The following is a 189,149-nucleotide window of genomic DNA, read 5'->3' as shown; positions in this document are numbered from 1 at the left end:
TTGCTAAAGCCTAACGGCCCGCTCGACTAGATCAGAACGACCTGCGAATGGTCGCGTACCCGGGACGCTCCCCGCTCTTCATCGGGCGACGCCGGCAAGGACAATGCCCGGCAGGCGCACCAACGCTCTCGTTCCGTCGACAGGTCCAGGGCGCAGTACGACCGTGCCGCCGCCGCGCTCCACGATCGATCGGCTGATGGGCAGGCCCAGCCCGGCGCCGCCGGTGGCGCGGCTGCGCGAGGCCTCCAGGCGACGGAAGGGGGTAAAGACCGCCTCCAGCTGATCCTGCGGCAGGCCCGGCCCTCCGTCGTCGATGACGACGACGACCTCTCCACCTTCCGACGTCACAGCGATCTCGGCCCGGTCGCCATACAGCACCGCATTGTCGATCAGATTGGCCAGGGCGCGCTCCAACTGGTCCCGATCGCCGCGAACCAGATGCTCGCCGTCCGCCACCAGCGTCACGTCTCGTCCCATCGCCACCTGTCGCGCCACGCATTCACGCGCCAGATCGGCAAGGTCCAAAGGCTCGGACGTCCATGGCGCCTCCTCGCCGCGCACATAGGTCAACAGTTGGGCGATCAGCCGCTCCATCCGGGCGATGTCGGCGATGGCGGCCTCGCGCGGGATTTCCGCCAGCCCCTCCACCCGCAGACGCAGGCCGGTCAGCGGTGTTCTCAGGTCGTGGGCCACGGCGGCCATGATGGCGGTGCGTTCCTTCAGCGCCTCGCCCAGACGGTCGCGCATGGCGTCCAGAGCCCGGGCCGCTTCCGCCGCCTCGCGCGGGCCGCCGACGAAGGCCGTCGCGGGTTCATCGCCGCGCGCCGCCTCGGCCAGCCGCTGGAACGGCGCGGCCAGCCGTCCCGCCCCCCACAGGGCCAGCGGCAACAGGACGGCGGCGGCGATCAGGAAGGCCAGCCCCATGCGCAACCGCTGCGGCGTCAGCCACGGCGACGGCGGCGTCACCACCGCCCAGCGCCCGTCCGCCTGACGCGCCGCCGCCTCGAAGGAGGCGAAGCTCATCCCCGGCGAAAGGGCCATGCTCGCCAACAGGGCCTTCAGTCCCTCCGACGGCGCAGGCGGCAGGGAGCCGCCCGCCGGAACGCGCTCGGGGCTCAGCGGTCGCACCCGCACCTCGGCCATCGGCGCGTCCAGCAGCACCGCCAGCCCGGCCTGGGCCACCAGAGCCTGGCCGGCGCGCGCGGCCTCAAACGGCGGCGCGGCGACGACGCGACGCCGCCAGCCCGTCTCCGCTTCACCGGTCAGAGCCGCCTGCGCCTCGGCCAGCGTCACCCGCGCGGGCGGCGGGGCGGGAAAGGCTAGGGCGATGACGAAGGCGACCGTCAGGCACAGCAGGATGGCCGCGACAGTGAAGCCCGCCGTCAGGGTGCGGATGGACAGCGTGCTCATCGTCGCACCGGCGCGCGGAAGCGATAGCCCGCCCCGCGCACCGTCTCGATCAGCGGCGCCTGCCCCGGCCGGTCCAGCTTGCGCCGCAGACGGCTGACCGCCAGATCGACGGCCCGGTCGAAGTTCTCGGCCAGAGGCCCGTGGGTGTTCTCCAGGATCTGGTCGCGGCTCAGGATACGCCCGCCCGACCGCATGAAGGTCAGCAGCAGGGCGAACTCGCCTGCCGTCAGTTCCACCGCCTCTCCTCCCGGATCGGACAGCCGTCGCGCCTCGACCTCCAGCGCCCAGCCCTCGAAGGCCAGGCCCCGATCCATCGCCTCGTCCGCGTGGACGGGGCGACGCAGAACGGCGCGGATGCGGGCCAGAAGCTCGCGCGGCTCGAACGGCTTGGGCAGATAGTCCGCAGCCCCGACCTCCAGGCCGACGATGCGGTCGGTCGTCTCGCCCATGGCGCTGAGCATCAGCACCGGGGCTCGCCCCTGCAACCGCCGACAGATCGACAGCCCGTCCTCGCCCGGCATCATCACGTCCAGCACGACCAGATCAGGCATGGCCTCGGCCAGCCGCGCGTCCATGGCCGCGCCGCCATCCGCCGTCCGCACGCCATAGCCCGCGCCCGACAGATAGTCCTGCAGGGCCCCCCTCAGGCTGGCGTCGTCATCGACGATCAGGATGTCGGCCGTCGCGTTCATGATCCCCCTGTCCTCTTCCCCTTTTGTATCTCTGTTGTGTCGGCGCGCGCTCGGCAAGCGCCCCGTCGGACATGAAGGCGATACGGAGCCCGGCGAGCCTGATCCTCCACCTTCGGAGACGCCCATGTTCGCCCTTGTCCTGCTGTTGACCTCGACCGCCGCATCCGCCGCCCCCCTTCATGCCCCTGGCTCCCTCTGCGCCCGCGCCCTCGCCGCCGCGCCTGATCTCAGCTGCGCCGGGTCGGGGCACGGCGTCGCCCTGGCGGCCACTGCGGAGGAGGCGGAGCGGCTGGCGGGCTACGCTCGGGCGGGCGAGACCCGGTTCACCGCGCAGTTCGGTCGCGACATCGCCCCCTATGTCGTGATCTCGACCCCGCCCGTCCCGCAACGCGCCGCCCTGACCGCCGCCGGCTTCACCCACGTCCTGCCCTGGCCCGCCCCGCGCGCCTTCGATGAGGCGGCCCGTCGCGGCGTCGAACAGGGGACCAGACGCTTCGCCGCCTCCCAGAACATGACCCCGACCCAGACCGAGGAGGTCGTCGCCCGCGCCCTGTCCCAGATCCCCGACGCCAAGGCCCAGGCCGCACTGGACGCGGGCATGGTCCCGCATGAACTGGGCCACCTGTGGTTCACTCAGGCCTTCTGGCCACAGCCCGCCTCGACTGACGCCGACGCTCCGCGCCACTACGGCGGTCCCGGTCCCGACTGGCTGGACGAAGCCGCCGCCGTCGTGCTGGAGGACGAGGCCACCGCCGCCCAGCGTCGCGACCAGTTCCGCGCCCTCATCAAGGGCGAGGTCGTGCCCGCCGTCGGCCCCATCGACGGCCGCGCCATGCTGCTGGACCTGCCCGGCCTGTTGACCCGCGAACATCCCGGTCTGGCGCGTGCCGTCGCCGTCGCCCCCGAGGTCGCGGCCAGCGGCGGCGTCGGCGTCAGCTTCACCCCGGCCGGCGCCGGTCCCCGTCCCGCCGCGATGGAACGCGTCTTCTACATCCAGGCCCGCGTCTTCGCCGACTATCTGATCCAGAAGTCAGGCCGCCCGACCATCCTCGCCGACATCGCACAAGGCATGGCGGGCGGCGTCAGCTTTGAGGCCTGGCTCGCCGCCAAGGGGGGCGATTTCGGCCTGCCCGCCTCCGTCAGGGACCTCCAGAAGGACTGGGTGGCATTCGCGACGACCGCATAGCCGGCGCTGAAGCCGCTGATCGCCGCATCAAAGGCTCTGGAAAAAATGAGCGTTGGTCGGATTTCACTGACACCGGCTCTCGCCGTTTTGAAAAGCTTATAAATTACAAAATGCTACCGGGATCGCGGGAAAGTTCCCACGACTCCAGCTCCCGACTCAGGGCCGCACCCTGGCCGTCATGCAGGTGTCCGGCGGCCCGCAAAGCTTCAACGCGGTCGACACCCCGCGCCTGCTGGGCCGCTGTGTGCGGATGATCACCATCCCCCCCGGCGATCTTCAAAGGCATGCCGGTCATCGAATAGGCGGAAGCACGACCCAAGTCAGTTGGGTGAAACAGGAGTCGATTTCATGAAATTCGACAGTTCTGAACCGAAGTGGCGCACCCGACAGGATTCGAACCTGTGACCTCTGCCTTCGGAGGGCAGCACTCTATCCAGCTGAGCTACGGGTGCGTCTGCGGCGTCAAGGCCGGACGGCGGTGCTTACAGCATGGGCCGGGCGGCCTCAATCCCTGAATCTCGGCGGCGACGCCTTCTTGGCGTGCAGGCCGCAAGGGCCTAGCGTCGCGGTCGGAGAGAGGGAGTTTCCATGCGCCATATGACGATCGCCGCCCTGATAGGCGCCAGCCTCCTGACCGCCTGCGCAGGCACGCCTCGGTCCGCCGCCGACAGTCTTGACGCCGTGGCCCGCGACTATGTCGCCCTGACGCTGGAGATCGGCGAGCGCGAACCAGGCTATGTCGACGCCTATTACGGCCCGGCGGAATGGGCCGAGGCGGCCAAGGCCCATCCGCGCGCCCTGCCCCAGCTGGCCGAGAGCGCCGCCGCCCTGAGCCGTCGACTGGAGACCTTGCCGACGGCGGGTCTGGACGCGCAGAGCCGGCAACGCCGCGCCTATCTGTCGGCCCATGTCTCGGCGGCCTCGGCGCGGTTGCGGATGCTGCAGGGCGAAAAGATGAGCTTTGCCGACGAGGCCGAGGCCCTGTTCGGGGTGCGACCGGAACTTCGCCCCCTGTCGTCCTATGATCCGGTACTGGCGCGCATCGACGCCCTGATCCCCGGCGAGGGGCCGCTGGCCGACCGGGGCGCGGCCTTCCGCGCCCGCTACGTCATTCCCAAGGATAGGCTGGAGCCGGTGATGCGGGCCGCCATTGCGGAGTGCAAGGCGCGCACCGAGCGGCACATGACCCTGCCCGCCAACGAGACCTTCACCCTAGAGTTCGTCAACAACAAGCCGTGGTCGGGCTACAACTGGTACAAGGGCAACGCCTTCAGCCTGATCCAGGTCAACACCGACCTGCCCATCTATATCGACCGCGCCGTCGATCTGGGCTGCCACGAGGGCTATCCCGGCCACCACGTCTACAACGCCCTGCTGGAACAGACCTTCGTCAAGCAGAAGGGCTGGGTCGAGATGAGCGTCTACCCCCTGTTCAGCCCCATGTCCTTCATCGCCGAGGGCAGCGCCAACTACGGCATCGACCTGGCCTTCCCCGGCCACGAACGCACCGATTTCGAGAAGCGCGCCCTCTATCCGCTGGCCGGGCTGGACCCGGCGACGGCCGAGGCCCAGACGCAGTTGCTGGCCCTGACGCGCGAGCTGGGCCGGGCGGAATACACCGTGGCGGACGCCTATCTGGCCGGACGAATCGACCGCGAGACGGCGCTGGACCAATTGCAAAGATACAATCTGGTGGCGCGCGACCGGGCCAACCAGCGCCTCAGCTTTATCGAGACCTACCGCAGCTACATCATCAACTACGGCCTGGGCCGCGACATGGTGCAGGCCTGGGTCGAGGGTCAGGGGCCGGATCATTGGGCCACGACCGAGCGGCTGCTGGCCAGTCAGACCCTGCCGGTCGACCTGGACTAAGCCGCGAGGCAACCCCCTTCGGCGTCTTGCGTTTACCGCCAAGGTTCAACGCAAGAAGGGGGACAACCCATGCGCATCCTGATCATCGCCGCCGCCTCGGTTCTGGCGCTCGGCGCGAGCGCCTGCACCCAGGCCGAGCAGGAGAAGGCCGAGACCCACGCCGAGGCCGCGGGCGACAAGGCGGCCGAGGTCGCCGCCCAGACCGGCGAGGTCGTCGAGTCCGGCGCCATGAAGGCGGCTCAGGCGGTCGAGGAAGGCGCCGGCAAGGTCGCCGACAAGCTGGAAGACAATCAGGCCCAGGCCGCCGCCGAAGGCCGCCCCGGCGCCGTCGACCCGGCCACGGACACGCGGGTCCCGGCGAAGAACTGACTAGCCCTTCTCCCCTTGAGGGAGAAGGTGAGCGCCGAAGGCGCTCGGATGAGGGGTGTCAGCGCCATGCTTGGCAATGTGCGCCGCTGATACCCGCGCCGGACTAACTGAAGGGCGCCGTCGTCACCCCTCATCCGTCATGCTGCGCACGACACCTTCTCCCTCAAGGGGAGAAGGATTCAGCCTTCCGCCAGCAGAGCCCCCACCAGCGCCTTGGCCTCATCGCTGGCCCAGTCCGCCTCGCCGGTCAGGACGGCGCGGACATTGCCCTGGCGATCCAGCAGGATCGTCTGGGGCATGGCCCCCTTGCCGGGAAACTCGAACGGCAACTGGAATTTCGGATCGGCGTAATAGGCCAGCGGGGGGTGGTCGGCGATGAAGGCGCGGGCCTCGGGCACGGCCTTGTCGACGTCCATGCTGATCGTCACCACGGCGACGTCGTCGCGATCCTTGTAGTGTTCGGCCAGAGCCGCGAGCGTCGGCATCTCGATCTTGCAGGGGGCGCACCAGGTGGCCCACAGGTTGACCACGACCACCTTGCCCTTGAAGTCGGCGAAGCGGACATCGTGCCCCTCGGCGTCCTTGAAGACGTAGTCGGGGGCGGGCGTCGGGGCGGGGGTCAGCAGCTTGGCCAGCGAGCCTTTCGCATAGACCGACAGGGCCGATGACGCGGACTCTTTGCCCCCGCCGTCGCGATTGGCGTATAGCATCGCCGCGCCGCCGATCGCGCCGATCAGCAGCACAGCCGCCGCCACGCCCGCCAAAGTCCGTTTAGAGCCGCTCATGTCCGACACGCCTTCCAACACCCCTCAAGGCCAGTCTCTATGGGGCGGGCGCTTCAGCGCCAAGCCCGCAGACATCATGCAGGCCATCAACGTCTCCATCGGCGTCGACAAACGCCTGTGGGCGCAGGACCTCGCCGGCTCGCGGGCCCATTGTCGCATGCTGGCCCAGCAGGGCATCATCCAGCCGGCCGACGCCGAGGCCATCCTCGGCGGACTGGACGTCATCGAGGGGGAGATCAGGGACGGGTCTTTCCCTTTCCGCGACGCCTATGAAGACATCCACATGAACGTCGAGGCCCGCCTGTCGGAGCTGATCGGCGAGCCGTCGGGGCGTCTGCACACGGCGCGCAGCCGCAATGATCAGGTGGCGACCGACTTCCGCCTGTGGGTGCGCGACGCCTGCGACCGCACCGTGGCGCAGCTGAAGGACCTGCAGGCCGCCCTGCTGGACCGGGCCGAGCAGCACGCGGGCGACCTGATGCCCGGCTTCACCCACCTGCAGACGGCCCAGCCGGTGACCTTCGGCCACCACCTCATGGCCTATGTCGAGATGTTCGGCCGCGACGCGAGCCGCTTTTCCGACGCCCGCGCCCGCATGAACGAGAACCCGCTGGGCGCCGCAGCCCTGGCCGGTTCGCCCTTCCCCATCGACCGCCACATGACGGCTAAGGCCCTGGGTTTCGACCGTCCCATGGCGAACTCCCTGGACGCCGTCTCGGATCGCGACTTCGCCCTGGAAAGCCTGGCCGCCGCTTCGATCGCGGCGGGCCATCTGTCGCGTCTGGCCGAGGAGATCGTGGTCTGGATGACGCCGATGTTCGGCTTCGCCTCCCTGCCCGACGACCTGACCACCGGCTCGTCCATCATGCCGCAGAAGCGCAACCCCGACGCCGCCGAACTGGTGCGCGCCAAGACGGGCCGCATCAACGGCGCCCTGATCGCCCTGACCACGGTGATGAAGGGCCTGCCGCTGGCCTATTCCAAGGACATGCAGGAGGACAAGCCGCCGGTGTTCGAGGCCTTCGACGCCCTTGATCTGGCCCTGACGGCCATGACCGCCATGGTCGCCGCCATCATCCCCAACACGCCGCGCATGGCCGCCGCCGCCGGCGCCGGCTTCTCGACCGCCACCGACCTGGCCGACTGGCTGGTGCGCGAACTGAATCTGCCGTTCCGCCAGGCCCACCACGTCACCGGCGCCGCCGTGAAGCGGGCCGAGACGCTGGGCGTCGGTCTGGGCGAATTGCCGCTGACGGAGCTGCAGGCTCTGGATGGCCGGATCACCGAAGGCGTGTATGAAGTCCTGACGCCGGAAGCCTCCTGCGCCAGCCGCCAGAGCTTCGGCGGCACGGCGCCGGATCAGGTCCGCGCCCGTATCGCCGACTGGAGAAGCCGCCTGTGAAAAAGACCCTGATCCTCGCGGCCGCCGCCGCCCTGCTGCTCTCGGCTTGCGGCCGCATGGCCGATCTGGAAGCGCCCGGCGCCGTTCAGACGGAGCGCGCGCCGCGCGACAAGAACGCCGCCCGCCTGCCCGATCCAGCCACGATCAACACCGCCCCGCGCCAAAACCCGATCGACAGCGGGGCGTCGGACCCCTTCGGCCGCCCCCCATCGCTCTGATCGGCCCTCCCCCCTCCAGACCGGACTCCCCGCCGTGCATTATTTCGACCTGAAGGACGGCGTTCTGCACGCCGAGGGCGTCTCGCTGGAGACGCTGGCGGCGGAGGTCGGCACCCCGACCTATGTCTATTCCTCGGCCACCCTGCGCCGTCACTACGGCCTGCTGCGCGACGCCTGCGACGCACACAAGGAGGCTCTGGGCGACGCCCTGATCGCCTTCGCGGTCAAGGCTAACTCCAACCTGTCGGTGCTGGCGACGCTGGCCAAGCTCGGCTGCGGCGCGGACACCGTGTCCGAGGGCGAGATCCGTCGCGCCCTGGCGGCGGGCGTTCCGGGCGAGCGCATCATCTTTTCCGGCGTGGGCAAGACCGACGCCGAACTGGCCTTCGCCATCGACGTCGGCGTGCGCCAGATCAACGTCGAGTCCTCGGCGGAACTGGAACGGCTGATCCTCGTGGCGGCGGCCAAGGCGGCGTCGCCCGCCATCGCCATCCGGGTCAATCCCAAGATCGGCGCGGGGGGCCACGCCAAGATCACCACCGGCGGCGCGGGCGACAAGTTCGGCGTCCCGGTCGAGGAGGCGCTGAGCCTCTACGCCCGCGCCTCCGCCTCGCCCCACGTCACGCCCGTGGGCCTGGCCTGCCACATCGGCAGCCAGATCACCGACCTGACCCCGCTGGAAAACGCCTTCCGCGTCCTGCGGGACATGACAGAGGCCCTGCGTGCGCAGGGCCACAGCGTCACCCGTCTGGACCTCGGCGGCGGCCTGGGCGTGCCCTATTACGGCGACGCCGAAACCGCCTCGCCCGCCGACTATGTCGCCATGGCGGCGCGGGTGCTGGACGGTCTGGGCGTCGAAGCGGCCTTCGAGCCCGGCCGCCTGATGGCCGCCAATGCGGGCGTGCTGCTGAGTCGGGTCATTCAGGTCAACGAGCGCACCGACGGGCGCCGCTTCCTGGTGCTGGACGCGGCGATGAACGACCTGATGCGTCCCGCCCTCTACGACGCCTTCCACGATCTGAAGCCGGTGCGTCCGCGCACAGGCGACGACCGTCCCTATGACGTGGTCGGCCCCGTCTGCGAGACCGGCGACACCTTCGCCCGCGACCGCGACCTGCCGCCGCTCGAGGCGGGTGATCTGGTCGTCTTCATGAGCGCGGGGGCCTACGGGGCCGTCATGAGCGGGGAATACAACACCCGCCCGCTGGCCGCCGAGGTTCTGGTAGATGGCGAGCGCTGCGCGGTCATCCGCCCGCGCCCGACCTATGAACAGATGTTCGCCCGCGAACCGATGGCGGACTGGCTCTAGGGCCTAGTCCAGCGCGCAGATGTCGGGCAGGCCGCGCAGGCCGCCCTTGTGATCCAGGCCGTAGCCGACGAGGAAACGGTTGGGGGCTTCCCAGCCGACGAAGTCGGGCTCGGGCGCGCGCGCCTCGGGCCAGGGCTTGCGGGCGAAGACGCAGGTCAGGACTTCCGACGCCCCGGCTTCCTTCGTGATGCGAACCGCCTCGGCCAGCGACAGGCCGGTGTCGAAGACGTCGTCTAGGATCAGCACCCGCTTGCCCGCGATGGGCCGTTGATAGGGCGCATAGACGTCGATGTTGCCCCGGCTGGTCTTCTCGTCGCCGTAGGAGGCCAGCCACAGGGCGTCAAAACGGACGTGACGCCCCTCGCGCGACAGAGCGCGAGTCAGGTCGGCCCCGAACCACAGCCCGCCGGTCAGCAGGACGGCGGCCACCGTCTCGTCGTCGATGACGGGGGCGATGCGCCGCGCGAGGTCGGCGACGATCGCCTCAATCTCGGAATGCGGCAGGAGAACCGTGGGGGGCGCCGGGTCGTGATCAGCCATGCCCGGCGGATACTCCCTGGGCGGGGCGGCTGTCGAGGGGCTGGGCGTCCCGGGGCGTCATATCGGCGCCCGTCCCGCGACGCAGACCCTCTTCGACAGCGGGCGGCGCACGACGAGCAGCCGGTTCGGCGGGGCGTGCCTCGGCCGGCGCGGCGGGAGCCTCGCGCTTCGGCTCCAGCACGAAATCGAAATTGGCTTCAGCGATCGTGTGATCCGCGTCGGGCACGACGACGGCGAAGCCCAGCACCTTCCCCGGCAAGACCGGCGCGGCCTCCAGGCGCACGATGCGATGCCCCACCTCGGCCCCGGCGGCGTTCAACAGGGCCACGCGCACGGGCGGCGCCACAACCTCGTTGTCGCGAATATTGCGCAGAGCGCCGGAGACCACGACCTTGCCCGGATCATAGGGGGCGAGGCGGATGCCGACGGCCTCGAACTCCAGCCCGGCCAAATTCACCGGCGCGCCGACCAGTTTGTAAACGGCGGCGGCCTGGGGCCAGGCCTGAACGATGGGCAGGCGGAAGGCGAAGGCGGCGCCGATCAGGGCCAGGAAGACCACGGCCAAGGCGGCCCAGACGGCGCCCTGGGTCGCCGCGCGACGCATCTTGCGCTGCTGCTCGGCCTTGGCGCGGAAGGCGCGCGGCAGTTCGGGCGCGGGCGTCTCGGCAAGGGTCTCGGGGGCCTCCTCGCGCTTGCCGAAACCGGCGGCCTCGGCGACCGGCTCGTCGGCGGCGGCGGACAGTTCCAGAGGCTCGTCCTCCAGCGTCGCGCGCCAGTCATGACCGCAGGCCTTGCAGCGCACGCGACGGCCGTTCGGGCCAATCGCCTCGTCGGGAACAAAATAGCTGGTGGCGCAGGCGGGGCAGGTCAGTATCATGTCGGCTGACTGCGAGGCTCGACGCCCCCTCCTGTCGAGGCGCCCGCAACGCCCCGGTCCAATACGAAACCTGAATGCCAAACTCGACCCGACGCGCCGCCGACCCTGAACCCGCGCCCGACACCGTCCGCCTGCGGGGCGTGGGTTTCGGCTATGCGGGCAGGCCCGACGTCCTGCGCGACGTTAACCTAAGTCTGCCGCAGGGCTCTTTCCACTTCCTTACCGGACCCTCCGGCGCGGGCAAGTCTTCGCTGTTGCGGCTGCTGACCCTGGCCGAGCGGCCGCAGACGGGGCGAATCAGTCTGTTCGGCCGCAACGTCACCGACCTGCCGCGCGGCGGCGTGCCCGCTTTCCGGCGGCGGATGGGGGTGGTGTTTCAGGACTTCCGCCTGCTCGATCACCTGACCGCCTTTGAAAACGCCGCCCTGCCCCTGACCCTGGCGGGCGGCAAGCCCGCCGATCACGCCGCCGACGTGGCCGAGATGCTGCGCTGGGTCGGTCTGGGCCAGAGGATGGACGCCCTGCCGCCCGCCCTGTCCGGCGGCGAGAAGCAGCGCCTGGCCATCGCCCGCGCCGTCATCACCCGCCCCCGCCTGATTCTGGCCGACGAACCGACCGGCAGCGTCGACCGGGCCATGGGCGAGAAGCTGATGCGGCTGTTCCAGTCGCTGAACAAGCTGGGCGCCACCGTCCTGATCGCCAGCCACGACGAAGCCTTGGCCGCGCGTGTCGGCGCGTCCGTGCTGCGGCTGGAGAACGGCGAACTGCGTCTGACCGAGCCGACGGGAGCCGCCGCATGATCCGCGCCCTCTTCGCCACAGGGCCCGGCCTGTTGTCGCGCGAAGCGGGCGGCGAGCGCTGGCTGATGCTGGTCATCGCCGTGCTGTGCTTCCTCGCCTCCATCACCGCCGTCGGCGCCCTGGCCGCTGACCGGGCCGCCCACGGCTGGGCGCGCCAGTTGCGGGCCGAGGCCACGGTGCAGGTCCGCCCCCGCGTGGACGAGACCGGCCCCACCGCCGCCGCCCGCGCCGCCGAGACCCTGGCCGGGGTCAAGGGCGTGGCCGAGGCCGAGGCCATGGACCGCAAGGCGGCGGAAAGCCTGCTGCGGCCCTGGGTCGGCGAGGCGGCCCTGCCCGACCTGCCCCTGCCCTATCTGGTCACGGTGCGGCTGGACCCGCAGGCCCCGGCCAGCGCCCCGACGCTGAGCCGCGCCCTGGCCGAGGCCGGGCTGGACGCCACCGTCGACGACCACAGCCTGTGGCGCGGCGAGGTCGAGCGTTCGGCGGGCGTCATCACCGCCCTGGCCGGCGCGGCCTTCCTGCTGATCGCGGCGGCGACGGCGGCGGTCATCGCCTACGCCACCCGCGCGGGCATGGCGGCCCAGGCCGGCGTGATCGAGACCCTGAGCCTGAACGGCGCCTCGGACTTCTATGTCGCAGGCCTGTTCCAGCGCCGCTTCGGCGGACTGGCGGCGAAGGCCGGCGCCCTGGGGGCGGGGATCGCCGCCCTGCTTCTGGCCCTGCTGCGCCTGATCGGCGGCGAGGGCGGCCTGACCCCGGCTCTGCCGCTGGCCTTCTCCGACCTCGCCATCCTGATCGCCTGTCCGGTGCTGGCCTTCGGCGTCGCCCTGCTGGCCGCCCGCTTCACGGCTCTGGCGAAGCTGGGCGCGCGTGGCTAGTTAAGCATCATGAAGTTCCTGACGCTGATCGCCGTGGTGGCGCTGATGTGGCTGGTGGGGTTGTTCGCCTTCGCCGAGCGCGTGCGCGGCCTGACGCCGGCGCCCGAGCCCGTACGCGCCGACGCCATCGTCGCCCTGACCGGCCCCTCGGCCGAGCGGGTCAACGCGGCCATCCGCCTGCTGGAACAGGACAAGGGCCGCCGGGTGCTGATCTCGGGCGTCAACCGCGACGTGCGCCGCCAGGAACTGCGCGCCCTGACGCCGGGTTCCAGCAAGCTGTTCAACTGCTGCGTCGACCTGGGCTTCGAGGCCGAGAACACCGTCGGCAACGCCCAGGAGATCGCCGCCTGGGCCCGCGCCAAGGGCTATGACGACCTGATCGTCGTCACCTCCGACTACCACATGCCGCGCAGCCTGCTGGAAATTCGCGGCGCCGCGCCGGGGGTCAGGCTGACGCCCTACGCCGTCTCGACGCCGTCGCTGGACAATTCGCGCTGGTGGCGGGCCGCCGTCACCGCCCGGCGGATGACGCTGGAATACATGAAATACCTGGCCGTGCTGGGCCGCGAGGGGATGCATCGGCTTAGGGGCCATCATCCCGAACGCGCCGCGCCGCCGACCCAGCCCGAGGCTGCCTGAATGACCACCGTCCGCTCACTGCTTTTCGTCGTCTGGCTCTATCTGTCGATGGTGATCTTCGCCGTCGGCCTGTCGCCGGCCCTGCTGATGCCGCACGGCGCCGCCATGGGCGTCATCAAGCTGTGGTCGAAATTCGTCCTGTTCGGCCTGCGCTGGATCGCCGGCGTCAAGGTGGAAGTGCGCGGCCTGGAGCATCGCCCGACCGGCGCCGCCCTGCTGGCCTGCAAGCATCAGGGCATGCTGGACGTCATCGCCCCCTTCTCCTTCCTCGACGACACCTGCTTCATCATGAAGAAGGAGCTGATGCCCCTGCCCTTCTTCGGCTGGTTCGCCTGGAAGACCAAGATGATCGCCGTGGACCGTTCGGCCCATTCCAAGGCCCTGAAGGACATGGTGCGTCAGGCCCGCGCCCGTCACGCCGAGGGCCGCCAGATCCTGATCTTCCCCGAAGGCACGCGCGGCGAGATCGGCGCCGCCCCCGACTACAAGCCCGGCATCGCCGCCCTGTACCGCGACCTCGACAGCCCCTGCTGGCCCATCGCCACCAACTCGGGCGTCCACTGGCCGGCACATGGATTCAAGCGCTATCCCGGCACCATCGTCTTTGAGTTCCTGCCGCCCATTCCTGCCGGCCTGAAGCGCGCCGAGTTCATGGCCGAACTGGAGAACCGCATTGAAACGGCCTCCACCGCCTTGTTGAGGCCCTAAACACCGGCTTTGCAGGACGGCTATATCATCAGCCGTTGACCTGCGATCTTTCTATGTCTTCACGCGTCGCGCTCGCCGCCCTGGCCGCCGCCCTGTTCGCCCTGCCCGCCGCCTCCGCCCTGGCCCAGTCCATGCCCTATGAGGCGGTCGAGGCGCCGACGACGTGGAAGGTCGATATCGGCGGCGGGGTGGTGCGCGGCTTCAGCGCCACCGGCAATACCAACGACGAGTTCAACTTCACCGCCTGGGGCTCGGCCTCCTGGCGTGACGTGGTCTACGCCAACGGGCTGGACGGTCTGGGCTGGAACGCGGTCAAGCGCGACGATCTGCGCATGGGCGTGCAGGTGCGCCCGCGCTTCGCCGCCGGAGATATTGAAGGTCTGGATCGCCCCGAACTGGGCGCCGACGCGGCGCTCTACGCCTACAAGCGCCTGCCGGGGAATATCGTCGTCGGCGGCCGCATCCAGCACGACGTCAGCGGCGACGACGCGGGCCTGGAGTACTATGCCTCCGTCGGTCACCAGCGCGTGACGCGCGTCGGCCTGCTGCAGACCATGGGCTATGTGCGCGGCGGGAACGACGAACGCGCCCAGCGCTACTACGGCGTCACGGCGGCCGAGGCGCCGGGCAGCGGCTATGCCGCGTTCGAGCCGTCCGGCGGACTGACCGGTCTGGGCGCCGTGGCCCTGCTGGCCGTGCCGATAGGCGACCGCTTCGGCATGGGCGGCTTCATCAACTACGAACAGCGTCTGGGCGATCTGAAGGACAGTCCGCTGGTCGAGGACGACCACGTCTGGCGCGCGGGCCTGATCGGGGTCGTCCGTTTCAACAGCGGGCAGTAAGCCCAATCAGCTAGCGGCGAACTCGCTGAGGGCGTCGATCACGGCGCGGTTCTGGTCTTCCGTGCCGATGGTGACGCGCAGGCAGTCGGGCAGACCGTAGCCGCCGACCGGGCGCACGATGATGCCCTTGGAGTTCAGGTAGTCGTTGGCGGCGGCGGCGCTGCGTTTTTCGTCGGCGAAACGGATCAGGACGAAGTTGCCCGCCGAGGGGAAGACCTCGAAGCCGAAGCCGCGGATGGCCTGGGTCATGCGCGGGCGCCAGTCCAGCACCAGATCGCGCGAGGCCTTCTGGTGGGCTTCGTCCGACAGGGCCGCTGTGGCGGCGTCGAGGCCCGGCACCGAGACGTTGAACGGCAAACGGATGCGGTCCACCGCCTGCTCGATGGCCAGCGGGGCGTAGCCGAAGCCGATGCGCAGGCCGCCCAGGCCGTGAATCTTGGAGAAGGTGCGGGTGACGACGATGTCCGACGCCTCGCGAGCCAGGCCGAAGGCGCTCTCCCACTCGGGCTCGACCACGAACTCGGCATAGGCCTCGTCGACCACCAGGATGATGTGCGACGGCAGGGCGGCGTGCAGGCGGCGGATCTCCTCGCCCGAGTTCCAGCTGCCGGTCGGGTTCGACGGGTTGGAGACGTAGACGATCTTGGTGCGCTCATCGACCTGTTCGAGAATGGCCTCGACCTCGGCCTTCATGTTCGGCTCGGGCGCCAGCTTGACCTCGGCGCTGCAGGCCTTGGCCGAGATGCGGTAGGCGAGGAAGCCGTACTGGCCGGTGACGATGTTGTCCCCAGGCTGCAGATAGGTCTGGTTCAGCAGGGCGAAGACCTCGTCCGAGCCGTTGCCGAAGATCAGGCGCTCGGGCTCCAGACCGTGATGGGCGGCCACGGCCTCGCGCAGCTTGGTGGCGCGGCCGTCGGGATAGACGTGGATATTCTTCAGCGCGGCGGCGTAGGCGTCGCGCGCCTTCTCGCCGGCGCCCAGAGCGTTCTCGTTCGACGACAGCTTCATCGGCTCGGCGAAACCGGCGATCGAGCCCTTGCCGCCCACATAGGGGGCGATGTCGAGGATGCCGGGCTTGGGGGCGGGCGCGGCGTTCGGCGCGTCGGTCATGGGCGTCATCCTCGAAATGCGTGGCTCGAAATGCGTGATCAGTAAACGGGGGCGGCGCCGATGACGCCGCTCATCTGGCCGGGGGCGTTGCTCAGCCGCCCGTCCTCGGCCTGCACATAGCCTGTCAGGACGAACAGCTTCAAGCCGCCGCCCGCCGTCAGCGGCGCGGCGATCAGCCCCGCCTCGCCCAGGGCCGCGACGATGCGGGCGTCGGAGGCGGGGCTGTCGGTGACCCAGAAGGTGCGGTCGTCGCCGGTCGGGCCGGGGGCCTCGGTCGAGACCAGCAGGGCGCGCGGGACGCCCGCCGCATCGTCCGGCAAGGCGGCGATGACCTTGAGCATGGGCAGGGCCAGAAGCTTGCCCCACCAGGGCCGGACGCCGAGGTCGATCAGGGCGCGGCCGCCTTGCCGAGCGGTCGCGAGCGCCTGATCAGGCTCCGCGACCGGGCGGCCGATCAGCCCCCAACGGTCGGCGGCCAGGGCCTGCGACAGCGGCCCGCAGGTGGCCAGGGCCGGGCCGGTCGCGGCCTCAATGCGGCCCAGCACGGCGCGCAGGACCGGACGTTCCGCCGCCGGAATGTCGCGCAGCAGGTCGCGCAGGGCGATGGCGTCGGCGTCGGCGGAGCCGCGCGCCCCGGCCACGATGCGCGCCCGCGCCGCCGCGATCAGGGCGCGGTCCAGGGCCAGACGCTCGGCATCCTCGGGCGGTTCGACCAGCATCAGAACAGCTGGGGTGCCGGGGCCAAGGCGAAGGGCCCCAGATAGGTGCGCCCGCCCTTGAAGTTCAGCACCAGATCCACGGCCTGCCCCTGATCGCCGGCTCCGCCCTGCGGCGTGGCGGCGGCGGCGCGAGCGGCGGCGGCGCGGTCCACCGCCCCGCCCTGAGTAGCCCCGGCCAGACCGACGATGGCGGCCAAAGGCTTCTCGGCCCGCAGGAAGACCTCGCCTTCCAGACGGCCCTTGTCGTCGGCCGACAGGGCGGGGCTGGACAGGAAGGTCTTGCTCTCGCCCGCGCCCAGTTCGCCCTTCATGTCGATGAAGCGGCCGCCGGCGGCGGTCCAAGCCGACAGCAGGCCCTGGGCGTCGGCGCCCTTCAGGGCGCTGGCCTTCTCGATCACGGCCTCGACCTGGGCGTTCAGCTTGCCGGACTGGGTCAGGCCCTCGACCGGCCCGTTCGGGCGGCCCTCGCCGTCGACCAGGCGGAACAGGACATCGACGTCATCGGTCGGCGTGTTCGACCCAGCCACGTGCGGTCGCATGTAGAACTGGACCAGCCCGGCCTTGGCCAGGGGGAAGGGTTCGGCGTCCGGCAGGGCGGTGAAGACCGGCTTGGCCAGCTCGACCGCGACATTGGGCCAGCGTTGGGTCAGGCCATGGATGCTCATGCGGATGGTCTCGGCGCGCACCGCCGTCTTGCCCTTGGCCCCGCGCGTCAGAACCAGACCGTCCGGCGCGGCGATCACCCACTTGGTCGGGTTGTAGGCGTTGGCCTCGGCCACGATCTCGGGCGCGGCGACGGCATGGCCCGAGGGGGCGACGATGTCGACATGCTTCATCGCCACCCGCGCCCGCAGGGGCCAGCCGGTCGTGGTGACGCCCGCATGCTTCACCGTCCAGCCCGACTGCTCCAGCCGGGCGATGCGGCCTTCCAGCTTCTGCTCGATCTGCTGCGTCAGGACGAACCACCAACCGGTCCACAGGGCCAGGCCGACGAAGACGATGGCGAAGGGGATGATCAGCCCCTTGCGGCTGTGGCGGACAGGTTCGGCGGATGCGTCGGTCATGGGCGCGGTTTAGCAGGACGCGCGGCTGCTGACACGCCCTGTCAGCAGGAACGGGCCACCCTGTCGACCGTTCGAATCGCGCCCCGACAGGAGACAAGGCCCATGGAAACCCAACAGCTGCACCGCGGCCGGCTGATCGACCATCTGCAACTGGTGACGCCGGACCTTGAGGCCAGCCGCCGCTTCTACGGCGCGGTGCTGGAGGCGCTCGGCGTGCCGATCGGCGGCGAGGCCGAGCGCTTCTTCTGGGCCGACGAGCTGTTCGTCTCGGCGGTGGACAGCGCGGCCTCGGCGGGGCGCCCGACGGGCCGCTGCCATCTGGCCTTTCAGGCGCGTGACCGGGCCATGGTCGAGGCCTTCCACAAGGCGGGTCTGGCGGCGGGCGGAACCGACAACGGGGCGCCGGGCGAACGGCCCTATCATCCCGGCTATTACGCCGCCTTCCTGCTGGACCCCGACGGCAACAACATCGAGGCGGTCTTCCACGGCGAAGCCGATCGCTCTGCTGAAAGCGTGGTGGTGACGTTCGAAGGGTAGGGCTCAGGCGGTCAGGTCGGCCATTTTCGCACCCGCCGCCCGCGCCGCCTCGTCGGGCGTCAGGCCCAGCAGCAGGCCGCGCTGACCCCCGTTGATCAGGATGCGGTCGAACAGGATGGCCGTCTCGTCCATCACGGTCGGCACGGCCTTCCTCTGGCCGAAGGGGCTGACGCCGCCGACCTTGTAGCCGGTGAGGCGTTCGGCGTCGGTCGGCTTCATCATCTGGGCCGACTTGGCTCCGAGGACCGCCGCCAGCTTCTTCATGCTGACCTCGCAGTCGGACGGGACGATGACGCAGGCGGGCTTGGCGTCCACCAGGGTCATCAGGGTCTTGAACACCTGTTCCGGCGCCCAGCCGAGCGCCTCGGCCGCCTGCAGCCCCACGCGCGGCGCGTCGGGGTCATAGTCGTAGGGGAAGAGCTCAAAGGCGACGCCGGCCTTGGTGAGGGCCACGGTCGCAGGGGTGGTCTTGGACATGGTCGCAAGCTTTAGCCCAGCTTTCCCGTCGCCGTCATTCCTGACCTCACGCCCTTCTCTTTCGTCATCCTCCGGCAAGCCGCGCAGCGGCGCTGACCGGGGGACCCAGCGGCGCCCGGAGGGCGAAAGCCCACGCGCCGCTATCGCATTAAAGATCGCCTTCGGCGCTGCTGGGTCCCCCGGTCTCGCTCCGCTCGCCGGAGGATGACGGAAGGAAGAGGTGGAGAAGCCTCAGGGTTGGTCGGCGAGGAAGCTCTTCGTCAGCTCCACCGCTTCGGCCAGACCCATGCGCTGGACCTCGGTGCCCGGCGGCAGGCCCGCGAACAGGCGGGTCGGACAGGCGGCGTCCAGCATGAGGAAGACCCCCTTGTCGTCGGCCCGGCGGATCAGGCGACCGAAGGCCTGGGCGATGCGGCCGCGCGCCAGGGCGTCGTCATAGGTCTTGCCGCCGAAGCGCTCGCGCCGCGCCTTGTGCAGCAGGTCCGGGCGCGGCCAGGGCACGCGGTCGAAGGCGAGGACCCGCAGGGAGCGTCCCGGCACGTCCACCCCGTCGCGCACGGCGTCGGTGCCCAGAAGGCAGCTGTCCTGTTCGGCGCGGAAGACGTCGACCAGGGCGCCGACTTCCAGCGGATCGACGTGCTGGGCGTAGAGGGGGACGCCCGCCTTGGCCAGGTCAGGCCCCAGCCGCTCATAGACGGTCTTCAGCCGGCGGATGGCGGTGAACAGGCCCAGCCCCCCGCCGCCCGCCGCCAGAAACAGCTCGCGCATGGCCGCCGCGATCTGGCGCGGGTCGTCCTTCATCAGGTCGTTGACGACGATGATGCGGCTGTTGGCGGCGTAGTCGAAGGGGCTTTCCACCTTCAGCGTCCGCGCCGGTTCGATCAGCCGCGCCGCGCCGGTCCGCATCCGCGCCAGTTGGAACGGGTCTTCCGCCGCCGGGTCCGAGAGGGTGGCCGAGGTGACCAGCAGGCCGTGGGCCGGCATGACGACGGCGGCTTCCAGCGGCACGGTCGGGTCGATCCAGTGGCGGCGCAGGGCCACGTCGTGGATGCGGCCGAAGGCGGCCTCGGCGCTGAGCCAGTCGACAAAGTCAGGGTCGGGTTCGTCGCCGCCCTCCTCCAGCGCCGCCAGCATGGAGCGCCAGCCCGGCAGGGTCATGCGCGCGCGCCGGTCCATGCCGCGCAGGGCTCCTTCGATGCGGGCGCGGGCGGCGCCGTCCAGCTCGGCGGCCTCTTCGTCCAGAATGTCCTCGAGGTGGCGCGACAGGGCCAGAAGCGGCGCCTCGACGGCGGCGATGGCGCGGGCGGCGGCGCGGGCGGCCTCCAGCACCGGTTCGGTGGCGGGGCGCAGGGCGCACTCCATGCCGAACTCGGTCCCGCCGGTTTCCTGACTGCGGGCGCGCAGCTGGTCCAGAGCGGCGACCAGGAAGGCCTCGATCGGGCCGATGGGATTGATCTCGCCCGACGCGGGCGCGATGCGGCCCGAGACGCCCTCGCCCGGGAGGGCGGCGGCGGCGATCATGGCGTCCTTCAGGGCCTTGGCCGCAGCCTCGTTGTCGGCGCACAGGTCGCCCAGCCTTTGCTCCAGCCCGCGCCCGCGACGGCCGCGTCCTTCGGGGCCTCTAATCCAGCGACGCAGCTCGGCGGCTTCCTGACCCGACAGGGCGGCGGAGAAGGCGCTGTCGGCGGCGTCAAACAGGTGGTGGCCCTCGTCGAAGACGATGCGCTTCAGCGCCGCCGTCTCGCCGTCCTGCTTCAGGCCGCGCGCCGAGCGGGCGCCGTCGAAGGCGGCCTGGGTCATGACCAGGGCGTGGTTGGCCACCACCAGATCGGCGCGACGGCTGGCGCGGATGGTCTTCTCGACGAAGCACAACCGATAGTGCGGACAGGCGGCGTGGACGCATTCGCCGCGCCGGTCGACCAGATTGGCCGGGCTGGCCTGATGGCTGGGGGCGGTCGCATAGAGGCCCGGCAGCCAGCCGGGATAGTCGCCGCCGGTCATGTCGCCGTCGCGGCTGTGCGCGGCCCAGCGGCTGGCCAGCCCCATGCCGATCAGGTCGCCATTGCCCAGTTGGGCCGCCTGCATCATGTCCTGCAGGTTCAGCAGGCAGAGGTAGTTTTCGCGCCCCTTGCGGACCACCGTCTTCTTGCGGCGTTCGGCCTCGTCGGGCCACAGGGCGCGGCTTTCGCGGTCGATCTGGCGTTGCAGGGCGCGGGTGTAGGTCGAGACCCAGGCCGCGCCCGCGTTACGCTCGGCCCACAGGCTGGCGGGGGCCAGATAGCCCAGGGTCTTGCCGGTGCCGGTCCCCGCCTCGGCCAGCAGGACGCGCGGACGGCCCTCCTCGTTGCGCGGTGAAAAGGCGTAGGCGGCCTCGGCGGCGTAGTCGGACTGGGCGGGCCGCGTCTCGTCCAGACCCGAGGCCTGCAGCAGCTTGTCCAGACGGATGCGGGCGCTCTCGGAGTCGACCGGGGCGGACCCGGCCTCGCCGCGCGGGGCTTCGTCCTCCCACTCGTCCAGACGGGACCAGACGTCCAGACCCGTGCCGCGTTCGCGCCGATCGCGCAGGGGACCCGCCTGAAGCGCGGCCAGCACGCGCGAGCCCCAGGACCAGCCCGCCCGGTCCAACGCCCCGGCCAGGGTGTAGGCGTCCTCGCGCCCCGGATAGACGGGGTCGGTCAGTTCGTTCAGCAGGTCGGCGGCGGCGTCGCGCAGGGCCTGGGCCTGAGCCTCGGCCCCCTTGGGCTCGGAGCGCCCCATGGCCAGGGCCAGCCCCGACGGCGACGGGGCGCAGAACCTGGCGGGACGCACAAAGGCGTAAAGCTCCAGCACGTCCAGCATGTCGGTCGAGCGCGGCGGCGGGCTGAGGCCCAGACGGCGCGCGGTCAGGCTGGCGTGGGCGACCATGACGGGGCCGCCCAGAAAGACGCCCTCGGCCGCGCCGCGCCCGATCTTCCGAGCGCCCGCCGCATCGCACACGGCCCCTGCGCCCGGCGGCGTGGCCAGGGCGGGCGGCAGGTCCGCCGCGAACGCAGTCGCGGGCTGGACGGTGGCTGGAACGGAGACGTCGGTCACGCCCGATCCATAGCGCCCCGCGCGGCGAAACGGAACGGGAACGTTCGTCCCTCTCGCCAGAGGCCGAAAACGAGCTAGGTTGGCCGGGACAGGGAGGACCGCCCATGCAAACCCGCCCCATCACCACCCACGGCCTGACGCAACAGGTGCTGGAGGCGGGACAAGGCCCCCTGGTCTTGCTGCTGCACGGTTTTCCCGAACTCGGGATCAGCTGGCGGGCGCAGGTTCAGGCCCTGGCCGAGGCAGGCTATCACGCCGTCGCCCCCGACATGCGCGGCTATGGCGGAACCGACAAGCCCGCCGATCAGGAGGATCACACGCTCCTGCATCTGGTTGGGGACATGGTCGATCTGGTCCGGGCTCTGGGCGTGACGGAGGCCGTCGTCGTCGGCCACGACTGGGGTTCGGCCGTCGCCTGGCACTGCGCCCTGATGCGGCCGGATGTATTCCGCGCCGTGGCCGGTCTGTCCGTCCCCTTCCAGCCGCGTCGTCCCAAGGGACCGCCGACCGCCGCCATGGCCGCGATCTCGAAACGAGCCGGTCTGGGCGACCTCTACATCAACCGCTTCCAGTCGCCGGAGGCCCATGTCGAACTGGACGCCGACCCGGCCACGGCGCTGAGGAAGATGTTCTGGGCCTATGACGGCGCCACCGCCCCGGCCGACCAGTCGACCGGCTTCATGCCCGAGGGCGTCAGCCTGCTGGACAGCATTTCCGATCAGGCCGCGCTGCCGCCGTGGATGAATCCGGCGCACTTCAACGAATACGTCGCCGCCTTCGCCGCGTCAGGTTTCAAGGGGCCGCTGGACTGGTACCGCTGCCTCGACCGCAACTGGGCCCTGACCGCCTTCCTGCAGGGCCGGAAGATCCGTCAGCCCGCCTTCTTCATGGTCGGCGACCGCGATCCCGTCCGTCACTACGCCGGCCCTCATGAGACGGCGCAACAAGAATGGCTGACCGACCTGCGCGGACAAGTCGTCCTGCCAGGCGCGGGACATTGGCTGCAGCAGGAACGAGCGAATGAGGTGAACGCGGCGCTGGTGGAGTTCATGCGGGGGCTGTAAGCCCCCGCGCAGGCCCCTTTAACCGACGTGGGGCGTGATGATGCCCAGCGGCAGGGTGGTCACGTTCTTCACCCCGCGTGTGACGATATGGCTGGCGCAGTCGGAGACGATGCCGAGGGTCAGCAACTTGTCGCGCAGGAACTGGTCGAAGGCGTGCATGTCCGAGGTGATGATGCGCAGGACATAGTCTTCGCGGCCCGTGATGGTGGCGCACTGCACCACTTCCGGCCAGGTAGCGACGGCGGATTCGAAGATGTCGAGGTTCTCGCGCGACGGCAGGCTCAGCTTGACGATGGCGTAGACTTCGAAGTCCAGACCCAGCAGCCCCGCGTCCAGAAGCGTGACCCGCTTGCGTATCAGGCCGCTATCCTCCAGTCTCTTGATCCGGCGCCAGCAGGGCGAGGCCGACAGGCCGACGCGATCGGCGACCTCGGCGACCGACAATCCGGCGTCCTGCTGCAGGATGTCGAGGATGCGGGCGTCGATAGGATCAAGTTCGTCGGCCAAAGGCGTTTCTCCAAATGGGGATTTCGCGCAATAAAATACCCCAAATCAGCATTTGGCAAGGGTATTTTTAGGAAGGCCAACAGACACACGCCATGCTATGCCCTCTTTCTAGAGGAAACGCGGACGGATCAACCGGACGGGACGCATGATGAAGAACACCCCCACCCTGTCGCTGCGCGTGCCGGAGCCTTCGGGTCGTCCGGGCGATGCGCCTGATTTCAGCCACCTGAAGCTGGACGCCGCCGGCGCCGTGACCCGGCCCGAGGTGTCGACCGCGCCCTATGACATGCGCGACCACGCCTTCCAGCTGGTGCGCGTTCTGGACGACGAAGGCCAGGCCGTGGGGCCGTGGAATCCCAAGCTGGATCCCGAAATCCTGCGTCGCGGCCTGAAGGCCATGATCCTGACGCGCGCCTTCGACGACCGGATGCACCGCGCCCACCGCCAGGGCAAGACCAGCTTCTATATGAAGTGCACCGGCGAGGAGGCCATCGCGGTCGCGCAAGGGATGATCCTGAGCCGCGAGGACATGGGCTTCCCCACCTATCGCCAGCAGGGCCTGCTGATCTCGCGCGGCTACCCGCTCGCGTCGATGATGAACCAGATCTATTCCAACGCCGCCGACCCGATCAAAGGCCGCCAGCTGCCGATCATGTATTCGGCCAAGGACTACGGCTTCTTCACCATCTCGGGCAACCTGGGCACCCAGTACGTCCAGGCCGTGGGCTGGGCCATGGCCAGCGCCGCCAAGGGCGACGACAAGATCGCCATCAGCTGGATCGGCGACGGCTCGACCGCCGAGAGCGACTTCCACTCGGCCCTGACCTTCGCCTCCGTCTATCGCGCGCCGGTCATCCTGAACATCGTCAACAACCAGTGGGCCATCAGCTCCTTCCAGGGCATCGCCGGCGGGCTTGAGACCACCTTCGCCTCCAAGGCCATCGGCTACGGCCTGCCGGCCCTGCGCGTCGACGGCAACGACTTCCTGGCCGTCTGGGCCGCGACCCAGTGGGCCGAGGAGCGCGCGCGCACCAACCAGGGCGCGACGGTGATCGAGCTGTTCACCTATCGCGGCGCTCCGCACTCGACCTCGGACGACCCCAGCCGCTACCGCCCCGGCGACGAGCACGAGAAGTGGCCGCTGGGCGACCCGCTCGAACGCCTGAAGCAGCATCTGATCGTCATCGGCGAATGGTCGGACGAACAGCATGAAGCGGCCGAGAAGGACGCGGTCGAACAGGTCCGCGCCGCCGCCAAGGAATCCGAAGCCATCGGCACCCTGGGTCAGTCGCGCCCCAGCGTGAAGACCATGTTCGAGGAAGTCTTCGCCACCGAAGACTGGCGTCTGGTCGAGCAGCGTCGCGAGGTCGGAGTCTGAACATGACCACTGCGCCCATGAACATGATTCAGGCCCTCAACTCGGCCATCGACACCAAGATGGCGGAGGACCCCAACGTCCTGTCGTTCGGCGAGGACGCCGGCTACTTCGGCGGCGTCTTCCGCGTGACCGACCAGTTGCAGCAGAAGCACGGCCTGACCCGCAGCTTCGACGCCCCCATCTCGGAAACCGGCATCGTCGGCACGGCCATCGGCATGGCCGCCTACGGCCTGCGCCCTGTCGTCGAGATCCAGTTCGCCGACTACATCTATCCGGCCTATGACCAGATCGTCTCGGAAGCGGCCAAGATGCGCTACCGCTCGGGCGGTCAGTTCACCTCGCCGCTCACCATCCGCAGCCCCTACGGCGGCGGCATTTTCGGCGGCCAGACGCACAGCCAGTCGCCGGAAAGCCTGTTCACCCACATCTCCGGCCTGAAGGTCGTCATTCCGTCGAACCCCTATGACGCCAAGGGCCTGCTGACCGCGGCCATCGAGGACGACGATCCGGTCATCTTCTTCGAGCCCAAACGCCTCTACAACGGCCCCTTCGACGGCTGGCACGAAAAGCCGGTTTCGCCGTGGAAGACCCAGGAGCTGGCCCAGGTCCCGACCGAGAAATACGCCCTGCCGATCGGCAAGGCCCGCGTCATGCGCGAAGGCAATGACGTCACCATCCTGGCCTATGGCACCATGGTCTGGGTCGCCCTGGCCGGCGCCGAGCACGCGGGCGTGGACGCCGAGGTCATCGACCTGCGCACCCTGGTGCCGCTGGACATCGAGACCATCGAGGCCTCGGTCAAGAAGACCGGCCGATGCGTCATCGTGCATGAGGCGCCCAAGACCTCGGGCTTCGGCGGCGAGCTGTCGGCCCTGGTTCAGGAGCGCTGCTTCTATCATCTGGAAGCCCCCATCGCCCGCGTGACCGGCTGGGACACCCCCTACCCGCACGCCTTCGAGTGGGAATACTTCCCCGGCCCGCAACGCGTGGCCGACGCCCTGAAAGCCGTCATGTCGGGAGGCCGTTAAGATGGGTCGTTTCGTCTTCAAGCTGCCCGACGTGGGCGAAGGCACCGCCGAGGCCGAACTGGTCGCCTGGCACGTCGCGGTCGGCGACATGGTCGAGGAAGACCAGATCGTCGCCGACGTCATGACCGACAAGGCCACGGTGGAAATCACCGCCCCGGTCAGCGGCAAGGTGCTCGCCATCCACGGCCAGGCCGGTGAGATGGTGCCGGTGCGCGGCCCCCTGGTCGAGTTCGAGGTCGAGGGCGCGGGCAACGCCTCCGACGCCGAGCCGACGCCGGCTCCCGTCGCCAAGCCCGAACCCGCCCCTGTCGCCGTCGAGGCGCCGAAGGTCGAGGCCGCCCCGGTCAGCGCCCCGACGGCGGCCGGCGCCAACTACGTCTTCAAGCTGCCCGACGTGGGCGAAGGCACCGCCGAGGCCGAGTTGGTCGGCTGGCACGTCAAGGTCGGCGACGCGGTCGAGGAAGATCAGATCCTCGCCGACATCATGACCGACAAGGCCACCGTCGAGATCACCAGCCCGATCAACGGCGTGGTCGTCGCCCTGCACGGCGAGGCCGGCCAGCAGATCGCCGTCGGCGGCCCCCTGGTCAGCTTCAAGGTCGAGGGCGCGGGCAATGTCGCCGCCGCTCCGGCCGCGACCCCGGCGCCCGCCCCCGCCGCCAAGGCCGAGAAGGCCGCGCCCGCTCCGGTCGCCAAGCCTGCCCCCGCTGCGCCCAAGGCTGACGCCAAGCCCGTTCCGGCCCTGACCGGCCGCCAGCCGGGCGAACGTCCGCTGGCCTCGCCCGCCGTGCGCAACCGCGCCCGCGACCTGGGCGTCGACCTGGTCTTCGTGCCGGGGTCAGGCCCCGCCGGCCGCATCGAACACGCCGACCTGGACGCCTTCGTCGCGCGCGGGGGCAGCCTGCCCGCGGCGACCAGCGGATCGACCGCCTCGACCTACGCCCGCGCCGAGGGCGCCACCGAGACCAAGATCATCGGCCTGCGCCGCAAGATCGCGGAGAAGATGGCCGAGAGCGTGCGTCGCATCCCGCACATCACCTATGTCGAGGAAATCGACATGACGGCGGTGGAGGAGCTGCGCGCTCACCTCAACGCGACCAAGGCCAAGGACCAGCCCAAGCTGAACGTCCTGCCCTTCGTGGCCCGCGCCATCGTCGTGGCCCTGCGCGACCAGCCGACGATCAACAGCCACTATGACGACGACGCCGGGGTGCTGACGACGCATGCCCCGGTCCACCTGGGCATCGCCGCCCAGACGCCGAACGGCCTGATGGTGCCGGTCGTCCGCCACGCCGAGGCGCTTGACCCCTACGCCACCGCCCTGGAAATCGCCCGCGTCTCGGGCGCGGCCAAGGACGGCTCGGCCAAGCGCGAGGAACTGTCCGGCTCGACCATCACCATCACCTCTCTGGGGACGCTCGGCGGCGTGGTTCACACGCCCATCATCAACCACCCCGAGGTCGCCATCGTCGGTCCGAACAAGATCGCCGAGCGCGTGGTGGTCAAGGACGGCCAGATGGTCGTGCGCAAGATGATGAACCTGTCCTCCAGCTTCGATCACCGCATCGTCGACGGCCACGACGCGGCGGTCTTCGTGCAGCGCATCAAGAACCTGCTGGAGAACCCGGCCACGCTCTGGATGGGGTGAAGCAGATGAAGCCGTTGTTCGCGCTTGGACTCATCGCCCTCACGGCGAACATGTGGGTCAACGCGGCAACGGCTTGCTCGCCTCCCCCCGGCAACATCGCTGAATATTACGCGCGAGCGGAGCGCGCCTATTTTGAAGATGTGACTTCGGTCTATCGGGGTGTCCTTGCGAACGTGGTCGGCAAGCAGGACGACCCGATTGTCAGGTTTTCGGTCCTCAGAACACACGACTTGTGGGGTGCCCCCAGCCCAGCCCGCCTGGATCTCAAGTTCGAGTTGGGCCACTGCTCCAACTATCTGATCTTCACAACCGAGTATGCCGAGGGCGAAGGCATTGCGGATGGCCTCGCCGTTCGCATCTTCGTCACCCCGGCATCCCGGATCAATCCTGAACTCCTTTACATCGTACCTGAAGGACCGCTCGCCGACGACATGATGTCGAGGTGGCGCGCCGTCCGAGCCAGCCTTGCGAGACGCTAGAATGACCCAGACCCTCAAGACCAAAGTCCTGATCATCGGCGCCGGCACCGGCGGCTATGTGGCGGGCATCCGTTGCGGCCAATTGGGCCTGGACACCGTGCTGGTGGACGGCGGCGACGGCCTGGGCGGGACCTGCCTGAACGTCGGCTGCATTCCGTCCAAGGCCATCATCCACGCCGCGGGCAAGTATGAGACGGTGCTGAAAGCCGCCGGCGACGGCACGCTGGGCATCACGGCGTCGGCCCCGGCCATCGACCTGTCCAAGACGGTCGCGTGGAAGGACGGCATCGTCAAGAAGCTGAACGCCGGCGTCGCCGCCCTGCTGAAGAAGGCCAAGGTCAAGGTCATCAAGGGCTGGGCCGAGTTCACCGACGCCAAGACCTGCCGCGTCGAGACCGCCGACGGCCCCATCCTGATCACCGCCGAACACGTCATCCTGGCCACGGGGTCCGAGCCGGTCGAGCTGCCCTTCCTGCCGTTTGGCGGCGACGTCATCTCCTCGACCGAGGCCCTGAGCCTGTCGGAAGTGCCGAAGAAGCTGGTCGTCGTCGGCGGCGGCTATATCGGCCTGGAACTGGGCATCGCCTTCCGCAAACTCGGTTCGGAGGTGGCCATCGTCGAGATGGCCGACCGCCTGCTGCCCCTCTACGACAAGGCCCTGACCGATCCGGTGCAGAAGTGGCTCGAGAAGCACGGCGTCGAGCTGTTCCTCGGTGCCCGCGCCGGCGGCTTCGGGGACGGCAAGCTGAATGTCACCGACAAGGACGGAAACCCGATGCAGCTGGACGCCGACAAGGTGCTGGTCACCGTCGGCCGTCGGCCGCGCACGAAAGGCTGGGGTCTGGAGACCATGGGCGTCGCCATGGACGGCCCCTTCGTGAAGATCGACAACCGCTGCGCCACCAGCATGAAGAACGTCTGGGCCGTCGGCGACCTGACCGGCGAACCCATGCTGGCGCACAAGGGCTCGGCCCAGGGCGAGGTCGTGGCCGAGATCATCGCCGGCCATGACCGCGTGTTCGACCCCGTCACCATCGCCGCCGTCTGCTTCACCGAGCCGGAGATCGTCTCGGCGGGCCTCGGTCCGCAGGACGTCGAGGGCCGCGACGACGTGATCCAGTCCGTCTTCCCCTTCGCCGCCATCGGCCGCGCCCTGGCCATCGAGGCCGGCGAGGACGGCGGCTTCGTCCGCGTCATCGCCTCGAAGACCGACCACCGCATCCTGGGCATCCAGGCCGTCGGCCAGCACGTGTCCGAGATGTCCAACAGCTTCGCCCAGATGCTGGAAATGGGCGCCGTGCTGGAAGACGTGGCGGGTGTCATCCACGTCCACCCGACCCTGGGCGAGGCCTTCCACGAGGCCAGCCTGCGGGCGCTGGGCCACGCCATTCACATCTAAGCTTCTTCCCTTCTCCCCTTGAGGGAGAAGGTGTCGTGCGGAGCATGACGGATGAGGGGTGACGACGGCGCCGCTTGCTCGCTCAGGCGCCGATCCTCTTCTTACTGAACCCTCAGCGCTGACACCCCCTCATCCGAGCGCCTCCGGCGCCCACCTTCTCCCACAAGGGGAGAAGGAACCGCCCCGCTTGCCCTCGTCTGACGAAAGACCGACCCTCCCGCAAACGGGAGGCTTCGATGAGCGCCGAGACCCATTACCTGGCCGTCTTCACCAGCGACAAGACCGGCCCCAAATGGCGGGCCTGGCGCGCCATGAGCGAGGCCCAGCAGACCGAGAAAGCCCGCCTCGGCGTCGCCGCCGTCGCCGCCTGGGAAGAGGCGCACCGCGACTCCATCGTCTATCAGGGCGGCCCGCTGGGACCGACCAAACGCATCGACGACGACGGCGCCGTGACCGACGTGGTCAACCTGCTGACCGTCTTCATGGTGGTGCGCGCCGACAGCCACGAGGCGGCGGCCCGCCTGTTCGAGAACCATCCGCACATGGACCCCTTCCCCTGCGACGGGGTGGAGGTGATGCCGGTGCTGGGGGGCGAATAGGTTGAGGAAACCTACTTCGCTACATCGCCTTAATCTTTTCATCCACCATTCGTTCGAGACGGCGAACCTGCCGGATTATGGCCTTCGACTTCAGAGATTTTGCAGCCCGTCGTGCATAGGTGGAGAAATTACGTAGACCCACCGGTGAAAATCTCCGGCGGAGTTTCTTAGTATAGACCTTTGACGCACGCCCTTCCGCGATAGCCACGCGCCCGACTTCGGCAGTTCGTCGAAGGCTGCGGCGCGCTTTTCTCCACTGGCGCCCAAGCGAACCGGGCCTGATAACCGCGCCCCGTGGTGATACATTAAATCCAAGGTACTGAAAGGATGATGGGCTCAACGGGTCAAAGACAGTTTTTTCAGTTTTTTCATCCTTGATCGTCAGCTTAAGGCTTCCAACCTCAGCCTTTAGCATCGCCTCCAGCTGAACTTCTTCCGCGCTGGGGCAAATGATTAAGATGTCGTCGGAGTAGCGCTGGTAGAGAGCTCCGATTCGATCGCACGCGGCCTTCATGGCCGCGTCCACCGGCCACATGTAGAGATTTGCCAGAACCGCGCTGATCGGTGTGCCTTGCGGTATCCCGAAGGAAGCCGGATTGGCAGTCGGCCTGATACCAGCAGCCTTCACCTCGGCGATAGTTCCAATCGGTTCTCGCATCCCCCTTTCAAAACGGTCCGCAAAAGCGGGGTTGGCTTTGAGATCGTCCAAAGGGATGTGGCGGAACCGGGTAATGGCTCGAAATACAGCGAACCAGTCATCAGAAAGATTCGGCTCTCCCACTACAGCAGTTAGCTATCGCTTGAGAAGTCGGTGGTCGAGATTGTCAAAAAATCCTGTGACGTCGAAGCACATCACAGTGCATGGCGCGCTGGTCAACGCGAAATCGAGCGCGACACTGGTGAAATCGTAGTTCGACTTACCGAGTGATCTGTAAGCAATCACGGTCTGGCTCAGCCCGTGAGCCTCGTACTTCCTATCCAGTTCCTCAGTGAGCCGAGAGGCATAGAACGAGAGCAGGCACGCATCACGGTGTGAGGCGTACATGATGTCTCTATCTTTGAAGACCGTTCGCTTCTGGAGCGGCTTGTACCGCTTCTCGCGCTTCACATAGGAGATGAGTGGAGACCAGCTATGGCTTGCGGCGAACCCGGGTTTGGTGACCCGGTTAGCGTACTTTGGCCCCACGGGGGCGTCTAAGTGACGATAGCCTCTCGCGCGGAACCATGCTGGCTTCATAGCAATCCCCAAGCAGCAGAATCTGGGGGACTAGCCCTGACCTCAGGCCTCCGACACGACTACTCGTCCCCGAACGCCCCCCAGATGCACGCCTCATTCCGCTAGTTCGACTGTCTCAAGTCACATCCCAACGCAGGTCAAAAAACGCTAGAGGCTATAGTGAAGCCGAGGAGGTCCGAACAATGAAGTCCAGTGTCTCGTCGATTCTGACCCGGCGCGTCACGGTGACTGAAGTCATCGCGGCGCGGGTGGGACAGTTCCAAGTTGACAGTCTCAACGACCTTACCGCTCGGCCAATTCCGGCGGCTTGAATGAGATGGGACGCAAATCGATAAGCGCAAGGCGGCGCTTAAACTTTTTTTCACCATATTCTGGCGTCGAAAGACTTCGGCGGGTCCATCAGTCTTGCACACGCATTAAGAGGGAGGCCCTGCTATACTCACTAATGCACCCGCGCCTTGCCGATCTCCAGCCCGTCGGCGCCCGCTGACACGGCCACCACGCTGCCGTCCTCGATCTCGCCGGCCAGGAGTTTCTTGGCCATGGGGTCGACCAGTTCCTTCTGGATGACGCGCTTCAGGGGCCGCGCGCCATAGACGGGGTCGTAGCCCTTGTCGGCGAGCCAGGTCAGGGCGCTGTCGTCCAGGGCCAGGGTCAGGCGACGGTCGGCCATCAGCTTTTCCAGACGCGCCAGCTGGATGCGGACGATGCCGCCCATCTGTTCGCGGCCGAGGCGGTGGAACAGGATGATCTCGTCGATGCGATTCAGGAACTCGGGCCGGAAGTGGGCGCGGACCTGTTCCATGACCAGGGGACGGACGGCCTCGACGTCCTCGCCCTCGGGCTGGTCGGCCAGGTACTGGCTGCCCAGGTTGGAGGTCATGATGATCAGGGTGTTCTTGAAGTCGATGGTGCGGCCCTGACCGTCGGTCAGGCGACCGTCGTCCAGCACCTGCAGAAGCACGTTGAAGACGTCGGGGTGGGCCTTCTCGACCTCGTCGAACAGGATGACCTGATAGGGGCGACGACGCACGGCCTCGGTCAGGGCGCCGCCCTCGTCATAGCCGACATAGCCCGGAGGGGCGCCGATCAGGCGGCTGACCGAGTGCTTCTCCATGTATTCGGACATGTCGATGCGGGTGATGGCGTTGTCATCATCGAACAGATAGCCGGCCAGGGCCTTGGTCAGCTCGGTCTTGCCAACGCCCGTCGGGCCAAGGAAGAGGAAGCTGCCCAGCGGCTTGTTGGGGTCGTTCAGACCGGCGCGGGCGCGGCGCACGGCGTCGGACACGGCTTCCAGCGCCTCGTTCTGGCCCACCACGCGGCGGCCCAGTTCCTCCTCCATCTTGAGCAGCTTTTCGCGCTCGCCTTCCAGCATCTTGTCGACGGGCACGCCGGTCCAGCGGCTGACGACGGCGGCGATCTGTTCGGCGTCGACGACTTCCGGCGTCAAGGGGGCGGCGACCGCCGCCGGGGATTCGGAGTCCGCGAGTTGCTTCTCAAGCTGCGGAATCTGGCCGTAGGCGATCTCTGAGGCGCGGCCCAGGTCGCCTGCGCGCTGGGCGGCGGCCAGTTCGGCGCGCAGGCGGTCCAGGGTCTCGCGCAGTTGCGCGCCCTGACCCACCTTGTCCTTTTCCGACTTCCAGCGGGCGGTCATGTCGTCCGACTGGCCTTCCAGATCGGCGATCTCGTCCTCCAGCTTTTCGAGACGTTGCTGCGAGGCGCTGTCGCTCTCCTTCTTCAGGGCCTCGCGTTCGATCTTGAGCTGGACCAGACGGCGGTCGATTTCGTCCAGGGCCTCGGGCTTGGAATCCACGGCCATGCGGACGCGCGAGGCGGCCTCGTCGATCAGGTCGATGGCCTTGTCCGGCAGGAAGCGGTCGGTGATGTAACGGTTCGACAGGGTGGCGGCGGCGACGATGGCGCTGTCGCTGATGCGCACCCCGTGGTGGACCTCGTACTTCTCTTTCAGGCCGCGCAGGATCGACACCGTGTCCTCGACGGTCGGTTCGGAGACGAAGACCGGCTGGAAGCGACGGGCCAGGGCCGCGTCCTTCTCGACGTGCTTGCGGTATTCATCCAGCGTTGTGGCGCCGACGCAGTGCAGCTCGCCGCGCGCCAGCGCGGGCTTCAGCAGGTTGGAGGCGTCCATGGCCCCGTCGCCCTTGCCGGCGCCGACCAGGGTGTGCATCTCGTCGATGAAGAGGACGATGCCGCCTTCGGCCGCGGCCACCTCGTTCAACACGGCTTTCAGGCGTTCCTCGAACTCGCCGCGGTATTTAGCCCCGGCGATCAGGGCGCCCATGTCCAGCGACAGAACCTTCTTGTCCTTCAGGCTTTCGGGCACGTCGCCGTTGACGATGCGCAGGGCCAGGCCTTCGACGATGGCGGTCTTGCCGACGCCGGGCTCGCCGATCAGGACGGGATTGTTCTTGGTGCGGCGGGCCAGGACCTGGATGGTGCGGCGGATCTCTTCATCCCGGCCGATGACCGGGTCGACCTTGCCGTCGCGCGCGGCCTCGGTCAGGTCGCGGGCGTAGCGTTTCAGGGCGTCGTAGCTGTCCTCGGCCGAGGCGTTGTCGGCGGTCTTGCCCTTGCGCATCTCGGCGACGGCGTCATCGAGCTTCTTGGGCGTGACCCCGGCGGACTTCAGCGCCTCGGCGGCGGCTCCGCCCTCCTTGGCGATGGCGGCCAGCAGGCGCTCGGTGGTGACGAAGGCGTCGCCAGCCTTCTTGGAGGCGTCCTCGGCGGCGTTGAAGACGCGGGCGGTGTCGCCGTCCAGATAAAGTTGGCCCGAGCCGCCCTCGACCTGAGGCCGCTTCTTCAGCAGGCCCTCGGTCACCAGTTCAACGGCGGACGGATCGCCGCCGGCCTGATCGATCAGCTTGCGCGCCAGACCGTCGCGTTCCTCCAGCAGCACCTTCAGCAAGTGCTCGGGCGCGAACTGCTGGTGACGGCGGGCGAGCGCCAGCGACTGGGCGGATTGGACGGCCTGTTTGGCGCGGTCGGAATAGAGGTCGAGATTCATTTCGGTGCAGTCCCCTCGGAAGGCGGAAAACCAACAACGCGCCCTTCTGCGAAGCGACGCCTTGAGTTGTGTCAAACCGAGGTGGGTGTGGCCCATGGGACACGCAAGCCCCGGCCGTCGCGATTGATGCAGGCCGCCATACCGGCCTAGCGTGGCCGCAGGAGGCCTCTATGGATTTTCTGACGCACGGCCCGGTCGATCCGACGGTCGTCCTGCCCTTTCTGGCGGCGGTGGCGCTGATGGAGCTGACGCCGGGGCCGAACATGGGCTGGCTGGCCCTGGTGTCGCTGTCGCAGGGAAGGACGGCGGGGCTGGCGGCCGTGGCCGGGATCACCCTCGGCCTGACGCTGTGGATGGTCGCCGCCGCCTTCGGCCTGACCGAGGTGGTCCTGCTGTGGCCCGCCCTCTATCAGGCCATCCGCTGGGCCGGGGTCGGCTTCCTGCTGTGGCTGGCCTGGGACGCCTGGCGCAGCACCGGCGACGGGGCGAGCGCGGCGCCGGTCGAGATGCGGCGACGCGCCCTGTTCCGGCGCGGCCTGATCGGCAATCTGCTGAACCCCAAGGCGGCCCTGCTCTATGTGGTCCTGCTGCCCGGCTTCATCCGCCCCGCCCAAGGCTCGACGCTGACCCAGGCCCTGACGCTGGGCGGCCTGCACGTCGTCGTCAGCGTCGTGGTCCACACGATCATCGTGCTGACGGCGGCGCGGGCGGGCGGCGCCCTGCTGACCCGGGCGCAGGGGCCCATGATGCGCGCCGCCATGGCTCTGGGCCTGGTCGCCATCGCCGTCTGGACCGCCTGGGAGACGCGGATCTGACGCCGACGATCAGCCGCCAGTCGGGCCGGTCGAGAAGTCGAACTGTTCGGGCTGACGACGCGGGCCGCCGCCGAACGACCAGGTCAGGCCCAGGTAGAAGGCGCGCAGATTGATGTCCTGATCGCTCCGCTCACGGAACAGGGGGGTGTCATAGGTGGTGGCGCCGCCGAAGGAGTTGAGGATGTCGCGGGCCGTGAACTGCAGAGACAGGGTGTCGTTCAGCTTGCGGCGATAGCCCAGGTTGACCATGCCGCCGCTCTCGCGCGTGCCTTGGGCCAGCAGTTGGTCGCCTTGCCAGAAGCCCATGACCTGGACGAAGTCCTTGGGCGTGGCCTGCCAGTTCAGGCTGAGACGGCCGGTGAGCATCTCGCCTTCGCGGTCGCGGGCGCCGGGGATGCCTGACGCGTCGATCTCCTGACGGAAGGCGTTGATGCTGGCGTTGTAGCGCAGGGTCGAATGCAGGCGGCCGCTGGCGGTCAGCTCGACGCCCAGGTCGCGGCGCGCGCCGAGGTTTTCGGGCCGGGTCAGCAGGACGCCGCCGCCGACATCGACGGCCACGTCGGTGAAGGCCTTGGTGGTGTCGCGATAATAGGCCGTGGCCTGATAGAAGTTCTGGCCCTGGCGCATCTGCCACATGGCCTCGAAGCTGTCCGTCTCCTGCGGCTCCAGGTTCGGATTGCCCGAGCGCAGGTTCAGCGGGTCGCCATAGGAGACGAAGGGGTTCAGCTGGGTCGGCTGCGGCCGCTGGATGCGGCGCGAATAGCTGGCGCGCAACGTCTGGGTGTCGGTCAGCTTGTACTGCAGATGGCCCGTCGGATAGGCGCGGAAGTAGTCCTGAGAGGCGCGCACGGCGTTGGTCACGTCCTCGACCTCGACCTCCGCCTGTTCCAGACGCAGGCCGAACTGGGCCGACAGCTTCTCGCCGAACGGGCGCTCATAGGTGGTGTAGAGGGCGTGGACCGTCTGCTCGGCCTCGAAGCGGTTGCGCAGACCGGGCACCGGGGCGAGAGCGGCTTCGGACGGGCCGCGCCGCAGGACGACGTCCTGATCCGGACGGTTGAGGCTCAGCTCATAGCCGGCGCGCAGCTTGGAGCCGTCGTCCATGGGCCGGGTATAGGCGCTGGTGAAGCCGATGGTTTCCTGCGCGTTCAGGAACTTCTGGTCCTCATAGACCGTCGGGCTGACGGGCACGGAGAAGACGTTGGCGTTCAGCGAGGCGTTCTCGTTGTCGTTGCGGTCGTAGCGCAGCTCGTTGGACCACTCATGGCCCGAGGCGTCGAACTGGTGCAGCACGCGGGCGGTGGCGCCCCAGCCGTCCATGCTGAAGCCCCCCACCCCGTCGCGGGTGTAGGCGCTGGTCAGGACGCCGGCGGCGTTGCGGGTCTCGAACAGACTGCCGGCCTCGGCGTCGGCCTCGAAACGGTTGGCGCGCAGCTCCCCCGTCAACATGGTCTTGTCGGTCAGGCGATATTCGGCCGCGACCCGGCCGAAGGCGCCCTTCTGGATCATGTCGTTCTCCTGGATCGTCGTGGTCCTGGAGGTGACGGCGCCGGTGATCGGGTCCAGTTGTTCGCGCAACCGGTCAAAGGCGAAGTTCTGGTCGTCGTAGCGATAGCTGACGTCGCCGGTCAGGGTCAGCTTGCCGCGCTGGCGCGAGCCGCTGACGCCGGCGTTCCAGCGGCCGTTGTCGCCGACATTGACCCGCACGGAACCGGTCGTGACGGTCGCCGTGGGCGCCCCGGCGGCGGCGGCGCGCGCGGCGGCGGGGATGGGCTTGGTGATCAGGTTGATGACCCCGCCCGAACCCTCGGGGCTGTAGGCGGCCGAGGGGTTGGTCATGACCTCGATCCGCGCATAGCGGTCAGCCGGCAGTTGCAGCACGGCGTCGGCGCGATTGGGACCCGACAGGATGGCCGAGGGACGACCGTCGACCAGGATGGTGACATTGCCGTCGCCGCGCAGGGAGACATTGCCCTGGGGGTCGACATCCACCGAAGGGACGTTGCGCAGCGCCTCAGCCAGAGAACCGGTCGCGGCCTGCAGATCGTCGGCCAGACTATAGCTGATGGAATCGATCGAGGTTCGCACGTCGTTGGCCCGGGCGGTGACGACGACGTCGCCGACGGTCGCGGGCTCGTCCTTGTCCTTGTTCTCCTGCGGAGCCGTCGGCGCCGGGGTCTGAGCCTGCGCCCCAGTCGCGGACGGTGGCGTCTGGGCCATGACAGCGCCCGCAGGCAGGGCCAGAACGACGCCCAGCAAAGGCGCAAGCTTGAGTTTCGACATGGTCGCGTCCCTGCGGACGTCCCCTCGACGTCCCCTCAAGCGCTGCGACTATCAGCCGGTCGTCGCTGACCACAGTTACATCTTTTTCATCCCGGGGGCGGGTCTGTGGCCAAGGCCGGGAACCCCAAGCGGCGCCGTGCGTTTGCGGCCCCATGCTGACGACCAAGATGAACCCCCGTGTCTTCTGGGGGGCCAGCGCCATCGCAGGCGCCCTGCTTCTCCTCGCCCTGATCGCGCCCGCCACATCCGACCTGATTTTCGGCGCCGCCCAGGCCTGGGTGGTGGAGACCTTCGGCTGGTTCTACGTGGCCTCGGTGGCCGGCTTCCTGCTCTTCGTCGCCGTTCTGGCGATCGGACCGACGGGGCGCCTGAGGCTGGGCCCGGATGACGCCGAGCCGGATTTCCCCTACGTCTCCTGGTTGGCCATGCTGTTCGCGGCGGGCATGGGCATCGGCCTGATGTATTTCGCCGTGGCCGAGCCCGTGCAGCACTACATCGCTCCGCCCGAGGCGCAGCCCGGCACGCTGGACGCCGCACGCGAGGCCATGGTCATCACCTATACCCACTGGGGGGTCCACGCCTGGGCCATCTACGCCGTGGTGGGCCTGAGCCTGGCCTATTTCGCGCACAGGAAAGGTCTGCCTCTGACGATGCGGTCCAGCCTCTACCCCCTGCTGGGCAAGCGGGTGAACGGCTGGGTGGGCGACCTGGTCGACATCTTCGCCATCTGCGGCACCCTGTTCGGCATCGCCACCTCCCTCGGCTACGGCGTGGCGCAGATGACCTCGGGCCTGAACTACGTCTTCGGCCTGCCCAATGACGTGATCATGCAGGTCGGGCTGATCGTCGTGGTCATGGGCGCGGCGACGATCTCGGTCCTGACCGGGGTGGACAAGGGCGTGCGGCGGCTGTCCGAACTGAACCTGTTCATCGCGGTCTGTCTGATGCTGTTCGTTCTGATCGTCGGACCGACCCTGTTCCTGCTGCGGGCCTATGTGCAGAATTTCGGCCTCTATCTGGATCACTTCTTCGAGCGCACCTTCACCCTCTACGCCTATGAGCCCCGCGCCTGGATGGCGGACTGGACCTTGCTCTACTGGGCCTGGTGGATCTCCTGGTCGCCGTTCGTGGGCATGTTCATCGCCCGCATTTCGCGCGGGCGCACGGTGCGGGAATTCCTGATCGGGGTGCTGCTGGTCCCATCGGGTTTCACCTTCCTTTGGATGACGGTCTTCGGCAATACGGCCATGAGCCTGGACCTGGGCGTGGCGGCAGGCGCCATTTCAGACGCCGTGCAGGCGGACCTTTCGACGGCCCTGTTCCACTTCTTCGAATACCTGCCAGGCACGGCTGTCACCTCGATTCTGGCCATCGCCCTGGTCGCGGTCTTCTTCGTCACCTCGGCGGATTCAGGGTCTCTGGTCATCGACACCCTGGCCTCTGGCGGGGCGGAGGAGACGCCGCGTTGGCAGCGGATCTACTGGTGCGTGCTGCAGGGTCTGGCGGCGGCCCTGCTGCTGCTCGCGGGCGGCCTGGGGGCGCTTCAGGCGGCGACCCTGATGGCGGCCCTGCCCTTCGCCGTCATCATGATCCTAGCCTGTGTGGGCCTGGCGCGGCAGATGAACGCCGACCTGAGGGGCGAGGCGGTCGAGACCGAGGCTCCGCCGATCCGTGAGCGGCTGAAGCGCATCTTCTCGCCCGCCAGCCGCAAGGACATCGCCCGCCAGATCGAACGCCAGGCCGCCCCGGCCCTGGTCGAGGTTCGCGACGCCCTGTCGAACGAGGGCCTGGACCACAGCCGGGTCGAAATGGACGAAAACGGCGTCTGGCTGGTGGTCGAACACGCCAACGGCCGCGACTTTCTCTATCGCGTCGGCGCCCGCTCGCGGCCCCTGCCCGCCCTGAGCGCGCTGGAGGCGCCCGAGGGCCGTCGCGCGCTGGAATGGCGGATGACGGCCCAGACCGGCGACGGCACGCGCCCCCGCGATCTCACCGGATTCAGCCGGGCGCAGATCGTCGCCGACGTGCTGGAACACCTGCAAAGGTGGCGGCTGGCGGCCTGAGCCCTTGGCCCGGCGGATCGGCGGCGCTAGCGTCGCCGCTCATGTCGGGAGCTTCGCCTATGTCCATCCGCCTGTCGCGCCGCGCGGCGCTGATTTCCTCCGCCGCAGCCGCATCGGGCGCGGCCCTGCCCGCGACCGGTTGGGCCCAGACCAGCGCCGACACCCGTTCGGACGAGGAGATCGCCGCCGCCGCCGACGCCTGGGTGCAGCGTTGCATGACCGCCTGGCCGGAACAGCCGGCGGTGTCGCTGGCTCTGGTGCGAGACGGCAAGACGGTGCTGGCGAAGGGCTACGGCGTGCGCCGTCAGGGCAAGGCTGAACCGGCCGACGAACACACCCTGTTCGCCATCGCCTCCAACTCCAAGAACGTCACCGCCGCCTGCCTGGCCATCCTGGTCGACGAGGGCAAGGTGAAGTGGGACGAACCGATCAAGACCTATCTGCCCGGCTTCACCCTGTCGGACCCGGTGATAGGCGAGCGCATCACGGTGCGCGACACGCTGAGCCACCGCGCCGGGTTCGGCTTGGGCGCCGGCGATCTGCTGTTCTGGCCCAACAGCGACCGGACCCGCGCCGAGGTCCTGGCCCAGGCCGCCTTCGTGCCGATCGAGGACGGCTTCCGCGAGGACTATCACTACTGCAACCTGATGTTCGTGGTCGCGGGCGCGGTGATCGAGGCCGTGTCCGGCCTGTCGTGGGAGGCCTTCGTCCAGACCCGCATCTTCGACAAGGTGGGTATGGCCGAGAGCGTGCCCCTGGCGCGTCTGGCTGATCCGGCCAAGTCCGCCCTGCCGCATGGCCGGGTCGGCCCGCCCCTGCGCTATCAGGGGGCGATGACCCAGATCGCCGACTCCATCGTCGAGGTCTGGAACTGGGATTCAGCGGCGGCGGCGGGCGGCATCTGCGCCAGCGCGACCGACTGGGCCAAGTGGATCGCCGTGCGTCTGAATGACGGCAAGCTGGCCGACGGGTCGCGCCTGTTCTCCGAAGCCGCCGCCAGGGAGATGTACAGGCCCAACATCATCGTCTCCGCCCTGGGCGGGCCGACGGCGGAACTGCCCAACCAGGCCGTGGCCTCGACCTATGCCATGGGTCTGCAGGTCCAGGACTATCGCGGCGAGCGGCTGGCCACCCACGGCGGCGGCTCGCCCGGCGGCATCTCGGCCACCGTCCTGATCCCGGGCCGCAAGATCGGCTTCAGCGTCTTCACCAACGCCGAAGAGAGCTTCCTGCTGCGCGCCCTGCGCTCGGGCCTGTCCGACATCGCCATGAACAAGGTGGACGTCGACTGGATCGCCGATTCCAAGAAGCGCGAGGCTGAGGGGATCGAAAAGTCGCTGAAAGCCGCCGTTGAGATCGACGCCAAGCAGGCGGCGGGCGCCCCGCCTTCCATGCCGCTGGACGCCTATGTCGGGACCTGGCGCGACCCCTGGTACGGCGACATCGTCATCGAGCAAAAGACCCAGGGGCGCGGCCGCAACCGCAAGTCCGGCCTGTGGCTGCGCTTCACTCACACCCCGGCGCTGCAAGGTTGGCTGGAGCCCTATGACGGCGAGACCTTCCGCACCCGCTTTGCCGACAAACGCGAGGAAGACGCCTTCATCACCTTCAACATCGCCACCGCCAAGCCGGCGACCGCCACGGTCAAGGGCGTCTCGCCCGACATCGACTTCTCCTACGACTATCAGGACCTGCGGCTGACGCGGGTCTGAGGCCAGCAAAAAGGGGCGGTCCCGACGGACCGCCCCTTTCTTCATTTCGTCCCGAGAGCTTAGCGCGCCGCCGGACGCTGACCGGCCTCGAGGATGGGCATGCCCGCCTCGGTCGGGATGTAGATGGTCTGGCGGCCTTCCTTGCCGGCCGTCTCCTGCAACATGTTGATATAGGACCAGCGCAGATAGGCCTCGGGGCCGCCCAGGGCCTCGGCCATGATGCGGTTGGCCTCGTTGGCGCCCTTGGCGCGCTCGATCTCGGCGGCGGCGGTCAGCTTGGCCGAGTCCAGGGCCGCCTGAGCCTCCAGCACGCGGATGCGGCGGTTCTGCACCGCCTCCTCATAGGCCGCCTTGCCCGCCATCTGCTTGGAATAGACGTTGTAGGTCGGGAAACCGACCAGGACGACGGCGACCAGAACGCCGATGGCGATGATGGAACCGATGGTGAAACCTATGCCGCGCATCTGCGCCTCCCCGGAAATCTGAACGACGCTCAGGGTGGACGGCGCCGCCCCCCAGGGTCAAGCGCGGCTCAGCGCCGCGTGGATGCGGGCGCCGGGACCAGCTCGATCAGATCCAGATTGGACTCGTTCGCCGGCCAGGGGATGACCAGCCGCCAGCGGCGCTCGCCGATGCGTTCGACCACCGCCACCATGTCGCGCTCGGCCCGCAGGCCATAGGCGCGCGCGGCCGGTTCGGAGGCCAGGGCCATGGAGCCTAGGAAGACCATCTGGCGATCGTTCTCGGGAAAGAGCAGGCCGCTGGGACGCTGCGACCCGGTCAGCTTGCTGAACTTCAGGCCCGCCGACGTCTGTTCGATGCGGCAAGCGAACCAGCCGTAAACCACATAGCCCAGACCGCCCTCGCCGCCCTGCGAGCCCAGCTTGACGGTGCGACAGCGGTAGTTCCCGACCGGCGGCGCCACCGAGGGACGCCCCGCGTCCGGGTCGATCAGATCGCCCAGACCGTTCAGGTCGCCCGACCCGGCCTGACGCTTCGCCTGCTGCAGGGCCAGGGTCCAGGCGGCCTCGCGCCGCTGATAACGGTCGCGATCAGCAGCGGTGATGACCCCGCGCCAGTCGCTCAGGACCACACCGCCGGGGGCTTCGGGCGCTGACGGGGGAGGCGGCGGGGGCGGAGGGGGAGGCGTGGTCGCACAGCCCGCCAGCACCGCCGCCAGCACGCTCGAGATCAGCGCGCCTGGAATGAGGGCGTGAGGCCCCCGCGCCTTGAAATGCGAACTACCGGCCGACGGACGTGACATGGGCTCTCCCTAGCACAGGGTCGAAAAAGCCCCCGCCCCCTAGGAAGCCCCCTGAAGCCTCCGCGTCAACCCTGCGGGCGGGCGACGTCGCGACGCCAGACCGTCTCCGCATGCCTCAAGCGGCGTCAATCGTCCCGGCCCGCACGGCGACGTCACCTGTCGTCGAGACCGGCGACAGGGCGCGCGACAGAGCTTCGGCCAAAGCCGGAATCTGCAGGGGCTTGGTCAGATATTCGATAAAGCCGGCCTCGCGTCCTCGGCGGATGTCGGCGAGGGCCGCGCCGGCCGACAGGGCCAGAACCGGCACCGTCCGGGTCAACGGGTCCTCGCCCAGACGCGCCTTGAGCTGGAAGCCGTCCATCCCCGGCAGGTTGATGTCCAGAATGATGACATCGGGACGCAGATCCCGGGCCAGGGCCAGGCCCTCCGGCCCTGTCTGGGCCACATGCAGCCGCAAGCGGCCAAAGGCCGTGGTCACATGGCGCATCAGGGCGACGTTCGACGGATTGTCCTCGACATAAAGCAAGGTGGCCTCGGGCAGGTCGGCGGCCGGGACGGGCGAAGCGATCAGGGCGCGCGGCTGGGCCGCCGAGGCCGGCAGATACATCGTGAAGACCGCCCCCTCGCCCTCGCGGCTTTCCGCCTCCAGCCGACCGCCCATGGCGTCGATCAGACGCCGCGCCACGGCCAGTCCCAGGCCCGCGCCGGGCACGTCTGAAGCTTCGCGGCCCAGCCGGTTGAAGGGCTGGAACAGGCCGTTCATGCGGGCTGCCGGCAGGCCCGGTCCCGTGTCGTGGACGCTGAGGCTGACGCCCTCGGCGGACTGGCGCGCCTCGATCAGGACGGCGCCGCCGGGGCGATTGTATTTGACGGCGTTCGCGATCAGGGCGGTCAGCACCTGACGCAGCCGCTCGCGGTCGGCGCGGGCGGCGAGGCCGGCGACGGGCGGCGGCTCCCGCAACTCGACTTCGGCGGCCTCGGCCATGGGGCGCAGGGCCTCGCAGACCTGACGCGCGACCAGCAGGGGATCCAGCCGCTCGACGTTCAGCGCCAAGCGCCCGCCTTCGATGTCGGCCAGATTCAGCACCTCGTCGACCAGGACCAGCAGCCGAGCCCCGGCGTCGCGGATCTGCTCCAGCGCCTGATGCTGGCGATGGGTCAGGGGCTCCTGCGCCTCGTTCATCCGCATCAGGTCGGAGAAGCCGATGACCGCGTTCAGCGGCGTGCGCAGTTCATGGCTCATGCTGGTCAGGAACTCGGTCTTGGCGCGGTGCGCCGCCTCGACCTGGGCGGCCTGGCCTTCGGCGGCGGTCAGGGCCGCCTGAAGTTCACGCGCCCGCTGCTCGGAACAGGCCTCGAGCGTGGCGTTGACCCGCCGCAGGATCGCCACCTCGCGTCGGGCCTTCACCGCCATCCGCAACCCCGCCCAGCAGCCCGACAGGGCCAGGGCGACCACCACCAGAACGAGTTCCATCGCACGTCCCTCCGATGACTCCAGAGTGACGCCTATAGATTGCAGTTATGTAAACGTGCGCGTTAAGGTTGCGCGCCGCCGATCAGCCTTCGTCGGTCGCCGGCTCGACCTTGCGGCGCGGCGCGCGACGCTTGGGCGCGGGCGCTTCCTCCGAAGCGGCCTCCACCTCATCCGAAGACGGCGCGGTCGGGCGGGTCAGGAAGCCAGGCAGACCCATGCCGTCGCTGGCCTCGCCTTCGGCCGGCGCACGCTCGGCGCGCGGACGACGCGGGGCGCGGGCGGGACGGGCCTCGGCCTCTTCCTCGACGACCGGCGCGGCGGCTGGTTCGTTCGAGCTGGCGGCGGCGTCGTACTCAGCCTCGGCTGCGGCGCGGGCTTCGTCCTCGGGCGTGGCCTCGCCGGCTTCGAAGCGACGGTTGCGTTCCTCGCGGCGGCGCTCCCAGCGCTCGCGGCGGGTTTCACGACGGCCGCCCTCGCGGGGCTCGCCCTCGGCGCGGGGTTCGCGGTCATTGTCGCGCGGCTCGCGCGGTTCACGATCCCGGTCGCGGTTGTAGTCGCGGTCCCGATCACGGTCACGGTCGCGATTGGCGTCACGTTCGGCGCGCTCGGCCTGGCGACGGGCTTCGTCCTCGGCCTTTTGCTGCTCGGCGGCGGCGGCGGCGATGATGGCGGCGGCCTGGGCGCCCGACTCGTCCTCGAAGTCGATGTCGAAGCCCTGGCCGGCCAGTTCGCGCTGGGCGATCTCCGAAACCGGACGCTGCGGCTGCAGGGCGCGCAAGACACGGAAATAGTGTTCGGCGTGCTGAGTGTAGTTCTCGGCCAGGACGCGGTCGCCGGCGGCCGAGGCGTCGCGCGCCAGCTGCATGTAGCGCTCATAGACGGTCTGGGCGTTGCCGCGGACCTTGATGTTCTCGGGGCCTTGCGAGTCCCACGACCGGTTCGGGTTGGTCGCATTGGCGTTGTTGCCGCCGCCGCCGGGCTTCCGGTTGCGTCCGCGCTGACGCTTCATGCCCTTGAAATCTCTCATCGGAGCTTACCGTGCTGGTGCGGGCCGCCGTCGGGTAAGGACGGGCAGGACCCAGTTCGTCGTTCCGTTCGGTCGGGGCCAATCCCCGTATCGATGTGCTCGGAAAACCGTTCGTCGCCCTGTGGTCCGCCGGGCCCTGCAGGCCCGACCGTCACTGGCCCAGACGCGCTTGAGCGAGCAAACCTGCCCGAAAAGACCGCGTTTGAGTGGGAGACAAGAAACGACTTAGCGCGCGATGAAGCGCTTTCCAAGGGTTTTGTTGCAGGCCCTGCGCTCGGCCCCGGTCACGCTTCCGGAAGGGGATCGACGCGCGGGTCCGGGCCGTTGGTGACGACGCGGTCGCGGTCGCCCAGGTCCTTGACCACCTTGACGCCGGTGAAGCCCGCCGCCTCGAACAGGGCCTTGACCGCCTCGCCCTGGTCCCAGCCGATCTCGACGGCGAACACGCCTTCGGGACGCAGGATGCGGGCGATCTCGGGCGCCAGGTCGCGATAGGGCTGCAGGCCGTCCGGGCCGCCGTCCAGCGCCAGATGCGGGTCGTGCTCACGCACCTCGGGGTCCAGGCCGGGAATGTCGCCGGTCGGGATATAGGGCGGATTGGACACCACCAGGTCGAAGCTGTCGTCGGCGAAGCCCGCGGCCCAGTCGGTGCGGATGAAGGTGCAGCGGCCGTTGAGGTCCAGGTTGGCGGCGTTCTCACGGGCCACGGCGATGGCCTCGGTCGAGATGTCGGTGCCGACGCCGCGCGCCCCGGCCCGCTCCATCAGAGTCGCCAGCAGGATGGCGCCCGAGCCGGTGCCCAGATCGACCATCTCGAAGGCGCGGTGCGGCGGGAAGGCGCGGACGATGACATCCAGCAGGGTCTCGGTGTCCGGACGCGGACTGAGCACGTCGGGGGTGACGTTCAGCATGATCTTCCAGAAGCCCTTCTTGCCCAGGATGCGCGACACGGGCTCGCGCTTCAGCCGACGCTCGATCATGGCGTCCAGCGCAGCGATCTTGTCGGCGTCGACGACGCGATAGGGATCGGTCAGGATGTCGACACGGCCCGCGCCGGTCGAGGCCTCCAGCAGCAGGCGGGCGTCGATCGACGGACTATCGATGCCGGCGGCCTTCAGGCGGGCCTGGGCGCCTTTCCAGGCGGTCAGCAGGGTCGGGGCGGCGGATGCGTTTTCGGACATGAGGGCTGATTGGCGATTGCGAGGCGGGAATTCAAGACGCAAGCCGATCGGGAACAGGCGGCGAGCGTGGCCGTTGTGGGGCGGATGGGGATGCAGAACCTTCTGAAACGGCCCGCGCGACGACGCGGGAACAGCGGCGCCGTCTGGCGCTATCTCAGCGCGGCCGCGGGCGGCCTGGCGGCCGGAGCCACGGCGGCGCATCTGCTCTATACGCAGGGCCACAAGTACGGCGTCGAACTGCGCCCCAGGCGGCCCGAGCCCCAGCCCCCGCGCGACCCCACGCCCGAGGACTATGACGCCAAGGAGCCCGGCCGCGGCCGGCTGGCCCAGCACCCGGTCCGCATTCCGCGCAAGGGGTGGATCGACATCGCCTGGCGCACGACCATGGGCTACTTCGGCGACCGGGTCGGCTTTGTCGCCGGAGGCGTGACCTTTTTCATGCTGCTGGCCCTGTTTCCGACGCTGGGCGCCTTTGTCACCATCTACGGCCTGTTCGCCGATCCGGCCGACGCCTGGAACCAACTTAGTTTTCTTTATGAAGTGCTGCCGTCGAATGTAGCCCAGTTTCTGGGGGCCGAGATGACCCGTCTGGCGGGCGGCTCGACCGGGCAGCTGACCTTCACCCTGGTCTGGACCCTGGCCCTGTCCCTGATGGCGGCCAACGGCGGAGTGAAGACCCTCTTCTACGGCCTCAATCTCGCCTATCACGAGGTCGAGCGGCGCAACATCCTCACCTACAACCTGCTGTGCATGGGGATCACGGTCTCCGGCCTTCTGGCGGTGCTGGTCAGTTCCGCCCTGGTGGTCGGCGTGCCCGTGGTTCTGTCGGTCTTCGGGCTGGAGGAGGAATGGGCCCATCTGGCGCCGCTGCGCTGGCCCCTGCTCTATCTCGGCTATGTGGCGGCGCTTGCCCTCATCTATCGCATCGGGCCGTGCCGGGCGCGAGCGCGGTGGCGCTGGCTGACGCCGGGCGCCCTGTTCGCGGCGGCGCTCAGCCTGCTGGTGTCCTTCCTGTTCAGCTGGTTCCTGACCACCTTCGTGCGCACCGACTCCTATGGTCCGCTGGCGGCGGCCATGGGCTTCCTGCTGTGGACCTGGTTCTCGGTGCAGGTGATCCTGATGGGCGCCCGGCTGAACGCCGAGATCGAGCATCAGACCGCCATCGACACCACCACCGGCCCGCCCCTGCCCATCGGCGAGCGCGGGGCGATCATGGCGGATTCCGTCGGCCCGCGTCGGGGCAATCCGGCGGCCCTGGCCTTTACCCTGAAATACGCCGAGGCCCTGGGCGACCGGGTGCTGAAGCGGCGCGTCAAACGCCGCTGAACGCTCAGCCGAGCTCGGCCTCCAGATCGGCCAGGCGAGCGGCCTGATCCTCGGCGATCAGGGCGTTCAGCAGGGGGTCAATGTCGCCTTCCAGAATCTGCGGCAGGCTGTGCAGGGTCAGGCCGATGCGGTGGTCGGTCACGCGCCCCTGGGGGAAGTTGTAGGTGCGGATGCGCTCCGACCGGTCGCCGGAACCGACCTGCGACTTGCGCGCGTCCGAACGGGCGGCGTCCTTGGCCTGGCGCTGCATGTCGTACAGGCGCACTCGCAGGTTCTTCATCGCCTTGTCGCGGTTGACGTGCTGCGACTTCTCCGACGAGGTCACCATGATGCCCGTGGGCAGGTGGGTGATGCGCACGGCCGAGTCGGTCGTATTGACGTGTTGGCCACCGCTGCCCGACGAACGATAGGTGTCGATGCGGATGTCCTGATCGCGAATCTCGATCTCGACGTCCTCGACCTCGGGCAGGACCGCCACGGTCGCCGCCGAGGTATGGATGCGCCCCTGCGACTCGGTCGAGGGCACGCGCTGGACCCGGTGAACGCCGCTTTCGAACTTCAGACGGCCAAAGACGCCTTCGCCGCTGACGGTGGCGATGATCTCCTTGTAGCCGCCCGCGTCTCCCTCGGTCAGGCTGTCGATCTCGACCCGCCAGCCACGCGACTGGGCGTAGCGCGAATACATGCGGAACAGGTCGCCGGCGAACAGGGCCGCCTCGTCCCCGCCGGTGCCGGCGCGCACTTCCAGCACGGCCGAGGCGTTTTCGTCGGCGTCGCGCGGGGCCAGAAGCAGGGCGACCTCGCGCTCCAGCTCGGGCAGGCGCTCGTTCAGGGCGTCCAGTTCGTCGGCGGCCATGGCGGCCATTTCCGGATCCGAGGCCATGGTCTTCAGATCCTCGACCTCAGCGCGGGCGCGGGCCAGGGACTGCACCGCGTCGGCCACCGGCTTCAACTCGGCGTGCTCTTTCGACAGGCGCACGATCTCGGCGCCGTCCGAGGCCGCGCCCATGCGCGCCTCCACCTGGTGGAAGCGGTCGAGCACCTGATCGAGACGGGCCTGGGGCAGTCGCAAGAGAGCGTCCTTTGAAGGAAATTTCGAGCGCGGAGCCTTACTCGCCCGACCGGCCCCTGTCGATGGAAAGGCCGGAACACGCGCAGATGGAGCGATTGTGAACAGCCGTCACAACCCCGTCAGGGCGGTTCCTTCGCAGGTGCAAAACCCCTAGCTCGACGGTGGCTGAAACAAGAACGGAGACAGGGATGTTCGATGGAAACGCGGATTCCACCGCCGGGGCGGACGCCAATGTGGCGCGGCTTTGCGCCCTCTACGACGGGCTGCTTGAGCGTTCGGACGCCGCGGTGTCGCCCGAGGCCGAGACCGAGTTGAAGGCTCTGGCCAAGATCTTCGACCTGGACGCCGACCGCCCCGCCGCCGAGCTGTGGCCCTATGTGCGCGCCGTCCTGGTGCGCCAGGCCCCGGCCGAAGCGCCGGACGCCCGGGCCGCGCCCGAGCCCATGACCGTCCTGCTGGTCGAGGACGACGCCGAGGCCGCCGCCGCCCTGACCGAGGCCCTGGACGCCGCGGGACACCGCGTGGTCGGGCCCTTCCACAGCGCCGAAGCCGCCGAGGCGGCCACCGCCCTGCACCCCATCGACGCGGCCCTGCTGGACATCAATCTTTCGGGCGAAGCCACGGGGATCGACCTGGCCCGCAGCCTGAAGGCGCGCTGGGGCGTGCCGGTCATCTTCCTGTCCGGCGACGTCAGCGCGGCCGCCGCCAACGCCGAACTGGCCGCCGCTATGGTGATCAAACCCTATACCGGCCGCGACGTGCTGGACGCCCTGGCGCGGCTGGAGCCCGCCGGCTGATCCACGCGCAACCAAAGCGCGGCCCCGGCCATTGCCACCGGGGCCGCGACCTGCGTCTGATGAGGCTTAGGGGGCTGAATGGACACTTTTTTCCTGTTTCTGCTGGTGGGCGTTCTGGCCCAGGCGGTCGACGGCGCCCTGGGCATGGCCTACGGCGTCATCTCCTCATCGGTCCTGCTGGCCCTAGGGGTGCCGCCGGCGACGGCCTCGGCCAGTGTTCACGCCGCCGAGGTCTTCACCACCGCCGCCTCGGCGGGCAGCCACGCCTGGCACAGGAATGTGGAATGGCGGCTGTTTCTGCCCTTGGCCATCGCAGGCGTGATCGGCGGGGTACTGGGGGCCTATGTCCTGACCGGCATCGACGGGGCGGTCATCAAGCCCTTCATCATCGGCTATCTGGCCCTGATCGGCGTATGGATCCTGTGGCGGGCCGGACATGACGTGCCGCACCGCCACCTGCCCGCCTGGATCACCGCCCCCATCGGCGTGGTCGGCGGCTTTCTGGACGCCGTCGGCGGCGGGGGATGGGGACCGACTGTGTCCTCCACCATGGTCGGCGCCGGACATGATCCGCGCAAGGCCATCGGCACGGTCAACACCGCCGAGTTCTTCCTGACCGTCGCCATCTCGGCCACCTTCGTCTGGGCCCTGGTGACGGGTCACTGGGAAGAGGCCGGGGCGCTGGAGAACCACCTCGCCGCCGTGGCCGGTCTGGTCGTCGGCGGCCTGATCGCCGCCCCGTTTGCGGGCCTGATCGTCAAGAAGGTGCCGCGCAAGGTTCTGACCTACGCCGTCGGCGGTCTGCTGTTGATCCTCGCCGCCTTCCAGGGCGCGCAACTGGCCGGCCTGATCGGCAAATAGAAGGGGGCGGGACCGACCCGAAGCCCGTCCCGTCCCTTCGTCTCAAGTCCTCGTCGCCATCAGACCGGCGCGGTCGCCTGGAAGCTGGGACGCTGTTCCAGCGCAGCCTGCAGAGCGACCAGATGGGGGCGGCCCGCCTTCCAGTCGTAGTCCGGGTGACGGAAGCTGATCCAGCTGACGACGATCCCGGCGCTCAGCACGCCCATGTTGAAGTCCTCGGCGTCCGGCGCGGCCGCTTCCAGGGCGTCCAGGGCCCGCCCCATGTTGAAGGTCCAGCGCTCCATCCACGACGGCGAACGCTCGTGCTCGGGACGGCGCTTCTCCAGCACCAGCTTGACCCCCATCTCCAGCGCGGCGTTGGCCAGGGTCTCCAGCCGCTTGACGCGCAGACGCTCGGCGCCTTCTGCGGGCAGCAGACGCGCGCCGGCGCCTATGGCGTCGAGGTATTCACAAATGACCGGGCTGTCGGTCAGCGGCAGGCCGTCCTCGGCGATCAAAGTCGGCACCTGCACCACCGGGTTGGTGGCCAGCAGTTCCGGCGCATTGGCGTAGGGATCGACCGCGATCTCCTCGATTCGATCCGTCAGACCCTTTTCACGGGCGACGATGCGGACCTTGCGCGCGAAGGGCGAAGGGGTGGTGATGTAGAGCTTCATGTTTACTCGGCGGCTTTGCGCGCGGCGTCCAGTTCGGCGGCCTTGGCTTCGACCTGGGCGACGATCTCGTCGATCATGCCGTCGTTGGCCTGTTTGTGGGCGATCTTGCCGTTCAGATAGACCATGCCCGCCCCCTTGCCCCCGCCGGTAAAGCCGACGTCGGTGTAGAGGGCCTCGCCCGGGCCGTTGACGACGCAGCCGATGATAGACAGCGACATGGCCGTGGAGACATGGGCCAGCTTCTCTTCCAGGATCGCCACCGTCTCGATGACGTTGAAGCCCTGACGGGCGCAGGACGGGCAGGCGATGATGTTCACCCCCCGGTGACGCAGGCCCAACGACTTCAGAATGTCGAAGCCGACCTTGATCTCCTCGACCGGATCGGCGGCCAGGGAGACGCGGATAGTGTCGCCGATGCCCGCCCACAGCATGCTGCCCATGCCGATGGCGGACTTGATGGTGCCGGTGCGCAAGGGTCCCGCCTCGGTCACGCCGAGGTGCAGCGGGCAGTCGATGGCGTCCGCCAGCTGCTGATAGGCGGCCACCGTCAGGAAGGGATCGGACGCCTTCACCGAGATCTTGAACTCGTGGAAGTCCAGGTCCTGCAGGATGCGGGCGTGGTTCAGCGCGCTTTCCACCATCGCATCCGGGCAGGGTTCGCCGTATTTCTCCAGCAGTTCCTTTTCCAGCGACCCGGCGTTGACGCCGATGCGCATGGAGCAGCCGTGGTCGCGGGCGGCCTGGACGACCTCCTTGACCCGATCCATCGAGCCGATGTTGCCCGGATTGATGCGCAGGCAGGCGGCGCCCGCCTGGGCCGCCTCGATGCCGCGTTTGTAGTGGAAGTGGATGTCGGCCACGAGCGGCACGCGGGCCTCACGCGCGATCGTTTTGAAGGCCGCTGTTGACTCCACGTCGGGGCAGGAGACGCGGACGATGTCGGCCCCGGCCTCTTCCAGCTGACGGATCTGCTCCAGCGTCGCGGCCGCGTCGGTCGTCGGGGTGTTGGTCATCGACTGGACGCTGATCGGGGCGTCGCCGCCGACCGGAACCGAGCCGACCATGATCTGGCGGCTCTTGCGGCGCTCGATGTGGCGCCAGGGACGGATGTGGCCGAATTCGGTGCTGCTCATGTCGCGCGGAACATAGGCGAGGAACGACGGCAAAACCACGACATCAGCCGCGGACCGCGACGATTCATCCGGCGGGAGCGACGGCCGGCGGCGGCGCGGCGGCTTGAGCAGCGGCCTGGGCGGCGCGGGCGCGGGCCTGGGCCTCGGCGGCTGCGGCGGCGCGAGCCTCCGACTGGCGCGCTTCGGTCTGCGCGCGGGCGTTCAGGGTCCCCAGCGGCGACTGGGCCGCAGGCAGGGCCCCGCTGTGCTCGCCGTTCAGATAGACGTCGAAGGCGGCCGGGTCCGAGACGTCGATCGTGGCCGAGAGCCCGGGGGGCGCCCGCCAGGCCTCGCCCGCCGCCAGCTGGCGCGCGAACAGGATGCGGCCGTCGCCCTGCCGCACCACCAGGGCGGCAGGCTTCCTGGCCTGAAGAATGACCTGGGACGTCGTGGCCGAGGCGCCGTAAACCGCGCCTCGCGGGTTGAAGGCGGCCTGCACCGGCGGCGCGGGAAGCACGACGGCGGCGTTGGGATCGTCCGGGTCGATACCCGTCAGCTGAGCCTCCAGCCCCGGCGTGATGTAGAGGGCCGGGGTGGTCTGGTCCGGCGGGGCGGCCCGTGGCGCGCCGAGGTAAAGGGCCCGCTCGACCTCGGCGTCGGCCTCCTCGGCCCAGTTCCTGGGCACAGCGACCAGATCGGAGGGGTGCGGCGGCTCGATGCGGACCACGCGCTGGAAGACGTTCCATCCGACCACGGCCACGATCAGCACGCCCAGGGCGGCGAGGATCTTGGGCGAAGTGCGGCGCATCTGCTGCAGGGCGGCGCCGGTAGGGGCCTGAAGCGGCACGGCGGCTTCCGGGAACTCGCGCTTGAAGCGCTCGACGGCGGTCAGTTCGTCCAGCCCCAGGGCCCCCGCATAGGCGCGGACATAGCCCATGGAGAAGATGCGCGACGGCAGGACCGAGAACTCGTTCTGCTCCAGCGCCGTCAGGTAGCGCGGATGCACCCGCGTCATGGTCGACAGCTGGGCCATGGACCGGCCGGAGGCGAGACGGGCGGCGCGCAGGGCTTCGCCCAGCGTCTCGGCGTCCTCGAGGGACGGCGCGTCCTGCCGATCCTGATCCATGCGGGGTTCCGTTGGTGCGGGCGCGAAGGCGTCCTGCCCTTGGCTTAGACGAGGCCCGCCCGCCGGGCAACGCGGGAAAGCGGCTCCGCTTCGATCAAACGATGACGTTCAGCTTGCGCGCCAAGGACTCGATCTCGCCGCGCACCGACCCGGCCGAGGACCCGAGCAGGACGTTCATGCCGCGACGGGCGGCGGGCAGGTCCGCCGACAGGATCATCCGCTTGACCGGCCCCACCCCGCCGGCGGGCGCCGACAGGCGGGTGTAGCCCAGGGTGATGAGGGCGAAGGCCTCCAGCGGACGCCCCGCCAGCTCGCCGCACACCGAAACCGGCGTGGCGCTGTCGGCGCACTTCTGCTGGATCTCGGCCAGGGCGCGCAGGGCCGGCGGCGACAGGGGGTCGTAGCGATCCGAGACCAGGGGATTGGTCCGGTCGGCGGCGAACATGTACTGTAACAGGTCGTTGGTGCCGATGGAGACAAAGTCGGTCAGGGGCAGCAAGGCGTCCAGGTGCCACAGCAGGCTGGGGCATTCGACCATGGCCCCGACCCGCAGCAAGGACGGCAGGGGTCGACCGCGACGCCGGGCCCAGTCGCACTCGACATCAACCAGTTCGCGCGCGGCGCGGAACTCGTCCACCGTGGCGATCATGGGGAACATGACGCGCAATTCGCGCCCGGCGGCGGCGGCCAGAAGGGCGCGCACCTGCATCCGCAACAGGGCCGGACGGTCCAGACCCAGACGGATGGCGCGACGGCCCAGAGCCGGGTTCTCCTCTCGCTCATTGTCCAGATAGGGAAGGACCTTGTCGCCGCCGATGTCGAGGGTGCGGAAGGTGACTGGTCGGTCGCCCGCCGCGTCCAGCACCAGCTTGTAGAGCGCCGTCTGGGCGTCCAGGCGCGGCAGTTCGTCCGAGACCATGAACTGGAACTCGGTGCGGAACAGGCCGATGCCCTCGGCCCCGGTCGCGTCCAGATTCTCCAGATCCACGGCCAGACCGGCGTTGGTCAGGATGGTGATCCGAGAGCCGTCCTTTGTCACCGCGGGCGTGTCGCGCAGCAGATCGAACTCGGCCCGGCGCTGTTCGCGCAGGGCCATGCGGGTCTGGACCGCCGCCAGCATGTCGGGACGCGGCCGCAGATAGGCCTCGCCCGTCTCGCCGTCGACGATGACCTGATCGCCTTCTGACAGGCGGTCGCGCAGGCCCTGCAGACGGCCGACGCAGGGGATCTGCAGGGCGCGGGCGACGATGGCCGCGTGGCTGGCGGCCGAGCCCTCTTCCAGCAGCAGGCCGCGCAGCTTGTGGCGCGGATACTCCAGCAGGTCGGCGGGACCGAGGTTACGGGCCACCAGAATGGCGTCGTCGGGAAGGTCGCGTTGACCCGGATTGTCGCCCGCCAAAACCCGCAGCAGACGGTTGGCCAGATCCTCGAAGTCGTGCAGCCGCTCGCGGATATAGGGATCGCGGGCCTTGGCGAAGCGAGCGCGGTGCTCGTTGCGGACCCGGTCGACGGCCGCCTCGGCGGTCAGGCCAGAGCGCACCGCCTCCTCCAGCGACCGGTTCCAGCCCCGGTCGTCGGCGAACATGCGATAGGTCTCGAGCACCTCGAACGAGGTCCCGCCCAGCTTGCCCTGGCCGCCTTCCAGCATGTCGTCGATGCCGGCCTTGAGCGCCGACAGGGCCTCGGCCAGACGCCTTTCCTCGGCGACCGGGTCGTCGGACAGCAGTTGCTCGGGCGCCAGCGGGGCCTCGTGCTGGACGACGACGCCGTAGGCCAAGCCCTCGGCGAACTTCTGACCCTTCAGCCGTTCGGGGCGGTGGGGCGCCACCTCGACGTCGCGCAGTTCGTCCTGGGCCAGCAGCTCGCCCGAGGCGACTGTCTCGGCCAGAACCATGGCGATCGTCTGGATGTCCTCGACCTCTTCCTCGTCATAACGACGGGCGGCGCGGTTCTGGACGACCAGAACCCCGATGGCCCGACCACCCCGCAGCAGGGGCGCGCCGAGGAAGGCGTGGAAGGGGTCTTCGCCCGTTTCCGGACGATAGGAGAAGCTGGGATGGGACGGGGCGTCCGACAGGCTGATCGGCTGGGCCAGCCGGGCCACCTCGCCGACCAGACCCTCCCCGGGCCGCAGCCGGGTGTTGTGGACGGCCTCGGGGTTCAGGCCCTGGGTGGCGAACAGCTCCAGCTCGCCCGAGGCGCGGCGCAGATAGATGGAGCAGACCTCGGCCACCATGGACTGGGCGATGACGCGCACCACCATGTCCAGCCGATCCTGCGCCGGGCCGCCGCCGGCCATGGCTTCGCGGATCTGGCGCAGGAGGTTGCGAGGCCCCCTCGTCGTCAATCCGCCCTTCACCATGTCGCCTCCCGCCTGACCGCCCCGCTGACCTCGTCAGATAGGGCGGCGTTGCTGTTTTCCTATAGGGCGTCGAGCCCGTAGGCCGCGTGCAACGCGCGCACGGCCAGTTCGGAATAGGCGTCCTCGATCAGGACGCTGATCTTGATTTCCGAGGTCGAGATGGCCTGGAACTTGACGCCCTTGTCGGCCAGGGCCCGGAACATGGTCTGGGCCACGCCCGCGTGACTGCGCATGCCGACGCCGATGACCGAGATCTTGGCCACGTCGGCGTCGATGCGAAGTTCCTCAAAGCCGATCTCGGCCTTGGCGGCGGTCATCATCTCGGCGGCGCGCTGGGCGTCGCGGCGACCCGTCGTGAAGGTCAGGTTCACCGCGCCCTCGGTGCGGGCCTGGCTCTGCACGATCATGTCCACATTGACGTTGGCCTCGGCCAGACGCGTGAAGACGTCGGCGGGGGCGTCGGTGCGGTCCGCCAGACCCAGCAGCGTGATCCGGGCTTCGTCCCGGCTCATGGTCACGCCGGAAACGATGCGCTTTTCCACGATCTCATCCTCGTCACAAATCAGGGTGCCGGCGTTTTCCGGCAGATTTCCATTCTCATCCGGCTCGATGAAGCTGGACAGGACCCGAACCGGGACCTGCTTGGCCATGGCCAGCTCGACCGAGCGGGTCTGCAGCACCTTGGCCCCCAAGGAGGCCATTTCCAGCATCTCCTCGTAGGAGACCTTTTCCAGGCGCCGCGCGCGGCTCTCGATGCGGGGGTCGGTCGTATAGACGCCGTCCACGTCGGTGTAGATGTCGCAAGGGGCGCCCAGCGCCGCCGCCACCGCCACCGCCGAGGTGTCGGAGCCGCCACGACCGAGCGTGGTGATGCGGCCGTCGCGGGTCACGCCCTGGAAGCCGGGCACGATGGCGATCTGGCCGCTGTCGACTGCGGCGCCCAGGACGTCGCCAGGCACGTCCTCGATGCGGGCGCGACCGTGGGCGTCGTCGGTCAGGATCGGAATCTGCCAGCCCATCCAACTGCGCGCGTTAAGGCCCATGTTGCGCAGGGTCAGGGCCAGAAGGCCTGACGTCACCTGCTCGCCCGAGGCGACCACCACATCGTATTCGTCGTCCGACAGGGGCAGGCCCGCGGCGGCCGGTCCCGCGCCGTCGGTCCAGGCCACCAGCTCATTGGTCTTGCCGGCCATGGCGGACACCACCACGGCGATCTGTTTGCCCTTGGCGGCCTCGGCGGCGATAATTCGCGCCGCACGACGAATACGCTCGAGGTCCCCCATGGAGGTCCCCCCGAACTTCATCACCAGTCGTGTCGTTTCGGGCCGCGTCATCGTGGCGTTTCGTCCCCTGCTTGCATGGGCGGCCAAGGCGGTTCATGCCTGCGGCCATGTCCGCTTCTAACGACAGCCTTGAGCCGCGCAAACCCCAAAGCGATGAGGGTTTTTCACCCTTTGCAACCGATCGTGCCGAGGGGCCGAGCATTGATCCCGCCGATGTGGCGCGCTTTTCGGCCCAGGCGGCCGAATGGTGGGACCCGAAAGGGCCGTTCGCGCCCCTGCATCGCTTCAATCCGGCCCGGCTGAAATTCGTCCGCGACCGGGCTGCCGAACACTATGGCCGCGACGTTCGGGCGCGGGCCCCGTTTGAGGGCCTCAGCCTGATCGACATCGGCTGCGGCGGCGGCCTGATCGCCGAACCGATGCGGCGCATGGGCTTCGAGGTCACGGCCCTCGACGCGTCGTCCGAGAACATCGGCACAGCCCGCGCCCACGCCGAACAGATGGGTCTCGACATCGCCTATCGGGCCGCGACCGTCGAGCAGATGGTGGAAGCCGGCGCCGGCCCCTTCGACGTGGTCCTGACCATGGAGGTGATCGAGCATGTCGCCGATCCCGAGGCCTTCGTCCGCGCCTGCTCGAAACTGATCAAGCCTGGCGGTCTGATGATCGTCGCCACCCTGAACCGCACCCTGAAGGGCCTGCTGCTGGGCAAGTTCGCCGCCGAATACGTGCTGCGCTGGGTCCCCGCCGGCACCCATGACTGGCGCCAGTTCCTCAAGCCCGAGGAGCTGCGCGCCATGCTGGACGGCGAGCCCCTGACCGTCACCGGCCCCTATGGCCTGGCCTATGATCCGCTGAACGACCGCTGGAGCGAGGGCGACGATGTGGGCATCAACTACATGATGATGGCGACGCGGGACGCGTGAGGACGCTGCGGCGCATCCTCGTCACCGGCGGGCCGGGATCGGGCAAGACCAGCCTGATCGAGGCGCTGGCGGCGGCGGGTCATGCGACCTCGCCGGAGGCGGGACGCGCGATCATCCGCCGCCAGCAGGCCATCGGCGGCCAAGCCCTGCCTTGGCGCGACCGCGCCCTGTTCGCCGAGTTGATGCTGGACCGCGATATGGACGCCTATGCCCGCGCAGAGGATACAGCCGCCCCGGTCTTCTTTGATCGCGGCGTGCCCGACGTGGTCGGCTACCTGACCCTGTGCGGCCTGCCGGTCCCGGCTCATGTCGAACGGGCGGCGCGCGAAGCCCGCTATGCAAGGCAGGCCTTCATCGCTCCGGTCTGGCCCGAGATCTTCGTTCAGGACGCCGAGCGCCGGCAGGATCTGGACGAGGCGCAGCGCACCTTCGACGCCATGGTCGAAGTCTATCCGCGCTTCGGCTACGACCTGATCGAACTGCCGAAGGCGCCCGTCGCCGAGCGGGTCGCCTTCGTCCTGTCGCGGCTCGCCTAGCCAGGCTGCTGCGTCTCGCGCAGCAGCGACAGGTCATAACCCAGGGCCTGGACCCGGTTGCGCAGGGCCTGACGGGTTTCCGCTGCGGGGCGGGCCTCGCGGCTGAGGATCCAGAGATAGCGGCCCGACGGTTCGCCGACGATCGACCAGCTGTAGTCGTCGGCGTGGTCCAGCACCCAGTAGTCGCCGACATAGAAGGGACCGAAGAAGGAGACCTTCAACTTGGCGTTGTCGCTGCCCTCAACGATCCTGGCGCGGGCCTCGGCCTGTTTCACGGGGCCGTCGACCGCGCCCTGGCGACAGCGGTTCAGCACGCCGATCAGGCCGTCGTCGCGCAGGCTGTAGTCGGCGGTCACCGCCTCGCAATCCTTCTGAAAGCCGGCCTCGTAGCGCGCCAGTTCGTACCAGCGGCCGAGATAGCGGTTCAGGTCCACCGACTTGGCGGGTTGCGGCACGGCGGCGTTGCCGACCGGCCCGCGTTGCAGGGTGGCGCAGGCGCCGAGGGCCAGGGCGGCGCCGGCCAGCAGGACGAGGGGAAGGGTGCGCTTGAAGCTCATGGGCTCCGAAAGGCCCGAGCCCGGCTTAAGGTTCCGCTTGAAGCGTCCGAATCATGTAGCGGGCGTCGGCGCCGTAGCTGGCCAGCTTTTCGGCCATGCCGGGCGGGTTCTCGACGACGAAGCCGTTGCGCTCCCAGAAGGCGGTCGCCTCATTGACGGCCACCAGGGCGATCTCGGGCCAGCCCGCCGCCCTCGCCTGTTCGGCCAGACGTTCGACGATGGCGCGGGTATGGCCGCCGCCGCGCGTGTCGGGATGGACGGCCAGGTCGTGCAGATAGACGACATCTGCGTCCTCGGGCACGGCGCCGATCAGGCTGTCCAGCGGCGGGGCGCTGTTCCGCTTCCACGGATAGGCCATCAGATAGCCCATCACCTTGCCCGCCGGATCGGACAGGACGAAGCAGCCCTCGGGCGCCAGTTGCTGACGCTCGGCGAAGCATTCACGCGCCTCGAAATGGTCGGGGAAGGACAGGCGGGCCACGGCGACGACGCCGTCGACGTCGGCGGGCGTCATGGGTCGCCAGCTTAGCTGGGACAACGAGCGTTCAGCTCCGCCTTGTTGAAGTTCCATTCCACGCTCCGGGTCTCATCGTCGTTCGCCCCTTCGATGCGGGCGGTCAGCACATCCCCCGCGCGCTGATAGAGGATGCGGTGCGGAAAGTCGTTGGCGGGATTGGCGAAAACCGCCCGCTGCGGCCCGCTTTCAATCAGGCGGAAGGGGGTCGGCGCGGCCCCGGCCGGCTGCGCGACATAGGTCAGGGCGCCGTCCTGCAGGCGGGTGATGCGCGCGAACTCGAAGCCGCTGCGGCCATTGCGCACAGTCACGGTATGACCGACCATCAGACCCGCGCGCGGGTCGCTCCAGGTCTCCGACGCCTCGCGCCCTCGCGAACAGTCCAGCCAGTAGCCGGCCAGCCACGACAGGTCGGGCGCGGGCGCCGCCGCCTGTATCAGGGCGGCGGCCGAAAGCGCGGTCAGCAAGGCCATCGAAGTCTCCCTCCTCGGTTCGGAAAGGAGCCTAGATCAATCCCGCCCGTCCCGCTTGTAGGATTGCGACGCCAACTGCCGGGCCAGTTCCATCTGATCGCGCGCCCATTCGGTGGCGGTGCAGCCTAGGAAGCGACGAAAATCGCGGGCCATCTGGGGCTGATCGAAATAGCCGGCGGCCAGACCGGCCTCCAGCCAGGAGGCGGCGTCGGCGTCCGGGCCCGTGGCATGGTCGAAAATGCGCCGGAAGCGGAAGACCGAGCGCAGGGTGCGCGGCGCCACGCCGACGCGGTCGCGGAAACGGCGTTGCAGGGCGCGGCGTTCGGCGGGGTTGAGCACAAGCCCCTCGTTCTCGCGTTCGGCGGCGTCTACCTGGCCGCGTACGCCGGGGTCGATGCGCCAGTCGCCCGCCTGACGCTGAACTTCCAGCCATTCGGCCAGAGCCACCGCCTGGGCCGCCGGATCGCCGGACGGGGCGGTAAAGCCGCGCAGCCGCGCCGTGAGGTCCAGCCGCAGGTCCGTCGCCTCGATCAGCGGACGGGCCAGGAAGTCTCGCGCCCCGTCCGGCTCGAACTTGGCGGCGACGATCTCCACCGGGCCAACCGGACGGATGGCCATGGGCCGGGTCATCTGACCGGCGAAGATGACCGGCGGCTGGGGCCGAAAGACGCCGTCCTCGCCCGCTTCCTCGTAGGGGGCGGCCAAATCGATCACCAGTTCGGGACAGCCGTCGGGGGCGATGCGCTGCACCTCGCCGGTCGGGGTCGGCGCCGCATAGGTCCACAGCACGCGCACGAAGGGCCGCAGAGACGGAGGCGGCGCGAACTCCTGATAACGTTCCCCCTCCCCCATGCGTCAGTTCGCCTTCTTCGGGTCGGGCGGCAGGCTGGGCAGGGGAGCACAGGGCACGCCGTCGTCCTTCAGCTTCTTGACCTCGGCGGGGGTGGCCTCGCCGTAGATCTCGCGCTTTTCGGAGCGGCCTTCATGGATGTCGCGGGCCTCGTGGGCGAAGGCGTCGCCGACATAGTCGAAATTCTGCTCGACATGCTCGCGCACCTCGCGCGCCGCCTGCATCATCATGGACTGCATCTGCTTCATGGCGTCCGGCGAAGGGGCGGTCTTCTTCGTGCCCGCGACGGACGGGGCCATGACCTGCTTGCGCACGGCCGTCGAGCCGCAGAAGGGGCACTCCACCAGACCGCGCGCGGCCTGATCGTCATAGTCGCTCGAAGAGGCGAACCAGGCCTCGAAGCCGTGGTCGTGGTCGCAGAACAGGGCGTAGCGGATCATTGCGGCGGGTCGAATTCGCGGTCGTGGCGCAGGGCCGGGATCGAGCCGCGCGCCCGGTCCACGGCGCCCAGGTCCAGTGTGGCATGCAGGACGCCGGGTTCATCGTGGTCGGCGCGGGCGATGACCTCGCCCCAGGGACCGACGATCAGGGAGCGGCCCCAGGTCTGACGACCGTCCTCGTGGGTTCCGCCCTGGGCCGGGGCCAGGACGAAGGCGCCGGTTTCGATGGCGCGGGCACGCAGGAGGGTCTCCCAGTGGGCTTCGCCGGTCGGGCGGGTGAAGGCTGCGGGGACGGCGATCATGGCCGCTCCGGCCTGGGCCAGTTGGCGATGCAGATGGGGGAAGCGCACGTCGTAGCAGATGGTCAGGCCCAGGCCGCCCCAGGGGGTGTCGGCCACGACGGCGGCGTCGCCCGGCCGCACCGAGGCGCTCTCGCGATAGGTCTCGCCATCAGCCAGATCGACATCGAAGACGTGCAGCTTGTCATAGCGGGCCGTGATCGCCCCGGTCGGGTCGATCAGCAGGGAGCGGTTGGCGGCGCGGGCGTCGCCGGGCGCGTCCGAGCGGACGAGGACCGAGCCGATCAGCAGCCAGACGCCCAGTTCCACCGCCAGGGCGCGAAGGCCCAGAACCGCCGCGTCGGCCTCTTCGCTCGACAGGGCGGCGTCGCGCAGGGCCCGGCGCTGCTCGAGGAAGTTGGTCCCCTCGGGCGTCAGGATCAATTGCGCCCCGCCCGCCGCCGCCTGGCGGATCAGCGGCTCGACATGGGCCAGCCCCGCGGGCGCCGTCGCCGGCGTCCGCGCCTGGATCAGCGCGACCTCGAGCCGCTCGCCCATCAGGCCGCCAGCAGGGGATCCAGACCGCCCTTGCGGTCCAGGGCGTGGATGTCGTCCGAGCCGCCGACGTGCTGGCCGTTGATGAAGATCTGCGGGAAGGTGGCCTTGCCGCCCGAACGCGCGACCATCTCGGCCTTCTTTTCCGGATCGTTCGAGGCGACGATCTCGGTGAACTCGGCGCCCTTGCGGGTCAGCAGACCCATGGCGGCGACGCAATAGGGGCAACCGGGCTTGGTGTAGATGACGACTTCGGCCAACTCAGGAACTCCTTGAACTGCAGGCTAGCCCCCTACTTAGGCGGTTCGCGCGCGGTTCGCACCCTCGCGATCACCGCCAGGTCCACGGCCCGGGCGCCGGCCTCCATCAAGACCCGCGCACAGGCCTCGGCCGTGGCCCCGGTCGTCAGCACGTCGTCGACCAGCAGGATGCGCCGCCCCTTGATCCGGCGACGCCCGGCTTCCGTGACGGCGAAGGCCATTTTCACGTTCAGCCGCCGTCCGCGCGCCGACTTGCCGCCCTGGCTGGCGGTCGGGGCGCTGCGGATCAGGGCGTCGGGCAGGTAGTCGAGCCCGGCATGGCGGGCCAGCGGCCGCGCCACCTCGGCGGCCTGATTGAAGCGCCGCGCCAGCAGGCGGGACCGGTGCAGGGGCACGGGAACCACGGCGTCCGCCTCGCCCACCACGTCGGCGGCCGAGCGAGCGATCCAGCGGGCGAACAGGGGCGCGAACTGCTGCTGGTCGCCGTGCTTGAACTTGAGGATCAGCCCCCGCGAGGCCTCGTCGTAGACGCAGGCCGCCCGCGCCCGGGCGAAGGCGTAGGGCTGGACCTGACAGGCCAGACAGCGGTCGGAGGCGAAGTCGCCGCCGTCATATTCAAAGGCCGCGCCACAGCCGTCGCAGACGGGCGCTTCCAGAAAGGCCACCCGGCTCCAGGCGTCGGGCGTCAGGCCCGCCGAGGCCGTGGCCTCACGGCTGTCGTGCGCCATGGGCGGCAGCAGAATATCCAGCAGACCGCGCCCCGCATGGCGCGCGCGGGATGCTATAGGCGCGATCACGCCTTTCATTCGACCCTGCCAGCCCCCATCCTGAACCGCCATGAGCGCCCCCTCCTCCGGTCCCCCGATCATCTTCGACGCCGCCCGCCGCGCCGCGCGCCTGAGCCGCGCCGCCCGACGCTTCCCCGACGCCGACTTCCTGCACGTGCGCGCCGCCGAGAACGCGGTGAACAGCCTGGAGGTGATCCTGCGCGAGTTTCAGGCCCCCGTCGACCTGTCGCCCCATCCGGGCGTCTTCGCCCGCGCGGTGGCCGACAGTTCGGCCCGCGATCGGGTTGCCGAAGTGCGCGCCGTCGGATCGATGGCCGAACGCGCCGCGCCGGGGGCCGGGCCTCTGGGGCTGGAGGACCAGTCGGCGGACCTGATCGTCAACCTGCTGGGTCTGCATTGGGCCAACGACCTGCCCGGCGCGCTCAGCCAGATCCGGCGCGCCCTGAGGCCCGACGGCCTGTTCGTGGCCAGCCTGTTCGGGGCGGCGACCCTGAAGGAGTTGCGCGGCGTGCTGACCGAGGCCGAGCTGGAGGTCAACGGCGGGGCCCAGGCCCGCGTCTCGCCCTTCGCCGACGGTTTCGACGGGGCGGGCCTGCTGCAAAGAGCCGGTTTCGCCCTGCCGGTCAGCGACGTGGACCGGGTGACGGTGCGCTATGGCGACCCCTTCGCCCTGATGCGCGACCTGCGGGCCATGGGCGAGACCAATGTGCTGGCGGGGCCGATCAAGCCCCTGAGCCGCGCCGTTCTGGCCCGCGCGGCGCAGCTTTACGCCGAGCGCCACGCCGAGGCGGACGGGCGCATCCCGGCGACCTTCGAGATGGTGCACCTGGCCGGCTGGGCCCCGCACGAGAGCCAGCAGAAGCCGGCCCGACGCGGCTCGGCCAAGACCCGTCTGGCGGACGCGCTCGGCGTCAGGGAACAGACCGCTCGGACCTGAGGCCGCCGTCAGGCGCCGCCGATGGCCGTGGAGATGGTTTCGCTGATGTAGTCGTACATGGCCCCGGTCCGCGCGGTGAAGGCGCCGATGGCGGCGATGATGGCCACAAAGATCAGGCTGGCGATCAAGCCGTACTCAATGGCCGTGGCGCCGCTGTCGTCGTGAAGGAACCGGCCGATGAAACGTCGCATCCCGGCCCCTCCCTCGGCGCCTGATCAGATCAGGTCGCGCAACCAGGCGACCAGGGGTTCGTCAGCCGGCGGCATGGGATAGTCCGACAGCTTGTTCGGCTTCACCCAGGCCAGACCCGCGTGTTCACGAGCGGTGACGACGCCGGACCACCGCCGGCACAGGTACAGTGGCATCAAGAGGTGAAAGGAATCGTAAGCGTGACTGGTAAACACGAAGGGGGCCAGGCAGGCCTCGTTCACGTCGATGTCCAGCTCTTCCTTCAGCTCACGGATCAGGGCCGCTTCCGGCCGCTCGCCCGGCTCGACCTTGCCGCCGGGAAATTCCCACAGCCCGGCCAGCTGCTTGCCCTCGGGCCGCTTGGCGATCAGCACGCGGCCGTCGGGGTCGATCAGGGCGACGGCGACGACGAGGACGGTGGGGACGGCGGCGGCTTCGCTCACGAGCGATAGTCCCCGTTGATCTCGATGTAGCGCTTGGTCAAATCACAGGTCCAGACTGTGGCCGAGGCCCGTCCCGAGGCGACGTTCACGGTGATGTCGATCTCGGCGTTCTTCATATAGGCGCTCATTTTCGCCTCGTCGTAGTCGGGAGCCGGCGCGCCGTCGACGGCGGCGACATGGGGACCGAAGTTGATGGCCAGGCGGTCACGGTCCACGGCTTCTTCCGTCTTGCCGACGGCCATGACGATGCGGCCCCAGTTGGCGTCCTCGCCGGCGATGGCGGTCTTGACCAGGGGGCTGTCGGCGATCGACTTGGCCAGCTTGCGGGCCGAGGCGGGGCTGGCGGCGCCGTCCACCGTGACGCGGACGAACTTGGTCGCGCCCTCGCCGTCCTTGACCAGCTGGTGGGCCAGATCGAGCATGACCTGGTCCAGGGCGGCGGAGAAGTCCTTGAGGCGGCGGTCGCCGACCCGGCCGATGCGCGGCGCGCCTGAGGCCCCGGTGGCGAACAGAAGGGCCGTGTCGTTGGTCGAGGTGTCGCCGTCCACCGTCACGCTGTTGAAGGTGGTGCGGACGTGGAGGTTCAGCAGGGCCTTCAGCACGGGCGGGGCGATATCAGCGTCGGTGACGATGAAGGCCAGCATGGTCGCCATGTCGGGCGCGATCATGCCCGAACCCTTGGCGATGCCGGCGATCTTCACCTTGACGCCCTCGATCTCACATTCCGCAAAGGAGCCCTTGGGGAAGGTGTCCGTCGTCATGATGCCCAGACCCGCCTGAGCCCAGGCGTCGGCCTTCAACCCCGCCTTGATGTCGGGCAGGCGGGCGGTGATCTTGGTCTCGTCCAGCACCACGCCGATCACGCCCGTCGAGGCCAGCATGACGTCGCGCTGGCGACAGTCGAAGCGCTTGGCGACTTCCGACGCCGTGCGGCGCGCCGCGTCAGCCCCGGCCTTGCCGGTGAAGGCGTTGGCGCAGCCGGCGTTGACCACCAGGGCCTTGATCCCCTCGCCGCCCTTGTCGGCGTCCAGCTGGCGCTTGCACCAGTCGACCGGCGCCGAGCCCACCTTGTGGCGGGTGAAGACCCCGGCGCAGGACGCGCCTTCCGGGAAGCGGAAGACCACCAGGTCGTCGCGCTCGTGCTTGTAGAAGCCGGCGCGGGCGGTGGCGATCTCGACCCCGCCAATGGGCGGAATGGTCGGGAAGGGCACGGCCAGGGGCGAGATCATCAGGCCGGGCTTGCCGGGCGCCGCGGCCTTGGCCGGCTGGGTGGCGCGCTTGAGGGCAGAGGCCAGCGGATCCAGGGCCTTTTCGATGGCGGATTCGATCATCTGGCCGGTCGAGCCGGATTTGGCGGGCGGACGGTTCATGAGGCGACGGTTCCGGCGGGAGGAGCGGAGGAAGCAGCGGGCGCAGGCTCGACAGCCGGTTGCGCCGCCGGCTTGGCGGGATTGAGGAAGACCTCGACGGCGGCCTTGCCGCGCAGCTGTTCCAGCAGCTGGCGCACGCCCTCATAGGTCAGGTAGCGGACGATCAGGGGGCGGGCCTGATCCAGGCTCGGCGGGGTCTCCAGACGACGATCCTCGATGCGCAGCACGGCCCAGCCGCTCTCGGTCTGGACCGGGCCGACCACGGCGCCGGGGGCCTGACCGCGCAGGGCGGCGGCGTAGGCGTCGGGCAGGACGTCCAGCGTCGAATAGCCCAGGTCGCCGCCGGAATAGCGGGTGGCGTCATCGACCGAGCGCTGGGCGGCCACGGCCTCGAAGGCGGCGCCCTGACCCAGGACGCCGACCACGGCGTCGGCCTGTTCCTTGGTGTGCGACAGGATCAGACGGACGCGGACCTCCTCGGTCGTCTGGGCGCGGCGCTGCTGCTCCTGATAGAGCCGCTCGACCGCCTGATCGGAAACGGCGCCGCTGACGACGGATTCCACCAGCATGTCGCCGAGGATGCGTTCGTGCACGGCCTCCAGCCGACGCTGGGCGGCCGGGCTCTTGTCCAGGCCGCGACGGCGCGCCTCGGCGGCCAGCAGCTTCTGGTCGACCACCTCGTCCAGCACGCGGCGGAACAGCTCGGACTTGACGTCCAGCGGCTCGCCTTCGCCGATCAGCCCCTGGGCCACCGCCTCGCGGCGCACGTCCGAAGCCCAGACCGAACGGTCCAGCACCCGCGCCACCACCAGATCATTCTTCTCCGGCGGAGTTTCCGCATCGCCGCGCCCGCAGGCGGCCGTCAGGGTCAGGGCCAGCAGGGCCGACGCCAGCACGGGCCGCAAGGATCTGGACAGGGGGCGCGAAAGACGCATCTGGCGCTCCGTGCGGGGCGAAAAACAGGGACGGGACGGCCCGTCTCGGCAAGCCGTTGAAAGCCCCTCGCGTTGACAGGGGTTAGGGCGGTGCTTAAGTCCCGGCTGCGCCCAAGTCGAGGGGTTTTCGATCGTCTGCGCGGCCCCTGCGCACGCCTCGTATTTCGAGGGTCGTTGGGACCGAGGTCGATCTGGGCCTTTGATCACGGCGCTTCCTGTTTTCAGAGCCTCAGCCGCTCGACCGCCTTACCGGATCGCCCATGCTCGGCTTCGCCAAGAAACTTCTCGGTTCCTCCAACGACCGCAAGGTCAAGACCTTCATGGGTCAGGTCGAGAAGATCAACGCCCTGGAATCCAAGTTCGAGGCCTTCTCGGACGACGAGCTGCGCATGATGACGCAGACCTTCAAGGACCGCATCGAAGCCGGCGAAAGCCTCGACAAGCTTCAGACCGAAGCCTTCGCCGTGGTGCGCGAGGCGTCCAAGCGGGTCATGGGCCAGCGTCAGTACGACGTGCAGATGACCGGCGGCATGATCCTGCACGAAGGCGGCATCGCCGAGATGCGGACCGGCGAAGGCAAGACCCTGGTGGCCGTGGCCCCGGTCTATCTGAACGCCCTGGCGGGCAAGGGCGTCCACGTCGTCACCGTCAACGACTACCTGGCGCGCCGCGACGCCGAGACGATGGGCAAAGTCTATCGCTTCCTCGGTCTGGACGTGGGGGTCATCGTCAACGGCCTGAGCCAGGGCCAGCGCCAGGCGGCCTACAACGCCGACATCACCTACGGCACCAACAACGAATTCGGCTTCGACTATCTGCGCGACAACCTGGTCTATGACCGTCGCGAGATGGTGCAGCGCGGCCACCACTTCGCCATCGTCGACGAGGTCGACTCCATCCTGATCGACGAGGCGCGCACGCCGCTGATCATCTCGGGCCCGACCGAGGACCGTTCGGACCTCTACAAGATCGTCGACGGCATCGTGAAGGAACTGATCCTCGACAAGGCCACCTACGACCTCGACGAGAAACAGCGCCAGGCCCTGCTGACCGAGCTGGGCTCGGAGCGCGTCGAGGAGATGCTGGAGGCCGGCGGCCACTTCGCCGAGGACACCACCGACCTCTATGACCCGGGCAACGTCAGCCTGGTCCACCACGTCAACCAGGCCCTGCGCGCCAACACCCTGTACACGCGCGACAAGGACTACATCATCAAGGGCGGCGAGATCGTCCTGATCGACGAATACACCGGCCGCATGATGACGGGCCGTCGCCTGTCCGAAGGTCTTCACCAGGCCATCGAGGCCAAGGAAGACGTCAAGATCATGCCCGAGAACCAGACCCTGGCCTCGGTGACGATCCAGAACTACTTCCGCCTCTACGAAAAGCTGTCCGGCATGACCGGCACGGCCGCGACCGAGGCCCAGGAATTCCTCGACATCTACAAGATGGACGTCCTGGAAGTGCCGACCAACCGTCCGATCCAGCGCAAGGACTACGACGACGAGGTCTATCGCACCTTCAAGGAAAAGAACGCGGCCATCGCCGCCCAGATCGCCGAGTGCCACGTCAAGGGCCAGCCCATCCTGGTTGGCACCGTCTCGATCGAGAACTCGGAAGAACTGTCTGACGTCCTCAAGAACTATGACTACAAGGTCGAGACCGGCCGCACCCTCAAGGCCGAGTACGCCGGGCGCGAAAAGGAAGCGCAGAAGGTCGGCGACGAGGCCTATGACATCACCTACGCCACCGGCCGCGGCATTCCGCACAACGTCCTGAACGCGCGCCAGCACGAGCAGGAAGCCTATATCGTCGCTGACGCGGGCCTGCCCGGCGCGGTGACCATCGCCACCAACATGGCCGGTCGCGGCACCGACATCCAGCTGGGCGGCAACCTGGAAATGCGCATCCAGCGCTGGGTCCAGGAACAGCGCAACATGGCCATCGAGGTCACGCCAGAAATGCTGGCTGTTGTCGAGGCCGAGTACAGGTCCGAGATCGCCGTGAACCGTGAGGCGGCCCTGGCCGCAGGCGGCCTGTTCGTCCTGGGCACCGAGCGCCACGAAAGCCGCCGCATCGACAACCAGCTGCGCGGCCGCACCGGCCGCCAGGGCGACCCCGGCACCTCGAAATTCTACCTGTCGTGCGAAGACGACCTGCTGCGCATCTTCGCCGGCGATCGCCTGGACGCCATCATGAAGTCGTTCGGCGTGGCCGAGGGCGAGGCCATCAGCCACCCCTGGCTGAACCGCGCCGTCGAAACCGCCCAGAAGCGCGTCGAAGCCCGCAACTACGACATGCGCAAGAACGTGCTGAAGTACGACGACGTCGTGAACGACCAGCGCAAGGCCGTGTTCGAACAGCGTCAGGAGTTCATGGACTCCGAGGACCTGTCGGAACTGGTCACCGACTTCCGCCTCGACGTCGTGTCCGACCTGGTCGAACGCTACATGCCGCCCAAGGCCTACGCCGAGCAGTGGGACATGGACGGTCTGGACGAGAAGGTCCGCTCAACCCTGGGCCTGGAGCTGCCGCTCAAGGACTGGGCCGCCGAGGAGGGCGTCTCGAACGAAGAGATCGAGGAGCGCATCAACGCCGCCGCCGACGCCCGCGCCGCCGAGCGTCTGGAGATGATCGGCGCCGACCAGACCCGTGGTCTGGAAAAGCAGTTCATGCTGCAGATGATCGACATGCAGTGGCGCGAGCACCTGGTCCACCTGGACCACCTGCGCGGCGTCATCGGCCTGCGCGGCTATGGCCAGCGCGACCCGCTGAACGAATACAAGACCGAAGCCTTCAACCTGTTCGAGACGCTGCTGCACGACCTGCGCCACAACGTCACCCGCTGGCTGATGACGGTCGAGTTCCGCTTCGAGGCCCCGCCGGCCATGGAGATGCCCGAGTTCCAGGAAATCCACCTGAACCCCGGCACAGGCGAAAACGAAATGGCCAACCCGTCGGCCCAGAATCCGGAAGGCATGCTGACCGGCGACGACCGCTCCAAGCTGCCGGTCGAAGCCCTGCCCGTCGGCTGGGAGCGCACCAGCCGCAACGCAGACTGCCCCTGCGGCTCGGGCCGCAAGTTCAAGCACTGCCACGGTAGCTTGATCTAGAAATCATGAGGCGGGTTCGCGAAAGCGGCCCGCCTTTTTCTTTGGCCCTGCCCCACCGTCGTCATCCCGGACGCCTGAACAATCTACCATCTGTGCAGTCGCTCACGCCTGGGTCCCGGGTTCCGCTACGCGGCCCCGGGATGACGGAGGAACGACAGGTGACGCCGCCCCCTCCGCCCGCTAGCTTCGCCCCATGAGCTACAAGCCCCTCTTCTCGCGCGCCCTGGGTCTGGATCCCGAGCGGCTGCATTTCGCCGCCCACAGCCATCACCTGTGGCCCGACGCCAGCTTCGACGCCCAGGTCCAGGCCTGGGCCGAGGCCAACCGCTTCGCCGACCGCAAGTGGGATCTGGTCTTCGGCGAGGTCATTCCCGAGGCGCAGCAGCACGTGGCGAAGGAGCTGAACCTGCCCTCGCCCGACAGCCTGATCTTCACCTCCAACACCCATGACCTGCTGATCCGCCTCGTCTCCGGGGTCGAGAAGAAGCCGGTGCGCATCCTGTCCACCGACGGCGAGTTCCACTCCTTCCGCCGCCAGTCCGAGCGCTGGGAAGAGGCCGGCGAGGCCGTGGTCACGCGCGTGCCGCTGCAGCCCTTCAATACCTTCGCCGAGCGCTTCGTCGCGGCGGCCCGTGCGGGCGGCCATGACCTGATCCTGGTCAGCCAGGTCTTCTTCCGCACCGGGCAGGTGTTCGACGCCATCAACGAACTGGCCGAACTGGCCGACCCGGCGGGCCCCTGGGTGGTGGTCGACGGCTATCACGGCTTCATGGCGACCCCGACCGACCTGTCGGCGGTGGCGGACAAGGTCTTCTATCTGGCGGGCGGCTACAAATACGCCATGGCGGGCGAAGGGGCCTGCTTCCTGCATTCCCCGCCCGGCTTCTGCCCGCGCCCGGTCATCACCGGCTGGTTCGCCGAGTTCGGCCATCTGGAAGGCCCGCCCGGCGGGGTCCAGTACCGCACCGACGGCGGGCGCTTCTGGGGCGCCACCTTCGACGTCAGCGCGCTCTACCGCCTCAACGCCGTTCAACGGATGCTGGCCGAGCAGGGCCTGACCACCGCCGCCATCGCCGCCCATGCGCGCGGCCTGCAGGCCCGGTTCCAGACGGCGGTCCAGAACGGGAAGGCCGGCGCCCTGTCTCAGGCCGAGATCCTCAACCCGGTCGAGGGCGATGCCCCCCGCGCCCGCTTCCTGGCCCTGCGTTCCAACGAAGCCTCGCGCTGGAAGGCCGACCTGCAGCACATGAACGTGGTCACCGACGTGCGCGACGACGTGATCCGCTTCGGCTTCAGCCTCTATCAGTCCGAAGAGGACGTGGAGCGGTTGATCCACGCCTGCGCCCGCCTGACCTGAGGCGTCAGAAGAAGAGGCTGTCGTCCTGGCGCTGGGCCTCGGGCGGGCGTCGGGGCGTGGCCGGACGCGGCGCGGGACGAGGGTTAGCCGCGCGCGGCGCCGCCGAAGCGGGCGCGGCTGGTGCGGCGGGCGCAGCGGATTGCCCTGTCTCCGCCTCGTCGTCGAAGATCGACCGCCAGATCGACGTCGCGGCCCGGCGCGGCGGTTCAGCCGGCGCCGTGGCGGGCGGGGCCGGGGGCGCCGGCCCTAAGACGGGATAGGGCGTGGGCGAGGCCGTCGCCTCGACGGCCGCCTCGCGCCGGACGGCGGCCGGCGAGGCGTCGTCGGCCCCCGATGCCGACGCCGGCACAGGCACTGGCGTCGGCGACGCCTCGCGGAGCTTCTGATCGGCCGCGTTCCACAGGATGGCCACGCCCAGCGCCAGCAGCACCAGACCGATGGCCGCGCCGATGGCCGAGCCCAGCAGGATACGATTCAGATCATTGGCGGCGGGCGAACTCATGACCCGTCTAGGCCTAACATCGAACCGGGGACCACGACACCCCGGCGACCATGGTTCAGACGGCCGCGTCGAGCAGGGCGTCACGCGCCACGTCGGGATGGGTCATGGGGAAGAGGTGGCCGCCGCCCACGACGGCCTCGACCTGCCGCGACGAGGCGGGGACGGAACTCGTCGGCAGGGCGCACAGGCTGCCGCTCTCGGCCTTCAGGATTCGCACGGCGCCGGGATACCGCCGCAACGCCCGCCAGGGATTGTGCGCCTGAGCGGCGTAGTTAGAAGCCTCCCAGGCCGGGCTGCAGGTCAACTCGAAGCCTTGATCGGTCTCGGTCAGTCCGTCGACCAGGTAGTCGGCCAGCATCATGTCGGACCAGCCCTTGAAGGCCCCTCGTCCGCGATAGGCCTTCAGCGCCTGCTCGCGGCTGTCGAACAGAGCCCGGCGTTTCAGCGTGCCCTGGACGATGGGAAAACGCTGCGCCAGCCGCCCGACCAGGGGCAGGCTCATCGCCAGCACCATCTCGCGGCGCCAGATCACGGGATCGAGCAGCAACAGCCGCGAGACCCGCCCGGGCCGTTCCGCCGCCGCCAGGAGGCCGCTGGTGCCGCCGATGGAGTGACCGGCCAGGGCCACGGGCGGCCCCTCGACGGCGTCCAGCAGCGCGATCAGGTCGTCGCGATGATCCTTCCAGCTGCGCCGCCCCTCGGGCCGCGCCGGCAGTCGGGTCTGCCCATGCCCCCGCAGATCAGGGGCCCAGATGCGCAGGGCTCCGGACAGGGGCTGCAGCAAGGAGCGATAGGCGTAGGCGTTGAAACCGTTGGCGTGGGCGAAGATCAGATCGACGGGCCGGGCCGGATCGCCGAAGTCCAGCACCGCCATCTCGCCGCCGCCCCAGCGGTTGTCGATCGGAACGCTCAGGCGCCGCGGCGCCGAAAGGGCCAGGGCGTCCATCGGCGTCAGGCCGCCACGCGGCAGGCCGGGCAACGGCCATGCCCCTCGATGGTGGTCCGCTCGATGGCGTAACCAGCCGAGGCGGCGGCCTCGGCGAAGGCCTCGCCGCCGGCCACGGCCACCTCTTCGGTCGCCCCGCAGCAATCGCAGATCAGGAAGGCGGCGGCGTGGGCGCGCGCGTCGTCCGCCGCCGAGGCGCAGGCCACATAGGCGCTGATAGAGGCGATGCGATGCACCACCCCGCGACGTTCCAGAAACTCCAGGGCGCGATAGACGGTCGGCGGCTTGGCGGCCTGGCCGTCGGCGCCGTAGCGGGCGATCAGGTCATAGGCCTTGACCGGCTCGCCCGCCGCCAGCAGCAGCTCCAGCACCCGACGGCGCGGCGCGGTCATGCGTTCGCCCTCGGCCGCGCACTGGCCCTCGACGGCGGCCAGGGTCCGTTCGACCTCGGCCGGGCCGGGTCGGCTGTCGGAATGTTCGTGATCGCAAGCGGCGCCCATGCCCCACAGCTAAGGGGTCGCGAGCCGCGCCGCAACCGGCGCCGACGCCGCACGGCCCGGACCTTGCCGCTTCCCGTTCGGCGAACACCCACGTTTGCGGCGCGCCCGGCCATGGGCTAGAAGGCTCGACCTTTCTGTTCAGAGCCGATCCGACCCATCATGACCGACACCACGTCCCAAGCGTCCGGCGCCCTGTCCGGCAACGTCCTGTTCTACACGCAGCCAGAGCCGATCTCGTTCGAAGCCCACGGCAAGCTGGGCGTGACGCCGGCCGACAAGCCCTACGCCTTCGTCGCCGAGACCAATATCGTGCCGCTGACCGTGACCGAGTTCGCGCCGGCCGCCCTGTCCTACCCGATCATCTTCGTCGGCGACCAGAAGCAGCCGGTGGTGGCCATGGGCCTGCGCCAGGGCGAGAACCTGTTCGTCGACAACGGCGAGTTCCGCTCCGACGCCTATATTCCGGCCTATGTGCGCCGCTACCCCTTCGTCTTCGCCAACGACGACACCCAGAACCGCATGATCCTGTGCATCGACCGCGCCGCGCCCTTCCTCGGCGAAGCCGGCGAGGTGCCGCTGTTCGAGAACGACCAGCCCAGCGCCTACGTCAACAATGCGATGGAGTTCTGCAACAACTTCGAGCAGGAGCGCCTGCGCACGGAGTCCTTCGTCAAGCTGCTGACCGATCTGGACCTGTTCGAGACCCGCGAAGCCAACTTCACGCCGCGCAACGCCGACGGCTCGGCCGGTCCCGTCCAGAAGCTGGCCGAGTACTACGCCGTGTCGGAAGACAAGCTGAAAGCCCTGCCGGTCGAGAAGCTGGCTGAACTGCGCGACAACGGCGCCCTGGGCCAGATCTATGCCCACCTGGTGTCGCTGCTGGGCTGGGAGCGCCTGATCGCCATGGCCTTCGCCCGCGCCGCCGCCGTCCCGACCGCGGCCAACGCGTAATTCTCAGGGCCCTACCGCGCTATCGCGCTGCTTGAGGCCTTCTTTGGAGGCCTACCGCGCATTCGCGCTGCTTGAGGCTTTCTTTGGAGGCCTACCGCGCATTCGCGCTGCTTGAGGCCGCTAGAACGTTGAAAATGAAACGCCCCGTCGGGAAACCGGCGGGGCGTTTTTCTGTCTAGCGCCGGGCGATCAGGGCGCGGGTCAGGCAGGAGAAGACCAACCTTCCGGCCTCGTCCAGCAGGTCCTGCTGGGCGACGACGATGCCCTTCTCGTCTCCTACGGGGTCCTTGCCCATGACGGTCAGCCGCCCGCGCAACAGCTCGCCTGCGGGCGGATTGCGCATGAAGCGCAGGCCGTCGACCGCCAGGGTCTTGGCCCCGGCCCAATGCCCCGCCTTGTCCGCCGACAGCCGGTTCCACAGGGCGTAGATCATGGCGTCGGGCGCGCCATAGGCCACGTCCCAGCCTGGCGCGAACCGCTCGGCGAAGACGTCAAGCGCCGCCGCGTCCACCGCGCAGGCGCCCAGGGGGATGACCTGGCCGACCTCAAGGTCCTCGAAATGGACGTGCAGCGGTTCGGTCATCCCGTCAGGCCTCCTCAGGCGGCGGGCTCTTCCGACACCCGTACCAGCAGCTTGCCGTCATGGTCGCCGGTGAACAAGCGGTTCAGCGAGGTCACCGCCCCTTCCAGGCCGTCATCGACGTGGACCTTCCATTTCACCTTCCCCTCCGCCAACCAGGGGCCCATCTCCTCGACCATCTCCCTGGCCCGGTGGGCGTAGTCCAGCACCAGGAAGCCCTGAACGTTGAGGCGATGGGTGATGATCCGGCTGAAGTTCGGCGACGGCGGCATGCGCGTGGCGTTGTAGCTGGAGATCAGACCGCAGACCGCCATGCGCGCATGGACGTTCAACCGGTTCCACACGGCGATCATGATGTCGCCGCCGACGTTCTCGAAATTGAGATCGATGCCGTTCGGGGCCAGCCGGTCCAGGGCCTCGCCGACGTCTTCGTTCTTGTAGTCGACGGCGGCGTCGAAGCCGAGCTCCTCGGTCAGCCAGCGGCACTTGTCCGGGCCGCCGGCGATGCCGATGACGCGCGCGCCGCGCTGCTTGGCGACCTGCCCGGCGATGGAGCCGACCGCGCCGGCCGCCGCCGAGATCACCAGGGTCTCGCCCGCCTTGGCCTTCAGAACGTCGGTGACGCCGAAGTATGCGGTCAGGCCGGTCATCCCCAGCACCGACAGATTGGCCGTCAGCGGCATGCCCGGCGCGCGATGCACCGGGCGCAGGCCCTGTTCATGCACCACGGCGTAATCGGCCCAGCCGCCCGACAGCGGGGTGACGATGTCGCCCTCCTTGAACCGTTCGGACTTCGACTGCTCGACAACGCCCAGAGTAAGCCCGCGCATGACCTCGCCCAGACCGACCGGCGGCAGATAGCCCTGGCTGTCGTTCATCCAGGTGCGGTTCGTCGGATCCAGCGACAGGTAGATGGTGCGGACCAGGACCTCGGCGTCCTTCAGGTCCGGCACCGGGGTCTCAATCAGTTCCAGGTCGCCGTCCTGGATCAGCCCCTGGGGCCGTTGGCGAAGAACCCACTGACGGTTGCGAGGGGCCATGGCTGTCTCCGATGCGTTTTCTTTGAGAACTCATTAGGCGTGGATGCGCCGCCCCTGTCGAGGGGCTTTCAAAGAAAAAGCGAACCGTTTCAGGTTCGCTTTGAGGTGGCATCATCGAGAATGAGGGCGGAAACGACGGACCGGCGAACCGGTCAGGTCGGGGGCTTTGTCGCCTCCGCATGCCGATAACGGCGGCGTCCGACGCCGGTTCCCTCAGACAGGGAAATCAGCCGCTCGCCGCGGCGCGCCGTTCGCTGATCGGAACGACGACGCCCTGCTCCGCGTTGCTAGGCCGTTAGAGGAGGACCAACCGAGAGGCCCGTACCGGAGAGCGCGATGACCCATCAGGATCCCCACTCCCATTCCGCCGACGCCGTCGAGCACCATGTGCCGATCGAAGCCCAGTACGTCCGGCAGGGGCGAGGCGGACGGCGCATTCTGTGGCTGCTGATCGTGTCGGGCGGGGCGGCGGCCGTCCTGCTATTGGGCATGTGGCTGCTCAGCAATAGCGGCTTCCAGACCGTCAATCCCGATGCGGGCGGCACGCGCGAGGACGTCGCCGCCTTCGATGCGCCGGCTCCGGCAGCCTGAACCCGACAAGAGAAAGGCCCCGACGGCGAACCGACGGGGCCGATCAATCGCGATATCAGAAAATCAGGCGGCCTGTTTCTGACGCGACGGATGGAAGAACAGGGCCTGGCTGATCGCCGCCTTCACCGTTTCCGGCTGGAAGGGCTTGGTGATCAGGAAGGTGGGCTCCGGCCGCTCGCCGGTCAGCAGCCGTTCCGGGAAGGCCGTGATGAAGATGACCGGGACGTCAAAGCGCTTGAGGATGTCCTTGACCGCATCAATCCCCGACGAGCCGTCGGCCAGCTGGATGTCGGCCAGGACCAGACCCGGACGATGACGGCTCACGGCGTCGACGGCCTCGTCATGGGTCGTGGCGGTGCCGGTGACGCGATGGCCCAACTCCCGGACCAGGCTCTCGATGTCGGCCGAGATGATGGCCTCGTCCTCGATGATCAGGACGTCAGTGGCCAGTTCGGCGTCGATGTCGCTCTGGGCCTCGGCGATCAGACGCTCGACCGTCCGCGGATCGACGCTAAGGATCTGCGCCGCCTCGGACGGGGTGAAGCCTTCCAGCGCCGTCAGCAGGAAGGCCTGACGCGAGCGCGGGGCGATCCGCATCAGGCGCCGCGTGGCGTCGTCGCCGCCGCCGCCTTCCAGACCGCTGCCGTCCTCCAGCTGGGCGCCCGTGGACGACCAGATGGCGTGGAAGACATGATAGAGCGCCACCCTCGGCGTCATGTCCGTCGGCAGCTGACGCTCGCCGGCCGCCAGGGCCTCGAGCGCGACGCGGACATAGTTGTCGCCCGTAAGCTGATCGCCGGTCAACGCCCGCGCATAGCGGCGGACATAGGGCAGATGCGGCGCAAGCCTGGCCAATAGACTCATACAAATTCCCCGACAGTCGGCGTCCTCGATCTAAGGACGCGCCAGTCTGTCAGAACGTGATCGAGGCGCAACGGTTCCACACCGAAGGCCAAGCTTGAGCATTAAAACGCAGCGGCCTAGGAACTCTTGGCGGGAAGCGGCGTTTTCGGCTTCCATGAACCCTCTACACCAGGCTTGGGCGGCGGCCGGAAATCCATGATCAACCCTAAGGAAACCACCCAGCGTCCTGACGCATCGACGTCCAGAGACAGCGGGTTGGAAGAAGTGCGTCTGCGCCAGCAAGCCATCGGAGTGAAGCTGCGCCACATGTTCGACCAGGTGGTGAACGAGCCGGTTCCCGACGAATTCCTGGACATCCTGCGCCGCGCCGACGAGCGCTCGTCGACCAAGGAGGGCCGATGAGCATCTCCAGCGCCCCTCCGAAGCCGCCTTCTGCCGACGACGCCGGCTTCAAGAAGGAGCTGGTGACGCTGATTCCTCATCTGCGCGCCTTCGCCCGCACCCTGACCGGCGACCCGACGTCCGCCGACGACCTGGCTCAGGAAGCCATGATGAAGGCCTGGGACGCCCGGGCCAGCTATCAGATGGGCACCAATATGAAGGCCTGGACCTTCATGATCCTGCGCAACCAGTTCTATTCGGAAAAGCGCCGCTCCTGGCGTCAGACCCAGCTGGACCAGGAAGCCGCCGAGCGGACCCTGGTGGCGGTCGACGATCCCGAGGCGCCGGTCGCTCTGGACGAACTGCGTCAGGCCCTCAAGACCCTGCCCGAGGAACAGCGTGAAGCCCTGATCCTGGTCGGCGCCGGCGGCTTCGCCTACGAGGAGGCCGCCGAGATCTGCCAGTGCGCGGTCGGCACGGTCAAAAGCCGTGTGTCGCGGGCCCGCAAGGCCCTGCAGGCGACGCTGGAACGCGGCGGGTACGGGCGCGACGGCCAGGCCGCAGGCGACGCCATGCGCTCCATTCTGGCCGACGCCGACAGGCTGAGCGGCGCCAGGCAGGACTGACGGCGCATGGTGCGGTTCGGCCGCGCATGGGGATTGCGGCTGACTCGCCCCAGCGTCCACGGCATCCGCTTCCGGATGGGCCTGGCCATGGCCGTCGCCCTGCTGCCCATCCTGCTGCTCAGCGCCGCCCAGACCCAGGCCGAGTTTCGACGTCAGGCCGAGGACCGCCGGCATGACCTGCAACTGGCCGCCGAGCGCAGCGCGACCGACGCCAAGGCCCGGATCGACAGCACCGTCGTCCTGCTTCAGGCCCTGGCGCCCGAAGCGACCGGCTTTTATTGCGAGCCGCGCCTGACGGCCCTGGTGTCGCGACTGGACGGGCTTTCGGCCCTGCAGCGCTACAGTCCGACCGGCGAGCCGGTCTGCGCCTCGCGCGCGGACAAGGACTCCCCCGCCCCGCCGTCCGACGTCCGCAGCCAGGAATGGTATCAGCGGCTCAAGAACGGCGAGGACGTGGTCATGGTCCGCGCGCCCGACGCTCCCGGCTCGCTGATCGTCGCCGTGCGCTCGGAACGCCCGCTCGGCGCCTTTCAGGGCGCGGTCGCAGCGGTGATCCCGCTGACTGCGCTGCAGCCTGACATCCACGACCCCGCCCTGCCCGCCGGCGCCCAATCCGCCCTGACCGACGCCGACGGGCGGATCCTGGTCTCCACCGATCCCGCCGCCTTCGCCATCAACGGCACGACCGCGACCTGGGTACGCGAAGCCCGACAGGAGCAAGCCGCCCTGTTCGAGGCGCGCGACGCCCGCGGTCGCAAGCACGTCTATGCGGGCACCGCCCTGGCCGGACGCGACCTCTACGTCCTCCTGTCAGCCCCGGCGTCAGGCCTGCTGTCATGGGCCCGGCTGAACCCGATCGGCTCCTTCCTTCTGCCCCTGGCCGCCTGGCTGGTCGCCTTCCTGGCGGTCATGCTGCTGTCCGAGCGCATCGTCATCCGCTGGCTGGTCTATCTGGAACGGGTGGCGGCCATCTATGCGCGCGGCCGCTTCTCGGTGCGCCCGGTCCAGGCCGAACACGCGCCCGCCGAAATCCGCACCCTGGCCCGGACGCTGGGCTCGCTGGGCGACAGCATCACCACCCGCGACAAGGCTTTGCTCGACTCGCTGGACGAGAAGGACGCGCTCATGCGCGAGATCCATCACCGGGTGAAGAACAACCTGCAGATCATCTCCTCGCTGCTGTCGATGCAGCAGAGAGCGGTGGCCGACCCTGCGGCGCGCTCGGCCCTGGGCGACACGCGCCAACGGATCACCGCCCTGGCCCTGATCTACCGGACCCTCTACCAGAGCGAGGACATTCGCGAGGCGGATTCCCGCGTCTTCCTGACGGAACTGGTCGGACAACTGATCGCCGGCGAAGCCATGCGCGGCCCCCTCGTCACCACTTCGGTCGACGCCGACGCCATCATCATCGACCCGGATCGGCTGGCTCCGGTGGCCCTGTGGCTGGTCGAGGCCGTATCCAACGCCCAGAAGCACGCCTTCGCCGGACGCGGGGGGGATCTCAGCGTCCGCTTCAAGGTGACGGGCGAGACCAGCGTTCTGGAGGTGCAGGACGACGGCCCCGGCCTGACCGAAGGCGACACGGCCGGCGTGGGCCGCACCCTGATGAGCGCCTTCGCCAAGCAGTTGCGCGGCCAGGCCGAAATGATCGAGGCGCCTGGCGGCGGCTCCGTCGCCCGATTGACCTTCCCCACGCCCGTGGCCGCTGCACCCGGCGCACACTAGCGACAGCTTGACAGGAACCCGGCCCGCGTCCTCGCGTTGGTGTTGCGAGGGGCGGTCATTGGACCCCCTGCCCATTTCACAGGAGCCGACCATGCGCAAACTGTTCGTACTCGCCGCCGCCGCCGCCGCCGCCCTTCTGACCACCGCCGCCTGCAACACCATCGCGGGCGTCGGCAAGGACACCCAGGCCGCGGGCTCGGCCGTCGAGGGCGCCGCCCGCGACGCCAAGAACTAGCCCCGACTTCAGAACCGATCGTCCCCGTCGCCTGGCCAGGCGGCGGGGATTTTTCATGTCCGCCTGCTTAGGCGAAGGTCGGGCTCCATGCCGCCCATCCGTCGTCAGCAACAGACGACGAGCGGCTTGAACGACGGCACCCATCCGAACCAAAACATCCCGTCGTGATCCTTCGTCATCCTTCCCTCCAAGCTTGAGCATTGAGGTGGTCGGCGCGCGATCCGGGCGCAAGGTCGAATTCCGGCGTTACGGCCTAGCCGTTCCCCAAGGTCAGGTTTAGCCTTCGCCTCGCCCCGCGCGATGGGGCGCGAACTCAGGGACGGAACCCATGCGCGTCGGCGTGCCCCGCGAGATCAAGACCAATGAACATCGGGTCGGCCTGACCCCGACTGCTGTGCGCGAGTATGTCGCCCACGGCCACGAGGTCCGCATCGAGACCGGCGCCGGCCTGGGCGCCGGCTTCACCGACGCCGACTACAAGAAGGCCGGCGCGACCATCGTCGCCGACGCCGAGACCGTCTTCGCCGACAGTCAGATGATCGTGAAGGTCAAGGAACCGCAGGCTGTCGAATGGGCGCGACTACGGCCGGACCACATCCTTTTCACCTATCTGCACCTGGCGCCCGATCCCGAACAGACCAAGGGGCTGCTGGCCTCGAAATGCGCCGCCATCGCCTATGAGACGGTGACTGACAGGAACGGCGGCCTGCCCCTGCTGGCGCCCATGTCCGAGGTGGCCGGGCGCATCGCCGTCTTCTCCGCCGCCGAGACCCTGCTGAAGCACAACGGCGGCATGGGCCTGCTGTTCTGCGGCGTGCCGGGCGTGGCGCCCGCGCGGGTGCTGGTGCTGGGCGGCGGGGTCGTGGGGCTGAACGCCGCCCGCATGGCCATGGGTCTGGGCGCCGAGGTGGTGGTGCTGGAGCGCTCCATCCCCCGCATGCGCGAGATCGACGAGCTGACCGGCGGCCGGGTCATCACCCGCTATTCCTCGATCGGCGCCATCGAGGAGGAACTGGTCAAGGCCGACGTGGTGATCGGGGCCGTCCTGGTCCCCGGCGCCGAGGCCCCCACCCTGGTCCGCCGCGACCAGCTGAAGTCGATGAAACCGGGCAGCGTCCTGATCGACGTGGCCATCGATCAGGGGGGCTGTTTCGAGACCTCGAAGCCGACCACCCACGAAGACCCGACCTATGTCGTCGACGGCGTGGTCCACTATTGCGTCGCCAACATGCCGGGGGCCGCGCCGCGCACCAGTTCCGAAGCCCTGACCAACGCCACCCTGCCCTTCGGCCTGGCCCTGGCCGACAGGGGACTGGAGGCGCTGAAGCAGGATCCGCATCTGGCGCGCGGCCTGAATGTGCTGAACGGCGAGATCACCTATCCCGCCGTGGCCGAGGCCCTGGACCTGCCGTGGAGCGACCCCTTCGGCGTCTGGGCCCGCGCCTAGATCGTCAGGGCGAAACCCGCGTTGGGCATGGCCTGCATGGCCGCCTGCACCTCGCGGTCCATGCCGGCCACGGCCCGTTCGGCCTCGTCGCCCTCCGGCGTGTCCTTGGCCCTCTGCGCCATGGCCTTGATCCGGGCGGCCAGGCGTTTGACCTCGTCCATGGTGTCGCGGTCGGCCTGACGCTCGCCGCTGCGGCGGGCCTGTTCGTTCATCCGGGCCTGAGATGCGTCGATGACCTGCTGATAGGGGTTGGACGCCTTGGCGGCCTCGGCCTCCTCGACCGGCGTCTCGGCGGGCGACGCCTCCGCCGAAACCTCTCCGGCCCCCGCCTCCGGCGCGGCTTCCGCTCCGCCCGTCCCAGGAGCGCCTGTCGCCGGCGTGCCGCTCGCCGCGCCGAGACCGGCGGTCGAGCCTCCGGCGGCGGCATAGGCCTTGACCGCCGCGCCCAGTTCCCGCGCCAAGGCCGCCGCCATGCGAGCCGCGCCCTTGGGATCGCCGATCATGGCCATCTGCAGCATCTGTAGCCGCGCCTTGATCTCCTCGATCTTCTTCTTGGCCGCCGCCTTCTTCTCTTCCGAAGCGCTGCTGGTGCGCTGCTTCAGGCTTTCGACGGCCGCGCGGGCGTCGCTCAGTTTTGCATCGGCCAGGGCCTGCCGACGCTCTTCGCGCGCCGCTGTGGCCTCGGATCGCGCCTCCGGCTTGGCCGTCGGGAGCGCAGGAAACAGGGAGCCGATGTTCATGGCCGGGCAGGGTCGTCCGCGTCGCCTAACGGCGGGTAAACGCCGCCGAACCGCGTGACACTCGCCCTTTGGCTCGAGTTTTGGCATAAGCCCGCGATGAAGTTCCTCGACCAGGCCAAGATCTACATTCGCTCGGGCGCGGGCGGCGCCGGCGCCGTCTCGTTCCGACGCGAGAAATTCATTCCCAACGGCGGCCCCGACGGCGGCGACGGCGGCAAGGGCGGCGACGTCTGGATCGAGGCGGTGGAAGGGCTGAACACCCTGATCGACTATCGCTACCAGCAGCATTTCAAGGCCCAGACCGGCCACCACGGCCAGGGCCGTCAGATGCACGGCGGCAAGGGCGACGACGTGGTCCTGCGCGTGCCCGTGGGCACCCAGGTGCTGGACGAGGACAAGGAAACCGTCCTGCTCGACATGGACAAGGCGGGCCAGAAGGTGAAGCTGCTCAGCGGCGGCAACGGCGGCTGGGGCAACACCCGCTTCAAGGGCCCGACCAATCAGGCCCCGACCTTCGCCAACCCCGGCCAGGAGTTCCAGGAGCGCTGGATCTGGCTGCGGCTCAAACTGATCGCCGATATCGGCCTGGCGGGCCTGCCCAACGCCGGCAAGTCGACCTTCCTGGCGGCGGTCTCGGCGGCCAAGCCCAAGGTGGCGGACTATCCCTTCACCACCCTGACGCCCAACCTCGGCATGGTGGACCTGAGCCCCTCGGAACGCTTCGTCATCGCCGACATCCCCGGCCTGATCGAGGGCGCGCACGAGGGCGCGGGTCTGGGCACCCGCTTCCTGGGTCACGTCGAGCGCTCGGCCAGCCTGATCCACCTGATCGACGGCACGCAGGAAGACGTGGCCGAGGCCTACCGCATCATTCGCGGCGAGCTGGACGCCTATGGCGAAGGCCTGGCCGACAAGGTCGAGCTGCTGGCCCTGAACAAGATCGACGCCCTGTCGCCCGAAGAGCGCGAGGAGAAGGTCGCGGCGCTGAAGGCCGCTTCGGGCAAGACGCCCTATCTGGTGTCCGGCGTGTCCGGCGAGGGCGTGACCGAGCTGCTGCGCGCCGCTTGGGCCGAGGTCCGCAAGACCCGCGGCGAGATCGCCGACGACGGCGAGGACGCCGTCCCCGAGACGCCGGGCGGCTGGCAGCCGTAGGGCTCCGCCCTGCTCTCCTCCCCATTTCATGGGGAGGTGGCGCGGACGCACAGCGTCCGTGACGGAGGGGCCGCTTGGTTCGCCGCCGCCCCTCCACCGCTACGCGGTCCCCCTCCCCACACAGTGGGGAGGAAAATGGAAGCGCAGATGACGCGACCGTCGCCGCCCCCTATGTTCGCGCCATGACCGACGCGACCATCGAATCCGCCGCCCGCCCCTTGACCCAGGACGGACCGCCGCCCCGGCTGTGGCTGATCGACGCCTCGGCCTATATCTTCCGCGCCTATCACGCCCTGCCGCCGCTGACGCGCAAGTCGGACGGCTTGCCCGTCGGCGCGGTCCAGGGCTACTGCAACATGTTGTGGAAACTGATCCGCGACATGAAGGGCGAGGACGGCCCGACCCATCTGGTCGCCGTCTTCGACCACTCGGAAAAGACCTTCCGCAACACCCTCTACGATCAGTACAAGGCCCACCGCCCGCCGGTGCCCGAGGATCTGGTGCCGCAGTTCCCCCTGGTGCGCGAGGCCACCGCCGCCTTTGGCGTGCACGGGATTGAGCTGCCCGGCTATGAGGCCGACGACCTGATCGCCACCTATGCCTGCAAGGTCCGCGACCTGGGCGGCGAGGCCGTCATCGTCTCGTCCGACAAGGACCTGATGCAGCTGATCGGGAACGGCGTCGTCATGTACGACCCGATGAAGGACCGGCGGCTGGAAGAGGAAGCCGTCTTCGAGAAGTTCGGCGTCACGCCGGACAAGGTGGTCGAGGTTCAGGCCCTGATCGGCGACAGCGTCGACAACGTCCCCGGCGCTCCCGGCATCGGCCCCAAGACGGCGGCCCAGCTGATCCACGAATACGGCGACCTCGACACCCTTCTGGCCCGTGCGGGCGAGATCAAGCAGCCCAAGCGCCGCGAGACCCTGATCAACTTCGCCGACCAGATCCGTCTGTCGCGCGAACTGGTCAAGCTGACCTGCGACGCCCCGGCGCCCGAGCCGGTCGACGACTTCCTGATCCGCGATCCCGACCCGGCGGTGCTGTCCGAGTTTCTGGAGCGGATGGAGTTCCGCTCGCTGCTGCGCCGCGTCGGCGACGGTAAGGCCCCGGCCAAGGAAGGCTCGGCCTTCGTCCGCCAGCCCTCGGCCCCGGTCGCCACGCCGCGTTACGGCCAGACCGAGACGGCCACGCCGGATCAGGCCCACGACTTCGACCGCGACAAGTACGAGTGCGTGCAGACGCTGGACGATCTGGACCGCTGGATCGCCCGCGCCCGCGCCGCCGGGGTCATCGGCTTCGACACCGAGACCGACGCCCTGTCGGCCACCCACGCCGGGCTGTGCGGCGTCTCGCTGGCCGTCGGCCCGAACGAGGCCTGCTACATCCCCCTGACCCACGATCATGAGCCGACCGGGGACGCCGCGCTGAGCGGCGGCTTCGACTTCGGCCTGGAACCGGCCGAGGGCGACACGCGTGAGCCGCTGACGCAGATTCACAAGCCCACCGCCCTGGAACGCCTCAAGACCCTGCTGGAAGACCCCTCCGTTCTGAAGGTCGGCCAGAACATCAAATACGACCTCGCCGTCATGGCCCGGCGCGGCATCCGCGTGGCCCCGATCGAGGACACCATGCTGATCAGCTATGTGCTGGAAGGCGGTCTGCACGGCCACGGCATGGACGAGCTGGCGCGCCTGCACCTCGGCCACGAACCCATTCCGTTCAAGAGCGTGGCGGGCACGGGCAAGAGCCAGAAGAGCTTCAAGCACGTCGAGCTGAAACCGGCGACCTGCTACGCCGCCGAGGACGCGGACGTGACCCTGCGCCTCTACAAGCTGCTGAAGCCGCGCCTGGCCGCTGAGCGCCTGACCACCGTCTATGAGACCCTGGAACGCGGCATGCCCGCCGTTCTGGCCGACATGGAGCTGAACGGGGTGCGGGTCGATCCCGACCGACTGCGCTCCCTGTCCTCGACCTTCGGCCAGCGCATGGCCGAGCTGGAGGAGCAGGCGCACAAGCTGGCGGGCCGTCCCTTCAACGTCGGCAGCCCGCGCCAGATCGGCGAGATCCTGTTCGGCGAGATGAACCTGCCCGGCGGCAAGAAGACCGCATCGGGCCAATGGGGCACCGAGGCCAGCGTGCTGGAAGACCTGGCCCTGACCCACGACCTGCCGCGCGCCATCCTGGACTGGCGCCAGCTGTCCAAGCTGAAGGGCACCTATACCGACGCCCTGGTCGCGGCCTCGGACCCGACGACGCACCGGGTCCACACCTCCTATCAGCTGGCGGCGGCGACGACGGGACGTCTGGCCTCGTCTGATCCCAACCTGCAGAACATCCCGATCCGCACGGAAACCGGCCGCCTGATCCGTCAGGCCTTCATCGCCTCGCCCGGCCATGTGCTGATCAGCGCCGACTACAGCCAGATCGAGCTGCGCCTGCTGGCCCATATTGGCGACATCCCCGAGTTGAAGCGCGCCTTCAAGGCCGGCCTCGACATTCACGCCGCCACGGCGTCCGAGATGTTCGGCGTCCCGGTCGAGGGCATGCCGTCGGAAACCCGCCGTCGCGCCAAGGCCATCAACTTCGGCATCGTCTATGGCATCTCGGCCTTTGGTCTGGCGGCCCAGCTGGGCATCGATCAGGGCGAGGCGGCGGCCTATATCAAGACCTACTTCGAGCGCTTCCCCGGCATCCGCGCCTACATGGATCGCACCAAGGCTTTCGTGAAGGAGCACGGCTTCGTCACCACCGTCTTCGGGCGTCGCATCCACATCCCGGCCATCCATTCCAAGTCGGGGGCCGAGCGGCAGTTCGGCGAACGCGCCGCCATCAACGCCCCGATCCAGGGCGCCGCCGCCGACATCATCCGCCGCGCCATGATCCGCATGCCGGGCGCCCTGCTGGATGCGGGGCTGAAGACCCGCATGCTGCTGCAGGTCCACGATGAACTGATCTTCGAGGCCCCCGAGGCCGAGGCCGAACGCGCCCTGGCCGTGGTGCGCAAGGTCATGGAGGGCGCCGCCGACCCCGCCGTCGCCCTCAACGTGCCCCTGGTGGTCGAGGCCAAGGCCGCCGCCAACTGGGACGACGCCCACTAGCCCCCATGAAAGACGCCGACATGAGCCTGGACCCCGAGATCCGCGACAACACCGAAGCCAAGCGTTACGAGCTGACCGTCGACGGCCAGACGGCCGTGGTCATCTACAACCCCGTCGCGGGCGGGCTGCTGATCACCGAGACCATCGTGCCGATCCCGCTGGAAGGGCGCGGCATCGCCAGCCGCATGGCCAAGCACGTTCTCGCCGACCTGAAGGAACGCGGCCTGGTCATCCTGCCGACCTGCCCCTTCTTCGCCGGCTATCTGAAGAAGCATCCGGAATACGCCGACCTGGTGCATTCGGGCTATCGGGCGGCACTGGGCCTGTAAGAAAGACCTGCGAGGTCGCTTCATCGCTTCGCGCCTGCTAGGGCGAGGCGATGAAGTCTTCAGATCTCGACGTCCTGATCGTCGGCGCCGGCGCAGCCGGCATGATGTGCGCCATCGAGGCGGGCAAGCGCGGCCGCCGGGTGCGGGTGATCGACCACGCCCGCGCGCCCGGCGAAAAGATCCGCATCTCGGGCGGCGGACGCTGCAACTTCACCAATACGAGAACCAGCGGGGCTGAGTTCCTGAGCGAAAACCCTCGCTTCGCCCTGTCGGCGCTGAAGCGGTTCACCCAGCACGACTTCCTCAAGATGGTCGAGCGCCACGGCATCGCCTGGCACGAAAAGACCCTGGGTCAGCTGTTCTGCGACGACAGCGCCAAGCAGATCATCCGCATGCTGACGGAAGAGATGAAGGCGGCGGGCGTCACCCTGTCGCTGGGCCTCGGCGTCAAGGCGATCGCCCGCGACGGCGAGCGCTTCACCGTCGATCTGGACGATGGGACGCGGGTCTCGGCGGCCTCCCTGGTGGTGGCGACCGGCGGCAAGTCCATCCCCAAGATGGGCGCGACCGGCTGGGGCTATGAGGTCGCGCGCCAGTTCGGCCTGCGCGTGACGGAGACACGCCCGGCCCTGGTGCCCCTGACCTTCGAGCCCGGCCTGCTGGAGCAGTTGAAGCCCCTGGCGGGCGTGGCCGTCGACGCCGTGGTCAAAGCCGTTCCGAACCCGGCCTCAAGCAGCCCGAAGGGCGATAGGCCCCGATTCAAAGAAGCAATGTTGTTCACCCATCGGGGCCTGTCGGGTCCGTCGATCCTGCAGATCAGCTCCTACTGGCGCGAGGGCGAGGCGATCACCGTCGACATGGCCCCCGGCGAGGACGTCGCCGCGCGATTGCTGGCGGCCAAGACCGAAAACGGCAAGCAGGCGGTGCACACGGCGCTCGGCCACGTGATCCCGCGCCGTCTGGCCGAGGTCGTCTGCGCCCGCGAGGGTCTGGCCGGCAAGCTGGCCGAGGTCGGGGACAAGAAGCTGCGGGCCATGGCCGAGACGGTCAACGCCTGGACCGTCAAGCCGGTCGGGTCCGAGGGCTATCGCACCGCCGAGGTGACCCTGGGCGGGGTCGACACCGCCGCCCTGGACCAGCAGACGCTGGAGGCCAAGACCGTGCCCGGCCTCTTCTTCATCGGCGAGGTGGTGGACGTCACCGGCTGGCTGGGCGGCTACAACTTCCAATGGGCCTGGTCGTCGGGCTGGGCCGCAGGCCAGAGCTGCTGACCTCAGGCTGCTGACGCCTGCGGCGTCTGCGCACGTTGTCGCAGGCCCGGCGCGCCCCTAACTCTGTCCTCAGCGGGACGGGCCCCTCTGGCGGCGCTTCGGCGGCGTGATGTCGGACCGCATCATTCGATGACGAGGACCCCATGCCCCTGTTGATGTGCCCCAACGACAACGCCGCCATGCAGACCCTGGACCGCAACGGCGTCCAGTTCGACATGTGCCCGACCTGCCGGGGCGTCTGGCTGGATCGCGGCGAGCTGGAAAAGCTGATGGCCGTCGCGACCGAGGAAGGCCGCGCCGCCGCGCCGCAGGTCGCGCCCCCGCCGACCTATCAGCAGCCCGCGCCGCAGCCCGTGCAACAACCCATGCAGCAACCCTGGGGCGGCCAGCCTCAGGGTTATCGCGAGCCGCCGCGCTACAAGGATGATCGGCGGCGCGACGACGACTATCACTACCGCAAGAAGAAGAAGCGGATGGACATCTTCGACATCTTCGACTGACGCGGGCTAGGCGGCCAGGCCGACCGCCTTCATCAGGGGGCGCAGGGTCTGCACCGTCTCAGGCGCCGCGCCCAGGGCGGTGCGCACCTCGGGCGCGCGGAACAGCTTGATCGCCTCGGCCTTGGCCCGGTCCGCCACTGGGCCGGTCGGGCCGGTCTCGCCCGCCGCCAGCCGCAGCAGGGCCGCCAGCTTCTGCGGCGCGGGCGCCGGCGCGCGAACGATCTGGGCGGTCAGCCGGGCGTCCGCCTCGACCGATCCCCCGACCGCGCCCAGGGCGGTCGCCACGGCCTCGCAGTCGCGCTCGGACAGGGCCGCGTTGCGCACGGCCCGTTGCAGTTCCGCCAGGGCCAGCAGCTTCTGCCCCGGCGTCTGGCCCGAGGCCCGCATCTCGGTCTCGAAGCGCAGGGAGGTGACGCAGGCGTCCAGCCAGCGCGCCGCGGCCCGCTTGTTGGCCCCGCCCGTGACGTTCTCGCACAGCCGCGCCAGCCGCTCGACCTCGCACAGGATGTTGGGGCAGGTGCGCACATAGGCGGCGACGAAGTCGGCGGTGACCAGGCTCTTGGAGCGCTCGACGAAGGCGTTCTGAACCTCCTCCAGCGTCAGCAGCCGCCCCGCCGTGGCCGTCAGCGTCATCGCCAGGGCGCGCAGGATGTCGATCTCGCCCTCCGGATCGCCGGGCCGCAGACGGCGCTGGCTCATCAGTTCGCGCAGGACGGTTCGGGCCAGCGCCGCCGCCAGTATGGGAAACTCGCCCGCCGCCAGGCGCTCGCCGAGACGGGCCGGGCCGCCCTCGACCGGCGGGATCAGCAACGCCAGCCGGGGGTCATGCGCCACCAGGGCCGCGATCTCGCGCGGAGCCACCATCCGCACCACCGCCGCCAGGCTGGAGCCCTGATCCAGAGCCGGACCGACGATCTGGGCCAGGCTGGCCCGCGACGTCAGCAACTCGCACAGGATCTGCTCGACCGGCACCAGCACCAGGGCGCGGGGCTGGCCGTCGGCGGGCGCCCGGTCGCAAAGGTCCATCAGCCGGTCCAGCCGCGCCCGCGCCCCGACCAGGCCCTTCAAAGCCCCGGCGACCACTCCGCCCATGATGAAGGCGCGATCGGGCGAACCGTTCAGCCGATGCGCCACATCGGCGACCGAGCGTTCAGCCAGGCTGGGAAACTGCTTGCGACGGCCGGCCTGCAGCAGGCGCTCGATCGCCTGTTCGGCCAGCCGCTGATAGTGACGCACCAGATCATGCACCGGCTGGCCGGTGTGCTGGCTTTCCGGCACGGCCACCTTCTGGATGGCGTGCTGCAGCTCGACCCCCGAAGCCTCCAGCCGCTCGGCCAGGTCTGGACGGTGCAGCAGCTCGAAGGCCGTCGCCCCCTGGCGGTTCAGCCAGTCCTCCAGCACCCGGCCCAGCAGGTCGCGGGCGTGCGGCGCGTAGAGGTCCTGAACGCCGCGGCAGCTGGGCCCGCGGCTATCCTCGCGCACCGGCGTCTTGCGCTTCACCTCGGGCGCACCGCGCGTCAGGACAACGACGCTGGCGAACTCCATGGTGTCGGGGTCCAGCGTCTCCTTGGTCACGCGCACGGCGCAGGCCTGGCCGTCGCGCAGCAGGTCCTCGGCCGTCTCGATCGCCGTCTTGCGGTCCTCGGTCGCCATCGACAGCGACCAGGACGCCGGCGGCGTCTTGCGGATGTAGATTTCGTAGTGAACCGGACCGGCCATGGCGTCTTTCGCGCGTATCAGCCTGTCACCCTGCGCCCGGAGGCTTTAAGGCGAGGTTTCGCCTTTTCCCCGCCAAGGTTGAAAGACAGGCTCTGGCGAACCATTTGCTGTGGCCGTAATGTCACCACGATGGAATAGAACGGTTACGCTTGTCGCGCGTTGAGCCAACAACACGCAACGGATGATCGAACGACCGCCGCCGCCCGCACTCAGGAGAAGCCTTTGGCCAACATCACTCTGGTCGACGACGACGAGAACATCGTCGCCTCCGTGTCCCTGGCCCTCGAAAGCCACGGCCACAAGGTCACGGCCTATCATGACGGCGCCTCGGGCCTTGAGGCGCTGGAGACCACGCCCCCGGATCTGGCGATCCTGGACGTGAAGATGCCGCGCATGGACGGGATGGAGGTGCTGCGTCGCCTGCGCCAGACCTCGCAGCTGCCGGTCATCATGCTGACGTCCAAGGACGAGGAGATCGACGAGATCCTCGGCTTCAACCTCGGCGCCGACGACTACATCCACAAGCCCTTCAGCCAGCGCCTTCTGATCGAACGGGTCAAGGCCCTGCTGCGCCGCACCGGCGCCGACGGCGGCGAGATCGAGACCGCGGCCGAAGCCGCCGGCAAGGCCATCAAGCGCGGCAAGCTGTCGATGGACCCGGCACGCCACGAAAGCACCTGGGACGGCAAGCCGGTCAAGCTGACCGTCACCGAGTTCCTGCTGCTTCAGGCCCTGGCCCAGCGGCCCGGCTTCGTGAAGAGCCGCGACAGCCTGATGGACGCCGCCTACGACGATCAGGTCTATGTCGACGACCGCACCATCGACAGCCACGTCAAGCGCATGCGCAAGAAGTTCCGGGTCGTCGATCCCGAGTTCGACGCGATCGAGACCCTGTATGGCGTCGGCTACCGCTACCGCGAAAGCTGAGGCCGAGGACGGTCGGCTGCGGCGTCGATTCCGCTTCGGCGGGTCGCGCCTCGGCGGGTTCATTCTTGCGCTCAACCTGCTCAGCCTGCTGATCCTCTTCGGCGGCGCCCTGGCGCTGAACGAATGGCGGCGCGGCCTGATCGAGGCCCGCCAGGAATCCCTCTCGGTTCAAGCGGAACTGCTGGCCAATGTGTTGGGCGAGCTGGGCATCACCCGGGGCGAGCCCTATCCGGCGCTGGACCCCGGCGCGGCCGGGCTGTGGCTGCGCGACAACTTCATTCCCGAAGGACAGCGCGCGCGCCTTTATGATCAGGACGGCCTCCTGGTCTCGGACAGCTTCGCCGTGACCGACGCCATTCCGGGCGAGACCCTGCCCCCTGCCAATCCCGCCGGCACCGCCCTGGCGCCCAGCGGGCCCTCGCCGCGCGAGGAGGCCCGCCTGACCCGCGCCAACGCCGACCTGTCGGCCGAGGTCGAGCGCGCCCTGCAAGGCGCGCCCCAGGCCGACATCCGCCGCAACGAAAACGGAGACCGGGTCGTCTCCGTCTCCCTGCCCGTGCGCCATGTCCAGCAGGTGCTGGGCGTGCTGACGCTGGAAGCCGGCGACGTGGACGAGACCCTGGCCGCCCAGCGCCGCGCCCTGACCCCCTTCGCCCTGGTGGCCCTGGCGGTGAACCTGCTGTCCGCCCTGGTGCTGCACCTGTTCGTCGCGCGGCCCGTCATGCGCCTGTCGGCGGCGGCGGACCAGGTGCGCCTGCAACGCGCCCGCGCCATCTCCCTGCCCGACCTTGAGGACCGCAAGGACGAGATCGGCGACCTGGCCCGCGCCCTGGAATCCATGACCGACACCCTGTCGACGCGGATGGACGCCATCGAACGCTTCGCCGCCGACGTCAGCCACGAGATCAAGAACCCCCTGACCTCGATCCGCTCGGCGCTGGAGACCCTGCCCCTGGTCAAGACGGACGAGCAGCGTCAGCGCCTGACCAATCTGCTGCAGCAGGACGTGCGTCGCCTGGACCGTCTGATCACCGACATTTCCAACGCCTCGCGCCTGGACGCCGAACTGTCGCGCGACCGGCCGCGCCTGATCGACCTGAACGAGCTGTTGGGCGACATCATCGCCGTCTATGAGGGCGGCCAGAAGCCCGGCGAGGCGCGTGTGCGCTTCGCCTCGACCGCCGAGGCGGCGCGCGTTCTGGGGCGCGACATCCCCCTGGGTCAGGTATTCCGAAACCTGATCGACAACGCCCGCTCCTTCAGCCCCGCCGACGGCGAGGTCCGCGTCCGGCTTGAACGCGACGATAGCCGCCCGGACCTGCCCCTGCGCATCCGCGTCGAGGACGACGGGCCCGGCATCCCGCCGGAGAACCTCGAGACGGTGTTCGAGCGCTTCTACACCTCGCGGCCCAAGGGCACGGCCTTCGGCGCCAACTCCGGCCTCGGCTTGTCCATCGTGCGCCAGATCGTCGACGCCCATGGCGGCCGCGTCCACGCCGAGAACCGCACCGGCGAGAACGGCGCCGTCGTCGGCGCCCGCTTCGAAGTCCTTCTGCCCCTGGCCGGACGACGCCCATGACCGCACCCATGCAACCCCTCCACGCCACCGCCGTGGCCCGCCACACCGCGCAAGGCTGGCGCGGCGTCCTGATCCAGGGACCGTCCGGCGTCGGCAAGAGCGATCTGGCCCTGCGGCTGATCGGTCAGGGCTGGCGGCTGATCGCCGACGACTGGACCCATGTCTGGGCCTCGGACAGCGCCCTCTACGCCGCCGCCCCGACGGCGATCGCCGGCCGGATCGAGGTGCGCGGCCTGGGCATCCTCAGCGCCCCCGCCCATCCGCTGGCGCGCATCGTTCTGGCCGTTCAGGGCGCCCATGAGGCGATCGAGCGCCTGCCAGAGCCCGCCTTCTGGACCTGGGAGGGCGTGACGATTCCGCGCCTGCGGCTCGACCCGCGCCCCGCCTCGGCGGGTCAGGTGGTCGCAACCGCGCTGGCCGCTCTTTGAACCGGCGCGCGATTGGCCTATGAAGGCCGGCTTGCAGATCAGTCCGGGCGCCCCAGGGGCGTTCGCTGAGAGCAGAAGCGCGGGGCGTATTGTCTTGGTGAAGCCTTCATGATCGGGCTGGTGATCGTCACCCACGGGGGCCTGGCCTCCGAATTCCTGGCGGCGATGGAGCACGTGGTCGGCCCGCAACGGGGCGTGGCCGCGATCTGCATCGGCCCCGAAGACGACATGGAGCGGCGCCGCCGCGACATCGTCGACGCCGCCGCGGCCGTCAACGACGGCGACGGCGTCATCCTGCTGACCGACATGTTCGGCGGCACGCCCTCCAACCTAGCCATTTCGGTGATGGAGCAGACCCATGCCGAGGTCATCGCCGGGCTGAACCTGCCCATGCTGATCAAGCTGGCCAGCGTGCGCGGACGCGAAGACCTGGAGACCTGCGTCGCCCATGCGCAGGACGCGGGGCGCAAATACATCTCGGTGGCGTCCTGGGTCCTGGCGGGGGAAAAATGAGCGACGCTTCCACCTCGGGTCCCATGCAGGTCACCGTCGGCATCTGCAATCAGCGCGGCCTGCACGCCCGCGCCTCGGCCAAGTTCGTCAAGCTGGCCTCCAGCTTCGAATCCGAAATCCGCGTCACCCGCGACGGCGTCACCGTGGACGCCCGCTCGATCATGGGCCTGCTGATGCTGGGCGCTGGCATTGGCTGCGGCGTCGAGATCGAGGCCGAGGGCGTCGATGCGGCCGAAGCCCTCGAGGCCCTCAGCGACCTGGTCGCCCGCAAGTTCGACGAGGACCAGTAGGCCCTCGCCGCTTCACCTCGGCCTGCTCAGGGCGTCTCGGTGATCAGCAGGGTGGCGTTGGCCGTGCCGCCGCCGAAGGTGCCGATCCAGACATCGTAGGCGCCGCTGCGCGGCTTGTCGAAGCGCACCTGGGCGTCGCCGTCGCCATAGCTGTCGTCGTCGCACGACCAGCTGCCGTCCGGCCCATTGATGATCAGGGTCGTGTCCACCGAGGACAGGGTGCGGAACACCAGAGGCAGGCGACCGGCCTCGTAGGTCACCTCGAAATCGGGAGCGTCAGCGACATTGCCGACGCAGGCCGCCGGCAGGGGCGTGTCCTTATAGGCGTCGATCGCGCCGCCCGCCGTGACCGACACCCGATAGGGATCCGGCGTGAAACCGGCCCGCAGGACGATCTCGCCATAGGTGGCCGTCTTGCTGGAATCCTGCGCCACGGCCCCCGGCGAAACCGATCCAAGCGCCAGCGCCGCCGCGCCCGCGAACACCATGTTTCTCATCAGCCTCTCCCGCCCCAGCCCGGGGCATTCATCGAACCCCGTTAGGGATGCGCCGCACCCGGCCATGCGTCAAGACGCCGCAAGCACAACACGAAAAAGTCACAATTCAGCCACGAAAGACTTCTGCCCGGCCATGGCCGTCCCGATACGAAAACGGGCCGCCCGAAAGGGACGACCCGTCAAGCCGGTCTGAATTGGTCCCGTCGTCAGACGTCGACGGCGGCGTCCAGGGCGTTGTCCTGAATGAACTCGCGGCGGGGTTCGACCACGTCGCCCATCAGCTTGGCGAACAGGTCGTCGGCGTCGTCGCCGTGCTCGACCTTGACCTGCAGCAGGGTGCGGGCGTTGACGTCCAGCGTCGTCTCCCACAGCTGCTCGGGGTTCATCTCGCCCAGACCCTTGTAGCGCTGGATGGCCATGCCCTTCTTGCCGGCGTCCAGCACGGCGTTCAGCAGGTCCAGGGGCCCGCGGATCGTCGTGGTCTTGTCCTTGCGGCGATAGACGGCGGGCTGGTCGAACAGGCCCTCGAAGGTCGCGGCGCGTTCGGCCAGCCGACGGGCATCCAGCGAGCGGCCCAGTTGTTCGTCCAGGACGATGGTCTCGCTGACGGCGCGGCGGACGCGGCTGAACACCACCCCGCCCTGCTCGGCGCGGTCGCCCGACCAGGGGCCGTCGCCCTCCTCGGCATAGAGGTTCAGACGCGTCGCGGCGTTGGCGGCGCGCGTCTCCAGTTCGCCGGCGCTTTCGGTGAACAGGCCGGCCAGGGCGCCCTGCTCGATGGCGAAGGCGGGGGCGCGGGCGGCCAGACGATCGACCAGGGCCTTGAAGGCCTTGGCCTCGCGCACCAGGGCCTGAAGGTCCAGACCCATGCGGCGCTCGCCGGTCGACAGGTCCAGCTCGGCGTCGGCGCAGCCTTCCTCGATCAGGTAGGCGTCCATCTCCGCCTGGTCCTTGACGTAGCGGTGCTGCTTGCCCTTCGACACCTTATAGAGCGGCGGCTGGGCGATATAGACGTGGCCGCGTTCGATCAGTTCCGGCATCTGACGATAGAAGAAGGTCAGCAGCAGGGTGCGGATGTGGGCGCCGTCGACGTCGGCGTCGGCCATCAGGATGATCTTGTGATAGCGCAGCTTGTCGGCGTTGAAGTCGTCGCGGCCGATGCCGGTGCCCAGCGCCAGGATCAGGGTGCCGATCAGGTCCGACGACAGCATCCGGTCGAAACGCGCGCGCTCGACATTCAGGATCTTGCCGCGCAGGGGGAGGACGGCCTGGTTCTCGCGGTTGCGGGCCTGCTTGGCTGAGCCGCCTGCGGAATCGCCCTCGACGATGAAGAGTTCGGACTTGGCCGGATCGCGTTCCTGACAGTCGGCCAGCTTGCCGGGCAGGCTGCTGATCTCCAGCGCCGACTTGCGGCGGGTCAGGTCGCGGGCCTTGCGAGCGGCTTCGCGGGCCGAGGCGGCCTCGATGATCTTGGACACGATCATCTTGGCTTCGACGGGGTGTTCCTCGAACCAGGTGCCCAGGCCTTCCGAGCACAGGCTCTCGACCGCCGGACGCACCTCGGAGGAAACCAGCTTGTCCTTGGTCTGCGAGCTGAACTTGGGATCCGGCACCTTGACCGACAGGACGCAGGTCAGGCCTTCACGGGCGTCCTCGCCGGTCGGCGCGACCTTCTCCTTCTTGGCCAGGCCCGAGCTCTCGATATAGCTGCCCATGACGCGGGTCAGGCTGGCGCGGAAGGCCGACAGGTGGGTGCCCCCATCCCGCTGCGGGATGTTGTTGGTGAAGCACAGCATGGTCTCGTGGTAGCTGTCGTTCCACCACAGGGCCAGGTCCAGCTCGATGCCGTCCTTCTGGCCGCGAATGACGATGACGTCTTTCAGGATCGGGGTCTTGGACTTGTCGAGGTGGCGCACGAAGGCTTCGACGCCGCCCTCATAGTGCAGCATGATCTCCACCGGCTCGGCGCCGCGATGATCCGACAGCTTGATGACCACGCCCGAGTTCAGGAAGGCCAGCTCGCGCAGGCGGTGCTCCAGCGTCTTCAGGTCGAAGTCGATGTGGCTGAAGGTCGTGACCGACGGATAGAAGGTGACCTCGGTGCCGGTCAGCAGACGGCCCTTGTCCTCGCGCATCGGCGCGTCGCCGATGACCGCCAGCGCGCGCACCGTCTCGCCGCGCTCGAAGCGGACGCTGTGCTTCTTGCCTTCACGATAGATGACCAGCTCCAGCCAGTCGGACAGGGCGTTGACCACGGACACGCCCACGCCGTGCAGGCCGCCCGACACCTTGTAGGAGTTCTGGTCGAACTTACCGCCGGCGTGCAGCTGGGTCATGATGACCTCGGCGGCGGAAACGCCTTCCTCGGCGTGGATGGCGGTCGGAATGCCGCGCCCGTTGTCGGTCACGGTGACCGAACCGTCCTCGTTCAGGGTGACCGTCACCAGGTCGGCGTGACCGGCCAGGGCCTCGTCGATGGCGTTGTCCACCACCTCATAGACCATGTGGTGCAGGCCCGAGCCGTCGTCGGTGTCGCCGATATACATGCCCGGGCGCTTGCGCACCGCGTCCAGGCCTTTGAGAACCTTGATGGAATCGGCGCCGTATTCCGGCGAAGTCTCGGTCTGGTCGGTCATGAAAACGTCGGCTCAGGGTCCGCGGACGGACGGGGAAAAGACGGCCCTCGGGCCATCCGCGTCAGGTCGCAATTCACCGCGCCCCGACACCGATAACATATAGGAAATTTGACGGGAAAAGCGAGCCTTTAGGGTCAGACGGACAGGCCGCCGCCTTCCACCGAAACGAACTGCGCCCGCCCCTCCAGGGCGGCGAACAGGCTGCGCTCGGTGCCGGTCATGAAGGCCTGCAGCTTCAGCGCCTCGATCTCATCGAACAGGGCGGCGCGACGCGCCTCGTCCAGATGGGCCGGGGCCTCGTCCAGCAGCAGGACGGGCCGCGCGGGCTGATCCGCCAGCCGCCCGACCTGGGCCAGGATCAGGTTCAGCACCAGGGCCTTCTGCTCGCCCGACGAGCCCTCGGCCGCGGGCCGGTTCTTCTCACGATGGATGGCCGTCAGGTCCGAGCGATGCGGCCCGAACAGCGACCGTCCGGCGGCGGCGTCGCGCGCCCGCGCCCGCATGAAGCCCTCGCCCAGCATGCCGAGAATATCCGCCTCGTCCGCCCCCGTCGCCGCCATTTCTTCCGCCGCCCCGGTCAGGCCCAGGTCGGCCTGCGGGAAGGGCCGGTCGTCGCGTGCGTCGATGCCCGCCTGCAGCGCCGTCAGCGCCCGCGTCCGCGCCATCGCCGCCCGCGCCCCGGCCTCGGACAACCGCGCCTCCAGCGCGTCCAGCCACAGGGGGTCGGCGGGACGTCCCTCAGCGCCGTCGGTCAGCAGCTTCAGTCGCTCGCGCAGAGCCTTTTCATAGGTCGAGACCGTGGCCGCATGGTCGGGATCGGCCGCAAACACCAACCGGTCGAAGAAGCGCAGACGCCCCGCCCGCGCGTCGGAAAACAAACGGTCCTGCTCGGGCGTGGCCCAGACCGGGCGCAGATGATCCAGCAGCCGTCCCGGCGGCGCCGTCTCGCCGTCGATGCGGACGATGCGCCGCGCGGCGCCCGGCGTCTGCACCCCGGTGCCCAGACGCACCTCCTCGCCGTCTTCATCCAGCGTGACCATGACAGCCCAGGCCCGGCCCACGGCCTCGCCCGGCTCGCGCCGCCCCATCTCCTGCGCCGTCGCCCCGCGCAGCCCCTTGCCGGGGGTCAGCAGGCTGATCGCCTCCAAGAGGTTGGTCTTGCCCGCCCCGTTCGGCCCATGCAGCACCACAGCCCCGCCGGAAACCGGCAGGCTGGCGCTCGCATAGGAACGGAAATCGGTGAGGGCGAGGGAGGTAATCACAAGGCGCCAGGGTCAGGACGGCGGCGCATAGCGCCGACGCCAGTCATTCAGAATCTTGACGACATACCCTGGCGATTCCTCAGGAGATACGGCGATGGTTCCATCAAATCCCGGCATCAGGAACCGTGTCAGGCTGCGATCACGGGCGCCGGACCTCACGCCCGGCTTCAAAACATAGCCGGCCACGGTCGTCCCGCCCCGCTGCTTGACCAAGTCGAAGCCCTGAACGTCACCCCAAGGGATCAGTTGAGCCTTTCTCAGGCCACGGACGCTGAACCCCTCATGCGTCAGGATAAGCTCCGGAGGAGAGCATAACCTCAGAAAAGAAAAGCCGGCGTTACACCCGAACATCGCAATGCATCCGATCGAGATGATATCGCCCATCTCCTTCGAGTACCGCTGCGTTTCGTAGTCGCTTTCCAGCATGAAGACGCAAGCCAGAACACCCGCGAGCGATCCCAGCGTCCTGAGCCCCGACTTCCATGCCGCGCCCCGGAAGACCAGGCGCGGTTCAGGATCGGTCGGCATCGTCGCCAACCCAGCTTTTCAACAGCGCCAATTGAGCCGACGACCGCATCCCGACCTCACGACCGTGTTCGCGCACGCCGAGACCAGCCTCAAACAGACGGTTCTGGACCGTTAAACCCCTCGCACGCCCCTTCTCGTCCCGCATCCGCACGATCAGAGACCCCAGAGGCGGGCTCACGATGTCCCTGACCTCGATGATGCGGTCACGCTCAATGCGCCTCGCCTTGCCGAGCACAGGTCGAATGACCATGGAGTCTGCCTCAATCGACACCTGCCTCGGCCGCATCAGGCCGAGCACGCCATACCCCGCGATCAGCAGGGGCCCGACGAAGGCGCAAGCGAAAGACGCGGGCGCGAACGGGGCCAACGCAAAAAGCGCGCAGATCAGAACAGCGGCGATCAGGACAACCAGCCCGTACTCGAACGGACTGGTACGCCAGACAAAACCCTCGGCAGAGGCGACGCCGTCGATCACACCCGCAGCGGCATCAACACGTACTGCACGCCCACGTCGGCCGGATCGAGCACCAGCGTCGGCGACGCCGGGTCGGCGAACTTGAAGTGGGCGGTCTCGCCGGTGATCTGGCCGGCGACGTCCAGCAGATAGCGGGCGTTGAAGCCGATTTCGAAGGGCTCTTCGGAATAGCCGATCTCGACCTCTTCCTCGGCCTGACCGGCTTCCATGTTGCGGACGGTCAGCTTCACCCGGTCGTTGTCGAAGGCCAGCTTCACCGAGCGGCTCTTTTCGGCCGAGATGGTGGCCACGCGGTCGACGGCCTTGGCGAACAGGGCGTTGTCGATGTCGGCCTGCTTGTCGTTGCCCTTGGGGATCACGCGCAGATAGTCGGGGAAGGCGCCGTCGATGACCTTGGAGGTCAGGCTGGCGTGGCCGAACTCGAAGCGGATCTTCTGGGCCGAGACCTGGATCTCGACCGAACCGGCGCCGTCATCCAGCAGGCGACGGACCTGATCGACCGTCTTGCGCGGCACGATGACGCCGGGGCCGCCCGCCGCGCCTTCCGGCGCCGGGGTCTCAGCCAGGGCCAGGCGATGGCCGTCGGTGGCCACGGCGCGCAGCAGCGGAATGCCGCCGTCGGACACCGTGTGCAGATAGAGGCCGTTCAGATAATAGCGCGTCTCTTCGGTCGAGACGGCGAAACGGGTCTTGTCGATCAGTCGGGCCAGATCTTCCTTGGGCAGGCTGTAGCGCGCGCCCGAGGTTTCCGTGGACATGACCGGGAAGTCGCCCGCCGGCAGGACCGGCAGGTTGAAGCGCGAACGCCCGGCCGAGATGACCAGACGCGGATCGTCGCCCGAATAGGTCAGGGATACCTCGGCGCCGTCCGGCAGCTTCTTGACGATTTCATACAGGGTGTGGGCCGGGGCCGTGATCTGGCCCTCGACGTTCACCTGGGCCTCGGCCTCATCGACCATCTCCATGTCGAGGTCGGTGGCGGCGAAGGACAGGCGGTCGCGCCCGGCGCTCAGCAGCACGTTCGACAGGATCGGAATGGTGTTGCGGCGCTCGACCACGCTCTGAACGTGCCCGAGGGCTTTCAGGAGCGCGGAACGTTCGATGGTCAGCTGCATGTGGTCTCGCCCGGGCCGCGACGCCGTTTGCAGCGTCGCCGTAAGGATGGGCTGGAACACTAGCGCATTGAGCGAAAGGGGCAACGGGGGCCTGACATCCTGCGACGTCTGCCCCCGCTATCCACAGGCGCTCCGTGGACGAAAACCTTAGCCGCGCAGCTTGCGGGGCCCTTCCCTTTTATCCGCGCAGTTTGCGCGTCAGGGCTTCCACGTCGCGGGCGATCTGCTCTTCCTTGGGCATCAGCTCCTCGATCTTGCGCACGCCGTGCAGGACGGTCGTGTGATCGCGTCCGCCGAAGCGACGGCCGATGTCGGGATATGAGCGGGTCGTGTGCTGCTTGCACAGATACATGGCGATCTGGCGCGGGCGGGCGATGGCGCGGGTGCGGCGCTCGCTCAGCAGATCGGCCTGCTTCAGGTTGAAGTGGTCGGCGACCGTCTTCTGGATTTCGTCGACCGTGATGCGGCGCTCGGGCCCGCCGCGCAGGGCGACGCCCAGCAGGCTCTGGGCCTCGTCGACCGTCAGGGCCGACAGGCGGGCGCCGGCGACGGCGGCCAGGGTGTTCACCGCGCCTTCCAGCTCGCGCATCGAGCCGGGGGTGCGGTCCACCAGATGCTCCAGCACCTCGGCGCGGGCCTCGCCCGAGACGACGCCCAGCTTGGCCAGGGCGCTGAGACGCGACTGGGCCACGGCGACCTTCAGGCTGCGATCGGCGGCCTCGACCGGGCAGGTCAGGCCGGCGGCCAGGTGGCTGCGCAGACGCGGCTCGACGTCGGTCAGGGCGGTCGGGGCGCGGTCGGCGGACAGGACGATGCGTTTGCCGTCCTCGATCAGCGAGGTCAGGGTGTTGAGCAGTTCCTCTTGCGTCGAGGTCTTGCCGCCGACGAACTGGACGTCGTCCAGCAGCAGCATGTCGGCCGAGCGCAGGCTCTCCTTGAAGGCCGCGGTCGAACGGTCCTGCATGGCGCGCACGAAGGTCGACAAGAAGCGCTCGGCGGTCAGATAGACCACCTTGGCGTCGGGGCGCAGGCGCTGCGCCTCCCAGGCGATGGCGTTCAGCAGGTGGGTCTTGCCGTAGCCGTAGGGGCCGCAGAAGAAGACCGGGTTGAAATGGCCGTCGGCCCAGCTGGCCACCTGCCTGGCGATGGCCAGCGCAAAGGCGTTGCCCTGGCCCTCGACGAAGCTGTCGAACGTCAGGCGCTCTTGCAGACCGGCGGCGCGCACGGCGCGAGCGCCGTCGGTCGAGGGCGCGAAGGCGGAGGCGGCCATGGCCGAAGCCGCGACCGAAGGGGCGACCACGCCGCCGACCGAAGCCAGGCGCGGGGCCTCGCCGGCCGGGAAGGCGGTCGCGGGGGCGGGCGAACCCACCTCGGCGCGGCAGCGCACGTCCAGACGGCGCGACAGGCCGTCCAGGCCCAGCCACAGCTCGTTCATGCGACGCAGGGCGTTCTTGCGCACCCAGTCCCGCGCATAGGCGGTCGGCGTCACCAGGATCAGATTGCCCGAAGCGTCCAGCCTCACGGCCGAGGGCGCGATGTAGCTGCTGAAGGGCCCATCGCCGATCTCGGCCTTCAGGCGACCCGCCGCCTCGGTCCAGATACGGTCAGGATCCGTCATGCCCGTCATTAGTGCGCCCCCGATCATTCTCAGACACCCGCCAGAGTTAAGTTAGTCCACCGAACGAACGCCCTTCGAAGCGGCCAAAATCCGGGACGACTTCTCCTGTCCCGCGAAGCCAGGCTTCGCGAGTGGGGTCGTACTCACAGACAGACATCTCCCGCCGAGGGAAACCTTTGATTTCCCTCGCCTTCATCCAGATTGGATGGAAGTGCGTTACCCCTCGAACTTACGCACAGCGGAGCGGAGATCAACGCTGATTCGAGTCGAGATTCGCACTTAAATTGTTTGACTCCGGCAAACCTCGGCCACGCTTAGGAAAATGGCGATTTCGCCCCATTTCCGAACGTCGGATTCTGCCGGATTCCATCGGGCACTTAGCGCCGCACAGCAAGACGGCGAGGGAGCTTGCGCTTCCTCGCCGTTGAAATCGTTGGATTTTCTTGCGACAACCCTGTTACGGGTGGTCCGAACCCATCAAATGACGTCGTTTGACAAAGGCGTGAAACCCCGTCCCGACGCCACCTAAATCAGGCGGCCGACAGCTTCTTCAGCTGGGCGGCCAGGCGCGAAACCTTGCGCGAGCCGGTGTTCTTGTGAACCACGCCCTTCGACACGGCGCGCATCAGTTCCGACTGGGCCGTGATGAAGGCGCCCTTGGCGGCTTCGACGTCGCCGCCGGCCAGAGCTTCCTGGAACTTGCGGAGGTAGGTGCGAACGCGCGTACGGCGGGCCTTGTTCACTTCGGTCCGCGCTTCGATCTTGCGGATCGCCTTGCGGGCGCCTGCATTGTTGGCCATCGGGTAAAAACCTTCGAACGAAAACGCCGCGAACCCACGTCCACGGCGAGGAAATCTCAAGAGCGGGCGGCTATAGCGGAAAGGCTCCGGCCGGTCAACGCGACACGGCCGGAATTGAATCAGGGCCTGGGTTTGAGGCTGGGCTCAACGGCCGGTGAAGGCGGGTTTGCGCTTCTCGACGAAGGCCGCCATCCCCTCCTTCTGGTCCTCGAAGGCGAACAGGGAGTGGAACAGGCGGCGCTCGAACACCACCCCTTGCGCCAGGGTCGTCTCGAAGGCGGCGTTGACCAGCTCCTTGTTGGCCATGACGGCCAGAATCGACTGCCCGGCGATCTTGGCCGCGGCGGCCCGCGCCTCGTCCAGCAGGACATCGGACGCCACCACGCGCGAGACCAGTCCGGCGCGTTCAGCCTCGGCGGCGTCCATCATCCGCCCGGTCAGGCACATGTCCATCGCCTTGGCCTTGCCCACGGCGCGGGTCAGGCGCTGCGAGCCGCCGATGCCCGGCGCCACGCCCAGATTGATCTCGGGCTGGCCGAACTTGGCGGTGTCCGAGGCGATGATGAAGTCGCACAGCATGGCCAGTTCGCAGCCGCCGCCGAGCGCATAGCCCGACACCGCCGCGACGATCGGCTTCCTGAACCCGGCCACCCGGTCATGGGCGCGAGCGAAGAAGTTGCCGCGATACATGTCGGCATAGGCCTGATCCGCCATCTCCTTGATGTCGGCGCCGGCCGCGAAAGCCTTCACCGAGCCGGTCAGGACCACGCAGCGCACGCTGTCGTCGTCGGCCACGCTCTCGAGGAAGTCGCCCAGCTCGCCGGTCAGGGTGGTGTTCAGCGCGTTCAGCGCCTCGGGCCGGTTCAGGGTGACGACCGCATAGCCGTCCGCGTGGCGTTCGATCAGCAGGGTGGAATAGGCGTCGGCCATCAGGCGCTCCTCTATATCTTCGGCAGGAGGTCTAGCGCCTCAGCCCTCCCACTGGAACACCTCGCCGATCTCGACGCCGAAGACCTGGGCGATGCGGAAGGCGGCCTCCAGACTGGGCGAGTACTTGCCCTGCTCCATGGCCACGATGGTCTGACGCGTCATGCCGATGCGCGCGGCGAGGTCCGCCTGAGTCATCTCGCTGGCATGAAAGCGCAGCTCGCGGATGCGGTTCTTTATAGGCGGCGGCGTCTTGCCCATCACCGCCCCCGCTTCAGCAGGGCCAGGGACAGGGCCCAGCGCGCCAGTTCCGACAGCATGATGCAGCCCAGCACCGCATTGGCGACCAGCACCAGGCCATTGCCGGGGATCATCCACCGCGCCAGCCCCTCAGGCTTCACGCTCCCCCAGAAGCCGACGCCGTAGGCGACGGCCGAGACCGTCACCAGCAAACCGATCAGCAGCATCAGCGAAACATGGCTGGCCTGCAGCGTCGCCAGCCCCTCGCGTTCGTCGCGCGCCCGGCGCTCGGCCCTGGACGTGGTCAGCAAGGCCAGGGCCGTCAGCCCCGCCTCCAGCACCACCACGGCGACCAGGCCCAGGATGAACAGCCCGCCCATATCGGCGGCGAAATCGGCCTGCTTCAGCCCCCCAGCCAGCACCCGTTCAAAAAACTTCCAGCCATAGGCGCCCCAGACCGCCAGACCGGCGATGATGGCGACCCACAGATGCTTTTCGCGAAAGCTCATGTCGCGCTCCTTATCCGTCGCGGCCTCAGCCGACCCGACGCAGCAGGGTGATCAGGGTCGCGTGGCGCACCACCTCCGACAGGGCCAGGGCGAAGATCACGCCATTGGCCGCCAGCAGCATGGCCGCCGCCAGGGGCTCCGCGCCCAGCAGATCGGGGTGCTTCCGCGCATAGACATAGGCGAAGGCCGCCAGACCGCCGAGCACGGCGCTCATCGTCAGAAAGGCCGCCTGACTGGCCTTCAGGGCCACGCCCTGCTCGCGCTCATCGACCACCGACCGCTCCGCCTTCGACGTGCTGACCGCCGCCAGAATGGAAAAGCCCACATGGGCCGCGACGCTGAAGCCGATGCAGACCCCCATGGTCCACAGCACCAGATCCTGAGTCAGCAGGCCGTCGGCCGCCCTCAGCCCCAGCCGCACGAAATAGAAGCTCCACACCGCCGACGTGGTCAGCAGCACGCCCCACGACAGTTTTTCCCTGAACGACATTGCCGCCTCCTCCTTGATCCCAAGCGATGAGGCGATGTCGCATGACGTAGACACGATGTCTATTATTTTTTACATCACGTCGAATTTTTCCGACACATCACCGCTTCTGGCAGACCGGACAGAAGAAGGTCGAGCGCCCGGCCTGAACCACGCGCGCCACCACGCCGGAACAGCCTTCCGTCCGGCACGGCGCGCCCTCGCGGCCATAGACGTCGAAGCGATGCTGGAAATAGCCCTGCCCGCCCTCGACATTGGCGAAGTCCTTCAGCGTCGAGCCGCCGGCCGCGATGGCGTCGGCCAGGACATTGCGCACCTCGGTCGCCAGCCGCTCCAGCCGAGGCCGGCTGACCTTGCCCGCCGCCGTCAGCGGCGAGATGCGGGCGCGATAAAGCGCCTCGCACACATAGATATTGCCCAGCCCCGCCACGATCCGCTGGTCCAGCAAAGAGACCTTGATGTTCTGCGCCTTGCCCGCGAAGGCCTCGGCCAGATGCGCCGCGGAAAAGCCGTTGCCCATCGGCTCCGGCCCCAGGTCCACGAACCAGGCATGACCCTCGACCGCCTCGGTCGGGATCAGGCCCATGAAGCCGAAGCGCCGCGCGTCGGCGTAGCCCAGCCGCGTCACCACCCCGGCCCGCTCGGCCGTCAGGCTCATGTGCTCGTGCTTGCCGGCGATCGGCGCCTCGGTCTCGAACCGGCCCGGCGCCGCGCCCTCCAGGGTGAACCGCCCGGTCATGCCCAGATGCGTCACCCAGGTCTCGCCGGTCGACAGCGGGAACAGCAGATACTTGGCCCGCCGATCCAGCCGCAGCACCGTCGCCCCGTCCAGCCGCTCCACGAACCGCTCGGGAAAGGGAAAGCGCAGATCCGGCCGGTTCTGACGCGTCATGGTCAACCGCGCCCCCTCCAGCACCGGCTCCAGACCACGCCGCACGGTTTCGACTTCGGGTAATTCAGGCATGGAGAAAGAGGTAATCCGTCGTGCGCTACAGGAGAAGAGGCACCCCCTTCTCCCTCCCACTTGGGGGAGGGTGGCTGGCGCGCAGCGCCAGACGGGTGGGGGCGCTTCAGCAAATCAAGCGCTGCGTCCATGTCGCCACGCCCTCCCCACCGGGTCGCTTCGCGACCACCCTCCCCAAGTGGGAGGGAGGAGGCTGCGTCCAATCTCCCCGCGACCCGTTGTCACGGCCGCGCTTTCAGGATTACCTCCGCGCACAACGGAAAGAACCGCGCATGACAGACAAACCCGCCGGAACCGGCAAACGCATCGAACTGACCATCCGCGCCCTGATCCTGGGCTGCTTGCTGGCGGCGGTCTTCACGGCGGCCAACACCTATCTGGGCCTGAAGGTCGGCCTGACCTTCGCCTCGGCCATTCCGGCGGCGGTCATTTCGATGGCCCTGCTGCGCGCCTTCAAGGGTTCGACCATCTGGGAGAACATGACGGTTCAGACCGTCGCCTCGGTCGGCGGCGCCATGAGCTCCATCATCTTCGTTCTGCCCGGCCTGGTCATGATCGGCTGGTGGATGAACTTCCCCTTCTGGGAGTCGGTGGCCATCTGCGTGCTCGGCGGGGTTCTGGGCGTGACCTTCTCCATTCCGTTGCGCCGGACGCTCGTGGTTCAGGGCGGCCTGCCCTACCCCGAGGGCGTCGCCGCCGCCGAGGTGCTGAAGGTCGGTTCGCCCGGCGCCGATGAATCCGCCGAGGCCGTGCGCGAGAACCGTTCGGGCCTGTTCGTGGTGATCGGCAGCGCCATCGCCTCGGCCTTCTTCGCCTTCCTGGCCGCCGCGCGGGTCTTCGCCGCTGAAACCACCGCCTTCCTACGCCTGCCGGCCGCTCTGGGCGGCGGCGCCACGGGCGTCGGCTTCTCCATGCAGTTCGCCCTTTTGGGCGCCGGGCACCTGATCGGTCTGGCGGTCGGCCTGACCCAGCTGTTCGGCCTGGTCCTGGCCTGGCTGATCTTCGTCCCCATCCTGACCTCGCCCGAGTTCGTGGCCTGGGCCGCCGCCCACGGCGTGCCCTCGATCGCCGCCGGCCTGCCCGCCGGGGCCCCGGCCGAGGAACTGGCCATGACCGTCTGGGCCAAGGAAGTCCGCTTCATCGGCGCCGGCGTCATCGGCGTGGCCGCCCTGTGGACCCTGGCCAAGCTGGCCGCCCCCCTGGTCGCCGGCCTGACCTCGGCCATCGCCGCCCAGACCAAGCGCGCCCACGGCGAGGTTCTGGACCGCACCGAGCAGGACATCCCGATCAAGATCGTCGGCCTGTTGTCGGTCGCCGCCCTGGTCGGCATCGCCGTCCTGCTGGCCGTCTTCGCCCAGGGCACCGCCCTGGCCGGCTCGACCCCGCTGCTGGTCGTCGGCGGCCTGATCTATGTCGTGGTCATCGGCTTCGCCGTGGCCGCCATCTGCGGCTACATGGCCGGCCTGATCGGCTCCTCCAACAGCCCCGTCTCGGGCGTCGGCATCCTGGCCATCATCATCGCCTCCCTGCTGATGCTGGGGGTCATGGCCGTGGCCGGCGTCCCCGCCGATCCCTCGATCATCGCCTTCGCCCTGATCGTCACCGCCGTGGTCTTCGCCGTGGCCGTCATCTCCAACGACAACCTGCAGGACCTCAAGACCGGCCAACTGGTCGAGGCCACGCCCTGGCGTCAGCAAACGGCCCTGCTGGTCGGCGTCGTCGCCGGCGCCCTGGTCATCCCCTTCGTCCTGGACATGATGAACCAGGCCTTCGGCTTCGAAGGCGGCCCGCCCGCCATCGTCGAGGGCTCGCAGACCCTGGCCGCCCCGCAGGCCACCCTGATCTCGGCCCTGGCCAAGGGCGTCATCAGCGGCGAGCTTCGCTGGGACCTGATCGGCATCGGCGCCGTCGTCGGCATTCTGGTCATCATCCTCGACGTCGTCCTGCGCCGCGCCACGAAAGACAAGATCAAGCTGCCGCCGCTGGCCGCCGGCATCGGCGTCTATCTGCCGGCCGCCGTCACCACCATGCTGGTCGTCGGCGCCGTCTGCGGCTGGGCCTATGAGAAGTGGATCGCCACGACCCGCTTCGCCGACGTGGGCCGTCGCATGGGCGTGCTGCTCGCCTCGGGCCTGATCGTGGGCGAAAGCCTGTTCGGCGTCTTCACCGCCGCCGTCATCGTCAGCACCCGGAACGAAGCGCCGTTCGCCCTTCTGCCCAAGGATACGATGTGGCCCGCCATGTGGGCCGGTCTGGTCGCCTTCGCGGTGCTGACCTTCGCCCTCTACACCTGGATCCGCAGCCGCTCGGCCAAGGTCTGAACTGACTAAAGCGCGGAGGCGAAAGCTTCCGCCGCCCGGCTGGGCCGCCGTTCGCGGTGGCGCAGCAGATGAAACGGCCGCTCGGGCAGATCGAGCGGCAGACGAACCAGCCGCCCCGCCTCGATCAGGGGCTGGGCGGCCAGTTCCGAAATCGCCGTGACCAGGCCCCCCGCCGCCACCGCCGACAGGATGGCCTCGTTGGACGGCAGGGTCAGAACGGCCCGCAAGCTCCCCGCGACGCCGCGCGGCAAGGCCGCCTCGAACTCGCTGCGTGTCCCCGATCCCTCCTCGCGCAAAGCCCAGTCCAACGCCTTCAGCTCCGCCGCCGACAGGGCCTCGGCCCGCCCCGCCAGCGGATGCCCCGGCGCCGCCACCACGACCAGCCGGTCGGCGTCCATCCGCACCTTCTCGACCCGAGACGCCTCGAAGGCCCCCTCGATCAGGCCCAGTTCCGCCTCGCCCGCCAGCACCGCCTCGACCACCCGGTGCGTGTTGCCGATCGACAGGTGCAGCTGAATCTCGGGGTGGGCCCGCGCAAACGCCGCCATCCTCGGCGGCAGCCAGTAGGCGGCGATGGTCTGACTGGCGAACAGGCGCACCGCGCCGCGCTTCAGGCCCGCCAGATCATCCAGCGCCTGCTCCGCCGCCTCGGCCTGGGCCAGCACGGCCCGCGCCTCGGGCAGAAAAGCCGCTCCCGCCGCGTTCAGCGCCAGTCCCCGACCGACCCGGTCGAACAGCTGGGTCCCGTGCCGCGCTTCCAGCGCCGCCACCGCCGCGCTGACCGCCGACTGGGTCAGATGCAGGGCCTCGGCCGCGCGCGTCATGTGCAGGCGCTCAGCCACGGCGACGAAGATGCGGAGTTGTTCCAGCGTCATGAGCAATCAATCGCTTTTATTGATCATTAAGTCCATAACAATACGTTGGAACGATCAGATGACGGAGCAGATGATGCGGCGTCATGACGACCGCCCACCATTCCGCCCACGCCCCCTCTCATCAGGCCGCTCCCCTGCGCGGCCTGGCCCGCCTGCTGCCCGGCGTCCTGCTGAGCGCGGGCGTCGGCGCGGTCGCCTATGGCCTGCAACTGATCGAGACCTCGCTGTTCGGCCATCCCTGGGTCGAGGGGCTGGTCATCGCCATCCTGATGGGCGCGGCGATCCGGCTGTTCTGGACCCCGTCGAACGTCTGGGCGCCCGGCGTGCAATTCAGCGCCAAGACCCTTCTGGAGGTCGCCGTCGCTCTGCTGGGCGCAACCGTCTCCGGCGCCGCCGTCATGGCGCTCGGCCCCGTCATGCTGCTGGCTATCATGGGCGTGGTCGCCCTTGCCATCCTCGGCGGCTATGCGCTCGGCCGCGCCTTCGGCCTGCCGCCCGCCATGGCCCTGCTGGTCGCCTGCGGCAACGCCATCTGCGGCAACTCGGCCATCGCCGCCGTGGCCCCGGTCATAGAGGCGGAAGGGCAGGACGTAGCCGCCGCCATCGGCTTCACCGCCGTCCTCGGCATTCTGGTGGTCCTGCTGGTCCCCGTCGTCGGGGCGCTGATGGGCTTTGACGCGACCAGGGTCGGCGTTCTGGCCGGTCTGACCGTCTATGCCGTGCCGCAGGTCCTGGCCGCCGCCGTTCCTGCCGGGATGCTGGCCGTCCAGACCGGCGCCGTGGTCAAGCTGGTCCGCGTCCTCATGCTCGGCCCCGTCTGCCTGGTGCTGGGCCTGATGCAGTCCGGCAAGGCAGAAGGCGCCAGGCGGCCCAGGCTGCACCACATGGCCCCCTGGTTCATCCTCGTCTTCCTGGTCCTGATGGGTCTGCGTTCGGCGGGCCTGATCCCGGAAGTCGTCCTGCCGCCGCTTCAGGCCGGAGTGACGTCCATGACCCTGATCGCCATGGCGGCGCTGGGCCTGATGGTCGACCCGCGCGCCGTGGTCCGGGCCGGGCCGCGCGTGGCCGCCGTGGCCGCCCTGTCGGCCCTGCTGATCGGCGGCCTTGCACTGGTCACGATCGTGCTCATTTTGCCCGGCTGACGCACAATCGAACCGCCCCGCTGGTCTTTCAGACGATAGGGCTGTAAGAGGCGCCGCTTCCTTCCCGCTTTCCGCATCTTGCAGCGGCCCGGACTTCCGTGGCCGAACACAGTCCGCCCGAGCCCGAAATGAACCTTCGTAACGTCGCTATCATCGCCCACGTTGACCACGGCAAGACCACCATGGTTGACCAGCTGCTGGCTCAGTCCGGCGTCTTCCGAGCCAACGAGGCGACCACCGAGCGCGCCATGGACTCCGGCGACCAGGAAAAAGAACGCGGCATCACCATCCTGGCCAAGTGCACCTCGGTCCTGTGGAACGGCAAGGCCGGTGAAACCCGCATCAACATCATCGACACCCCCGGCCACGCCGACTTCGGCGGCGAGGTCGAGCGTATCCTGGGCATGGTGGACGGCTGCGTCATCCTGGTCGACGCCGAAGAGGGCGTCATGCCCCAGACCAAGTTCGTCCTGACCAAGGCGCTGAAGATGGGCCTGCGCCCGATCCTCTGCATCAACAAGGTCGACCGCGCCCACGCCGACCCGGACCGCGTCCACAACGAAACCTTCGACCTGTTCGCCGCCATCGGCGCGACGGACGAGCAACTGGACTTCCCGCACATCTACGCCTCGGGCCGTTCGGGCTGGGCGACGCTGGACCTGAACCAGCCCAACGACAACCTGGCCCCGCTGTTCGACCTGATCGTCGACCACGTGCCGGCGCCCAAGGTTCAGGAAAACCGCGACAAGCCGTTCCAGATGCTGAACGTCCTGATCGAAAGCGACCCATTCCTGGGCCGTCTGCTGACCGGCCGCATCCAGAGCGGCAAGGCCGTCCCCGGCATGGCCATCCACGCCCTAGACCGCGACGGCAAGGAAATCGAGCGCGGCCGCATCACCAAGGTTCTGGCCTTCCGCGGCCTCAAGCGTCAGCCCCTGGACGAGGGTTCGGAAGCGGGCGATATCGTCGCCATCGCCGGCATGTCCAAGGCCACCGTGGCCGACACCCTGTGCGCCATGGAAGTCGTGGACGCCCTGCCGGCCCAGCCGATCGACCCGCCGACCATTTCGATGACCGTCTCGGTCAACGACAGCCCCCTGGCCGGCCGCGAAGGCGACAAGGTCCAGTCGCGCGTCATCCGCGACCGCCTGCTGAAGGAAGCCGAAGCCAACGTCGCCATCCGCGTCACCACGACCGAAGGCGGCGACGCCTATGAGGTCGCCGGCCGCGGCGAACTGCAGTTGGGCGTTCTGATCGAGAACATGCGCCGCGAAGGCTTCGAGGTCTCGATCTCGCGTCCCCGCGTGGTCTTCCAGACCGGCCCGAACGGCGAGAAGATGGAACCGATCGAAGACGTCATGGTCGACGTCGACGACGAGTTCTCGGGCATCGTCATCGAGAAGCTGTCGGCGCGTAAGGCTGAAATGACCGACATGGGCCCCTCGGGCGCCGGCAAGACCCGCATCCAGCTGAAGTGCCCGTCGCGCTCGCTGATCGGCTATCAGGGCGAATTCCTGACCGACACGCGCGGTTCGGGCGTGCTGAACCGCGTCTTCTCGCACTACGAGCCGCACAAGGGCGCCATCGAGGGTCGCCTGAAGGGCGTGCTGATCTCGAACTCGGACGGTGAAACCGCCGCCTTCGCCCTGTGGAACCTGGAAGACCGCGGCGTCATGTTCGTCGGCGCCGGCGAGAAAACCTATCAGGGCATGATCATCGGCGAGAACAGCCGCTGGGACGACCTGGACGTCAACCCGATCAAGGGCAAGCAGCTGACCAACGTCCGCGCCGCCGGCAAGGACGAGTCGGTTCGCCTGACCCCGCCGCGCCAGATGTCGCTGGAGCAGGCCATCGCCTACATCGAGGAAGACGAACTGGTCGAGGTCACGCCCAAGTCGATCCGCCTGCGCAAGCAGGTGCTGAACCCCTCGTTCCGCAAGAAGCGCGTCAAGCCTGAGTAAGACAAAGGGGCGGACCATACGGTCCGCCCCTTTTTTGTTTGTGGCGCCTATCGCTCCTCCGGCTGCTCGAGGCCTTTGAGCTACTTCTTCAAGCCCAGCAGCCCCAGCCAGCCGCCGCTGGTCAGCAAGGCCACGTCCAGCAGGGCCAGGGCCAGAGGCGTGGAGGTCGAGGCGGCGATGAACTTGGGCCGCCACGCCGGGCCGAACTTGCCCTTGTAGGCGCGCAGGCCCTGGAAGCCGTAGACCGCCCCGCCCTCCTCGAACACCAGGGCGCCGACCCGGGCGAAGACGGGGGCCAGACGCCGGTCCTCCAGCCCCGACAAGGGCGCCATGCCCAGGTCCAGGCGCTCAAACCCCTCGGCGCGCGCCCACTGCGCGGTGCGGGTGAAGAGATAGTCCATGATCCCGTGCGGCCCCTCCGGATCATGCCGCATCAGGTCGATCATCGCCTCTTCGCCGCGCGCCCCGACCAGCAGGTTGGCGAAGGCGACGATGCGTCCCCCCTCGCGCGCGACGGCGACCGGCGAGCGATCCAGATAGTCGATATCGAACCGCCCCAGGGAGAAGGCCTTTTCCGACCCGTTGTGGTGATTCAGCCAGGCGTCTGACACCGCTCGCAGTTCGGCCTCCAGCGGCCGGACGGCGCCGGGCGCCAGGACCTCGAACGTCGCCCCCTCACGCTCGGCCCGGTTCACGGCGGTGCGCAGGTTCTGCTTGCCCTTGCCCTCGGTCGAGAAATGCGCGGCGTCGATCACCGCCGCCTCGCCCACCTTCCGGACCGCCAGCCCCAGGGTCGCCAGGTCCGCCAGCATGCCCTCGCCCACCGAATAGAAGACCGGCGCCCCGCCGTAGCTGTCGGCCATCTCGGCGAAGGCCCACAGAAGCTCCAGCCGTTCGGCCTTCAGGCCCGCCGCCTCGCCCATGGCGATCCAGCGCCGTCCTCGCACGCGGTAGGCGATGAAGCTGCGCCCCGACGGGCTGAACAACAGCGCCTTGTCGCCCAGAAGGGCCAGGCTGGCTTCGGGCGCCGCTGTATCGGCCTGATCCAGCGCGAGTCGAGCGCGCGCGATCTCGGCGGGCCCCGCCGGGCCATGGCTCCTGGCGCCCGGGGCCGTCAGCAGCGAGCGCACCGCCACCGCCAGGGTCAGCACCGCCAGAACGGCCCCTGCGCGCAGGAATCCCGAGGCCTGCTTGTCGGTCAGGAAGGTCCACCACAACTCGTCGGTATAGGCCGTGTCGCGATAGGCGAAGAAGCCCAACCACAGCATGGCGGCGACGGCGGCGGCCAGCATCAGCAGCCAGCCCGGCCGAAGCGGCTCGCCCAGACGCGAGCGTCGGTTGAAAGCGGCCCGGCACGGCAGCAGCAGGGCGGCCGCCAAAGTCAGTTCCGCCGCCTCTTCCCAGTCCAGCCCCTTCATCAAGGAGAAGACCGCCCCCAGCATCAGTCCGAACAAGGCGGCGTAGTAGGCCCCTCGGCGGCGACGCCACAGGCCCGCCGACACCAGCAACAGCAAGAAGCCGGTCACGCTGGCCGCGAAATGCGACAGGTCGATCAGGATGGGAGCCGAAATCCGGTCCAGCGCCTGCAGTCGCCCGCTAAAGGCCGGCGTGGCCGCCGACAGCAGCATGACCGCGCCCAGACCGAACGAGGCCACGGCGAAGACCTGCGGCGTCAGTTCATAGGCCAGCCCCCCCAGCCGCTGAAGGATCCGCCCGAGTCCGCCTGGCCGTTTCGTCGTCGTCATTCATCCTCGCGGGGCGTTGCGCCCCTCATAAAGCAGGAATCGGCCGTTTGCGGCGCTGAAAAGGTCATTTCTAGGCATCTGAAACAATCCGAAACGCAGCGAGTTCACCTTTTCGCGAGCGCCAGACTCGCCCAACCGGAGTGACCTCATGATCCGCAAAACCGCCCTGCTGACCGGCATCGCCGGCGCCTTCCTCATCGCCGCCCCTGTGCTCGCCCAGGACGCCACGACGCCGCAGACGCCCGAACCGGCTACCGCTGAGGCGGCCGCGGCTCAACCCCAAAGCCTGACCCTGACGCCCGGAACTGTGGTCAAAAGCGCCGACGGATCGGAGCTCGGCAAGCTGGTCGGCGCCCAGAACGGCCCCTCGGGCCAGGAACTGACCGTGCGAGGCGCTGACGGCTCTGTCCGCCCCGTGCCGGTGGCCGGCATCCGTCAGGATGGCGACGCCATCGTCGTCAACGCCAGCCTGTCGGACTTCCAGGCCGCTAGCCCGATCGCCGGCGAAGCCCCGGCCGCGGCCACGCCCCCGGTCGATACGCCCGACACGCCCCCGACCGAACCCGTCGAGCCGCCCGCGGCTGACGAACCGACCGCCTGATCACCGGGCGAAATGCAAAGGGGCGGCCCGACGGGCCGCCCCTCTTCATGTCGGCCTGACCAGCCGTCAGGCTCGCTTTTTCACCAGACCGAGCAGGAACAGCAACACCACCGCGCCCAGGGTGGCGACGATGATGCCGACGATCCAGTTGCCCGAGGCGTCGATCCCCAACAGGTTGTTGGCCAGGAAGCCGCCGATCAACGCGCCGATGACCCCGACGATCAGGTTGGTCAGCAGGCCGTGGCTGCGCTTCATGATCTTTTCCGCCAGCCATCCGGCCACGATGCCGATGATGATCCAGGCGATGAATCCAAATCCGCTCATTCAGTCCCTCCCATGACAAGGCGTGACGCCTTGACCGTTAATGCGTCTCGCCCGCTCAGGTTGCCTCTCCTGTCGAAAGCTTCGCCGTTCGCGTCCCAGGCGAACTCGGCACGCGCCTTGCGACGACGGGCCTGAGCCGTGCCGATCCGGTACAGCACAGACCGTCAGAAGGAGGGGCCGTCATGGCCGCCGATATCGATCTTCATCTGGGCCGCCGCCTGCGTCGCCGCCGTCGCCTTCTGGGCATGACCCAGCAGCAGTTGGCCGTTCAGGTCGGCGTCCGTTTCCAGCAGGTCCAGAAGTACGAGTGCGGCGCCAACCGCATCTCGGCCGCCCGCCTGTGGGAACTGGCCGAAGCTCTGTCGACCCCGGTCAGCTACTTCTACGACGGCCTCGGCGAGGCGAGCGAACGCCCTCCCGCTACGACCGGCGTCGAACCCTTTACGCGCGACGAAGCCGCCTGACGTCATCCTGACAAGCCCCCTCGCCCCTGGGCAGCGGGCGGTGTATCAGCCCGGCATGACCGCACTGGAAGCCTTCGCCGTCGAACTGTCGCATGAGGCCGCGCGCACGGCCCTGCCCTATTTCCGCGGCCACAACGCCGAGGAGAACAAGGCCGGCCCCGGCGCCTTCGACCCCGTCACCGAGGCCGACCGCGCCGCCGAGGCGGCCATCCGTCGCCTGATCGCCGCCCGCTATCCCGAGCATGGCGTCATCGGCGAGGAATACGGCGAAGACCGTCCGGACGCCGAGCACGTCTGGGTGCTGGACCCCATCGACGGCACCCGCGCCTTCATCGCCGGCCTGCCCTTGTGGACCACCCTGATCGCCCTGCGCCACGAAGGCGCGCCGGTGATCGGCGCCATCGGTCAGCCCTATCTCGACGAGATCTTTCTGGGCGGGCCGTCCGGCGCGCGCCTGTTGCGGAACGGCGGCGAGACCCCGTTGAAAACTCGCGCCTGTCCGGCCCTGTCCGACGCCCTGATCGCCACCACGGACCCCGACATCTTCGTCGGCGACGACCGCGAAGCCTGGGCGCGCTTGCGCGCCTCGGCCCGGCTGGCCCGTCTGGGCTGCGACGCCTACGCCTACGCCATGCTTGCGGCGGGGCGCATCGACCTGGTGGCCGAAACCGAGCTGAAGGTCTGGGACTGGTCGGCGCTGAAGCCGGTCATCGAGGCGGCGGGCGGCCAGGTCACCAGCTGGACCGGCCAGGCCCCGGACGGCGACGGCCGCATCCTTGCGGCAGGCGACGCCGCCCTGACCGCTCAGGCCCTGGCCGTTCTGAACGCCCAGGCGGCGCCCTAGGTAGATCCTGTGGCCGGGGCCGGCGTCGCCGCCTCGCCTTCGACCGGGGCGACATAGCCGGCCAAGGCGTCGAACTCATCGAGGAAGACGCCGCGCAGCGGGTCCGCCTCCATGATCACCTCATGCAGGGCGCCCGGCACCTCGACATAGCGCCCCCGCCCCAGACGGCGCGCCGCCCAGCGATTGGTCTGCTTCCAGACCTTGTCGTCCTCGGATGCCTGAACCACGCAGACCGGAATTTTGACCGACTTGAGCGCCCGCGGCTTCAACGCCCGTTCGCCGGCGTCCAGGGCGAAGGCCAGCCACCCCCAGGTGGGGCCGCCGATGGCCAGATGCGGGCAGGCGTAGAGCTGCTGACGCCACAGGTCGTAGCGCGCCTGGTCCGAAGTCAGGCCGTCCTTCTCGAAGGTGTGATCGAAAGGATCGTCTGGGTCGTCCAGCACATATTCGCCTGCCTTGCCGTGGCGCAGGTTCCACCGCACCGCCAGCTTGACCGACCACATCGACCGCTTGCCGGTCTTGATGCGCAGCATGGGGCTGGAAAGGACCGCCCCGGCGAAGCGGTCCTCACCGTCCTCCAGAGACAGCAGGTTCAGCGCCCCGCCCATGGAATGGCCCACCATGATCCAGGGCTTGGGCGCGCGCGCCTCATAGGCGTCCAGAAGGCGGGCGTAATCGTCCAGGAACTCCTCCACCGCCCGGGCGTGGCCGCGCAGCCGGTCGGGCAGAAGCCGCGCCGACAGACCCTGGCCGCGCCAGTCGTGGGCCAGGACGCAGAAGCCGCGCGCCAGGAAGTTGCCGATGACCTCGAAGTATTTCTCGATCGGCTCCGTGCGGCCGGGACTGAGGACCACCGTGCCGCGCGGCGTCCTGGCCTGCATGGCCGACGGCGTCCAAAGAGCGGCGCGCAGACGAAGCCCGCCCGCGCCGCGATACCAGTCGCCCTCTCCGCCGGGGGGCGAGGCGGCGCCGGGAACCCCCATCAGGGGCGCGTGGGCGGCGAAGGCGTTGGCGCGGGTCACTCGGGCTTCCTGAACTTCAAGGTCATGCGATCGCTTTCGCCGATCGCGTCATACTTGGTGCGGTCGAACTCGGGATTGGCCGGCTGGCCCATGGGCGCGGTCAGGCGAATGGGCGCCAGGGTGTCGGCCCCGAACGGGTGATCCTTGGTGTCCTTGGGATTGGCGTTGATCTCGGACGCCTCGACGAAGACGAAGCCGGCCTCGGCGGCCAGTTGCTTGACAAAGGCCTCCTGCACATAGCCGTTGGCCGCCGCCGGATCCTGATCCTCATCGGGTTGAAGCCTGTGTTGCTCGACACCGAGGACCCCGCCCGGACGCAGAGCAGCGAAGGCGTCGGCGAAGGCCTTCTCGGCGATGCCCGCCGCCATCCAGGCGTGGATGTAGCGCATGAAGAGAACCAGATCGGCAGTCCCGGCGGGCGCCACCGGCCCAGTGCCCGCGCCGAAGGCGCTGAACTGGACTTCGCCGTAAAGCTTCTTGTCCGCCTCCAGCCGCGCCTTGAGCGCGGCGTTCAGCGCCACTTGGGCGGGGTCGGCCGCCGGTCCTTCGGCGAAGCCGGCGAGATAGAGCGCGCCGCCGCCCTTGTTCAGATAGGGGGCCAGGATTTCGATATACCAGCCGCTGCCTGGCCAAAAATCGATGACCGTCATCTTCGGTTGCAGACCGAAGAAGCGCAGGGTCTCGATCGGATGCCGCGAGGCGTCGCGCGCCTTATCCGCAGCGGACCGCCAGGGGCCGGCGACCGCCCATTCCAGCGAGCCTTCCGGCGGCCCCGCCGGAGCGGCGGGCGCCTCAGGCGTCGCCTTGTCTTCCTTCTTGCCGCAGGCGGCCAGGCCCGCGAAGGCGGCCATGCAGGCGCCCGCCAGAACCGCGCGTCGCGTCGAACGCTCAGCCATGCGCGCCTCCCTGGGTCAGGATCATCATGACTTCGGGCTTAAGACGCTTCTCCGCCGGGGTCAAAACCGCAGACGGCATCAGTTCGCGGCCTCGGGCTTGCGGAAACGCAGGGTCATGCGATCGCTCTCTCCGATGGCGTCAAAGCCGGCGCGTTCCTCGGCGGTCAGGGTGCGGCCGTTGCGCTCAGAGGTTCGCGTCGGCGGCAGGGTCCAGACGCCGAATGGGTGATCGCGGTCGTCCCTGGCGTTGGCGTTCAGTTCGCTGCGGGCTTCCAGCTCGAAGCCGGCGCTGCGGGCCGCATGAATGACGTAGCTCTCGGGCACATAGCCCGTCGGGGCGACGTCGGCGACGTTCAGACCGTCGACGCTGCGGTGCTGCTCCACCGCAAGGACGCCGCCCGGCTTCAAGGCCTTGAAGAAGGCCGCCAGGTATGGTTCGGCGCGACCGTCGCGCGACCAGTTGTGGAAGGCGCGCGCCACCACCACCATGTCCGCGGAACCATCCGCCACGCCCATGCTCTCCGTCGGCTTGCTGACCGGCACGTAGCGCCCGCCGGTGGCCGCCGCATAGGGCTCCAGGATGTTGCGCCACCAACCGGCGCGGCCGGGCTCGATCTCGACCACGGTCAGGCCGGGTTGAAGGCCCCAGAAGGTCAGGGTTTCGAACGGATGGCGCTGGCTGTCGCGGGCGCGGTCGGCCTCGGGACGGGTCGTCGAGGCGACGGCGGCCTGAAGGGCGGCGTCCTCGCCCATGGTCGGCATTTCCATCGACAGGCCCTGACGATGCGGCAGAGGCGCAGACTGGGGCGGAGCGGTTTGCGCCAGGGCCGGCGCGGCGAGGGCGGACGCCAGAAGGGCGGCGAGGACGAGGGGTCGCATGGGGGGCTCCGGTCAGTCCTGGAAGAAACAATCTGTAACCCTTACGGCGCTTCGCGGTCTCGGCAAGGCGCGGATTGGGCCAAGCGACGATTTCGCACGCCCCTTGCGCGATGGAAAACGCCGCCTACCTCTTCATTCGAGAGCGCCGATCCCGGGCTCTCCAGACCTTGCGGGGCCGAATGCGGACCGTTGGGCCTGAATCCCCTCCGCCGTCCGGGGCAAAATCGCCGGGCGGTTCAACCTTGCTGAATGTCAGAAGGATGACCCATGCGTACCTATGATTTCTCGCCGCTGTACCGTTCCGCCGTCGGCTTCGACCGTCTGGCCCGCCAGCTGGAAAGCGCCGCGCGCTCCAGCCAGGAAAACGGCTGGCCCCCCTATAATATCGAGACGACCGGCGAGAACGCCTATCGCATCGAGATCGCCGTCGCCGGCTTCTCGCCCGATGAACTGAACATCGAGGCGAAGGAAAACCAGCTGACCGTCACCGGCAAGAAGGCCGCCAACGACGATACGGCGCCCCAGAAGACCTATCTGCATCGCGGCCTGGCCGAGCGCGACTTCGAGCGCCGCTTCCAACTGGCCGACTATGTGGTGGTCAAGGGCGCCGATCTGTCGAACGGCCTGCTGACCATCGACCTGCAGCGCGAGCTGCCCGAGGCCCTGAAGCCGCGCCGCATCGAGATCGCGACGGGCAAGGCCCTGATCGAGGGCAAGACCGACAAGGCGAAGAAGGCCGCCTAAGCGCGGCGATCGCCTGAAGAACCGGGAAGGGGCGGCGTTCGCGTCGCCCTTTTTCGTGAGCGTCTCAGTGCGCGTCTTAGGCGGCGAAGGCCTTGGTGTCCGCCGGATCCAGGCCGCGTGCGCCACCGATCTGGGCGTCGGTGAAATCAGCCTGCTTGGTCTGGGCGCCGTGCATGACCGCCCGGCTGAGGTCCGCGCCCTTGAGCACCGCGCGACGAAGATCAGCCCCCGACAGATCCGCTCCGCGCAGGATGGCGCCCGACAGATCCGCCGGCAGCAACCGGTCGGCTCCCAACATCAACGGCCCCAACTGTGCTTCGCGCAGGTCCGATCCGTTCAGCTTGGCCCGTCCCAACCGCGCCCCGCGCAGGTCGGCCCGACGCAGATTGGCCGAGCGCAGGTCCGCGCCCTCCAGTTGCGCGCCCTGAAGCTGCACCCCCTCCATGTCCAGGCCGTAGAAGACCGCGCCCTTGGCCGACAGGGCCGTCAGGTTCAAGCCTCGGATGGATTCCAGCGGACGCAGGTCGACCCCGTCGAAGACCGAGGGCTGGCCTTCGGCCCCGCCCGTCTCGCACCACTGGGCGTGGTCGCGCAGCATCTCGGCGGCGGGCATACGGCTGACCGACTCGCCCGCCGGGCGGTTGTCGGTCAGAGCCCCTTCCATATTGGCCCCGTCGGTGCGCCACATGGCGGCCTTCACGCCCACCAGGATGGCGTCGGTCAGGTCAGCGCCCGACAGGTCCGCGCCCGACAGATCGGCCCCGGCCAGATCGGCGCCGGTGAAATTGGCCTGTTTCAGGTTGGCGCGGACCAGCTTGCAGTCCTTCATGACGGCGTCGGTGAAGTCGGCGGCGATGGCCACCATGCCCGTCATGCGCGAGCGCTGCAGGTTGGCCCCGACCAGGCTGGCGCCCTGGGCCTGGGTGTCGCCGCGCTTCTGGGCCTCGATGACGCGAAAGCCCAGCTTGCCGTCGGCGGCCGCGATGGTGCCTTCGCGCAGGTCGGCCTCGAACAGGTCGGCCCCCGACAGGTCGGCGCCGCGCAGGCAGGCGCCGCGCAGGTCGGCCCGGCGCAGGCTGGCGTCGGTCAGGTTGATGTCCTGCATGTCCGCGCCGAAGAAGTTGGCGTTATCCAGCTTTGCCCCGGACAGATCGCAGCCATGCAGGCGAGCGGCGGCGAAGTCGGCGTCGGCCAGATTGCGTCCGCGCAGCGTCAGCCCCGACAGGTCCATCCAGGCGAAGACCGCGCGCGCGCCGCCGGGCTTGGCCTGCCACAGGCGGTCATGCTTGGCGCAGATCAGGTCGACCTCGGCCTGGGTCGGTTTCTTGCGGACAGGATCGGCGACATCGCTCATGGCGCCAACATGGCTTACGGCCATTAAGGAAGCTTTGCGGAAACAGCCGTTTCCGCCTTCCTAGTCGGTCAGCAGACCCTGTTCGCGCAGGGCCTCGGCCAGCTCGCCCTCATGGGTCCACAGCCGGGTGTAGCCCGCCTCTCCTAGCCGGTTCAGCTCGGTCGTCAGATCGGCGCGCGGCGCGGCGACGAAGCGGCCGTCGAAGCCCTTGCCGTCCTCGCTGACACGGACCATGGGCCGCCCGGTCTCCAGCCGATGCAGGAAACCTTCGCTCAGGACGGCGGCGTCCTCAGCCAGAAGGCCCGTCTCCACCGTCAGGCCCGACTGACGCAGGCGTTCGGTGCCTCGCCCCGAGGCGAAGGGCGAAGGATCAAGCGCGGCGATGACCACCCGCTCGACCCCGGCCTCGGCCAGGAAGTGGGCGCAGGACTTGCGGCCGGACGAGCGCGCGCCGCAGGGCTCCAGCGTGACATAGGCGGTCGCGCCCTTCACGGCCTCGCCGGCGGTGGGCACGGCCTGTTCCTCGGCGTGGGGGCGTCCGCCCGGCGCCGTGGCGGCCTCGGCCAGCACGACCCCGTCCTTGACCAGAACGCAGCCGACCGCCGGGTTGGGCCAGGTCTCGCCCATCCGCGCCAGCGCCAGATCAATGGCGCGGCGCATGTGGACGGCGTCGTCCTTTGAGGACGTGCTCACGCGCCCACGCTCGCAATGGGCGGCAGGGCTTGCGCCCGGCCCTGGTCCAGATAGCGGGCGGCGACCGGCTTCAGGTCGGCGTTCAGGTCGATCTCCAGCGGATTGCCGGTGGGGATTTCCACGCCGACGATCTGGTCGTCCGGCACGGCGAACAGCAGCTTGACGATGGCCCGCAGCGAGTTGCCGTGGGCGGCGATCAACACGTCCTCGCCCGCCTTCAGGCGCGGGGCGATCTCGGCGTCCCAATAGGGCTGGACCCGGTCCAGGGTGGTCTTCAGGCTCTCGGTGTCGGGGATTTCCTTGCCCGCGTAGCGAGGGTCGGCGTCGAAATCGAACTCGCCGCCCGGCGCCAGAGGCGGCGGCGGCACGTCATAGCTGCGGCGCCAGATCTTGACCTGGTCCTCGCCGTGCTTGGCCGCCGTCTCGGCCTTGTCCAGACCGGTCAGCCCGCCATAGTGGCGCTCGTTCAGGCGCCAGTCCTCGACGACCGGCACGTCCTTCAGTCCCGCCGAATCCAGCGCCAGAGCGCCGGTGCGCTTGGCGCGCGTCAGGACCGAGGTGAACATGACGGCGGGCTTGAAGCCGGCCTCGGCGATCAACTCGCCGCCGCGCCGCGCCTGGGCTTCGCCTTCGGCGGTCAGATCGACGTCCACCCAGCCGGTGAAGCGGTTTTCCAGGTTCCACTGGCTCTGGCCGTGGCGGAGCAGGATCAGGCGGGGCATGGGCGTCTCCAAAACTTCCCCTTCGCGTAGGCCGTGGATGCGGGGGCGGTCAAGGTTTCACGATGCGGGACAGGATGCAGCCGGAACCGCCGACGCGCGTTGTTGGCCTCTCGGGGGACGACCGCTATACCGCGACGCTAGGGTTGCGGGCGGATCATGCCCCGCCCATTCGCCGACCCTCAGGAAGACCCATGTTCAAACCGCGCCAGGACATCCGCCCCAATACGGCGGCGTACGAAACCCTTCCGCTGGTCAAGCCGACGGGCTTCCGCGAGTACGACGCGCGCTGGATTCTCGAAAAGGAGATCAACCTTCTGGGCATTCAGGCCCTGGGTCTCGGCCTGGCCACCTATGTCCACGAGATCGGCGTGCGTCCGCGCATCGCCGTCGGCCACGACTTCCGCTCCTATTCCCTGTCGGTGAAGCAGGCCTTGATCCTCGGCCTGCTGGAAGGCGGCATGGAGGTGGTCGACATCGGCCTGGCCCTGTCGCCCATGGCCTATTACGCCCAGTTCGCCCTGGACTGCCCCTGCGTGGCCATGGTCACGGCCAGCCACAACGAGAACGGCTGGACCGGCGTCAAGATGGGCGCCCAGGCGCCGCTCACCTTCGGCCCCGACGAGATGACCCGGCTCAAGGAAATCGTCCTGAACGGCGAGGGCGTCGCCCGCCCCGGCGGCCGCGTCGAGCGCGTCGAGGGCTTCCGCGAGCAGTATATCAAGGACGTGGCCTCCAAGGTGAAGTTGACCCGCCCGCTCAAGGTCGTGGCCGCCTGCGGCAACGGCACGGCCGGCGCCTTTGCGCCCGAGGCGTTGCGCCTGATGGGCTGTGAAGTGATCGAGATGGACACCCACCTCGACTGGACCTTCCCCAAGTATAATCCGAACCCGGAAGACCACGTCATGCTGGTCGCCATGGCCGAGAAGGTGAAGGAGACGGGCGCCGACCTGGCCCTGGGCTTCGACGGCGACGGCGACCGCTGCGGCGTGGTGGACGACACCGGCGAGGAGATCTTCGCCGACAAGATCGGCCTGATGTTGGCCCGCGACCTGTCGGCCATCCATCCGAACGCGACCTTCGTCGTCGATGTGAAGTCGACCGGCCTTTACAAGACCGACGAAGTGCTCAAGGCCAATGGCGCCGAGACCGTGTATTGGAAGACCGGCCACTCCTACATCAAGCGCAAGACCGCCGAACTGGGCGCCCTGGCCGGGTTCGAAAAGTCGGGCCACTTCTTCCTGTCGGGCGACCTGGGCCACGGCTATGATGACGGCCTGGTCGCCGCCGGCGCCGTCCTGGCCATGCTGGACCGCAACCCCGGCAAGTCGCTGTCGGAACTGAAGTCGGCCTTGCCCGACGCCTGGACCAGCCTGACCATGTCGCCCCACTGCGACGACGAGCTGAAGTACGACGTCCTGGCGAAGATCGTGAAGGAATACGAGGATCTGGCGGCGTCGGGCGGCTCGATCCTGGGCCGCAAGATCGTCGAGGCCATCACCGTCAACGGCGTGCGCGTTCACCTCGAGGACGGCTCCTGGGTCCTGGTCCGCGCCTCCAGCAACAAGCCGGAACTGGTGGTGGTGGTCGAGAGCATGCGCTCAGCCGACGACATGCGCGACCTGTTCAGGAAAGAGGTCAAACCGCGTCTGGCCGCCCACCCGGAGATCGGCGCCTTCAATCAGGAAATCTGAATCCCTTTGACGCGACGTGACGGCTCTGGCGCGGTGACCCGATGAACGACGCCTCCTCCCTGCCCGTGGTCATCGTCGGCGGCGGCTTCTCGGGCGCCATGCTGGCCGCGCGGCTGGCCGAGCGCGGCCAGGCCTCGGTCCTGATCGAGCGCGGCGAGGCTTTCGGCCCCGGCGTGGCCTATTCCACGACCCTGCCCGAGCACCGGTTGAACGTCCGCTCCGAACGGATGAGCGCCGTCGTCGACCGCCCGCGGGACTTCGTCGACTGGCTGGAGGAATGCGCTTCATCCTGCGCCGATCCAGAAGGCTTCGCACCGCGTCTGTTTTACGGCCAGTACATCCGCGACCGGCTGACGACTCTGGCCGCACTTCGCCCTGACCTGATCCAACAGGTGAAGGGCGAGGCCGTCGCCATCGACGGCCAGACCGTGGCCCTGTCGGACGGTCGCCGCATTGAAGGCCGGGCCGTGGTGCTGGCCACCGGCAATCCCGCGCCGCGCAATACGCCGACGGGGCAGAGCCCGCGCGTCCTGTCTGATCCCTGGGCGCCGGGCGTTCTGGAGCGCATCCAGCCCGATGACGCCGTCCTGATCCTCGGCTCGGGCCTGACCATGGTCGACGTGGTTCTGGCGCTGCAGGCCCAGGGCTGGCGCGGCCGGGCGACGGCGGTGTCACGGCGCGGTCTTCTGCCCCGCGCCCACGGCGCGCATCATGACGCGCCGGTCGCCCTGCCGCCCGAGGCCCTGACCGGCGCCCTGTCGCAAAGGCTGGCTTCGGCCCGGCGGCTGACGCGCGAACACGGCTGGCGCCGGGTCATGGAGGGTTATCGTCCGATCACCGCCGATCTGTGGCGCGCCGCGACGACCGCCGAACGCGCCCGATTCCTGCGCCATCTGCGGCCCTGGTGGGATGTTCATCGCCACCGCATCGCGCCCGAGATCGCCGCGGCGCTGGAGGCCCTGATTGCAGAGGGCCGGTTGAGCGTTCGCGCCGGCCGTGTCCGCGCCACCGAAGTCTCCGGCGACGCCGCAACCCTGACCGTCAACGCTCCCGGCGGCGCGGTTCAGACCTTAACGGCCCAATGGCTGATCGACTGCACCGGCCCCGGCCATAGCGCGGCCACGACGCCCCTGACCGCCGCCCTGATCGCCGAAGGACGCGCCCGTCTGGACCCGCTGAAACTGGGCCTCGACCTGGACGAGACGGGCCGCATCCTGCACGCCGACGGGACAGTCGACCCCGACCTCTACGTCCTCGGCCCGCCCGCCCGCGCCGCCCTGTGGGAGACCATAGCCGTGCCGGACCTCCGCCAGAGGATCGAGCAGTTGAGCCAGGCGCTGACGACCTGACCCCGCTTGCGGAGCGCTGGTCGAAACGTCCAACAAACTGCAGCTTCCTCTCAAGTCCATGGCGGCTGGCGGCCCCTTCCTGGGTCGGCTATCACCCGCTCAGGAGAGGAAACATAAAAAATGAACCGTCACCGCACCCGCGTTCTTGGGGCTCGCACCCTCGCGCCTGAAACCCTGATGATGGGCTATGGCTATGACCCCGCCCTGTCGGAGGGGGCCATCAAGGCGCCCCTGTTCCAGTCGTCCACCTTCGTCTTCAAGTCGGCCGAGGACGGCAAGCGCTTCTTCGAGGTCGCCTATGGCCTGCGTCAGCGCGACCCGGACGAGGCGCTGGGCCTGATCTATTCGCGCATCAACAACCCCAACCTGGAAATCCTCGAGGACCGCCTCGCGGTCTGGGACAAGGCCGACAAGGCCCTGGTCTTCTCGACCGGCATGGCCGCCATCTCGACCGCCATGCTGGCGATGGTGCGCCCCGGCGACGTCATCCTCTATACGGCCCCGGCCTATGGCGGCACCGAATACCTGTTCGACCGCATCCTGCCCCGCTACGGCGTCAAGGCGATCAGCGTCCCCGCCGCCGAGGGCGCCGACGCCCTCGATGCGGCCATGACAGCCGCCGCCGCCGAGGCCAAGACGACCGGCGGACGGCTCGCCGCCGTCTATCTGGAGACCCCCGCCAACCCGACCAACCAACTGGTCGACATCGCCCGCGCCGTGGCCGGCGCCAAGGCCGTGGATCAGATCGAGCGCCCGATCGTGGCGGTGGACAACACCTTCCTCGGGCCCCTGTGGCAGAGCCCGCTGGAGCTGGGGGCGGACCTCGTCCTCTATTCCCTGACCAAGTATGTCGGCGGCCACTCCGACCTGATCGCCGGCGGCTGCATGGGCGCAGCCGACCTGATGGCGCGGGTGGGCGAGATGCGCACCATCTGCGGCACCAACACCGATCCGCACACGGCCTGGCTGCTGCTGCGCAGTCTGGAGACCTTGCATATCCGCATGGAACGGGCCCAGGAGAACGCCCTGATCCTGGCCGAGCGCCTGCGCGCCGATCCGCGCGTCAGCGCCGTCCTGACCGCCGGCGGGCCGGACGCCTCACCGGACCAGCAGGCCATCTTCGCGGCCCAGTGCAAGGGTTCGGGATCGACCTTCTCGCTGGAGCTGCCCGGCGGCGAGGCCGAGGCCTTCCGCATGCTGAACGCCCTGCGGCTGTTCAAGCTGGCCGTCAGCCTGGGCGGCGCCGAGAGCCTGGCCTCGCACCCGTCCAGCATGACCCACTCGGACTATACGCCCGAGGCCAAGCAACGCAGCGGCATCGGCGACAACCTGGTGCGGCTGTCGGTCGGGATCGAGAACGTCGAGGACCTTTGGGCCGACCTGCAACAGGCCCTGGCCGCGATCTGAGGCGGCAGGCGGGCGCCGTTCGCGGCGCCCGCCGAACCCTTACTGACCCGCCGCCTTCACCGCCGCCGAGACCTCGGCGACGACCCGCTTGACCAGGGCCTCGTCGTCGCCCTCGGCCATGACGCGGATCAGCTTTTCGGTGCCGGACGGACGCACCAGCAGGCGGCCCGAGCCGTTCAGGGCGGCCTCCGCCTCGGCCATGGCGGCCTTGACCTTGGCGTCCTCCAGCGGCTTGCCGGCGCTGTAGCGCACGTTCTGCAGCAGTTGCGGCACCGGCTCGAACTGGCGCGCCAGATCGCTCATCGGCACGCCGGTCTCGACCAGAACCGCCAGCACCTGCAGCGCCGCCATCAGGCCGTCGCCGGTCGTGGCGTGGTCCTTCAGGATGATGTGGCCCGACTGCTCCCCGCCGATGTTGAAGCCGCCGGCGCGCATCCGCTCCATGACGTAGCGGTCGCCGACCTTGGTCCGCTCCAGCGTCAGGCCCTCGGCTTGCAGTTTCCGCTCCAGCCCCAGGTTGGACATGACGGTGGCGACCACCCCCTTGCCGTTCAGTCGCCCGCGTTTGGCCCAGTCCAGACCGATCAGGGCCATGATCTGGTCGCCGTCGACCACATGGCCCTTTTCGTCGCAGACGATGACCCGGTCGGCGTCGCCGTCCAGGGCGATGCCGATGTCGCAGCGATAACGCTTCACCGCCTCGGACACGGCCTCGGGATGGGTGGAGCCGCACTCGGCGTTGATGTTCAGGCCGTTCGGCTCGACGCCGACGGGGAAGACCTCGGCCCCCAGCTCATAGAGGGTGGTCGGCGCCACGCGGTAGCCGGCGCCGTTGGCGCAGTCGATGGCGATGCGCAGACCCTTGAGGCTGAGCCGCTTGGGGAAGGCCGACTTGGCGATCTCGATATAGCGCGGCGGGGCGTCGTCGATGCGCTTGACCCGGCCCAGCTTGTTGGCCGGGGCCAGATCCTGATCCAGCCCCTCGTCCATCATGGCCTCGATCTTCAGTTCGATCTCGTCCGACAGCTTGTAGCCGTCCGGGCCGAACAGCTTGATGCCGTTGTCGGCGTAGTCGTTGTGCGAGGCCGAGATCATGATGCCCAGATCGGCGCGCATCGAGCGCGTCATCATGGCCACGCCCGGCGTCGGCAAGGGACCGAAGGTGCGCACGTCCATGCCGACGCTGGCCAGGCCCGCCACCAGGGCCGGCTCGATCATGTAGCCGGACAGACGCGTGTCCTTGCCGATCACCACCAGGTGGCGACGGTCGTCGTCGGTGCGGAACAGCTTGCCCGCCGCCAGACCCACCCGCAGCGCGACCTCGGCCGTCATGGGATGGGTGTTGGCGCGACCGCGAATGCCGTCGGTGCCGAAGTATTTTCTCTCGCCCAAGGGCGTCGTCCTTCGCTGGCGGCCCGGACGGTTTGCAAAGAAACCTTCCGAAACCCATTTTTTGATGTCGCCGGCCTTGGCTTCCCCTAGACGAAAATCAAAGGGCGAGACGGGCTGAACCCTCTCGCTTACCTCCTATGGCGGCCTCGCGCAAAGCGTGACCGCCCGGCCCCTTCACCGGAGCAGACCTCATGTGCGGCATCATCGGCATCACAGGCGCAGGCGCCGTCGTTCCCCGTCTGATCGACAGCCTGAAGCGGCTGGAATACCGCGGCTATGATTCCGCCGGCATCGCCGCCGTGGTCGACGGCCGCATCGAACGCCGCCGCGCCAAGGGCAAGATCCGCGAACTGGAGGCCGTTCTGGCCGCCGAGCCCCTGTCTGGCACCATCGGCATCGGCCACACCCGCTGGGCCACCCACGGCGCCCCGACCACCGCCAACGCCCACCCGCACAAGGCCGGCCGCGTCTGCCTGGTCCACAACGGCATCATCGAGAACTTCGCCGAGCTGAAGGCCGAGCTGGAGGCCGAGGGCCGCGTCTTCGAGAGCCAGACCGACACCGAGGTCGTCGCCCACCTGCTGGATCACAAGCTGGCGGCGGGCCTGGCCCCTCTGGACGCCTTCAAGGCGACCCTGGACCGCCTGACCGGCGCCTATGCCCTGGCCGTCCTGATCGAGGGCGAGGACGAACTGATCCTCGGCGCGCGTCGTGGCAGTCCTCTGGTCGTCGGCTGGGGCGAGGGCGAGATGTATCTGGGTTCGGACGCCCTGGCCGTCGGCCCCTTCACCCAGAAGATCAGCTACCTCGAAGAAGGCGATTACGTCGCCATGACCCGCAGCGGCGCGCGCATGTTCGACGCCTCGGGCCATCCGGCCGACCGCGCCGTGGTGCAGGTCTCGGCTTCGTCGGCCATGGTTGAAAAGGGCGCCTATCGCCACTTCATGGAGAAGGAAGTCCACGAGCAGCCCGACAGCGTCCAGCACACCCTGTCGGAATACCTCGACCTGGTGACCGGCGCGGCCAAGCCGCAGGCCGTGGACTTCGCCGCCGTCGACCGCATCCAGATCATCGCCTGCGGCACCGCCTTCTACGCCGGCCAGATCGGCAAATACGCCTTCGAAAAGTATGCGGGCCTGCCCTGCGACGTCGAGATTGCGTCCGAGTTCCGCTACCGCTCCCCCGCTCTGACGCCCGGCACGGTCGCCGTGGCCGTCAGCCAGTCGGGCGAGACCGCCGACACCCTGGCCAGCCTGACCTGGTGCAAGGGGCAGGGCCTGAAGACCGCCGCCGTCGTCAACGTCCACACCTCGTCCATGGCGCGCGAGGCCGAGGTCCTGTGGCCGACCCATGCCGGGCCGGAAATCGGCGTCGCCTCGACCAAGGCCTTCACCGCCCAGGTTTCGGCCCTGCTGGCCCTCGCCGTCGCCGCCGGGGTGGCGCGCGGCCGCATCGACGCCGCCTGCGAGTCCGAGCTGGTCAAGGCCCTGTTCGAGGCCCCGCGCCTGATCGCCGAAGCCCTGCAGATGGACAGCCAGATTCGCGCTGTCTCCCACGATCTGGCCAAGGCGACCGACGTGCTGTTCCTGGGCCGGGGCGCCATGTTCCCCTTGGCCATGGAGGGCGCGCTGAAGCTGAAGGAGATCAGCTACATCCACGCCGAAGGCTACGCCGCCGGCGAACTCAAGCACGGCCCCATCGCCCTGGTGGACGAAAAGACCCCGATCATCGCCCTGGCCCCGCTGGACGAGGTCTATGAGAAGACCGCCTCCAACCTGCAGGAGGTCGCCGCGCGCGGCGGCCCGGTGGTCATGATCGCCCCGGCGAGCGCGCCCGCCCCGCACGGCGCCGGCATCCGTCGCGTCGACGCCCCGGACTGCCACCCCCTGATCGCGCCCCTGGTCTATGCCGTCCCCGTGCAGCTGCTGGCCTATTACACCGCCGTCCAGAAGGGCACGGACGTCGACCAGCCGCGCAACCTGGCCAAGTCGGTGACGGTGGAGTGAGGGGAACCTGAACCCTCAGGCGCCGTTTGGAACGGTCACGGTTTGCGCCTATGACAGGCGCCTAACGGCTGTTTCAGGACGACTGATGACGACTTCCCCCGCGCGCCTTCGCAAGGCGGTTCTCCCCGTGGCCGGCCTGGGCACCCGCGTCCTGCCCGGCACCAAGACCACGCCGAAGGAGCTGCTGAACGTCGTCGACCGGCCGATCCTGTCCTACATCGTCGAAGAGGCGCGCGAGGCGGGGATCGAGCACATCGTCTTCGTGACTGGCCGCGCCAAACAGGCCATCGAGGACTATTTCGACCACCAGATCGAGCTTGAGGCCCAGCTGGCGGCCAAGGGCAAGACCGAGATCCTGGCGGCCATGAACGCCGAACTGGCCACCGCCGGCGAGATGAGCTTCACCCGCCAGATGCAGCCCAAGGGCCTGGGCCACGCGGTCTGGTGCGCCCGTGACATCATCGGCCATGAGCCCTTCGCCGTCATCCTGCCCGACGTCATCGTCGATTCGCAGCCCGGCGCCCTGAAGCAGCTGGCGGACCTCTACGCCGAGGTCGGCGGCAATGTCATCGGCGTCGAAGCCGTGCCGGAATCCGAAACCCACAAGTACGGCATCGTCGATCCGTCGAGCCGCGACGGCCGCCGCTTCGCCATGAAGGGCATGGTCGAGAAGCCCAAGCAGGGCACCGCCCCGTCCAATATGTCGATCTCGGGCCGTTACATCCTGCAGCCGGAAATCTTCGACCTGCTGGAAACCCAGGAAAGCGGGGCCGGCGGCGAGATCCAGCTGACCGACGCCATGGACCGGCTGATGAAGACCCAGACCTTCACCGCCTACGAGTACGAGGGCGTGACCCACGACTGCGGCGACAAGATCGGCCTGCTGCGCGCCAACGTCGCCCTGGCCCTGAAGCGTCCCGACCTGGGCGAGGCGGCGCGGGCGGCGATCACCGCCCTGCTCTGAACTTGTCCGTCCCCGAGAACGCGCTTTTGACGTTCGCCGGGCGGAACGACGCGTTTCAATGAGAACAAAAGGCGCGCCGACCTGTTGTCAGACATCAGTCGGTCGCTGGTCTTGAGGAGGGACAAGCGCAGCGGAAGGGCGATCAGGAGATCGCAAGATGCAATCGACGATCATTGGAGCAGTCCTGCTTCTGGCTGCAACCGCACCGAACGGCGCTCAGAGCCAAATCCAAACCACTCGCCCCATCGAAGGCGCCGAAGCCGTCATGGTTTCCTATGCCGACCTCGACCTGAACCAGCCGACACAGGCTGGAATTCTTGACCGCCGGCTCAAGGCGGCGGCACGGCGGACCTGCGACACGGCCAAGCTGCCGATGGACCATTATCTGGTCCGCCACTGGTGCATCAGGGACGCCGTGGCGGACGGCTGGGCCCAGGTCGCCGCCCATCGCGCGGACGGCTACGCCGCCAAGCCCACGGTGATCCTCGCGGCGCTGAGAACCCACCCTAGCCGATAACGCCGCGCGGGTTCCCGAGGCCCCAGCAGCCGGCGCGGTTCCGCCGCAGGGGTCCTGCATCGCCGCCGCTTTCGCCTGCCCGCGCCATCGGCTAGGCAGGAGGGAGTGATGGACGACACAGGGTTCTACCGATGCGCGTGATGATCCTCGGCGGCGACGGTTTCTGCGGCTGGCCGACGGCCCTGCACCTCTCGGCGCGCGGCTGGGAGGTGCTGATCGTCGATAACCTCAGCCGTCGCAACATCGACAATGAGCTGGAGGTCCAGTCCCTGACCCCCATCCGCACCATGGGCGAACGCATCAAGGCGTGGAATGAGGTCAGCGGCCGCACCATCGACTTCGTCAACATGACGGTCGGCAAGGAGTTCGACCGACTGGTCGCCCAGATCAAGGACTGGGCGCCCGACAGCGTCGTCCACTTCGCCGAACAGCGGGCTGCCCCCTATTCGATGAAGTCGGCGCGGCACAAGCTCTACACCGTCGACAACAATCTGAACGCCACCAACCATCTGCTGGCGGCCATCGTCGAGAGCGGCCGGGACGTCCACCTGGCCCACCTCGGGACCATGGGGGTCTATGGCTACACCACCGCCGGCCTGCGTATCCCCGAGGGCTATCTGAAGGTCACGGTCGACACCGACCACGGTCCGAGCGAGCAGGAGATCCTGTTCCCGCCGAACCCCGGCTCCATCTATCACATGACCAAGACCCAGGACGCCCTGCTGTTCCAGTTCTACGCCAAGAACGACGGGCTGCGGATCACCGACCTGCACCAGGGCATCGTCTGGGGCGCCCAGACCGAGGAGACGAAGCAGGACGAACGCCTGATCAACCGCTTCGACTATGACGGCGACTACGGCACGGTGCTGAACCGTTTCCTGATGCAGGCGGCGGTCGGCTATCCGCTGACGGTCCACGGCTCGGGCGGTCAGACCCGCGCCTTCATCCATATCCAGGACACGGTGCGCTGCGTCGAGCTGGCGCTGAACAACCCGCCGAAGTCCGGCGACCGGGTCAAGATCCTCAACCAGATGACCGAGAGCCGCCGCGTACGCGATCTGGCCCGGATGGTGGCCGACATGACCGGCGCCGAAGTCCACAACGTCGCCAACCCGCGTCAGGAAGCCGACGAGAACGAACTGGTCGTCGCCAATGACCAGTTCCGCGACCTGGGCCTGAAGCCCATCACCCTGGCCGAGGGCCTGATGGCCGACGTGACCGACATCGCCCGCCGCTACGCCGACCGCGCCGACCGATCCAAGATCGCCTGCGTCTCGGCCTGGAACGACAAGCGCGCCGAAGCGCTGCAGTCTCAGGGGGCGGACACAGCCCCCGCCGCCGCCCCCGTCGTCGGCAAGACCGCCTGATCGCCTGACCGGACCGCCATGACCCAGCCTGCCCCCGCCGCCCCTTCGCTTCTGGTCTTCGGCGGCGGCTATCTGGGGCTTGAGGCGGCGCGCGAGGCGATCCGCAGGGGTAACCGCGCCCTCGCCACCTCGCGCGATCCGGCGCGGCGCAAAGAGCTGACAGACGCCGGCGTCGTCGCGGTCGATCCCACTGACGTCCACGCCTTGCAGGCCGCCGTCGCCGAGGCCTCGGCCATCCTGATCACCGCTGCGCCCGACGGCGCCGGCTGCCCGGGCCTGAAGACCCTGATCCCGGCCATCAGCGCCGTCCAGGCCTATCCCGACTGGATCGGCTATGTCTCATCGACCGCCGTCTATGGCGACCGGGCGGGCGGCTGGGCCTTCGAGGACGACGAGTTGAACGCCGCCAGCCTGGAGGGGGCACGTCGCGTGCGGGCCGAGCAGGACTGGCTGGACGCCGGGCGCGGCATGGGGCTGACGGTGCAAATCTTCCGCCTGCCCGCCATCTACGGACCAGGCCGCTCGCCGATCGACCGCCTGCGCGACGGGACGGCGCGGCTGGTGAAGAAGCCTGGTCAGGTCTTCAACCGCATCCATGTCGAGGACGCCGTGGCCGGCTTCTTCGCCTCCATGGCCCGTCCCCATCCAGGCCGCGCCTACACCCTGTCCGACGACGAACCGGCCCCGGCGGACGTGGTGATGGCGGGGGCGGCGGCGCGGCTGGGCCTGCCCCTGCCGCCCGAGGTGTCGCTGGACGACCCGTCGGTGTCGGACGCCATGCGCCGCTTCTACAACGACTCCAAGCGCCTCTCGAACGCCCGCGCCAAGGCCGAGCTGGGCTGGCGGCCCCAATACCCGACCTGGCGCGAGGGGCTAGAAAGCATCCTCACGGCGCCTTCGCCGCAAGCGCACCCCTCAAGGCGCTCAAACAGTCCGCCGCCGCGCGGCGGACGCTAGCGCTCTAAAATGCCGCTCAAGCAGCGAGCGACCGCGTCGCGAGCGTTAGCGCCCCTTCTTCCTTAGAAAGGAAGAATGTTCCGCTGACGGCTGTAGCTCATGGTGCCGACATTAGCGCCCAGGCGCAGGCCGACGCCGGTGCGGATCGGGGCCAGAACGATGCCGTCGGCGCGCTGATAGTTCACGCCCAGACCCGCGACCAGATAGGCCGAACCCTCGACGCCCGGGTAGCGGCGATAGAGCATGTCGGGGTGATAGAGACCGTAGACCAGGGTGAAGACCCGGCTGGCGTTGCCGCCGACGTCCCAGCCGACCGAGGCGCCCTGCCAGAAGACCTCCTGCGAGGCGGACAGGTCCTTCATGTGCAGGGCGCCGCGGCCGTAGCGCACGCCCACCACGGCGGCCCCGGCGGCTTCCTCGCCGGCGATATAGGCGGTCGGGCGGTCGCCCTGTTCGGCGAAGATGCGCTCGATGGCCGAGCCCATGGCCTCGGCGGCGATGCCCATTTCACGCGAGCCGGCGGCGACCAGTTCCTCAAAGGTATAGGCCTGAGCCGTCTGATCCGAGGCGATCGGATAGTTGGGGTCGGTCGGCTGGCGCGTCGAGGCGCAGGCGCCGAGGCCGGCTGGCAGGGCGCCGGCGGCGGCGAGACCAAGGCTGGTGCGGATCAGTTGGCGGCGATGCATGTCGAGGCTCCTGACAGGGACGGGTCGCCCATCGTCGCGGGCTTGGCCCACCGTCCGTGTCTTTTGCGGCAGCCTTGGGGCTTTAAGGTTAACCGAACCTTGCTTGACCGTATTCGACGCCGCCTGACCCGATCAAGCCTTTGTCAGCAGCCCCCGGACGCCGCTAGAAGCCCCAATATCGCGGGCCTCAAGTAGCGCGTAAGCGCGATAGGCCCCAAAAAGAAAACACTAGGGCGAAGCCCTAGTGCTTGTCAGTCTTGGCGGCGACCCAGTCCATGACCGCGAGCAGGACGCCCGAGGCCACGAAGGTCAGGTGGATGATCACCGCCCACATCAGCCCGGCCTCGTCCAGGGGATGGCCCGGCTTGCCGATGTTCATGAAGCTCTTGAGCAGGTAGATGGCCGAGATCGCCACGATGGAGGCGATCAGCTTCATCTTCAGACCCGAGAAGTCGACCGAGCCCATCCACGGCGGCCGGTCGACATGGTTCTCGTCCAGGTCCAGCTTGGACACGAAGTTCTCATAGCCCGAATAAAGAACAATCAGCAGCAGATTGCCCGCCAGCGACAGGTCCACGAGGCTGAGGATGGCCAGGATGGCGCCGTCCGACCCCATATGACCTTCGCCGACGATGAAGGCCTGCGGCACGTAGTAGATCAGCTCGCGCACGAAGACGACGAGCAGCATCACCAGGGCCGCCACCAGGCCTAGATAAAAGGGCGCCATCAGCCAGCGGGCACGGAACAGGTTGCGCTCGAAGGTGGTCTCCGCCCAGGGTTTCTTGTCCGCCATGCTCAGCTCCGCAGCGTGCCGCCGGCCTTGCCGGCAGCCGCGACGATCTTGGCCGTCAGGGCCTCGATCTCCGCTTCGGTCAGGGTCGCGGCGCGCGGCTGGATCTCGACCTCGATCGCCACCGACTTCTGGCCTTCCGGCACGCCCTGGCCGCGATAGACGTCAAAGACGCGCACCTCGGCGATCAAGCTCTTGTCGGCGCCGACGACGGCGCGGGTCAGGTCGCCCACGGCCTTGGCCTCGTCCATCAGGAAGGCGAAGTCGCGCGACAGCGGCATCAGGTTCGGCAGATCCGCCGCGCCCCGGGCCTTGCCGCCTTTTCCACGCGGTTCCGGCACGGAATCGAGGATGATCTCGAAGGCCAGCATGGGGCCGTCGGCGTCCAGGGCCTTGAGAACGCGGGGATGCAGGGCGCCGAACTCGACGATGACGTTCTTGGGTCCCAGTTGCAGGCGGGCCGAACGGCCAGGGTGCCACCAGTTCTGGTTCGAGCCCTGCGCCAGCTGCAGCGAGGCGACCGGCGCGCCGATCTCTTCCAGCAGGGCGAGCAGGTCGCCCTTCAGGCCGAACAGGGCGTCCTCGCCCGCACCGCCCCAGTGCCGATCGGGATGGGGCGCGATCAGGCCTGCAATGGCCGTGCGCTGACCGGTCGGCTGGTCGTTCAGATAGATCGGACCGATCTCGAACAGGGCCGCGTCGGCGTGGCCGCGCGCGGCATTGCGCGCCGCCGCCTGAATCAGGTTGGGCAGGATCGACGGGCGCATGCAGTCGAGGTCCGCCGCGATGGGGTTTTCCAGCACCAGACGCTCGTCGCCGCCGCCGAACAGGGCGGCCGTCGACTGCTTGGTGAAGGACCAGGTCACGGCCTCGGCGTAGCCCAGGCTGGCCAGGGCGCGACGCGCCGTGCGGACGCGGGCCTGACGCGGGCTGAGCACGCCGCCGGGGGCGCGGGCGACCTCGGGCAGGGGCGTGTTCGGCAGGGCGGCGAAGCCTTCGATGCGCGCCACCTCCTCGACCAGGTCGGCACGGCCCTCAACGTCGCGACGCCACGACGGCGGCGTCACGGTCCAGGGTTCGGCCTGATCGGAACCGCCCGCGGTGACCAGGAAGCCGAGCTGGCCCAGGATGGTGCCGATGCGGTCGTCGGCCAGCTCCATGCCCGTCAGGCGCTGCACATAGGCCGGGTCGAAGGCGAAGGGCGCCGGGCTGGCCGGCGGCTCGCCGACAAAGACGATCTCGGACGGCTCGCCGCCGCACAGGTCGAGGATCAGACGCGTGGCCAGCTCCAGACCCGGCGTGACGGAGACCGGATCGACGCCGCGCGCGAAGCGGTACTGGGCGTCGGAGTGAATGCCCAGGGTGCGGCCCGTCTGGGCGATGACGATGGGCTCGAACCAGGCGCTTTCCAGGAAGACGTCGGTGGTGTCGTCGCTGCAACCGGTGCTCTCGCCGCCCATGACGCCGCCCAGGCCGATGGGGCGCTCGCCCGCGGCGTCGGCGATGACGCAGTCGGCCGACGAGGCGGCGTAGGTCTTGCCGTCCAGGGCGATCAGGTGCTCGGGCTCGCCCGTCTCGGCCGAGGTCAGCCCCCCGCGCACGACGATCTCGGTCCCCGACAGCTTGGCCATGTCATAGACATGCAAGGGCCGAGCGCGGTCATAGGCGATCAGGTTAGTGACGTCGACCAGACGGTTGATCGGGCGCAGGCCGATGGCGGTCAGGCGTTTCTGCAGCCAGGCCGGCGACGGGCCGTTCTTGACGCCGCGAATGACGCGACCGGCGAAGACCGGACACATCTCGGGCGCATCCAGCCGCACCGAGATCGGCGAGGGGAAGGCGCCGCGCACCACGGCGATGTCGAAATGCTTCAGCTTGCCGACGCTGGCGGCGGCCAGGTCGCGAGCGATGCCGGCGACGCCCAGCCAGTCGGGGCGGTTAGGGGTCACTTCGAAGTCGATGACCGGCTCGGCGCCGAACAGACCGGCGACCGGGGCGCCAACCGGGATTTCCGGCGGCAGCTCCTGAATGCCGTCGCTCTCGTCGGCCAGTTGCAGTTCCGAGGCCGAGCACAGCATGCCGTGCGAGACGACGCCGCGCACCGGCTTCTCGACCAGGGACACGCCCAGGCCGGGCACATAGGCGCCGATGGGCGCGTAGATGGTGGTCAGGCCCGGACGCGCATTGGGCGCGCCGCAGACGATTTCCTTCATGCCGTCGACGGTGTCGACCTGGCAGACCTGCAGGCGATCGGCATCGGGATGCCGCGCGGTCGAGATGATCTTGGCCACGGTGAAGGGGGCCAGGGCGGCGACGGGGTCGTGAACGTCCTCGACCTCCAGCCCGGCCATCGTCATGGCCTCGGCGATCTGGTGGGCGTCGGCCTCGGTCTCGAGGTGGTCCTTCAGCCAGGAAAGCGTGAACTTCATTGGGCGGCTCCGCCGCTGATCGCCTCGGCCATGGAATCGAGGAAGGCCGGCGTGCCGGTGAAGCCGACGCCGACGAAGCGGCAATTGATGAACTGGCAGTTCCGGAACGGGATCGGGCCGACGACACGGCTCAGGCTCTGCGGCGCCAGCATCAGGCTGCGCGGATCGCCCTTGGTCTCTCCCAGGTCACAGCCGTCGAACTCGCACCCCTCGATCGGCAGGACCACTGCGGGCCCCTCGAACAGGCAGCCCTCGAAACGACGGTTCTCGATCGCCGGCGCGCCAGCCCGCATGACCTCAAGGAGAAGTTGCGGCAACCAGATGCTGATGCGGGTGTAGGTCGGCCCTGGGCCGATCGGTTCAAGCGTAAGGGGAGCGTTGGCGACTTCGGTCATGCCTGAACCGCCGTTCCCCATGCGCTCGCGAGATCCTTCTCCATCTCATCCAGCATCTCACGCGCCCCCGTGAAGGCCACCTGCACGAAGCGGCAGCGAACAAACCGGCAGTTCGACATGCCAACGGCGCCAGCGATCATGTCGCCGCGAGGGTCCATAAGCAGAGTGCGCGGATTTTGGGCCACGCCCATGTGGCAGGTGTCGAAGGTGGTGCCGTTCATGACGGCGATCACCGCCGGGCCTTCAATCAGACACTCGGTGAAGGTCTTGCCCTCGATGAAGGTCTGGCCGGCATTCATGTGATGAACCGCCAGAGAGGGGAGCCAGACGGCTTCCTTCTCGAAGGCGGTGCGCGCCACCAGTTCGCGGCCGAACTTTTCTTCTGCGGACATCGGGGTCTGTGTCGTGTCGGTCATGTCTGTTTCGATCTAGAGAGAGTTCGGCAGGGCGACGATCTGGGCGACGAACTCATCGGTCCCGGTAAAGCCTACGCCGTAGAATTCGCAGCCGATGAAAGCGCAGTCACGCATCGGGATGGTCCCGATCGCCTTGTCCCCGACGGGCTTGAGCACCAGGTTGCGGATGTCGCCGCGGCTGTCGCCGAAATTGGTTTCGTCGAACGTCACGCCGTTGGAGACAAGGATAATCGCGGGCCCCTGGATGCGGCAGCCCTTGAAGGTGCGGCCCTGGATCAGGCCAGGCCCGTTCCTCGCAGCATGGGCGAAAACCTCAAAGAGGGTCAGATCGACATTCTCGAAAACCGCGGCGCCGAAGTCCTCGACCAGGGCGACGGGGCGGTTGATCGGCAGCAGGCTCATGTCAGGACAGTCCGCTGGCGGGGTTCGGCGCGGCAAAGGCCGAGAAGCCGTAGTGGGCCAGCCAGCGCGTGTCGGCCTCGAACATGGGGCGCAGGTCGGAGACGCCGTATTTCAGCATGGCCAGGCGGTCGACGCCCATGCCGAAGGCGAAGCCCTGACACTCGTCCGGGTCGATGCCAGCGTTACGCAGCACGTTCGGATGCACCATCCCGCAACCCAGGATCTCCAGCCAGTCCTCGCCCTCGTTCAGGGTCAGCTTGCCGCCCGAGCGGTCGCAGCGGATGTCCATCTCGGCCGAGGGCTCGGTGAAAGGGAAGTGGTGCGGGCGGAAACGGGCGTTGACGTCGTCCAGCTCGAAGAAGCGGGCGATGAAGGTCTCCAGCGTCGTCTTCAGATGACCCATGTGGATGTCGCGGTCGATCACCAGACCCTCGATCTGATGGAACATCGGCGTGTGCGTCGCGTCGGAATCCTTACGGAAGGTGCGACCGGGCGCGATGATGCGGATCGGCGGCTTCTGCGACATCATGGTCCGCACCTGCACCGGGCTGGTGTGGGTGCGCAGGACCTTGCGCTCGCCCGTTTCCGGGTCGGGCTTGAGGAAGAAGGTGTCGTGCATTTCCCGCGCCGGATGCTTGGGCGGGAAGTTCAGGGCGGTGAAGTTGTGGAAGTCGTCCTCGATGTCCGGGCCTTCGGCCACGGCGAAGCCCATCTCCGCGAAGAGGGCGATCATCTCGTCCATCACCTGCATGGTCGGGTGCACCCCGCCCTTGCGGCGCGGGCGGCTGGGCAGGGTCAGGTCGACGCGCTCGGCCAGCAGACGAGCGTCCAGCTCGGCGGCCTCCAGCTCGGCCTTCCTCGCGGCGATGCCGGCGCTGACGCGGTCGCGCAGGCCATTGATGATCGGCCCCTGTTCGCGGCGTTCATCGGGGCTGAGCGCGCCCATCCCTTTCAGCAGGGCCGAGATGGTCCCCGTCTTGCCGAGGGCGGCGACGCGCACCTCCTCGATCGCAGCGACGCTTTCGGCCGCTCCGATGGCGTTGATCAGGTCGAGTTCTAGCTGGGCGAGATCGGTCATGGTCCGCAGCGTCTAGCCCGACACGGCCGTCACGCAAAGCCTTCAGCGTCGATCGGGCTCAGTCCGCGAGAACGAATGTGACCTTCATGTTGACGCGGTATTCGGCGATCTCGCCGTTTCGGACCACCACCTTCTGGTCCTGAATCCAGGCCCCTTCGACGTGACGCAGGGTCTTGTCGGCCCGGGCGATCCCCTGGGCGACGGCGTCGTCGAAGCTGACGGTGGACGATGCGGTGATCTCGGTGACGCGGGCGACGGACATGGGCGAAGCCTCCTCAACCGCCGGCTCGCCTGTCGAACCGGCTGCCGAACCCAACGCCCGATCCGCCCAAAAAGTCCGACTTGGCCATGAAAAACGCCCGCCCCGGAAACCGGGACGGGCGTTTTCAGCATCAGTGATGCGGTATCGCTTAGGCGGCCAGAGCGGCGCGGACCTTGTCGGCGATGGCCTTGAAGCCGGCCTCGTCGGCGGCGATCGTCGACAGAACCTTGCGGTCCAGCACGATGCCGGCCTTGTCCAGGCCGTGGATGAACTGCGAGTAGGTGAAGCCTTCCAGACGGGCGGCGGCGTTGATGCGCTGGATCCACAGGGCGCGGAACGAACGCTTCTTGTTGCGACGGTCGCGGTAGGCGTACTGGCCGGCGCGGTCGACGGCGGCCTTGGCCGTACGGATCGTATTCTTGCGGCGGCCGTAGAAGCCCTTGGCCTGCTTCAGAACCTTCTTGTGCTTGGCGTGGGACGTAACGCCCCGTTTGACGCGTGCCATGTTTTTATTCCCTTCGGGAAGTCCCTAGCGCTCGACCCGCGGGGTCTCGCTGCTTGAGGGACTGTCGTTCAAATTCAGTGTGACAGGATGATCAGGTATGCAGCGCGCCGATCAGGCGTACGGCATGTAGGACTTGATCTTCTTGGCGTCGGCGTCGGCCATGACCGAAGTGCCGCGGTTTTGGCGGATGTACTTCGAGTTGTGGCTGATCAGACGGTGGCGCTTGCCGGCGACGCCAGCTTTCACCTTGCCCGTGGCCGTGAATTTGAAGCGCTTCTTGGCGCCAGACTTCGTCTTCAGTTTCGGCATTTTCACTCTCTCTGATTTTAGTGGGCTACCGCTCTGCGAGCTACATGAGCCCGTAGTGCGGAGCTGAAACGAACGGCCCAGGCATGCCTGTTAGCCCGGCTGTTCGGTACGCGAAGGGGCGGCTTTTACGGCGCCGCCCCCCCAAAAGCAAGACGCCCGGCGCCAGAACAGAGCGTCTGGGCCGGGCGTTTGAACCGGATCCGAGATCCTCACTCAAGTCGCGAGCCGCCGCGCGGCGAGCATAGCGACCCGAAAAGCCTCGCCAGGAGGCGGCAGCCTCTTAGCGAGGCGCCAGGATCATGATCATCTGGCGGCCTTCCATACGCGGGGCGTATTCGACCTTGGCGACTTCATCGAAGTCGGCCTGCACCTTGTTGAGCAGTTTCATGCCCAGTTCCGGGTGCGCCATTTCACGGCCGCGGAAGCGCAGGGTCACCTTGACCTTGTCGCCCTCCTCGAAGAAGCGGTGCATCGACTTGGCCTTGACCTCATAGTCATGGGTGTCGATGTTCGGACGAAGCTTGATTTCCTTGAGCTCGACGATCTTCTGACGCTTGCGCGCCTCGGCCTTCTTCTTCTGCTCCTGGAAACGATGCTTGCCGTAATCCAGGATCTTGCAGACCGGCGTCTCGGCGTTGCCGACGATCTGGACCAGATCCAGGCCAGCCTCTTCGGCGGCTTCCAGGGCGGCGGACAGCGGCATGACGCCCTGTTTCTCGCCGTTCTGATCGATCAGCAGAACGCGGGTGGCGCGGATTTCCTGGTTGATGGGCGGCCCGTCCTTGACGGGCGGCGCTTGCATGGGACGGCGAATGGGCGTCGTTTCCTTATGTGGTCAGAAGACAGGCTGTAATCTCTCGCGAGGATCAGCGCGCGACAGGGCGGCGCGTTCCCGGCGGGCGGAATATGACGACAGAAGCCCTGAAATTCAAGGCTGGTCAGGGTTTGCGCCGATGTAGGCGTCGTGCAGCGCCAACACGCCCTCGAATACATGGTCGACCGTCAGATCCTCGATCGGCGCGAACTGACCACGCGTCTCGTTGGAGGCGACGGTGCGGGTCTTCGGACCCCACGGCCCGTAAAGCCACCACTCGGTCGGTCCGAACAGGCCCAGCGTCGGACGGCCCAGCGCGGCCGAGACATGCATCAAACCGCTGTCGTTGCCGACGAACAGCGCCGCGCGATCAATGGCGGCGGCCGAGCACAGGATGTCGCCCTTGCCCACGCAGTCGATGGCGCGGTCGCCCGCAGCCTCCAGCGCCGGGGTCGCGGGCGGGCGGTCGCCGGGTCCGCCGACGGGCATGAAGCGCCAGCCGTCGAAGCGCGGCTCGGCCTTCAGCTTCTCGACCAGTTGGCCCCAGCGATCGGCGGGCCAGGACTTGCCCGGCTGGTGGGCGATGGGCGCCAGGGCGATGATCGGGCCTTCGCCCGACCCTGCCTGAAGCTGAGGATCGATGACGGCGGCGGCCTCGGCGCGGGCCTGGGCGTCGAGGAAGATCTCCGGATCCAGCGGCGCGGCCGACCCCATCAGGCGCGACACCATCTCGACCTTGCGCAGGCCCGTCTCCCAGCGGCGGTTGTAGACGATGCGCCGTCTGGCCGGGATCAGATACGCGAGCGCTGAGCCGCGAATGTCCACGACAAGATCCCATTTCGTGGCGCGCACCTGCTTCCACAGATCGACCCAGTGTCCGGCGGCCTTCTTCTTGTCGAGGATGATGACCCGCTCGACATTGGGCGCCGAGCGGAAGAAGGGCGCAGGCGGACGCCCGCAGGCCACGGTGATCTGAACCCCCGGCAGCTGGCGCGCGATCTCGCGGATCACCCCCGAGGAGATGACGCAATCGCCGATCCGGTTCGAACTGACAAAGAGGGCTTTGGGTGCGGACAAGCGGGGCTCTCGCGGCCTGTGAAGAAACGCCGTCTCTGCTAAAGCCATTCCGCGCCGAATGACAGTCCGAGGAGTTTCCATGTCCGACATCCAATCGCTGAAGCGCCCCGACGGCGAGACCCTGGCCTTCAAGACGGTGCGGGGCGTCGGCCCCACGGTCATCTGGATCGGCGGCTTCCGCTCGGACATGGAGGGAACCAAGGCCCTGGCGCTGGAAGCGGCGGCCCGCGAGCGCGGCTGGAACTATGTGCGCTACGACCATTTCGCCCATGGCCAATCGTCCGGCGACTGGAAACAGGCCACCATCGGCCGCTGGCGCGAGGACGCGATCGCCCTGATCGACAGTCTTGAAGGACCGGTGATCCCGGTGGGGTCCTCGATGGGCGGCTGGGTGGCCCTGCTGGCGACCCTGGCGCGACCGGAGCGGATCAAGGGTCTGGTCTTGGTCAATCCGGCCCAGGACTTCACCGAAAAGCTGATGTGGCCCGGCCTGGCCGACCACGAGCGCCAGGCCATCCTGCGCGAGGGCGAAACCGTCATCACCGAGGAAGGCTTGGGGTCCTATGTCCTGACCCGGCGCATGTTCGAGGAGGCGCGCGACTGGCTGCTGCTGGACGGCGTCATCGAGATCACCGCGCCCGTTCACGTCCTGCAAGGCCGAGCCGACGACGTGGTGCCGTGGCGCCATCAGGTCGAGCTGGCCGAGCGCCTGACCGGCGGCGACCTGCGTCTGGACCTGATCGAGGGCGGCGACCACCGCCTGTCGAACCCCGCCGATCTGGCGCGGTTGGTGGAGGCGGTGGAGGCTATGCGGGCTTAGCGCCGCGTCTTTCCTCCCCACTCTGTGGGGAGGGGGACCGCGTAGCGGTGGAGGGGCCTGCTCGGCGGGAACGGCCCCTCCGTCACGGCGCTATCGCGCCGCGCCACCTCCCCATGGAATGGGGAGGAAAGGCTCAAGCCATCACAGGATGAACCGGCTCAGGTCGATGTTCCTGGCCAGATCGCCGACCTTTTCGCGCACCTTGTCGCCGTCGAAGGTCAGGGTCTGGCCCGACAGGTCCGAGGCCTTGAAGCTGGTCTCTTCCAGCACCCGCTCCAGCACGGTCTGAAGCCGGCGCGCGCCGATGTTCTCGACGGTGGAGTTGGCCGCCACGGCGGCGTCGGCCATGGCCTCGACCGCATCATCGGTGAAGACCAGGGTCACGCCTTCGGTCTCCAGCAGGGCCTGGTTCTGACGGATCAGATTGGCCTCGGGCTCGGTCAGGATGCGCTTGAAGTCGTCGCGGGTCAGGGCCTTCAGCTCAACCCGGATCGGCAGGCGGCCCTGCAATTCGGGCAGCAGGTCCGAGGGCTTGGCCACATGGAAGGCGCCCGAGGCGATGAACAGGACATGGTCGGTCTTCACCGGCCCGTACTTGGTCGACACCGTCGTGCCCTCGATGAGGGGGAGAAGATCGCGCTGCACGCCTTCGCGTGAAACATCGGCCCCGGACGCCCCCTGTCGCGCCGCCACCTTGTCGATCTCGTCGAGGAAGACGATGCCCTCGTTTTCGGCCAGCAGCAGGGCCTCCTTGGTCAGGCTTTCCTGATCCAGCAGCTTGTCGCTTTCCTCGGTGACGAGCGGGGGAACAGCTTCGGCCACAGTCAGCTTGACCGTCTTGGTGCGGCCGCCGCCCATCTTGCCCAGCAGGTCCGACAGGTTCAGCAGGCCGACGTTGCCGCCGCCGCCCGGCATGTCCAGGCCCTGCAGCGGCGAGGTCGTGTCGGCCAGGGCGATCTCGATCTCCTTGTCGTCCAGTTCGCCCGCGCGCAGCTTCTTGCGGAAGGCGTCGCGGGTGGCGGGCTGCGAGCCCGGCCCCACCAGGGCGTCCAGAATGCGCTCCTCGGCCTGCCCCTCGGCGCGGGCCTTCACGCCCGCCCGGCGCTTCTCGCGCACCATGACCAGGGCGCTCTCGACCAGATCGCGCATGATCTGATCCACGTCGCGACCAACATAGCCGACCTCGGTGAACTTGGTCGCCTCGACCTTGAGGAAGGGCGAACCGGCCAGCCTGGCCAGGCGGCGGGCGATCTCGGTCTTGCCCACGCCCGTGGGGCCGATCATCAGGATGTTCTTGGGCGTGACTTCGTCGCGCAGATCCTCGGGCACGCGCTTGCGGCGCCAGCGGTTCCTCAGGGCCACGGCCACGGCGCGCTTGGCGTCGTCCTGGCCGACGATGAAGCGATCCAGTTCGGAGACGATTTCACGGGGGGATAGGTCGGTCATGATCGCCAGATAGGGGGTCTCAGCCGCCGGCGGGAGGGGGGGGGGGCGACGACAGGCGCGGCGGAAACGGGCGGGGCCGGGATCAGCTGGGCGAACATCAGGGCCCATCCGTCCGTCCCCTTGCGCCAGAGCCGCACATAGTGGCCGCGCCGCTCGGCCTCGTCCCGCGTCCAGCGCGCCGAGCCCCAGGTCCAGGCCAGGTCCAGGCCAGGTCGCCCGCGCGCGAGGCGCCGCCGCCCTCGGTCGGGCCGAAATCGAAGCTGGAGGGCCAGCCGTCCAGCGCCGCCGCCATGGCCGCCCGACCGATGGCCGGCGGGCGCGGCGCGACATAGAGCCGCCCGTCCTCGGCCAGCACCGCCAGATGGGCCGCCTTCTGATCCGTGCGCGCGGCCCCGGCCAGCTTCGCCTCGGCGCCCCGCACCTCGCTCATCGCCGCCTCGGGCGAGGCGGAGACGCCCTCGCCCGTCGCCATCAGGTCCGGCTCGCTGTCAGGGCCGGGAACCTCGGCCGCCGTGGCGCCGGAACCGCCGTCATAGACCCAGCGCCATCGGCCGTCCGGCTGGCAGGCCCAGAGGGTGAAGTAGTGCCCCGTGCGCGCGCCGTTGACCGCCACCCCGCCGGTGGTGAAGCCCAGGTCGCCCGACCGGGCGAGACCCGCCCAGTTCGGCCACCATTCCAGACGCGGCTCATCAACTGGACGCGCTGCATCGGGTGAGTAGACCTCGCGCACCGTCTGGGCGCGTCCCTCGGCGATGACCACGGCGTCGGGCAGGGCCCATTTGTTGAAGCTGCCGCCGACGCCCAGGCCGGGCGCATCGGCGGCGAAGGCCCGCTCGGCGGCCACCACCGGCGCGGGCGAAGACGCGGGACACGACGGCCTGTCCATGGCGAGCAAGGCGGCGGCGACCATCAGGGCGGTGAGCGGCATGGCGATTACCTCCGCCGACCATTGATCGCCCGGAAGCGCGTCCTGTCGCGTTAATTCGCTGAAAGCCGACGCTCAGGCGACCAACCGCCTGAAACCCAGCGGGGACGCGCTCAAGAAGCGCGCGACCGCGTCGCGTGCGTTAGCGCCCTATAAGCTGCTCAAGCAGCGCGGCTCCGCGAGCCGGGCGATAGCGCCCTACGACCGCTCAAGCAGCGAGCCGCCGCGCGGCGAGCGTAGCGCCCTTAAAGACTCTCGATGGTCAGATTGCCGTTGGTGTAGACGCAGATTTCGGCGGCGATCTTCATGGCCTTGCGGGCGATCTGCTCGGCATCCTGTTCGCTGCTTTCGTCGATCAGGGCGCGGGCGGCGGCCAGGGCGTAGTTGCCGCCCGATCCGACGGCGGCCACGCCGTACTCCGGCTCCAGCACGTCGCCTACGCCGGTGACCGTCAGAATGGTGTCCTTGTCGGCGACCAGCAGCATGGCCTCCAGCCGACGCAGATAGCGGTCGGTGCGCCAGTCCTTGGCCAGTTCGACGCAGGCGCGGGCCAACTGGTCGGGGTATTGCTCCAGCTTGGCCTCCAGCCGCTCGATCAGGGTCAGGGCATCGGCCGTGGCTCCGGCGAAACCGGCCAGCACCTTGCCGCCCGCCAGGGTGCGCACCTTGCGCGCCGCGCCCTTGACGATGGTCGGCCCCATAGAGACCTGGCCGTCGCCGGCGATGACGGTGCGGCCGTTCTTGCGCACCGCCAGAATGGTGGTGCCGTGCCAGTCGGGAAAGCTCGAGGTCTGGGTCATGGTCGCTCAGATGGCGAGGAAAGATCGCGCTCGCAAGACGCCGCCGCGCCGCAGGGACTTCCGTTTTGTTAACCCTGCCATGACAGGGGAGCCTTCCCCAGTCGCCTCGCCTAGCGTTCGAGTACCCGCCTTGCCTCTGCACCGCGCCATCTATGTCAGCGACGCCGTCGGCGAGGCTGCGACCAGCCTGCTGGTTCTCGCCGAAATCCTCGGCGCCTCGGAACGCAACAATCGTCGCGACGGCCTGACCGGGGCTCTGATGCGCCACGGCGGCCGCTTCATGCAGGCCATCGAGGGGCGCCGCGCCGACGTGGATCGGCTGATGGACCGACTGCGCGCCGATCCCCGTCACCAGAACATCCGCCTGCTGTCCGACCAGGACGTCGCCGGCCGCCTCTTTCCCGAGTGGCCGATGACCCTGGCCCAGATGACGCCCGCCGCCGCGCGCGTGCTGAACGGCGCCGGGTTGGACCAGTTGAGCCCTGATCGCGCCGAAACCTTGCTGAGCACGGCGACGCAGGCCCTGACTGTTCCGGCCTGACGGGCCGCCGCGACTGCGCTAGACAGGGCGCGTGATCCAGCCTGCCGCCCCCGCCCCTGTCCGTTTTTCCGACGAGGAAGTCGACCGTTACGCGCGTCAGCTGGTGCTGTCCGAGATCGGCGGCCCCGGCCAGCAGGCCCTGAAGCGCGCGCGGATGCTGATCGTCGGCCTGGGCGGGGTCGGGGCGCCCGCCGCCCTCTACCTGGCCGCCGCCGGGGTCGGGACCCTGGGTCTGATCGACCATGACGCGGTCGCCCTGTCCAACCTGCAGCGGCAGATCATCTTCGCCACCGCCGACGCCGGACGTCCCAAGGTCGAGGCGGGCGCCGCGCATCTGGCCGCCCTCAATCCGCATGTCGCCGTGGAGCCCTTCATCGAGCGGCTGACGCCCGACAACGCCCGCGACATCATCGAGCGCTTCGATCTGGTGCTGGACGGCACGGATGATTTCGACACCCGCTTCGCCGTCAACGCCGCCTGCGTGGCGACGGGAACGCCTTTGGTTTCAGGCGCTCTGGGGCGCTGGAACGGTCAGGTCAGCGTCTTCACCGGCGAGCCCTGCTATCAATGCCTGGTGCCCGAAACCCCGCCCGACGCCGAGACCTGCGCCCGGGTCGGCGTGGTCGGCGCCCTTGCCGGCGTCATCGGCGCCATGACGGCCCTGGAGGCGATCAAGCTGATCACAGGCGCGGGCGCCCCTCTGACCGGTCGCCTGATGCTCTACGACGGCCTGGGCGGAAGCAGCCGGGTGGTGAAGATCGCCGCCGACCCGGCCTGCCCGGTCTGCGGATCAGCCCACGCCTAGAGCATGGCCGGGATGACCCGGTCGGGCGGCCGGTGGCCGTTCTGATAGGTCATGATGTTGGCGATGACGCGGTCCCCCATGTCCTGACGCGCCTCGATCGTGGCCGACCCGAGATGGGGCAGCAGGACCACGTTGGCGCGGCCCATCAGGCCCGGATGCACCGCCGGTTCGTGCTCGAACACGTCCAGACCCACGCCGAACAGGGCGCGACGATCCAGAGCCTCGACCAGCGCCGCCTCGTCGATCAGTTCGCCGCGCGCGGTGTTGACCAGAATGGCGTGGGGCTGCAGCCGCGCGATGCGCTCGGCAGACAGGATGTAGCGGGTGTCTTTGGTGGCCGGACAGTTCAGCGAGATGACGTCCATCCGCGCCAGCATCTGATCCAGATCATCCCACCAGGTCGCGCCCAGTTCCTCGGCGATCATGTCCGAGACGGGTTTGCGGTTGTGATAGTGGACCTGCATGCCGAAAGCCTTGGCCCGGCGCGCCAGGGCCTGGCCGATGCGGCCCATGCCGACGATGCCCAGGCGCTTGCCCCACAGCTTGCGGCCGCACATCCAGGTCGGGCTCCAGCCCTGGAACTGGCCCGCCGCGACGACATTGGCGCCTTCGACGATGCGGCGGCTGACGGCCATGATCAGGCTCATGGTCAGGTCGGCGGTGTCCTCGGTCAGGACGCCAGGGGTGTTGGTGACGATGATTCCGCGGCCCACGGCGGCGTCGATGTCGATATGGTCCACGCCCGCGCCGAAGTTGGCGATCATCTTCAACTGCTCGCCAGCCCCCGCGATCAGCTCGGCGTCCAGATGGTCGGTGATGGTCGGGATCAGGACCTCGGCGCGCTGCAGGGCGGCGGCCAGGTCGTCGCGCGACATCGGACGGTCGGTCAGGTTCAGTTCGGCGTCGAACAGCTCGCGCAGGCGCGTTTCCACCGTATCGGGCAGGCGTCTGGTTAATACGACCTTAAGCTTGCGAGCGGACATAGGAAGCCTGGGTTTCGACGGGCGGTAACGCCCGAACGGGACGTGTCGATCCGGTGTCTAGCAAAGCTGTGGTCAGGTTCAAAAGTTTCCGGCGTATCGCCGTCATCGCCGCCGTCCTCGGATCGGGCGTCTTCGCGGGCGCCAGCGCCCGCATGCCTGACGGCCGGCCGACCCCGACAGGTCTGGAAGTGCCGCGCTGGGTCACGCTGAAATCCTCTCAGGTCCGCGCCCGTCAGGGGCCGGGCCTCGATTACCAGATCCTGTGGGAATATCGCGCTGCGGGCCTGCCCGTGCAGGTGATCGCCGAGACCAAGGAGTGGCGCAAGATCTGCGATCCGGACGGTTCGGTTGCGTGGATCCACCGCACCGTCGCCTCGGGCCGTCGCAGCGTCTTCAACCGCTCGGCCGAAGAGATCATGATCCACTCGGGCCGATCCGCCACCTCGTCGGTGCGGGCCCGCCTGTCGCCGCGCTCCATCGTCTCCCTGGACGAATGCGAAGACGGCTGGTGCCGGGTGCGCGTGCGCAAGATCCGGGGCTGGGTGCCCGAACGGGCGGTCTTCGGAACCCAGGAACGCGCCCTGTGCAACGCCGCCCGGCCCGCCGGCGCCGGTCGCAGCTAGACTTCACAACAGTTGAGCGGGCGCGCAGGGTCGTGTAACCCGCCCGCAACACTTCCGGAGCGTCATCCTTGAGCCAGTCCCAATATCCGTCGTCGTTCGATCATGAAGGCCTGCTGGCCTCAGGCCGTGGCGAGCTGTTCGGTCCGGGCAACGCCCAGCTGCCGGCCCCGCCGATGCTGATGTTCGACCGCATCAAGACCATCACCGCCGACGGCGGCGACTACGGCAAGGGCTATGTCGAGGCTGAACTCGACATCAACCCGGACCTCTGGTTCTTCCAGTGCCACTTCATCGGCGACCCGGTCATGCCCGGCTGCCTCGGCCTGGACGCCATGTGGCAGCTGGTCGGCTTCTATCTCGGCTGGATCGGCGGCCCCGGCAAGGGCCGCGCCCTGGGGGTCGGCGAGGTCAAGTTCACCGGCCAGGTGACCCCGGACGTCAAGAAGGTGGTCTATAAGGTCCACCTGAAGCGCGTCATCAACCGCAAGCTGGTCATGGGCATCGCCGACGGCGTGCTCGAGGCCGACGGCGAGGTCATCTACACCTGCGCCGACATGCGCGTCGGCCTGTTCGGCGGCGCGGCCACGGTGGCGTCGACGGACGCCTGACCCCATTTGATGCAGACCGCGGTCAACGCGGCGCCTGAAGACTGAATGTTAGGAAACACCATGCGGCGTGTCGTCGTCACCGGATTGGGCATCGTCTCCTCCATCGGCACCGGCCAGGACGAGGTCGCGGCCTCCCTGCGCGAAGCCAAGTCGGGCGTCCAGCACGCCGCCGACCACGCCAAGTACGGTTTCCGCTCGCAGGTCTGGGCGCCGCCGGCCCTGGGCGTCACCGCCGAGGACTGGGCGCCCCTGGTGGACCGCCGCGCCGCCCGCTTCCTGGCCAACGGCACGGCCTGGGCCCATATCGCCTTTGAAGAGGCCCTGAAGGACAGCGGTCTGAGCGCCGACGAAATCAAGGACGAGCGGATCGGCCTGATCGTCGGCGAAGGCGGCCCCTCGACCCAGGTCATCCTGCAGGCGGCCCAGACGACCGTCGAAAAGGGCTCGCCCAAGCGCGTCGGCCCCTTCGCCGTGCCCAAGGCCATGGCCAGCGGCCCATCGGCCGTCCTGGCCACCTGGTTCGAACTCAAGGGAATCAACTATTCGATCTCCTCGGCCTGCGCGACCTCGGCTCACTGCATCGGCGCCGCCGCCGAGCAGATCGCGTGGGGCAAGCAGGACGTGGTCTTCGCGGGCGGCTGCGAAGACATCGACTGGTCCATGTCGAACATGTTCGACGCCATGGGCGCCATGTCCTCCAACTTCAACGAGACGCCCTCGGTCGCCTCGCGCGCCTATGACAAGGACCGCGACGGCTTCGTCATCGCCGGCGGCGCCGGCATCGTGGTGCTTGAGGAATACGAACGCGCCGTGGCGCGCGGCGCGACCATCTACGCTGAAGTCACCGGCTACGCCGCCAACTCGGACGGCTACGACATGGTCGCCCCCTCGGGCGAGGGCGCCGAGCGCTGCATGAAGCTGGCCCTGAAGATGGCGGGCGATCCGAAGATCGACTACCTGAACCCGCACGGCACCTCGACGCCGGTCGGCGACGCCAAGGAGATGGGCGCGGTGCGCAACGTCTTCGGCGACGACCTGCCGATGATCTCCTCGACCAAGTCGCTGACGGGCCACTCGCTCGGCGCGGCGGGCGCGCAGGAAGCCATCTACTGCCTGCTGATGATGAAGCACGGCTTCGCCGCCGAAAGCGCCCACATCGAAAACCTGGACCCCGAGTTCGAGGGCATGCCGATCCTGCGCGAACGCCACGACGGCGAACTGAAGCACGTCATGTCCAACAGCTTCGGCTTCGGCGGCACCAACGGCACCCTGATCCTGTCCAAGGTCTAGAAACCGTCCAACCGGCGAAAATTGTCGCCTCGGACACGAAAATAACGCCATTCGGCCCTTCGTCCGCCCGGATGGACGTTCAAAAAGGCACCATCGGCCTGTCGGAGTTCGGAAAAGTCCCGGATCCTGAACAGCCCCCCCAGCCCCCCAGGATTTTTCCGCTAAAGGGCTTCGACGGGCCGATGCTTCCTCCAAGCAGAGACGCCCGCGACCGCCCTCCTCCCCCTCCTGGCGACGCGGGCGTTTTGCTGTCTGGACCTCAGTGAGACGGATCAGCCGGGCAGGCTGATCGTTGTCCGCTCGCCGTCGCGCATCACCGTCAGCTCGACCGCGCCGTCTTGCAGAGCCCCTGCCAGGGCGGCCATGTCGGCCACGCGCGCGCCGCCGACCTCGACCACCACGTCGCCCGCCTGAACCCCCGCCGCTGCTGCGACCGAACCGCCCTCGACCACGGTGACCTGCGCCCCTGCGCCCTCTCCCGAATTGCGGAAAGTCAGGCCGCGCGCCATCGCCGCGCTGCGCCCAAGGCGCACGGCGGGCAGGTCAGCGGACTGCACCGTCAGGCTCGCCGTGGCCTCGCGCCCGTCCCGTAGATAGACCACCGGCAGGGTCGCGCCGGGCCGGGCGATGCCGACGGTGGCCTGGACCGAACCCGCGTTGGCCACGGGACGGTTCTGCAGACGCGTGATGACGTCGCCGGGACGCAGGCCCGCCTGCTCTGCCGCCGAGCCGGGCGCCGCGTCATAGACCACAGCCCCGCGCACAATGTTCAGGCCCATCTCGCGCGCCCGTTCGGCCGTCAGCGAGCCCAGGGCCACGCCGATCTGGCCGCGCTTGACCTCGCCGGTGGCGCGCAACTGGTCGACCACGAACATCATGATGCGGGTCGGCACGGCGAAGGCGATGCCGTCGTTGCCGCCGCCCATGCCGCCGGACAGGATGGCCGTGTTGATGCCGATCAGCCGCCCCCGGCTGTCCAGCAGCGGCCCGCCCGAATTGCCCGAGTTCACCGCCGCGTCGGTCTGGATATAGTCCTCGATGGCGTCGCCCATGCCTGAGCGATTCAGGCCCGAAATGACCCCCATGGTCAGGGTCTGGTCGAGGCCCAAAGGATAGCCGACGGCGAAGGCCAGGTCGCCGGTGCGCAGGGTGTCGGAATCGACCGTCTGGACCTGCGACAGGCCCGACGCCTCGATCTTCAGCACGGCGATGTCGGTGGCCTTGTCCGCCCCGATCAGGGTCGCGTCGAACAGGCGGCCGTCGATCATGTCGACGGTGAACTTCTGGCCGTTCTCGATGACGTGGTGGTTGGTGACGATGATGCCGTTCGCGGCGTCGATGATAACGCCCGATCCGCCCTGCGAGGGCTTGGGATCGCCTTCCGAACGCGGGCCGCGCGACTGGCCCAGGGTGGTCACCTGGACCACGGCAGGCAAGGAGGCGTCGAGGCCCGAGGCGAAGGTGAAAACCCCGCGCCGCGCATCATAAGGCAAACCCTGGACCGCAGGCGTCTGGGCCGAGGCAGCCGCCGGAGCCGCCGTCGCCGCAACCGGCGCAGCGCTCAGGGTCAGGACAAAGGCGGCGCCGGTCGAGGCCAGCAGGGTGTGTCGCATCATGGTCGGTCCCTTCGCAGACCCACAGCCTAGCGCGGGAAGTCGGTCGTGACGACCGCCTATGAACCAAAGCCGATGCTGGAGCGTACTCAGAAAAATCGTCGGTTCTCGACGATGGAGGGATCCTATGAGCAGAACGTTCCCAAGCGCGGTCTCGACAGCCTGCCTGGCCCTGTGCACCGCCGCTTGCGCCACCGCCCCGGAGCCGACATCCGGTTTCCTCTCCAGCTATGAAGGACTTGCAGCCCGCTCGGACACGGTGCGCGCCTCTGTGCGACAGCGGCGGGACGAGCAGGCCGCCCGCGCCGTGGAAAAGGTTCATATCGAACGCGCCGTGCTGACGTCGGACGCGGCCCCGGCCCTGCGCGCCGAAGACTGGAGCCTGGTGCTGGGCGAGATGGATCGTCAGGTCTGCTATGAATTGAGCGAACGCTTCACGGTCCTGGACGCCCCTGCGCCGGATGCCGCCAGGGTTCGTCTGGCCGCGACGCGCATCAGCCCCACCGGTCAGGCGGGATCGGCCGCCTCGGCCGTCGCCAGCTACTTCATCCCCGGCCCGATCGGACTGCGGGCGCCGGGCACCACCGGCGGCCTGGCCGCCGAAGCCGAGCTGCTGGACCCCGATGGCCGTCAGGTCGCGGCCATCGTCTGGGCCCGCAACGCCACCGTCGTCGGCACGGACGACCCGTCCCTGTCGCGCGTCGGCGACGCTCATCAGTTGGCCGAGGTCTTTGGCGACATGGTCGGCGACGCCTTCGCCCCCGCCGACCGCAAGCCGCGCCCAATCGCCCAGCCCGACCCCTGCTCACGCTTCGGCCCGCGCGTCCGGCCCGAGGGCTTCGTCGTGCGCGCCGTCACGGGCCTGTATCAACCCGAGGTCAGCGGGGGCAGGAGACAGGAAGAAACGGCGCCGGCCGACGCCGACCGCCCCTAGAAGGCGCTTTCGCCCGTGATGGCCCGGCCCAGGATGAGGGCATGGACGTCGTGGGCGCCTTCATAGGTGTTGACGGTTTCCAGGTTCATGGCGTGGCGCATGACGTGCAGTTCGCCCGTGATGCCGGCGCCGCCGTGCATGTCGCGGGCTTCACGGGCCACGGCCAGGGCCTTGCCGCAGTTGTTGCGCTTCATCAGGCTGATGGCCTCCGGCACCCAGGCGCCGGTATCCAGCAGACGACCCAGGGCATAGGCGCCCTCGAAGCCGAGGAAGATCTCGGTCTGCATGTCGGCCAGCTTCTTCTGCACCAGCTGGCGCGACGACAGGGGGCGGCCGAACAGCATGCGCTCAGCCACATAGTCGCGGCTGGCGTGGAAGCAGAACTCGGCGGCGCCCATGGCCCCCCAGGCGATGCCGAAGCGCGCCTTGTTCAGGCAACTGAACGGACCGCGCAGGCCCTGCACGCCCGGCAGGATGTTAGCTTCCGGCACGAAGACGTCGTTCAGGCCGATGTCCCCGGTGATCGAGGCGCGCAAGCTGAGCTTGTCGCCGATCTTGTCCGTGGTGAAGCCGTCGAAGTCGCGCTCGACGATGAAGCCGCGGATCTTGTCGTCGAGCTTGGCCCAGACAATCGCCAGGTCGCTGATCGGGCTGTTGGTGATCCAGTATTTGGCGCCGTTCAGGCGATAGCCGCCCTCGACCTTGACCGCCTTGGTCTTCATCGAGGCCGGGTCCGACCCGCCGTCGGCCTCGGTCAGACCGAAGCAGCCGACCAGTTCACCCGCCGCCATTTTAGGAAGGAATTTAAGTTTCTGTTCTTCCGAACCGAAGGCGTAGATCGGGTACATGGCCAGCGACGACTGGACGCTCATGGCCGAGCGATAGCCGCTGTCGACCGCCTCGACCTCGCGCGCGATCAGGCCATAGGCCACGTGGCTGGCTTCCGAGCCGCCGTATTGTTCCGGCAGCATGGCGCCGAGGAAGCCCATCTCGCCCATCTCGGTCATGATGGCGCGATCAAAGGCCTCGTCGCGGAAGGCCTCGACCACGCGCGGCAGCAGGGCCTCGCGGGCATAGGCGCGCGCCGCGTCCTGGATCATCCGCTCGTCGTCCGTCAGGCGGCCGCGCAGGTCGAAGGGATCGTCCCAACGGAAGGTCTGTTGCGAAGCGTGCGAGCCGTCGGCCATGGATGTTTCCTGAGCAGTTCAGTGTGCGGGGTTCTCTGGGCCGTCACGCGCGGGTCATCAGAGCGTGACGATGCGACCCCTGTTCCGAGGGCCGGTTTAGGCGATAATGAAGGGGCCGGGTAGAGGGAGGTGGGGAACCGCGTTAGGCTGGGATCATGTCGAGCACGTTTTCACGTCTGTTCCGCGATCACCCGCGTGAGGTCAGCGAGACCTATCTGGAGCACATGGCCGCCTCATCGCGTTTCGGCTTCAAGCTGATGCGCCTGGCCGCCTGCGCCTTCACCCATGCGGTCGTGCCGGGCGTGCACAAGAGCACGGTGTCCGACGCCATTCGCGGCATGGCCCGCGACATGGGCGGCCGCGCCGAGGAAGCTCGCGAATGCCGGATGCGCGACGCCGGGGTCTGGGACGTGGGGCTCTAGGACAGGAATTCTCCTCCCCTGCATGGGGAGGGTGGCTGGCTCGTAGCGTCAGACGGGTGGGGGCGCTGGGCTGTTTCAAGCGCACCGCACGGTCGCCGCGCCCTCCCACCCGGTCGCTTCGCGACCACCCTCCCCATGAAGGGGAGGGAGAGGTAAGAAACGTGATGACCCAAGCTCAAGGCCCCCTCGCTGGCGTTCGCGTCCTCGATCTGTCCCGCGTTTTGGCCGGCCCCTGGGCGACGCAGACCCTGGCCGACCTCGGCGCCGAGGTCATCAAGATCGAGCGTCCCGGCGAGGGCGACGACACCCGCCACTGGGGGCCGCCCTTCACCACCGCGACTGACGGATCAAAGGGCGACGCCGCCTATTTCCTGTGCGCCAACCGGGGCAAGAAGTCGGTCGAACTGGACATCGCCAGCTCTGAAGGCGCCGAGGCCGTGCGTCGACTGGCCGCCACCTGCGACGTGGTGGTCGAGAATTTCAAGACCGGCGGATTAGCCAAGTACGGCCTCGACTACGCTGGTCTGTCAGCGGTCAATCCGAAGCTGGTCTATTGCTCGATCACCGGCTTCGGTCAGGACGGGCCGGACGCGCACCGGGCCGGCTACGACTACATGATCCAGGCCATGGGCGGGCTGATGTCGATCACCGGCCAGCCGGACGGGGCGCCCGGCGCCGAGCCGATGAAGGTGGGGGTGGCGGTCGTGGACCTGTTCACCGGCCTCTACGCCTCCAACGCCATCCTGGCCGCCCTGTGGCATGCGCGAGCGACAGGCGAGGGTCAGCACGTGGACGTCGCCCTGTTCGACGTCCAGGCGGCCATGCTGGCCAATCAGGCGACCAACTGGTTCGTCTCGGGGACAGCGCCGACGCGGATGGGCAATGCCCACCCCAACCTGGCCCCCTATCAGCCCTTCCCCTGCTCGGACGGCATGGTGGTCATCGCCGTCGGCAACGACGGCCAGTTTCGGGCGCTGGCCAAGGCGCTGGGCGTCGAGCCCATGGGCGCCGACCCGCGCTTCTCCACCAACGCCCTGCGGGTCCAGCACCGCGCCGAGCTGTCGCCGACCCTGTCGACCCTGACGGCGTGTTTCACCATGAAGGGGCTGATGGCGGCGCTGGAGGCAGCGGGCGTGCCCTGCGGCCCGGTCAACACCATCGACCAGGTCTTCGAGGAGCCGCAAGCGATCCATCGCGGCCTGACGATTGAACAGTCGCGCCCCGACCTGGCCACGCCGATCCGCACCGTCGCCTCGCCCATCCGCCTGTCGAAGACCCCCGTCCGGTACGAGGCCCCGCCACCGAAGCTGGGGCAGGACACGGAGGCGGTTCTGGCTTCGATCACTCGAGGCGACTGACCTCGCGGCGGGAGCCTAGAAGGTCAGGACCTGCCACAGCCAGCCGATCCCGCACAGGCCAAGGATCGTGATCGCCACATAGCGGACGACGGTTTTCATCGAACCGATCGCCCCATAGACCTCGTCTTCGCGAAGTTCGCCAATCATGCCCGGCGTCGCGTCCAGTCGCCATTCTTCGGACTCTGCGCCGCCGAGATCGCCGAACTCGCCGCGCCGGGCGCGGGCGATCAGATCCCGCGCCTGGACGATCTGAAAGTCAGGCGCGGTCACCCGGAGCCCGCCAAACGCTACCTGCAAATGCGCCATGTTGGTCGCGGCGTCCCGGTCAGGCACGCGGGCGTCGATCCCGTGTCGCTTCAGAAAAGCTGCCGCCAGCTCCGCTTCGGGCAAGTTCGTGAACCGCGCCACTTCCAGTCGATCCATCTTGTCCTCAAGCCCTCAGTCCGCCCATACGGCGAAGCTAACACGGATCTCCCAATTGAAAACGGCGGGCCCCTTTCGAGTCCCGCCGTCGTCAGTTGTTGCTCGCGAAGACCTTACAGGTCCAGCAGGGCGCGGGCCGGATCTTCCAGCAGTTCCTTGATGCGGACCAGGAAGGTCACGGCTTCCTTGCCGTCGACGATGCGGTGATCATAGCTGAGGGCCAGGTACATCATCGGGCGGATCTTGACCTCGCCGTTGATGGCCATCGGGCGCTGCACGATGTTGTGCATGCCCAGGATGCCCGACTGCGGCGCGTTCAGGATCGGCGTCGACATCAGCGAGCCATAGGTGCCGCCGTTGGTGATGGTGAAGGTGCCGCCCTGCATCTGATCCATGGTCAGGGCGCCGTCACGGGCGGCCTTGCCCAGGGCGCCGATGCCCTTTTCTATGCCGGCGAGGCTCAGGGTGTCGGCGTCGCGCAGGACCGGAACCACCAGACCCTTGTCGGTGCCGACGGCCACGCCGATGTCGTAGTGGTTCTTGTAGATGATGTCCGTGCCGTCGATCTCGGCGTTGACGGCCGGGATTTCGTGCAGGGCCTGGACCACGGCCTTGGTGAAGAAGGACATGAAGCCCAGCTTCACGCCGTGGCGCTTCTCGAAGACTTCCTTGTACTGGGCGCGCAGGGCCATGACGTTGGTCATGTCCACCTCGTTGAAGGTGGTCAGCTGGGCGGCCGTGTTCTGGGATTCCTTCAGGCGACGAGCGATGGTCTGACGCAGGCGCGTCATCTTCACCCGCTCCTCGCGCGGCTGGTCGGCGCGCGGCGCGGCCGGAGCAGCGACGACCGGAGCCGGAGCGGCGGCGCCGATGGCGGCGATGGCGTCAGCCTTGGTGATGTTGCCCTTCGGACCCGTGGCCGACAGCGAGGCCGGGTTCAGGTTGTTTTCCGACACAACGCGCTGGACGGCGGGCGACAGGTGAGCCGAGGCCGGAACCTGGGCTGAGCCGCTGTTGGCCGGAGCAGCGGCGGCAGGCGCAGCCGCCGGGGCCGCAGCGGCGCCCGAGGCCGAGATGGAGCCGATGACCTGACCGGGGGTCACGGTCGCGCCGTTGTCGGCGGCGATGGTCAGGACGCCGGCGGCCGGGGCCGAGACCTCCACCGCGACCTTGTCCGTCTCGATCTCGACCAGAAGCTCGTCCTTGGCGACGGTGTCGCCCGACTTCTTCAGCCAGGTTCCGATCGAGCCTTCAGCGACGCTTTCGCCCATGGTCGGGACGGCGATCTCGACCGAGGCGCCGCCCGAAGCGGCCGGAGCGGCGGCGGGGGCTGCAGCGGCGGCAGGGGCAGCGGCCGGAGCCGACGCGCCTTCGCTCACCGAACCCAGGACCGTGCCGGGAACGACCGTGTCGCCCTCGGCGGCGTTGATCGCCGCCAGGACGCCGTCGGCCGGGGCCACGACTTCCAGCGAAACCTTGTCGGTTTCCAGCTCGACCAGGACTTCGTCCTTACGGACGGAGTCGCCGACCTTCTTGATCCACTTGGCGATGGAGGCTTCGCTGACGGATTCACCGAGGGCGGGGGTGAGGATATCGGCCATGGTTCGGTCCAGTGTCTTTTCGTGTCTTGGCGTATCTATAGGTCAGGCGAGGCCGATCAGGCCATGGCCTCGGCGAGGAAGGTCTCGAGTTCCTTCAGGTGGCGGCTCATCAGGCCGGCCGCCGTGGAGGCGGAGGCCGGACGCCCGACGTAACGCGCGCGCTTGGCCTTGATATCCATCTTCTCGAGGGTCAGTTCGATCCACGGATCGACGAAGGTCCAGCCGCCCATGTTCTTGGGCTCTTCCTGACACCAGACCAGGTCGGCGTTGGGGAAGCGGGCCAGTTCGGCCGAGATCGACTTGATCGGCCACGGATAGAACTGTTCCAGGCGCAGGATGTAGATGTCGTTGACCCCCGCCTTCTCGCGCGCGTCCAGCAGGTCGTAATAGACCTTGCCCGAGCAGACGATGACCTTGCGGATGTCCTTGTCGGCCTTGAGCGAGACGCCGGCCACGTCCGGACGCAGCTGGGCGTCGTCGCGCAGAACGCGGTGGAAGGACGAGCCCTCCGCCATGTCGGCCAGGGTCGACACCGCCTTCTTGTGACGCAGCAGCGACTTGGGCGTCATCAGGATCAGCGGCTTGCGGTAAGAACGGTGCAGCTGGCGACGCAGGATGTGGAAGTAGTTGGCCGGGGTCGTGCAGTTGGCGACCTGCATGTTGTTCTCGGCGCACTGCTGCAGGAAGCGCTCGAGGCGGGCCGAGGAGTGCTCGGGACCCTGGCCTTCATAGCCGTGCGGCAGCAGCATGGTCAGGCCGCTCATGCGCAGCCACTTGCGTTCACCCGAGGAGATGAACTGGTCGATGACCACCTGGGCGCCGTTGACGAAGTCGCCGAACTGGCCCTCCCACAGGGTCAGGGTATTGGGGTCGGCCAGCGAGTAGCCGTACTCGAAGCCCAGCACCGCCTCTTCCGACAGGGCCGAGTCGATGACCTCGAAGTGGGCCTGGCCGTCGCGCAGGTGGTTCAGCGGGAAGTAGCGCTTCTCGGTCGTCTGGTCGGTGATGCCCGAGTGACGCTGCGAGAAGGTGCCGCGCACCGAGTCCTGACCGGACAGGCGGATGTTGTAGCCCTCGTCCAGCAGCGAGGCGAAGGCCAGGCTTTCGGCGGTGGCCCAGTCGATGTTCTGGCCGCTGTCGACGGCCTCACGACGACCGTCGATGACCCGCTTCAGCGTCTTGTGCACGTCGACGCTGTTGGGGATCTGGGTCAGGCGGTGGCCGTAGCCCTTGAGCTTGTCCGTGGAGACGGCCGTGTCGCCGCGCTGGGCGGCGTCGTCGGTCTTCTCGGCGCCCAGGCCCTGCCACTGGCCGTCCAGCCAGTCGGCCTTGTCGGCCTTGAAGGTCTTGCCCGCTTCAAACTCGGCGTCGAGGAAGGCTTCGAAGCGCGCCAGCTCGGCGTCGACCTCGGCCTGGGTGATCACGCCCTCGGCCACCAGACGCTTGGAGTAGATCTCGCGCGTCGACGGCTGGTTCTTGATCTTGGCGTACATCAACGGCTGGGTGAAGGTCGGGTCGTCGCCTTCGTTGTGACCGAAGCGGCGGTAGCAGAACATGTCCACCACCACGTCCTTGTGGAACTTCTGGCGGTATTCCGTCGCCACCTTGGCGGCGAAGACGACCGCTTCGGGATCATCGCCGTTGACGTGGAAGATCGGCGCCTGAACCATCAGCGCCACGTCCGACGGATAGGGCGACGAGCGCGAGTTGCGCGGCGCCGTGGTGAAGCCGATCTGGTTGTTGATGACGAAGTGCAGGGTGCCGCCGGTGCGGTAGCCCTTCAGCCCCATCAGGGCGAAGCATTCGGCCACCACGCCCTGGCCGGCGAAGGCGGCGTCGCCGTGGATCAACAGGGGGGCGACCTTGGAGCGGTCCAGCACCCATTCGGCGTCCGACTTGCCCTGGTTGACCTCGGCCTCGCGGATATCGAAGGCCTGCTTGGCGCGCGACTTGCCCAGGACGACCGGGTTGACGATTTCAAGGTGCGACGGGTTGGCCGTCAGCGACAGGTGGACCTTCTTGCCGTCGAACTCGCGGTCCGACGAGGCGCCCATGTGATACTTGACGTCGCCCGAGCCCTCGATGTCCGACGGCACCGACGAACCGCCCTGGAACTCGTGGAAGATGGTCTTGTAGGGCTTGCCCATGACGGCGGCGAGCACGTTCAGGCGGCCGCGGTGGGCCATGCCCAGAACGATCTCGTCCACGCCCAGGGCGCCGCCGCGCTTGATCACCTGCTCCAGGGCCGGGACCATGGCCTCGCCGCCGTCCAGGCCGAAGCGCTTGGTGCCGGGGAAGCGCTTGTGCAGGAAGCGCTCGAAGCCCTCGGCCTCGATCAGCTTGTTCAGGATGGCCAGCTTGCCTTCCTTGGTGAAGGCGTTCTGCTCGAACTTGTCGGCGCCTTCAAAGCGCTGCTGCAGCCAGGACTTCTCTTCCGGCTCGGCGATGTGCATGAACTGCACGCCGATGTTGCCGCAGTAGGTGCGCTTGAGGATGTCCAGCACCTGACGGATCGAACCCGTCTGCAGGCCCAGGACGCCGTCCAGGAAGATCGGGCGGTCCATGTCGGCGGCGGTGAAGCCGTAGAATTCGGGGGTCAGCTCGGCGTTCTCGACCGGCTGCTCGATGCCCAGCGGGTCCAGCTTGGCCTGCAGGTGGCCGCGCACGCGGTAGCTGCGGATAAGCATCAGGGCGCGGATCGAGTCATGGGCGGCGGCGCGCACGTCGGCGGCGGTCAGCGCGCCCGAGGCGTCGGCAGCCGGAGCGGCGGGACGCGGACCGGGCTTGCCGGCGGCCTTGGGATCGACCTTGGGGGCGGGCCAGCGACCGTCGAAGACAGCGGTGTCCTCGGTCGGCTCGGCCGGACCCGAACGGCCCCACGAACCGGCGGCGGCCGACTGCTTCACCAGGTCGGCGTTGTCCTTCAGCTGGTCGAAGAAGGCGCGCCATTCCCCCGGCACCGAGCCGGGGTCCGCAGCCCATTTTTCGTGCAGGTCCTCAATGAAGGCGGCGTTCGCGCCATAGAGGAAACTGGTCTCGGCAAAGACCTGGTTCAGCTGACCTGCATCGTCCGCCATTTTGCTCTCGTCGTCCTACATTCCAGCCGCGCGCGCACGCCTGCGCGGTGAGCGGCGCCGCTCATATAGGCCGTGTTTCCTTACTGGTCATGACCGAAGGGAGGCGATGCGGGTGGAAATTGGTCGAATCCGCAAGAAAAAACGCCCCCGGACGATTCCGAGGGCGTTTCAAAGGGTCACAGGGCGCGAAATTTCGCCCCGGAACATCGTTCGGTCGCGCTCCCTGCCCCCGAACCCCCGACATCGACTGGAGCGGAGGCGCGGCGAACTCGCTCAAGCAGCGAGCCGCCGCGCGGCGAGCGTTAGCGACCTTGCTGAAGGGCTTTAGCCCTTCAGCACTTCGAGAAGCGTGTGACCCAGGCGCGCCGGCGACGGCGAGACGCGGATGCCCGCGGCCTCCATGGCGGCGATCTTGGATTCCGCGTCGCCCTTGCCGCCCGAGACGATGGCGCCGGCGTGGCCCATGGTGCGGCCGGCCGGAGCCGTACGACCAGCGATGAAGCCGGCCATCGGCTTCTTGCGGCCCTTCTTGGCTTCGTCGATCAGGAACTGGGCGGCGTCTTCTTCGGCGCCGCCGCCGATTTCACCGATCATGATGATCGACTCGGTGGCGTCGTCGGCCAGGAACATTTCCAGGACGTCGATGAACTCGGTGCCCTTGACCGGGTCGCCGCCGATGCCGACGGCCGTGGTCTGGCCCAGGCCCGCGTTGGTGGTCTGGAACACGGCTTCATAGGTCAGGGTGCCCGAGCGCGAGACGACGCCGACCGAGCCCTTGGAGAAGATGCTGCCCGGCATGATGCCGATCTTGCACTGTTCCGGGGTCAGGATGCCGGGGCAGTTCGGGCCCAGCAGGCGCGACTTGGACTTCTCCAGGCGAGCCTTGACGCGCACCATGTCCAGCACCGGGATGCCCTCGGTGATGCAGGTAATGAAGGGGATCTCGGCCTCGATGGCTTCGATGATGGCGTCGGCGGCGCCTGCCGGCGGGACGTAGATGACCGAGGCGTCAGCGCCGGTGCGCTCCTTGGCTTCGGCGACCGAGGCGTAGATCGGCAGGGTTTCGCCGTGCGAGCCGGTCCAGTTGGTGCCGCCCTTGGTCGGGTGCACGCCGGCGACCATCTGGGTGCCGTGATAGGCCAGGGCCTGTTCAGTGTGGAAGCCGCCGGTCTTGCCGGTCAGGCCTTGCACGATGATCTTGGTGTTCTTGTCGACGAGAATGGACATGTGTCTGTGCTCTGAATTCTGTGTGTCAGCTGGGCGGTGGCGAGTAAGGCTCTAAGCCTTAGCCGACCGCCGCGACGATCTTCTGGGCGGCGTCGTCGAGGTCGTCCGCAGCCGTGATGGCCAGGCCGGACTCGTTCAGGATCTTCTTGCCCAGGTCGACGTTGGTGCCTTCCAGGCGGACCACCAGCGGCACCTTCAGGCCCACTTCCTTCACGGCCGCGACCACGCCTTCGGCGATGACGTCGCACTTCATGATGCCGCCGAAGATGTTGACCAGGATGCCCTGGACGTTCGGGTCAGCGGTGATGATCTTGAAGGCCGCGGCGACCTTCTCCTTGCCGGCGCCGCCGCCGACGTCGCAGAAGTTGGCCGGCTCCTTGCCGTACAGCTTGATGATGTCCATGGTCGCCATGGCCAGACCGGCGCCGTTGACCATGCAGCCGATGTTGCCGTCCAGGGCGACGTAGGCCAGGTCCCACTCCGAGGCTTCGATTTCCTTGGCGTCTTCCTCGGTCTCGTCGCGCAGTTCCTTGATGTCGGGGTGACGGAACAGGGCGTTGCCGTCGAACGACACCTTGGCGTCCAGAACGCGCAGGCGGCCGTTTTCCATGACGATCAGCGGGTTCACTTCTAGCATGGCCATGTCCTTCTCGACGAAGGCTTTATACAGGGCCGGGAACAGCGACTTGCCGTCTTCACGGGCGTCGCCTTCCAGCTTCAGCGCGTCCGACAGGGTGGCGCAGTCGGCTTCGGTCACGCCGGTCGTCGGGTCGATGACGACGGTGATGATCTTTTCCGGGGTGTCGTGGGCGACGGTTTCAATGTCCATGCCGCCTTCGGTCGAGACGACGAAGGAGACGCGGCCGTAGGCGCGGTCGACCAGGATCGACAGGTAGAGTTCGCGCGAGATGTCGGCGCCGTCTTCGATGTAGAGACGGTTGACCTGCTTGCCGGCGTCCGTGGTCTGAGCGGTGACCAGGGTGTTGCCGAGCATTTCCTTGGCGTTCTTGACCACGTCCTCGATCGAGAAGGCCAGGCGCACGCCGCCCTTGGCGTCAGCCGGCAGTTCCTTGAACTTGCCCTTGCCGCGGCCGCCCGCGTGGATTTGCGACTTCACCACATAGAGCGGGCCAGGCAGTTGCTTGGCGGCGGCTTCGGCCTGGTCGGCCGAGGTGATGGCGACGCCTTCGGCGACCGGAGCGCCAAAGGCCTTGAGAACCTGCTTGGCCTGATACTCGTGAATGTTCATGTCTGATCCGCGCCGTTGGGAGGAGGGTTGTGGAAACTTTGGTCGCGCTTATAGGCGTCGCGCCTTCGCCTGCGCAACCGCCCCCCTCCTTATGGCCGTCAGAGCCTTTTCCTATGGCCCAAGCTGGGCTGGATCAGTCGACCCAGTCCTTCTTTAGGGTGCGCGAGGCGCCGAACAGCAGGGCCGAGGACAGCAGGTAGAAGCCCATCCCCGTATAGATGGCCCAGCGCAGGCTCTCCTCGCCGAAGGTCGGGCGCAGCAGATCCGACATCCAGCCGAAGTAGTAGATGCCGACGGCGATCCCCAGCAGGTTGTTGATCAGCAGGAAGAGGGCCGAGGCCGTGGTGCGCATGGCCGGGGTCCCCAGATGCTGCACCGCCGCCGTGATCGGTCCCAGCCAGGTCAGGTTCAGCCCGGTCGGGATCAGGAAGATCAGGAAGGCCAGGGTCAGCGCCGCCGCCCCGTTCGGATTGGCGTCCGGCATCACCGCCCCGACCAGGGCGCCGGAGTTCATCGCCAGCAGGAAGCAGGGCACCGAAATCAGGAAGGCGATCGCGGGCGTCAGCGGATAGGCGCCCTTGGACTTCTTGCCCAGGCGGTCGGCCATGACCCCGCCCAGCCAGATGCCGGCCACGCCGCCGACCATGACGATGGCCGAATAGTACCAGGCGGTCTGCGACAGGGTCAGGCCGAAGCTGCGCATGAAGAAGCTGGGCAGCCAGGCGGCGACGCCGTAACCGCACACCGAGGACGATGCGGCGCCGAAGGCCAGCAGCCAGAAGCTCGGCTTGGGCGCCAGGGTGCGCACCACCTCGCCGAACGGCGGGGCCTTCTGCACGACCGGCGCGGCAGCGGGCGCGAGGGCGACCGGGGCGTCCAGACCACCGCGCTTGGGGTCCTTGACCGTCAGGCGCAGGATCGGCGCGACCAGGACGCCCAGAACGCCCACGACGATGAAGGCCGTACGCCAGCCATAGGTCGCCGCCAGCAGACCCCCGACCAGGGTGCCCGCGGCCATGCCGAGCGGAATGCCGAAGGCATAGGCGGCGAGCGCCCGCGCGCGCTGCGACTTGGGGAAGTAGTCGGCGATCAGCGAATAGGCCGGGGCCACGCCCCCCGCCTCGCCGATGCCCACCCCCATCCGGCACAGGAACAGCTGGCCGAAGCTGCCCGCCACACCGCACAGAGCGGTGAAGCCCGACCAGATGGTCAGGGCGGCGGTCATGATCCACACCCGGCTGACCCGGTCCGCCAGCCAGGCGATCGGGATGGCCAGGGTCGAATAGAGCAGGGCGAAAGCCAGACCGCCCAGCAGGCCGAACTGGCTGTCGGACAGCCCGAACTCGGCCTTCAGCGGCGCCGCCAGGATGCCGATGATCTGCCGGTCCAGGAAGTTCAGCATGTAGATGAGGATCAGGATCCCCAGCACATAATAGCGATAGCCGGGGGAGACGGCCTTCTCGCCGGCCTCCTCGGGCGCTGCAGCCTCGGACGTGGTCATGGCGTGCCCCCCTCGGGCTTGTTCTGTTTGAACGGACGGTAGCGGCGTCGTGCGAGGACGCCAAAAGAAAAAGGGCGGCGGCTCTCGTCGGAACCGCCGCCCGCGATCAGATGATCAGGCGCTCAGGAGAGAAGTCCCGATCAGAACTTGTACTGCAGCGAGGCCGTGACCGTGCGCGGCGGGCCGTAGTAGCCGATCAGCGAGTTGTTGTAGGCGGCGCCGGCGAAGTTGTAGCCGCCGACGCGATATTCCTCGTCCGTCAGGTTCTTGCCATAGACGCCGACAGTCCAGGTGCGGCTCGGATCCGTCCAGACCACCGACAGGTCGACCAGGGCGAAGGCGTCCTGATCCAGCACGGGGTTGGGGAACTCGAACTGGCTGTAGTCGTCGCGGTAGCTGACCGACGGCGTCACCGCCAGCGAACCGCCGGCCACGTCGCCGCGCCAGGTCAGGCCGAGGTAGCCCGTCCACTTCGGCGCGTTCTGCAGCACCACCAGGCTCGAGATGTCCTCGTACTTCTGCGTCGTCAGATTGTAGCGCAGGAACTCCTCGAACTTGGAGTCAAGGTAGCCCACGGCGAAGTTGGCCGTCAGGCTGTCGGTCAGAACCAGAGCGCCCTCCACTTCGGCGCCGAAGAACTTGGACGAGCCGACGTTGTCGACGAAGCTGGCGATGCCGCCCACGGCCGGAACCTGGGTGGTGACCTGCTGGTCCTGATACTCGTTGTAGAAGATGGCCGAGGCGAAGCTCAGGCGACGGTCGAAGGCCGAACCCTTCAGGCCGATTTCATAGGAGTCGACCGTCTCCGGCTGATAGCCGTTGACCGTGTTCGGCGTCAGGATGGCGTCGCCGCGCATGTCGAAGCCGCCCGACTTGAAGCCCTTCGAATAGGAGGCGTAGCCGGTCAGGCGGTCCGAGAAGTCATAGGACAGCGAGGCCTTGGGCGTGAACTGGTCGAAGGTGTTCGAGCGCGTGTAGTCGGTGCGCAGCAGGATGGGGTTGCGCGCCGTGCCGCCCAGCAGCGGGCTGCGGGTCGCGCCCAGATAGTTGGCGCGGAAGACGTGACCGGTCTTGTCGTCCATCGTGTAGCGGGCGCCCAGACCCAGGTGCAGGCGATCCGTCAGGTCCAGGTTCACATCGGTGAACAGGGCGATGCTGGTGGTCTCGACATAGCCGGCGGTGCCGATGACGATGCCGAAGTTCTGGGCGATGGTGTCGAAGGCGCCCGAGGCCGTGCCGTCCAGATAGAAGAGGCCGGCGACGCCCTGGATCCGGTCCGTGCTGAACAGGGCCTGGAATTCCTGGGTGAACTGGCGGTCGCCGTAGACGGCCGGCACGTCCAGCGTCGGGGCGGGCGTATTGTCGAAATCGATCAGGGTGTCGGTGTCGCCGGTGCGATAGGCGGTGATCGACTTGAACGACCAGACGTCGTTGAGATCGACCTGGGCGGTCAGCGACACGCCCTCGGTCGTCACCTTGTTCTTGTCGCCGAGGCCGGCGTAGGTGTCATAGACGCTGCCGGGAACGCCGGCGCCCGGGCCGACGCCGGCCAGTTCGCGGTGGCCGTGACGCGGGTTCGACTTGTCCTCGACCCGGTCGTAGGCCAGGCGGAAGAAGGCGTTGTCGTAGGGCTGGAATTCGACGCTGACGCGACCGGCCAGAACGTCCTTGTTGTAGTGCTCGGCGCCCGTGTTCAGGTTCTCGCCGTAGCCGTCGCGGTTGTAGCTGGCGATAGCGCCGCCGATGCGCAGCTTGTCGGTGACGGGCATCGAGCCCTGGGCCAGAAGGTCAACCTGGTTGTAGCTGCCGTAGGCGCCGCGCAGGGTCAGTTCCGGCGAATCCGGGTCCAGACGCGAGGTGACATACTTGATGGCGCCGCCGACGGTGTTGCGCCCGTACAGCGAACCTTGCGGGCCGCGCAGCACCTCGATGCGCTGGATGTCGAAGATGTCCAGCACCGCGCCCTGGGGACGGGCCACATAGACGTCGTCCACATAGAGGCCGACGCCGGGCTCGAAGCCCCACAGCGGGTCCTGCTGGCCGATGCCGCGGATGAAGGAGATCAGGGTCGAGTTCGAACCGCGCGCGACCTGAACCGTGGCGTTCGGGGTCTGCTGCTGCAGGGCGGTGATGTCGGTCGCGCCGGTTTCTTCCAGACGCTCGGCGCCCAGGGCCGAGACCGAGACCGGCACGTCCTTCAGGGTTTCCTCGCGACGGCGCGCGGTGACGACGACGTCGTCGATGCTGGAGACCTGGGTCTCGGTCGAGGCTTCCTGCGCCACGGCCGAGGCCGAGAGCGCGCCCCAGGCGGCGCCCGCCAGCAAGACGGTCTTCACGAGTCTGTTCATTTGGATCCCAATCCTGATTTCCAGCCCAATCGACGCTTTTATTCAGCGTTCAATGATTTTCACGGAAGGTGCCGATCTTTCACCGGTCTGTCAAACGGCCACGCTGAAGGCCGCCGCAAATCCGCCGCCCCTGTGGCGCCGTTGCACTGAGGGTCGAAGCACGACTAGCTTGCGCGCATGAAATCCGACGACGACCTCGCCCCGGCCCTTCCGCCCGTCACCGCCGCCCCGGCGCGACGCGGTCGCCCCAAGAAGACGAAGACCGCCGCGGCGGGCGAGACCCGCGACGCCATCCTGAACGCCGCCGAGGATCTGTTCTCCAAGCACGGCTTCTATGGCGTCACCATCCGCGAGGTGGCGCGCGAGGCGGGCGTGGATACGGCCCTGGTCCACTACTACTTCGGGGCCAAGAAAGAGCTGTTCGACGCCGTCTTCATCCGTCGCGCCGAGGTCTGGAACAACGAGCGGGTCGCCGCCGTCGACCGCTACGCCGAGGCCGCGGGCGAGGCCATGACCCTGGAGGGCCTGTTCGAGGCCTTCCTGCGCCCGCCGTTCCAGTGGTCGCTCAAGGGCGGGCCGGGGTGGAAACACTACGCCGCCCTGGTGGCCCAGACCAACGCCAACCCGGCCTTCGGCGGCGAGACCATGGCCCGCTATTTCGACCCGGCCATTCGCCGCCTGCTGGAACTGGTCAAGCGCATCCATCCCGAAGCCCGCGACGAGGACCTCTACTGGGCCTGGCACAACCTGTCGGGCGCCCTGACGCTAACGCTGGGCGAGACCGGGCGTCTGGACCGCCTGTCGGGCGGCCTGTGCAAGTCCGGCGACCTGGACAGCGCCTGCGACTACATGGTGCGCTTCGCCGCCGCCGGCTTCCGCGCCGTCTGCGGTTCGAAAACGAGCGGCTGATGCCCAGCCTGCTTCAGGGCAAGGCGCGCGACATCGCGCGCGGCCTGATCGTCGCGGTCGTCGCAGGCGCCTTCCTGGCCTTCAGCGGGGCCTTCGGCTCGGGCGGGACGCCCCTGGGCCAGAGGCTGATCTACTGGATATCCATGCTGGTGTTGGGCGGTCTCTGGGGCCACGTCTGCGGCGCCCTGGTTACGCGTTACATTGACGCCGACGCCCGGCCGTGGACGACGGCGGCGATCCTCACGGCGGTCATCACCGGTCCGCTGACCCTCGGCGTCTGGGCCGCGACCGGCCTCTTCTTCTATCAGCGCCTGCTGTCGATCGAAGTGCTGATCAACTTCCTGCCGGCGGTGCTGCTGATCACCGCTGTGCTCAGCGCCCTGAACGTCTTTCTGGGCCGTGAGCGCCCGGTCGAGACCCACGCCTCGGCGCCCGGCGCCGCGCCCGCCCGCTTTCTCGAGCGCCTGCCGCCAAAACTGCGCGGCGCCCGTCTGATCGCGGTCCAGGCCGAGGACCACTACCTGCGCCTGCACACCGACCGGGGGTCTGACCTGATCCTGATGCGCCTGTCTGATGCCTTGACCGAACTGGAAGGTCTGGAAGGCGCCCAGACCCACCGCAGCTGGTGGGTGGCCAGGGACGCCGTCGCCTCCGTCGCTCGCGGCGACGGCCGCGCCGCCCTGACCCTGGACGGCGACCTCACCGCCCCCGTCAGCCGCCGCTACGCCAAGGCCCTGCGCGAGGCGGGGTGGTGGTAGGGGCGCTTGCCCTTCCCGATCGACATCAACCCCAGCGCCAGTGAATGGTGAGCATAAAGATGGCCGCCGTGGCGAAACTATAGAGCCCCCGCGTACGAGCCCTGCCGTGGTCCCGCGTCGGGACCACTGATGGAAAAGAGTGTGACCTGCGGCCAAGATACAGCCGACACCCGCTGCCACCGACAAGAGGGTCAATGCCCAGGCGCCGGGAAGCGTATCCCTCCACTGCGCCGCCCACCGTTCTCCAACGAAGACAATGGCAATTATAGTTGCCGCCAAGATCAGCGCCGCGACGATAGTCGCGCGCAAGGACCGCCGTGCAGCGTCTAGGTCTTCCTCGACACCACCAATGCCAACGTGTCGTAGACGGCCGATCTCGCTCCCAAGCCGCCACAGCAAGCCAGCAGCGAAAGTCAGAAACGAGAGGAAGAGAAGAAGCGCGCCCATCGGCGCGCACGTTGCGATGAGGCGACTAACATTGCAACGACCTCAGGTTCATCCCTCCCCCTCACACCCAGTTCCCGTGGAACGCCGCCGGCAGGGCCACGTCGGCGCGCCAGGTGGCGACGGGGCCGTCCTCGACGTGCATCAGGTCCAGGACGTGCAGTTCGCTGACCCCCGCCTTCAGATTGATGGTCGGGCCGACCAGCCAGGCCTCGGCCTCGTGCACGCCGCCGGGCTTGGGCACATAGACCATCTCGTCGGTGACATGGCCGGGGCCGAAGTCGAACGACCGCGTGCGGCCCGAGCGCCAGTCGGTGACGGCCACGGCCGAGGCCAGGGGCCGGTCGGCGCGTTCGCCCGTGGTGTGCAGGCTGAAACGGCGGGCCAGACCGGCCCGGCGCGGGTCGCTGCGCGGGAACTCCCCCACCACGCCGGTCCGCTCCAGACGACCGCGCCCGTTCGGTTCCAGCACCACCATGGCCAGTTCGGCGGGGTCGTGACCCAGGGGCACGCCGTTCAGCACCTCATGGGCGCCGCGCGCGGCGAAATCCATGTCCTTGTGGGCGCACAGATCGAGGCGGATCGTGCCGTCCGCCTCCTCCCAGGCGTCGCCCGCGTGGAAGAAGCCGAAGGGCGGCAGCTCATAGATCCGACGCTGCGTCAGGTCGGCCTTGTCGATCACCAGAATCTGGGTGCCGGCCTGCGGCGTCCACTCGAAGGCGGCCGAGACGGGCATGACGTTGCGCGAATGGACCCAGGGCTGCAGGACGATGACCAGATGCCTGGCCGTGGCGCTGAAGTCGTGGATATAGCTGGCGCGCGGAAGGGCGATGAGCTCGGCCGCCTCCAGGGCGCCGTTCGCCGCCAGTCGCCAGACCATGGCCTGGCGTCCGCTCACCCCCAGGTTCCAGATACGCCCGTCCGGCTCGATGCGCGGGTGGGCCAGGAAGGGCATGTTCTTCAGGTCCGGGCGCAGGGTCACGAAGTCCTCGGTCGCCAGGGTCTCGGGGTCCATGGCCAGCGGCGAGCCCGCCTCCCACAGGGCCCACAGCTTGCCGCCGACCTTGTGCACCGAGGTGTTGGCCGGGCTGGCGTCGTCGGCCGAGCCGATGCGGGCGCGCGGATCGGCCACCGTGCCGAAGCCCGGCATCAGCATGGCCCCGACCTCGGCCTCCTGACGCCGCTTGGGCGTGTCGGCGAAGCGGGCGGCCAAGGTCGCCTGCCCGTCCTGCACCCGCCAGCGGCGGATCAGGCCGTCGCCGTCGAACCAGTGCTGGGACGAGCCGCCGGGCCGCCGGAACTTGGCCGGGCCGTTGCGATAAAGGCTGCCCGACAGGCCGGCGGGCGCCCGGCCATGCACCAGACGCAGGGCGCGCGGCGCCACGTCGCCCTCGACGTCGGCGGTGGCCAGCGACCAGTCGGCGGTCGCGCTCATCGCCTGCGCGGCATAGGCCCGGTCGGGGGTCAGGACGCGGGCGGCGGCCAGGGCGCCGGAAAGCGCGGCGGCGCCCATGAACAGGGTGCGACGGGTCGGGGTCATGGCGGTCTCTCCGAACATCAAGACTTAGCGGATGCGGATGGTCTGGGCCGTGACGCCCGACACCTCGAAGCGGGCGCGGTCCCACTTGGCCGGCCCCATATTGCCGACAGCATTGTTGGAGAAGGCGAAGGGCTCGCTCGGCATGCCGAACGGATTGACGTCCATCTTGCCGTTGCCGTTGACGTCGTGGACGGCCTTCATGCCGTAGGTTCCGGCGGGCAGGTCGAACACGGCCTCGCGCTGGCCCGCCGCCACATCGACCTGGGCCACGCGCGCCGGCTGTCCGCCCTCATAGGCGGCCTCGCTGTCGTAGAGGGCGACCAGAACCGCGCCGGTCTCCGCGCCCGTCTCGAAGGTCAGGGTCAGACGGTTGTCGGCGGATTGGGCATAGGCCGGAGCGGCGAAGGCCAGAACGGCGGCGACGGCGAGGATGCGGATCATGGCGGGTCCTTTCGGGGACGGCTGAAGAAGTCGCCGCCTTCCTCCCTCGCCCCGCCGCACCCCGCCAGCGGCCTTGCGTCCTCAACCGCCGCGTCTTCGCCAACGACCACCGCCGACCGTTCGCGAAGCGCCAATGACCACCTGCTGACGCGCGCCAGGTCGGCCTGCGTCAGCGGCCCGGCTTGCCCCCCGCGCCTCATGGCCGTAAGTCGCAGAACCATGACCCAGACCGCCGCCGCAAGCGCCCCGCTGATCTGCCCCTCCATCCTCGCCAGCGACTTCGCCAGGCTGGGCGAAGAGGTCCGCGCGCTGGAGGCCGCCGGGGCCGACTGGATCCATATCGACGTCATGGACGGCCACTTCGTGCCCAACCTGACCATCGGCCCGGACGTGGTGAAGGCGCTTCGCCCCCACACCCGCCTGCCCTTCGACGTTCACCTGATGGTGGCCCCGGTCGATAATTGGCTGGAGGCCTATCGCGCGGCCGGCGCCGACATCATGAGCGTCCACCCCGAAAGCGGTCCGCACGTCCATCGCACCCTCGGCCAGATCCGCCAGCTGGGCGCCAAGGCCGGTCTGGTCTTCAACCCGGCCACGCCGCTGAGCGTGCTGGAAGAGGCCGTCGACCTGGTCGACCTGGTGCTGATCATGTCCGTCAATCCCGGCTTCGGCGGTCAGAAATTCATCGAGTCCTCGCTGAAGAAGATCGAGCGCGCCCGCGCCATCCTCGACCGCGCCGGCTCCAGGGCCCACCTGCAGGTGGACGGCGGCGTGGTCGCCGCCAACGCCGGAGCCTGCCTGTCCGCCGGGGCCGACGCCCTGGTCGCGGGCTCCTTCGTCTTCAAGGGCGGGCCGGACGCCTACGCCGCCAACATCCAGGCCCTGAAAGCCGCCGCCGCGTGAGCCCCCTCGGCCCCTTCGCCCCGCGCGAAACAGAAGGCGGCCTGACCGAGGGCCACATCCCCGGCCTCAAGGGCGCGCCGATCCGCACCCCGGTGCGCGCCGCCGGGGGGCCCAAGGCCGACCCCGCCCTGTGGGCCGCCGTCGCCGGACAGCTGGCCGCGCGCCAGCTGTGGATCGAGCTCTACGGCCTGCCCGGCTACACCATGACGCTGAAAGGCGCCCGCGCCGACGGTTTCGCCGTCAGCCCGCGCGACTTCCGCCCCCTGCGCGAAGAGGCCCCGCGCCCCCTGCTGTCGGGCCGCTTCACCCTGGCCGGGCTCAGCCTCGACGCCGAGGGGCCCGCCGACCTGTGGAACCGCCCCACCCCCAGCCGCGCCTTCGCCGTCGAACTGCACGCCTTCGTCTGGATGCCGGAGATGATGGCCCACGGCGATCGCGGCGCGCGCGAGGCCCTGGCGCTGACCCTGGCCTGGGACGACCTGTTCAACCGCTGGTCGCCCTTCTCCTGGGACCCCGACATTCTGGCGCGGCGCGCCTATCACCTGGCCTGCGCCGGACGGCGTCTGGCCGGGGTGGCTACCGAGCCTGAGCGTCTGCGTCTGACCGACATTCTGGCGCGTCAGGCGCGTCAGTTGCTCCGTCCGCCCGGCGGCCTGATGGGCCGGGCCGAGCGCCTGACCGCCGCCGCCGTGGCCGGCTGCGCCCTGGCCGGCAAGGCCGGCGCCGGCATCCGCCGCACCGCCCTGAAGCGTCTGCCCGCCGCGCTGGAGGCCGCCGTCGCCGCCGACGGCCATCACGCCGCCCGCGCCCCGGAGATGGGTCTGGAGCTGCTGCTCGACCTGCTGACCCTGGACGACGCCCTCGCCCAGCTGTCCGAGCCGACGCCCGAGCCGGTCACCGCCGCCATCTCGCGCCTGACCACCAGTCTTCGCGTCCTGGCCCTGCCCGACGGCCGCCTGGCCGCCTTCCAGGGCGGCGGTCCGTCCACGCCCGAACGCGTCGCCGCCGCCCGCGCCCATGACGACACGCCCGCCCCGCCCGCCAGCGGCGCCGTCGGCGGCCTGGTCCGCATCTCCAGCCCCCTGCTGACCGTCATGGTCGATGTCGAGGCCCCGGCGCGCGGCGCCTGGTCGGCCGCCGCCTGCGGTCAACCGGCCGCGCTGGAAGTCGTCTGCGGCCGCGACCGCCTGTTCACCTCGGCCGGCTGGACCCCGCGCGCCCTGGACCGTCAGGCCCTGCGCCTGACGCCGGGCGCCTCGACGCTGACGCTGGGCGAACAGCCTCTGGGCGAGCCCCTGTCAGGCTGGAAGGCCGAACTGCTCGGCCCCCGCCTGATCGGCCCGGCCCTGCACGTCACCCGCGACCACCGCGAAGGCGACGGCGCCGTCTGGCTGGAGGTCGAGCACGACGGCTGGATGGCTCAGTACGGCCTGATGCATCAGCGCCGCCTCTATCTGGATCAGCGCCTCGACGAACTGCGCGCCGAGGAGCGGCTGCATCCGCCGGAAGGCCGCCCCGAAGTGACCCGCGCCATCGCCGCTCCCTACGCCCTGCGCTTCCAGCTGGAGCCGGGCGTTCAGGCGTCATTGGCCCGCGACCGCCGCTCCATCCTGCTGCGCGGCCATTCGGGACGCGGCTGGTGGTTCCGCAGCGACGGCCCCGACGTCGCCATCGAACCCGCCGTCCACGTCGACGAGGGCCTGACGCGGCGCTCCCTGCAGATCGTCGTCCGCGGCTCCGCCCGCACCGACGCCGACACCAAGATCCGCTGGAAGCTGAGCCCGGCGGGCGCGGCGGGCGATCCGCACTAGATTTCGTCGAGGCCCTTCAGGAAGGCCTCGACATCTCCCACTCCGTCATCCTCGGGTTTGACCCGAGGATCGGGCGCCAGTCCGAACAGGCTGGGATAGAGGTCTTGCCACTGCGGGTTGGTCTTCTCGACCAGCTCCAGCTTCCACGTGCGGTTCCAACGCTTCAGGGCCTTCTCGCGCCGGATCGCCTCGGTGACGAAGCCGTGCGTCTCATACCAGACGAGGGTCTTGCAGCCGTAGCGCTGGGCGAAGCCTTCGACCTGATCTTCACGATGCCGGCGGATGCGCTCGTAGAGGTTCGCCGTCATGCCGATGTAGAGGACGCCGAGCGGGCGGCTGGCCAGGATGTAGGTGGCGATGAAAGGGCGGCGCTCGATCATGGAACGTCGAGTGGCGGACAACTCGATCCTCGGGTCAAGCCCGAGGATGACGGAGAGGAGGAGACCTGCTGGTGTCCCAAGGGCTGACGCGGACGGTCGATGGTGCTAGAGGCCGCGCCATCTCCCCGCCCCAGCTGTTAACGGACGCCGCCCATGCCCGCCGCTCCCGACTTTCCGCCCGCCCCGGACGCGATCAAACCTGTCCGCGCCCTGATTTCATTGTCGGACAAGGCGGGGCTGGAAGACGCAGCGCGCACGCTCGCCGGTCTCGGCGTCGAGCTGGTCTCGACCGGCGGCACCAAGGCGGCGATCGCGGGCTTCGGCCTGCCGGTCAAGGACGTGGCCGATCTGACCGGCTTCCCGGAAATGATGGACGGCCGGGTCAAGACCCTGCACCCCGTGGTGCACGGCGGCCTGCTGGGCGTCCGCAACGCCCCGACCCACGCTCAGGCCATGACCGAGCACAATATCGGCGCCATCGATATCGTCTGGATCGACCTCTATCCGTTCGAGAAGACGGTGGAATCCGGCGGCGGCTTTGAAGCGGCCATCGAGAACATCGACATCGGCGGTCCGGCCATGATCCGCTCGGGCAGCAAGAACCACGGCCACGTCGCCGTCGCCGTCGACGGCGAGAGCATCGGCCTGATCCTCGAGGCCCTGAAGGCCGACGGCTGGACCTCGCTGACCCTGCGCAAGCAGCTGGCCGCCCGCGCCTTCGCCCGCACCGCCGCCTATGACGCCGCTGTGTCCGGCTGGTTCGCCGCTCAGCTGAACGACGCCGCCCCGGCCCGCAAGTCGATCGCCGGCTCCTTGGCCCAGACCCTGCGCTACGGCGAGAACCCGCATCAGACCGGCGCCTTCTACCGCACCGGCGAGAAGCGTCCGGGCGTGGCCTATGCCGAACAGGTTCAGGGCAAGGAGTTGGGCTACAACAACATCGCCGACGCCGACGCCGCCTATGAACTGGTGGCCGAGTTCGAGGCCCCGGCCTGCGTCATCGTCAAGCACGCCAACCCCTGCGGCGTGGCCGTGGGCCACACCCTGTCGGAAGCCTACGCCCGCGCGCTGGAATGCGACGCCGTCTCGGCCTTCGGTGGCGTCATCGCCGTCAATCGCCCGCTGAACGGCGAGGACGCCCGCGCCATCACCGGCATCTTCACCGAGGTGGTCATCGCCCCCGGCGCCGACGACGAAGCCAAGGCCGTCTTCGCCGCCAAGAAGAACCTGCGCCTGCTGATCACCGACGGCCTGCCCGACCCGCACGGCGCCGGCGAGGTCTTCCGCTCGGTCGCTGGCGGCTTCCTGGTCCAGTCGCGCGACCGCTCGCTGATCAAGCCGGAAGACCTGAAGATCGTCACGCGCCGCCAGCCGACGCCGACCGAGATCCAGGACATGCTGTTCGCCTTCACCGTGGCCAAGCACGTCAAGTCCAACGCCATCGTCTATGCCAAGGACGGCCAGACGGCGGGCATCGGGGCCGGTCAGATGAACCGCCGCGACAGCGCCCGCATCGCCGCCATCCGCGCCAAGGAAGCCGGCGAGGCCAAGGGTCTGGCCCACTCCCTGGCCGAGGGTTCGGCCTGCGCTTCGGAAGCCTTCTTCCCCTTCGCCGACGGCCTGCTGGAAGCCGTCGCCGCCGGGGCCACGGCGGTGATCCAGCCGGGCGGCTCGATCCGCGACGAGGAGGTCATCGCCGCCGCCGACGAACGCGGCATCGCCATGGCCTTCACCGGCGTGCGCGTCTTCCGGCACTAGGTTGGAAGGGCGCTAGCGCGAGCCGCGCGGCGGCTCGCTACATGAGCGCAAGAAGAAGGGCGCTGCCGGTCGTCGGCAGCGCCCTTTTCTTTGGCCAAGGCCCGGTCGGGCCTCAGTCCTCGATCACTTCATGCGACCCCGCACGGCCCAGACGCCAGTAACCGGCCACCTTCATCCACTTCGGATTGAACGGCCGAGCGGCCAGCAGCGCCGAACGCATCGACCGCGCCACCGTGGACTCGCAGGCGACCCAGACATAGGCGTCAGCCGGATCGATGCGCCGCGCCGCCGCGACCGCCGCCGCCGTCAGGGCCTCGGCCCGACCGCGCGGCCCGCCCTTGCGGTGCACCCAGACGATCTCGACGTCGGCGGCGCTGGGCAGATCCAGTTCGCCCGCCGCATCATTGACCTCGATGCAGGCGACGGCCCTGGCCCCGGCGGGCAGTTCCTCCAGCCGCCGGGCGATGGCCGGAATGGCCGCCTCGTCGCCGACCAGCAGGTGCTGCGAAAAACTGGTCGGAATCAGGAAGGAGCCACGCGGCCCGCCCAGACCCAGTTCATCCCCGACCCGGGCGTCCTCGGCCCAGGCCGTGGCCGGGCCGCCGTGACCGACCGCGAAGTCGATGGTCAACCGCCGGTTCGCGGCGTCAAAGGCGCGCGGGGTGTAGTCGCGCGCTGTCGGCCTGGGCTCGGCGAAGACCGGTCCGTCCGGCCCCACAGTCGGCAGGACCACCGCCTGACCGCGCGGCGTCGGAAAGATCTTCACGTGGTCGTCGAAGCCCGGGCTGAAGAAGCCCTCCAGCTCATCGCCGGTCAGGACAATGCGCTTCAGCACCGGCGTCAGTTGCTCGACCGCCTCGACGCGGGCGCGGCGGAACTTCAGCTCGTGCCGCACCCGGCGCGGCTGGCGCAGATGGGTCTCGCTCATGCCTGACGCACCTTCTCGGCCGCCGCCTCCAGCAGGTCGGCGATGGCCTCGACCTCGGCCTCGCTCAGCGGCGGCTCCTGGGTCAGGCGCAGATGCGTGGCGTTGCGCAGGGCCTCGATGGCCTGAGCGATGCGGGCGGGCCGATCGGGTCGCCCGCGCAGGGCCTTCATCTTCATCTCGATGTGGGCCAGGGCTTCGGCGTTTTCCGTCAGCAGGCGACGGCCTTCGTCGGTGATGGCATAGCGCTTCTTGCCGCCCTCGGCGGCGACGCTGACCGCCCCCATGTCTTCGAGCAGCGACAGGCTGGGGTAGATGACGCCGGGGCTGGGCGCATAGGTGCCGCCCATGCGGCTCTCGATGCCCTTGATCAGCTCATAGCCGTGGCTCGGCTTGTCGGCGATCATCGACAGCAGCACCCAGCGCAGGGCGCCGTGCTCGAACATGCGTCCGCCGCCGCGTCGCCCGTGGCGCTCGCCGCGCATCCGGCCTTCGCCCTCCGCCCTCGAGCCGCGCCCGCCTTCCGGCCGCATATGACGGCCGTGGCCGCCCCGTCCAAAGCCGTGGCCGAAGTGCATTCCGTGGGCGCCATGACGGCCGCGCCCGAAGCCTTGGCCCGTATTTTCGATCCCCTTGGATCCTCTCATATCGCTCTCTCGTCTTTCACTTAGATATATCGAACTGAAGCAGAGATATATCGATATATCGAAACCGCAAGACCCCTTTCTTCAAAATCGCGAACCTCTAAGCTGGGCTGATGGATACGCTCGACGCCCGCTGGGCCCTGCTGGAACCGCACACGACCGTGGTCGGGCCCGATGACGACCGGCCGCGCCCGGCGGTGTTGCTGTTCCACGGCTGCGGCGGCCTGCGCGACCACCTGCCCCGCTACGCCGAGGCGGCCAAGGCGGCGGGCTGGCGCGCCTTCATCGTCGATTCCTACGGGCCGAGGGGCTGGAACCGGGCCTTCACCCTGACCACGGTCTGCACCGGCCTGGTGCTGCGCGGCTATGAGCGGGCGGGCGATCTGCTGGCCGCCATCAAGGGGATTTCACAACGGCCCGACGTCGATCCCGCCATGCTGTCGCTGGCGGGCTGGAGCCACGGCGGCTGGTCGATCATGGAGATGATGAGCGAAGACCCGCAACCGGGCCGCCTCGGCGTGGCCGATCCCGGCGACTGCGACCTGTCGGGGGTCAAGGCCGTCTGGCTGGCCTACCCCTATGTCGGCTTCTGGGCCTTCAACCGGATGAAGCCGTGGCGGCACTGTCCGCGCGTTTTGGCCATGACGGCCAAACGCGACCACCTGACCACGGTCTCTAACGCCGAACGGGTCAACGCCATGATCCGCGACTGCGGCTCCGAGGTCGAAAGCTGGGTCGCCGACGGCACCCACGCCTTCGACGAGCCGACCAGCAACGGCCCGATGCGCCACCACCCCGAGCTGACGCTGGAGGCCCTGCGCCGCTTCACCGCCTTCCTCAAGGACGTGGCGCCCGACGCTTGAAAACAAATTCCGCCGCCTGTCTTGACGCCGGACGTATCACGTAACAATTGAAGTTACATGAAACGCGACTCCCGCCTGTCCAACATCCTCCACGCCCTGCTGCACATGGCCGAGCATGAGCAGCGTCATGGCCAACCCATGACCTCGGACATGCTGGCCGCCTGCCTGTCGACCAATCCCGTCGTCGTCCGCCGCACCATGGCGGGCCTGCGCGACCAGGGGCTGGTCGTCTCGGAAAAGGGACATGGCGGCGGCTGGCGGCTGGCCCGCCCGCTGGACGGCGTCACCCTGGGTCAGGTCCACGCCGCGCTCGGCGAACCCGGCCTGCTGCCCGAAACCCCGCCGGTCGAGGCCGAGGGCTGCCTGATCGAGGCCGCCGTCAACGAGGCCCTGTCCGACACCTACGCGGCCGCGCGCGCCCTGCTGGCCGCCCGGCTGGACTCCATCACCCTGGCCGATCTGGCGGCGGACTTTTCGCGCCGGCTGGCCGCCCACCCCAAGAGAGACCTTCTCCATGCGCACCAGCGAAAATCCGATGCCCCATGACGCCGTCGTCATCGGCGGCTCCTACGCCGGCCTGTCCGCCGCCCTGCAACTGGTGCGGGCGCGCCGCCGGGTTCTGGTCATCGACGACGCCCGGCCGAGAAACCGGTTCGCCGCCCGCGCCCACGGCGTCCTGAGCAACGACGGCCGTCCGGGGACCGAGATCGCCGCCGCCGCCCGCGCCCAGGTCGCGGCCTATCCCACCGCCGCCTTCCGCATGGCCGAGGCGGTGGATGTCGAACGCATCGACGGCGGCTTCGCGGTCGCCTTCGCGGACGGCACGCGCACTAGGGGCCGCCGCCTGATCCTGGCCCACGGGGTCGAGGACGTCCTGCCCGACCTTCCGGGCGTGAAGGAACGCTGGGGCCGAACCGCCCTGCACTGCCCCTGGTGCCACGGCTATGAGATCGGCGGCGGACCGATCGGCGTCCTCGGGCGCGGCGACCATGCGGTCCAGTATGCGATGATCGTCGCCGAATGGGGCCAGGCGGTTCTGTTCATCGACCCGACGCGGCTGGGTGAAGACGACGCCCGCCTGCTGGCCCGCCGCGGCGTCTCGGTCGAGCCCACGCCCCTCGAGCGGCTGGAGGGCGAGGCCCCCACCCTGACCGGCGCGCGGCTGACGGACGGCCGTTTCATCCCCCTGAAGGCCATCTTCGTCGGCGCCCATGTGCGTCAGGCCAACGGCTTCGCCGAAAGCCTGGGCTGCGAGATGACGGACAGCCCCATGGGCCGCATCGTCAAGGTCGACGCCCAGCAGCAGACCAGTCAGCCGGGCGTCTTCGCCGCCGGCGATCTGGCGCGGCCGGCGGGCAATATCACCCTGGCGACGACGGACGGCATGACCGCCGCCCACGCCGCCTTCCGCTCCCTGATCGAGGAGGAGACGGCCTGAGCTTTCAGCCGATGCGGGCCGTGACGGTGATCTCGGACCGCACCGAATGGGCCATGTCGCAGTGCTCGTGCGCGGCGTGGTGCAGGGCGTCCAGTTCAGCCTGATCGGGCTGACGGCCGGTAAAGGTCGTGACGGGCTTGAGGGCCACGCGGGCCAGATAGGACTTGCCCGCCTCGTTCTTGTCCAGCTCGCCCGAGGCCTCGTCCAGATAGCGGTCGACGACCAGACCGGCGTTGGCGGCGAAGGCCAGGAACCACAGCATGTGGCAGCTGGACAGGGAGGCGATCATGGCCTCCTCCGGATCCACGCCCGCCGGGTCCGACATGGGAACCGGCACGCCCGCCGGCGACGAGGACCCCGGCACCACCGCCCCGCCGTCGAAACGCCAGACATGGGCGCGGCTGTACCGCTTGTCGGCGAAGGCCTGATCGCCCCGCGTCCATTCCACCGTCGCGCCGTGACCGCTCATGCCGCCTCTCCTCTAGACCTCGCCCAGCGAACTATAGGTCATGCGCGCCCGCGTCTGAAATCCCAGACCGCGATAGAAGGCGATGGTCGTTTCGTGATCGGCGAAGGCGTGCAGGAAGGCCGCTTCCCCCGTCGCCAAAATCTCGCCGACCACCACGCGCGACAGGGCGGCGGCATAGCCCATGCCGCGATGATCCGGGTGGGTGCAGACCCCGCTCAGCTCGGTGAAGCCGTCGATGCGCAGCCGCCGCCCGGCCATGGCGACCAGTTCGCCGTCTCGCTTGATCCCGACGAAGGGGCCAAGCTCACGCGTCCTGGAGCGGAAGGGGCCGGGTCGTGTCAGGGTCCCCAGCGCCAGCATGGCGGGGGCGTCCGCCTCGCCCAGCACTTCGATCACGTCGTCCAGAGACGCGGTCGGGCCGACCGGCGTAAGCGCCGTGGCCGTCATCTGCACCAGGGCGACCTGGGCGGCGACCGGCACGCCCTCGGGCAGGACCCCGGCCATCGGTCCGTCCTCGCGTTCGACCAGTCCCGCGCCGGGGTAGCGTCGCGCTAGGACGCCGAGCGCCTCGCGGCTGGCCGCGCTGTCGTCCGCCGCCGCCAGAAATACGCCGACCTCGGGATCGAGGCGCACCGCGTCCGGCCCGGAATCGGGCGTCGTGAACCGCGACAGGCGGGTCGTCAGGGCGTTGTAAACGGCGCGATCAAGAGGATGGGTCATGGCCGCTGATCTAGGCGCGAAGGCCCCGCCGCGAAACCCGCCGCGAGGCCGTCACGTCCGAAAACGGCTGGTCAGCCCTGCCAGAAGCCGACGATCTTCTTGACCTCGTCCACCACCGGCTGCGCGACCTCGCGGGCGCGTTCGGCGCCCACGGCCAGGGCGCGGTCGATCTCGGCCGGATCGGCCATCAGGCGGCGCATCTCGGCCGTGACCGGGGCCATCGACGTCACCGCCAGCTCGGCCAGCTTCGGCTTGAACGCGCCGAAGCCCTGACCGCCGAACTCGGCCAGAACGGCCTCGCGGGTCGTGTCCGACAGGGCGGCGTAGATGGCCACCAGGTTCTTGGCCTCGGGCCGACCGTCCAGACCCTCGACGGTGTCGGGCAGGACATCCATGTCCGACTTGGCCTTCTTGATCTTGGCGGCGATGGTGTCGGCGTCGTCGGTCAGGTTGATGCGCGACAGGTCCGACGGGTCGGACTTGCTCATCTTGGCCGAACCGTCGCGCAGGCTCATGACGCGCGTGCCCGGTCCCTGGATCAGGGGTTCCGGCTGCGGGAAGAAACCGGGCACGCCGAAGTCGTTGTTGAACTTGGCGGCGATGTCGCGGGTCAGTTCCAGATGCTGCTTCTGGTCCTCGCCGACCGGCACCTCGGTCGCCTTGTAGAGCAGGATGTCCGCCGCCTGCAGCACCGGATAGGTGTAGAGGCCGACGCTGGAGCGTTCCTTGTGCTTGCCCGACTTCTCCTTGAACTGGGTCATCCGGTCCAGCCAGCCGAGGCGGGCGACGCAGTTGAAGATCCAGGCCAGTTCGGCATGGGCCGGCACCGCCGACTGCGGGAAGATGGTGGCCTTGGCCGGGTCCAGACCCGCCGCCAGATAGGCCGCCGCGATCTCGCGCGTCTGGGCCGTCAGCTTCTCGGGCTCCTGCCAGACGGTGATGGCGTGCATGTCGGCGACGAAGACGAACAGGGGCGCGCCCGTGTCCTGAAGTTCGGTGAAGCGCTTCAGGGCGCCCAGATAGTTGCCCAGGTGCAGGGCGCCGGAGGCCTGAATACCGGACAGGATGCGGCGCGGACCGGTGTAGGGGGCCGGGGTCTGGTCAGTCATGGGAGGGTTCTCGGAACTCGAAGAGGCTGGATTCGGCGCACGCGCAGGCGTGCGGGGTCGTGCGGTGAACAGTCAGCCGCGCCATCGCCGGGCGACGAAGATGTGTCCCGAATGAGCCATGCCTTCGCGCTTATCGCCTCAAGGCGCGAAGGGCAAGGCGAGAGCGGCCCGCCGCAGCCGTTGACCATGCTGGACGATCTCGCATAGCGTCGATCCATGAAGAATGCTCCCGCCTACGCCGCACTGATCCTCGCGACGGCCGTCATCAGTGGCTGCGCGACGCGGCCGCCCGCGGCCCAGAAGCCCTATATAGTCCAGTTGTCCGTCAGCTACAGTGAGGCCGCTTGCGACTGGAGCCTGATGCAGGACGCGAACATCAGGCCAACGGGCAGCGGTCCCTTGGGCGGCGCCTGGTGGCCGCATGTTGTGCCGGTAGCCCGAAAATCCTGGCGCACTCGAGAGGCTCCTCTGCTGGCCTTCGGCGCAACCGCAGGGTCGTTGATATTCAAAGCAGGCGAGACTGTCTGCCTCCCGCTCTACAAGCGCGCCGTAGTGAGGCAGGAAGGCGTCCTCCCGCCGGTTCTCGGCCTCTCATTGACACCCGATGGTGCGCACACTCGCGTACTCGGCCAGAGCTTCCACCCTGGCCTGGCGGGGGCGAGCATCATGATCCACCCATACAAGCCCCGAGGCGACTTCCCGCCCCAGAGGCTGGATCTCCAGTTCCACGACGGCCAAGCCGAGGGGCAGCTCCCGCCCCTTCCGCTCGGTCAACCAGCGCTGATCACAGTCGTCGCCACGATGGCCGATGGCGAGACTCAAACGGACAGGGCTGTGGACGTGCTCGTGCAGGGAGGCCTTCAGGCGAACTCCATCGAGCGCGAGGGATCACGCCTCGTCGCCCGGCCATGGTGACCGTCCAGTTCATAAGGACCCGACCGACGCCTTGGTCCAGATAAGGTGGCGGGACTTGGGGCATGGTGGTTGACCGATCATCGCACAACCAAATATCATCGGTTGATGAGCCATACTCATACTTGCATCGGTCTAGTCTTCACGACGGCCTTATTGGCGAGTTGCGCGACGCGGCCGCCCGCGGCCGAGAAGCCCTACCTGGTGCAACTCTCCGCCAGCCCAAGCGATGGCGCTTGTGACTGGAGCATCCTGCAGGACGTCAACGAACCACCGATCGGCGGCTATCTGTCGCTCGGCTCCGTCGAATGGCCGCGCGTAGTTCCCGCCGCTGCGGCCGGGTGGCGGCGCATGGGCAACGCACCGCTTCAGGCCTTTGGCGCCAGGACCGGATTTCAGTGGTCGGGCAGGGAGAGGTCCATCTGCCTGCCGCTCTACAAGCGCACATCGATTCGGCAGGAAGGCGTCCCGCCCATCCTGACTCTGGAACTGAGGCCCGAGGGTGCCGAAACCCGCGCCCTCGCCCAGACTTCGAACCCAGCACTGGCGAAAGCAACGGTCTTGATCCAGCCGCGGGTTGGAAGCGACGTCGCGCCCCGCCGTCTCGACCTCAGTTTCCGTGACGGACACGCCGAAGGGAGCTTCCGGACGCCTCCCAATGGACAGCGGCTGCACGCCACAGTCGTAGCGACTGAGACCGGCGGGGACGCCCAGACCGAGCGCGCTCTGGGGTTAATGTCCTCATCCGAGAACGGAGGAGTTCACATCGTCCGCGAGGGATCACGCCTCGTCGCTCGGCCCTCGTGGCCGGTGGCAGGGAGGCGGTCGTCGCAACCGCGCTGACCGCCCGGCCCCTCGACTAGCGGCCCTTGCGGATCAGGCCCTTGATCTCGGCGACCGTGACCGCGCGGGTCATGAAGGCCAGGACCACATAGGTCAGACCGCCCGCCGCCACGACGGCCAGCAGGGTCAGCTCCTTGGCGCCGTGATCCGAGCCGATCGCGCCCAGCAGGGCCTCGATCGGGCCCTGCAGCATAGGCCGCGCCCAGGAGGCGAGGCCGACGACGACGCCCAGGCCGATGCTGGCCAGAAGAATGCGCGCCAGCCGCGAGGCCGCCGCCGGGCTGGGCCGGTAATGACCGTGCCGCCACAGGGTCGCGCCGAGCAGGAGGGCGTTGGTCCAGGCCGCCGCGCTGACCGCCGCGGCGATGCCGGAAATCCCCATGCCCAGGTTGAACAGGCCGATGGCCAGGGCGGCGTTGACCGCCACCGAGACCAGGGCGAAGGCCATGGGCCGACGCGTGTCGCCGCGCGCGAAGAAGGCCGGGGCCAGGATGCGGATCAGGACGAAGGCGGGCACGCCCCAGCCGAACTGGAACAGGGCCTGGGCCGTGTTGACGGCGTCGACCTGCAGGAAGGCGCCGCGCGTGAACAGGGCGTCGATCAGGAAGTAGGGCATGGCCATCAGGGCCGCCGCCGCCGGCAGGGTCAGGGCCATGGACAGGGCCAGGGCCTCGTCCATCGAGGCCTGCTGCTGGCCGTGATCCTGAGACGCCACCGCCGCCGACAGACGCGGCAGCAGGGCGATGCCGATGGCCACGCCGACGAGGCCGAGCGGCAGCTGATACAGGCGGTCCGCCGTGGCCAGCCAGGTCCGCCCGCCGGCGACGAAGCTGGACAGGTTGCCCGAGATGAAGACGTTGATCTGGGTCGCCGAGTTGCCGATGGCGGCGGGGACGGCGGTGATGATGATGGCCTTCACCGCCGGGGTCAGCTTCGGCAGGGTCAGACGGATGTTGGCCCCGGCCTTCCGCGCCGCCCACCAGCACAGGCCCGCCTGGGCCACGCCCGCCACGGCCACACCCCAGGAGGCGGCGTAGGCGGCCTCGATCTGATCCCCCTTCACCGGCCAGACGGCGGCCAGCATGATCAGGTTCAGCAGGATGGGATAGGCGCCCGAGACGATGAAACGCCCGCGCGCGTTCAGCACGCCGCTGAGCAGCGAGGCGATGGCCATGCAGGGCAGGTAGGGCATGGTGATCTGGGTCAGGATCACCGCCAGCTTGAAGCGCGCTGGATCGTCGAGGAAGCCGATGTTGATGACCGTCATCAGCCACGGCATCGTCAGCTGGGCCACGATGGTCAGGACCACGGTGACGGCGGCCACGGCGGCCAGGGCGTCGGTGGCGACCTGATCGGCTGTGGCCTCGCCCTCGGTCTTCAGCGTCTTGGCGTAGGCCGGCACGAAGGCGGCGGCGAAGGCCCCCTCGGCGAAGATGCGGCGGAACAGGTTGGGGAAGTTCAGGGCGGTGTTGTAGGCGTCGGCCGCCGGTCCCGCCGAGGCCCCCAGGGCCGCCGATATGACCACGTCGCGCGCAAACCCGGCCAGACGGCTGAGCAGGGTCATGGCGCTGAAGATGGCCGAGGAGCGCATGACGCCGCCCCCCTTCACCGTCGTCGAGGCGGCGGGCGGTTGAACGACAGGCTCCACCGTGGCGTTGGCCGCCGAGATCGGCGCGGCCGGTTCGATGGGATCGGTCTTGTCGTTCACGGCTGGTCTCTATGCTCGCCCGACAAACGCCTTAGCGCGCCCGCGACCCGCTGGATACGGGCTTGCGTCCGATCTCGCCCTCCAGATCGGAGACGTCGCGCACGCTGGCCCGCACTGGCGTGATGCGCCGCCCCGCCGGACCTTGCGGCGCCCGGTCCAGAACCTCCAGCAGGCCGGCCTTCAAGCCCTCCAGCCGCCCCGCGTCGGTCGGCTTCGCCCCGTCGGCGTCGGTGATGTAGAAGCCGTCCACCGCTCGCTCGCCGAAGCTGGCGATATGGGCCGACCGGGTCGAGTAGCCATGGGCCGAAATGGTCCGCGCCAGGTCGGCCAGCAGGCCGGGCCTGTCGGCCCCCGAGACCTCGACCACCACGGCGCTGGTCCCGGCCTCCATGTCGATGCGCACCACCGGGCGGACCTCGAACACGGCGCGACGGGCGCTGACCCGCGGCGTCTCGACCGCCGAGGCCCGCGCCCCCTTCTGCGCCGCCCGCTCCAGCGCCTTGACCAGGATGGCCAGACGACGCGGCTCGCGCCGGCCATAGGCCTCGCCCGCCCCATCCTGGATTTCGAAGACGTCCAGCGCCGTGCCGTCCTCGGCGGTGGCCAGACGCGCCCCGACCACGTCGGCCCCGGCCAACGCCAAAGTCGCAGCCAGATCGGCGAACAGGCCGGGCCGGTCCAGCGCCGCCACCGCCACGCGGGCGGTGGATTCCAGCGCCGTTTCGGGCGGCAGGGCCTCGACCGCCGCGCCTTCGCGCCGCGCCCGCTCGACCAGGGCCGGGTGGTCGATCAGCGGGTCTTCGCGCGTCACGGCGTCGCCGCGGAACAGGGCCTCGGTCGCCTCGAACAGGGCGCGCATCAGCTGCCCCTTCCAGCCGTTCCACACGCCCGGCCCCACGGCGCGGATGTCGGCCACGGTCAGGACCATCAGCATCCGCAGACGCTCGGGGTCGCCCACGGCCTCGGCGAAGGCCCGCACGGTCGAGGGGTCGGAGACGTCGCGTTTTTGCGCATAGTCGCTCATCAGCAGGTGATGGCGCACCAGCCAGACCACCAGCTCGATCCGGCGCGGGTCGACGCCCAACCGCTCGCAGGCCCGACGCGCGGCGATGGCGCCGTCCTCCAGCTGTCCCCGATCGCCGCCCTTGCCCACGTCGTGCAGCAGCATGGCCAGCATCAGGGCCTCGATGTCGGCGATGCGGTGGATGATGGCGGTCGAGGCCGGGTGATCGGCCTCCAGCTTGCCGCGCGCGATGTCGTTGATGACCCCGACCGCCTGAAGCGTGTGCTCGTCCACCGTATAGGCGTGGTACATGTTGAACTGGGTCTGGCCGACGATCCGCCCCCATTCGGGCAGGAACCGCCCCAGCAGGCCCGTCTCGTTCATGATCGACAGGACGCGATAGGGCCTCTGCCCATGCGCCAGCACCGTCAGGAAGGCCTCGGCCGCGCGCGGGTCGCGCCGCAGCGCCGGGGTCACCAGAGGCAGGGCGCGGATCACGGCGGCGAAGGCGTCGGGGTGCAGATCCAGATCCAGCCGGTCGGCCTCGACGAACAGCAGCAGCAGCCGCACCGGGTCGTGGGCGAAGA

182 protein-coding genes, 1 tRNA gene and 2 pseudogenes (1 of these 185 cut by a window edge) are annotated in these 189,149 nt (G+C 68.7%); 81 read left to right on the top strand and 104 right to left on the bottom strand.

Annotated elements, in window-relative coordinates; genetic code table 11:
* Nucleotides 1-78: 78 nt before the first annotated feature.
* A complete protein-coding gene (locus tag B3K53_RS14420; protein WP_292085201.1) occupies nt 79-1,410 on the bottom strand; it encodes a sensor histidine kinase in 1,332 nt (443 codons plus the stop codon).
* Nucleotides 1,407-2,102, bottom strand: coding sequence for a response regulator (locus B3K53_RS14415; RefSeq protein WP_292085200.1), 696 nt, complete (start codon nt 2,100-2,102; stop codon nt 1,407-1,409). The genes B3K53_RS14420 and B3K53_RS14415 overlap by 4 nt, the downstream gene beginning before the upstream one ends.
* Nucleotides 2,103-2,226: 124 nt before the next feature.
* Between B3K53_RS14415 and B3K53_RS14410 the strand changes: the two genes are divergently transcribed.
* A complete protein-coding gene (locus B3K53_RS14410; RefSeq protein ID WP_292085199.1) occupies nt 2,227-3,288 on the top strand; it encodes a hypothetical protein in 1,062 nt (353 codons plus the stop codon).
* Nucleotides 3,289-3,439: 151 nt separating this feature from the next.
* A pseudogene (locus tag B3K53_RS14405) lies at nt 3,440-3,553 on the top strand (arsenical resistance protein ArsH); the annotation flags it as partial.
* A gap of 110 nt (nt 3,554-3,663) precedes the next feature.
* Here the strand turns inward: B3K53_RS14405 and B3K53_RS14400 are convergent.
* A tRNA-Arg gene (locus B3K53_RS14400) sits at nt 3,664-3,740 on the bottom strand.
* 136 nt (nt 3,741-3,876) lie between these two features.
* On the opposite strand from B3K53_RS14400, the gene B3K53_RS14395 reads away from it, so the two are divergent.
* Together B3K53_RS14395 and B3K53_RS14390 are read left to right on the top strand one after the other, a co-directional pair.
* Nucleotides 3,877-5,160: a hypothetical protein gene (locus B3K53_RS14395; protein WP_292085198.1), complete on the top strand. Its 1,284-nt coding sequence runs from the start codon at nt 3,877-3,879 to the stop codon at nt 5,158-5,160.
* Nucleotides 5,161-5,229: 69 nt separating this feature from the next.
* Entirely contained in the window at nt 5,230-5,529 is a 300-nt protein-coding gene (locus B3K53_RS14390; protein WP_292085196.1) for a hypothetical protein, read from the top strand.
* 179 nt (nt 5,530-5,708) lie between these two features.
* Here B3K53_RS14390 and B3K53_RS14385 read toward each other — a convergent pair whose 3' ends face one another.
* Nucleotides 5,709-6,314: a TlpA family protein disulfide reductase gene (locus tag B3K53_RS14385; RefSeq protein ID WP_292085195.1), complete on the bottom strand. Its 606-nt coding sequence runs from the start codon at nt 6,312-6,314 to the stop codon at nt 5,709-5,711.
* Here B3K53_RS14385 and argH point away from each other — a divergent pair.
* Genes argH through lysA form a run of 3 tightly spaced genes read left to right on the top strand, consistent with a single transcriptional unit; the run spans nt 6,313 to nt 9,243 of the window.
* The gene (gene argH / locus B3K53_RS14380) at nt 6,313-7,716 is read left to right on the top strand and encodes an argininosuccinate lyase (protein ID WP_292085194.1); all 1,404 of its coding nucleotides are present in this window, start codon (nt 6,313-6,315) and stop codon (nt 7,714-7,716) included. The genes B3K53_RS14385 and argH overlap by 2 nt on opposite strands.
* Nucleotides 7,713-7,934: an LPS translocon maturation chaperone LptM gene (gene lptM / locus B3K53_RS14375; protein ID WP_292085193.1), complete on the top strand. Its 222-nt coding sequence runs from the start codon at nt 7,713-7,715 to the stop codon at nt 7,932-7,934. The genes argH and lptM overlap by 4 nt, the downstream gene beginning before the upstream one ends.
* Before the next feature lie 34 nt (nt 7,935-7,968).
* The gene (lysA, locus tag B3K53_RS14370; RefSeq protein WP_292085192.1) at nt 7,969-9,243 is read left to right on the top strand and encodes a diaminopimelate decarboxylase; all 1,275 of its coding nucleotides are present in this window, start codon (nt 7,969-7,971) and stop codon (nt 9,241-9,243) included.
* A 3-nt stretch (nt 9,244-9,246) separates the two neighbouring features.
* Here the strand turns inward: lysA and B3K53_RS14365 are convergent, their stop codons facing one another.
* Nucleotides 9,247-9,783 (bottom strand): phosphoribosyltransferase, encoded by a 537-nt coding sequence (locus B3K53_RS14365; protein WP_292085191.1) that lies wholly within the window; start codon nt 9,781-9,783, stop codon nt 9,247-9,249.
* Nucleotides 9,776-10,660 (bottom strand): MJ0042-type zinc finger domain-containing protein, encoded by an 885-nt coding sequence (locus B3K53_RS14360; RefSeq protein ID WP_292085190.1) that lies wholly within the window; start codon nt 10,658-10,660, stop codon nt 9,776-9,778. Before B3K53_RS14360 ends, B3K53_RS14365 begins: the two co-directional genes overlap by 8 nt.
* A gap of 74 nt (nt 10,661-10,734) precedes the next feature.
* On the opposite strand from B3K53_RS14360, the gene B3K53_RS14355 reads away from it, so the two are divergent.
* From B3K53_RS14355 to B3K53_RS14335, 5 genes are read left to right on the top strand one after another with little or no spacing between them, the layout of a single operon-like run.
* Nucleotides 10,735-11,460: a cell division ATP-binding protein FtsE gene (locus B3K53_RS14355; protein WP_292085189.1), complete on the top strand. Its 726-nt coding sequence runs from the start codon at nt 10,735-10,737 to the stop codon at nt 11,458-11,460.
* Nucleotides 11,457-12,338 carry a cell division protein FtsX gene (locus tag B3K53_RS14350; RefSeq protein WP_292085188.1) on the top strand — a complete coding sequence of 294 codons (882 nt, stop codon included), beginning with the start codon at nt 11,457-11,459 and terminating at the stop codon, nt 12,336-12,338. The genes B3K53_RS14355 and B3K53_RS14350 overlap by 4 nt, the downstream gene beginning before the upstream one ends.
* 9 nt (nt 12,339-12,347) lie before the next feature.
* Nucleotides 12,348-12,977: a YdcF family protein gene (locus tag B3K53_RS14345; RefSeq protein WP_292085186.1), complete on the top strand. Its 630-nt coding sequence runs from the start codon at nt 12,348-12,350 to the stop codon at nt 12,975-12,977.
* Nucleotides 12,978-13,685 (top strand): lysophospholipid acyltransferase family protein, encoded by a 708-nt coding sequence (locus tag B3K53_RS14340; protein ID WP_292085185.1) that lies wholly within the window; start codon nt 12,978-12,980, stop codon nt 13,683-13,685. It abuts the gene before it with no gap.
* A 53-nt stretch (nt 13,686-13,738) separates the two neighbouring features.
* The gene (locus B3K53_RS14335) at nt 13,739-14,527 is read left to right on the top strand and encodes a MipA/OmpV family protein (protein ID WP_292085184.1); all 789 of its coding nucleotides are present in this window, start codon (nt 13,739-13,741) and stop codon (nt 14,525-14,527) included.
* Between the two features lie 6 nt (nt 14,528-14,533).
* On the opposite strand, the gene hisC is transcribed toward B3K53_RS14335, so the two are convergent.
* Genes hisC through B3K53_RS14320 form a run of 3 tightly spaced genes read right to left on the bottom strand, consistent with a single transcriptional unit; the run spans nt 14,534 to nt 17,420 of the window.
* Nucleotides 14,534-15,637: a histidinol-phosphate transaminase gene (hisC, locus tag B3K53_RS14330; RefSeq protein WP_292085183.1), complete on the bottom strand. Its 1,104-nt coding sequence runs from the start codon at nt 15,635-15,637 to the stop codon at nt 14,534-14,536.
* Nucleotides 15,638-15,675: 38 nt separating this feature from the next.
* The gene (locus B3K53_RS14325; RefSeq protein ID WP_292085182.1) at nt 15,676-16,356 is read right to left on the bottom strand and encodes a hypothetical protein; all 681 of its coding nucleotides are present in this window, start codon (nt 16,354-16,356) and stop codon (nt 15,676-15,678) included.
* A complete protein-coding gene (locus tag B3K53_RS14320) occupies nt 16,356-17,420 on the bottom strand; it encodes a DUF2125 domain-containing protein (RefSeq protein WP_292085181.1) in 1,065 nt (354 codons plus the stop codon). Before B3K53_RS14320 ends, B3K53_RS14325 begins: the two co-directional genes overlap by 1 nt.
* A gap of 102 nt (nt 17,421-17,522) precedes the next feature.
* On the opposite strand from B3K53_RS14320, the gene B3K53_RS14315 reads away from it, so the two are divergent.
* A complete protein-coding gene (locus B3K53_RS14315; protein WP_292085180.1) occupies nt 17,523-17,957 on the top strand; it encodes a VOC family protein in 435 nt (144 codons plus the stop codon).
* Nucleotides 17,958-17,960: 3 nt separating this feature from the next.
* Here B3K53_RS14315 and ybaK read toward each other — a convergent pair whose 3' ends face one another.
* Together ybaK and B3K53_RS14305 are read right to left on the bottom strand one after the other, a co-directional pair.
* A complete protein-coding gene (ybaK, locus tag B3K53_RS14310; protein ID WP_292085179.1) occupies nt 17,961-18,434 on the bottom strand; it encodes a Cys-tRNA(Pro) deacylase in 474 nt (157 codons plus the stop codon).
* Nucleotides 18,435-18,665: 231 nt separating this feature from the next.
* Nucleotides 18,666-21,338: an ATP-dependent DNA helicase gene (locus B3K53_RS14305; RefSeq protein WP_292085676.1), complete on the bottom strand. Its 2,673-nt coding sequence runs from the start codon at nt 21,336-21,338 to the stop codon at nt 18,666-18,668.
* 272 nt (nt 21,339-21,610) lie between these two features.
* Between B3K53_RS14305 and B3K53_RS14300 the strand changes: the two genes are divergently transcribed.
* The gene (locus tag B3K53_RS14300) at nt 21,611-22,570 is read left to right on the top strand and encodes an alpha/beta fold hydrolase (RefSeq protein ID WP_292085178.1); all 960 of its coding nucleotides are present in this window, start codon (nt 21,611-21,613) and stop codon (nt 22,568-22,570) included.
* Nucleotides 22,571-22,588: 18 nt separating this feature from the next.
* On the opposite strand, the gene B3K53_RS14295 is transcribed toward B3K53_RS14300, so the two are convergent.
* Nucleotides 22,589-23,077: an Lrp/AsnC family transcriptional regulator gene (locus B3K53_RS14295; RefSeq protein ID WP_292085176.1), complete on the bottom strand. Its 489-nt coding sequence runs from the start codon at nt 23,075-23,077 to the stop codon at nt 22,589-22,591.
* A 145-nt stretch (nt 23,078-23,222) separates the two neighbouring features.
* Here B3K53_RS14295 and B3K53_RS14290 point away from each other — a divergent pair, with 145 nt between their 5' ends.
* The 6 genes from B3K53_RS14290 to B3K53_RS14265 all read left to right on the top strand — a co-directional run bounded on the left by B3K53_RS14290 (nt 23,223) and on the right by B3K53_RS14265 (nt 29,608).
* Nucleotides 23,223-24,455 carry a 3-methyl-2-oxobutanoate dehydrogenase (2-methylpropanoyl-transferring) subunit alpha gene (locus tag B3K53_RS14290; protein ID WP_292085175.1) on the top strand — a complete coding sequence of 411 codons (1,233 nt, stop codon included), beginning with the start codon at nt 23,223-23,225 and terminating at the stop codon, nt 24,453-24,455.
* Between the two features lie 2 nt (nt 24,456-24,457).
* Nucleotides 24,458-25,483 (top strand): alpha-ketoacid dehydrogenase subunit beta, encoded by a 1,026-nt coding sequence (locus tag B3K53_RS14285; RefSeq protein ID WP_292085174.1) that lies wholly within the window; start codon nt 24,458-24,460, stop codon nt 25,481-25,483.
* 1 nt (nt 25,484) lies between these two features.
* Nucleotides 25,485-27,131, top strand: a complete 1,647-nt coding sequence (locus tag B3K53_RS14280; RefSeq protein ID WP_292085173.1) for a 2-oxo acid dehydrogenase subunit E2 — start codon at nt 25,485-25,487, stop codon at nt 27,129-27,131.
* Nucleotides 27,132-27,136: 5 nt separating this feature from the next.
* On the top strand, nt 27,137-27,610 hold the full coding sequence (locus tag B3K53_RS14275; protein WP_292085172.1) for a hypothetical protein: 474 nt from the start codon (nt 27,137-27,139) through the stop codon (nt 27,608-27,610).
* Nucleotide 27,611: 1 nt separating this feature from the next.
* Nucleotides 27,612-29,009: a dihydrolipoyl dehydrogenase gene (gene lpdA, locus B3K53_RS14270; RefSeq protein ID WP_292085171.1), complete on the top strand. Its 1,398-nt coding sequence runs from the start codon at nt 27,612-27,614 to the stop codon at nt 29,007-29,009.
* Nucleotides 29,010-29,245: 236 nt separating this feature from the next.
* Entirely contained in the window at nt 29,246-29,608 is a 363-nt protein-coding gene (locus B3K53_RS14265; protein ID WP_292085170.1) for a hypothetical protein, read from the top strand.
* Between the two features lie 19 nt (nt 29,609-29,627).
* Here B3K53_RS14265 and B3K53_RS14260 read toward each other — a convergent pair whose 3' ends face one another.
* Both B3K53_RS14260 and clpB read right to left on the bottom strand, forming a co-directional pair.
* Complete coding sequence (locus B3K53_RS14260; RefSeq protein WP_292085169.1) at nt 29,628-30,389, bottom strand: reverse transcriptase domain-containing protein; 762 nt, start codon at nt 30,387-30,389, stop codon at nt 29,628-29,630.
* 898 nt (nt 30,390-31,287) lie between these two features.
* Complete coding sequence (gene clpB / locus B3K53_RS14255) at nt 31,288-33,873, bottom strand: ATP-dependent chaperone ClpB (RefSeq protein WP_292085168.1); 2,586 nt, start codon at nt 33,871-33,873, stop codon at nt 31,288-31,290.
* A gap of 170 nt (nt 33,874-34,043) precedes the next feature.
* Between clpB and B3K53_RS14250 the strand changes: the two genes are divergently transcribed.
* Entirely contained in the window at nt 34,044-34,688 is a 645-nt protein-coding gene (locus B3K53_RS14250; protein ID WP_292085167.1) for a LysE family translocator, read from the top strand.
* Nucleotides 34,689-34,697: 9 nt separating this feature from the next.
* Here B3K53_RS14250 and B3K53_RS14245 read toward each other — a convergent pair whose 3' ends face one another.
* A complete protein-coding gene (locus B3K53_RS14245) occupies nt 34,698-36,971 on the bottom strand; it encodes a TonB-dependent receptor domain-containing protein (protein ID WP_292085164.1) in 2,274 nt (757 codons plus the stop codon).
* 152 nt (nt 36,972-37,123) lie between these two features.
* Here B3K53_RS14245 and B3K53_RS14240 point away from each other — a divergent pair, with 152 nt between their 5' ends.
* Together B3K53_RS14240 and B3K53_RS14235 are read left to right on the top strand one after the other, a co-directional pair.
* Entirely contained in the window at nt 37,124-39,034 is a 1,911-nt protein-coding gene (locus tag B3K53_RS14240; protein ID WP_292085162.1) for a BCCT family transporter, read from the top strand.
* Nucleotides 39,035-39,093: 59 nt separating this feature from the next.
* Nucleotides 39,094-40,746 (top strand): serine hydrolase, encoded by a 1,653-nt coding sequence (locus B3K53_RS14235; protein ID WP_292085161.1) that lies wholly within the window; start codon nt 39,094-39,096, stop codon nt 40,744-40,746.
* A gap of 59 nt (nt 40,747-40,805) precedes the next feature.
* Here the strand turns inward: B3K53_RS14235 and B3K53_RS14230 are convergent, their stop codons facing one another.
* The 5 genes from B3K53_RS14230 to prmC form a co-directional block, all read right to left on the bottom strand.
* Nucleotides 40,806-41,210, bottom strand: coding sequence for a hypothetical protein (locus B3K53_RS14230; protein ID WP_292085160.1), 405 nt, complete (start codon nt 41,208-41,210; stop codon nt 40,806-40,808).
* Nucleotides 41,211-41,278: 68 nt separating this feature from the next.
* The gene (locus B3K53_RS14225) at nt 41,279-42,010 is read right to left on the bottom strand and encodes a DUF4893 domain-containing protein (protein WP_292085158.1); all 732 of its coding nucleotides are present in this window, start codon (nt 42,008-42,010) and stop codon (nt 41,279-41,281) included.
* A 115-nt stretch (nt 42,011-42,125) separates the two neighbouring features.
* On the bottom strand, nt 42,126-43,484 hold the full coding sequence (locus B3K53_RS14220; protein ID WP_292085155.1) for a hybrid sensor histidine kinase/response regulator: 1,359 nt from the start codon (nt 43,482-43,484) through the stop codon (nt 42,126-42,128).
* An 82-nt stretch (nt 43,485-43,566) separates the two neighbouring features.
* Nucleotides 43,567-44,511, bottom strand: coding sequence for a DUF4167 domain-containing protein (locus tag B3K53_RS14215; protein ID WP_292085154.1), 945 nt, complete (start codon nt 44,509-44,511; stop codon nt 43,567-43,569).
* A gap of 284 nt (nt 44,512-44,795) precedes the next feature.
* Entirely contained in the window at nt 44,796-45,692 is an 897-nt protein-coding gene (prmC, locus tag B3K53_RS14210) for a peptide chain release factor N(5)-glutamine methyltransferase (RefSeq protein WP_292085153.1), read from the bottom strand.
* A 66-nt stretch (nt 45,693-45,758) separates the two neighbouring features.
* Here prmC and B3K53_RS14205 point away from each other — a divergent pair, with 66 nt between their 5' ends.
* On the top strand, nt 45,759-47,018 hold the full coding sequence (locus B3K53_RS14205) for a YihY/virulence factor BrkB family protein (RefSeq protein WP_292085152.1): 1,260 nt from the start codon (nt 45,759-45,761) through the stop codon (nt 47,016-47,018).
* Nucleotides 47,019-47,022: 4 nt separating this feature from the next.
* Here B3K53_RS14205 and prfA read toward each other — a convergent pair whose 3' ends face one another.
* A complete protein-coding gene (gene prfA / locus B3K53_RS14200; protein WP_292085151.1) occupies nt 47,023-48,090 on the bottom strand; it encodes a peptide chain release factor 1 in 1,068 nt (355 codons plus the stop codon).
* 188 nt (nt 48,091-48,278) lie between these two features.
* Here prfA and B3K53_RS14195 point away from each other — a divergent pair, with 188 nt between their 5' ends.
* Together B3K53_RS14195 and B3K53_RS14190 are read left to right on the top strand one after the other, a co-directional pair.
* Complete coding sequence (locus tag B3K53_RS14195) at nt 48,279-48,887, top strand: response regulator (protein ID WP_292085150.1); 609 nt, start codon at nt 48,279-48,281, stop codon at nt 48,885-48,887.
* Between the two features lie 78 nt (nt 48,888-48,965).
* Nucleotides 48,966-49,748, top strand: a complete 783-nt coding sequence (locus tag B3K53_RS14190; protein ID WP_292085148.1) for a sulfite exporter TauE/SafE family protein — start codon at nt 48,966-48,968, stop codon at nt 49,746-49,748.
* 59 nt (nt 49,749-49,807) lie between these two features.
* On the opposite strand, the gene B3K53_RS14185 is transcribed toward B3K53_RS14190, so the two are convergent.
* From B3K53_RS14185 to B3K53_RS14165, 5 genes are all read right to left on the bottom strand, one after another.
* Nucleotides 49,808-50,404, bottom strand: coding sequence for a glutathione S-transferase N-terminal domain-containing protein (locus tag B3K53_RS14185; protein WP_292085147.1), 597 nt, complete (start codon nt 50,402-50,404; stop codon nt 49,808-49,810).
* A gap of 2 nt (nt 50,405-50,406) precedes the next feature.
* Nucleotides 50,407-51,537, bottom strand: coding sequence for a flavodoxin-dependent (E)-4-hydroxy-3-methylbut-2-enyl-diphosphate synthase (gene ispG, locus B3K53_RS14180; protein ID WP_292085144.1), 1,131 nt, complete (start codon nt 51,535-51,537; stop codon nt 50,407-50,409).
* Nucleotides 51,538-51,601: 64 nt separating this feature from the next.
* Nucleotides 51,602-52,642: a helix-turn-helix domain-containing protein gene (locus B3K53_RS14175; RefSeq protein ID WP_292085142.1), complete on the bottom strand. Its 1,041-nt coding sequence runs from the start codon at nt 52,640-52,642 to the stop codon at nt 51,602-51,604.
* Nucleotides 52,643-52,736: 94 nt separating this feature from the next.
* Nucleotides 52,737-55,004, bottom strand: coding sequence for a phosphoenolpyruvate--protein phosphotransferase (ptsP, locus tag B3K53_RS14170; protein WP_292085140.1), 2,268 nt, complete (start codon nt 55,002-55,004; stop codon nt 52,737-52,739).
* A gap of 59 nt (nt 55,005-55,063) precedes the next feature.
* On the bottom strand, nt 55,064-56,338 hold the full coding sequence (locus B3K53_RS14165; RefSeq protein ID WP_292085139.1) for an aspartate kinase: 1,275 nt from the start codon (nt 56,336-56,338) through the stop codon (nt 55,064-55,066).
* Nucleotides 56,339-56,394: 56 nt separating this feature from the next.
* Here B3K53_RS14165 and ubiG point away from each other — a divergent pair, with 56 nt between their 5' ends.
* Nucleotides 56,395-57,213 (top strand): bifunctional 2-polyprenyl-6-hydroxyphenol methylase/3-demethylubiquinol 3-O-methyltransferase UbiG, encoded by an 819-nt coding sequence (gene ubiG / locus B3K53_RS14160; RefSeq protein WP_292085138.1) that lies wholly within the window; start codon nt 56,395-56,397, stop codon nt 57,211-57,213.
* Nucleotides 57,210-57,749, top strand: coding sequence for an AAA family ATPase (locus B3K53_RS14155; RefSeq protein WP_292085137.1), 540 nt, complete (start codon nt 57,210-57,212; stop codon nt 57,747-57,749). Before ubiG ends, B3K53_RS14155 begins: the two co-directional genes overlap by 4 nt.
* Here the strand turns inward: B3K53_RS14155 and B3K53_RS14150 are convergent.
* The 8 genes from B3K53_RS14150 to B3K53_RS14115 are packed head-to-tail and all read right to left on the bottom strand — an operon-like array spanning nt 57,746 to nt 62,515.
* On the bottom strand, nt 57,746-58,306 hold the full coding sequence (locus B3K53_RS14150; RefSeq protein ID WP_292085136.1) for a lipocalin family protein: 561 nt from the start codon (nt 58,304-58,306) through the stop codon (nt 57,746-57,748). The genes B3K53_RS14155 and B3K53_RS14150 overlap by 4 nt on opposite strands.
* A gap of 25 nt (nt 58,307-58,331) precedes the next feature.
* A complete protein-coding gene (locus B3K53_RS14145) occupies nt 58,332-58,820 on the bottom strand; it encodes a GNAT family N-acetyltransferase (RefSeq protein WP_292085135.1) in 489 nt (162 codons plus the stop codon).
* Nucleotides 58,821-58,831: 11 nt separating this feature from the next.
* Nucleotides 58,832-59,293, bottom strand: coding sequence for a DUF6265 family protein (locus B3K53_RS14140; protein WP_292085134.1), 462 nt, complete (start codon nt 59,291-59,293; stop codon nt 58,832-58,834).
* Between the two features lie 36 nt (nt 59,294-59,329).
* The gene (locus B3K53_RS14135; RefSeq protein ID WP_292085133.1) at nt 59,330-60,145 is read right to left on the bottom strand and encodes an AraC family transcriptional regulator; all 816 of its coding nucleotides are present in this window, start codon (nt 60,143-60,145) and stop codon (nt 59,330-59,332) included.
* Between the two features lie 3 nt (nt 60,146-60,148).
* Nucleotides 60,149-60,583, bottom strand: a complete 435-nt coding sequence (locus tag B3K53_RS14130) for a DUF1178 family protein (RefSeq protein ID WP_292085132.1) — start codon at nt 60,581-60,583, stop codon at nt 60,149-60,151.
* Nucleotides 60,580-61,419 (bottom strand): carbon-nitrogen hydrolase family protein, encoded by an 840-nt coding sequence (locus B3K53_RS14125; protein ID WP_292085131.1) that lies wholly within the window; start codon nt 61,417-61,419, stop codon nt 60,580-60,582. The genes B3K53_RS14130 and B3K53_RS14125 overlap by 4 nt, the downstream gene beginning before the upstream one ends.
* A complete protein-coding gene (grxC, locus tag B3K53_RS14120; protein WP_207823671.1) occupies nt 61,419-61,676 on the bottom strand; it encodes a glutaredoxin 3 in 258 nt (85 codons plus the stop codon). Before grxC ends, B3K53_RS14125 begins: the two co-directional genes overlap by 1 nt.
* 32 nt (nt 61,677-61,708) lie before the next feature.
* A complete protein-coding gene (locus B3K53_RS14115; RefSeq protein WP_292085129.1) occupies nt 61,709-62,515 on the bottom strand; it encodes a ComF family protein in 807 nt (268 codons plus the stop codon).
* Here B3K53_RS14115 and B3K53_RS14110 point away from each other — a divergent pair.
* On the top strand, nt 62,514-63,401 hold the full coding sequence (locus B3K53_RS14110) for a methyltransferase domain-containing protein (RefSeq protein ID WP_292085128.1): 888 nt from the start codon (nt 62,514-62,516) through the stop codon (nt 63,399-63,401). The genes B3K53_RS14115 and B3K53_RS14110 overlap by 2 nt on opposite strands.
* An 8-nt stretch (nt 63,402-63,409) precedes the next feature.
* On the opposite strand, the gene B3K53_RS14105 is transcribed toward B3K53_RS14110, so the two are convergent.
* From B3K53_RS14105 to B3K53_RS14090, 4 genes are read right to left on the bottom strand one after another with little or no spacing between them, the layout of a single operon-like run.
* Nucleotides 63,410-63,592 carry a Flp family type IVb pilin gene (locus B3K53_RS14105; RefSeq protein WP_292085127.1) on the bottom strand — a complete coding sequence of 61 codons (183 nt, stop codon included), beginning with the start codon at nt 63,590-63,592 and terminating at the stop codon, nt 63,410-63,412.
* Between the two features lie 24 nt (nt 63,593-63,616).
* Nucleotides 63,617-64,033 (bottom strand): (deoxy)nucleoside triphosphate pyrophosphohydrolase, encoded by a 417-nt coding sequence (locus B3K53_RS14100; protein ID WP_292085126.1) that lies wholly within the window; start codon nt 64,031-64,033, stop codon nt 63,617-63,619.
* The gene (gene argJ, locus B3K53_RS14095; protein ID WP_292085125.1) at nt 64,030-65,403 is read right to left on the bottom strand and encodes a bifunctional glutamate N-acetyltransferase/amino-acid acetyltransferase ArgJ; all 1,374 of its coding nucleotides are present in this window, start codon (nt 65,401-65,403) and stop codon (nt 64,030-64,032) included. Before argJ ends, B3K53_RS14100 begins: the two co-directional genes overlap by 4 nt.
* Nucleotides 65,400-66,338, bottom strand: coding sequence for a peptidylprolyl isomerase (locus B3K53_RS14090; RefSeq protein ID WP_292085124.1), 939 nt, complete (start codon nt 66,336-66,338; stop codon nt 65,400-65,402). Before B3K53_RS14090 ends, argJ begins: the two co-directional genes overlap by 4 nt.
* Nucleotides 66,339-66,598: 260 nt before the next feature.
* Here B3K53_RS14090 and secA point away from each other — a divergent pair, with 260 nt between their 5' ends.
* Both secA and B3K53_RS14080 read left to right on the top strand, forming a co-directional pair.
* Nucleotides 66,599-69,451: a preprotein translocase subunit SecA gene (secA, locus tag B3K53_RS14085; protein ID WP_292085123.1), complete on the top strand. Its 2,853-nt coding sequence runs from the start codon at nt 66,599-66,601 to the stop codon at nt 69,449-69,451.
* Between the two features lie 193 nt (nt 69,452-69,644).
* Nucleotides 69,645-70,808 (top strand): aminotransferase class V-fold PLP-dependent enzyme, encoded by a 1,164-nt coding sequence (locus tag B3K53_RS14080; protein WP_292085122.1) that lies wholly within the window; start codon nt 69,645-69,647, stop codon nt 70,806-70,808.
* 4 nt (nt 70,809-70,812) lie between these two features.
* On the opposite strand, the gene B3K53_RS14075 is transcribed toward B3K53_RS14080, so the two are convergent.
* Genes B3K53_RS14075 through B3K53_RS14065 form a run of 3 tightly spaced genes read right to left on the bottom strand, consistent with a single transcriptional unit; the run spans nt 70,813 to nt 72,756 of the window.
* Nucleotides 70,813-71,310, bottom strand: a complete 498-nt coding sequence (locus B3K53_RS14075) for a hypothetical protein (RefSeq protein WP_292085121.1) — start codon at nt 71,308-71,310, stop codon at nt 70,813-70,815.
* A 55-nt stretch (nt 71,311-71,365) separates the two neighbouring features.
* Nucleotides 71,366-72,256 (bottom strand): alpha/beta fold hydrolase, encoded by an 891-nt coding sequence (locus B3K53_RS14070; RefSeq protein WP_292085675.1) that lies wholly within the window; start codon nt 72,254-72,256, stop codon nt 71,366-71,368.
* 5 nt (nt 72,257-72,261) lie between these two features.
* Nucleotides 72,262-72,756, bottom strand: a complete 495-nt coding sequence (locus tag B3K53_RS14065) for a Fur family transcriptional regulator (protein WP_292085119.1) — start codon at nt 72,754-72,756, stop codon at nt 72,262-72,264.
* A gap of 159 nt (nt 72,757-72,915) precedes the next feature.
* Here B3K53_RS14065 and B3K53_RS14060 point away from each other — a divergent pair, with 159 nt between their 5' ends.
* Nucleotides 72,916-73,707 carry a SapC family protein gene (locus B3K53_RS14060; protein WP_292085118.1) on the top strand — a complete coding sequence of 264 codons (792 nt, stop codon included), beginning with the start codon at nt 72,916-72,918 and terminating at the stop codon, nt 73,705-73,707.
* A gap of 175 nt (nt 73,708-73,882) precedes the next feature.
* Here B3K53_RS14060 and B3K53_RS14055 read toward each other — a convergent pair whose 3' ends face one another.
* On the bottom strand, nt 73,883-74,290 hold the full coding sequence (locus B3K53_RS14055; protein WP_292085117.1) for a MaoC family dehydratase: 408 nt from the start codon (nt 74,288-74,290) through the stop codon (nt 73,883-73,885).
* 14 nt (nt 74,291-74,304) lie between these two features.
* Nucleotides 74,305-75,327: an NADP-dependent oxidoreductase gene (locus tag B3K53_RS14050; protein WP_292085115.1), complete on the bottom strand. Its 1,023-nt coding sequence runs from the start codon at nt 75,325-75,327 to the stop codon at nt 74,305-74,307.
* A 336-nt stretch (nt 75,328-75,663) separates the two neighbouring features.
* Here B3K53_RS14050 and B3K53_RS14045 point away from each other — a divergent pair, with 336 nt between their 5' ends.
* Entirely contained in the window at nt 75,664-75,918 is a 255-nt protein-coding gene (locus B3K53_RS14045) for a hypothetical protein (RefSeq protein ID WP_292085114.1), read from the top strand.
* 63 nt (nt 75,919-75,981) lie between these two features.
* Here B3K53_RS14045 and B3K53_RS14040 read toward each other — a convergent pair whose 3' ends face one another.
* Complete coding sequence (locus B3K53_RS14040; RefSeq protein WP_292085112.1) at nt 75,982-76,782, bottom strand: response regulator; 801 nt, start codon at nt 76,780-76,782, stop codon at nt 75,982-75,984.
* 195 nt (nt 76,783-76,977) lie between these two features.
* Here B3K53_RS14040 and B3K53_RS14035 point away from each other — a divergent pair, with 195 nt between their 5' ends.
* From B3K53_RS14035 to ald, 5 genes are all read left to right on the top strand, one after another.
* A complete protein-coding gene (locus B3K53_RS14035; protein ID WP_292085110.1) occupies nt 76,978-77,184 on the top strand; it encodes a NepR family anti-sigma factor in 207 nt (68 codons plus the stop codon).
* Nucleotides 77,181-77,789, top strand: coding sequence for a sigma-70 family RNA polymerase sigma factor (locus B3K53_RS14030; protein WP_292085109.1), 609 nt, complete (start codon nt 77,181-77,183; stop codon nt 77,787-77,789). The genes B3K53_RS14035 and B3K53_RS14030 overlap by 4 nt, the downstream gene beginning before the upstream one ends.
* A gap of 6 nt (nt 77,790-77,795) precedes the next feature.
* Nucleotides 77,796-79,517 carry a sensor histidine kinase gene (locus tag B3K53_RS14025; RefSeq protein WP_292085108.1) on the top strand — a complete coding sequence of 574 codons (1,722 nt, stop codon included), beginning with the start codon at nt 77,796-77,798 and terminating at the stop codon, nt 79,515-79,517.
* Nucleotides 79,518-79,608: 91 nt separating this feature from the next.
* Nucleotides 79,609-79,752: an entericidin A/B family lipoprotein gene (locus B3K53_RS14020; RefSeq protein WP_292085107.1), complete on the top strand. Its 144-nt coding sequence runs from the start codon at nt 79,609-79,611 to the stop codon at nt 79,750-79,752.
* A 328-nt stretch (nt 79,753-80,080) separates the two neighbouring features.
* Entirely contained in the window at nt 80,081-81,199 is a 1,119-nt protein-coding gene (gene ald / locus B3K53_RS14015; RefSeq protein WP_292085106.1) for an alanine dehydrogenase, read from the top strand.
* On the opposite strand, the gene B3K53_RS14010 is transcribed toward ald, so the two are convergent.
* Nucleotides 81,196-81,939, bottom strand: coding sequence for a hypothetical protein (locus B3K53_RS14010; RefSeq protein ID WP_292085105.1), 744 nt, complete (start codon nt 81,937-81,939; stop codon nt 81,196-81,198). The genes ald and B3K53_RS14010 overlap by 4 nt on opposite strands.
* Before the next feature lie 96 nt (nt 81,940-82,035).
* Between B3K53_RS14010 and obgE the strand changes: the two genes are divergently transcribed.
* The 5 genes from obgE (at nt 82,036) to B3K53_RS13985 (ending at nt 88,289) form a co-directional block, all read left to right on the top strand.
* Nucleotides 82,036-83,091: a GTPase ObgE gene (gene obgE, locus B3K53_RS14005; protein ID WP_292085104.1), complete on the top strand. Its 1,056-nt coding sequence runs from the start codon at nt 82,036-82,038 to the stop codon at nt 83,089-83,091.
* 182 nt (nt 83,092-83,273) lie between these two features.
* A complete protein-coding gene (gene polA / locus B3K53_RS14000; protein ID WP_292085103.1) occupies nt 83,274-86,189 on the top strand; it encodes a DNA polymerase I in 2,916 nt (971 codons plus the stop codon).
* A 20-nt stretch (nt 86,190-86,209) separates the two neighbouring features.
* Nucleotides 86,210-86,518 carry a GNAT family N-acetyltransferase gene (locus tag B3K53_RS13995; protein WP_292085102.1) on the top strand — a complete coding sequence of 103 codons (309 nt, stop codon included), beginning with the start codon at nt 86,210-86,212 and terminating at the stop codon, nt 86,516-86,518.
* Between the two features lie 50 nt (nt 86,519-86,568).
* Entirely contained in the window at nt 86,569-87,789 is a 1,221-nt protein-coding gene (locus B3K53_RS13990) for an NAD(P)/FAD-dependent oxidoreductase (RefSeq protein ID WP_292085100.1), read from the top strand.
* A gap of 143 nt (nt 87,790-87,932) precedes the next feature.
* Nucleotides 87,933-88,289 carry a zf-TFIIB domain-containing protein gene (locus tag B3K53_RS13985; RefSeq protein ID WP_292085099.1) on the top strand — a complete coding sequence of 119 codons (357 nt, stop codon included), beginning with the start codon at nt 87,933-87,935 and terminating at the stop codon, nt 88,287-88,289.
* A gap of 6 nt (nt 88,290-88,295) precedes the next feature.
* On the opposite strand, the gene B3K53_RS13980 is transcribed toward B3K53_RS13985, so the two are convergent.
* A complete protein-coding gene (locus tag B3K53_RS13980; protein ID WP_292085098.1) occupies nt 88,296-90,008 on the bottom strand; it encodes a hypothetical protein in 1,713 nt (570 codons plus the stop codon).
* A gap of 222 nt (nt 90,009-90,230) precedes the next feature.
* Here B3K53_RS13980 and B3K53_RS13975 point away from each other — a divergent pair, with 222 nt between their 5' ends.
* The 5 genes from B3K53_RS13975 to B3K53_RS13955 all read left to right on the top strand — a co-directional run bounded on the left by B3K53_RS13975 (nt 90,231) and on the right by B3K53_RS13955 (nt 93,745).
* Nucleotides 90,231-90,935 (top strand): response regulator transcription factor, encoded by a 705-nt coding sequence (locus B3K53_RS13975; protein ID WP_292085097.1) that lies wholly within the window; start codon nt 90,231-90,233, stop codon nt 90,933-90,935.
* Nucleotides 90,904-92,514: an ATP-binding protein gene (locus tag B3K53_RS13970; protein ID WP_292085096.1), complete on the top strand. Its 1,611-nt coding sequence runs from the start codon at nt 90,904-90,906 to the stop codon at nt 92,512-92,514. The genes B3K53_RS13975 and B3K53_RS13970 overlap by 32 nt, the downstream gene beginning before the upstream one ends.
* A complete protein-coding gene (locus tag B3K53_RS13965; protein WP_292085095.1) occupies nt 92,511-92,942 on the top strand; it encodes an HPr kinase/phosphorylase in 432 nt (143 codons plus the stop codon). Before B3K53_RS13970 ends, B3K53_RS13965 begins: the two co-directional genes overlap by 4 nt.
* Before the next feature lie 108 nt (nt 92,943-93,050).
* The gene (locus tag B3K53_RS13960) at nt 93,051-93,455 is read left to right on the top strand and encodes a PTS sugar transporter subunit IIA (protein ID WP_292085094.1); all 405 of its coding nucleotides are present in this window, start codon (nt 93,051-93,053) and stop codon (nt 93,453-93,455) included.
* Nucleotides 93,452-93,745, top strand: coding sequence for an HPr family phosphocarrier protein (locus B3K53_RS13955; RefSeq protein ID WP_292085092.1), 294 nt, complete (start codon nt 93,452-93,454; stop codon nt 93,743-93,745). The genes B3K53_RS13960 and B3K53_RS13955 overlap by 4 nt, the downstream gene beginning before the upstream one ends.
* Nucleotides 93,746-93,771: 26 nt before the next feature.
* Here B3K53_RS13955 and B3K53_RS13950 read toward each other — a convergent pair whose 3' ends face one another.
* The 13 genes from B3K53_RS13950 to mutM form a co-directional block, all read right to left on the bottom strand.
* On the bottom strand, nt 93,772-94,242 hold the full coding sequence (locus tag B3K53_RS13950) for a peptidase S1 (RefSeq protein WP_292085091.1): 471 nt from the start codon (nt 94,240-94,242) through the stop codon (nt 93,772-93,774).
* Nucleotides 94,243-94,448: 206 nt separating this feature from the next.
* A complete protein-coding gene (gene gyrB / locus B3K53_RS13945) occupies nt 94,449-96,878 on the bottom strand; it encodes a DNA topoisomerase (ATP-hydrolyzing) subunit B (RefSeq protein ID WP_292085090.1) in 2,430 nt (809 codons plus the stop codon).
* A gap of 134 nt (nt 96,879-97,012) precedes the next feature.
* Nucleotides 97,013-98,140, bottom strand: a complete 1,128-nt coding sequence (gene recF, locus B3K53_RS13940) for a DNA replication/repair protein RecF (protein WP_292085089.1) — start codon at nt 98,138-98,140, stop codon at nt 97,013-97,015.
* A 12-nt stretch (nt 98,141-98,152) separates the two neighbouring features.
* Nucleotides 98,153-98,668, bottom strand: a complete 516-nt coding sequence (locus B3K53_RS13935) for a hypothetical protein (protein WP_292085088.1) — start codon at nt 98,666-98,668, stop codon at nt 98,153-98,155.
* Nucleotides 98,652-99,143 (bottom strand): hypothetical protein, encoded by a 492-nt coding sequence (locus B3K53_RS13930; protein ID WP_292085087.1) that lies wholly within the window; start codon nt 99,141-99,143, stop codon nt 98,652-98,654. Before B3K53_RS13930 ends, B3K53_RS13935 begins: the two co-directional genes overlap by 17 nt.
* On the bottom strand, nt 99,140-100,258 hold the full coding sequence (gene dnaN / locus B3K53_RS13925) for a DNA polymerase III subunit beta (RefSeq protein WP_292085086.1): 1,119 nt from the start codon (nt 100,256-100,258) through the stop codon (nt 99,140-99,142). Before dnaN ends, B3K53_RS13930 begins: the two co-directional genes overlap by 4 nt.
* Before the next feature lie 178 nt (nt 100,259-100,436).
* Nucleotides 100,437-101,903 (bottom strand): chromosomal replication initiator protein DnaA, encoded by a 1,467-nt coding sequence (gene dnaA / locus B3K53_RS13920; protein ID WP_409515790.1) that lies wholly within the window; start codon nt 101,901-101,903, stop codon nt 100,437-100,439.
* 503 nt (nt 101,904-102,406) lie between these two features.
* Nucleotides 102,407-102,676, bottom strand: coding sequence for a 30S ribosomal protein S20 (gene rpsT / locus B3K53_RS13915; RefSeq protein ID WP_292085084.1), 270 nt, complete (start codon nt 102,674-102,676; stop codon nt 102,407-102,409).
* 144 nt (nt 102,677-102,820) lie between these two features.
* Nucleotides 102,821-103,606 carry an enoyl-CoA hydratase gene (locus tag B3K53_RS13910; RefSeq protein WP_292085083.1) on the bottom strand — a complete coding sequence of 262 codons (786 nt, stop codon included), beginning with the start codon at nt 103,604-103,606 and terminating at the stop codon, nt 102,821-102,823.
* Nucleotides 103,607-103,645: 39 nt separating this feature from the next.
* Nucleotides 103,646-103,864 carry a helix-turn-helix transcriptional regulator gene (locus B3K53_RS13905; RefSeq protein WP_292085082.1) on the bottom strand — a complete coding sequence of 73 codons (219 nt, stop codon included), beginning with the start codon at nt 103,862-103,864 and terminating at the stop codon, nt 103,646-103,648.
* The gene (locus B3K53_RS13900; RefSeq protein ID WP_292085081.1) at nt 103,864-104,352 is read right to left on the bottom strand and encodes a hypothetical protein; all 489 of its coding nucleotides are present in this window, start codon (nt 104,350-104,352) and stop codon (nt 103,864-103,866) included. Before B3K53_RS13900 ends, B3K53_RS13905 begins: the two co-directional genes overlap by 1 nt.
* Nucleotides 104,353-104,377: 25 nt before the next feature.
* Nucleotides 104,378-104,842, bottom strand: a complete 465-nt coding sequence (locus B3K53_RS13895; RefSeq protein ID WP_292085080.1) for a hypothetical protein — start codon at nt 104,840-104,842, stop codon at nt 104,378-104,380.
* 97 nt (nt 104,843-104,939) lie between these two features.
* Entirely contained in the window at nt 104,940-105,803 is an 864-nt protein-coding gene (gene mutM, locus B3K53_RS13890; protein WP_292085079.1) for a bifunctional DNA-formamidopyrimidine glycosylase/DNA-(apurinic or apyrimidinic site) lyase, read from the bottom strand.
* A 272-nt stretch (nt 105,804-106,075) separates the two neighbouring features.
* Here mutM and B3K53_RS13885 point away from each other — a divergent pair, with 272 nt between their 5' ends.
* A complete protein-coding gene (locus tag B3K53_RS13885) occupies nt 106,076-108,124 on the top strand; it encodes an OPT family oligopeptide transporter (protein ID WP_292085078.1) in 2,049 nt (682 codons plus the stop codon).
* Between the two features lie 5 nt (nt 108,125-108,129).
* On the opposite strand, the gene B3K53_RS13880 is transcribed toward B3K53_RS13885, so the two are convergent.
* Nucleotides 108,130-108,999, bottom strand: a complete 870-nt coding sequence (locus tag B3K53_RS13880) for a LysR substrate-binding domain-containing protein (protein ID WP_292085076.1) — start codon at nt 108,997-108,999, stop codon at nt 108,130-108,132.
* Nucleotides 109,000-109,082: 83 nt separating this feature from the next.
* On the opposite strand from B3K53_RS13880, the gene B3K53_RS13875 reads away from it, so the two are divergent.
* Nucleotides 109,083-110,141: a YeiH family protein gene (locus tag B3K53_RS13875; protein WP_292085074.1), complete on the top strand. Its 1,059-nt coding sequence runs from the start codon at nt 109,083-109,085 to the stop codon at nt 110,139-110,141.
* Nucleotides 110,142-110,269: 128 nt separating this feature from the next.
* A complete protein-coding gene (typA, locus tag B3K53_RS13870) occupies nt 110,270-112,102 on the top strand; it encodes a translational GTPase TypA (RefSeq protein ID WP_292085072.1) in 1,833 nt (610 codons plus the stop codon).
* 80 nt (nt 112,103-112,182) lie between these two features.
* Here the strand turns inward: typA and B3K53_RS13865 are convergent, their stop codons facing one another.
* Nucleotides 112,183-113,847 (bottom strand): phosphatidylglycerol lysyltransferase domain-containing protein, encoded by a 1,665-nt coding sequence (locus B3K53_RS13865; protein WP_292085071.1) that lies wholly within the window; start codon nt 113,845-113,847, stop codon nt 112,183-112,185.
* A gap of 148 nt (nt 113,848-113,995) precedes the next feature.
* Here B3K53_RS13865 and B3K53_RS13860 point away from each other — a divergent pair, with 148 nt between their 5' ends.
* The gene (locus tag B3K53_RS13860; protein WP_292085070.1) at nt 113,996-114,448 is read left to right on the top strand and encodes a superoxide dismutase; all 453 of its coding nucleotides are present in this window, start codon (nt 113,996-113,998) and stop codon (nt 114,446-114,448) included.
* 66 nt (nt 114,449-114,514) lie between these two features.
* Here B3K53_RS13860 and B3K53_RS13855 read toward each other — a convergent pair whose 3' ends face one another.
* On the bottom strand, nt 114,515-114,772 hold the full coding sequence (locus tag B3K53_RS13855; protein WP_292085068.1) for a GlsB/YeaQ/YmgE family stress response membrane protein: 258 nt from the start codon (nt 114,770-114,772) through the stop codon (nt 114,515-114,517).
* Nucleotides 114,773-114,954: 182 nt separating this feature from the next.
* Here B3K53_RS13855 and B3K53_RS13850 point away from each other — a divergent pair.
* Both B3K53_RS13850 and hisN read left to right on the top strand, forming a co-directional pair.
* Nucleotides 114,955-115,227, top strand: a pseudogene (locus B3K53_RS13850) (helix-turn-helix domain-containing protein); the annotation flags it as partial.
* Between the two features lie 64 nt (nt 115,228-115,291).
* Nucleotides 115,292-116,080, top strand: a complete 789-nt coding sequence (hisN, locus tag B3K53_RS13845) for a histidinol-phosphatase (protein ID WP_292085067.1) — start codon at nt 115,292-115,294, stop codon at nt 116,078-116,080.
* Here hisN and B3K53_RS13840 read toward each other — a convergent pair.
* The 3 genes from B3K53_RS13840 to B3K53_RS13830 form a co-directional block, all read right to left on the bottom strand.
* Nucleotides 116,077-117,102 (bottom strand): alpha/beta fold hydrolase, encoded by a 1,026-nt coding sequence (locus B3K53_RS13840; protein WP_292085066.1) that lies wholly within the window; start codon nt 117,100-117,102, stop codon nt 116,077-116,079. The genes hisN and B3K53_RS13840 overlap by 4 nt on opposite strands.
* Nucleotides 117,099-117,998 carry a class I SAM-dependent methyltransferase gene (locus B3K53_RS13835; RefSeq protein ID WP_292085065.1) on the bottom strand — a complete coding sequence of 300 codons (900 nt, stop codon included), beginning with the start codon at nt 117,996-117,998 and terminating at the stop codon, nt 117,099-117,101. The genes B3K53_RS13840 and B3K53_RS13835 overlap by 4 nt, the downstream gene beginning before the upstream one ends.
* Nucleotides 117,999-118,076: 78 nt before the next feature.
* Nucleotides 118,077-118,877, bottom strand: coding sequence for a class I SAM-dependent methyltransferase (locus B3K53_RS13830; RefSeq protein ID WP_292085064.1), 801 nt, complete (start codon nt 118,875-118,877; stop codon nt 118,077-118,079).
* Between the two features lie 267 nt (nt 118,878-119,144).
* On the opposite strand from B3K53_RS13830, the gene B3K53_RS13825 reads away from it, so the two are divergent.
* A complete protein-coding gene (locus tag B3K53_RS13825) occupies nt 119,145-119,621 on the top strand; it encodes an Hsp20 family protein (RefSeq protein WP_292085062.1) in 477 nt (158 codons plus the stop codon).
* Nucleotides 119,622-119,697: 76 nt separating this feature from the next.
* Here the strand turns inward: B3K53_RS13825 and B3K53_RS13820 are convergent, their stop codons facing one another.
* From B3K53_RS13820 to gpmA, 3 genes are read right to left on the bottom strand one after another with little or no spacing between them, the layout of a single operon-like run.
* A complete protein-coding gene (locus tag B3K53_RS13820; RefSeq protein ID WP_292085059.1) occupies nt 119,698-120,975 on the bottom strand; it encodes a pentapeptide repeat-containing protein in 1,278 nt (425 codons plus the stop codon).
* Between the two features lie 60 nt (nt 120,976-121,035).
* Nucleotides 121,036-121,668: a bifunctional diaminohydroxyphosphoribosylaminopyrimidine deaminase/5-amino-6-(5-phosphoribosylamino)uracil reductase RibD gene (locus B3K53_RS13815; RefSeq protein WP_292085058.1), complete on the bottom strand. Its 633-nt coding sequence runs from the start codon at nt 121,666-121,668 to the stop codon at nt 121,036-121,038.
* Nucleotides 121,665-122,390: a 2,3-diphosphoglycerate-dependent phosphoglycerate mutase gene (gene gpmA / locus B3K53_RS13810; RefSeq protein WP_292085056.1), complete on the bottom strand. Its 726-nt coding sequence runs from the start codon at nt 122,388-122,390 to the stop codon at nt 121,665-121,667. The genes B3K53_RS13815 and gpmA overlap by 4 nt, the downstream gene beginning before the upstream one ends.
* 191 nt (nt 122,391-122,581) lie before the next feature.
* On the opposite strand from gpmA, the gene B3K53_RS13805 reads away from it, so the two are divergent.
* The 3 genes from B3K53_RS13805 to B3K53_RS13795 all read left to right on the top strand — a co-directional run bounded on the left by B3K53_RS13805 (nt 122,582) and on the right by B3K53_RS13795 (nt 126,837).
* Complete coding sequence (locus tag B3K53_RS13805; RefSeq protein ID WP_292085054.1) at nt 122,582-124,081, top strand: phosphomannomutase/phosphoglucomutase; 1,500 nt, start codon at nt 122,582-122,584, stop codon at nt 124,079-124,081.
* A gap of 41 nt (nt 124,082-124,122) precedes the next feature.
* A complete protein-coding gene (locus B3K53_RS13800) occupies nt 124,123-125,430 on the top strand; it encodes an FAD/NAD(P)-binding protein (protein ID WP_292085052.1) in 1,308 nt (435 codons plus the stop codon).
* Nucleotides 125,431-125,550: 120 nt separating this feature from the next.
* The gene (locus B3K53_RS13795) at nt 125,551-126,837 is read left to right on the top strand and encodes a cystathionine gamma-synthase family protein (RefSeq protein ID WP_292085051.1); all 1,287 of its coding nucleotides are present in this window, start codon (nt 125,551-125,553) and stop codon (nt 126,835-126,837) included.
* A gap of 39 nt (nt 126,838-126,876) precedes the next feature.
* On the opposite strand, the gene glmM is transcribed toward B3K53_RS13795, so the two are convergent.
* Nucleotides 126,877-128,229 carry a phosphoglucosamine mutase gene (gene glmM, locus B3K53_RS13790; RefSeq protein WP_292085050.1) on the bottom strand — a complete coding sequence of 451 codons (1,353 nt, stop codon included), beginning with the start codon at nt 128,227-128,229 and terminating at the stop codon, nt 126,877-126,879.
* A 191-nt stretch (nt 128,230-128,420) separates the two neighbouring features.
* On the opposite strand from glmM, the gene glmS reads away from it, so the two are divergent.
* The 5 genes from glmS (at nt 128,421) to B3K53_RS13765 (ending at nt 134,040) form a co-directional block, all read left to right on the top strand.
* Nucleotides 128,421-130,235 (top strand): glutamine--fructose-6-phosphate transaminase (isomerizing), encoded by a 1,815-nt coding sequence (gene glmS, locus B3K53_RS13785; RefSeq protein WP_292085049.1) that lies wholly within the window; start codon nt 128,421-128,423, stop codon nt 130,233-130,235.
* Between the two features lie 85 nt (nt 130,236-130,320).
* On the top strand, nt 130,321-131,199 hold the full coding sequence (galU, locus tag B3K53_RS13780) for a UTP--glucose-1-phosphate uridylyltransferase GalU (protein ID WP_292085046.1): 879 nt from the start codon (nt 130,321-130,323) through the stop codon (nt 131,197-131,199).
* Between the two features lie 157 nt (nt 131,200-131,356).
* A complete protein-coding gene (locus B3K53_RS13775) occupies nt 131,357-131,716 on the top strand; it encodes a UrcA family protein (RefSeq protein ID WP_292085045.1) in 360 nt (119 codons plus the stop codon).
* 131 nt (nt 131,717-131,847) lie between these two features.
* Nucleotides 131,848-133,083, top strand: a complete 1,236-nt coding sequence (locus tag B3K53_RS13770; protein WP_292085044.1) for an NAD-dependent epimerase/dehydratase family protein — start codon at nt 131,848-131,850, stop codon at nt 133,081-133,083.
* Nucleotides 133,084-133,101: 18 nt separating this feature from the next.
* On the top strand, nt 133,102-134,040 hold the full coding sequence (locus B3K53_RS13765) for an NAD(P)H-binding protein (RefSeq protein ID WP_292085042.1): 939 nt from the start codon (nt 133,102-133,104) through the stop codon (nt 134,038-134,040).
* Nucleotides 134,041-134,102: 62 nt separating this feature from the next.
* Here the strand turns inward: B3K53_RS13765 and B3K53_RS13760 are convergent, their stop codons facing one another.
* The 12 genes from B3K53_RS13760 to B3K53_RS13705 form a co-directional block, all read right to left on the bottom strand.
* The gene (locus B3K53_RS13760; protein WP_292085041.1) at nt 134,103-134,726 is read right to left on the bottom strand and encodes an EipA family protein; all 624 of its coding nucleotides are present in this window, start codon (nt 134,724-134,726) and stop codon (nt 134,103-134,105) included.
* Between the two features lie 241 nt (nt 134,727-134,967).
* The gene (locus B3K53_RS13755; RefSeq protein ID WP_292085040.1) at nt 134,968-135,519 is read right to left on the bottom strand and encodes a TIGR00645 family protein; all 552 of its coding nucleotides are present in this window, start codon (nt 135,517-135,519) and stop codon (nt 134,968-134,970) included.
* Between the two features lie 2 nt (nt 135,520-135,521).
* A complete protein-coding gene (gene pheT / locus B3K53_RS13750) occupies nt 135,522-137,945 on the bottom strand; it encodes a phenylalanine--tRNA ligase subunit beta (protein WP_292085038.1) in 2,424 nt (807 codons plus the stop codon).
* Entirely contained in the window at nt 137,942-138,340 is a 399-nt protein-coding gene (locus B3K53_RS13745) for a hypothetical protein (RefSeq protein WP_292085037.1), read from the bottom strand. The genes pheT and B3K53_RS13745 overlap by 4 nt, the downstream gene beginning before the upstream one ends.
* Nucleotides 138,337-138,756 carry a hypothetical protein gene (locus tag B3K53_RS13740; protein WP_292085035.1) on the bottom strand — a complete coding sequence of 140 codons (420 nt, stop codon included), beginning with the start codon at nt 138,754-138,756 and terminating at the stop codon, nt 138,337-138,339. The genes B3K53_RS13745 and B3K53_RS13740 overlap by 4 nt, the downstream gene beginning before the upstream one ends.
* Before the next feature lie 12 nt (nt 138,757-138,768).
* The gene (locus B3K53_RS13735; protein ID WP_292085034.1) at nt 138,769-139,158 is read right to left on the bottom strand and encodes a hypothetical protein; all 390 of its coding nucleotides are present in this window, start codon (nt 139,156-139,158) and stop codon (nt 138,769-138,771) included.
* A gap of 1 nt (nt 139,159) precedes the next feature.
* Complete coding sequence (gene pheS, locus B3K53_RS13730) at nt 139,160-140,236, bottom strand: phenylalanine--tRNA ligase subunit alpha (RefSeq protein WP_292085033.1); 1,077 nt, start codon at nt 140,234-140,236, stop codon at nt 139,160-139,162.
* A 58-nt stretch (nt 140,237-140,294) separates the two neighbouring features.
* Nucleotides 140,295-140,498, bottom strand: coding sequence for a dodecin family protein (locus tag B3K53_RS13725; protein ID WP_292085032.1), 204 nt, complete (start codon nt 140,496-140,498; stop codon nt 140,295-140,297).
* 148 nt (nt 140,499-140,646) lie between these two features.
* Nucleotides 140,647-141,003, bottom strand: coding sequence for a 50S ribosomal protein L20 (gene rplT, locus B3K53_RS13720; RefSeq protein ID WP_292085030.1), 357 nt, complete (start codon nt 141,001-141,003; stop codon nt 140,647-140,649).
* Between the two features lie 111 nt (nt 141,004-141,114).
* Complete coding sequence (gene rpmI, locus B3K53_RS13715; RefSeq protein WP_003166435.1) at nt 141,115-141,312, bottom strand: 50S ribosomal protein L35; 198 nt, start codon at nt 141,310-141,312, stop codon at nt 141,115-141,117.
* A gap of 280 nt (nt 141,313-141,592) precedes the next feature.
* Entirely contained in the window at nt 141,593-142,114 is a 522-nt protein-coding gene (gene infC / locus B3K53_RS13710; RefSeq protein WP_292085029.1) for a translation initiation factor IF-3, read from the bottom strand.
* A 126-nt stretch (nt 142,115-142,240) separates the two neighbouring features.
* Complete coding sequence (locus B3K53_RS13705) at nt 142,241-143,203, bottom strand: glycosyltransferase family 9 protein (RefSeq protein WP_292085028.1); 963 nt, start codon at nt 143,201-143,203, stop codon at nt 142,241-142,243.
* A gap of 79 nt (nt 143,204-143,282) precedes the next feature.
* On the opposite strand from B3K53_RS13705, the gene B3K53_RS13700 reads away from it, so the two are divergent.
* The gene (locus tag B3K53_RS13700; RefSeq protein WP_292085026.1) at nt 143,283-144,023 is read left to right on the top strand and encodes an alpha/beta fold hydrolase; all 741 of its coding nucleotides are present in this window, start codon (nt 143,283-143,285) and stop codon (nt 144,021-144,023) included.
* A gap of 141 nt (nt 144,024-144,164) precedes the next feature.
* Here B3K53_RS13700 and hslU read toward each other — a convergent pair whose 3' ends face one another.
* From hslU to hslV, 3 genes are all read right to left on the bottom strand, one after another.
* Entirely contained in the window at nt 144,165-145,469 is a 1,305-nt protein-coding gene (hslU, locus tag B3K53_RS13695) for an ATP-dependent protease ATPase subunit HslU (protein ID WP_292085025.1), read from the bottom strand.
* A 97-nt stretch (nt 145,470-145,566) separates the two neighbouring features.
* On the bottom strand, nt 145,567-146,397 hold the full coding sequence (locus B3K53_RS13690) for a hypothetical protein (protein WP_292085023.1): 831 nt from the start codon (nt 146,395-146,397) through the stop codon (nt 145,567-145,569).
* Nucleotides 146,398-146,639: 242 nt separating this feature from the next.
* On the bottom strand, nt 146,640-147,194 hold the full coding sequence (hslV, locus tag B3K53_RS13685) for an ATP-dependent protease subunit HslV (RefSeq protein WP_292085021.1): 555 nt from the start codon (nt 147,192-147,194) through the stop codon (nt 146,640-146,642).
* Between the two features lie 130 nt (nt 147,195-147,324).
* Here hslV and B3K53_RS13680 point away from each other — a divergent pair, with 130 nt between their 5' ends.
* Nucleotides 147,325-147,735, top strand: a complete 411-nt coding sequence (locus tag B3K53_RS13680) for a BLUF domain-containing protein (RefSeq protein ID WP_292085020.1) — start codon at nt 147,325-147,327, stop codon at nt 147,733-147,735.
* 31 nt (nt 147,736-147,766) lie between these two features.
* Nucleotides 147,767-148,540 (top strand): HesA/MoeB/ThiF family protein, encoded by a 774-nt coding sequence (locus tag B3K53_RS13675; RefSeq protein ID WP_292085018.1) that lies wholly within the window; start codon nt 147,767-147,769, stop codon nt 148,538-148,540.
* On the opposite strand, the gene B3K53_RS13670 is transcribed toward B3K53_RS13675, so the two are convergent.
* Nucleotides 148,537-149,523, bottom strand: a complete 987-nt coding sequence (locus B3K53_RS13670; RefSeq protein WP_292085016.1) for a 2-hydroxyacid dehydrogenase — start codon at nt 149,521-149,523, stop codon at nt 148,537-148,539. The two genes, B3K53_RS13675 and B3K53_RS13670, sit on opposite strands and share 4 nt — an antisense overlap.
* Before the next feature lie 53 nt (nt 149,524-149,576).
* Between B3K53_RS13670 and B3K53_RS13665 the strand changes: the two genes are divergently transcribed.
* The 3 genes from B3K53_RS13665 (at nt 149,577) to fabB (ending at nt 152,044) form a co-directional block, all read left to right on the top strand.
* Nucleotides 149,577-150,146 carry an SH3 domain-containing protein gene (locus B3K53_RS13665; RefSeq protein WP_292085015.1) on the top strand — a complete coding sequence of 190 codons (570 nt, stop codon included), beginning with the start codon at nt 149,577-149,579 and terminating at the stop codon, nt 150,144-150,146.
* A 68-nt stretch (nt 150,147-150,214) separates the two neighbouring features.
* A complete protein-coding gene (gene fabA, locus B3K53_RS13660) occupies nt 150,215-150,754 on the top strand; it encodes a 3-hydroxyacyl-[acyl-carrier-protein] dehydratase FabA (RefSeq protein WP_207824497.1) in 540 nt (179 codons plus the stop codon).
* Nucleotides 150,755-150,814: 60 nt separating this feature from the next.
* A complete protein-coding gene (fabB, locus tag B3K53_RS13655) occupies nt 150,815-152,044 on the top strand; it encodes a beta-ketoacyl-ACP synthase I (RefSeq protein ID WP_292085014.1) in 1,230 nt (409 codons plus the stop codon).
* A 272-nt stretch (nt 152,045-152,316) separates the two neighbouring features.
* Here the strand turns inward: fabB and B3K53_RS13650 are convergent, their stop codons facing one another.
* On the bottom strand, nt 152,317-153,660 hold the full coding sequence (locus B3K53_RS13650) for a S1C family serine protease (RefSeq protein WP_292085012.1): 1,344 nt from the start codon (nt 153,658-153,660) through the stop codon (nt 152,317-152,319).
* Nucleotides 153,661-153,784: 124 nt separating this feature from the next.
* On the opposite strand from B3K53_RS13650, the gene B3K53_RS13645 reads away from it, so the two are divergent.
* Entirely contained in the window at nt 153,785-154,591 is an 807-nt protein-coding gene (locus tag B3K53_RS13645; protein ID WP_292085011.1) for a DUF3313 domain-containing protein, read from the top strand.
* Here the strand turns inward: B3K53_RS13645 and B3K53_RS13640 are convergent.
* Nucleotides 154,588-155,778 carry an acyl-CoA dehydrogenase gene (locus B3K53_RS13640; RefSeq protein ID WP_292085010.1) on the bottom strand — a complete coding sequence of 397 codons (1,191 nt, stop codon included), beginning with the start codon at nt 155,776-155,778 and terminating at the stop codon, nt 154,588-154,590. The genes B3K53_RS13645 and B3K53_RS13640 overlap by 4 nt on opposite strands.
* A 155-nt stretch (nt 155,779-155,933) precedes the next feature.
* Here B3K53_RS13640 and B3K53_RS13635 point away from each other — a divergent pair, with 155 nt between their 5' ends.
* Together B3K53_RS13635 and B3K53_RS13630 are read left to right on the top strand one after the other, a co-directional pair.
* Nucleotides 155,934-156,200, top strand: coding sequence for a DUF6356 family protein (locus tag B3K53_RS13635; RefSeq protein ID WP_292085009.1), 267 nt, complete (start codon nt 155,934-155,936; stop codon nt 156,198-156,200).
* A 164-nt stretch (nt 156,201-156,364) separates the two neighbouring features.
* On the top strand, nt 156,365-157,558 hold the full coding sequence (locus B3K53_RS13630; RefSeq protein WP_292085008.1) for a CaiB/BaiF CoA transferase family protein: 1,194 nt from the start codon (nt 156,365-156,367) through the stop codon (nt 157,556-157,558).
* A 15-nt stretch (nt 157,559-157,573) separates the two neighbouring features.
* Here B3K53_RS13630 and B3K53_RS13625 read toward each other — a convergent pair whose 3' ends face one another.
* From B3K53_RS13625 to B3K53_RS13595, 7 genes are all read right to left on the bottom strand, one after another.
* Nucleotides 157,574-157,981, bottom strand: coding sequence for a hypothetical protein (locus tag B3K53_RS13625; protein ID WP_292085007.1), 408 nt, complete (start codon nt 157,979-157,981; stop codon nt 157,574-157,576).
* Between the two features lie 113 nt (nt 157,982-158,094).
* Complete coding sequence (gene odhB / locus B3K53_RS13620; RefSeq protein WP_292085005.1) at nt 158,095-159,582, bottom strand: 2-oxoglutarate dehydrogenase complex dihydrolipoyllysine-residue succinyltransferase; 1,488 nt, start codon at nt 159,580-159,582, stop codon at nt 158,095-158,097.
* A 56-nt stretch (nt 159,583-159,638) separates the two neighbouring features.
* Entirely contained in the window at nt 159,639-162,659 is a 3,021-nt protein-coding gene (locus tag B3K53_RS13615) for a 2-oxoglutarate dehydrogenase E1 component (RefSeq protein WP_292085004.1), read from the bottom strand.
* Nucleotides 162,660-162,983: 324 nt separating this feature from the next.
* Entirely contained in the window at nt 162,984-163,886 is a 903-nt protein-coding gene (gene sucD, locus B3K53_RS13610) for a succinate--CoA ligase subunit alpha (RefSeq protein ID WP_292085003.1), read from the bottom strand.
* A 58-nt stretch (nt 163,887-163,944) separates the two neighbouring features.
* Nucleotides 163,945-165,135: an ADP-forming succinate--CoA ligase subunit beta gene (gene sucC, locus B3K53_RS13605; protein WP_292085002.1), complete on the bottom strand. Its 1,191-nt coding sequence runs from the start codon at nt 165,133-165,135 to the stop codon at nt 163,945-163,947.
* A gap of 133 nt (nt 165,136-165,268) precedes the next feature.
* Nucleotides 165,269-166,636 carry a spinster family MFS transporter gene (locus B3K53_RS13600; protein ID WP_292085001.1) on the bottom strand — a complete coding sequence of 456 codons (1,368 nt, stop codon included), beginning with the start codon at nt 166,634-166,636 and terminating at the stop codon, nt 165,269-165,271.
* A 140-nt stretch (nt 166,637-166,776) separates the two neighbouring features.
* The gene (locus B3K53_RS13595; protein ID WP_292085000.1) at nt 166,777-168,984 is read right to left on the bottom strand and encodes a TonB-dependent receptor; all 2,208 of its coding nucleotides are present in this window, start codon (nt 168,982-168,984) and stop codon (nt 166,777-166,779) included.
* 177 nt (nt 168,985-169,161) lie between these two features.
* Between B3K53_RS13595 and B3K53_RS13590 the strand changes: the two genes are divergently transcribed.
* The gene (locus B3K53_RS13590; protein WP_292084999.1) at nt 169,162-169,893 is read left to right on the top strand and encodes a TetR/AcrR family transcriptional regulator; all 732 of its coding nucleotides are present in this window, start codon (nt 169,162-169,164) and stop codon (nt 169,891-169,893) included.
* Nucleotides 169,893-170,651, top strand: coding sequence for a LytTR family DNA-binding domain-containing protein (locus tag B3K53_RS13585; protein ID WP_292084998.1), 759 nt, complete (start codon nt 169,893-169,895; stop codon nt 170,649-170,651). The genes B3K53_RS13590 and B3K53_RS13585 overlap by 1 nt, the downstream gene beginning before the upstream one ends.
* Nucleotides 170,652-171,159: 508 nt before the next feature.
* Here B3K53_RS13585 and B3K53_RS13580 read toward each other — a convergent pair.
* Complete coding sequence (locus B3K53_RS13580) at nt 171,160-172,635, bottom strand: carotenoid oxygenase family protein (RefSeq protein ID WP_292084997.1); 1,476 nt, start codon at nt 172,633-172,635, stop codon at nt 171,160-171,162.
* 24 nt (nt 172,636-172,659) lie between these two features.
* On the bottom strand, nt 172,660-173,076 hold the full coding sequence (locus B3K53_RS13575; RefSeq protein WP_292084996.1) for a DUF2141 domain-containing protein: 417 nt from the start codon (nt 173,074-173,076) through the stop codon (nt 172,660-172,662).
* A gap of 219 nt (nt 173,077-173,295) precedes the next feature.
* On the opposite strand from B3K53_RS13575, the gene rpe reads away from it, so the two are divergent.
* The gene (rpe, locus tag B3K53_RS13570; RefSeq protein WP_292084995.1) at nt 173,296-173,979 is read left to right on the top strand and encodes a ribulose-phosphate 3-epimerase; all 684 of its coding nucleotides are present in this window, start codon (nt 173,296-173,298) and stop codon (nt 173,977-173,979) included.
* On the top strand, nt 173,976-175,790 hold the full coding sequence (locus tag B3K53_RS13565) for a heparinase II/III family protein (RefSeq protein ID WP_292084994.1): 1,815 nt from the start codon (nt 173,976-173,978) through the stop codon (nt 175,788-175,790). Before rpe ends, B3K53_RS13565 begins: the two co-directional genes overlap by 4 nt.
* On the opposite strand, the gene B3K53_RS13560 is transcribed toward B3K53_RS13565, so the two are convergent.
* The gene (locus tag B3K53_RS13560; RefSeq protein ID WP_292084993.1) at nt 175,787-176,170 is read right to left on the bottom strand and encodes a GIY-YIG nuclease family protein; all 384 of its coding nucleotides are present in this window, start codon (nt 176,168-176,170) and stop codon (nt 175,787-175,789) included. The genes B3K53_RS13565 and B3K53_RS13560 overlap by 4 nt on opposite strands.
* 153 nt (nt 176,171-176,323) lie before the next feature.
* Here B3K53_RS13560 and purH point away from each other — a divergent pair, with 153 nt between their 5' ends.
* The gene (gene purH / locus B3K53_RS13555) at nt 176,324-177,928 is read left to right on the top strand and encodes a bifunctional phosphoribosylaminoimidazolecarboxamide formyltransferase/IMP cyclohydrolase (protein ID WP_292084992.1); all 1,605 of its coding nucleotides are present in this window, start codon (nt 176,324-176,326) and stop codon (nt 177,926-177,928) included.
* A gap of 112 nt (nt 177,929-178,040) precedes the next feature.
* Here the strand turns inward: purH and B3K53_RS13550 are convergent, their stop codons facing one another.
* Together B3K53_RS13550 and B3K53_RS13545 are read right to left on the bottom strand one after the other, a co-directional pair.
* Nucleotides 178,041-178,856, bottom strand: a complete 816-nt coding sequence (locus tag B3K53_RS13550) for a siderophore-interacting protein (RefSeq protein ID WP_292084991.1) — start codon at nt 178,854-178,856, stop codon at nt 178,041-178,043.
* On the bottom strand, nt 178,853-179,431 hold the full coding sequence (locus tag B3K53_RS13545) for a PadR family transcriptional regulator (protein ID WP_292084989.1): 579 nt from the start codon (nt 179,429-179,431) through the stop codon (nt 178,853-178,855). Before B3K53_RS13545 ends, B3K53_RS13550 begins: the two co-directional genes overlap by 4 nt.
* A 179-nt stretch (nt 179,432-179,610) precedes the next feature.
* On the opposite strand from B3K53_RS13545, the gene B3K53_RS13540 reads away from it, so the two are divergent.
* Genes B3K53_RS13540 through B3K53_RS13530 form a run of 3 tightly spaced genes read left to right on the top strand, consistent with a single transcriptional unit; the run spans nt 179,611 to nt 181,798 of the window.
* On the top strand, nt 179,611-180,360 hold the full coding sequence (locus B3K53_RS13540; RefSeq protein ID WP_292084988.1) for a dienelactone hydrolase family protein: 750 nt from the start codon (nt 179,611-179,613) through the stop codon (nt 180,358-180,360).
* A gap of 57 nt (nt 180,361-180,417) precedes the next feature.
* On the top strand, nt 180,418-180,906 hold the full coding sequence (locus B3K53_RS13535) for an Rrf2 family transcriptional regulator (protein ID WP_292084987.1): 489 nt from the start codon (nt 180,418-180,420) through the stop codon (nt 180,904-180,906).
* Nucleotides 180,875-181,798 carry an NAD(P)/FAD-dependent oxidoreductase gene (locus B3K53_RS13530; RefSeq protein ID WP_292084984.1) on the top strand — a complete coding sequence of 308 codons (924 nt, stop codon included), beginning with the start codon at nt 180,875-180,877 and terminating at the stop codon, nt 181,796-181,798. Before B3K53_RS13535 ends, B3K53_RS13530 begins: the two co-directional genes overlap by 32 nt.
* Nucleotides 181,799-181,802: 4 nt before the next feature.
* Here B3K53_RS13530 and B3K53_RS13525 read toward each other — a convergent pair whose 3' ends face one another.
* The 3 genes from B3K53_RS13525 to trpS form a co-directional block, all read right to left on the bottom strand.
* Nucleotides 181,803-182,267, bottom strand: a complete 465-nt coding sequence (locus B3K53_RS13525) for an OsmC family protein (RefSeq protein WP_292084983.1) — start codon at nt 182,265-182,267, stop codon at nt 181,803-181,805.
* A gap of 12 nt (nt 182,268-182,279) precedes the next feature.
* Nucleotides 182,280-182,987 carry a GNAT family N-acetyltransferase gene (locus tag B3K53_RS13520; protein ID WP_292084982.1) on the bottom strand — a complete coding sequence of 236 codons (708 nt, stop codon included), beginning with the start codon at nt 182,985-182,987 and terminating at the stop codon, nt 182,280-182,282.
* A 71-nt stretch (nt 182,988-183,058) separates the two neighbouring features.
* Nucleotides 183,059-184,096, bottom strand: a complete 1,038-nt coding sequence (trpS, locus tag B3K53_RS13515; RefSeq protein WP_292084981.1) for a tryptophan--tRNA ligase — start codon at nt 184,094-184,096, stop codon at nt 183,059-183,061.
* Between the two features lie 216 nt (nt 184,097-184,312).
* On the opposite strand from trpS, the gene B3K53_RS13510 reads away from it, so the two are divergent.
* Nucleotides 184,313-185,011 (top strand): hypothetical protein, encoded by a 699-nt coding sequence (locus B3K53_RS13510; RefSeq protein WP_292084980.1) that lies wholly within the window; start codon nt 184,313-184,315, stop codon nt 185,009-185,011.
* Nucleotides 185,012-185,867: 856 nt separating this feature from the next.
* Here B3K53_RS13510 and murJ read toward each other — a convergent pair.
* Nucleotides 185,868-187,559, bottom strand: a complete 1,692-nt coding sequence (murJ, locus tag B3K53_RS13505) for a murein biosynthesis integral membrane protein MurJ (RefSeq protein WP_292084979.1) — start codon at nt 187,557-187,559, stop codon at nt 185,868-185,870.
* Between the two features lie 31 nt (nt 187,560-187,590).
* A protein-coding gene (gene glnD / locus B3K53_RS13500) for a [protein-PII] uridylyltransferase (protein WP_292084978.1) crosses the window boundary here: on the bottom strand, nt 187,591-189,149 show its 3' portion. It continues 1,132 nt past the right edge of the window; only the last 1,559 of its 2,691 coding nucleotides appear in the window; its start codon lies off the right edge, out of view; the stop codon is at nt 187,591-187,593.

The organism is Brevundimonas sp. UBA7506 (assembly GCF_002479495.1).
Classification (GTDB): domain Bacteria; phylum Pseudomonadota; class Alphaproteobacteria; order Caulobacterales; family Caulobacteraceae; genus Brevundimonas.
This window is presented reverse-complemented; position numbering and strand designations above follow the sequence as displayed.

Coding starts and splice junctions, on each gene's coding strand:
- B3K53_RS14365 (WP_292085191.1), bottom strand. CDS start 9,783: ATGGCTGATCACGACCCGGCGCCCCCCACGGTTCTCCTGCCGCATTCC.
- B3K53_RS13630 (WP_292085008.1), top strand. CDS start 156,365: ATGACCCAAGCTCAAGGCCCCCTCGCTGGCGTTCGCGTCCTCGATCTG.
- B3K53_RS14415 (WP_292085200.1), bottom strand. CDS start 2,102: ATGAACGCGACGGCCGACATCCTGATCGTCGATGACGACGCCAGCCTG.
- B3K53_RS13580 (WP_292084997.1), bottom strand. CDS start 172,635: ATGACCCCGACCCGTCGCACCCTGTTCATGGGCGCCGCCGCGCTTTCC.
- secA (WP_292085123.1), top strand. CDS start 66,599: ATGCTCGGCTTCGCCAAGAAACTTCTCGGTTCCTCCAACGACCGCAAG.
- B3K53_RS13535 (WP_292084987.1), top strand. CDS start 180,418: ATGAAACGCGACTCCCGCCTGTCCAACATCCTCCACGCCCTGCTGCAC.
- B3K53_RS13595 (WP_292085000.1), bottom strand. CDS start 168,984: ATGAACAGACTCGTGAAGACCGTCTTGCTGGCGGGCGCCGCCTGGGGC.
- argH (WP_292085194.1), top strand. CDS start 6,313: ATGTCCGACACGCCTTCCAACACCCCTCAAGGCCAGTCTCTATGGGGC.
- clpB (WP_292085168.1), bottom strand. CDS start 33,873: ATGAATCTCGACCTCTATTCCGACCGCGCCAAACAGGCCGTCCAATCC.
- B3K53_RS13650 (WP_292085012.1), bottom strand. CDS start 153,660: ATGATGCGACACACCCTGCTGGCCTCGACCGGCGCCGCCTTTGTCCTG.
- B3K53_RS14050 (WP_292085115.1), bottom strand. CDS start 75,327: ATGGCCCCTCGCAACCGTCAGTGGGTTCTTCGCCAACGGCCCCAGGGG.
- B3K53_RS14285 (WP_292085174.1), top strand. CDS start 24,458: ATGACCACTGCGCCCATGAACATGATTCAGGCCCTCAACTCGGCCATC.
- B3K53_RS13510 (WP_292084980.1), top strand. CDS start 184,313: ATGAAGAATGCTCCCGCCTACGCCGCACTGATCCTCGCGACGGCCGTC.
- B3K53_RS14250 (WP_292085167.1), top strand. CDS start 34,044: ATGGATTTTCTGACGCACGGCCCGGTCGATCCGACGGTCGTCCTGCCC.
- rpe (WP_292084995.1), top strand. CDS start 173,296: ATGACCCAGACCGCCGCCGCAAGCGCCCCGCTGATCTGCCCCTCCATC.
- B3K53_RS14140 (WP_292085134.1), bottom strand. CDS start 59,293: ATGGCCTTGCTGACCGCGCTTTCGGCCGCCGCCCTGATACAGGCGGCG.
- B3K53_RS13970 (WP_292085096.1), top strand. CDS start 90,904: ATGGCGTCGGCTACCGCTACCGCGAAAGCTGAGGCCGAGGACGGTCGG.
- B3K53_RS13950 (WP_292085091.1), bottom strand. CDS start 94,242: ATGAGAAACATGGTGTTCGCGGGCGCGGCGGCGCTGGCGCTTGGATCG.
- ptsP (WP_292085140.1), bottom strand. CDS start 55,004: ATGGTGAAGGGCGGATTGACGACGAGGGGGCCTCGCAACCTCCTGCGC.
- B3K53_RS14025 (WP_292085108.1), top strand. CDS start 77,796: ATGGTGCGGTTCGGCCGCGCATGGGGATTGCGGCTGACTCGCCCCAGC.
- ubiG (WP_292085138.1), top strand. CDS start 56,395: ATGTCCGCTTCTAACGACAGCCTTGAGCCGCGCAAACCCCAAAGCGAT.
- B3K53_RS13820 (WP_292085059.1), bottom strand. CDS start 120,975: ATGAGCGATGTCGCCGATCCTGTCCGCAAGAAACCGACCCAGGCCGAG.
- B3K53_RS14040 (WP_292085112.1), bottom strand. CDS start 76,782: ATGAGTCTATTGGCCAGGCTTGCGCCGCATCTGCCCTATGTCCGCCGC.
- B3K53_RS14340 (WP_292085185.1), top strand. CDS start 12,978: ATGACCACCGTCCGCTCACTGCTTTTCGTCGTCTGGCTCTATCTGTCG.
- B3K53_RS14165 (WP_292085139.1), bottom strand. CDS start 56,338: ATGACGCGGCCCGAAACGACACGACTGGTGATGAAGTTCGGGGGGACC.
- rplT (WP_292085030.1), bottom strand. CDS start 141,003: ATGGCACGCGTCAAACGGGGCGTTACGTCCCACGCCAAGCACAAGAAG.
- B3K53_RS13905 (WP_292085082.1), bottom strand. CDS start 103,864: ATGGGCAAGACGCCGCCGCCTATAAAGAACCGCATCCGCGAGCTGCGC.
- B3K53_RS13960 (WP_292085094.1), top strand. CDS start 93,051: ATGATCGGGCTGGTGATCGTCACCCACGGGGGCCTGGCCTCCGAATTC.
- B3K53_RS14305 (WP_292085676.1), bottom strand. CDS start 21,338: ATGGTCGCCCACGCCAGCCTGACCGCGCGCCGTCTGGGCCTCAGCCCG.
- B3K53_RS14105 (WP_292085127.1), bottom strand. CDS start 63,592: ATGCGACGTTTCATCGGCCGGTTCCTTCACGACGACAGCGGCGCCACG.
- hslU (WP_292085025.1), bottom strand. CDS start 145,469: ATGACCGACCTATCCCCCCGTGAAATCGTCTCCGAACTGGATCGCTTC.
- B3K53_RS14315 (WP_292085180.1), top strand. CDS start 17,523: ATGGAAACCCAACAGCTGCACCGCGGCCGGCTGATCGACCATCTGCAA.
- B3K53_RS14030 (WP_292085109.1), top strand. CDS start 77,181: ATGAGCATCTCCAGCGCCCCTCCGAAGCCGCCTTCTGCCGACGACGCC.
- B3K53_RS13525 (WP_292084983.1), bottom strand. CDS start 182,267: ATGAGCGGTCACGGCGCGACGGTGGAATGGACGCGGGGCGATCAGGCC.
- B3K53_RS14355 (WP_292085189.1), top strand. CDS start 10,735: ATGCCAAACTCGACCCGACGCGCCGCCGACCCTGAACCCGCGCCCGAC.
- B3K53_RS14335 (WP_292085184.1), top strand. CDS start 13,739: ATGTCTTCACGCGTCGCGCTCGCCGCCCTGGCCGCCGCCCTGTTCGCC.
- fabB (WP_292085014.1), top strand. CDS start 150,815: ATGCGGCGTGTCGTCGTCACCGGATTGGGCATCGTCTCCTCCATCGGC.
- rpmI (WP_003166435.1), bottom strand. CDS start 141,312: ATGCCGAAACTGAAGACGAAGTCTGGCGCCAAGAAGCGCTTCAAATTC.
- B3K53_RS14385 (WP_292085195.1), bottom strand. CDS start 6,314: ATGAGCGGCTCTAAACGGACTTTGGCGGGCGTGGCGGCGGCTGTGCTG.
- B3K53_RS14345 (WP_292085186.1), top strand. CDS start 12,348: ATGAAGTTCCTGACGCTGATCGCCGTGGTGGCGCTGATGTGGCTGGTG.
- B3K53_RS13575 (WP_292084996.1), bottom strand. CDS start 173,076: ATGATCCGCATCCTCGCCGTCGCCGCCGTTCTGGCCTTCGCCGCTCCG.
- B3K53_RS14245 (WP_292085164.1), bottom strand. CDS start 36,971: ATGTCGAAACTCAAGCTTGCGCCTTTGCTGGGCGTCGTTCTGGCCCTG.
- B3K53_RS13600 (WP_292085001.1), bottom strand. CDS start 166,636: ATGACCACGTCCGAGGCTGCAGCGCCCGAGGAGGCCGGCGAGAAGGCC.
- B3K53_RS13540 (WP_292084988.1), top strand. CDS start 179,611: ATGGATACGCTCGACGCCCGCTGGGCCCTGCTGGAACCGCACACGACC.
- B3K53_RS13765 (WP_292085042.1), top strand. CDS start 133,102: ATGACCCAGCCTGCCCCCGCCGCCCCTTCGCTTCTGGTCTTCGGCGGC.
- B3K53_RS14060 (WP_292085118.1), top strand. CDS start 72,916: ATGACCGACACCACGTCCCAAGCGTCCGGCGCCCTGTCCGGCAACGTC.
- B3K53_RS14065 (WP_292085119.1), bottom strand. CDS start 72,756: ATGGGCGCCGCTTGCGATCACGAACATTCCGACAGCCGACCCGGCCCG.
- B3K53_RS13530 (WP_292084984.1), top strand. CDS start 180,875: ATGCGCACCAGCGAAAATCCGATGCCCCATGACGCCGTCGTCATCGGC.
- B3K53_RS14220 (WP_292085155.1), bottom strand. CDS start 43,484: ATGGAACTCGTTCTGGTGGTGGTCGCCCTGGCCCTGTCGGGCTGCTGG.
- rpsT (WP_292085084.1), bottom strand. CDS start 102,676: ATGGCCAACAATGCAGGCGCCCGCAAGGCGATCCGCAAGATCGAAGCG.
- B3K53_RS13560 (WP_292084993.1), bottom strand. CDS start 176,170: ATGATCGAGCGCCGCCCTTTCATCGCCACCTACATCCTGGCCAGCCGC.
- B3K53_RS13700 (WP_292085026.1), top strand. CDS start 143,283: ATGTCCGACATCCAATCGCTGAAGCGCCCCGACGGCGAGACCCTGGCC.
- B3K53_RS13955 (WP_292085092.1), top strand. CDS start 93,452: ATGAGCGACGCTTCCACCTCGGGTCCCATGCAGGTCACCGTCGGCATC.
- B3K53_RS14225 (WP_292085158.1), bottom strand. CDS start 42,010: ATGTCACGTCCGTCGGCCGGTAGTTCGCATTTCAAGGCGCGGGGGCCT.
- B3K53_RS13985 (WP_292085099.1), top strand. CDS start 87,933: ATGCCCCTGTTGATGTGCCCCAACGACAACGCCGCCATGCAGACCCTG.
- dnaN (WP_292085086.1), bottom strand. CDS start 100,258: ATGCAGCTGACCATCGAACGTTCCGCGCTCCTGAAAGCCCTCGGGCAC.
- sucD (WP_292085003.1), bottom strand. CDS start 163,886: ATGTCCATTCTCGTCGACAAGAACACCAAGATCATCGTGCAAGGCCTG.
- B3K53_RS13635 (WP_292085009.1), top strand. CDS start 155,934: ATGTCGAGCACGTTTTCACGTCTGTTCCGCGATCACCCGCGTGAGGTC.
- glmS (WP_292085049.1), top strand. CDS start 128,421: ATGTGCGGCATCATCGGCATCACAGGCGCAGGCGCCGTCGTTCCCCGT.
- B3K53_RS14175 (WP_292085142.1), bottom strand. CDS start 52,642: ATGGATCAGGATCGGCAGGACGCGCCGTCCCTCGAGGACGCCGAGACG.
- B3K53_RS14020 (WP_292085107.1), top strand. CDS start 79,609: ATGCGCAAACTGTTCGTACTCGCCGCCGCCGCCGCCGCCGCCCTTCTG.
- prmC (WP_292085153.1), bottom strand. CDS start 45,692: ATGTCCGAAAACGCATCCGCCGCCCCGACCCTGCTGACCGCCTGGAAA.
- B3K53_RS14090 (WP_292085124.1), bottom strand. CDS start 66,338: ATGCGTCTTTCGCGCCCCCTGTCCAGATCCTTGCGGCCCGTGCTGGCG.
- B3K53_RS14240 (WP_292085162.1), top strand. CDS start 37,124: ATGCTGACGACCAAGATGAACCCCCGTGTCTTCTGGGGGGCCAGCGCC.
- B3K53_RS13550 (WP_292084991.1), bottom strand. CDS start 178,856: ATGAGCGAGACCCATCTGCGCCAGCCGCGCCGGGTGCGGCACGAGCTG.
- B3K53_RS14395 (WP_292085198.1), top strand. CDS start 3,877: ATGCGCCATATGACGATCGCCGCCCTGATAGGCGCCAGCCTCCTGACC.
- B3K53_RS14325 (WP_292085182.1), bottom strand. CDS start 16,356: ATGCTGGTCGAACCGCCCGAGGATGCCGAGCGTCTGGCCCTGGACCGC.
- B3K53_RS14410 (WP_292085199.1), top strand. CDS start 2,227: ATGTTCGCCCTTGTCCTGCTGTTGACCTCGACCGCCGCATCCGCCGCC.
- B3K53_RS13615 (WP_292085004.1), bottom strand. CDS start 162,659: ATGGCGGACGATGCAGGTCAGCTGAACCAGGTCTTTGCCGAGACCAGT.
- B3K53_RS13670 (WP_292085016.1), bottom strand. CDS start 149,523: ATGTCCGCTCGCAAGCTTAAGGTCGTATTAACCAGACGCCTGCCCGAT.
- B3K53_RS14290 (WP_292085175.1), top strand. CDS start 23,223: ATGATGAAGAACACCCCCACCCTGTCGCTGCGCGTGCCGGAGCCTTCG.
- B3K53_RS13760 (WP_292085041.1), bottom strand. CDS start 134,726: ATGCATCGCCGCCAACTGATCCGCACCAGCCTTGGTCTCGCCGCCGCC.
- B3K53_RS13735 (WP_292085034.1), bottom strand. CDS start 139,158: ATGAGCCTGCTGCCGATCAACCGCCCCGTCGCCCTGGTCGAGGACTTC.
- sucC (WP_292085002.1), bottom strand. CDS start 165,135: ATGAACATTCACGAGTATCAGGCCAAGCAGGTTCTCAAGGCCTTTGGC.
- ispG (WP_292085144.1), bottom strand. CDS start 51,537: ATGAGCAGCACCGAATTCGGCCACATCCGTCCCTGGCGCCACATCGAG.
- B3K53_RS13875 (WP_292085074.1), top strand. CDS start 109,083: ATGACGACCGCCCACCATTCCGCCCACGCCCCCTCTCATCAGGCCGCT.
- B3K53_RS14045 (WP_292085114.1), top strand. CDS start 75,664: ATGACCCATCAGGATCCCCACTCCCATTCCGCCGACGCCGTCGAGCAC.
- B3K53_RS13965 (WP_292085095.1), top strand. CDS start 92,511: ATGACCGCACCCATGCAACCCCTCCACGCCACCGCCGTGGCCCGCCAC.
- B3K53_RS13980 (WP_292085098.1), bottom strand. CDS start 90,008: ATGGCCGGTCCGGTTCACTACGAAATCTACATCCGCAAGACGCCGCCG.
- B3K53_RS14350 (WP_292085188.1), top strand. CDS start 11,457: ATGATCCGCGCCCTCTTCGCCACAGGGCCCGGCCTGTTGTCGCGCGAA.
- B3K53_RS13830 (WP_292085064.1), bottom strand. CDS start 118,877: ATGCGACCCCTCGTCCTCGCCGCCCTTCTGGCGTCCGCCCTCGCCGCG.
- B3K53_RS14390 (WP_292085196.1), top strand. CDS start 5,230: ATGCGCATCCTGATCATCGCCGCCGCCTCGGTTCTGGCGCTCGGCGCG.
- B3K53_RS13825 (WP_292085062.1), top strand. CDS start 119,145: ATGCGTACCTATGATTTCTCGCCGCTGTACCGTTCCGCCGTCGGCTTC.
- odhB (WP_292085005.1), bottom strand. CDS start 159,582: ATGGCCGATATCCTCACCCCCGCCCTCGGTGAATCCGTCAGCGAAGCC.
- B3K53_RS14110 (WP_292085128.1), top strand. CDS start 62,514: ATGAGCGCCCCCTCCTCCGGTCCCCCGATCATCTTCGACGCCGCCCGC.
- B3K53_RS13900 (WP_292085081.1), bottom strand. CDS start 104,352: ATGAGCTTTCGCGAAAAGCATCTGTGGGTCGCCATCATCGCCGGTCTG.
- B3K53_RS14230 (WP_292085160.1), bottom strand. CDS start 41,210: ATGCGCGGCATAGGTTTCACCATCGGTTCCATCATCGCCATCGGCGTT.
- purH (WP_292084992.1), top strand. CDS start 176,324: ATGCCCGCCGCTCCCGACTTTCCGCCCGCCCCGGACGCGATCAAACCT.
- B3K53_RS13645 (WP_292085011.1), top strand. CDS start 153,785: ATGAGCAGAACGTTCCCAAGCGCGGTCTCGACAGCCTGCCTGGCCCTG.
- pheT (WP_292085038.1), bottom strand. CDS start 137,945: ATGAAGTTCACGCTTTCCTGGCTGAAGGACCACCTCGAGACCGAGGCC.
- B3K53_RS14125 (WP_292085131.1), bottom strand. CDS start 61,419: ATGGGCGAGCGGCTCGAGGTCGCGCTGATCCAGGCGCGGACGCCGGCG.
- B3K53_RS14275 (WP_292085172.1), top strand. CDS start 27,137: ATGAAGCCGTTGTTCGCGCTTGGACTCATCGCCCTCACGGCGAACATG.
- B3K53_RS14035 (WP_292085110.1), top strand. CDS start 76,978: ATGATCAACCCTAAGGAAACCACCCAGCGTCCTGACGCATCGACGTCC.
- hisC (WP_292085183.1), bottom strand. CDS start 15,637: ATGACCGACGCGCCGAACGCCGCGCCCGCCCCCAAGCCCGGCATCCTC.
- B3K53_RS14265 (WP_292085170.1), top strand. CDS start 29,246: ATGAGCGCCGAGACCCATTACCTGGCCGTCTTCACCAGCGACAAGACC.
- B3K53_RS14010 (WP_292085105.1), bottom strand. CDS start 81,939: ATGAACATCGGCTCCCTGTTTCCTGCGCTCCCGACGGCCAAGCCGGAG.
- dnaA (WP_409515790.1), bottom strand. CDS start 101,903: ATGATCGGGGGCGCACTAATGACGGGCATGACGGATCCTGACCGTATC.
- B3K53_RS14130 (WP_292085132.1), bottom strand. CDS start 60,583: ATGATCCGCTACGCCCTGTTCTGCGACCACGACCACGGCTTCGAGGCC.
- galU (WP_292085046.1), top strand. CDS start 130,321: ATGACGACTTCCCCCGCGCGCCTTCGCAAGGCGGTTCTCCCCGTGGCC.
- B3K53_RS13805 (WP_292085054.1), top strand. CDS start 122,582: ATGTTCAAACCGCGCCAGGACATCCGCCCCAATACGGCGGCGTACGAA.
- typA (WP_292085072.1), top strand. CDS start 110,270: ATGAACCTTCGTAACGTCGCTATCATCGCCCACGTTGACCACGGCAAG.
- B3K53_RS13690 (WP_292085023.1), bottom strand. CDS start 146,397: ATGCCGCTCACCGCCCTGATGGTCGCCGCCGCCTTGCTCGCCATGGAC.
- pheS (WP_292085033.1), bottom strand. CDS start 140,236: ATGACCGATCTCGCCCAGCTAGAACTCGACCTGATCAACGCCATCGGA.
- B3K53_RS14190 (WP_292085148.1), top strand. CDS start 48,966: ATGGACACTTTTTTCCTGTTTCTGCTGGTGGGCGTTCTGGCCCAGGCG.
- B3K53_RS13990 (WP_292085100.1), top strand. CDS start 86,569: ATGAAGTCTTCAGATCTCGACGTCCTGATCGTCGGCGCCGGCGCAGCC.
- polA (WP_292085103.1), top strand. CDS start 83,274: ATGACCGACGCGACCATCGAATCCGCCGCCCGCCCCTTGACCCAGGAC.
- gyrB (WP_292085090.1), bottom strand. CDS start 96,878: ATGACCGACCAGACCGAGACTTCGCCGGAATACGGCGCCGATTCCATC.
- B3K53_RS14185 (WP_292085147.1), bottom strand. CDS start 50,404: ATGAAGCTCTACATCACCACCCCTTCGCCCTTCGCGCGCAAGGTCCGC.
- infC (WP_292085029.1), bottom strand. CDS start 142,114: ATGCAAGCGCCGCCCGTCAAGGACGGGCCGCCCATCAACCAGGAAATC.
- B3K53_RS13795 (WP_292085051.1), top strand. CDS start 125,551: ATGAACCGTCACCGCACCCGCGTTCTTGGGGCTCGCACCCTCGCGCCT.
- B3K53_RS14320 (WP_292085181.1), bottom strand. CDS start 17,420: ATGACCGACGCATCCGCCGAACCTGTCCGCCACAGCCGCAAGGGGCTG.
- trpS (WP_292084981.1), bottom strand. CDS start 184,096: ATGACTGACCAGACCCCGGCCCCCTACACCGGTCCGCGCCGCATCCTG.
- B3K53_RS14420 (WP_292085201.1), bottom strand. CDS start 1,410: ATGAGCACGCTGTCCATCCGCACCCTGACGGCGGGCTTCACTGTCGCG.
- ald (WP_292085106.1), top strand. CDS start 80,081: ATGCGCGTCGGCGTGCCCCGCGAGATCAAGACCAATGAACATCGGGTC.
- obgE (WP_292085104.1), top strand. CDS start 82,036: ATGAAGTTCCTCGACCAGGCCAAGATCTACATTCGCTCGGGCGCGGGC.
- B3K53_RS13880 (WP_292085076.1), bottom strand. CDS start 108,999: ATGACGCTGGAACAACTCCGCATCTTCGTCGCCGTGGCTGAGCGCCTG.
- B3K53_RS13835 (WP_292085065.1), bottom strand. CDS start 117,998: ATGGCTGAGCGTTCGACGCGACGCGCGGTTCTGGCGGGCGCCTGCATG.
- B3K53_RS13910 (WP_292085083.1), bottom strand. CDS start 103,606: ATGGCCGACGCCTATTCCACCCTGCTGATCGAACGCCACGCGGACGGC.
- B3K53_RS13745 (WP_292085037.1), bottom strand. CDS start 138,340: ATGACCGAAGTCGCCAACGCTCCCCTTACGCTTGAACCGATCGGCCCA.
- hslV (WP_292085021.1), bottom strand. CDS start 147,194: ATGACCCAGACCTCGAGCTTTCCCGACTGGCACGGCACCACCATTCTG.
- B3K53_RS13520 (WP_292084982.1), bottom strand. CDS start 182,987: ATGACCCATCCTCTTGATCGCGCCGTTTACAACGCCCTGACGACCCGC.
- B3K53_RS13625 (WP_292085007.1), bottom strand. CDS start 157,981: ATGGATCGACTGGAAGTGGCGCGGTTCACGAACTTGCCCGAAGCGGAG.
- B3K53_RS14115 (WP_292085129.1), bottom strand. CDS start 62,515: ATGGCGGTTCAGGATGGGGGCTGGCAGGGTCGAATGAAAGGCGTGATC.
- lpdA (WP_292085171.1), top strand. CDS start 27,612: ATGACCCAGACCCTCAAGACCAAAGTCCTGATCATCGGCGCCGGCACC.
- B3K53_RS14075 (WP_292085121.1), bottom strand. CDS start 71,310: ATGAGTTCGCCCGCCGCCAATGATCTGAATCGTATCCTGCTGGGCTCG.
- B3K53_RS13590 (WP_292084999.1), top strand. CDS start 169,162: ATGAAATCCGACGACGACCTCGCCCCGGCCCTTCCGCCCGTCACCGCC.
- B3K53_RS13995 (WP_292085102.1), top strand. CDS start 86,210: ATGAGCCTGGACCCCGAGATCCGCGACAACACCGAAGCCAAGCGTTAC.
- B3K53_RS13865 (WP_292085071.1), bottom strand. CDS start 113,847: ATGACGACGACGAAACGGCCAGGCGGACTCGGGCGGATCCTTCAGCGG.
- B3K53_RS13885 (WP_292085078.1), top strand. CDS start 106,076: ATGACAGACAAACCCGCCGGAACCGGCAAACGCATCGAACTGACCATC.
- B3K53_RS14360 (WP_292085190.1), bottom strand. CDS start 10,660: ATGATACTGACCTGCCCCGCCTGCGCCACCAGCTATTTTGTTCCCGAC.
- B3K53_RS14195 (WP_292085150.1), top strand. CDS start 48,279: ATGTTCGATGGAAACGCGGATTCCACCGCCGGGGCGGACGCCAATGTG.
- B3K53_RS14300 (WP_292085178.1), top strand. CDS start 21,611: ATGCAAACCCGCCCCATCACCACCCACGGCCTGACGCAACAGGTGCTG.
- B3K53_RS14070 (WP_292085675.1), bottom strand. CDS start 72,256: ATGGACGCCCTGGCCCTTTCGGCGCCGCGGCGCCTGAGCGTTCCGATC.
- B3K53_RS13640 (WP_292085010.1), bottom strand. CDS start 155,778: ATGGCCGACGGCTCGCACGCTTCGCAACAGACCTTCCGTTGGGACGAT.
- B3K53_RS14150 (WP_292085136.1), bottom strand. CDS start 58,306: ATGAGCTTCAAGCGCACCCTTCCCCTCGTCCTGCTGGCCGGCGCCGCC.
- B3K53_RS13585 (WP_292084998.1), top strand. CDS start 169,893: ATGCCCAGCCTGCTTCAGGGCAAGGCGCGCGACATCGCGCGCGGCCTG.
- B3K53_RS13935 (WP_292085088.1), bottom strand. CDS start 98,668: ATGCCGACCGATCCTGAACCGCGCCTGGTCTTCCGGGGCGCGGCATGG.
- B3K53_RS14135 (WP_292085133.1), bottom strand. CDS start 60,145: ATGGGGGAGGGGGAACGTTATCAGGAGTTCGCGCCGCCTCCGTCTCTG.
- B3K53_RS14215 (WP_292085154.1), bottom strand. CDS start 44,511: ATGAGAGATTTCAAGGGCATGAAGCGTCAGCGCGGACGCAACCGGAAG.
- B3K53_RS14235 (WP_292085161.1), top strand. CDS start 39,094: ATGTCCATCCGCCTGTCGCGCCGCGCGGCGCTGATTTCCTCCGCCGCA.
- B3K53_RS13740 (WP_292085035.1), bottom strand. CDS start 138,756: ATGACCGACACGACACAGACCCCGATGTCCGCAGAAGAAAAGTTCGGC.
- argJ (WP_292085125.1), bottom strand. CDS start 65,403: ATGAACCGTCCGCCCGCCAAATCCGGCTCGACCGGCCAGATGATCGAA.
- B3K53_RS14145 (WP_292085135.1), bottom strand. CDS start 58,820: ATGACGCCCGCCGACGTCGACGGCGTCGTCGCCGTGGCCCGCCTGTCC.
- B3K53_RS13860 (WP_292085070.1), top strand. CDS start 113,996: ATGATCCGCAAAACCGCCCTGCTGACCGGCATCGCCGGCGCCTTCCTC.
- B3K53_RS14055 (WP_292085117.1), bottom strand. CDS start 74,290: ATGACCGAACCGCTGCACGTCCATTTCGAGGACCTTGAGGTCGGCCAG.
- B3K53_RS13725 (WP_292085032.1), bottom strand. CDS start 140,498: ATGTCCGTCGCCCGCGTCACCGAGATCACCGCATCGTCCACCGTCAGC.
- B3K53_RS13800 (WP_292085052.1), top strand. CDS start 124,123: ATGAACGACGCCTCCTCCCTGCCCGTGGTCATCGTCGGCGGCGGCTTC.
- B3K53_RS13545 (WP_292084989.1), bottom strand. CDS start 179,431: ATGCACTTCGGCCACGGCTTTGGACGGGGCGGCCACGGCCGTCATATG.
- hisN (WP_292085067.1), top strand. CDS start 115,292: ATGACCGCACTGGAAGCCTTCGCCGTCGAACTGTCGCATGAGGCCGCG.
- B3K53_RS14280 (WP_292085173.1), top strand. CDS start 25,485: ATGGGTCGTTTCGTCTTCAAGCTGCCCGACGTGGGCGAAGGCACCGCC.
- ybaK (WP_292085179.1), bottom strand. CDS start 18,434: ATGTCCAAGACCACCCCTGCGACCGTGGCCCTCACCAAGGCCGGCGTC.
- mutM (WP_292085079.1), bottom strand. CDS start 105,803: ATGCCTGAATTACCCGAAGTCGAAACCGTGCGGCGTGGTCTGGAGCCG.
- B3K53_RS13895 (WP_292085080.1), bottom strand. CDS start 104,842: ATGTCGTTCAGGGAAAAACTGTCGTGGGGCGTGCTGCTGACCACGTCG.
- B3K53_RS13755 (WP_292085040.1), bottom strand. CDS start 135,519: ATGGCGGACAAGAAACCCTGGGCGGAGACCACCTTCGAGCGCAACCTG.
- gpmA (WP_292085056.1), bottom strand. CDS start 122,390: ATGCCCCGCCTGATCCTGCTCCGCCACGGCCAGAGCCAGTGGAACCTG.
- B3K53_RS13775 (WP_292085045.1), top strand. CDS start 131,357: ATGCAATCGACGATCATTGGAGCAGTCCTGCTTCTGGCTGCAACCGCA.
- B3K53_RS14080 (WP_292085122.1), top strand. CDS start 69,645: ATGAGCTACAAGCCCCTCTTCTCGCGCGCCCTGGGTCTGGATCCCGAG.
- B3K53_RS13855 (WP_292085068.1), bottom strand. CDS start 114,772: ATGAGCGGATTTGGATTCATCGCCTGGATCATCATCGGCATCGTGGCC.
- B3K53_RS13770 (WP_292085044.1), top strand. CDS start 131,848: ATGCGCGTGATGATCCTCGGCGGCGACGGTTTCTGCGGCTGGCCGACG.